The organism is Candidatus Limnocylindrales bacterium, from assembly GCA_035571835.1.
In the GTDB taxonomy this organism is placed as follows: domain Bacteria; phylum Desulfobacterota; class Binatia; order UBA1149; family CAITLU01; genus DATNBU01.
Map to the genome: position 1 here is coordinate 1 of DATNBU010000028.1, position 230686 is coordinate 230686.

Consider the following 230686-nt stretch of genomic DNA (forward strand, 5'->3'; position numbering starts at 1 on the left):
CGCAAGAGAACGGTGATCGATGAGGCGGAAGCTCGTCGACAACTCCTTCTCGACGCGGCCGGGATCGAAGCGTCCATCGTAAGCGGCGATGGAGCGTGCGACCTGCGCCGCACTTGCGCGCGCAGGACCTTCGGGCTGCTGTCCGGCATAGCGCTCATAGAGTCGCACGAGCGCTTCGCCGAGCTTGTCTTCTGCGAAGATCTCTACCCTACGCGCCCGGCCCATATTGTCGGCCTCGACGACCTGGACGTAAGCCACGTCGGTAGCGCCGATGGATGCGGTGTCGACACTCGAACCCGTGGTCGTAATGCAAAGTCGACAGACAGCCAGCGACTCCCCGAGCGGCGTCAGCGACTCGTACGACCACTTGGAGTCCACGGATTCCGCAATCATCAGCCGAATCCGTTCGTGCATGCTGGCGTAGCCGTAACTGCGACCGTGCGGGTGGTCGATGATCTCGACATCCTGTCGGAAGACCGTCTCGATGGCCTGTACGTCACGGGAAGCAATCACGGTCGCGAGCCGGTGCCGGTTCTGAATGGCGAAATTGCGTGGCAGCCGGCGGCCGTCCGTGATTGCACTGCGCATCTTCGTCGGCGGCTGGAGAGCGCCCGAGATTGCAGGCGCGGGCGTGGCCGAGACCACCGCCGACTGCGCGCGCTCCGAAAGCAGCGTCGCACCCTTGGCATCCCAGAGCTCCCGCGCACGCCGCTCCTCCGCGTCTGCTTCGCTGCGGCGACCGGCGGCACGCAGCGCTGCCGCAAGCGCAAGGCGTGCATCGGCGTGGTCGAGCAGCGCGTCGGTTGCCGCCGCCAGCTCGACCGCCGTGCCTGCGAGCTCGACCGCCGCGCCATGCTCGCCGCGACGCGCGAGCGCCTCGGCGCGCACGCCGCGCCATGCGATCGCAGCCTTGAGATCGTCGCCTGCCAGCAGCTCGCTTTCGTACGAGAGCGCTTCGGCCTCGGCATCGCGTCCTTGCGCGAGCAGTGCGCGCGCGAGCAGCGCCGATGCCTGTGCAGCGCCGATGCCGAGTCCGAGCTCGCGCAAACCTTCGTAGGCACCGCGCAGGTTTCTCTCCGCGGCCGACGCATCACCTTCGAGAAGCTCGACGAGCCCGGCGGACACGTCGGTCTCGAGCACACGCTGCGTGATGCCGAGCTCTTCGACCATCTTGTGAGCGGACGCGATCATCCGGCGCGCTGCTTCGGTGCGGCCGCGCAGGGCCTCGAGCACGCCCTGGCACGACAACGCAACCGCTTCTACGGCCGGCGCACCCTGCGTGATGCGCAGAACGCGCACGACGTCGAGACAGCGGCCGCTCGCGCGCGTGACGGGACTCGGTCCCCACAGCGCCGCGACCGGTGCGATCGCAAGCACGGTATTCGCGCGTCGCCGGTCTCCGGCACCGCGGGCTGCGGCCAGCGCGCGATCGAGCGCAGCCTCGCAGCTTCCGACTTCGCCGAGCCGCGCGAGCGCGAGCGCGTGCACGAAATGCGCTTTGGCCTCGCCGGCCGAGTCGCCGAGCGCAGCCAGCTGTTGTGCAGCGGCGGAAACGGAGCGCGCCGCATCCTGTAGCCCTTGCGGCGAGGTCAGCACCGTCAGCTGCCCGGCAAAGCAGACATGCCAGGCCGAAAGCCGCCTGGTCACGTTCGTTTCGTCGGCTGTCGTCGTCAGGCCCGAGGCCGCTGGTCTGGTAAATCGGCTGAGCTCTTCGATGGCAGTCTTTGCCTGGCCGACGTCTCCGGCGCTGAGCAGAGACTCGCACCAGTCGAGCGCAAGCTCAGCGCGCGCCGTGTCGCACGCGTCGAGACACGCAATGGCTCTTCCGAGCAGACTCGCAGCCAGCGGCACGTCGTCGCCGCCGAGCGCGCGCCGTCCGGCGGCCGCGAGCCGACTCGCCGCGCGCTCGCCGAGCACCGTGGTTTTCTGATCGCGCTGGCCGAGCTCGCACAGAAGCCGGTGCGCCTGTTCGAGATGACGCCCGACGGTTTCATCGTGCTCGGGCGTGTCGGCGACCTTCGCTTCGATCCACTCGGCAAGCTCGGCGTGCAGCTCCGCGCGTTTGCCCTTGAGCAGCCGCCGATAGGCCGCATCGCGGATCAGCACGTGATGGAAGCGCAGCACCGGCTCGCCGAGGAACCAGCCGGTGTCGGGCTCGATCAGCTCGGTGCGGCGCAGCGCCTCCAGCCGCGCGTCGAGGTCGCTGCCGGTCGATCCCAGAAGCGCGCAGACCGCGCTTCGCGAGAAGTGCCTGCCGACGACGGAAGCGTGCTCGAGCACCGTGCGCTCTTCCGGACGCAGCCGTTCGATACGCGCCGCGAGCAGTGCGTGAATCGTCGGCGGCATCTCGAGCGCGGCGAGGTTGGCGCCGACGACCCAGCGGTCGCCCTGGCGCTCGATCGCACCTTCGTCCACGAGCATGCGCACGAGCTCGCCGACGAACAGCGGATTGCCTTCGGTCGTGGAAAGCACCTTGGCAACCACGGTCGCCGGAAGGTCGCTCGCGCCGATCACGCTCGCCGCAAGCCGCATCGCCGCACCCGCATCGAGACCGCCAAGCGTGATGACGTCGGAGACGAGGCCGCCGCGTGTGACCAGCGACGAGCGCAGGTCACGCAGCTCGGGCCGTGCGCCGACGAGCACCAGCAACGGCACGCCGCTTCCCCACTGCACGAGATGCTCGACCAGATCGAGAAGCAGCGGCTCGGCCCAGTGCAGGTCGTCGATCACGAGCACGACCGGCCTGCTGCTCGCAAGCCCGGTCAGGAAACGACGAATGACGAAAAACGTCTCCTCCGGCGACGCCGGAGAACCGGCGAGGAGCGCTGCGATGCCCGAGGCTATTCGCGACCGCTCGGCATCGCTCGCCGGGATCGCCGCCTCGACCGCGCTGCGCAGTGCAACGCCGTCGTCCATCGATTCGTTCGACTCGACCATGCGCGCGCCGAGGAGCTCGCGCAGTGCGCCGGCGATTGGAGCGAATGTCTTTCCGCCGGCCGCATCGCACTGAGCGACGACCGTAGTCGCATTGTCGCCGAGCGAGCTCGTGATTTCGGCGATCAGTCGCGACTTTCCAAGACCCGGCGAGCCCAGCAGCACAGCCAGCCGGGCGGCGGGCTGCGCCACCGCTGCGTCGAAGATCGCGGTGATCCTGCCCATCTCCTTGCTGCGTCCGACGAATGCGGCGGTTGCGACACCGCTCGGCCGTTCGAGCGAGACCACGCGCCAGGCCTTGACCTGTTCCGCCCGGCCCCGGAGCGTGAAGCTGCCGAGCGGCTCCAGCGTCACATGCGCGGCAACCAGGCGGCGCGTCGTCTCGCCGACGACGACGTCTCCTGCCTGCGCTTCCTGCTGGAGGCGGGCCGCAACGTTGACGGGATCGCCGAGCACATCGGTATTGTCGCCGCTGACGACGACTTCGCCGGTATTGATGGCGACGCGCAGGTCGATGTCGGCGTGCTCGCGCGCGAGCTGCCGGAAGGCCTGCTGCATCTCGATCCCCGCGTGCACTGCGCGAATCGCATCGTCTTCGGCGACGTGCGGCACGCCGAACGCCGCCATCACGCCGTCGCCGAGAAGCTTGACGAGCGTGCCGCCGTGCGCATCGATCGCCGCGCGCATCGCGCTGTAGTAACTCTCCATGAATGAGCGCACCGACTCGGGATCGAGGCGCTCGTGCAGCGCGGTCGAACCAGCGAGATCCGCGAACAGAATCGTGACGATCTTGCGCGCGTCCGACTGCGGCGTCGGGACCGCTGCATGGCCGGCGCTGATGATCGGCGGAGCCGCCTGCTTGGGCGGACCGCCGATCGGCGTTCCGCACTCGTTGCAGAAGCGCGAGCCGGGCGGCGGCGTGACGCCGCAGCCAGGGCATGCGATCGCAAGCCTTGCTCCACAGTCATTGCAGAAAGCCGATCCTGCCGGAGGCTCGTGGCCGCACTGCGCGCACGTCATGGCGTAGTCCAGATCACATCCATCAGGCGCGCGCGGTGGGCATCCGCTCAGGCGCAGCCGCCGTCAGCAGGTCGAGTGATGGGATCAGTGCAGGAGAAACCGAAATTCCCATGCGCCTGACTAACAGACCGTCCGAACTGTGGCGAGTCGTGGCAAAAGACTGGCCGCCGGCTTGGGACCGAGGTCGTGCCATGATCAAACGCGCGACGGCCACACCTGCTGCGATTCATCGACCGCTCTTTTTTCCGCACATGAAAATGGCGCACTCCCCGGCTGTCGAAACGGGGCTGAATGCCGAGGAGATCGAATGAAAACCTTCGTGACCATGGCATTGACGGCGATGCTCTGTGCAATGCCCAGAGCTTTGCACTCGGCGCCGGAACATACGCGACGTTGACGGGCGACTCCGTGACAGTCGGTGGAAAGTTGAAAGTGGAATTCCTTTACGGATTCACCCCGACCGCGGGCGACAGCTTCACGATCATCCGAAGCACGTCACCGATCGCCGGCAGCTACCGAAGGCTTGTGGAAGGCTCGATGGTCGCGCGCGTCGGTGATGTCGGGCTGTATCTCGCCTACGGACGTGACGGAACAGGGCAGACACCCGAGCACGTGCTGCTGGCGAGGCAGATCGGGTCCTGAGGTACTTCCCCGCGCCGGAGCTCGGCGCTCTGACGTTTCGAATGCACCGCCGCCGCGCGTGCCGATCTGCAGCCCGAAACCGAAAACGGCCCGCCTCCGACTGGAGCGCGGGCCGTTTTGCCTGCGGCGGGAAGTCCCATGCGTCGCAGGCGGAATTCTTCGCCGGAATGCGGGGACGGCACGATTCGCGCCGTCCCCGGGTATCAGACCACTACGGAGCCATGCACTGCAGGCCGCAATGCAGCCCGTTTCCGAGTCCGACGGCCGTATGCAGGACACTCAGCGCATCGCTGGCGCCGACTCTTCCGTCGTCGTCCACGTCGCACGCGCAATTGCCTTCGTCCTCGCACTCGCCGTTCTCGCACTGTTCGTCGCTGTCGCAGTCGGCATTCGTCGAACAGACGTCGTTGTCGGCGCACTGGCCGCCACTGCAGGTTTCGCCTGAGTCGCAGTCGGCGTTCGTCGAGCAGGTGCCGTCGTCGACGCAAGCATTGTTCTCGCACAGCTCGCCGCTGTCGCAGTCGGCATCGCTGGAGCAGAGGTCAATGTCGTCATCCACGCAAGCACCTTCGAAGCACTGCTCTCCGCTGTCGCAGTCCGTGTTCGTGCTGCAGATGTCGTCGTCATCGACGCACAGCTGGTTGTGGCATTGCTCGTCGCTGTCACAGTCGGCGTTGGTCGTGCAGAGATCGTCGTCGTCGACGCAGGCGCCGAGATGGCACTTCTCGTCGCTGTCGCAGTCGGCGTTGGTGCTGCAGATGTCGTCGTCGTCGACGCACAGCGCGTTGTGGCACTGCTCGTCGATGTGACAGTCGGCATTCGTGCTGCAGACGTCCTCGTTCTCGCACTCGCCGTTCATGCAGATCTCGTCGCAGTCGCAGTCGGCATTGGTGCTGCAGGCGTCGTCGTCGGAGCATACGCCGTTCAGACACTGATCGCCGGACTCGCAGTCCGCGTTGGTGGTGCACACGACGTCGTTATCGACGCAGGAACCGCCTACGCACTGGCCGTCGGAGTCACAGTCGGCGTTCGTGGTGCACGAGAGATCGTCGTCTTCGCAGGTGCCGTTGTGGCATTCCTCGATGCCGTCGCAATCGCTGTTCGTCGTGCAGACGTCGTCGTCCTCGCACTCGCCCTGGCTGCACTTCTCGTCGAAGTCGCAGTCGGAGTTCGTCGTGCAATGGTCGTTGTCCTCGCACTCGCCGGCCATGCAGGTCTCGTCGGAGTCGCAGTCGGCGTTGGTCGTGCACTGGTCATTGTCCTCGCACTCGCCGGCCAAGCAGGTCTCGTCGGAATCGCAGTCGGCGTTGGTCGTGCACTGGTCGTTGTCCTCGCATTCGCCGCCGCTGCAGATCTCGTCGGAGTCGCAGTCCGCGTTCGTCGTGCACTGGTCGTTATCTTCATCCTCGCATTCGCCGCCACTGCAGACTTCGTCGAAATCACAATCGGCGTTGGTCGTGCACTGGTCGTCGCTGTCGACGCAGTTACCGCTGCTGCAGACCTCGTCGGAGTCGCAGTCGGCGTTCGTCGTGCACTGGAGGTTGTTGCCGACGCAGCTGCCGTCGCTGCAGATCTCATCGAAGTCGCAATCGGCGTTCACGTTACACGTGTTGTCTCCGCCGTCGTCGTCGTCGCCATCGCCGCCATCGTCATCGTCATCATCGCTGTCGGTGACACCGCTGGTCCCGGTCAGGCTGGCGCGCAGATTGTCCCCGCCGTCGTCGTCATCGTCGTCTCCGTCGCCACCGCCACCGCCACCCACGCAAATGGCGTTTCCGACGGCAACACGCAGGACACGCAGCGCATCCGTGGTATTGGGATTCTTACCGTTGGACTGGGGTTGGCCGCATTGGCCGTGATCGGCATACGCCGACGTGGCAACACCCAGCAGCAGCGCAACCCCGAAGGTGGCTGCCGCGAATATCAATAATTTTATTCGTTGCATCGTTGGCTCCTCGGGCGAGTGCGCCCTGTCGTTTTCCTGTCTGGAATCCCGACTCTGGACGCCGTGGAATCACCTGCAATCCCGTGGTCGGCCAAAGCGAAAAAAACTGTGTCGCAGTCGCCGGATCAGGGGGCAGATCGGGCGATATAGAGCCTCGCCTGCACGGTTCCGGTAAACGGCACCATTGCGGGAGCGGTTGTCTGTTCTGTGGATGCGAATTCGTGTGACGCAGGTCGCCGTAGGAAGAGGCTCACTTCCTTATATACAGGAAGATGGCCGGGACCCCGGAGAAACCCTTACACGCGACCAGATCGTACTTGTACGGAGCCACCACGGGGTGAGAACGACCACTCGCCGATAGCATCGCCGCACCGGAAGTCATCGGTGGTTGCGTATCCGCGTCGGATTCTTACGGGGTCTTCGCTTTGAATCCCGAAGCCTTGTTCTTTTTCGCGATCGAGAACTCCGAGCTCCAGCACGTGGCCGTGGTGTCGTTGAAGAGCTGAACGGTCACGCGCGGGTCCTGGTCGAAGAGCTCGGATGGGCTCATCGGGGGCGGCATCGGCACGGCACCGCCGCGCGCGGAGATCTGGATCTTCGCCTTCCCCGCGTCTCCGGCTTTGAGCTGCATCTTGTAGACTCCGCTCACGAGATCGTTGTCGTACGCGTACGTAAATCCATCGGGATCGTGATTCTCCCAGATAGGCGTCGGGTTGATCCGCAGAGTCGCAACCAGACGATCGACGCCACCGGTCGAGTCAGAGATGCAGAGCGTATAGACCGTGGAGTCGGTCGGATCGCCGAGGTCGGCCTGTGCGAACGCTGCACCGGCCCACTTCCACTTGATCGCATCCTTGCTGTCGGCGAGCTGGTTCTTGATCCCGAGCGACGTCTTTACTCCTGCAAGGCACGTCATCGCAGGACCTGGATACGAACAGTCATTCGCACAGCAGTCGCCATCGATCGAGTTTCCGTCGTCGCAGTCTTCGGTGGGATCCTTGATGCGATCGCCGCAGACGGGATCTCGACGGAACGCGTGCGTAACGGACGCCGAGACGTCGGCGTAGCCGACGGCCGCCCCGCTTTCGTTGATGTCATAGGCTGCTGCCTCCAATCCTCCGAATGTGCCGAGATCCTCGGTAAATCCCGCGCTGTAGAGAACAGCGCGCTGCTCTCCGATCACCGACTCACCGGCGACCTGGCCCGAGGCGTTCTGCGCATTGGGAAAAATTCGACCGAGGTCGGTCATCACTCCGCCGCTGTAGAGGAAGCCATGTCCTTCGGGCACGGAATTGTTCGACACGCCGATGATCGTACCGGCATCGTTGATGTTGATCGCGCTGCTGTAGGGTCCACCGAGGGTGCCGAGGTAAGTGTTCACGCCGCTGCTGGAGACGAACGCCTGGACCTGCGTGCTGCCGGGAAGGTTCGCGTCTCCGACGATCTGACCGGAGCTGTTGATCGAATGCGCGAACGAGCCGGGTACTCCAAACCCGAGATCCGTCATGACTCCGCCGCTGTAGACAAACGCATGAAACTCGGTGTCACCGGCGATCATCGAGTAGCCGACGATCTTCCCGTCATCGTTGATCGCCGTCGGGATGCTGATGCTCCCGCCAAGCGTACCGAGATCGGTCAGCACTCCGCCGCTGTAGAGGAATGCGTGCGTCTCCAGGTCGCCTGCCATGAGCGACTGCCCGACGACCTGCCCCGAGCTGTTGACTGCGGATGCGTAACTCTCGGTCCCCCCGAGGGTGCCGATATCGCTCATCACACCGGCGCTGTAGAGAAATGCGTGGACTTCAAGGTCGCCGGTAGTTTCGGCCCAGCCGGCAATCTGTCCGGCGCCGTTGATGACAAGCCCGGCACTGTCGTGTCCGCCGAACGTGCCCAGGTCGGTCATGATGCCGCCACTGTAGAAGAACGCGTGATCGTTCAGCGTGTCGAGGTCGGCATGACCCGTGATCTGTCCCGAATCGTTGATGGCATACGCTTCGCTGCTGGCCCCGCCGAGCGTGCCGAGGTCTGTAAGCGCCGGCGGCGTCGCGGCAGCGGAGGTCGTCAGAGTGGAAACCGCGAGCAGGATCAGCGGCAGAACGCGACCAGTCATCGGAACTCTCCTTTGGTTCGGACATGAGTAGACCGGACGTCGGCAGTCGGCGGCGCAGGATCGATGCGCCTGACTAACAGGCGGTCTGCGCTGTGGCGAGCAGCTCTGACCTGGTTGCACGGCGTGCTGGCCCAGGCCCACGCTACAGGTCGACGAACTCCACGCGATGGTTCGCGCTCGGATCCTGAGGCCACGGGCCTGCAACCAGAATAGCCAGACGCCCTTCGAGACCGTGTACTTTCGTCCACGACCGCACGTACTCGCTCCACGCGCCCGGGTCGGACGGCTCGCACACCGGGAACACACCGTACGAGAACTGGAGCTTCTGGCACGCGACGTGGTTCGGGCTCACCGCGATCGTCCACACCGGCAGACGGTGGCGCGACATGCGGCGCGCACTGGCGCCGCTCAGCGTAGGCACGAAGACCGCGACCGGGTTCGCGTAGGCAAGAGTAGCTTCGACACTGGCTGCGACCAGGTGCTCGGCCGCAACACCGGCCGGCGAGCCTGCCGCCTTGTGCAGCTCCTCGGCATGGATGCGCGGTCGCGCCGGATCGACCGCGGCGGCGATTCTCGCAAGCATCGCGATGGCTTCTACCGGAAAGCTTCCCGTCGCGGATTCGGCCGACAGCATGACGGCGTCGGTGCCGTCGAGGATGGCGTTGGCCACGTCGGTGGCTTCCGCACGCGTCGGCAGGCGGTGGCTCGTCATCGATTCGAGCATCTGGGTTGCAGTGATCACGGGTTTCGCGCGCAGGCAGGCGCGCCGCGCGATGTCTTTCTGCACGAGTGCGATCTTTTCGATCGGAATCTCCACGCCGAGGTCGCCTCGCGCGATCATCACGCCGTCGGACGCGGTGAGGATTTCGTCGAGGTGGTCGAGGGCACGCGATCGCTCGATCTTGGCGATGAGAAACGGGTCGTAGCCGAGCTCCCGCGCGGCGGTGCGCACCATTTCCACGTCGGCCGCGTTCTCGACGAACGACTGGCTGACCGCATCGACCCCGTGCTCGAGCGCAAACGCGAGGGCAGCACGATCGCGTTCGGTGAACGCGCTCATCCCGAGCGCGATGCCGGGCAGATTGAGGCCCTTGCGGCTGCTGAGCTCGCCGCCGGCCGTGACGATGCAGGCAACGTCGGAGCCGTGCACGCGCTCGACTCGAAGCTGGACGTAGCCGTCATTGAGGAACAGCGAGTCTCCGGCTTTCACCACTTCGGGCAGCCGGTCGAAACTGACCGACACTCGCTCCTGATTCCCCACTGCATCCTGTGTCGTGAGCGTGAACACGTCTCCCGATTTCAGCTGGATCGAGTCGGTCGCGAAACTGCCGATGCGCATCTTCGGCCCGGAAAGGTCGGCCATGATCGCCAGGCGACAGCCGGTACGCGACGAAGCCTCGCGCAGGTTCGCGATCACGCGCCGGTGGCTGTCGAAGTCTCCGTGAGAGAAGTTGAGCCTCGCGACGTTCATGCCCGCGAGGAGCATTGCTTCCATGACCTCGACCGACTGCGATGCCGGGCCGATGGTCGCGACGATCCTCGTCTTGTGGGCGGGCAGATTCATCGGGTGATCCATGGCTTCCTCATGCCTGCACCGCACCCTGCCGCAAAGGACCGGTGTTTCAAGCGGCTGCGCGCTCGGCCTGGCCTGGCGATTGCGCTCACCGTCGTCCAACTGGAAAACCCAGGTCGCAGATGAACTACGACGACGCATTCGACGCGACGCTTCGAGCGCGACACGGCCTGTTATCGCTCGAGGAGATTCGCGCGGCCGAGCGACGGCGTCAGGGCCGGCTGCTTCGCGACGATCCGGAGTGCTACGCGATGGTGGACGCTTTCAAGCTCCACCGCGCGCACACGGACGCTTTCCGGCTCGCAATCGATGACTGCGCTCCTTTCATGTCTCCGGGACAGACAGTCTGTGCCGTCGATCTCGGCGCCGGCGCGGGCAACGTCGCCGCAGCCCTTGTCGAAGCGTGGACACCCGAGCCACCCGTCAGGCTGACGTACATCGGCGTCGAGCCGCACAGCCTGATGCGGCGACTGGGCATCGAGTTCGTGCGCACTCTCGCGCCGCCGTGGCTGGACTTTGCATTCGCGGAGACTTCCGCGGAGCTTTCCATTCCGCGCGCCGATCACTATCTCGTAAGCTTCAACTACGTTCTGCACCAGCCCGGAATCACCGAACGGGATCTGAAAGACTGGGCAGCGTTGGTCGCAACCGTCAACTCGATGGGCAGGACCTGTCTGCTCTGCGTCTCTCCATGTTCGATCTCGCCCGCGTTAAGCGAGCTGGATCGCCGAGAGGCGCTTCGTCGCGAGATGACGGCGTCCGGTCTCGTCTTCGAGCTTCACTCCACGAGCCGTCGCATGGACCGGCGGATGCCGCGCGACGGCGGCCGCGGGTGGGTCGTGCAGCCCGCACGCGGCGCCGAGTGGCACAACGTCCAGATCGAACGCTACGACTTCCCGACCTGACGTGCTGCGATACAGCTGACGGCGGGTCCTCTCCTTCGCCCTATGGAGCTTCTTCGACCGAGATCACGTCCATCTGGATGAACTGGCCGTTGTACGGATCCGGTGCCGGCGGCACTCCCGGAGGAATGATGGGCTGCGATGCATCGTCGCGGTTCTTGATTTCCGCCGAATCGATCGCATGCGCTTCGAGCGTCAGCGTCGCGCCGCCTTTGATCGGAATCGTGTGCGTCACGTCGAGCAGCCAGCACCGCTCGATCCCCGTAGTGCCGGCATTCAGATAGTACGTCGAGGGCGGATTGGAGATTTCCAGTTTGTAGACGTTGTACGGGTCGGCGGCCGGCGTGCCGCCGGCAAGGAAGAGCCCGTCCTTGTCGCCGCCCGTGTACGTCTTCTGCTCGACGACGCCGCGAAAGCGGAACTGGACGTCGTAGACGGTGTTCACGTCGCCGAGAAGCGTCGCGGAATCGACGAAATCGTTGCCGCAGCTGCACACGTTGGGACCGATGCTGTTCATGCATGGGATTTCCCACCGCAGGCCCGCCACATCTGCCGCGATGCACTGCTCGCACTGCAGATTCACGTTCTGTCCGACGGCCTTGCGCAGGACGAGGAGCGCATCGCTGGCAGTGATTCCAGGGGTTCCATTCACGTCGCAGACGCACTTCTGGCAATTGCTCGTACCCACCGCGGTGCGCAAAGCGGTAAGAGCGTCGCCCGCGAGAAGACTGCCGTTGCCACTCGCATCGCCGCAGACGATGTTGTTCAGCGAGTCGGGGTGCGCGTAGAAGAACGCGACGTCTTTGTCGCTGAGCGCGTTGTCCCAGATGCGCACTTCGTCGATGAGTCCCGTAAACGTGTTGATCGGCGTCTCGCCGGTCAGCATGCCGCCGATGAAAAACGGAGCCGTCGTCGGTACGAGCGACTGGATCGTGCCGCTCGAGTCCGCCTGCGGCTTGCGTACGCCGTCCACGTAGAGACGAAGCTCGCCGCGGGCCGTATCGCGCACGGCAACGATCTGGTGCCACTGTCCGTCGTTGATTCCCTGATCTCCCGTATTGAACGGCGGCTGGTCCGACTGGAAAAAATGGAACGAGCCGACCGGCTCGGCAGGCGGGCCGTCTCCGGTATCGTTGAGTCCGAGCCAGTAGCCGCTGGTGATGAACTGGCGATGACGACCCGACACGAGCATGGACGAGGTCGAAGTCGTCTTGACCCACGCCTGCATGCTGAAGCGTTCCTGACCGATGAACGCGAGGACGTCGCCGGCGTTGACGAGCCCCGGCGACGGTGCGGAAAGATCGAGCGCGCCGCCCGAGATGCCGCCTGTCGTGGTGATCGAGGCATTGCCGCTCAGCGTGCCGTTGAAGCCGCTGACGGTCTCGAAGGCCGTGTTTCCGCCGGCACCGGTATCGAAGCTGTAGCGCGCGACGAGGTTCGCGTCGGCGCTCGAGGACGTGGCGAGGATGCAGGCGGCAGCAAGCGGCAGGATGGCGATGCGCATCGGATGGGACCTCCGGTGCGGCCCTCTACTCCCGTCCGCGGACTTCTGTCAAAACCCGCGCGGCCTCATCTGCGTCGCCGGCGCGATTTTTCGTGCGCGTGCGACGGCGGCGTGGCTGCCGTCACGCCGGCCGCGCTCTATTCGCTGCCTTTCGCCTGGAACCTTCCATCCGCATTGCGGCGGACTCCGGCCGTGGTGAAAACGCTCCCGCAGCAGGCACCCCCTCCGATCTGGCTGTGCGCGGAGCGGGAGCAACATTTCACTCGGGAGATGACTCCGCGCTCAGTTCTCGAAACAGATCAGCCGATGGCTCTCCGTGCACGGGGACGTCGCAACTCCCGAGAGCGACCACTCGTTGCTCACGCTCGGGTTTCCGGTGCCGGCTTCTCCTGACGTGCTCGCCCAGTCACTGCAAGTGTCCGGTCGCTGGAGGCCGACGGCATTCGATGCGGTCCACGCGAGGTCGCTGCCGGTGCTGTTGCCGAACTCGTCATAGTTGATGGCGACCCATGCGCCGACGATCGACATGAAGAACTTGCTGGTAAACGCCACCTCGCCGTTCGTGTTGCGGTACTGCTGATCGACGATCCGACTGATCGCACTCCCACCGCTCGTCGACAGCCACGCGACCCAGGTTCCGCCGAGTCCGGCGTTGGTGGCCAGCACGTTGCACTTGGTGTCGGCTCCGGCCAGCCCGCCGAGGTTGCCGGTGTACGACTGCGACGTCACGAAGACGAGCTTGTCGCGGCACGCTCCGGCGGCGCAAGCGCCGCTCGTACAATCCCCGTCGTCGTCGCAGCCTGCTCCGTACAAGCAGGTGGCGCCGCAGCTTCCGCCGCAGTCCGTTCCGGTCTCGTCGCCATCCTGAGTTCCGTTCGCACACGGATCGAGCGTCGTCGAAGTGGTCGTCGTCGAAGTGGTCGTGGTCGTCGTGGCGTCGCACAGATCGGTACAGCGACCGGTACCCACACCGCAGCACGAATCCACCACGCAGACCTGACCCGGCCCGCAGTCGGCGGGTGAGGTGCAAGCAGTCGCGACTCCGCAGAAAAAATTGTGAGCGCAGACGCCACACGTGTCCGTGGTCTGCAGCGTGTAGCAGTCCTGGACTTCATTGCAGAAATTGAACGGGCAGGTCAGCCCGGAACAGCTCGGCACGGTCGTGCTCGTCGTCGAAGTCGTGCTCGTACTGCTGGTACTCGTGCTGGTACTCGTGCTGGTAGTGGTACTGGACGTCGTCGTGGTACCGACCTCGCAGGTATTGTTCACGCAGGTCGCGCCGGGTCCGCAGACTCCGCATTGGATCGGCAGGCCGCAGCCGTTGTCGATCTCGCCGCACTGCGCGCCGAGCGCCGCGCAGTCCTGAGCGGCGCAGCACTTCCCGAACTTGTCCGCCGGGGACTGGCGAATGCAGCTTCCGCTGCGGCAGCTCTTGTGCACGTGGCACGAAGCCCCGTCCGGCTTGCCGCCGGCGCTTGCAACGCCAGCCGTCAGTACCGCCACAAAGCCTGCGAAGATGAATGCGACTACAGACTGTCTCTTCATGATGCCTTTTTACGGGATCTCCGAGCTTCTGTCGATCGTGCGTCGAAATGACGTGCGCCACATCTACACGCGTTGTTGCGTCCGCAACTCACAGTTCGTGTTCTGACCACACAGTTTCTGTTCGTCGGCTCCTCAGCTCTGCGAAAGAATCGTTGATCAGGTCGCGCTGAGCCGGGATTCGTGGCCGATAAGAATCACTCGCCGTCAAAATAAGCTTATTTGAATTCGGCCGGCCGCGATTCGCCATCAACGGGCGCTGCTGTGGCGTGTCCTGGCTTTACTGACTTCATTGCCCGTCGACCTCGTGCGATTCCAGGTAAAAGCCGGGAAGCCGTCGCATTCATTTCCGGCGCATCAGCCGATGCGTCAGGACGCGACACCGTCTGAAGACAGAGCTCGCCGCTGCCGGTCGCATCGCAGCGGATCGTCACGCGCGCGATCTCCCCATGGGCGAACGCCGTGAACGGCGCCGATCGACCCAACACACATTTGGACGGCGGCCGACGACCGGCTCTCGGCAGTCGTCGCTGGATTTTCGCGTTACCGGCCCAGGTAGAGGTCCGTGATGGTCCCCTCGCAGACTTCGGCCGCCATTCCGATGGTCTCGGACAGCGTCGGATGCGCGTGAATCGTCAGCGCGAGATCGGCTGCATCCGCGCCCATCTCGATGGCCAGCCCGATCTCGGCGACGAGCTCGCCGGCGTTCACGCCGACGACCGCGCCACCAAGCACGCGACGTGTCGCGGGATCGACGAGGAGCTTGGTCAAGCCTTCGTCGCGCGCCAACGACAGCGCGCGGCCGCTGGCTGCCCATGGAAACGACGCCTTCTCGAAAGCAATACCGTGCTTCTCCGCATCCACTTCCGTCAGTCCTACCCATGCAACTTCCGGATCCGTGTACGCCACCGACGGCACGACGCGAGCATCGAAGTGGCGCTTGCCGCCGGCGGCGACTTCCGCGGCAACCTTTCCTTCGTGCGAGGCCTTGTGAGCCAGCATCGGCGCGCCGGCGATGTCGCCGATCGCGAAGATGTGGCCTACGTTGGTGCGCATCTGTGAGTCCGTCGCGATGAAGCCGCGCTCGTCCACCACGACGCCGGCCTTTTCCGCATCGAGGAGCTTCCCGTTCGGCGAGCGTCCCACCGCAACCAGCACCTGGTCGAAGACCTGGGTCGAGCTGCCTTTCGCATCTTCGAGCGTGACGTCGAGCCCACCGCCGGTCGCGACGACAGACGCGACTTTCGTGTCGAGCAGGATGCGCTCGTAGCGAGCGCCGATGCGCCTGGCGAGCGGTGCGACGAGGTCGGCGTCGCAACCCGGCAGCAGCTGTCCGGTCAGCTCGACGACGCTTACCGTAGCGCCCAGCGCTTCGTATACGCAGGCCATCTCGAGGCCGATGATTCCGCCGCCGATCACCAGCAGGCGCCCGGTCGTTTCGCGAAGCTCGAGCGCGCCCGTCGAGTCCATGATGCGCGGATCTTCCGGCATCATCGGCAGCCGCACCGGCGAGGAGCCGGTCGCAATGATGCACTGGTCAAACGCGATGCGCTGCGTTCGGTCTTCGGCCACCACGTTGACCGTGTGTGGATCGGCGAACGTGGCGGCGCCTCGTACCACCCGGATCTTGCGACGGCGCGCGAGCATCGCAAGACCGCCTGTGAGCTTCGCGACCACGCCGTTCTTCCAGCCGCGCAGCTGCGCAAGGTCGATGCGCGGCGGATCGAACACGATGCCGTGCGCGCGCATCTCGCGCGTTTCCTCGATGACCCTGGCCGCGTGAAGCAGAGCCTTCGACGGAATGCAGCCCACGTTCAGGCACACACCGCCGAGAGTTTCGCCGCGGTCGACGAGCGTAACCGACAGGCCGAGATCGGCGGCGCGAAACGCCGCCGAGTAGCCGCCGGGGCCTGCGCCGAGGACGAGAATCTGCGTGCGGTTGTCGCCAGCGGGTGTCCCACCGGACTGCGCCGTCTTGTCCGCGACTGTCACGGCGGCGCCATCAATCCGGCCACGTCCGCGAGGGCGTGCGCGAGGAAGCCGACGAAACGTGCGCCGTCGGCGCCGTCGACGACGCGGTGGTCGTACGACAGGGAGAGCGGCAGCATCAGGCGCGGCACGAACGAGCCGTCTTTCCAGACGGGCTTCTGGACGGCCCGCGAGATGCCGAGCACGGCGACTTCCGGAGCGTTGATGATCGGCGTGAATGCCGTGCCGCCAATGCCGCCCAGATTCGAGACCGTGAAGCAGCCTCCCTGCATCTCCGCGGCCGACAGCTTGCCGGTGCGCGCCTTGCCCGACAGCTCACCGAGCGCGCGTGCCAGCTCGAAGACGTCCATGCGATCGGCATCGCGAATCACCGGCACCACCAGACCGTCGGGCGTGTCGGCCGCAAAACCCAGGTGACAGTACTTCTTGAGCACGAGATTCTGCCCGTTCGAGTCGAGCGACGCACCGAGCTTGGGATACGCCTTCAGTGCGAGCACACATGCGCGAAGCACGAACGCGAGAGACGTCAGGCCAATGCCTTCGCTGGCCGCGCGAAGCTTGAGCCATCGGCGAGCTTCCTCCAGCTCGGTGACGTCGGCGTCCTCGAACTGCGTCACGTGCGGCAGGTTCACCCAGCTCGCATGCAGCCGCGGTCCCGAGATGCGCTGGATTCGCGTCAGCGGAACGATCTCGACAGGGCCGAATTTCGTGAAATCCACGGCCGCTACGCGCGGCAAACCCGCGCCGCCCGGCGCGGCGGAAGCCGCATCGCCGCCACCGGTCAGCGCGGTCTTGACGAAGGCCTTCACGTCGTCGCTGGTCACGCGGCCCTTGCGGCCGCTGCCTCGCACACGTCCGAGATCGACTCCGAGCTCACGTGCGAACGCACGAACGGATGGGCTGGCGTGTGCTTTGGCGAATGCCGCTTCGTCGGTCGAAGAGGACGCAGGCGGCGGCGGCGCCGTCGTCGTTGCCGTCGACGCCGCGACGGTCGCAGATCCAGATGTGCGTTGCGCGCCGCCAGGCTTCGCGGCCCGCGCTGGCTTTTGCGCTTCCGCAGCTCCGCGCCCTCCCTCGTCCGCTTTCGGCATCTCTGCCGTTTCGACCGGTTCGGCCTTCGGCTTTTTGCGATCTTCGTCAACTGTTGGAGCTTCGGCGGATTCGACCGGTTCGACTTCGTTCGTGTCGCCGCCTTCGTCAGGTTCCGCTGCTTCGGCGGATCTGACGGGCTCGGCTTCGCCGGCACCGCCTTTCGGCTTCGCCTCCGCGGCAGCCTCAGGCTTCGCGCCTTCCGACGACGTGCCCGCGTCCGCGAGCGTTGCGAGCAGCCCCCCGGAGTTCACCTTGTCGCCCTTCGCGACGTGGAGCTCGGCGATCACTCCGGCGGACGGGGACGGGACGTCCATCGTCGCCTTGTCGGTTTCGAGCGTGACCAGCGGCGTGTCGACCTCGACGCGATCACCGGCTTTCACCATCACGTCGATGACGAGGACATCGTGAAAGTCGCCAAGGTCCGGGAAATGGATTTCGTTGGCAGGCATTGCGTCGCTCAATCGCAAAGCGGGTTGCGCTTTTTCGGGTCGATGCCGAGAGCTGCCATGGCCGAGGTGGCGACGGCCGGATCGATCTTGCCCAGCTCGGCGAGCTCGCGCAGCGCTGCCAGCACGAGGAATGCTCGATCCACCTCGAAGTGCCGCCGCAACTCGGCTCGCGCATCGCTTCGCCCGAATCCGTCGGTGCCGAGCGTCACGTACGGACTCGCCACCCATTTCCGGATCTGGTCGGGTACGGTGCGCATGTAGTCCGAAGCGGCGACGACGGGCGCCGGCCGGTCTTCGAACAGCTCGGCCACGTACGGCTCGCGCGGCTTCTCGTCGGGGTTCAGCAGGTTCCAGCGCTCGCATTCGAGCGCCTCGCGCCGCAGCTCGCTGAAGCTCGTAATCGACAGGACGTCGGCACTTACGTCGTAGTCCTCCTCGAGGATCTCCGCGGCGGCAAGCGCTTCGCGCAGGATCGTCCCGCTCCCGAGCAACGTGACGCGATTGCGGCCTTTCGTGCCGCTGCGTACCTGGTAACCGCCGCGAACGATGCCGCGCTCGGCGCCGACCGGCATCGCCGGCTGCGCGTAGTTCTCGTTCATGATCGTGAGGTAGTAGTAGACGCTCTCGCAGTCCACGTACATGCGGGTGAGGCCGTCGTGCAGGATCACGGCGAGCTCGTATGCGTAGGCGGGGTCGTAGGCGCGACAGTTCGGAACCGTGGTCGCGAGGAGCTGGCTGTGGCCGTCCTGATGCTGCAGCCCTTCGCCGGCGAGCGTGGTGCGTCCTGCAGTGGCGCCGAGCAAAAAGCCGCGCGAACGCATGTCGCCCGCCGCCCACAGAAAGTCGCCGATCCTCTGGAAGCCGAACATCGAATAGAAGATGAAGAACGGAATCATCGCGACGCGATGGTTTGCGGCCGACGTGGCGGCCGCGATCCACGAGCACACCGCGCCGGCTTCGGTGATGCCTTCTTCGAGAAGCTGCCCCTTCTTGTCCTCGCGGTAGGGCATGAGGTCGGTCGCATCCTCGGGCGTGTAGAGCTGGCCGACCGATGAATAGATGCCGATCTGGCGAAACAACCCTTCCATGCCGAACGTGCGCGCCTCGTCGGGAACGATCGGAACGATGTGCTTGCCGATGTTCGGATCCTTGAGCAGCGTCGAGAGCAGCCGCACGAACGCCATCGTCGTCGAGATCTGGCGTTCGCCTGTGCCGTCGAGCATCGACGAGAACGCCGTCAGCGGCGGGATCGCGAGCGGTTTTGGCGCGGAGTCGCGGGCCGGCAGATAGCCGCCCAGTGCTTCCCGCCTCGATCGCAGGTAGCGGATCTCCTCGCTGTCCTCGGCAGGTTTTCGAAAAGGAACGTTGACGAGGTCGTCGTCGCTCACCGGTATGTGAAAGCGGTCGCGCATCTCGCGCAGGGCTTCGGCGTCGAACTTCTTCTGCTGGTGAGCAACCATCTGGCCCTCGGCCGTCTTGCCGAGGCCGAATCCTTTGACCGTCTTGCACAGGATTACCGTCGGCCGCCCCTCGGTCTTCATCGCGTTGTCGTACGCGGCATAAACTTTCACGGCATCGTGACCGCCGCGGTTGAGCCGCCAGATGTCCACGTCGGACATGTTGGCCACCATTTCTTTCAATTCAGGATGCTTGCCGAAGAAATGCTCGCGCGTGTACGCACCACCGTTGGCCTTGTAGCTTTGGTATTCGCCGTCGACGGTTTCTTCCATCACGCGCTGGAGAGTGCCCTTCGTGTCGCGCGCAAGCAGCGGATCCCAGCGCGCGCCCCACACGACCTTGACCACATTCCAGCCCGCGCCGAGGAACGCAGCTTCGAGCTCCTGGATGATCTTGCCGTTGCCGCGGACAGGTCCGTCGAGCCTTTGCAGATTGCAGTTGATGACGAATATAAGGTTGTCGAGTTTCTCGCGCACCGGCATCGTCAGTGCGCCCATCGACTCCGGTTCGTCCATTTCGCCGTCGCCACAGAACGCCCAGACCTTGCGGTCTGACGGCTCGGTAAGGCCGCGGTGCTCGAGGTACCGGAGAAAACGCGCCTGATACATGGCCATGAGCGGGCCGAGTCCCATCGACACGGTCGCGAACTGCCAGAAGTCCGGCATCAGCCACGGGTGCGGATACGAGCTGAGCCCCTTGCCGCCGATCTCGCGACGAAAGTTGAGAAGCTGCTCCTCGCTGAGGCGCCCCTCGAGATACGCGCGCGCGTAGACGCCGGGCGATGAATGGCCCTGCATGAACACGAGATCGCCGGGCCTGTCCGCCGTAGCTGCACGCCAGAAATGATTGAAGCCAACTTCGTACATCGTCGCCGACGATGCGTAGCTGGCAAGATGACCGCCGTATTCCGTGGAGCGCCGGTTGGCCAGCACCACCATCGCCACCGCGTTCCACCGAAGGTACGCTTCGATGCGACGCTCGAGCGATCGATCTCCTGGGTAACGCGGCTCCTTGCCGACCGGGATCGTGTTGATGTACGCGGTGTTTGCCCGGTACGGAAGGTAGACGCCCGACCGGCGCGCGCGCTCGACGAGGCATTCGATCAGGTAATGCGCCCGCTGTGCACCGTCGGTGGCGAGAACGGAATCGAGTGAGTCGAGCCACTCGCGGGTTTCCTGCGGGTCAAGGTCGTCCACGGTGGCGACGGTAGCGCAGGTGTCCGCGACTGTGAACCTCGCCGTTGAACCCATTCGCGTCAGGTCGCTGCGAGCGTTTTCGTGCCTTGACGGCTGGAGGTGCCGTCAAGTGACATCTTTACTCAACCACCGTCCGGGCCATATAACGGCCGGGCGGAGGGACCATGCCTAAAGCCCAGTTCGCAACCGTTGCCTTTGCGATCGCCTTCACGGCCCAGTCTGCCGATGCAGTGATCGCGTTCGATGCAACGAAAATCCTCAACTCCGACTACACCGACCACGCTGCGCATACGCCGATCGTGGCCAGCGACGGTGCCGGTAGCTGGGCGGCCTTCTGGACGAGCCCGTCCGCCACGGCGTTCTTCTCCCGGTCCACCGACGACGGACTTACGTGGTCCGCCGCGGCAACGATGCCGGGAATCGCCGAGAGCGTCGCCGTCAGCAGCTCCGGGACGTGCATCACCGCCGCCTGTGATCCGGACATGATCGTGGTGCGTTCCGCCGACCACTGCGCGACATGGTCTGCGGCTACCCCTGTCTATTCATCGTTCTGGCACTCTTACGCTTCGATCGCCACGGATTCGGCCGGCAACTGGGTCGTGATGAGCCAGGGATACGACCAGTACACGCAAACGCACGAAGTCTTCTCGTCGCATTCGACGGACGACGGCCTCACCTGGTCGCCTCGCATGACGGTCTCGAGCACGAACAACGGGTCGAACGGCCCGGTGCAGCTCGCGACGGACGGCAACGGAACGTGGATGACTGTCTATATCAGCGCCCTCGGGGCAGTCGTCTCCACGTCGACCGACGTCGGCGCCACGTGGAGCGCGCCGGTGGTGATTCCGGTCGGCCCCTCGGATCTCATTTACGACGGTGCAGGCACGTGGATGATCGCCGGCGGTCTGTTCGACCTCGACATCTTCAACAGCGTCACGATACGCTCGACGGACGACGGTGCTTCGTGGAGCTCGCCGACTACGATCTTCCGAAACGAGCACAGTGGCACGCCGCGCTTGCGGTACCATGACGGCGTCTGGCAGGCCATCTGGACGCAGATCGCCGGCGGGAAATTGGGCAACGACGGCGATATCTACGGCTCGCGCTCGCTCGATGGCGGGCTTACGTGGACGGACGCGGCCGCGATCAACGTCAATGCGGCGAACGACGGCATGACGCAGACCCTCGTCGGCGTAGATTCCGCGCCAAGATTCGACTGCAGTCCCGTCGGAACGTGCGTGCTCGTCTGGGAGACGATTCTCGCGCCTGTTCCCGAGACCGACGTCTCGGACGCTGCATATGCGAGGTCTCACGACGACTGTCCGTCCTTGCCGGCGACGGGGTGTCACGTCTCGACAAACCCGGGTGTCTCCAGCATCAAGCTCCGCAATCCTGTCGGTCCGAAGGACAAGCTCAACTGGAAGTGGAGATCGGGAGAGCTGACGACGACGTCGGAGATCGGCAACCCGACGACGACGGCCGACTATGTCGTCTGCATGTACGACGATGTCGGCGGCACGATGCGAAACGTATTCGAGAGCGACGCGGCCGCCGCCGGCACCTGCAACGGCTCGCCGTGCTGGAAAGCGACGGAGCTCGGATACGTCTACAGCGACAAGGACGGCGGTAACGGCCCGGTGCGAAGCCTGAGCGTCGAAACCGGCGACGACGGCGAAGCGCGGATCGAAGTGCGTGCTTCGGGCGCGGCGCTATCTCCTCCGGTAATGCCGTTCGCGTTGAGCCCGTCGGTCATCGCGCAGGTGATCAACACCGAAAACGGCCAGTGCTGGGAGTCGTCGTTCTCCGACGCGACGAACACGAATACGCTGTTCAAGGCTCGCGCGGACTGACAGCCGCCCATCCCGCGATTGTCGCGCTCGGGTTGGTGAATGCGCAGCTCGCCGGATCCATCATCTCCGAGCTCCGCCAGACCGAACCCGACACAGCGGTTGAGCTGGTGACGCCGACTCTTCAGTTGAACGAACAATCCGTGACGAGCCCGTTCGCACCGTCATTGCCGTTGTTCACGAGCGAAGGGCCGCCCTGTCCGCCAGCGCCGGCTGAACCGCCACTGACGATATTCGAGGTGCAGTAGGTCGGAGATCCGACTGCCGCCGTGTAGATGCCGAAGGAGCTGCCGCCGCAGCCGCCACCCCCTCCGCCGCCTGGACCGCCGTCTCCGCCATCACCACCATTGCCGGCTGAGCTCGCGCAGAACAGCGCGCTCGTTCCTCCGCCGCCGCCGCTGCCGCCGGCTCCGCCGTGGCCTGCGCGCGCGCCGACGCCGCCGCTGCCGCCCGCGCCGCCATAGATGATGTTGTCCTGCAAGACCGGCGCAGTGCCGCCGCTGACGAACAAGCCGAAACTGCCGCCACCGCCGCCGCCACCGGTGCCGCCGCCGCCGCCGCAACCACCCGAACCACCTCCACCACCGTGACCGCCGAGACGATCCTTGTGCTGCGTGCAGCTCGCGCAGAATGATCCGCCACCGCCACCACCGCCGCCGCCGCCGCGACCGTTCGTGCCTGCCGCACCGGACGAAGCCGAGCCGGAAATCCAATGTCCGTCGATCACCGTGCCCGCCGCAGCGCTGCAGCCGCTTCCCGCGCTACCGGCCGCGCCGGCCGCGCCCGAAATTCCCGTTACACCTTCGGTCGACCCTGACGGCACGTAACACAGGCTTCCGTTCGTCTCGTCCAAGGTGGAGTCGTCGCCCGCGTCACCGCCTGCTCCGCCAGTATTCGCGCCCGTCGCGCCGTCATGAGCACTCAGCTCAGTGAACGAGTTGCTGGTCGGACACGTGTTTCCTCCGCCGTTGCCGCCGCTGACGTCCGTAGCCCCGCAGGTCAGGACGCCACCATTCGCGAGCTGTCGATTGTTCGTCGCATCGCAAGGGCCTGATCCGCTCGTGATGAACGCATCGTAGCCCGACGGGTTGGCCAGCCGGCCCTCGCCCGGAACGCCGTCAGAACCATCGTTTGCTGCGCTGGCTGCCGCACCGGGAGCGCCCGACCCGGCGTAAATGACATTGTCCGTGATCGACAGCTGGCTGCTCGAGCCGTTGACGTAGACGGCGTAGCTGTTGGCGCCGGCAGTGGTGGCGGTGGCACCATGGATCGCGAACCCGGTGACGTCGGTCGCGGTGGAGATTCCGATCGCGCTCACGGCTGCGCGATGACCGGCGCCACTGGTGCCGTACAGCACCGACCGCTGCGACGACGGCGTCCAGGTCGCAGTATCGTACCCGCCGAGAAGGTCGATTCCCGCGACGACGGCTACGTCCTCGAAGTATGCATCTGCGGAAACGTACACGCGCAGCCTGGCGTCGGCGATAGCCTGGGAAAGGCCGAAGGTGACGGAAGCGCAAGGAGTCGCCTGCGGTCCGCAGCTCGCATCATCGGCGCCACTGGCCGCGTCGACATAGACGGCGTCGGGATCTTCGTTGTCCGGACCTGTCCCGTCGACCACCGCTTTGTGCTTCGCGAAGAAAGCCTCACCGTCGTTCTTGGTAATCTCCGCCGGAAGGAAGACGGTCTCGTAGCACGTCTGTGTCCCATGCAGCTGAACGACCACCGACGTCGCAGCCTCGAAGAAGCGCGTCGTGCCCACCGGGTCTGGCATCGGAAGGTTCGTCCCACGTCCCTTTGCCGCCAGCATCGATGAACCGGCCGTCCCGCCTACAAGCTGCAGCAAGGTGATTCCGTCGCTGGAGCCGAATTTGTCCTTGTAGAGGAAGCCGTTCGAGACCGCCTTCCAACGCTCGGCATGCGGGCCCACCTGACTTTGGAGTACCAGATCGCCATCGTCGTAGATGCATAGCGCGAAGCTCTCGGTCGTCGTCGGGTCACCGAACTCGGCAGGGTCGATCGCCAGCCCCGCTACCTGCTTCCATTTCAGTTTGTTCTTCACGCCGGCCGTGTCGCCCGGTTTGGTCTTCAAACCGAGCGTCGCTTTGGCGTCGGCTCCCGAGGCCGCGCAGTCCGTCGCCGCAGACGCAGGACAGGCGGCGGGCGGTGGCGTACACGGATCATCCGCAATGACACCGTCGCAATCGTCGTCGACATCGTCGCAGATCTCCGCGGACGGTGTGCCGGGGACGGCACTGCATTGCAGGCCGGTCCCGTTCGCGCTGCAGACAAGCGACCCACTCGATTGGCAGGCGCCAACGCCGGCGCTGCAAGCTTGTCCCTTCCCGGCGAAGTTCTCGTCGACGAGACCGTCGCAATCGTCGTCGACGTCGTTGCAGAGCTCCGCGGACGGTGTGCCGGGAACCGCACTGCACTGCAGGCTGGTCCCGTTCGCGCTGCAGACAAGTGAGCCACTGGATTGGCAGGCGCCGACGCCGGCGCTGCAAGCTTGTCCTTTCCCGGGGAAGTCCTCGTCGACAAGACTGTCGCAATCGTCGTCGATGTCGTTGCAGAGCTCCGCGGACGGTGTGCCGCCGGGGACGACGAGATTGCATTGCAGTCCGGTCCCATCCGCTGTGCAGCCAAATGAACCACTGGATTGGCAGGCACCGACGCCGGCGGTGCAAGCTTGTCCCTTCTCGGGGAAGTCCTCGTCGGCGACACCGTCGCAATCGTCGTCGACGTCGTTGCAAAGCTCCGGCTGGCAGCTTTGCGCATCGGCTACGAAGGTCGACTGCTGCAGCATCAGTGCAAGGATGGAGGATCCCAGAAAAGCAATGCGAAATGTCCTCATGGTCACCATCCGGCGGCGGCGTTGGCTGCGTTGAAAGTCGCGTAGCCTACATATCCGCGTCAGCGACCCGCAAGGCGAAAACCACCCCCGTATGGTTCGAAATCAACGGAGACCGATCAACATTGCTCGAAAACAACCGGAATGCCGCGCTGCGAACGGTCGAAGCAGCCAATTCTGAGCGGCGATGGGAACCGGCGACCCGGCACACGGTCTTCGCGAGCTGGAGAGAATCGGGCGGTGGCGTACTCGCGCGAAGTGAAGTGACGGAAAATCGGTTTCCGTGTCATCGTCGCGCGCACCGCGCGCGACAACCTCGCCCCGTCAAAGAGTTCTCATTCGCAAACCACAGACCCGGAGCAGCTGTCGAGGATGCCCGACCCCGTACACTCGCAAGGAGTTGAGCTCGCCTGCCCGCTGCAGCACGCCGCGGCGAGGTTGTCGTGACAGTACGGCGCACCGAAGATTCCACCGAAGCTGCCGCTGCTCGTCTCGCCAGCGGCGATGCAGCTCGGAACACAGGTGCCGGATCCGGAGCACGAGTCGAAAATGCCGGACCCCGTGCAATCGCAAGAGGATGCGCTCGACTCCCCGCTGCAGCACGCCGCGGCAAGACCATTGAGACAGTACTGCGCACCGAAGATGCCACCGAAGCTGCCGCTGCTGGTTTCGCCGTCGGCGATGCAGGTCGGGAGACAGGTGCCGGATCCGGAGCACGAGTCGAAGATTCCGGACCCCGTACAATCACAAGCGGATGCGCTCGACTCCCCGCTGCAGCACGCCGCGGCAAGACTATCGATACAGTTCTGCGCACCGAAGATGCCACCGAAGCTGCCGCTGCTGGTTTCGCCGTCGGCGATGCAGGTCGGGGCGAGCGAAGTGCTCGTGCTGCTGGTCGTGGTGCTTGTGCTGCTGGTTGTGGTGGTCGTCGTCATGGCGACGCAGATGTTGTCGGTACACTGGCTGCTGACGTCGCAGGGACCGCAATCGATCGGGATGCCGCAACCATTGGCGACGGATCCGCACTGTGCACCGAGACCAGCACAGGTATTCGGTGTGCAGCAGACGCCGAACTTGTCGGTCGGAACCAGCGTTACGCAGAGGCGACTGGCGCAGCTACGGCTGACATGGCACTGAGCACCGTCTGGCTTGCCGCCAGCTACTGCGGTGCCCGAAAAAGCGAGAATGATGGCGAGAACGCCCGCGAGAATGGTCTGCATGACGTACTCCCCTCTGGAATGAAACGATGCCGGCAGGAAATTGCCGTTCGTCCGTCTTGTGGGGTTCGGGGCTGAGTAAGTCAATTCAGCACTGGCGAGCGGGTACAGCCCTGCGCCGGAATCGATTCCTGCACATCGTCATCGCGGGCGATTGCCGAGCCCGCGTCGCATCGAAATTGCCCGTCGGATCAATTCCAGGTGCTGACTTGAGTGTTGCACCCGCTACAACTGGTCACCCAGCTGACACTGCTGCCATGGTAGTCCCAGCAATAGCCGGGGTTGATGTTGTACGGATTGGAGTAGTCGGGGATGCTCGTCACTTCAGGAGCGCTGCCCGAAGCGGATCGGTTCCTCGAGGGAAGCGGCTACAACCTGTCCCGGAGTCGTTGATGCGAGAGTTGGGGCCTCTTGGTTACCGATGGTCTGCTGACTGAGTGAGAACTCTGGCCCAACGTATTCGGGAGTCGTAATCTCCGCTGCATATGAGGCCGCAGCGGAGATTGCGAGCACGAGCGTTTGAAGTAGCCCCAGGCCTCTTTTCAACGTTCTGTCTTCAGCGCGTAGTACACGTGTTTGATGTCCCAAACGGATCAGTGATTGTCGCGTCGACGTTCGTCGACGTGCCGCTTGCGTGACAGACAAACGTCGTGCGCGTGATCGCGAGCTCTGTCTGTGCGGACAACCGAACGGAAGATGCGTGCCGTCGCCGTACGGAGGGCAGTTGGTCGCTATGAGCACGGTTCGGCGTCTCGTCTCTGTCAGCGTGCCGGATTGCGCGCCGTGACGATCCACGCCGCGCCGTCGATCATCACTGACCGATCGCCGGGGCGGCCCGCGAAGGCGGCACGAACCGCGGCCGAGGCGCGGGCGCGGATGTCGTCGGGCTGATCAGCAAGCGCGCGCGACAGCGGTCCAACCTTGAACGCTATCTCCACGGCGTCGTCGATCGCCGCGTCCCGCGTCGCGCCCTTGCCGAACGGGATGGAAGCATCAAAGGGCGCGATAGCGATATCGCTGAAGCCGGCCGCCGTCAGGATGCGCGCCACGCGCCCCCGGTCGCCGAACGAGAATGGGCCGGGCGCTTCGGAATCGGGCGGCGCGGCCGGCGCGACGATGCGCTTGATCGCGCCCATCGGCAGGCGCACCCAATCGTTCTCGGCCGCGCCGCGCCAGCAGACGAAAGCGACCCGCCCGCCCGGCTGCAGCGCGCGGCGCATATGTGCGAACGCCGCTGTGGGATCGTCGAAGAACATCACCCCGAAACGCGAGAACAGGATGTCGAACGCGCCCTCGGGTAGCGCGGCGCTGCCGGCGTCGGCCACCCGGAACTGCGCCGGCGTATTCTGTGGCGTAAGCGCGCGCGCTCGGCCGATCAGCGGTTCGGATATGTCCACGCCCAGCACGTGGCCCCCCGCGCCGACGCGGGCGGCCAGAGCCAGACTCGATGCGCCCGCGCCGCAGCCGACATCCAGCACGCGCTCGCCCGTCGCCGGCGCCGCGGCTTCGATCGCGGCCTGGCCGAATACCGCCAGCATGGCGTCGAGACGGGCCTGGTACGCGACCCAGCGCTCCCCGCTTTGGCCGTTCCAGTCGGCGACCTGATCGGAATTTTTCTCTGCCATGCCATCTCCTTGGTCTGATTTGCCAGGGCGGCGTCCTCGCACTCTCACTGCGGAAGCATCGCCGGCCATGAGGTACGCTCTGCACCATTGGACAGGCTCCGTTCGAACGGAACGAGTGGGCTCGTCTCCGTGATCGTCGGGTCGATCCTGAACCAGATCGCGTACAGCGCCGGCAGGAAAACCAGCGTGAGAATCGTCCCGGCAAATGTTCCACCGATCAGCGTATACGCGAGCGTTCCCCAGAAGACCGAGTGCGTCAGCGGAATGAACGCCAGCATGGCGGCGAGCGCCGTCAGGATGACCGGCCGCGCGCGCTGGATGGTGGCTTCGACGACGGCATCGAAGGGCGCCAGCTGGTCTTCCTCGTTGGTGCGGATCTGGCCGATCAGGATCAGCGTGTTGCGCATGAGGATTCCCGCAAGCGCAATCAGACCGATCAGCGCGTTGAACCCGAACGGCTGATGGAACAGCAGCAAGGTCGGGACGACCCCGACGAGGCCGAGCGGTGCGCTCGCGAACACCATTGCCATCGCGGAGATCGACCGGACCTGGAAGATGATCGTGATGAGCGTGAGAGCGATCATGATGGGGAACAGCGGAGCGATCGCACGATTGGCCTTGCCGGACTCCTCGGTGGCGCCGCCCTCCTCGATTCGGTAGCCCGCCGGCAGACTCGCGACGACGGGCTGGAGCGCTTTTCGGACGGCCGCGGACACGTCCGGCGGTTGCAAGCCGTCGGCAATGTCTCCACGCACCGTCACCGTCGGTGTGCGATCGCGGCGACGCAGCACGGGATCTTCCATGCGGATCTCCACCTTTCCGATCTGCGACAGTGGAATCCGCTGGCCTGCACTTCCCACCAACGTGAAATCGGTGATGCGGCTCGGATCGAGCCGCGCGTCGCCCGCAGAGCGGCCAATGACCTGCACCGAGCGGATGTCTTCGCGGACCTCGGTGATCGGGATGCCGCTCAGCAGGAACTGAAGTTGCTGCGCAACGTCGCTCGTCGTGAGGCCGATCGTTTGCAGCCTGTCCTGCTCGAGCGAGAAATGAAGCGTGGGCACGCGATCGCCCCAATCGGTGTTGACGGTCCTCATATCCGGCTCGGCCTGCATCGTGGCACGGACCTGCGCCGCAATGTCGCGGAGCTTGTCGGGCTCAGGCCCCATGACGCGAAAGGCGACGGGGAACGGCGAGGGCGGACCGAACACGAGCTGGGTAGCGCGCACGCGGGCTTCCGGCGCCAGGCCGGAGGCCACCGCCTGACGCAACTTCCGCTTGAGCGCGTCGCGCGATTCTTCGCTCTTCGTCAAGACGACGATCTTCGCGAACGAGGGATCGGGCAGCTCGGGAGCCATGGGGATGTAGAATCGCGGCGCACCCTGTCCCACATAGGCGGTCACGATCGCCGCTTCCGGCTGCTCGGCCAGCCACGACTCGACCTTGGCGCTGGCGGCACTGGTCTGCTCGATCGACGTGCCATACGGCATCTGCACTTCGATGAGCACCTCGGGCCGATCGGAATTCGGAAAGAACTGCTGCTTGACGACTCCCATGCCGAGGAGCGCGACGGCGAATACGCCGATCACGCTCCCTGCGGCGAGCCATTTGCGGCGAATGACGATACCAAGCACCCGGCGAAAACGGTTGTACAGAGGCGTGGCGTAGATCGCGCCGTGCCCGCCCTTTGGCTTCGCGACGTCCGGAAGCAGCTTCACTCCGAGAAAAGGCGTGAACACGACCGCAACGATCCAGGATGCGATCAGCGCGATTCCTACGATCCAGAACATGTTGCTGGTGTATTCGCCGGCGCTCGATTTGGAGAAGCCGTTCGGCGTGAAGCCGATCGCGGTCACGAGGGTCCCGGCAAGCATGGGCGCGGCGGTATGGCTCCAGGCATAGGCTGCCGCGTGCGTGCGCTCGTGGCCTTCCTCCATCTTCACGACCATCATCTCGATCGCAATGATCGCATCGTCGACCAGCAGCCCGAGCGCCAGGATGAGCGACCCGAGCGTAATGCGATCGAAGTCCTTACCGGTCGCCGCCATCACGACGAACACCGCGGCTAGCGTCAGAGGTACGGCCGCCGCGACGACCATCCCGGCGCGCCATCCCATGCTGAGAAAGCCCACCAGAATCACCACGGCGAGCGCAACGAAGAACTTGATCATGAACTCGTCGACGGCCGAGCGGATGTTGACGGACTGGTCGGTGACCTTCGACAGGCCCATGCCGAGCGGCATCTCCGCATTGATCGCCGCCGCTTCGGTCTCGAGCGCTTTGCCGAGGTCGAGCCCGTTCCAGCCTTCGCGCATGATCACGCCGAGCAGCAAGGTCGGTTCGCCGTTGTTGCGGATCAGGAGAGTCGCCGGATCTTCGTAGCCGCGTGTCACTGTGGCGATGTCGGAGAGCTTGAGCGTACGGCCCTGCGCGGCGACGGGCGTACTCCGGATCGCATCGAGGTCGGCGATTGGTCCGTCAAGCCGGATGAAGACCTGCGGACCGTTGGCTTCGAACGAACCCGCCGGCGTGATCTCGTTGCGGCCGTTCAGTGCGGCAAAGATCTCCCGAGGCGACACGCCGAGGGTGGCGAGGCGATCATGGGAGAATTCGACGAAGATCTTTTCGGCCTGCTCGCCGATGATATTGACCTTCTTGACACCCGGTACGTGAAGAAGCCGTTGGCGTAAGACCTCGGCATCGCGAACGAGGAACCGATGAGGCTCTCCGCGCGCCTTCAGCGCATAGAGCGCGAAGTTCACGTCCGAATATTCGTCGTTCACGATCGGACCGATCACGCCCTGCGGCAGGTTGTGGGCTTCGTCTCCGAGCTTCTTGCGTGCCTGATAGAATTCTTCCGCAACTTCGGCCGGTGGGGTGCTGTCGAGCAGGATCACCGTGGAGAAGGCCAGTCCCGGCCGCGAGAATGTTTCGGTCCGGTCGTACCAGCGGAGCTCCTGCATCCGCTTCTCCAGCTTCTCGGCGACCAGCGCTTCCATCTCCTTTGCCGTGGCTCCCGGCCACGCCGTGACGACGGTCATCTGCTTGATCGTGAAGGCAGGATCTTCCGCCCGCCCGAGCCTGAAAAAGGCCACGACGCCCGCGATGGCGATCGCGACGAGCAGAAAAAGAGTGACCGAGCGCTCTCGTACGGCGAGAGCGGAGAGATTGAAGCTGCTCATGGCTCTGCGGTCCTGCTACCCGCCAGTCGCACGGACTCGCCTTCGTGCAGCAGATGTACGCCGAGCGCGACGATGCGGTCGCCCGCCGCGAGCTCGCCGACAACCGCGGCCGCTTCCGCGCCGAGTTGAGAGACTTCGACCGCACGCCAGGTGACGCGAGGCGTTTCGCCGTCGATCCGCCACACGCCGGGACCATTGCCCGCATCGAAAATCGCGCCGATCGGGACCCGTAGTGTCGCCGTGGACGTGATGGACGGAATCTGGACCGACACGGTCGAGCCGAGCGGCGCCTCTGCCAGACTCGCGCCCAGTACATACCGTGCCTCGAACGTCCGGGTCTTTGCGTTTGCGGCATCCGACAACTGGCGAAGTTGCGCAGAGCCCGCCCGCTCGCCCCCATACAGCGTCGCCCGGCCTATCGATCCGATTGCCGGACGAACCGTTTCGGGCAGATCGATGACCGCTTCGCGTTGCCCGGCATGCGCGATACGCACGACGACCTGTCCGGCGCCCACGACCTGTCCCGGCTCCGCCATGGCCTCCACCACTACGCCGTCGGCATCGGCAAGCAGAACAGCGTAGCCGGTTTCGTTGCGCGCGACGTCGGCGTAAGCGCTGGCCGCATTGAGCTCGGCTTTTGCCGACTTGGCGGCAGCCTCGGCTTTGTCGTAGGTCGATGCGGAAACCGCGCCCGCTGAGACAAGAGCGTGGTAACGTGCCTCGTCTTGTGCAGTCTGGTGCGCGCGCGCCGTTGCGGCGGCAACGGCCTCGTCGCGTGCGCGCGAAGCCAGTTTCAGATCCGCCGGGTCGATACGCATGAGCGGCTGGCCGCGTGTCACGGTCTGACCGGTGTCGACGAGTCGTTCGAGGATCTTTCCGGGCACGCGAAAGCCGAGGTCGCTTTGCACCCGCGCCGCGACGATTCCCGTGAATGAACGCTCCGTCTGGACGGCAGCCTCCACGGTCGCGACCCGAACCAGGGCGTCCTGCGTCCGCGGATCCTCGGACGAGTTTGCTTGCGTGCACGCGGCGACGGCGAACGGCAGCAGAGACGCAGCTGCGAGGAACGAGCGATTAGCGTGCTGAAGCATGGAGGCCTCCGTCGGCTGGTTGTCGCGGCGAAGTTTCGGGAATGAAGATTTCATGCGTTGCCTTTGCCGTGGCAGACGGCATGTCTGTCGGTGCACACCATCCGCCGCCGAGCGCACGGAACGAGGCGACCGCGGCTCGTGCGCAGTCGGCGCGAGTCTTTGCCAGCTCGTCCTGGGCGACGAGAAGGAGGCGGTCCGCGTCCAGCACGTCGGTCAGGGTGATGACGCCGCCTCGATACGCGGTCTCGGCCGTGTCGCGCGCCCGCTGAAGCGCAACTACCTCATTCGCGAGCTCGCGCCTGCGGCTCTCCGATTGAACGAGCAGCATGAATGCGTTCTCGACGTCTTCGGCGGCCCGAAGAATCGAGTTTCGAAAACGAGCCAGTGCTTCTGCTTCGGCGCCGCGCGCCGCGGCGACCTCGCTGTGGATCTTGCCGAAGTCGAAGAGCCGCCAGCGCAGCCCAGCGACGCCCTGCGGCTGAAACGTCGCCGATCGGAACAGATGATTGATGTCGACACTCTCGAATCCGAGCAGGCCGGCGATCGATATCTTTGGGTAATACTCTCCGAGCGCGGCGCCTATCTGTGCGCTCGATGCCGCGAGCAGGCGTTCGGCGGCGATCACGTCCGGGCGACGGCGCAGAACATCGATGGGCTCGTCGCCGCGGGGAATGTCCGGGATTGCCGGAATCGCAGCCGCGCGCGCCAGCTCTGCCGCGTGAGTGCCTGGTTGATCGGCCATCAGTACGTCCAGCCGGTTGAGCTCGGCTTCGAGGCCGGCGACGAGCAGCGGGACCGTGCCTCGCGCCTGCGCGAGAAGCGCTTCGGTTTGTGCCACCTCGAGATCGCTGGCGTCCCCGTGCGCGAACCGAAGCCGGACGAGCGCGAGCAGGTGCTCGTCGGTTGCGATCTGTTCGCGAGCGAACGTGAGTCGCGCCTGAAAGCCGCGAACAAGGAAATACGCGTCCGCCGCTTCCGCTGCGACGGTGATCCGGGTGCCGACACCCGCTGCCTCCGCGGCCTCCGCTTCCGCTCTGGCGGCCTGGGCACCGCGTCTGAGGCCGCCGAAAAGATCGATCTCCCAGCTCGCGCCCACGCCGATGTCGTAGAGCGTGATGCTGCGATCGAAGGCTGGCGATTGGCTGGCGATCGCACCGGTCGGACTCTCGAGGGACTGACGAATGGGCGCGACCTGGACGGCCGCATCCGCAGTCGGCAGAAGTGCCGCGCCGGCTCCTCGTGCTGCTGCCCGCGCCTGATCGACGCGTGCGAGTGCAGCCGCGAGGTCGAGATTCTGTTCGAGCGTGCGCTCGACGATGCTCGTCAGCGCCGGGTCGCCGAAGCCGATCCACCAGCGATCGAGCGGCGGGGCGGGTGCCGCCGCGCTCCGCGCATCAATCGCAGCCGCGTTGTGAAAGCTGCCGAGGGCCAAGGGAACGGGATGATAGTCGGGACCGACTGCGCAACTCGCAAGAGTGGTGGCGCACGAGATCCACAGCAACGCGCATGCGGTCTGAACAATTGCAGGCCTCATTGTGAGTGCCGCCGTAGCCAGCTGCTCACCACGAGCTCGCGTAGCGGGCCATCGCTGGGCGATCGAGCAATGCTCCATGGTGGGCTTTATATGATGCGTATCATTCCAAAGCAAGCATAAACGCGAGAAACCCTAGTCCTTGACTGAAAAAGGCATGACGGATAACATCTCATTCGTGCGTTATAGCGAGAGCCATAAGGAAAAGACGCGACTTCTCGTGCTCGGAGAAGCGGCCGCTGCGATCCGGGCGAAGGGGGTAGAGCGGGTCAGCGTGGCGGAGGTGATGGCCGCCGCCGGTCTCACGCACGGCGGTTTCTACGCGCACTTCGAATCGAAAGACGACCTGGTCGCGCAGGCGATCACGCACATGTTCGACGTCATGCACGGCCGCTTCCTGAGCCTGACGGAGGGGCGCGAGCCCGCGGCGGCGATCGCGAACTACGTGGATTCCTATCTCGGGGCGTCGCACCGCCTCGACCCCGCGGACGGCTGCCCCGTTGCAACACTTTCGGGCGACTTGCCGAACATGCCCGAACGTGCGCGCGAGCGCTTTACCGACGGAACCGAGCGTTGGGCCGCAGCGCTTGCGAAGCTCGCGAAGAAACTCGGTGTAAAAGATGCGGACGCGGTCGCCTGGTCGGCGATCGCCGAGATGGCCGGCGCGATTGCACTGTCGCGCACCGTCTCCGACGCGCGTGCGGCGGCGATTCTCCGCAACTCACGTGCAAACGTGAAAGCGCGATTTGGTCTCGCCGCACGCTGACGAAACGGAGGAGCGGCAGTGGTGCGGCTTAGCAGAGAAGGTTGTTCGGGCTGACCGACCGATGAGCGCGGCGCTGGCGAGAACTCTGCTTCGCCGGCTTCGCGAACTGCAGAGAATCCGGCGCTGAAAGTGAAGTGGCGGAGGGGGCGAGATTCGAACTCGCGGGCCCTTGCGGGCCGCCGGTTTTCAAGACCGGTGCCTTAAACCGGGCTCGGCCACCCCTCCGTCGATCGTGCAGGATTCGAAGCTCCTGCCGAATCTCCTGCCATTGATGCTCGGTATCGTCGCGCGACAGCGACCATCTCGCGCCTACCGGCCGCGAAGACTATGGCGGCTCTCGATCAAAGGCCACTTCGGGAGGGGTGACGCGCGTGTGGCTCTGAACAATCAGCGCGGATACATTCGCGGCCTCGCCAGCGCGCGCAATCACGAATCGGAGCAGACCCGCATGACCCAGACCTGGACCCTCTACACGATGCAGAACAGTCCGTACTCGGACAAGATTCGCGCGTTCCTCAAGTACAAGAAGCTGCCCGTGCAGGAGTTTCTCGAGAACGCGGAGACGCGTTTCTCCGTGCTGCAGGCGCGCACAGGAAAGACGATGGTGCCGGTCGTCATCACGCCTTCGGACGAGGCGATGAACGATTCGACGGCCATTGCCGCGCACGTCGAATCGATCGCCGCAGATCCGCCGACGCGCTGGAAGGATCCAGAAACCGATACGGTCGCGATGCTGCTCGAAGACTATGCCGACGAATGGCTGGTGCGCATCATGCTCACGTCGCGCTGGTATCATCCCGCCGATGCGGCGCAGAACGCGGCGATCATTGCATGCGGAATGACGCATGGAGTTCCGGGGCTCGACTTCCAGCGCGCGGCGCGCGAGTTCCCTCCCGGCATCATCTCGACGCTGCCGAAGATGGGCGCAACGCCGGAGAATGCGGAAGGCTGGTACGCGATGCTTCCGCGCATTCTCGGTGCGTTCGCTCGCGCGCTGTCGCGCTCGCTGTTTCTGACCGGAGCGGCGCCGCACCAGGCGGACTTCGCGTTTTACGGCCAGCTCAACCAGATCCGGCGCGATCCGACCGGCAGCGGATGGATCTCGGCAGCACCCGAGCCGGTACGCGATTGGCTCGACCGGATGGAAGCCGTTTTCACCGGAAATCTGACGCCGGCGTCGTGCGCGCTCGACGACCTCGACACGCTCGATGAGCTCGTCGAGGAAATGTCGTCGACGTACCTGCGGATGCAGGTGGCCAACGCACTGGCGGTCGATGCCGGGGAGAAGATCGTGCGGATGACGTTGCGCGACGGATTCGAGTTCGCAACGGCGCCGGCGAAATACAACGCGAAGCTACTGGCGGCGAACCTCGCGACGCTCGAGAAGCTTTACTCGCGAAGCCTTACGCTTCCGTCCGTCGTCGGAACTCCGATCCTGCGCGAGCTGGCACCGCTCGCAGCGGCAGGCTCGGCGCTTCTCGAGAAGGCGCCGTCACTGCGCGCGGCGCTCTAGGAAATCAGGGACAGACACCGATTTTGAAAAATCGGTGTCTGTCCCTGATTTATTACTTGAACGACAGAGCGTGCTTGGCGAGCGCGTCCATCTCGGCGGGAGAGAGCTTGTCCGCATAGGACTTCATCACGAGCTTGTCGCTGTCCTTGGCCTTGACGCCGTTCTTCATCGATTCGAGGGCCTTGGCTTCGGTCAGCTCGGCTTTGACCTCGGCGCTGGTCAGGTCTTTCACCTTTGCCTTCTCACCCGCCTTGGTCTTGCCCTTGCCGTCGGGGCCGTGACACGACTGGCAATTCGCCTTCCAGAGCTTGGCAGCATCGGGAGCGGCAGCTGTGTCGGCTGCGCGCGCCGGCGGCGCGAGCAGCAGAACCGACAGCAGCGAAGCTGCCGCAATCGCCGAGAACAACAATCCCGCGTCAGTACTCGAATTCGGCCGACGTGAAGACAACGTGCGCATGATAGTCATAGTTTCCTCCTGCAAAGGCTTCGTCGTTGCTGGAATCGCTCTAGCCGCCGGCGATCTTCGTGTGCTCGCTCACCTTGCGCGTAACGCGACCCGCCGCGGTATTCTGCGTGAGACATTGCGTTGTAGCGAATCTCCGCCTCCTTGCGTGAGGCGTCTCGTCCCGACCGGCCATTTCGAAATGGGACAAATCCCGGAGGTCTCTGTCTGGGGTGGATGCGGCCACTAGCCCATGCCCCCGGTCTCCGTGAGAAGCCTGTCTGCCGGAAACCTCTGCGACAGCGCTCGGTGGAGCAGACCGCACGAGTCCACAGGTCAGCGAGAAACCCGAGCTTGTCTGCGATCGCGGGACAGGAATGGCGGGCGCGGCCGTCAGTAGTCGAGCTCAACACTCGTCGTGACGATGTGAGCCGAGTAGTTGTACTGCCCTCCCGCAAAAGCCTCGTCGTTGTCGAAGAAGCCGTATCCCACCCCGACGCGCGTGTGGTCGTTGAAACGGCGGGCCAGCTGCAGGTGCACGCCGTTCTCTTCGAACCGCGATCCGTACGCAACGGTCGAGGCCGAGACGTCGTGGTAGTTATCGGCCGACGTCCACGTGTAGAGGAACTCGGCGTCGGTGTTCGCGTCGATGGCGACTCCCGAGGCGAAATTCGCCATCACGTAGTCGTTGTCGAAGCTGTGAAGGAAACCGGCCACGGGCGTGTCGTAGTTGTCGGCGGCCGTGTCGACGGTGCTGTGCACGTAGTTGACGCCGGTGCGCGTCCACCACCAGTTCACCGGGTTCCACGTCGCCGTTGCCCCAAGCACGTGGCTCCGCGTGTCCGCGCTCTCCTTGCGGTCCAGGAACTCGGCCCCGGTATCGATCGTGGAGTCCATGTAGTCGTAGCGCACGACGAGGTTGACATCGTGCGGCAGTCGCAGCGTCGTCCTCACGTTCACGTCGTGCGTAACGAAGGTCTGCCTGTCGATGTAAGCAGGATAGCGGTTGTCGCTCGTCGGCTCGTTGGATGTGCTGTCGATGTCGTGCCGGTAGTCGTAGTGGTTCTTGCCGTAATAGTACTCCGACGAAATGCTCATCCAGTGGATCGGATAGTAGTGCGCCCCGACCGCGTATTTCTGGCGAAGCCTTTTGATGTCGGTGGAGCGCTCCAGGCCGAGCACCGGGGCCGCCGGGTCGCTCTCGGCTTCGTAGAGATCGCTGTCGTTCTGCTCCCACTGCCCTCGGGTGTAGAGCACCACGTTCTCGATGCCCTTGTACCTGGCCTCGATGTCCTCGGCGTACGAGATCTGGTTCTGAGTGCTGAACCCGGCGACATCCTCGAGAGCGGTCGTGTGCGTCGGGCCGCTACCCACGCTCGATTCCACGAACTCGGAGTGCGCGTCCAGGTTCTCCCCACGGATCCGCAGCGCCGTCAGCACCTGAACGTCCTTGAACGGATTCGCAGACACCGAGACATTGCCGACGTGCTCCTTCATGCGGCTGCTTCCGTCGAGGTCGAAGTAGCCCTCGTCGCGTTGCTGCCGGTTCGGGGAGAACAGGCTGAACGACGGATTGAACGTGGCGCCGTAGATACGCGATCCGGCGAGGTCCATGTCGATATCGTTGTATGCGTAGGCGCCCGAAACAGTGACCTTCCCGTCGAGGAGGCTGTGGGTCCCGAACACGTGCGTGCCCCACAGGTCGGTCTTGGGGTTCTGCCTGTCGGTGACGCGGCGTTCGGCCGTCGGCGAGTCGGGCTCGCGAACGATCTGATGGCGATCGTCGAGATCGCTGAACTCGTAGTGGACGGCGCTTCCGATCTTCGTCGTTTCGGTTTCGCGGCTCAGCGCGACGTTCACCTGGTGACGCTTCTCGTCGATGTCGTAGCGCGAAGGGACGATGTTGCGTTTGGCGCCGATCGTCGATGCATCGCCCCAGCTCACCGAGTCCTTGCTCCCGTCGCGGAACAGGTATCGGTACCCTACCGTCAGCTTGAAGTGGGACGGTAGAAGCAGGGCGCCGTTGGCCCATGCTTCTCCGCGATCGATACCGCGCTCGGGATTGTACTCCACGAAGAAAGCGTTCGTCGGCGGGAAGTAGCCGCCCCTTCCGTCGTACCAGGTTCGGAACTGGCGGTAGCCGACGTGGAGGAAACCCTTCTCCTCATTCTCGATCGAGAGGTTCAGCAGGTAGTCGTGGTTGTCGAAGATGGCACGACCGTCGAGCTCGAGCTGCGTGTCCTCGGCAATCTCGGTGGCAAAATGCAGTTTGTCGATCCCGCCGGAGACATCCTCGGGGATCCGGTGACGCTGCTGGAACTGGGCGGCGTCGCCGTGGACGAAGGCGCCGGTGCCGACAATCCTGCCGCTCACCTCGTAGTCGCGAGCCTTGGCATCGTCCTCTTCGGTTGCCGCTGTTTCTTCGGTCGCCGTTGGTGCTTCTTCGGTCGCCGTTGGTGCTTTTTCAGTCGCGGTTGGTGCTTCTGCGCCGGCCGGAGCGGCTGCATCCGTCTTTGGCGAAGTCGATGGCGGAGCGGTGGCCTCCTCGGCGCCGGCCACCGCACCGACAGACAGGAGAAACGCGGCCGCCAGCATTGCGCGAAGCATTCCCGGCAAGCCGCTGCCGCGCAGGCCCACGCTCGTGGAGCTCCGTCGAACGATTCTTCTCATGCCATGCCCTCCCGTCGCTCCTCAGAAGCGCAACGAGGTGCTCACGTTCGAGCCGTGAACGGCCTCGTGACAGCCCGCGCTGAAGCAGGTGCCCTGGGTCAGGAAACTGGAATGATCTCTTCCGCCGATCAGGAACGTGGTCGTTGCCGACGGCAACTGCTGCTGCATGTGACAGCGCAGGCACAGCGTTGCGTCTCGCGCGACCAGCATCTTCTGGTTCACCGACCCGTGAGGATCGTGGCACGACACGCACCCCTCACGCATCGCTTCGTGCTCGAAGACAAAAGGACCGCGCTGCGCGGGATGGCAGGATACGCAAAGGTCGTTCTGCTTCTCGATCGATGTCCCGCCTCCGACCACCGCATCTCCTTCATGGAGGGAATGGCAGTCGGAACAGGCCATCTTCGCCGTGGTCAGGTTGAGTGGGCCGGTGCTGACCGGATGGGCGTAAGGGAGCGCGAAGTCACCGCGCTTGTCGACGTGGCACTGGTAGCAGATCTCCGGCGACCGGCGACCACTGACAATCGTGCCGTTCTCGCCACCCGACTCGATGTGGAGGCTGCCGGGCCCATGGCAGCCTTCGCAACCCACCGCCTTGGCGTTCTCTCCATGCGCCACGAGTACCGAGTGGATCGCCGTGCCGAACTTGCGCGTGATGTCCTCGTGACAGTCCGCACAAGCCTCGGAACCCGCGAACTCGGCACCCGCAATCGACGGCGGCGCCAGCACGGTACGGCTGTGGTCCGCACAGCTGCCCGTCCACAAGGCTGCGACAAGTCCCAACCCGGCTATCACGGCGGCGCGTCCGCCCATCAGTCGCCCAAGGCCTCGGCACGCCATCCGAGAATCACACCACCGTTCTGTCCCATGTGCGCGACGGCCGGATCGCTGTCGTGGCACAGGTAGCAGCTGCCGGCCGTCTGGCTGTTCACGAGATCGGTGGGATTCGGAACCGTCTTTCTCGCGGCAATGACATCGGCCTGCGACAGGTTGAGTCCGTCGGTGGTGACTTCCGTGCTGACCAATGCGCCGGCAGGCGGCTGAGGACCAAACGTTCCCGGCAGGTGGCAGGTTTCACAGTTGCTGAGGATCCCGGGGAACGTCACATCGCTGAAGTTGTAGTAGAGGCCGTTCGAGCGGTTGCGCACGAATTCGAAATCGGAGGTGCGCTTGTCCGCGCTGTGGATGCCGTGCACCAGGTTCTTGAGCTGCATGCTTCGCTCCGGCCAGGTCAGCGGATCGTTTGGATCGTAGCCGGCTTCGGCGAGCAATTCCTTTTGCTCCGGAGCCGTCAAGGTCGCGTCGGTCGTCTTCCCGCTGCTGCTGAGATTGGGATTGTGGCACACGACGCAGACCTGCACGTTGTTGACGCGCGCACCGCCGTGCAGTTCCAGGTTTTCATGACAGCTCAGGCACTTCGCACTGTCGACGACGGTACGACGCACGGTATCGCCGCTGACCGCCTTGATGACCGACGCGGTATGGCGCGCAACATCCACGCTTTCCGGATTTTCCGGATTGGCAAGCTGCGTGAAATAGCTCTGCATGGCGACGGCACGCATGGTCGCGCCTTCCGGGAACGGCGCGTCGGAAAGCACGGCCGTGTAGCTCTCGGGCGTGCCCGTAAGTTTCCCCGCCAGGGCCGACAGCGAAACGCTGGCGGGTTGCGCCGCGTCGCGGCCCAGCTGGTTGTAGTCGATCATTTCGGCCACACCGTCCTGCGGCAGCGCATAGGCCAGCAGGAAGGCCGGCCCGCCGCTGAATCCGGGCGGTGGAATAGTGCTCAGATCCAGCGGCTCGCCATCCATGTTGATGTGGAATTTCACGACGGCGACGTTGTCCTTGTTGACGGTGACTTTCTCGATCACGTACTCGAAAGTGACCAGACCCTCCGGAACGTTCGGATTGTGCTCCGTCGCGTTTTCGGTCCGGTGGGCTACCTCGATATCGGTCGGCGAGTGGCAGAAACTGCAGTTGGCGTTGTTGAACTGCGGGCCGCCCGGATGGTTCTCTCCCGTCGCGAAATTGACGTCGGTGTGGCACGACCCGCACGCCGTCATCGAAGGCCGCGTCTGCCAGTTCAAGCCGTCCGGTCCTGCGTGGCACTTGGCGCAGTTTCTCGGGTCCTGAGGGAACGTCACGTCGGAGAAATCGTCGAGCCCGCCGATGTCCTGCGACGTGTGGATCTGATGGATCATCGGCGTGAACTCTGCCACTCCCTCCTCACCCAACGTACTCGTGTGGCAAGTCGCGCAGGCCTTGGTTTCGTAGCGTTCACCGTTGTGGAAGCTCGCGCCGCCAAGCGTGCTGCCGAGACGCCCGTGGCACTCGTTGCATGCGGCGGTGGTGACGATGTCCCGGCTCAGGTCGAAGTCGAACGGGCCCGGCAACTGCTCCGGCACGAAGTCGTAAGTGACGTTCTTTGCCTGCTCGACGATATCGCCCGAAACGATCATCAACAGCCGATGTCGGTTCGACTCGACGTACAGGTCGTAAAGGTTGGTCGTGAATTCGTAGGTGTAAGTTCCGTCGTGGTGATCGATGAGGTTGGCGGGATTCCGGTCTCCCGTGGTGTAGCTGACCCACGTATCCGGATCGCCGCTGAGAACAGCAGGCGGCGTCAACTGGCTGAGCGCGAATCGCAGGTACGCGAAGCGGGTCGGGTCGGACGACGACGGCGCTCCGAGGCCCCAGATATACTCGCCCCTGGGACCGGTGACCGTGAAGTCGACCGTCAACGTGGCTTCCTGCGTCGCATCATTGACGTCGATCGTAACGTCGTCGATGCTCGCGACTACGTCGGCCGGGGTCTGAAGGCCCTGGTGAACGACCTCGACTCCGAAGGTACGCCCCTGGCCGTGGCAGACGGTGCACGACTCGTTGATCGCGGGCCCTCCCGGCCACTCCGGGCAACGGCAACCATCGAGGGGGTCTCCACCGACGACACTCGTCAGACACTGCAGTGCGTCGTTAGTCGAAACGGCGCCGCTTGCGTTGGTATCGCAGATGCACTCGGTCGCGCACGTTTCGATGCCTACCGCAGCTTTCAGAATGAACTGGCAGTCGCTGGTAGTTGCAGACTCGCCGCCGGTCACCGGCTGGCCGCAGTCGCCAACCGCAGCGGCCGCCTGCGAGGCAAGGACGACGCTGACCAGCGTGACTGCGAGACTGGAGACAGTCTTCCGTAACGATCGTCGCATGCTCCTGCCCTCCTTCGGCCGCCATGCAGCCGTAACTGGGAGACGAAATTGCGGCACTATACTACGTATGAGAACCGTGCTGCAGCAATATCGTGACGCCAGAGTCCGGCCCGTTACAGAACGCTGTGGCGGCGAAGATCGCGGACCACTTCCACAATGTAAAGAATGCCGGCCAGCCCGTAAGCCGGCAGGCTGATCGAAAAGAAGAAAGTCATCGACAGCGCCGTAGTCTTGATCAGGCAGGAGACGGCGAACGCGGTCGCGATCGCGACCAGCAGCAACGCAATGCGGATCAGGGGAGGCATCGCCTATTCTCCGTCCTCGGCATCGTCGTCTCCTTTGCCCTTTTCACCGGCGTCGCCGTTACCGTCAGCGGCTTTGACGGCGTCAACCTTCCTGGCTTCCTTATCGTCACCGTCGCCGTCCGGCGCGGCATCGACTGCCGCGTCGTCGTCCTGCTCGACGTTGTGCGCCGTGTCGTGACAATCGACGCAGAGATCCTTTCCCGACAGCAGGTCCTCAACGGGCTCGTGGTTGGAATCCTCGAGAAACGCCTTCCCTTCCGCGTGGCACTGCAGGCAGTTCGCGTTGGGGAATTTCCCGTAAAGCTCGACCTTGCGGTCGGGGTCTATGTAGAAGGCGATCAGATGCCGGACGCCTTTGAGCTTGGCCTGGAGCGGGCCGAGAAACCCGTAGTCGCTGTGGCAGGTGTAACACTGGTCGTGCTGGATGAGCCGGCGCGAGAAATGCTCGTGCGCCAGCGAGTCGCCGTCGGCGCCGGTCACGTCGTTGATCCACGGCGTCATGGTGTGGCACGAGGCGCAGAATTCGACGCGTTCGGCCCGCGAAAATGCCAGCTTCGTCGTAACCGCGCTGAGCACCGCCGGAACGATCAGGATCACGAACAGCAGGATGATCTTCAGTCTCGAAGTCACGACGCGAGGTTACCTTTCGGCCGGAGATTCGACAAAGCGGGGAAAGCACATTGGCTGGTTTCGCATCCGTGAGAAACGCATGGCAATTCCGAGGGGCACCAGAACAACCGCGACCGCTCGAGCCTCGCGCCACCAGGGAACTGCCGCCCGCCGTCGACGTTCGTGAATTGCCTTCCGCCGCCTGCTGCAACTAGAGAATGGGCGTGCAATAGGCAATCGCGGCCGGCTGCAAAAGCCGCATGGCCCGGCTGCGCGGGTCGCTTTCGATGCGACGCGAGGCCGGCGATCAGTCGATGGCGAAGTCGGGATGTTCTTCGTACGCGAGCGTAAGCGATTGCGTGCCGAGGTCGCTGCCGCCGAGGCTCATCACTTTCTCGAGCAGGCTCTTGGCCAGCATGGTCCCGCGCAAAGCGTCCAGGCCCTCGCCCGGCGGCGTCTCGAGTACCAGCCGCAGATCCTTGACCAGGTGCTTGATCATGAAGCCCGGCGCAAAATCGCGCGCGAGGACTTTCGGTCCGAGGTTGGCGAGGGCCCAGGATCCCGCCGCGCCGCTCGCGCAGACGTCGACCACCAGTGCCGGATCGATCTTCTGCATGCGCGCAAGCGCGATAGCTTCGGTGAGGGCGACCATGTGCAGTGCGCCGAGCACCTGGTTGCACAGCTTAACCGCCTGTCCGGATCCGGCCGGGCCGCAATGCTTTGCAATCCTGCCAACCGCACCGAATACCGAAGCCGCCGCATCGAAGTCGGCCTTGTCGCCTCCTGCCATGATTGTAAGCGTGCCGGCGCGCGCGCCGACGTCACCGCCGGTCACTGGAGCATCGACGTAGCGCAGCCCTTCGGCGGCAAGCCGCGTCGCGAATCCGCGTGCGGCAACCGGACCGATCGTGCTGAAGTCGATGACGAGCGTACCGGAGACGGCGCAGGCCGCGGCGCCTCCGTCGGAGAACAGCACTTCGTCGACGTCGTCCACGTCGCTGACACAGATCGCGACGATGTCGGCGCCGGCAACGGCTTCGGCAATCGGAGAGACCAGCCGTACGCCCGCTTCACGCGCGGAAAGCGCCGACGGGCGATCCGGCGTGCGGTTCCAGCCGCGAACCTCGAAGCCGCTCTTCGCAAGATTGGCGGCCATCGGCCCGCCCATCGTCCCGAGCCCGAGAAATGCGATCGACGTAGTCATGATGCCTCCGGAAAAATCGGGGTCAGACACCGATTTCGCGAAATCGGTGTCTGACCCTGATTTTCATGCGACCCCGCGGATTACGCTCTGGCCGCCAAGGTACGGGCGCAGCGCCGGCGGGATCTCGATCGAGCCGTCGCCGCGCTGGTATGTCTCGATCACGCCGATCATCACGCGCGGAAGCGCGAGGCCCGACCCGTTCAGCGTATGGACGAGCCGCACCTTTCCGTCGCTGTCGCGAAAGCGGATGTTCGCGCGGCGCGCCTGAAAGTCGGTGAACAGCGAGCACGAGCTGACCTCGAGCCATTCCTTGCAGCCGGGCGCCCAGATCTCGATGTCGAACTTGCGTGCGGCCACGAACGAAAGATCGCCCGTGCACATTTCGACGATGCGATGCTGCAGCCCGAGCCGGCGGCAGACTTCCTCGGCCGCAGCGAGAAGACTGTCGAGCTCGGCTTCGGAGCCTTCGGGGTTGACGAACTTGACGAGCTCGACCTTGTCGAACTGATGGCCGCGCTTGATGCCGCGCACGTCGCGGCCGGCCGACATCTTCTCGCGCCGAAAGCACGGCGTATACGCAACGTGCCGGATCGGCAGCGCCGCACCGTCGAGGATCTCGTCGCGATACAGATTGGTGACGGGAACTTCCGCCGTCGGGACGAAATAAAAATCGTCTTCCGCGTCGCGATAGAGATTGTCGCCGAACTTGGGAAGATTTCCGGTGCCGAACAGGCATTCCTCGCGAACCATCGCCGGCGGATAGATCTCGGTGTAGCCGTGCTCGCGGGTGTGAAGGTCGAGCATGAACGTGATGAGTGCACGCTGCAGGCGCGCCCCGTCGCCCTTGAGCACGTAGAAGCGCGTGCCGGAGATTTTGACGCCGCGCTCGAAGTCGATGATGTCGAGTGTCTCGCCGAGATCCCAGTGCGTGCGCGGCTCGAAATCGAACACGCGCGTCGGCTCTTCGGTGCGCACGACGCGGTTGTGGCTGTCGTCCGGGCCCGCCGGCACGGCCGGATGCGGAAGATTCGGCAGCTCGAGCATGCGGCGGCCGAATTCGGCCTCGGCGTCGGCGAGCTCCTTCTCGGAGCTCGCGAGCCTGTCTCCCAGGCTGCGGACTTCGGTCTTCGCAGCCTCCATCTCGGCGCCCGGCTTCATCGATCCGATCTTCTTCGACGCCGACTTGCGCTCGGCGCGCATGTTTTCGACCGTCATGATGAGGTCGCGACGACGCCGGTCGAGGTCGATCACGTGGTCGACCTCGTCGCGGCTGCAGCCGACCAGGGCCAACCGCTCGCGCGCGAAATCGGCCTGTTCGCGAAGAATACGGATATCGAGCATGGGGACTGCCGCCTTACAGGTTCTTGTCTGGCCGCGGCGCGCTCTGCGCACCAGGCTCCGGCCGATCGGCCCGAGCTTCAGCTGCCGGAAGCGCAGTCAAAGGCATTCACCACGTGCGTGCAAGCTCCCCCGCTCTCGACTGCAATGACGTCGAAACGGGCCGCGCGACCGAGCCATCCGGCGCGAGCGAGGAATGCGAGTGCAAGGCGCGACAGACGCAACTGCTTGCGCGCATCGACCGCTTCGAGGCCGCTCGTCGCGCGCCTCGCCTTGACCTCGACGAATACGATCACGTCTCCGTCGAGCGCGATGAGATCGAGCTCACCGAACGCCGTCCGTACGTTGCGGCCGAGGATCGTGAATCCCTTGCGGCGAAGAAACTCCGCTGCCGCGTCCTCGCCGTATCGTCCGAAGATCTGCCTGCGGTTGTCGCCGGTCGGGCCGCCCTGCCGTGCGCGAGTCATCGTCCGAGCGTCCTCGCCACCGGCGCGGTAATCAACGGCGTCCATGGAATGATTGTTATCCGGCGGGCCGTTGGCCGCGACGCGCTGCTCGCGATCTTGCCGGACGGTGCCAGCGTCCAGGCTCGGCTTCACAGTACGAGGAGGCGGTGGATCCCGCGACATTCCCCGGGGAATGTTCCGCAGCAGCGGTGTTGCCACGTCCCGCGGACATGAAAGCGCGGCCGAAGTCCAGGTCCGTCTCGTACGGGTTATGTGGGGCCTTCTCTGGTCCTTGCCCGACGGATAGAGTCCGCACCTCTTCCGGACGGAGGTGCGCATGAACTTACAGAGGACGTTCTTCGTTGTGTCGCTGACACTGCTCGCATTCGTCATGCCCTCGTCAGCCGAGAATCTGACGTGCGGTCAGCCGATCAGCACCGGCGAGCAGCCGAAAGCCAGTGACGCGCTATTCATACTGAAGACTTCCGTCGGCTCTTCCGCTTGCGTGCTGTGCGCGTGCGACGTCAACGCGTCGGGCAGCATCACGGCGCCCGACGCGCTGCTGACCCTCAGGAAGTCGGTCGGCCAGAGCGTCGCACTGAAGTGCCTGGACTGCGCCTCGAGCGCGATGATCACGCCGGCGGGCGGCACGCTGCTCTCGCACAACGGTCGCGTCGAAATCGAGGTGCCGCCCGGCGCGCTCGAGTCGCCGGAAAACATGACGATCGAAGGCCTCGCTCCTGCGCAGCTGCCGGGCGACCTCGAGGACGGCGCGTACGACGCCTACGACCTCGGTCCCGACGGCCTGACCTTCGATCCTCCGCTGAACGTCACGTATCACCTTCCCGACGATACGTTCGACGCGATCGAGAATGGTGTCGCATTCAAGTTCCCACTTCTCGGAACCGCATCCGGCAACGAGCCGGAGCCGCTCGGCGATCTCGCATCGATCTTCGATACCGAGACCGGCAATGCGAAGCTCACCGGAACGCTCTCGCACTATTCACCGTTGACCGTGATCAAGGGCGGAGGAGGCGCGGCCGGTGTCGTCTCGCTGCAGGTAAGCGGAGTGCCGACGTCGCTCGTCGATGGAGCCCCGGCCGTCGAGTTCAGCGTGCGCGTCCGCAGCAGCGCCGTACAGCTCCCGCGTCCGGACGACGTCAACGTGACGACAAGGGCGACCAATCAGCCGGACACTCCGTGCACGATACTCGCGGTCACCGAGCCTTCCGCTGACGACCTTACGCAGGATGGCGATGCGTGGGTCGGTACGGCGACGATTCGATGTCTGGGCGTCGGCCGGTGCGACATCTTCGTCGACGCCGAGATCGAGGACTTCGGGTTGCTCGGACACGTTCTTTTCAAACCGACCATTCGAAAGCCGGTGACGTGTGTTTCCGGCGGTCTGAAAGCCGTCCCGGCGGTCGGCGCCCAGGAATCCGAACAAGGCTACGCATTCCACGGTCCGTTCGGTCCGATCGAAGAGTTCAAGCTCCTCGCGGCCGTCGCCACGAAAATGGGATCGATCCTGCTGAACGTGGATGACGAGGAAACCGAGGAGGATCTGGACGACGAGGAAACCATATCGCATCTCGGCGCATTCCCGTTGCGTCACTGCAGCGACGCATGTACCGACGGTGCGCAGCCATGTCCGTGCACGCAGGCCACGCAGGCATGGATGCACCATTCGTTCGGCGGCGTTTCCGTGTGGCCGTTCAATGAAAAGACGAAGTCGTTCGGCGACGTTCAAATCCTCGACGGAGCCTACTCGGATGCCTGGCCGGCCACGGTGCCGGCGGACGGAATCCCGGATACGGTCTACATGCTCGACGAGATCGCGAAGACCATCCGGCCGCTCGAGTTCGAATCGAAAACCGGATCGTGGACGCTCGGTGAGCCAACCGTCACCTATAGTGCGTTCGGGTTCGGCCACACTCCTTTTTCGCTCTACCCGTTTCCGAACGGAGCAGCGGTCACCGTCACGATCGGCGACGGCGTGCATGAGGGCAAACTGCTGTTCCATCCCGCCGGCAACCCCGGTGCGCCCGGTGTCGTGGTCGGTGATATCGGCGTCATCGGGCGGCGGGTGCGCTGCGCGATCTGCAACGGCAGCACGATCTACACATGCGCGGCTACCGGAGCGAATTCGAACAGGCTGACGTTCGCGCTCGTCGATCCCGTGACCGGCAGCGCATCGATCACGGACGACGTCACGACAGGCGTCGGTCCGATCGGTACGGCGATCTTCCCGAACGAAGACGGGCCGGGTTGCTACGCCGTGTCAGCCAACAACGGCATCGAGACGACGACCTACACCACGTGCGAAGTGGACAACGACGGAAAGGCCAGCAACTGCGAGACCAAGGGGTTGCCCGAAGAATGTCCGTTTTCCGCGCACGTCGGGCATGCGCCCGACGGCCGCCTCGTATTTACCTGTCGCAACACCGAGTACGTGGTGGTCGGTCCCGGCCCGGACTGAATCAGATTCCGTCGTCTTCGGGCTGGAGATCACGACGGCGCTGACGCTGCACGCAAGCGAGAGCCGCCACACTCGCCACCGCCGTACTGCACCAGGAACTGGTAGTCGCCCTTCTCGAACATGCGCATCAGCATCCACGCCGGTCCGCAAAGTCGAAGATGCGGACCTCGGTGCCGCCGGGCGCGGGCCGTATCCGCGCCGGCACCTGCTCCGATTCACGAGCGCTTTTGCGCGCTTGCAGGCGCCGTGTTACTCCCCGGAGAATCATGGCAATTCGCGAAGAAGACGTGCGGCGGATCGCGTCGCTGGCGCGGCTGCGCCTGAGTGAAGACGAGACCCGCTCGATGGCCGCCGACCTGTCGCGCATCCTCGAGTACGTAGACAAGCTGTCGACGCTGGATACGACGTCGGTCGAGCCCACTTCCCACGTGGTTGCGGTCTCGGGAGCCTGGCGCGACGACACGATCGCCGAGCGCGACGAAGCGCTCGCGGCCGAAGAGGCGGTCGCCAATGCACCGCGCAGCGAAGGGCATTTCTTCGCCGTCCCGCCGATCATCGAATGATGCGAAAGGAATTGCAGACTCCGTGACGCGCCTGAACGAGCTATCGATCGAACAAGCATCGCAGATGCTCGCCGCTCGTGAGGTGAGCGCCCGCGAGCTTACCGACGCATGCCTGGCCCGCATCGAGGCGACCGACACGAACGTCGGAAGCTTCCTTACGGTGACCGCCGACCTTGCACGCGCTCAGGCAGACGAAGCCGACCGGCGGATCGCGACCGGCGAAGCGACGCCGCTTACCGGCATCCCGCTCGGCCTCAAGGATATCTTCGTCACCAAAGGCGTGACGACGACGTGCGCGTCGCGCATCCTCGAGAACTTCGTGCCGACGTTCGACGGCACGGTCGTCGATCGCCTGCGGCGCGCCGGCGCCGTCCTCGTCGGCAAGCTCAACATGGACGAGTTCGCGATGGGCTCGTCGTGCGAGAACTCCGGTCTCGGCATCACGCGCAATCCGTGGGATCTGTCGCGCGTGCCGGGCGGATCTTCGGGCGGCTCGGCGTCGAGCGTTGCAGCCCGGCAGGTGCTCGGCTCGTACGGCACCGACACAGGAGGCTCGATCCGCCTGCCCGCTTCGTATTGCGGCATCACGGGCATGAAGCCGACGTACGGGCGCGTCAGCCGTTACGGCGTGATCGCATTCGCGTCGTCGCTCGACCAGGTCGGTCCGATGGCGACCACCGCACGCGGCACCGCGCTGCTTCTCGGCGCGGTCGCGGGCAAGGATCCGCGCGATTCGACGTCGATCGACGCGCCGGTTCCGAACTACGCAGGTCTCATCGCCGAAAAGGACCGCCGGCTCGACGGCATGACGCTGGGAATTCCGCGCGAATACTTCATCGGCGGGCTCGACACCGACGTCGACGTCGCGGTGAGATCGGCGATGGCAATGCTCGAAGAGCTCGGCGCGAAGCTCGTCGAGGTCACGCTGCCGCACACCGAGTATGCGGTGGCCACGTACTACATCGTGGCTACTGCCGAAGCTTCGTCCAACCTCGGCCGCTATGACGGCGTGCGCTACGGCCTCAGGCGCGGCGAAGACAAGGGCGTGCGCGAAATGTACGGAGAGACGCGCGACGCCGGCTTCGGCACCGAGGTCAAGCGCCGCATCATGCTCGGCACGTACGTGCTGTCGGCCGGTTACTACGACGCGTACTACTCGAAGGCGATGCGCGTGCGCACGCTGATCCGTCGCGACTTCGAGGAAGCCTTCCGCACCTGCGACGCGATCGTGACGCCGACCGCGCCGGGAACCGCGTTCGCGATCGGCTCGCGCACCGACGATCCGCTCAAGATGTACCTGTCGGACGTGCTGACGATCTCGGCGCCGCTCGCCGGTCTTCCCGCGATGTCGGTTCCGTGCGGATTCGACAGCGACGGTATGCCGATCGGCCTTCAGCTGATCGGCCGGCCGCTCGACGAGCAGACGCTGCTCGGCATCGCGGCATCGTACGAAGACGCGACGGCCTGGCACGAGCGACTTCCGGAGCTGGCCGCGTGAGCCGGCACTCGTTTTACGAAGAAGGCGATTTCGAGGCCGTCATCGGGCTCGAAGTGCACTGCCAGCTCGCGACGGCAACCAAGCTGTTCTGCAGTTGTTCGGCCGCATTCGGCGCCGGTCCGAACGAGCACACGTGCCCGGTCTGCCTCGGCATGCCCGGTGTGCTGCCGGTGCTCAATCAGCACGCCGTCGAGTACGCGATCCGCGCGGCGCTCGCGACCGGGAGCACGATCAACGCAAGCAGCCGCTGGGCGCGCAAGAATTACTTTTATCCCGACATGCCGAAGGCCTACCAGATCACGCAGTACGAGCAGCCGTACTGCGAGCACGGCCGCGTCGAGTTCGACCTCGACGGCACGCCGAAGACCGTGCGCCTGACGCGCATCCACATGGAAGAGGATGCCGGCAAGAGCATCCACGACCTGAGCCCCCGCTGGTCGATGGTCGATCTGAATCGCGCGAGCGTGCCGCTGCTCGAGATCGTCAGCGAGCCCGACGTGCGAAGCGGCGCCGAGGCTTCGGCGTACCTGCGCAAGCTGCGCTCGATCGTCCGCTATCTCGGCATCAGCGACGGCAACATGAACGAAGGCAGCATGCGCTGCGACGCGAACGTGTCCCTGCGGAAGCGCGGCGCGGAGAAGTACGGCACGCGCACCGAGACCAAGAACCTCAACAGCTTCCGCTCGGTCGAGCGCGCGATTGCATACGAGATCGAGCGCCAGGCCGAGATCCTGCTCGACGGCGGAACCATCGTGCAGGAGACGCGCCTGTGGGACGCCGACCGCGGTGAGACGCGTCCGATGCGCGGCAAGGAAGACGCGCACGACTACCGGTATTTCCCGGAGCCCGACCTGATGCCGCTCGTCATCGACGAAGCATGGATCGCGCGCGTCAAAAGTGAGATGCCCGAGCTGCCCGATGCGCGGCGCGCTCGCTTCGCCACAGCGTATGGCCTTTCCGAGTACGACGCCGGCGTGCTGACGGCGAGCAAGGAGCTGGCCGACTGGTTCGAGGCGGCCGTCGCCGTGCATCCGAACGCCAAGGCGCTCGCCAACTGGATCATGAGCGACGTGATCCGCATCGCGAACGAGACCGCCGTCGAAGGCGAAGCCGACTACGCGAAGCTCCCGATCACCCCGCGCCAGCTTGCCGGCCTCGTCGCACTGATCGACGACGGCACGATCAGCGGAAAGATCGCCAAGAGCGTGTTCCCGAAGATGGTCGAAAGCGGCGACGACGCCCGCACGATCGTCGAGCGCGAAGGGCTCGTGCAGGTGACCGACGAGAGCGCGATCGTCGCCGTGGTCGACCGCGTGCTCGCCGCCAATCCGGACAAGGCCGCCGAGTACCGCGCGGGAAAGGACAAGCTCTTCGGCTTCTTCGTCGGGCAGGTCATGAAGGAGAGCCAGGGCAAGGCCAATCCGGCGTCCGTCAATCGCATTCTGAAGGAACGCCTCGCCGGCTGACACTCCGTGACCGATTCGCTGCGCGTCGCTGGCTCCGTAGATCCGCTTCGCGTCGCTGACGCTGCAACCGCTCCGCTTCGCGTCGCTGATTGTGTAACCGCTCCGCTTCGCATCGCTGCTGTGATCGTCCACTTCGGCGATCCGGAGCCTACGCGGCGCTGTCTCGACAGCCTTGCCGGAATCGATGAGGTGATCCTGGTCGATCAGCCGCCGAAGTTGTTCGGCGAGCATGCGCTCGTCACGACGCGCATCGAGCCCGGCGCGAACATCGGCTTTGCCGCTGCGTGCAATCGCGGCGTCGCTGCGACCGACGCGCCATTCGTCCTGCTGCTGAACAACGACGCGATGCTGGCTCCCGGTTCGCTCGAGGCCTTGCGTCGCGCATTGCCCGGCGTGCCGCCGGATGCGGCAGGCGCGTGCCTCAAGCTTCTTTGCACCGACGACCGCACGCTTCAGAGCGCTGCCGGCCTGTGGTTCACGCGTGACGGAATCGGGTTCCCGCACGCGTTCGGCGAGACCGACCGCGGCCAGTACGATTGCATTCCGGACGATCGGATCGGAGTTCCGTCAGGCGCCGCCGCACTCTACCGCACCGATTGCTGGCGCGAGGCGGGCGGCATGGACGAAAACTTCTTCTGCTATTGCGAGGACGGCGATCTCGGCCTGAGGATGATCGCGGCCGGTCATCGCTTTGCGTGGTTGCCGGAAGTGCGCGTGCTGCACGAGCTGTCGTCGGCGAGCGGTGCGCACTCCTTACTCAAGGCGTACCTGGTCGAGCGCAACCATGTTGCGGCGATGATTCACACCGCTCCGGCGTCCGCGCTCGCCGCGATGCCGTTCGTGACGTTCGCAAGGCTTCTGCGCATGGGTCTCGATGCCGCTCGCGGCAACGGCGCAGCCGCGGCGATCACGTCGGCTTCGTCGCCTCTCGAGGCCGCAAGGACGCTCGGCCGTGCGTGGGTCGATGCGATCCGAATGATTCCGGCGGCTGTCGCGAAGCGCCGCGCGATATTAGCCCGCGACCGCGCGGCGACCGACCGTGTCAGCCGTTTCCTCGCGTCCCGGCAGGTATCTCTCGCGGAATTCGTCCGTTCGCGCAGCGCCGGCACGCGCCCTGATGAGTAGCCGCCGCGTCAGCCGTTACTGGATGTTTCGCACACGCACGTATCGCGGGTGATAAACATCTGAATCGTTGATGTAGGGAATGTGAGGAACGTTCGGGTCCTTTGCCGGCTCGTTCACGCTGTAGCTGATCAATGACTCGCCGCTCGGAGCCAACTCGGGATGATTGGTGGCGGTATACCACCAGACCCCGCCGTCGAACCAGTCGACGTTGTTCTCGGGAGGACTGTAGAGCGTCGTCCACGTGGTGAACGGTCCCCATGGGTTGGCGGCAGTCGAGATCTGCACGCTGCCGATGGTGTTCTTCATCGTGGTCATCTGGAACCCGCCGGAAACCTGGTTCACGCTCGCCGTCAGACCGAAATCGCACCCGGTGACCGCATCGCATCCCGTGATCGGTGCGGCGTTCGTCACGCCCGCGACCCAGTTCGTGCCGTCATAGAAACGCCATTGCGACGGACTGGTGAGGTAGCGCGAGGCTACACGGGCGACGAGCCCGTACCGACATTCGCCGAATGGGCAGGTAGACTCGTGCGTCGCCTTTACGCCGTAGATGTAGAGAAAGTCGTACCCGTCGAGCTCGTCCTCGGCCATGTAGACCTCGTGTGCAAAGCTGTACTCGACGTTTGCGGCTTCATCGACGTAGTAAGCCGCAGTGTCGTACTGGGCTACGGTTGACCAGTTGATCCCGGACCCCGAGGTCCCGCCGGCGTCGACCGAGATGACCGATCCCCCGCGTTGCACGAGCGTTCCCACCGTGGCCGGCGGACCGACAGTGCCGCCGACGAACTGGAACCGTTGGCCGAAGAAGTAAATTCTCGGCGGGCTGAATGGTTGACCTTGCTGCGTGTTGTTCAGGTAGACGCCTCCCATCAGCCAGTAAAACTGCGGTGTGGGTTGGCACGCGTTCAGGCATGGTGCGGTATTTGCCGGGGCACATGCGGCGACACACTGATCGAGCGCCTCATTACAAGCACTCGACGTGCCGCATGCGGCGGGAAACAGGCTCGGCGTCGGAATCACCGAGTGGCTCACGTCAAATGCCATGTTGGCTACGGAGGGATTGAGCGTAGCCGTACCGCTCCAGACCGCATTCGAGTTGTTGATGAAACCGGAGCCACCGCGATTGTAGCTCGTCGCGTTCCATGTGTCGTTGAAGGTATCGGAGTACGTGAACAGCGAACGACTCTGACCTGTCGACAACAGATGGTACGGAATCGAATAGCCACCGTCTGCTCCTCCCCATCCCGCAGTCGTAGAGCTGCGTTGACCTGTCATACCGGTCCATCGCGGACTGGGCTCAGCGACCGTTCCCGGGCCCGCATAAAAACGGACCTGGCCGAGCCCATAGTATGGCTGCGTGTCGCCGTACGCACCGCCCCAATTGCCGTTTCCCAGTCCGACGTTCGGCACGATCTTGACGTATCGGACAGGCGTGTTGTTGAAGTCGATGGCGCTTGTGTATCCCTGACCGGAGGTGCTGCTCGCGGCGGCGAAGGTCCATGTCTTGTCGGGGTTCGGACCGTCGAGCCGGTGCCAGTCGAACGTGTTTTTGGTAACTGAATACCAGATCGAAGCATTCTTGATGCCGCGACCCCACAGCGGAAGGTAGTAATATACGTTGAAGTTCCAGACGTAGAGCTTACTTAGCGGGTACGTGCCGCCCAGGTCGTAGAGAAGAAACGGTGCAGGATCGTTCAGCGCGCTATACCAGCCGCCGGCCGTATCTGTCGTTGCCGACGTCGCATACGTACCGGAGCCTGAATCGGACATGCCGAAGTTGTTCGTGGTCGCGTCGGCCGGGTAATACCCTGCGCTGCTGCTCTCCAGTGCTTTCGCGGCGATAAAATCGCCGGCAGCGTTGACGCTCGAAGCGTACCTGTAGACTCGCAGCTCGCTCAAGCCGTAGTAGATCGAAGATCCGTCGCCGCTCGCACCGCCCCAGTTCGACCTCAGCCAGATGCGTACATATCTGCCGGCACCGCCCTTGAAATCGATTGGATCGTCCGTGCCTTGCTGATTCGTTGCTGCAAAATTTGCAGACGTCCCCGGCGCCTTGGCGAGTTGGAAAAGGCCTCCATACCCGTACCCGCCGTCCAGCCATGTAAAGTTCACCCCGTCATTCGAGTAACCGATATAGCATAAGCGTACTCCGCGGCCGGCCCACGAAACGCCGCTTTGGAATTTGTTGAAGTTCCACACGAGCATCTTGCCAAGCGGATAACTCGCACCGAGATCGATCTGTACGTACTTGTAGCTTGTATCGGAGCTGGTGTACGCAGGAGACATCCACATATTCGCGTAGAGCGAGTCGTGCGTGTCTTGCGGGTAGGCAGTTCCGCTCATCCCGGAATTGTCGAACAACTTGTCTGTCGAGGAATCGGGTGCTGTCGCATTTGCTGCCACTGCTGTTGTCGTTGGCGGCTGCCAGTACTGGTTGCCCTTTCCCGAGAGTAACCAGTCGTACTCGACGGACGCTTGCGCCTGATCGATGGCTGCAAAGACCAGCAAGGCAACAGCGAGCAACCAAAGTCGGAAGAGCAGACGGGTGCTCGGGAGAAAAGGGATCTGCGAAAGAGAGCCGTCAGCAGTTGTATCGGGTAGGTTCTTCAAGCGCATCGTTTCTCCTTGTTTGGACCAGGAGCGCAGTCGGCCAAACAGCTTTGTCAGCGGGGGTTCATCTCCCGCTGAGCGACGACTGATACACGCACTGGCACAGCTATGGCGAACCGAAGCGAGCGAGGTGTGCGATTTATCACGTCACCCGAGCGGGCTGCCTCACAGTTTCTGTTTCTGACAATCGTTCAGTAGCGCCGTTGACGCGAGCCGTTCAGTTGCGACGCATGAAGCATTGAAACAGTGAATCCGCGGTTTTTACCTCCGAGGTAATCGATTCTCGTCCCGATTTGTCCGACTCTCGCCTCACGGCGAAGGAGGCCGGACGCATGGGAGACGACAGACTCGCAGGCCGACTCAATGGAAAGGCGGCGATCGTCACCGGCGGTTCGCGCGGCATAGGTCGCGCGATTGCGCTGCGGCTGGCGGCCGACGGCGCGGCGGTAGCCGTGAACTACGCTCACGCAGAGGCTCCGGCGCGCGAAGTCGCGCAGGCGATCGAGGAGCGCGGCGGCCAGGCCGCCGTCATCCAGGCCGACATGGGCAGCGTGGAACAAGTCCGGCGCCTGTTCCGCGAGGCCACGGCGCGCTTCGGGCGGATCGACATCGTCGTCAACAACGCGGCGACGGCGATGCAGAAATCCATCGTCGAGACCAGCGAGGAAGACTTCGAGCGGGTCTTCGGCGTCAACACGCGTGGGCCGTATTTCGCCATGCAGGAAGCTGCTCGCGTGCTTCCCGACCACGGTCGCATCGTCAACATCTCGAGCGGCGCAACCACCGTCGGCTTTGCCGGCCAGAGCGTTTACTGCGCGAGCAAGGCGGCGCTCGAGCAGCTCACGCTGGTCTGTGCGAATGAGCTCGCCTCGCGGCAGATCACGGTTAACGCGGTGCTCGTCGGTCCCACCGAGACCGAGATGTTCGGCAATCTCGAGCGCACGAATCCGGCGTTTCGCACGATGATCGTCTCCCGCACGCCGATGGGACGCATCGCCGATCCGGCCGACATCGCCGACGTCGTCGCGTTTCTCGCGAGCGACGACGCGCGCTGGATCACCGGGCAGAGTATTCGCGTCGACGGCGGCGCGAGGTAGTCGTCAGCCGATCACGGCACGCAAGTCCCGCTCGAACAGTTCGGCGTGCCGCCGCCGCAGACAACTCCGCAAAGACCGCAGTTGCTCGGGTTGTTGCTCGTAATGGTCTCGCAGCCGTCGGCAGGATTCCCGTTGCAATTGGCAAAGCCGCTGTTGCAACCGGTAATCGTGCAGCTGCCGGACGAGCAGCCAGCTGTGCCGTTCGCTGCCGCACAGGTTAATCCGCACCCGCCGCAGTTGTTGGTGTCGCTGCTCGTGCCGACCTCGCAGCCGTCCCCGGGAATACCGTTGCAGTTGGCAAAGCCGCTGTTGCAGCCGGAAATCGTGCAGGTGCCGGACGTGCAGCCGGGAGTGCCGTTCGGTGCCGCGCAAGTGGTCCCACATCCGCCGCAATTGTTCGGGTCACTGGTTGTCGCGGCCTCGCAGCCGTCGACGACAGAATTGTTGCAATCGGTGAACCCGGCGCTGCAGGAACCAATTGTGCAGGTGCTGGACGTACAGCCGGCAGTACCGTTTGCGGCCGTGCAGATGGTGCCGCAGCTGCCGCAATTGGCGGGGTTGCTGTCGAGGGTTACCTCGCAGCCATCGGCAACGAGGCCGTTACAGTTGCCGTAGCCGGGATTGCAGGAGCCGACCACACAGGTTCCCGCGGAGCAGACCGCCTGACCGTTGGTCACCGGGTCGCAATCGCCATCCGTCGTGCAGGAGCCCGGAAGCGTCGTGGTCGTAGTCGACGGTACAGGAACGGGGGCGCACAGATAGCTCGACCCGTTCACGGTGACGCTGCGGCTTCCGAACTGGTCCTCGACCACCACGGTCGGCGTGATCTTCGGACATTTGACCTTGTAGCAAAGAGATTTCTGCACAGCGGGCCCGGGGTCGGCGCCCGGAGGTACAGGCGAGACGTTGGTCTTTTCGACATCGATGCAAAGGAGCTTGGCCGGAACCTTTACCTGGCACCCCGTGGCCGATGGGAACGCGTTATCGCCGGGAATCAGGTCGACCGAGTACGTCGCTTTCGTTTGCGGGTCCTTGATCTTGAAACACTGCTGGTGGTCGGCAATTCCGGCGGCTCGAGCCTGTCCGGCCGTGAGGAGGAGAAGCAGGGCGAAGATACGAGCGGTCCTTGGTGACGACATTCGAGGAACCTCTTTGCTGAGCGCAATGACTTGTCGGACTGCTCTCACTGTTGACTGCGGTTTACAATCCCGACGTGGCCGACGGTCACCGCGCGGACCAGCGACAGCAATCGCATGAGAACTGCTCGCGAACCTTGTCTTGGTGCAGTCGGACCGGCAATTAGGGCCGGCTGCGGCGCCGGGGGTGCGACGGGTGTCGTCAATCACACCCGGTCGCCAGTTTGCGGCGGGCCTGGGAGGGACTGATGAACTACGATGGAACTCGGAACGGACAGCGCTCGACGTCGTTCGCGGCGCCAAGTCGCGTTTCCGGCCGTTGCGCGTGGCTCTTCGTGCTCACGCTTGCGCAGATTCCGGCGCCCGCGCTTGCAGCACCGTGCCTTAACGAAGCAGCTTCAAAATCTTTTGCGTGCTCGGGCACGGACATTACGGCCAAGTCGATTACCGTCCAGTCGCTCCGACAAGGATGCGCCCTGCCCGGCGACTCGTTCCGCTTTGACGGAGAAGTGAACGTCATGGCTCCGAGTCATCGCGAATACGATGTAGCCTTCTACTTCGGGCCCGATCCCCTCGCATCTACGAGAGGCGATTGCACGATCTTCACCGTGCCGCCCGACCTTTCGTCTTTTGACGGCGATCAATGCGGAGACATCGACAAGAACGTAGAGCTCCAGGTTCCCGTAACCAACCTTTCCGCCGGGTGCGTCGATGCCGATGGGGACGGATTTTTCGAGGTGAACCTCTGTACGAGCTGGGACAATACGTCGACAGACGTCTGCTCTGGCACCTCGAATGCCTTTCCCAGTGCCAACTCGCGGTGCAACTGCTCGATCAACCCGACTGCAGACATAAAGGTCAAAATTACGTCTGCCGGCCTCACGTCGGGCGATGAATTCGCGCGCGCCGTATCTGCCACGCCCGGCGAACCCGACGCCGACGATTTCACGGGTGACCACGGATATCTCGTCGTCGGAGCACCGGCGCTCAAGAATGCGGGCACGGGCAAGGTTCATATCCTCAATCGAGACCTCCGTCTCGGATACGTGGAAGTGCTTGCCATTGTCGACCCGGACGCCAGCGGTCCATCGACCGGGTTCGGCAGTGCGGTCGATGCGGACGGCGAAACGATCGTAGTCGGCGCGCCGCTGGATCACTCGTCGAGCCACGACGGCAGCGCGTCGGTCTACGTGCGCGACAACGGGGTCTGGAGCTTCCAGGCGAAGCTCGTCGATACGAGCGGTGACTGCACACTGTTCGGAACGGACGTGGCGATCAGCGGAGACACGATCGTCGTCGGTGCGCCCGGCGGCGACTGTGCGGTCGTCTATCAGCGCTCGAGCTCGACATGGATGCAGACGGCGAAGCTCATCGCGCCAACCGGTGGCACACGCTTCGGACAGGCCGTCGACGTTTCGGGTCTGTCGATTCTTGTCGGCGCTCCGGGGGCCGTGGCTGGTACGAGTGGCTGCGCCGCTGGAGGCGCGGTCTACGCATACCGGCAGGACGGCGCGCCGTGGCAGCTCGACAGCATCGTCACGGACCCGTCCGGCACCGGCAGCTGCTTCGGAATCGCGGTGGCAATCGACGGGACGACAGCAGCCATCGGCGCACCGCGCGACGATTCCGGCGCGCCCGGCGGCGGAAGCGTCTCGATCATCGAGCGCGGCGCGGACGACTGGACAATCACGGGGCAGGTGCTGGCGTCTCCCGATCCGTCAGCGGTGCTCGGCTTCGGTACTTCGCTGGATATGCGCGGCGACTCCCTGCTCGTCGGTGCTCCAGGGTACAAGGCTCACCTCTTCGAGCGCGGCAGCGCCGCGGCGCCGCTTCGCACCCTCAGCAAGTACGTCTTCACAAGCGACTATCCACCGCCGACTTCGGACGATCCGGGTGACACGGACGACTACGGCATCTCGGTCACGCTGGCGCGAGACAAGACGATCTTCGGAATGCCGAGCGCCAACTCCGACAGCGGCGCGGTGATACCTGGCGCCGCGCCGGAGCCGGCGGTCAACGTGTGCGGCGACGGAAATCTGCTCGGCTCCGAGGAGTGCGACGACGGAAACACCGTCAGCGGCGACCACTGCGACGCCAGCTGTCGCATCGAGAGCTGCGGCAACGGGCGCGTGGAGGGGCTCGAGCAGTGCGATGTCGCCCAGCCCTGCTGCTCGGCGGCCTGCACGCTGCTTGCCGCGTCGTCGCCGTGTCGCGCGGCGGCCGGCGTCTGCGACGCCGTGGAGAAATGCACCGGTTCGAGCGCCGCGTGTCCCGCCGATGGATTCAAGTCGGCACAGGCGGGCTGCACGAACGACAGCAACGTCTGCACCAACGATCATTGCGACGGGGCGGGTGCCTGCATCCATGCGAACAACACCAGCGCGTGCGATGACGGCGACGCATGTACCAGCAACGACGTCTGCGCGGCGGGTCTATGCACGGGTACCGCAATTCCGGGATGCGGCGAGACGACAACGACGACCAGCACGACCACGTCGAGCAGCACGACGACCATCACTCTGCCGGATCCGCAGTGCGGCGATGCCAACGGCGACGCCAGCGTGACGGCGTCGGATGCGCTCCAGATCCTGAAGAGCGCGGTCGGAGTCGGAAGCTGCCCGCTGAATCGCTGCGACGTGAACGCCGATCACAAGATCAGCGCCATTGACGCGCTGCTGGTCCTCAAGACCGCGGTCGGAGCACAGGTCGACATGCACTGCGCGTAGTCCGTCGGGATGGCAACACCGCAGCGCAGCGAATCAGAAGGCTCCCTGTAGCCGGGCCGTTGCCGTTGCCGTAGCGGTCCTCAGTCGGACCGCGATTGGAACGATACCGGATCGTTGGTGCTCGCCTGATCGTGAATGCCCTCCCAGCATGCGCTCGTTGCGAGGTTCGCGAGCTGGATCCGGACAGGTGCATCCGTGTTCAGCGGCAGCGCGGGAAGTGCGACAGCCGGACCGCCTGCGACGACACGAACGTATGCCTCGCCGTCTGCTCCGCTTCGAATGGTGAGCTTCCTGATCGAGCCGTTCGCGAGATTGGAATCGCGCATCTCCGCTTTGCCGCCACCGAGCGTCCAGCACGGATGATCTCCGCACGTCACGCCGGCGCGCGCGTTCCATTCTCCGACCAGTCCGGCCGATGAATCGACCTCTTCGTAGAGGCACAGGACGTAGTCGTCGGTCGTCGTCGGGGTGCCGATGTCGAGATCACTCGTTGCTTCAACCGAACGAAGACGCCAGCTCAGGCGGTCGGCTCCTCCGAATGCATCCTTCATCGATAGCGACGACCCTTCGGCCTCCGTCGATCGCAGGCAATCTTCGCGTGCGACGGTCGGGCACTCGCGGTCTGCGCCGGCAAATGCGATTCGGAACAAGCTGTCGCCGTTCGTGAGCGTCTCGGCGGAGGTCCACGCTGCGATCGTTCGACCTGTCGGACTGGTCGCAATCGTCGCGCCGAAGTCGTCCATGAGACCATCCCTGCGCGCGCTCGTCGTCAGCGCCGCCGGGGACGACCACGAAACGCCGCCGTCACGCGAGTAGCTGGTCAGAAGATCGGAATCGACCACACCGATGGAATGGACCAGGCCGTCGCTCGACTCCCACACCACCTGCCATTCACCGTTCGGTGCGGCAATGACATTCGGCCCCGCGTGGTAGCCCACGTAGAAGGGCTTGAAGTACGGATGAAGAACGGTGCCCGGTGACCACGTTGCGCCATTGTCGGTCGAGTGCGACGACGCGACGAAATACGCATCGGGATAGTCCTGGTACGTCCAAACCGTCACCCAGTTGCCTGCTCCGTCGGTTGCGACATCCGTCGAGCCGTAGCGCGCGTTCGCAACCGGATTGAGACTGAGCGGAGCGCTCCACGTTGCACCGTTGTCCGTGCTGCGCACGACCTCCGCATTGCCGTAGCCCGAGCTTACGACCCAGACACCGCTTCCGTCGGTTGCCAGGTGCGGAAACGTGTCGTAGCGGGAGTCGGTTGCAGCATCGGAATGAAGCGGTGCAGCGCTCGACCACGTGTCGCCGCCGTCGGTGGAACGCGAGAACAGGATGTCACCATCCTGGCCGATCGTGTTTCCAAGAGCGGACTCGGTCCTCCAGACGACGATCCACGTTCCGGCACGATCCGTTGCGATGCGTGGGAAGGTGTTCCCGCCGTCGAAAGAGGCGAAGATGTCCTGTGGCGCGCTCCATGTGGCGGCGTTGTCTGTCGACGTCATGACGACGACGTAGGACTGGCTCCTGATGTCAGCGACGATCCACTTGCCCGAGCCGTCGGTGGCTATCGATGCGCCAGAGTTCGAGTCCATCAGCTTCTGGCGGTGACTCCAGGTCTGTCCGTCATCGAGCGATCGCGAGATTTCGGTGGCGAATCCCGGGTCGGCCGTCGTATTCCAGACCGTAACCCACGTTGCGTTCCCGTCGGTCGCGATCTGCGGCGAGTACTCGTACGCCGGCCCCTGCGGGCCAAGCGCCTTCGACTGACCGAAATCCGTCCCGGCACGAGCCGAGCCGGGCGTAAAGGACGCTGCGAGCAAGACGATTGCGCAGAGGGCAGCCGGGTTCCGCATGGATTCTCCTGTTGACGGCGGGCCGATCCGCCCGGCGCGATGGCGGGGTTGATACCATCCTTTACGACGACAAGTCGAGATGCGTTCGCGGGGCGTGTTCCAGCCTGCGGCAAGAACAGAAGCGTCATCCGCCGTGAGCAGCGGCAGGTCCATCGCGCTCGCCGCGAGGCGCAGTGCTTGGCGCAACGATCCCGATGCGCGGCGGCGTGAGCGGAGCGGCAGGAACCGAAAGAATGTCGTAGATCATCGCCTGCACGATCCCGAAAAGACCGGCCGCCGTGGTAAACGCCGCGACCATCACGGTTCCCGCCGTAGCCGGCACGCCGTGCATCGACGAAACGATCCAGGCGCGCACACCGAACAGGATTCCGAAAACCGCAAGCGGAATGCCGATCGCGAGCAGCAGCGACACGGCGGAAAAATCCAGCACGACGTAGCGAACCCACAGCCGCCGCAGGAACACACGCGCGTGCTTTACGGCAAATTCTAGGAGACTGCGCGCGACGGAAAGATGGCTCGATTCGCCGGCGTAACGCGCCGGGATCGCCACATCGACCGTCACGGCGCGAGCCAGCGAAAGCTCGCCCAGCATGCTCGATTCAAAGAAGAAGCCGTCGTCGAGCTCGTCGAAGTCGATCGCCGTGAGCGCTTCGCGCGAGATCGCCGTGTAGCCGTTGGTCGGATCGAGAAGGTTCCAGTAGCCGGTCGAAAGCTTCGAGATCAGCGACAGCGCCGCATTGCCCGCGAGGCGGACGGCCGGCATCGCGCGGATCTCGCGCGAATGTACGAAACGGTTTCCTTTGGCGTAGTCCGCCCGTCCGAGTGCGACCGGCAGAATGAGCGACGCGAGCGCCGAAGGATCCATCTGGCCGTCGGCGTCCATCTTGGCGACGATGGCGGCGCCGTCTTCGAGTGCGCGCGCATAGCCGCTGCGCATCGCGCGGCCGACGCCGCGATTCTGCATGTGATCGATGCGCACGATGCGCGGATCCGCCGATGCGGCCTCGACGACCGCTGGCGCGGTGCCGTCGGTCGCACCGTCGATCACGACGTAGATGCGGCGGACGAACGAAGGGATGGTCGCGAGCGTGTCGCGGATCCGGTCCTCGGCCTGGTAGGCCGGCACGACCACCGCGATCGGGATTCCGGCGAGAGCTTCTTCGCGCGGGTCGCTCAAAAAAAATCGCGGAAAGACAGGGAAATTTTAAATGTACCTGTCCCCTTTTAGTCGTGGATGACGACCGAGCGGATCGAATCGCCTTTGGACATCTCGACGAACGCCTCGTTGATCTCGCCGATCTTGATGCGGCGCGAGACCATGCCGGCAAGATCGAGATCGCCGGACTTGGCGAAATTGATGAACTTGACGAAATCCTCGCGGCAGTCGGCCGAGCCGTAGATCGTGCCGATGATGCTCTTGTTCTGCAGCGGGATCATTCCGGCCGGCACCGAGACTTCGTCCATGATGCTCGGCACGCCGACCCAGCAGCACGCGCCGCCGGGGCGCGTCATGTCGAGCGCCTGGCGCTGCAGCTTGGTGTGGCCGACGACTTCGAATGCGAAGTCGGCGCCGCGCCCTTCGGTCAGCCCCTGCACGAAACCGACGGGATCGGACACGGCCGGATCACACGTATCGGTGGCACCGAACTTCGTGGCGGTAGCCCGCTTCGCCTCGTTGAGATCGATCGCGATGATGCGGGCCGCGCCGGCAATGCGCGCGCCCTGAATCACCGACTGTCCGACGCCTCCGCAACCGATCACGGCAACCGTCGAGCCTTTGGTGACCTTCGCGGCATTGAGCGCCGCGCCGACTCCGGTCGTCACGCCGCAGCCAACGAGGCAGGCCTGGTCGAGCGGAAAGTCCGACGGCACCTTGACGAGCGCCGCTTCGTGCACGATGGCTTCCTCCGAGAACGTCGCCAGACCGCCGACGGCTCCGAACATGCGGCTGCCGTCGCTGCGCGCGAACGGGAAGCGGCTCATGCCGATCTGCTGGCCGCGCTCGCAGACAAACGGCTGGCCGTGGGTGCAGAAGAAACATTCGCCGCAGATCGGCACGAAGTTGCCGATCACGTGATCACCGGCCTTGAGCCCGGTCTTGCTCTCGACGGCGGAGACGACGATGCCCGCGCCCTCGTGTCCGAGAATGCTGCCCGGCGGGATCGGCAGCTTGCCTTCCCAGATCGACAGGTCGGAGTGGCAGACGCCGCTCGCCGACCATTTCACGTGCACTTCTCCGGGCTGGGAAGGTGCATCGAGGGTGATCTCTTCGACGGGCATCGGTTCGTGGTTTGCGGTGAAAATGCAGGCTTTCATGGGCGGCTAGATACCGAACGTCCGTTGCAAAGGGAAACCTTTCGCCGCTTGCCGAAATGCCGCAAAACCTTGGACGGAACCGCGGGCGAGGGCTATTGTCCGGGGTCCCGATGACCGTCGAAACCCTCCAGGCGTCCGACACTCCGGTCGAGCCCGCAACCGATGCCTCCGGGCGCGACTTCGACAGCCTCGAGGCGCGCTTCGAACGGCACACGCTGATGACCGCGCTGGCAACGCGCTTCATCTCGGTTCCGACCGACCAGATTCCGGCTGCCGTCGAAGACGCAATGTCGGCGATCGGTCGTTACGCCGGCGTCGACCGGGTGGCGCTCGTGATGTTCGACGACAAATACGAGCGCTGGTCGATCGAGCACGACTGGCATGCGCCCGGGCTGTGGTCGCTCAAGGGCCTTGTCGAGCACGTCTCGCCGTTTCGCTGGGGCCTTCCGCAGATCATCGCGGGCTCGCCGGTCGAGGTGATACGCCCGGACTTGCTTCCGCGGCTCGCGGCCAATGAGGCTCTGCTGCTGCGCGGGCTCGGCCTCGGCGCCGCGATCCTTCTTCCGGTCTACCGCAAGGAGCGCGTGATCGGCTTTGCGTCGATGTCGACGACCCGGCCGCGCACGAACGCGTGGCCGAAAGCGCTCTATGAGCTGCTCGAGCTTCCCGCGCGCATGATGGTCCATGCGCTCGACAGGACCGGGGCCGAGCAGCGGCTGCGCGAAAGCCAGGCGCGCTGGAAAAGCCTATGCGACAGCAACGTGGTCGGCGTGCTGTCGATGCGTCGCAGCGACGGCACCATCGTCGATGCCAACGAAGCCGCACTTCGCCTTCTCGGCCGGACGCGCGACGACCTGGCCGACGGAATTCCGTGGAAAGAGACCACGCCGAAAGAAGAGCGCAAGAACGACACCCGCATGCTCGGCATTCTCGAGCGCACGGGGCGCGTGATGCCGTGGGAACGCCAGGTCGAGCGCCCGGACGGAAGCAAGGTGCCGGTGCTCTGTTCGCTGACGTCGCTCGCGCCGCAGTCCGACGAGATGCTGTCGGTGGCCATCGACCTGAGCTCGCGCCAGCGGCTGACCGACGAGCTTCGCCGCCGCGACGACATCGACCGGCTTCACGGCGAGCTCTCGCGCCGGCTGCTGACCCTTGCGGCGGAAAAAATCGAGGAGGCGGTCGTCGAGGCCCTGGGCGACGTCGCGCGTCGCTTCCAGTTCGACGGCGTGGTCATTTTCGACGTGGACGCGAACGTCGAGACCGCGTCGCGGCGTGCGTGGTGGAGCCGCGAATCGATCCGGCAGACACCCGAAGCGCGCATCTCGCTGGCCGACCGGCCATGGTGGCGCGAGCGGCTTCGCGCCGGGCGCACGACTTACCTTGCCGACATCGAAACCCTGCCGGAGAACGCGTCCGGCGAGCGCGCCGCGATGGAGCGCTTCGGCCTGCAGTCGTGCATCAGCGTTCCGCTGCTTCCGGGCGGCACGATGCGCGGATTCATCCTGTTCTTCTGCACACGCCGCATGAGCATTGCCGACGACCTGCTGGCAACGCTGAGAGTCTTCGGCGACATCGTCGCAAATGCGCTCGAGAGGCGCCGTCTCGACCAGGAAATCGCCGGCGCTGCCGCAACGATGGAATGGCGGGTCGAGCTTCGCCGAACGCAGCTCGAAGCCAGCAACGCCGAGCTCGAGGCGTTTGCGTACTCGGTCTCGCACGATCTTCGCGCACCGCTGCGCACGATCGACGGCATGTCGCAGGTGCTGCGCGAGGACTTCGCCGGCGAGCTGCGCGAAGACGCGATCCGGCTTCTGGCACGCATCCAGGTCGCGACCCGGCGCATGGCTCATCTGATCGACGGCCTGCTCCAGCTGTCGCGCGTCGTGCGCACGTCGATGGTGTGGAACGAAGTGACGGTGTCCGACATCGCCGAAGGCATCGCCGACGATCTCCGGCGCCGCGATCCCGAGCGCAATGTCGTCGTGAAGATTGCCCCGGACATCCGCATCACCGGCCACCCGAACCTCATCGCGATCGCGCTGACCCAGCTTCTCGACAACGCGTTCAAGTTCACGGCGCTGCGCGAGCAGGCAATCATTGAGCTCGATGCCACCGCCCGTGACGGGCAGACGCTCGTTTGCGTGCGCGACAACGGCGTCGGCTTCGACCCGGAGTTTGCCGAGAAGCTCTTCGGTGCGTTCCAGCGCCTGCACAACATGGAAGAGTTCGAGGGGCACGGCATCGGCCTTGCCATGGTCGAACGGGTCGTCCGCATGCACGACGGCAAGGCATGGGCCGACGGCGTTCCGGACAAAGGCGCGACGATCTGGCTCTCTTTTCCGCATCGTCCGCATGGTTCGAACGGTCCGCATGGCTCCGCTGGCACGCATGCGGCCGGCCCGCATGCCAAGGCTCGCCCGTGAGCATTGCCGGCAGCGCGAACGGAGCGGCGGCCGGCGGCGACGTGCTTGCCGCTGCGCGGGCGCACGTTGCGGCAGTGCTCGCCCGCACGGTCGGCGACGACGACGCGCGCGATCGGCAGGTACGTTTCCAGGAGCTGACCGCCGGCCTCGCGACCGACTTCATCGGACTTGCCGGAACCGAGCTCGACAATGCGCTCGCGCGCACGCTCGAGCGCATCGCCACTTTCGCCGGTGCCGAGCGTGCGCTTCTCGCACGGCTCGAAATGCCGGGCGAAAAACTGCTGGTGACGCACGAATGGTCCAAGGGTGCTCCCGCCAGCGTGCTCCGCAACATCCATGGCACCAGGGCGATGCAGTGGTCGATGGCGGAGCTGCGCAAGGGGCGCGTGCTCCACTACGAAGATCCCGCCGAGCTTCCGCCCGAGGCCGTCGAAGAGCGTCTCGGCTGGGACCTGTTCGGCCTCGAATCGATTCTCGCGGTACCGGTGCGAAGCCAGCGCGGCGAGCTGCTCGGCTTTGCCGTCTTCGTCACCGCGACGCGTAAAGCCGGCTGGCGCGACGAGGACATGCGGCTGTTCGATCTTGCGGCCGAGATGCTGCGCAGCGCGTTCGAGCAGCAGTCGCTTCGCGCCGAGCTCGAGCGCAGCGAGCTGCGCCTGAGCAAGCTTCTCGAATCGGGCGCAATCGGAATTCTCTCGGTCGATAACGACGGCCGGATCTGGGAAGCCAACGACGGCGCGCTCCAGGTCATCGGAGCGTCGCGCGACGATCTCGAAGCCGGGCGCCTGCGCTGGGATTCGCTTACCCCTGCCGAATTTCTGCCGATGACGCAGAGCGCGTTCGAGCAGGTCGAGCGCGCCGGATGCAGCACGCCCTGGGAGCAGGACATCTACCGGCCCGACGGCTCGCGCGTGTCGATCCTGATCTGCATCGCGCGCATCGACGAGACGCCCGACCACTTCCTCGTCTACGCCGTCGACATCACTGTCGACAAACAGGCCAAGCGCGAGCTCGCGCTTCGCCACCGGCTTGCGCGCCTCGTTACGCTGTTCTCGACGCGGCTGATCGCCGTCGCGCCGCAGGCGATCCACGAGACGATCCAGGATGCGCTGCGCGAAACCGCGGGCGTGCTCGGCATCGACCGCTGCAGCGTCTGGATCGACATCGACGGCGAAGACGGGCTGTCGCGCTGCACGAACGTATGGGACCGGGTCAACAAGCGCCCCCAGATCGACCGGATCCCGCTCTTCAACCGCTACGAGTTTCCGATCTGGGACGAGGATTTCCACCGGCGGCGACCGATGATCGTGCGCGACGTCAAGGCGGACTTCGGCGAAGGTGCACCCGAGCGCCGCTTCCTCGAAATGAACGGTGTCCGCTCCGGCGTGGCCGTTTCGCTGATCGGCAGCGAGAGCTCGATCGGCTTCGTCACGTTCGCAAGCAACGACGTCGTCGAATGGTCGGAGACTACCGTGTCGCTGCTGTGCGTGATCGGCGAGATCTTCGCCGCCGCAATCCTGCGCGGCCGCACCGAAGAGCGCCAGCAGAAAGTTCACGCCGAGCTCGAGCACCAGATCGCAGAACGGACCACCCAGCTCGCCAGCGCCAACCGCGAGCTCGAATCGTTCAGCTATGCGGTCTCGCACGACCTGCGCGCGCCGCTTCGCAGCGTGGATGGATTCAGCCGGATCCTCGTCGAGGATCACGCCGAAGGGCTCTCGGACGGAGCGCGGACCATCATCGAGCGCATCCGCGTGACGAGCCAGAAGATGGGCGACCTCATCGATGCGCTGCTCCGGCTGTCGCGCATCACGCGGCTCGAGCCGCAGTTCGAAGAGACCGACCTCAGCGCGATCGTGCACGAGCTCGCGCTGTCGCTGGCGACGGCCGAACCGGAACGCCGCGTCGAGTTCGTCATTCGCGAGGGGGTTCTCGTCGACGGCGAGCCGCGGCTGCTCGCCGCACTGATCGACAATCTGCTGCGCAACGCGTGGAAATTCACCGCATCGCGAACACGCGCGCGCATCGAATTCGGCGTGGACGACTGTCCCGGCGGTCCGGTTTACTTCGTGCGCGACGACGGCATCGGGTTCGAGCCCTCGCAGGCCGAGCGCATCTTCATGCCGTTCCAGCGGCTGCACGATCCGCGCGAGTTCGAAGGCCATGGTGTCGGGCTCGCGACCGTCAAGCGCATCGTCGGGATTCATGGAGGTCGCGTGTCGGCGACCGGCGAGCCTGGCAAGGGCGCGACGGTGCGGTTTACGCTCGGCAAGCGGGCCTGACGGCCGCTAGAGCCTCGCGATCACGTCGTCCGCGAACCGCCGCAGCGTATCGATCTTCTCCTGCAGCGGAACATCGTCTTCTCCGACATACGGATTTCGGAACCCGACAATGGCATCGGTGATGCCCTGGTCGCGGAGCTTTTTCGCGCCGTCGAGCGTGTACGCGTCGAACGAGATCACGTGAATCTCGAACGGCTTCTTGTCGGTGCCGGCCTCACGCCGCAAGTCGGCGAGCTGCGCGAGCAGAGCGTCGAGATTGTCGGAGCCGCCGCCGTGCATCCATCCGTCGCCGGTGCGCGCCGCGCGGCGCAGCGCCGCTTCGGAATGTCCGCCGATCAGGATCGGCACGGGCTTTTCCGGAACGGGACACATCTTGATGCTCGGAATGTCGAAGTGCTTGCCGTGGAATTCGAAATACTGGCCGGTCATCAGGCCGCGGATGATCTCGATCATCTCGTCCATGCGCCGGCCGCGGTCTTTCCACGGCGTACCGGTGATCGCGAAGTCTTCCGGCCACGGGCTGCTTCCGACGCCGAACGCGACGCGTCCGCCGGTGAGCGCGGCGACCGAGCTGAGCTGCTTGGCGACGTGCACCGGATGGCGGATCGGCAGCTTGACGACGAACGTGGTCGTGCGAAGGCGCGTCGTCACCGCGCCGATTGCCGCCATCAGCGTGAACGGCTCGATGAACGGCTTGCCGTCGAGAAAGCGGCGGTCGCCGTCGGGCGTGTACGGATACTTCGAATCGGAATGCTCGGGGTACGCGATGCTGTCGGGCACCACGAACGACGACCATCCGGATTCGTCGCACGCCCTGGCAAGCGGAAGGAGCTGCATGGGATCGCACATGGACTCGGCGTAGGTGAAGCGCATCGGGCCCTTCTATCGTCGCACGTCATTCTTGCAAAAGTCGCACGGCCGGGGCCGGGGACCCCGCGCAGGCCGGCGCTTCGCCCAGGCCGCGAATCCGAGTAAGTATCGCCGCAGGCGCACGGGCCGGGCGCTTCGAAGACGGGAGCTCCGCCGCGATGACGACAAACCAGTTCGATCTTCCACGGGCGATGCTCCAGGTGCTGGCGATCGGCATCCTGATCCTGAGCGCGCTGTGGATCGTCAGTCCGTTCCTGGCGGCCGTCGCGTGGGCGACGACCATCGTCGTGGCGACGTGGCCGCTGTTCCTGCGGCTCGAGTCGCTGCTCACGCGGCGTTCGCTCGCGGTGGCCGCAATGACCATCACGCTGCTGCTCGTGCTGATCGTTCCGCTGTCGTTCGGCATCAAGGCGCTCGTCGACAACAGCCACCTGATCGTCGAACAGTCGAAATCCCTCGCAGCGTTCCGGATTCCCGAAGCTCCGACATGGGTAGCAAGCCTTCCGCTCGTTGGCACGAAGCTCAGCGCACGTTGGCACTACGCCGCCTCGCTGCCACCCGACGAGCTCACGGCGATACTGGCGCCGTATGCGCAGCAACTGGCGTTGTGGGTCGTCCAGCAGGTCGGCAGCATCGGCATGCTGGTCGTCAATTTCCTGCTGACCGTCCTGATCTCGGCGATCCTCTACACGAACGGAGAATCGGCGGGCCGTTTCGTGCTTCAGTTCGCGCGCCGGATCGGAGGCCAGCATGGCGAAGAAGCGGCCGAGCTGGCGGCCGGCGCGATTCGCGGAGTCGCGCTCGGCGTAATCGTCACCGCGACACTGCAGACGGTGCTGGTCGCGATCGGACTTCTGGTGGTGCAGGTGCCGTTCGCGCCGTTCCTGATCGGGCTCGCGTTCGTGTTCAGCGTCGCCCAGGTCGGCCCGTTTCCGGTTCTGATTCCCGTTACGATCTGGCTCTACTCGACGAGCGGAGCCACGTGGGGAACCGCGTTCCTCGTATGGTCCCTGGTGTGCGGCCTCATGGACAACTTCGTGCGCCCGGTGCTCATTCGCCGCGGCGCCGACCTGCCGCTGATCCTCATTTTCTCCGGCGTGATCGGCGGGCTGCTCGCGATGGGAGTCATCGGGCTGTTCGTGGGACCGGTCGTGCTCGCGGTGGCGTATACGCTGCTCACGGAGTGGGTGTCCGAAGGAGACCCGAACGCGACGTCCATATAAGGTGATCCCGCTATGCGAAAACTGCTGATTGCTCTCGTCCTCGACGTCGCACTGCTCGCTTCACCCGCGCTGCTGCTGGCCTGCGGTACGAGCGCGCCGAAACCGCCCGGTACCGACGCGCCGTCGCGATACCTGTCCACTCATTCCAGCGACGGAGAGCGCGCGACGTACCGCGATTCTTCCGGACGCAGTATCGGAACGGCATCGACGAGCGGCGATCGCACGACGTTCCGCGACAGCTCCGGTCGAGCTTCCGGCACCGCCACGACGTCCGGTGACCGCACGACGTTTCGCGATTCTTCCGGGCGAACCGCCGCGACGGCATCAACGAGCGGGGATCGCACGACCTTTCGCGACAGCTCGGGGCGTACGGTCGGCACCGCGACAACGTCCGGTGATCGTACGACGTTCCGCGACTCTTCGGGGCGAAGCGTCGGAACCGCATCGACAAGCGGGGACCGGACGACGTTTCGCGACAGCAGCGGACGGTCAGTCCAGTCCGCGGACGTGACCGGCAAGCACGAATAGCATTGCGGCTGCTATCCGCCACAGTGGTCCTCCTCGCACTGCTGCTCGCTATCGCGATGCTCCTGGCACTGATCGTCCTCGGAATCCTGCAACCGGGCTCAGGACCTCCGTGGCACTCGGCAGTCTGGGCCGGCGATCGCCCAGTGGCTGCCGAACCCGGAGCTCCCACGCGTGACATCGTACTGACCGCGGACTCCTACGGCGGTACCGTCACTGTCTTCGACGCCGTCACCCGCCAGCGACTGAGACAAATCGACGTCGTTCCCGACGGACGTGAGCCTCATGGCATCGCGCGCACCCTCCTCTATCCCATGCTGCACCGGATTCAGGGCTCCAACTTCGCTCAGGATCTTTCCGTCTCTCCCGATGGAACGACAATCTTTGTGGCTCGCGGTTACCTCGGAGACGTGGCTGCTTTCGATCTCGCCAGCGGCAGCTTGCTGTGGCGAACACCGGTGAGCGGCCTTCGTGCGGACCACACAGCCGTCACACTGGACGGCCGGCGATTGTTCGTCGCCGCAACCACTGCGAATAAAGTCGAAGCGTTCGATACAATCAGCGGCGAGAAGATCGGCGAGTTCGCAACCGGCGAATGGGCGCACGGTATGGAGCTCTCTCGCGACGGTTCCAAGGTCTACAACGGCAGCATCGGTAACCTGCTGCTCCCGGACAGTCGCAAAGGCGAGCGAAACATCACGGTCGCCGATACCAGTTCGCTGCGTGTGGAGAAGACGATTCCTGTTGCTGCCGGACTGCGGCCGTTCGTCGTCAGCGATGACGGTTCGACCGCCTACGCGCAGCTCTCGTATTTTCACGGCCTGGTGAAGATCGACCTTGCCTCCGGACGCGAGACCGCGCGACTCGACCTGCCGGTACCATCAGAAGTCGCGGCGATCGATCCGCACGAGTACACCAACGAAGCGGCACACCACGGGCTCGCGATCTCCGGGAACGGACGAACACTGTGTGCAGCGGCGACCGTTTCCGATTACGTTGCCATCGTCGATGCATCGACCATGCAGATGACCGCGCAAGTGCCGGTCGGCGACGAGCCTGGCTGGGCGGCCACCAGTCCGGACGGACGAAGCTGCTACGTGACGGAACGTGGGCCCGACAGCGTCGCCGTCATCGACTATGCCAGCGGCACGTTGATCGACCACGTAGCCGTGGGTGATCATCCCCAGGCAATCAAGACCGCACGAGTTGCGGCCGGACTTCTCAGCAACTGAAACGCACTCGTCTAGTGAATCGTCACGACGTTGCTTATGTACGCAATGGGCGTGACCTCTTCGCCATCACCGACGAACATGTAGCAGTCCACGGTATCGCCGGCATTGAAATACGTACCCGTCAGAGTGGAAGAGTTCTGGCCCGGTACGCCGCTGCCGCTGACCTCCCAGAAGTAGATATACGACGGGCTGTCTCCGTCGGCATCGTAGAAGCCGTTCGGCGTACAGGTCATCGTGGACGATTCAAAGGCCGTCGTCGGCGTCAGCGAGACCGACGTGAGAGTCGCCGGCGTGTTCTCGATGAACTCCATGTCGCTCGTCACTGCCGACCCGGCGTCTGTTCCATCGTTCGGCGTGACGACGCACTGGATGATGTCGCCCTTGTTGAAGGACGCTCCCGTCAGCGTGGACGCGGTCTGACCGCCTATCGTCGTTCCGTTCTTCTTCCACGAATATCCGAAGGTTACCGTATCTCCATCCGCATCGCTCGTGCCCGACGGTGTGCACGTGAGCGTCGAGGCCTCCTGCGGATCGGTCGGCGTGATCGCCGCCGACGTGACTGCCGGCGCCGTGTTGCCAATGGTCACGGTATTGCTTGTCAGGGCAGCGCCGTCGGCGGTGCCGTCCGTCGGCGTTACGGTGCAACTCACGCTATCGCCTTTTGCAAAGCTCGAACCACCGAGAGTGCTGGTCGTGGCGCTGATCGGAGCCAGGTTGACGGTCCACGAGTACGTATACGTGATGGTATCGCCGTCGGCATCGAATCCGCCATTTGGCGTGCACGTAAGCGTCGTGTCGGTGTAGGCCGTCGCCGGCGTCAGCGAGACCGACGTGATCGTCGGCGCGGTGTTGTCCGGAGGCAAGGTCGTCGGTGTCCCCGGGCCGTGGGTAAAGAGCTCCACGATGTCCGCCGCGGCATCGTCGACGAGCTGGGCCACTTCAGCGGATCGATCCGCGGGCACGCACGTTTCGGCGAGGTCGATCTTCGCGAAGGCGTCGGTCATGGCGGTGGCGGCCTTCGTGACGCAGTCGGCATCGGGCGCGAAAGGTGTGCTCGCCTTGGCGGCCGTCGAATAGCACTTCAGGAGCGCCTTGCACTTCTTGGCGGCGGCTTTGATTTTCTTCGACGCGCACGCGCTCACCGTATAGGCGAGCTCGCCGTCGGAGACATCGAAGGCCATGCCGGACAGCGAGCTGTTCGCGTCGGTATCGACGTTTTCGAAATCACAGGAAAGCGCATCCTCGGCCTTGTCGAGCTTTCCGCCGAATTTCACCTGCGCGTCGATCACACACGTCGAATCGACCATTGCGCTGCTCTTTGCGGCCTTGCTGTAACATCCGAGAACGCTGGAGCACGCCTTGCCGGCGGCGCCGATCTGTTTGCTGCGACACGCTTCGGCGTCTGCTGCGACAGCCGGCCGGGCGGCTGCGAAGATGGAAAGCGCAATGGCGGCAGCGGAAACGATCAGACTGCGAGATACGTGCATGGAAGATCCTCCGGAAATCGTCGACGGTCGCGACGACTAAGCCTTCGGCCGACCTGTGTCCAGCCGCTGAGGGCGGCGCACGATGTAACCGGTCGAGGTTTCGGGTATGCGGACGCATGATGATTGCGGTCCTGACCCTCGCGTGCAGCGCTGGTGCGGCGACGATCGGCGGCGTGTTCCTGGGTTTCTCGGTCTTCATCATGCAATCGCTCGCACGACTGCCCGCGAACCAGGGCATTGCGGCCATGCAGAGCATCAACGTCGTGGTGCTCGAGTCGCGCTTCGTGCCGCTGTTCGTCGCGACCAGCAGCCTGAGCGTGGCGTGCCTGATCGTATCGTGTTTTTTCTGGACGCAGCCGGGCTCGCCGCTGCTCTTCTACTGTGGAGCGCTGTTTCTCGTGGGCTCGGCGCTGGTCACGCTCGCATGCAACATCCCGAGAAACGAGAAGCTCGAGCACATGGACGCCGAATCGCCAGAGGCTCTCGAATACTGGCCGCAGTACGTTCGAGAGTGGACGTTCTGGAACAGCGTTCGCACGGCGGCGTCGCTGGCGTCGGCAGCCCTCGGCGTGCTGTCGGTGCTCCGCTGAATACGGGCCTGCGCTTCGCGCCGCGCGGGATGCGACGAAACGCACTTTGAGCGCTCCGAGATCGCACTCTGGGCGCTTCGGCATCGAAACGTCGCGGCTGTCCATTTTTGTACGCCGCGTGCGCGCTGAATATGTACGAAATCTGGCCTTTGCATCCATGCGTCGTTAAGATGCGTGCTGCGGTGGAGTGGTGGTGGTGGCGGAGCGGTGCCGGGTTCTCCGGTGATCCGCGAGGTCTCCACGAGCAGACGCTGCGAGAAAACTCAGGAGGCCTTCCAGTATGAAGAAACAATTATTGACGTGCAGCGCGGTGCTCGCGCTCGCACTGCCGTCCGCGGCATTCGCGGGCGCATACGGTGAGCGGGAGGAAGCGACCGAGTCGCCCGTTTCGCCGCCGGCGGTGCAGATGCGAGAGGAAGTTCAGGAGAGCGAGGCGTTCTACCGCTCGTTCGCAAGCTTCATCACCGACGCGGAAACTTCCCGCGGCGTGTGGGCGGAAGTCGGAAGCCTGTACTTCAACGACGACACACGCGGCATCGATATCGATGGCGCACACACGTTCCTGCACGTCTCGTACGGCCAGGAGATGTGGGAAGCCGGCCTGCTGCTGCCGTACGAATACGTCAAACTCGATGCCGGCTTCGGAAATTTCGAAGGAGATGGCGTCGGCGATCTCAGCCTCTGGGGCAAAATCGTTCCGGTTCGTACCGACGTATTCACGCTCGGCATCGGCATGAGCGCGAGCTTCCCGAGCGGTGACCAGCAGGCGTTCACGTCGGACGAATACGGCTTCAATCCGTTCCTTACGGCAGGCTTCGTTGCCGGACCGGTCCACCTCGGGACTTCGGTCGGCTACTCGCGCTTCACCGACAGCGAGAGATCCGACGCGTTCACCTACAGCGCCGATGTCCTCGCGCCGATTGGCGACATGGTCGTGCTGCGAGCGGAGCTGATCGGTGCGCACTATGCGGACCTCCATCAGAACGAAGGCCACGGCGTGACGTCGTCGGACATCACGGCATTCGGCGGCGTCGGCGACGACCCGGTGAGCGTCGTGCCCGGCGTGGACATCATCTTCCCGATCGGCGACGCGGGGCAGCTCATGCTGCGTCCGACGGGAGCGATCGGCATTTCCGACGCGGCCGACTGGCAGCTCGGACTCAGCATCGCGTTCGCGCAGACCTGATCGAAGGTCTGCGTTCGCGCAGACCCGACCCACGGTCTGCGCTCTGCGGGACGGCCCGGGCGACGAAAGTCGCCCGGGCCTTTTTTTGCCCGACGATCCTGATTCATGCGGAAACCGGCTTGTGTCGATGCGCTACGGCGATGGGCTTGTTGTTGCGATGCGCAGCGCCGCCAGCGCGGCAATGTCCCTGCTGTACGAACATTCCGCGGGGAATGTTGCGGGATGGAGGCGCGCGCGGTGAGCAATCTCGCCAACGCGAACATTCCCCGCGGAATGTCGGGCGATGGCGGGCGCTCGCTCGGCTCGCGACCCCGAAGCACCCACACAAACCCGCGACGAGCCCTTTCACCTGCGGTTTCGTGCCCGTTCCGTCAGGACCGCCCGATGCCAGCGGTCGCTCAACTTTTGAAGAGCCGGAGCTGATCCTGCGTGGCGACCGGCCTTGCGCGCTTCGGCTGAGCCGAACGATCGTGCGTGAGGACCGTCGCACCGCCGAGGCCTCGACTGGCTGCCCGTTCGGCAGCGACGACGTCTTCGAACGTGGCGCTGCCGCGGTTCTCGAGCATGCGCGCCTGCTCGTCGAGCCGGCGGATTGCGGCAAGCTTCTCGTCGTTGCCGAGCTTCGACAGCGCAAGCGCATGTTTGAGCGTTGCGATCGTCTCGTCGTAGACGCGCAGCGGGACGGGAAACGGATGGCCGTCCTTTCCGCCGTGCGCGAAGGCGAATCGTGCGGGATCTTCGAAGCGTACGGGTGTCCCGTGAACCACTTCGCTGACGAGCGCGAGCGCGGCGACGCTTCGTGCGCCCATGCCGGGCGTCAGCAGCAGCTCTTCGTAGTTGCCCGCTCCGTGATCGGCCGCAGCAGCGAGGGTTCCGCGCAACCGGCGCAGGAACACATCGGTCGGGCGCACGTCGTGGTGCGCGGGCATCGCAAGATGCGGCGGCATCGCGGGCTCGTCCGGTCCGAAAATCTCGACGTTCGCAGGCTCTCCTTCCCGCATCCGTTTGAGCACGTCGACGACCTGATCCGGGCCGGCCTGTGCGAGCGCGAGCTGTTTGTCGCGCGACGGGCGGGCTCTTCGGTCGGTCATGTTCAGAACCGTGCCGTGCGGCGGCCCGTCGATGGCGGCGTGCGGCTCCTCGACGAAGCTCGTCAGGCCTTCGGACAACCAGTGATAGCGCCGCGCCTGGCGCCGGTCGGTATTCATCCCCTGCTGCACGACCACCCACGAGCCATCGCGCGCGAGCACGAAGCTGTGCAGATAGAGATCGAAGCCGTCCTGGACCGCAGCGCTGTCGACCTTCGCCGCCAGCCGGCTCGCGCGCGCCAGCCCGTTTCCGTCCACCCCGATGCGCTCGCCGATGCCGATCAGCTCCTGCGGCGTTCGCCTCGAATGGCGGCCGCGGCCGCCGCAGACGAAGATCCCGAGCTCATCCTCTATCGGAGCAAGACCGCGCTTGAGCGAACCCATCACGCTCGTCGTGATGCCGGAGGAGTGCCAGTCCATTCCCATCACCGCGCCGAACGACTGGAACCAGAACGGATGCGCGAGGCGGCGGAGAAACTCGTCGCGGCCGTAATGATGGACAATCGTCTCGGCAATCAGCCGGCCGAGACGCGTCATGCGCTCGGCGAGCCATGGGGGGACATGCCCGCCATGGAGTGGCAGGTCGGCGCTTCCCGTGCGGCGGCCGTGGTGCAGTCTCGCCATGCAGCAATGTTAGGCGATGCGCGCCCGGATGCGAGAGGGAAAAAGGCGTGGACGTCAGCTGGTGTACGCCGAGTTGAAGACGACGTATTCGGTCGTCAGATCGCTCGTGATCACCGTCGCGGCTCCCGGCCCGTCGCCGAGCTTGATCGCGATCTCATACGCATCGGCTTTCATCGCGCGCCGCGCGGCCACGACGGCGTCCTCGGAGATCACGACGCCGGCGTGCACGAGCGCCACGTTTCCGACGCGCACCTCGAGTGCACCGAGATCGAACGTCGCGTCGGTATTGCCGAGCGCCATGACGAGCCGTCCCCAGTTCGGATCGGCTCCGGTAATCGCACAGCGCACCAGCGGGGAGTTGATGATGCGGCGCGCGGCGCGGTCGGCTTCGTCGTCGCTCGCGGCGCCGGTGATCGTAAGGTCGACCATCTTGGTCGCGCCTTCGCCGTCGCGCACGACCATGCGGGCCGTCTCGTCGAGCACGGCGGCTACCGCAGCAGCTACGGCGGCATAACCCGGTGAATCCGGACCGTCGATCGGCACTCCGGCGACCTCGCCGGAAGCCATCAGAAGGCACGTGTCGTTGGTGCTGGTGTCGCCGTCGACGCTGATGCGGTTGAAGCTCTTTGCGACGCCGTCTTTCAGCATCGCGCCGGCGCAAGCCGGCGACATCTTTGCGTCGGTCAGCACGAACGCGAGCAGCGTCGCCATGTGCGGCTCGATCATTCCGGCGCCCTTCGCCATGGCCGTCACGTGGATCTCGACGCCGTCGACGTTCACCTTGCGCTCGGCCCACTTCGGAAACGCATCCGACGTCATGATCGCGCGCGCCGCGGCGCCGAAGCCGCGCTTGCTCAGCGAGTCCACGCCGACCGAGATCGCGCGCGCCATCACGCGGTGGTCGAGCGGAACGCCGATCACTCCGGTCGAACACGGGATCACGAGCGTCGGCGCGATGCCGAGGCGCGAGGCGAGCTCGTCGCAGCTCCAGCGCGCCAGCTTGAGGCCCTGCTCGCCGGTTGCGCAGTTGGCGTTGCCGGAGTTGATCATCACGGCCTGGAGCTGGCCGTCCTTGATGTGATCGCGCGAGACGACGACCGGCGCGGCAGCGCAGCGATTCTGCGTGAAGACGGCGGCGGCTGCGCACGGACGATCGGCGACGATGAGCGCAAAGTCGCGCCGGCCCTTCTTCTTGATGCCGCCGTGCACGCCGCAGAAACGAAAGCCGCGCACGGCGACCGGCGACGCGGCAGGCTCGATTTTCACGCGAGCTTCCCGTGACATTTCTTGTACTTCTTGCCGCTGCCGCACGGGCACTGCTCGTTGCGGCCGACCGTGCTCGTGGAAGCCTGCGCCGGCCGCTGCGACGGGGCCGCCGAGCTTCCGTGCGACATCACCATCTGCCGTTCGGCGCGCACGCGCTGTTCTTCGAGGCGCTGCTGGCCGATGCGCTGCTGGAACGACTGACGCTCGGCCTGGCGGCGCTGCTCGATCTGTGCCTGCTCCGCGCGCGCGGCTTCGGCCTGTTCGGCGGTGCCCGGTTCGCTCGCGCCGTGCTCGACGGCTTCGGCTTCCTGCTCGGCTTCGGCCTGCTGCATGCGAAGGCGGGCTTCTTCCTCGGTGATGGGACGCATCGCGTAGAGCTTCTCGACGGCGTCGTCTTCGAAACGCGCCATCATCGCTTCGAACAGCTCGAAGCCCTCGCGCTGATACTCCTGGAGCGGGTTCCTCTGCGCATAGCCGCGCAGCCCGATGCCTTCCTTCAGGTGATCCATGCCGAGCAGGTGATCCTTCCAGTGATGGTCGATCGCCTGCAGCAGAACCCACTTTTCGAGCTGGCGCACGACGTCGTCGCCGAACATCCGCTCGCGGCCCTCGTAGGCGTCGCGCACGAACGCGACGAGCTTCTCCTTCGCGCCGGGCTGCGTGATCTTCTCGCGCTCTTCCTCGGGGAGGTCGAAGCGCACGTGATAGTGGCCGAAGACCGCATCGAACAGGCCTTTCCAGTCCCACTCGGTGCGGCGCTCGCCCGGAAGAAACGTCTCGATCAGCGCTTCGGCCTGCTCGGTCGCCAGCTCGAGCGCTTCGTTGCGCAGGTTCTCGGACTCGAGATAGGCCCGGCGGCGCGCATAGACGATCTCGCGCTGCTTGTTCATCACGTCGTCGTATTCGAGAAGATGCTTTCGCATGTCGAAGTTGTGACCTTCGACTTTCTTCTGCGCATTTTCGACAGCGCGCGAGACCATGCGCGATTCGATCGGCACGCCTTCTTCCATGCCGAGCCGCTGCATCAGGCCCTGGATGCGTTCGGCGCCGAAGATCCGGAGCAGGTCGTCTTCGAGCGACAGGAAGAACCTGGACGAGCCGGGATCGCCCTGGCGGCCCGACCGGCCGCGCAGCTGGTTGTCGATGCGGCGCGACTCGTGGCGTTCGGTCCCGAGGATGTGGAGACCGCCGGCGGCAACGACTTCGTCGCGCTCGGCTTCGCACTGCGCCCGGAACTTCTCGAGCATCTCCGGATAGCGCGCGTCTTCCTCGCCGAGCTGGCATGCGGCGCGCGCAAGGAACACGGGATTGCCGCCGAGCACGATGTCGGTGCCGCGGCCGGCCATGTTGGTCGAGATCGTGACCGCGCCCTTGCGTCCGGCCTGCGCGACGATTTCGGCCTCGCGCTGGTGCTGTTTCGCGTTGAGCACGTGGTGCGGCACGCCGTCGACCTTGAGCTTGGCGGCCAGCATCTCGGACTTTTCGATCGAGATCGTGCCGACGAGCACCGGCTGCCCGCGTTCGTGGCAGTCCTTGATCTCTTCGATCACCGCGTCGTATTTCTCGCGTGCGCTCTTGTAGACGACGTCGGGATGGTCCTTGCGGACCATCGGGCGGTTGGTCGGAACCACGATCACGTCGAGACCGTAGATCTTGCGGAACTCCTCGGCCTCGGTCTCGGCGGTTCCGGTCATGCCCGAGAGCTTCTCGTACATGCGGAAATAGTTCTGGAACGTGATCGTCGCGAGCGTCTGGTTCTCGCGCTCGATGCGCACGCCTTCCTTGGCTTCGACGGCCTGGTGGAGACCGTCGCTCCAGCGGCGCCCCGGCATCAGGCGTCCGGTGAACTCGTCGACGATGACGACCTGGCCGTCGTGGATCATGTAGTCCACGTCGACCTTGTAGAGCGCGTGCGCACGCAGGCCCTGGTTGACGTGGTGCAATACTTCGATCGCGGTCGGATCGTAAAGGTTCTCGATCTTCAGCAGGTCTTCGACGAACGCGACGCCTTCCTCGGTGAGCATCGCCGAGCGCTGCTTCTCGTCGACCGTGAAATGCTCGTCCTTCTTCAGGCGCGGGATGATGCCGTTGATCGTGTAGTACTTCTCGGTCGACTGCTCGGCCGGGCCCGAGATGATCAGCGGGGTACGCGCCTCGTCGACGAGGATCGAGTCCACTTCGTCGACGATCGCGTAGTGGAGCGGCCGCTGCGCGAACGACGTGACCGAGAACTTCATGTTGTCGCGCAGGTAGTCGAAACCGTACTCGTTGTTCTGGCCGTACGTGATGTCGGAGCGGTAGGCGGCCATGCGCTCGTCGTCGGGCATGTCGTGGTAAATGACGCCGACCGACATGCCGAGGAACCGGTAGATCTGTCCCATCCAGTCCGCATCGCGGCGGGCCAGGTAGTCGTTGACGGTGACGAGGTGGGCACCCTTGCCGCTGAGCGCGTTGGCGTACAGCGGCAGCGTCGCGACGAGCGTCTTGCCTTCTCCGGTCTTCATCTCGGCGATGCGGCCGGCGTGAAGAATCAGGCCTCCGACCATCTGCGTGTCGAAGTGCCGCATGTTGAGCACCCGTTTGCCGGCTTCGCGCACGGTCGCGAATGCTTCGACGAGCATGGAGTCGAGCGGCTCGCCCTGATCGAGCCGTTCACGGAAGCGCACGGTCTGCGCCGCAAGCTCGGCGTCGGACATCGCCGCGATCGTCGGCTCCATCTCGCCGATGCTGGCGACCACGGGCCGCAGACGCTTGATGAAGCGGGTGCTGATGTCGCCGACGATTTTCTTGCGGAGATTCTCGAGCATGTTCGACTGGGCGCTGCCTTTCCAGGCGGCGCAGCGGGCGCCACCTTCGCTAAGTCCTTATCTCTCTGAGGCAAGCCGGCCGGCCGGTTTGTCTGCTGGCCACCCTTTCAGGAGTAGATGAGGACAACCACGGTCGCGGCCCACAGCGCCACCGCGCCGAGCAGCGGCATATCGCCGAGGAGTGCTTCCGTCGGGTTCCCGCCCTGGTCGCGGCCGTATATGAGGAAGAGGTATCGAAAAACACCGCAGACCACAAAAGGCACGGTGAGATAGAGCCGGCTGGTGCCGAGACGCTGGGCGACCTCGGTGCTGAGCGTGTATTGCGTATAGATCATGACCACCAGCAGCGCCGACAGCACCAGCAGCGCATCGAGGGGAACCCGCAGGTAAAGCTCAGGCGCCGGCCGGTCGGCCGACGCATTCGCACCCCGCGGGTCGAGCTCCGCGCGCCGGTTGGCGAGCGCGAGGAACATCGCCAGCAGAAAAGTCGCAAGGAAGAGCCAGGCCGACATGTGCGCGCCGGCCGTCACTACACCGGCGGCGGTCCGCAGCACGAATCCGCCCGCAATCGTCACTACGTCGATGACCGGAATGTGCTTGAGCTTCAGGGTGTAGGCCGCCTCGAGCGCGAGAAACGCCGACACGCACATCACCATCGGAAGTCCGATCGCGCCGGCCCCGGCAAGCGCCGCCGATGCCAGCCCGACCGCGAGCGCCGTCGCGCTCGACGACGAGATCCGGCCGGCGGGAATCGGCCGCGAGCGTATGCGGACGTGATGACCGTCACCGCTCGTCTCGAACAGGTCGTTCCACACGCAAGCCGAGCTCGACGCCAGGCAGAACACGATGAAGCCGGCAAGGGTGCGGGCGACGGCGGCGCTGTCGCCGAGATGCAGCGAGAACACCAGCGCGATCAGCACGAACCCGTTCTTGATCCATTGCGTCGGCCGGAGCGCCGCCCACAGGTCTGCGGCCACTATTCGTCGAGCTCCGGCTCGTTCTCCGCGGTCGCCGAGATCTCTTCCGGCTCGGTCTCGATGGCCGCCTTGATCCAGCGCCACAGCGCATCGATGCCAGTGCCGCTCTCCGACGACGTCGCCATGACGACCGCCGGCGCGACCGCCGCGCGGATCCCGGCGAGCTGCCGGGCGAGCGCCGATCTTTTGAGCTTGTCGGCCTTGGTCGCGACGAACGCGTACGGAAGCCCGACCGAATCGAGATATGCGGCCAGCTCGTATTCTTCGTCTTCGGGTCCGCGGCGAACGTCGACAAGAATCAGCACGCCCGCCAGCTCCTGGCGCGTGGAAAGGAAACGCTCGATCAGTTTCTTCCAGGCGGCGCGCTCGGTCTGCGAGCGGCTCGCGTAGCCGTACCCCGGCAGGTCGACGAGCGTGAACGCATCATTGATATCGAAGAACATGAGGCCGCGCGTGCAGCCTGGCGTGCGGCTGGTGCGCGCCAGCCCGCGCCGCCCGGTCATCGTGTTGAGCAGCGACGACTTGCCGACGTTCGAGCGACCGGCCACCGCGACTTCCGGATGAACGGCCGCAGGCATGGACGCAATCGTCGTCGCGGCGGCGCGGAACTCGGCTCGTAGAACTTTCATGCAGAAAAAACGCGAGGCCGTCCCCGGTGGGAGACGGCCTCGCAAGGTGTCCGTCGGACGAAGGGAATCAGCTCGTCTGCTTCTTGATCGCCCGGACCTGGTTGACGAAGCTTTCCTTGATGGCGCTGCGCTGCACGTCCTCGGAGATCGGAAGCGCAATCTTGTCGGTCTGCTTGGCGTCGTACGTGTACAGCGACTTGGTTCCGTCAGGCGAGCCGGTCAGCGTGTAGGTGCCCTCGATGTCGGCAATCGTCGACGTCAGGGTCTTGATCTTGAGCGTCTTGGCGGCGTCGTCGAAGTCCATCGCCACCGTGAGCTGCTGGAGGTTGTCGAGCGCCATCACGTGCAGCTCGAGCTCCTTGTGGTTGCCTTCGTCCTTGAGGATATCGCTCTTCTTGTACTGCTCGCTGTTCTTGGAGAGCAGCTCGGGGTGCTTCATGGCGGCCCAGACCTTGTCGGGCGGCGCATCGATGCGCGATTCCATGTGGATCGTGAAGACTTTGCCGTCCTTCTTGATGTCGGCGGCGGCGATCTCCTCGATCGGGCCTTCCCACTTTACGGCGGCATTCTTGGCGCGGAAGTATCCGGAGATCGCGTCGCAGCCGGAGAATGTCGCTACCGAGACGAGTGCGGCGGCAATGACGAACAGACGTGCATGGTGCTTCATGGGCGGTCCTCAAAGACGGCGCAGCGGGCGCCGGGTTTGCTTCAGAGATTTAACGGCCCTGCTGCGGTCGCGGCAGGCGCCATCGGCGCGAAGCTAGACCGATTGCGACCGCCAGACAAACCGGCAGGCGCCCGTCCGACTGGCCGGGCGTCGGCTTCGGGCGATCGAAAGCGTGGGTGGTTCGGCCGCTGCGGCCGGTATCAGAACGAGGCGCTGGAGCCGGTATCACCGAGACGGCCGTCCTTGTCCTCGCTTGCCGGGCGGCCTCGAACGCCGTTGAAATGTACCCGCTCGCGGCCGGTCATCATGTCGGTCGTCAGCACGTAGTCGCCGCCGAGCGACGGCACCCAGACTCCGTCGGCTACGTCGCGGTTGGCTCCCGAGAGCACATACGCAAATCCGCCCGTCACGCCGCCGAGAATTCCGTACGTGACCTTGACCGGCATGTAGACCACGTTGGCCAGCACGGCCACCATTCCGATGCCGAAGTCCGAGCCGGCTTCCTTGGTCTGCGCTGCATGGGCATCCGTCGCCGGAGCCACCCACGCGAGAACCGCAGCCAGCACGGCCACGGCAAATCGATTCGTTCTGTTGTGTTTCATCGCTGCCTCCACACCACTTCCTCTTTCCTCGTCGCTGCCACTGCCCGGCACGGGTGCCGCGGGGGCTGGGACCGGCTCTGCGCTCGCCGGCCGTTGGCTGGACCGCCCCAGACTGCCATTCCGTCGCTTCGCAGCAAGGGCCTGTACAGGAATGAACAGGACCGGGACGAGAGCTCGTCGGCTCGCCATCTGATGAATGAGAGTCTATCAGCTTTTTATCGGAACGAGAGCTTGTCAGCTCTCCATTTGAACGAGAGCTTCTCAGCTCTCTATCTGAACGAGAGCTTCTCAGCTCTCTATGTGTCAACGAGAGCCTGTCAGCTCTCTACGCGAAACACGCAGCCGGCGGGGAGGCGTTCTACGAGGTCGGCCAGTGCGCGCTCGAGATAGGACTCGTCCTTGGACTCGAGCGTCAGCCGGACACGGTAGTTCGGGTCGGAAAGCTTCGGATACGAGCCGAGCAGCAGGTCGGGAAACGCCGTCAGCGTGGCGTTGAGAAACTCGGCGATTCGCGTCTCGTTGTCGCGAACGAGAACCTGCCGGAGAAAATACGGCCTTACCACGAAGCGATCGCGCAACGAGAGGATCTTGGCCTGAAAAAGCTCCGGGATCCCGGGAAGAATGTACACGTTGCGGACGAGCACCGTCGGAAACGCGAGCTTGTCGTCGACGATCAGCTCGGCGCCGTCGGGAATCTGCGCCATCTTCAGATGCGCCGCGTTGACGCGGCTGCCGACGAAGTTCTCGATCGCACGCCGCAGCTCGATGTGCTCGACCAGGCGCAGGCCGAACGCGGCCGCCACTCCGTCCATCGTGATGTCGTCGTGAGTCGGCCCCACTCCGCCCGACGTGAACACGACGTCGTAGCGCTCGGAAAGGTCGAAGACGTCGGTCGCGATCTTCTCGACGTCGTCCGGTACGACCACGACGCGTTCGAGCGATACGCCGAGGCTCCTCAGCTCGCGCGCGAGGAACGGCGTATTGATGTCGGTGACCTTGCCCGAGAGGATTTCGTTGCCGATGACGGCAAAAGCGGCGGTCAGATGGTCGCGCACTCGGACGAGCCTACCACGCCGGCCATCAGCGCACCATTTCCTCGTCGAGGTCTCGCACCTCGGCGACGAGGTACTCGCGGAGCTTTTTCTTGACGGCGGCCTCCATCTGTCGCACGCGCTCGCGGCTCACCCCGTAGCGATCGCCGAGCTCCTGCAGGGTCAGCGGATCCTCGGCCACGAGCCGCTCGCGATAGATTTCGGCCTCGCGGCCTTTCAGGCGCGAACCGAACTCCTCGATCTTCTCCTTCATCAGAGCGTAGAACTCGCCATCGGATACGTCCTGCTCGGCGCTGTGGCCGGGCGCAGGCAGCAGATCGAGCATCGTGCCGGTGCCGCCGTCGTGACCGAGCGGGGTTTCGACCGAGACTTCCGACGAGCTCGCCAGCCGCTGGTCCATCTCGATGACTTCTTTTTCCTTGACGCCGAGCACATCGGCGATCTGCTTGGCCGACGGCGTGAATCCGAGCGACTCGAGGCGCGCCTTTTCCTTCTTCAGGTTGAAGAACAGGCGGCGCTGCGCCTGCGTGGTGCCGACCTTGACGAGCCGGAAGTTGTTCATCACGTAGCGGATGACGTACGCGCGGATCCACCACACGGCATACGACGGAAAGCGCACGCCGCGGTACGGATCGAACTGCTTGACGGCTTCGAGAAGCCCGACGTTGCCTTCCTGGATGAGGTCGAGAAGGTTGTGGAACGCCCGCTGGTATTCGCGTGCGACGATCACGACGAGCCTCAGGTTGGCCGTCACCAGCTTGACGGCCGCATCGGCGTCGTGGTGATGGAAGTAGCGTAGCGCGATCTCGTGTTCTTCTTCGCGCGAAAGCACCGGATACGTGCGGATCTCGGAAAGGTAGCGTGCGAGCGAATCCGTCGGCGCGATCGCCGGCTGGTCCTTGCCGGCCGGAACCGGCAGCGCGCCGTCATCGGCGGAAATTTCGATCTCGTCGATGTCGGGCGTGTCCGCGTCGCCGAATTCGGCATCGATGAGCTCGGATTCGAGGACTTCCGGCTCGGCTTCGAGCGCTTCGCCGGCGTCTGCGGTTTCGCGAGCCTCGTCGGTCTCGTCAGGCTTGTTGTCGACTTGCGAAGCTGCGGAAGACTTTCGGCGGCGGTCGGCGCTTTTGACGGAAGCCGGGGCCTTGCCTGCAGACGGTGTTGCCGCTGCGGCCGGCGTTTCCTTTGCGGAGGAAGCTTTGGAAGAGGCGGGTTTGCGAGCGGCCATGCGACGTACGAGCGGCCTCAGGCGATGCCCGGACCGGTTTCGCTTGCGCGGCCGGCCAGCCGGGCTAGGCCTTGGTCGGATCCGATACCGGCGAGACGACGCCGGCGGCAATCTCACGAAGCGACGTGACGACTTCCTTGTTTTCCGTCTCGACGAGCGGCCTGGAGCCGCGCAGCAGCTGCTTGGCGCGGCGCACGGCCACGGTGGCAAGCAGGAAACGGTTTTCCACTCTCTCGAGACAGTCTTCGACGGTTACTCTTGCCATTGCACTTCCTTAAGGGATTTCGCGCGATTATCGTCGGGCCGCCGCCGAAGTCAACGTGCCCTTGCAGCACCCCGGGAGGTCCGTCGTGACGTCCACCGAGCAGATCGTCCTGTGGATTCTCGCATTTGCCGCAACCCATATGGGAATGGCCTCACTTCGCGTGCGGCCGCGCCTCGTGGCCGCGCTCGGAGAAGGAGCGTATCTCGGCATTTACACCGTGGTTTCGTTCGCGACGTTCGTGCCGCTGGTGATGGCTTACCTGCGGGGGATCCACGGCGGTGCGATGCTGTGGAACCTGCGCAGCGTGCCGGTCGTTCATGCCGTTGCGCTCGGCGTTGCGTGGCTCTCGTTCACGCTCGCGCTCGCCGCGCTCGTGCAGCCGAGCCCCGCAAGCATCGGGCCGCGCACCACGACGCGCGCGCGAGGCCTGACGCGCATCACGCGCCATCCGCTGTTCATGAACATCGGGATCTGGGGACTCGCCCACTGCGTGGTCAACGGGTTCGTCAACGACGTGCTGTTCTTCGGCGGCATCTTTCTCGTCGGGCTTTTCGGATGCATGCACCAGGATGCGCGCAAGCGTGTCACCGAAAAGGGCGTGCTCGATGAGTTCTACGCCGAGACCTCGCTGGTGCCGTTTGCCGCAATCGCAACCGGACGCGGAAAGCTGGTGCCGGGCGAGCTGCCGTGGATCGGGATCGCCGTCGGCGGAGTCGCGTCGCTCGCGCTGTATCATTTCCACGACGCGATGTTTCACTGAGCGGCGTCGCGGCAAACGGTGCCGTCGCGGGTTTCGCACGCGACGCGCGGTCGCCGCTACTGGAACACGATGTCGTCGAACAGGGCCTCGATCGACGGCGGGGAATCGACCGCATAGACCATCGGCCCTACCTGGAGCGTTGCCGCGAGATCCGGCCGGTTGAACGAGTGAATCATCGTCCACGAATCGCCGGACGTTGCGCGCCAGTACATTTCGATCGTCGCGCCGCTGCGCCGCAGGCGGACCTGGCCGCTCGCGGTTCCCGATGGTGTCGCAGCCCACGTGCTGACCGAATCGTCGGTCGATTTGTACTCGTAGCACGTGCCCTGAACGTTGCTGCCCGCGCCCATCGCCGTATGCACCGTATTGACCGGGCCGGCGGCGGGATCGCGCGCGAGAATTCCTGCGAACCGGTATTCGGGCGGTGGAGGATTCGACGTCATCGACGGATCGCGGACCGTGAGCGTCGCCGTTACGTCGAAGTCGCCGGTCACTTCCTTGTACACGAGCGGGCCTTCTCCGGCCTGGTACCAGACGTTGCCGCCGCCGCTCACGGTCGGCGTCAGGTGCAGCGCACCACCGGATACGCTGATCGTGACGAGCCCCGGATGAAGAACCGTCCACGACGGGTCGAGACTCGTGCCGTCGAACGTATCATCGAGCGATTCCTCCGGCGGACCTCCGAAGACCGCCGGTGTACACAGCTCGACCGCCTTGAAGCCTGCGATCGTGCGCGAACCGAACTGGTCGGTCACGACAACGGGCGCGATCTCCGATGCCGGACACTTGAGCCGGTAGCAGAGCCTGCTGTACGCCAGCTCTTCGCCGTCGAGCGTGATCACCGACCCGCCCGTGATCGACGTGACCGTTTTTCCTGCGGGCACGCAGAATTCCTTCGCGCGGCCCTTGATGGTGCAGCCTTCGAGCCCGAAGCCCGCCGTGCTCGCGTCGAGGTCGACCGCGGCACTGTCGAACGTCGTCGCGTCCTTGATCTTGAAGCATTTCAGGTGATCGTCGGTCTGCGCCGCCGCCGACGCCGCAAATGCAATCTGCATCGCGGCCGCGACGAGAGCCTGTACGGATGCGAAATGAATGGTGGAAAAGTGATTCATGATTCGCGGCCCTCCCCGCGGTGGAATCTAGCTTTCCGCCACGGACTCGTCGATCGGTTTCCGCCGGCAAATGCGCTGCACGCGACGGTACGTCCGCTACGCCGATCGCTTCGGCAGCCGCGCGCCGCGATTTACCTGCGGATGCCGAGCTGCTCGGGCGTCGGAAAGCGGATCAGCATCATCTGGACGGCGTGTGCGACGAGGCGCCGGCGACTGTCCCACATCGTGACCTCGGCCGACGCGTACCCGTCGCCGGCCCAGTGGCTCACGACGCGCGTCAGGAACCATTCGTCGTCTGTGTCCGAAAAAAACCGCATCGAGATGTCGACGCTCGGCGCGTGAAAGAACGGATAGCCGGGACCGTGGTACTGGCCGATCGCGATCGGCATCGTGTCGGCAAGCGGCACGAGAACGATGGGGTCGATCCTTCCGTCAGTGATCTTCGGACGCGTGCGATAGCGGATCCAGCGGATCGCCTCCGCGTCGCCTCCTTTCCACCCGGTCTCGAACGACGAGAACGATTTGATGCGCCGGGTCTCGACGTTCGAAAAGAACGACGGGTTGAACGTCGGCGCGCCCGCCGGCGGCGTGGCAGGCTCCGGATAGTCGAGCGGCGGCCCCGCGTCGGGCGGCTTCGAATACGCGTAGTCGAACCCGTCGCGCGTCTCTCCGAACGCAGCCGTCACCAGATGTCCGGCGCCTTCGCTGCCGGGAGTGCGCACGTTGGCCTGAAGCTGCGACATGCGGTTGCCGACGCGAAGCCGCGTGACGTCGATCTCGATGTCGCCGCCGCCGACGGTGGAGACGAACATCGTCGAAAACGATCGAAGCCGCTGGTGGGGCTGGTCGAGCTCGGCTTCGAGCGCTGCAAGGCCGAGTGCCGTGGTCACCCCGCCGCTCGGATAGATCGGCGCGTTCCAGTCGCCCGAAAGGTGCGTGCGATAGCGGCCGGCAGCGTTGCCATCCGGATCGACGACGAGAGAATCGGAAATGCATGGGTGCGTGGTCACGGTCACGAAGAATGCGAAGCGCAGGGTTCCCAGTCCAGCGACACACTCCGGTGAGCCGGTGCGCTTCGCGGAACCTGCGCGTGCGCTTGTGCTGACGGCTGGTGTCGTCAACAACGATCCCGCGTGATCCGCACGGCGGATCTTTGCGGAGGCTGCGATGAAAGACTGGCAAATCCATGGAATCGAGATCGCCAACTGCAACTGCGCATGGGGCTGCCCGTGCCAGTTCAACGCACTGCCTACCACCGGGCAATGCGAAGCCGTCTGGGCGATGCGCATCGACAAGGGAAATTTCGACGGGACGACGCTCGACGGCCTGAACTGGGGCTTCCTCGTCTGGTGGCCAGGCGCCGTTCACGAAGGCAACGGCCGCATGCAGGTTTTCGGTGAGGCGCGCGCGACGCCTGCGCAGCGCGCGGCACTCGAAGCCATCGCTTCCGGCCGCGAGTCGGACGAAGGCACGTACTTCCAGATCTTTGCGGCGATGGCGCCGAACGCAGTGCCGCCGGTCTGGGCGCCCGTCGAGATCGAATGCGATCTCGACTCGAGAGTCGCACGGCTCTCGGTTGCAGGGCTCATCGAGACCAAAATCGAGCCGATCCGCAACCCGATGAGCGGCGTGGCCCATCGCGCGCAGGTGACCCTGCCCGACGGCTTCGAGTACAAGACCGCCGAGTACGCGAGCGGCACCACGAAAACGAGCGGGCCGATCTCGCTCGACCTGCGCGCATCGCATGCGCATCTGGCCAAAGTCGGATGGGACGCGCATCGCCTGATTCCGTAGCAGACGACGCTTCGGCTGCGGACTCGTCTTCCCGGCGCGATCGCCGTTTCATCCTTGCCGGCGTCGTGCTCGTGGCGGCGCTGTCGTGGCTCTACGTCGTTCCGGCAGCCCGCGACATGTACGGCAGCATGAGCGGCCTTGCATCGTGGATGATGCAGGACCACTGGACGGTGCGCTACGGCGCGCTCATGTTCCTCATGTGGACCGTGATGATGGCAGCGATGATGCTCCCGAGCGCGATCCCGGCCGTACTCACCTTTGCGACGATCGTGCGCCGCCGCACCCAGCCCGACCGCCCGGTTGCCCGCACCTACGCATTCGCCGGCGGCTATCTCGTTGCGTGGACACTGTTCAGCGCCGCCGTAACGGTGCTGCAGTGGTTGCTTTCCGAAGCAAAGCTTCTTTCGCCGATGATGGAGTCGGCGAGCGCACCGATGAGCGGCTTCCTGCTGGCTCTGGCGGGCATCTACCAGTGGACGCCGCTCAAGAGCGCGTGCCTCGAGAACTGCCGCTCGCCGATGATCGCGCTGTCGCAGCGCTGGCGTCCCGGCATTGCCGGTGCGCTGCGCATGGGTCTCGACTACGGCATCTACTGTATCGGGTGCTGCTGGGCGCTGATGCTGCTGCTGTTTGCAGCGGGCGTGATGAGCCTCGCGGCGATCACGACGATCACGATTCTGGTACTGCTCGAAAAACTTGCGCCGTTCGGGGCGTTCGGCGGGCGCATGACCGGTGCAGCAATGGTCGTTGCCGGCGTGTGGGTTGCGATCGGTTGAGGCTGTCGGCAGCGTGGTGCGTGGCCGCGGTGCAGCGACCGCGCCGTTAGACCGGGTCAGCTCGCGTCGCGTTCTTCGTTCCAGTGAAATCGGTGCATCACACGATGAACCACGGGCGAAAGCATCAGCGCAGTTACCGCGACGAAGACCAGTCCCGCGTACAGTGCGAAGCATCCCGCGAAGAGCTTCCCACCGTCGGTCTGCGGCGGGTTCACCGGACCCATGCCGCCGAGCAGCATCGTCACGTTCAGGAACGCGTCGATCCACGAAAGCTTTTCGAAGTGCACGTAGCCTGCCATTCCTCCAGCCAGCGACCCCAGGATAAGGCCCAGCGCCGTCGCCAGGTGCACCAGCAGCCTTCGAACGAAAGCGGCAATCGGAAGCAGCGCCTCATGTCGGTGTTCGTACATTTGCATCTCTCCAGCAGATCGACCGGCCAGTATCATTGCGGGCACTTGCCAGTGCGTCGAACGAAACCCGACCGATGCGGGCAGCTTGTGCGTCGTGCGCCGGCATCAAGGCACGGTTCGAGCGCGGAGGGTCATGGTGACCGATGACAAATCCGGGCCGCCGACCTGCATACCATCGCGACGGTTTCGCGCTCGCCGTGCGGGCGTGCTCGGCGCACGACTTGCGGCAAGGCTGTCGCGCGTAGATAGTCGGCTTCGTTCGCGTGTGACAAAGATTACTCCGGAGCCTCGAGCGCGCCGGACTGCGTTCCTCTTCGAAGCAGCGATTCACAGGACAAAACGATGCCACGAAAAACCAGCGTTCCCGGCGTTGGCCGTAAACTGGGCGGTCGGTGCGGCCTTGCGCTTCTCGTCGCCTGTTGCGTGGTGCCGGCGGCATGGGCCGGCCACAAGAAAGATTCCGGCGCGCAGGATTCGGCGAAATCCGCTTTTTCGCCGGATGCTCAGCAGTCGCCGCAGCCAGAGCCGCAAGTCCAGTCGCCGCCTCCCCAGCCGAAATCGGATCCGCGAAAGACGTTTCAACCCCGCGAAGGCCAACCGAGCTCGCGTGGAGTCCAGCAGAGCGACGCTCACAAATCTTCGCAAGCTGCCGCTTCGTCGCGGCCCGGGTATCCGGGCGCGGAGTCGCGCCATCCGGACGGTCGCGCGGCTGCGGAATCGAACGGACGCTACGGCGGCCGGCCGTACAGCACGAATCCGCCCGCCGACACCGGCGAAGAGCCAGACGAATCCGAAGACCACCCGGACACCGCGAGCGAGTAGCGCCCGCGAACGCATCAGCCAGCGGTAATGTCACCGGCTCGACCGCCGGATCGATCAACGCTCGCGCGACGCCGCGAGCAGATACTCGACGTTGCCCTGCGCGCCGCGAAGCGGGGATTCGATCGTGCCGATCACGTGAAGACCGGCTTTTCGCGCTGCTTCGACGGCGCTCTCGAGCGCACGCAAACGGACCTCCTCGGAGACGACGACGCCGCGATCGGTGTCGGTCGCGGCGACTTCGAACTGCGGCTTTACGAGCAGCACGAAACGCGCCGCCGGCGCCGCCAGCGCGATGAGGGACGGCAGAATGGCGGCGAGCGATACGAACGAGAGATCGGCGACCACGATGTTCGGTCGAGGCTCGAGCAGAGCCGGATCGATGCTTCGCACGTTGGTCCTTTCCATCAGCACGACGCGCGGATCGCCCCGCAGCGACCACGCGAACTGGCCGTAACCGACGTCGACCGCGTAAACACGCGCCGCTCCGCGCTGCAGCAGGCAGTCGGTGAAGCCGCCGGTCGAACAGCCGGCGTCGAGACAGATCGCCCCCTCGACATCGATGCGAAAATGCTCGAGCGCGGCATCGAGCTTGTCGCCGCCGCGGGAGACGAAACGTCCGCGCGCACGCACCGTCAGCGCGGCGTCGATCGCCACCTGCTCGCCCGCCTTGTCGATGCGGCGCGTTCCTTCGAGGACGAGACCGGCGAGCACGAGGCGCGCGGCCTCGGCACGCGTATCGGCAAGACCGAGCGCAACCAGGCGATCGTCGGCTCGAACACGCGAAGCCAGGCTACGCTCCGGCGAGATCGGTTGCCGTCGCGACCGCATCGGTCGCAACCTGGATGATCGAAGTCGCATCGCGCGAAAATGCCGCCAGCGATTCGACCGCCGCCGCAAGCTCGTCCTGCAGCAACGCATGCGATCCGTCGATTCCGAAAAGCGCCGGATAGGTGAGCTTGCCCGACAGGCGATCGCCGCCTTCGCGCTTTCCGGTCACCGCGGTCGGCGCCGTCTCGTCCTTGATGTCGTCGGCGATCTGGAACGCGAGCCCGAAGCGCGTACCGAACTCGGTCAGGCACGCGAGATCGCTTTCGCCGGCACCGGCCAGAAGTGCGCCGGCGCGCGCGGCCACGCGAAGGAGCGCACCGGTCTTGCGCGCGTGGATCGCCTGCAGCAGCTCGACCTCGCGTGCGGGCGCAGCGGCCCGCACGACGGAAGCCACCGCGCCTTCATTGTGGAGGCGACCGCCGTGGATCGCATCGGCCATGAGGTCGGCGGCCTGGCCACCGACCATTCCTTCGCGTCCGGCTGCGCGCGCGATTTCCTGGATCGCCCGCGCCTGCAGCCTCGCCTCGGCCACGGGCTCGAGCATGACGACGAACGCTTCGGTCAACAGCGCATCGCCGGCGAGAATCGCCATCCCGTCACCATAGACGACATGGTTGGTCGGCATGCCGCGGCGAAGATCGTCGTCGTCCATCGCCGGCAGGTCGTCGTGGATCAGCGAATAGGCGTGGATCATTTCGAGGCCCGCCGCGAAGCGCGCAAGCTTCGATGCCGGCGTGCCGAGGCTTTCGGCGACCGCAAGCAGCAAGAGCGGCCGGATGCGTTTGCCGGGCGTGCGCAGCGAGTAGCGCATCGACTCGACCAGACGGTCGACTCCGAACCCTTCCGCGCCTTTGGAATCGAGCGCGGGCAGCGCGGACGAAAGGGCTTCTTCGACGATCGCGGCCAGGCGAGCGGTAACTGTCGCCTGTCGCGACGCGGCGCCGGACATCAGTCGATGACCTCGTCGTCCTCGTCGCCCGAACCCGCTGCGCCGCGTTTTCCGGAAGCGGCAAACGGCGTCGCCGAAGTCGAGCCGTCGGCTCCCTGCGTGAGCTCGTCGATGCGCGTCTGCACGGCGTCGAGCCTCGTGTGAAGCGCGCGCACGAGCGCGATTCCTTTTTCGAATGCGGCCAGCGACTCTTCGAGCGGAAGCTCGCCGGCCTCGAGCCGGCGAACGGTTTCTTCGAGCTCGCTCATCGTGCGCTCGAAGTCCGGATTGTCTTCGCCCTTGGTGTCGTTGGCCATGGTGTTCCTGATTCAGCCGATCCGGGAGGCAACGCGTTCAAGATCCTGCGGGCGGTTGACGTTGTGCATCTCGCGCGGATCCGGCGCGCCGATCTCGAGCGCACCGATGCGAACGACGAGCCGGTGAAGCGCCCGGTTTCCTTCCCTTAGCCCAGCGGCAAGGAACGGCAAAACCCGGCGCGGATAGAATGCGACCAGCGGCTCGAGCCCGCGATGGCTGCGCACGACGATGGCCCGGCCGCTGGTTCGGCCCAGCTTTGCGACCGCGCGAAGCGTGTCGGCGCGCACGAGCGGTGCATCGCACGGCATGACGAGCACTCCGAAGCGTGCATGAAGGAGCGCGCCGACCAGGCCGCCGAGCGGTCCGGCGCCGGCATCCGCGTCGGCAACGAACGTTGCCCGCACCGGATGATCGAATGCGCCGTAGCCTGCGACGAAGACCTCGCCGTCGACGGTAGCACGAAGAAGAGCAAGGCTGCGCTCGGCGAGCGTTCGCCCGGCCAGCGATACGCGCCGCTTGTCGGAACCGAAGCGCCGCGAACGTCCGCCTGCGACGAGCAGCCCGTCGATTCTACGGCCGGTGATCAGGCCGTCGCGCATGTCCCGTCCGATGCGACGGCCGTCATCAGTAGTCGTAGTCGCTCGTCTTGTCTTTTTCTTCTTTCGGGGCGCGCTTCTCGCCGGTGAGCTCGGGGACTTTGAGCGTGATGCCGGGAAGACTAACCGGATCGACCTGTGCACCGGCAAGCCTCGCACCGAAATGCAGCGTCCCTCCGGTCATGCGACCGATGTGCGTGCCGCGGCGAATCCACTGACCTTCGCTGACCAGCACTTCGCCGAGCCCGGAATAGTAGGTGTACAGACCGAAGCCGTGGTCGATGACGACCATTCGCGATCCTGCTCCTTCGGCAACGAGCGCGACGGTTCCGACGTTGGACGCGACGACGTCTCCCTGCGCCGCGAGGTCGACTCCGGTATGCGGCAGGCCGAGCGACGTCTCGCTCGTCTTGCGCATCGCAAACGTGGCGGTCATGCGTCCGTTCGACGGGGTCTGGAACGCACCGTTCCAGTAGCGTTCGAGCGTCGTGCGATTCCACAGCGAGACCAGGCGCGGGTGCGAGCGTACGAGCTCCTCGACCTTGAGATCTTCCTTCGAAATCGTGCGCTCGCCGCGGCCTTCCTCGTCCATGCGCCGGGCACGAACGGTGACGACGCGCATGCCGTGGCGCGAGCCGACGTCGTAGTACAGCTCGTACGGCCCGGGCAGCGTATCGATGTCGACCGCGAAGTACGCAACGAACAAGCCGTCCTCGATCTGGCCGAAGTAGCGGCGACCGGCAATGAAGACGCTGCCGCCGTTGGCACCAGCCGGCGGCCGAACCTGCAGCCGGATGATCGCACCGGGATAGACGATCGGCGGATCCATCGCGACGTAATACGGCAGCGGCTTTCCGTCGACGCCTGCTACATCGTCGGCTGCATTCGAGCGGGGGACGAGCAGCGCGAGCGCCAGCACCGAAGCCGCCATCACGATCCACTTTCGCATTCTCAATTCTCCCTTCTGTCGTCGCGCCGTTTGTCCGGCGCCGGCGCGTCGTCCGCCGGCTGCGCAGTTTGCCTGGCGGTCTCTTGAACAGTCTGCGCCGCCGGCGTCTGACCTGTCGCCGGCGCCGGCTGTTGCCACAGGATTCGCGCGCCGGCCCGGCCGCGATGAAAGCGCAGCTCGATGGTATCTCCGGCGCTGAGCTCGGATGCGTCCCGCACGAGGTGTCCGTTCGCGTCGGCAGCGAGGCTATAGCCGCGCTCGAGCACCGCAAGCGGACTCAGTGCATCGAGTGACGCGGAAAGCCGGGCAAGGCGGCGCGCGGCATCGGTGGCTCGCGTGCGAAGCGCCCGCTCGAGATGCGCTGCAAAGCGGTCGGCCTGCTGCCTGAGCTCGGCAATGCGCGCGGCCGGATGCCGCAGGCGGCCGCCGGTCGCATCGACGCCGAGGCGAAGCTCGGCAAGGCGGCGCTGCATCGCCGAGCGCAGGCGATGCGCCGCCGTCTCCACCGCCGACAGCAGCTCGGCGCGCACGGGCACCACGGCTTCGGCCGCCGCGGTCGGTGTCGCCGCGCGCAGGTCGGCGACCAGATCGCACAGCGAGACGTCCACTTCGTGGCCGACCGCGGAGACAACCGGAACCGGAAACGCCGCGACCGCGCGCACGACGGCCTCGTCGTTGAACGCGGCGAGATCCTCGGCGGCGCCGCCGCCGCGCCCGACAATGATGACCTCGCAGAGCTCGCATTCGGCAAGCCTGGCGAGTGCGGCGACGATGCTGCGCGGCGCATCGCCGCCCTGCACCACCGACGACGACAGAATGACGCGCACGCCGGGACATCGCCGCCGCAGCGTGACGATCACGTCGTGAACCGCTGCGCCGGTGCGCGACGTGACGAGGCCGATGACCGACGGCAGGAACGGAAGCGCGCGCTTGCGCTCGGCCGCAAACAGCCCTTCGGCGGCCAGACGCGCGCGCAGCAGCTCGAACGCCTTCTGCGCGGCGCCCGCACCGACCGGCTTCATCGCGGTCGCGTACAGCTGCATGCGGCCGCTGCGCGCGAATACGCCCATGCGACCGCGCACGAGAACTTCGTCGCCCTGGCGCGGCTGGAATGCGAGGCGGAACGTGTCGCCGCGCCACATCACGCAGTCGATGCACGCCGAGCTGTCGGAAAGAGTGAAGTACAGATGACCGCTCGCCGCGCGGTTGATCGCGCCGAGCTCACCGGTGACGAGAAGGTGCGAGAAGTCGCGTTCGAAGGAACCGGAGACCAGATGAAGAAGCTCGCCGACCGAAAGCGGGGCCTCACCCTCGACGTCGGCGAGCATGCTCACGGAGCTCAGTGCGGTGACGGATGCGTCTTTGCAGCAGAGTCGGCGCCGCCGGCGGTTGCGGCCGCGTCTTTCTTGTCGGCGCTCGCGATGGTGGCTTCCTTCGGCGGCAGCGTGAAGCCGGCGACGCCGCCGATCTTCTGCACGTCGCCCTTCCACGTTCCCATCAGCTCTACGGCCTTGCGCAGCTGGACGTCGTTCTTCAGGTCGAAGTCGTCACGCGAGCGCAGCACGTCTTCCTTGGCATCCGGATCGAACTTGGCGGCTTCGACCACCACGTCGGGATCGATTCCGTGCTCGTGGATCGAGCGGCCGGACGGCGTGTAATAGCGCGCGGTCGTAAGCCGCAGAGCCGTGTCGTCGCCGAGCGGAAGGATCGTCTGCACCGAGCCTTTTCCGAAGCTCTTGATGCCGACGATGAGCGCGCGGCGATGATCCTGCATCGCACCGGCAACGATCTCGGACGCGCTTGCCGAGCCTTCGTTGACCATGACGATCATCGGCACCATGCGGCGGGTTCCGTCGGCCTTGGCGAAGTAGCTGGTGGTCTGCGACTCCATGCGGCCGTTGACGCGCACGATCAGGCCCGCGTCGAGGAACAGGTCGGAGATCGATACCGCCTGCGTGAGCAGTCCGCCGGGATTGTAGCGCAGGTCGAGGATGATGCCGTCGACGCCGCCCTTGCCTTTTTCCCTGTCGAGCTTGTCGAGCGCTTCGACGAGCTCGTCGCTCGAGCCGTCCTGGAATCCGGTCAGGCGCACGTACGCCCATTTGCCGTCGACGAGGCGCGCGCCGCGCACGCTCTTAATGTGGATGACTTCGCGCGTCAGCTCGACGTCGACAAGATCGTTGACGCCTTTGCGCTTGAGGCTCAGCTTGACCTTGCTGCCGGGCTTGCCGCGCATCTTGTCGACGGCGGCCTGCAGCGGCATGTCCATCGTCATGTCGTCGCCGATCTTGATGATCTGGTCGCCGGGCTTGATGCCGGCGCGCCACGCGGGCGTACCGTCGATCGGCGTCACGATGGTGAGCAGGCTGTCGCGCACGGTCAGCTCGATGCCGAGCCCGCCGAACTCGCCGTGCGTCTCGATCTGCAGCTCCTTGTATCCCTCGGGAGTCAGGTACGAGCTGTGGGGGTCGAGCGAGGAGACCATGCCTTTGACGGCACCCTCGACCAGATCATGGCTGGAGACTTCATCGACGTAGTGCCGCTGGACGATCGCGAGGATGCTCGCGAAGGTCTCGAGCTCTTCGTAGGTGTCCTTGGAGCCGGATGCGGCTCGCAGGACGCCGGCCGTCAGTACGCTGCCGAGCGTGCCGGCAAGGGCCAATGAAAGGATGAAATTCCTGCGTCGAGACGGGGGAAACACCCGCGGAGTATAGGCAGGACGAGCAAAGCGAACAACAAAGCGATTCGCGCCACCCCGATCGTGGCCCGATCGGCGTCGCTCGTAAGGGCTGTCTACCGGGCAATTCCCGGCGCTGCGCCTCGAAGCCACGGCAGCGGATCGACAGCGGTACCCTGATCGCGCAGCTCGAACTGCATGTCGGCGTCGTTGTCGGGCAGCGCGCCGACTTCGGTTCCGCTCGTGACCTTCTCGCCCTCTTTCACGTCGACGGAGCCAAGGCGCGCATAAACCGTGTGATATCGGTTGCCGTGGCTGACGATCACGGTCTTTCCCATGCCCGGCACATCGCCGACGAAGGAAACCTTGCCGTCGGCAACGGCGCGGATCGGCGCGTTGTGGGCGGCGCGCAGCACGACTCCGCGATAAGTCGCGCCGCTCTTGTGCTGCTGGCCGTAGTTGGCGACGACCTTGCCGGCGACCGGCGGCGCAAGCGCACCGCGCGAGGCTGCGAACTTGTCCGACTCGCGATCGCCGGCGCCGCTGAACAGTCGCGAGAGAAAACCGCGCGGCTTTGCCGGCGCGGAAGCGTCGGCCGGTGCAGAAGGCGCGGCGGACGTTTCAGCGGCGGTCGGCTCACCGGCGGCGGGCGCCGCAGCAGGCTTGTCACCTTCGGTCGATGCGGGAGCGGGCACCGCGGCCACTGCAGCCGGCGGCGGCGTTTTCTGCGAAGCATCGGCCGGCGCCGACTTCGCTTCCGATGGCTTCGCATCTGTTGGTGACTTTGCCGCCGAGGCGGTTTCCGTTGGCGCGGCTTGCGGCGCAGTTGCCGGAGCAGCCGGTTTCACGGCAGGCGGTGCCGTTTTCGCAGCGGGCGTTGCCGGAGTCGCAGCGGGCGATGCCAGATTCACAGCAGGCGATGTCGGATTCGCAGCAGGCTGTGCCGGATTCGTCGGAAGCGGCGCCGCCGGTGCGGCCACGTTCGCAGACGACGTCACGGAGGCGGCCGGCGCGCTCGCGTGCCCGGTGCCCGGCCAGCTGAAATCTTCCGGCGCCTGCGCGCCCGGCGTCTTCGATCCCGCCGCCGCGCCGGCCTTGTCCTGCGCGATATGCTCGTCGCGACTTCTGGCGGCGAGCTTCGCCCTGGCTTCTTCGAGCCGCATCAGCGCGGCCGCTTCGCTCAACGCGCGGTTCTCCGAAGCGAGCGTGCCGCCGTTGCGAAGCGGAGCAGAGCCGGCGCTGTCCGCACGCGCGCGGGCCTCGAGACTCTCGACATCGGCCGCCGTCGCGTCGGCTGGTGCGTTGTCGGCTTCTTCGTTGTCGCCTGCGTCTTCTTCTTCCGCCGGAGCCTCGTCGCGCTCGCGTGCTGCGATGGCCGCGACCTCCGCGTCGGGCCGGACCTCGGTGTCCTCGGTCGCGCGCCGGGCGGCCGCTTCGGCCTCGCCGCGGTCGGCTTCGAGTGCGCGGCGCTCGGCAACAACGGTCGCTTCGTCTGCGCGGATACGGTCGAGCGACGCAACGATGCTGCCGCGCTCGACTTCGATCTTTGCGAGGTTCTGCTGCTCGGCGCCGGCGATGGCAGCAAGGTAGCGCGACAGCCGCGCGCTCGAAGCTTCGCCGGCTCCCCATCCCGCTGCCTGGGAACCGAGCCGCGCGCTGCGATAGATCGCTTCCGCGCGGCGCCTGCTCTGCTCTTCCAGCCTGGCGGCCATCGCGGTGAGCTCGACTTCTCGTGCAGCCAGCTTCTCGCGCGGCGCGGAAAGGCCTTCGCTCTTGCGCCGATTGGCTTCGAGCTCGGCGTCGATGCCGGCGAGCCGCTTGCGTGCCGCTTCGAGCGCATCCGCGAAAGGATCCTCGCGCGCATCCTCCTCGAGGTGCTGCCGCGAATTCTGACGGTCGACCTCGGCGGGAACCGCGCGTTTGGCAAGAATCTGGTCTCGGATCTTCTTCGCACGCTCGATGCGGGAGTCTTCGCCGTGCGCCGGCAGCGCGACGAGGGCCAGAAGCGCGGCGACCGGCAGGATTTTTCGAAACAGATATGACATCGGCCGCCGGTGTGGACGGCCGGCGGCGCGCAGGGCTTCAACCGAACAGGTTGCGCTCAGCGCCACTCGGAAACCCGCCGCATGCCGACGGCGCTGCCCGCGCCGCCGAGGACTGCCCCCCACAGCACGAGCGTCGCGCACTGGCTCATCCCGAGAAAGGCCACGCGATCGGCGAACGACGGCAGGCTCGAGCGAATCGGAATGGCCACCGCTTCGAAGACGAGCAGCAGCACTGCGATCGCGCCGACCGATGCGACCACGCCTTCGAAAATTCCGGCCAGCACGACCGGGCCCCAGTAGCCGCGCCCGACGGCTCCGACCAGGCGGAGCACGTTCATCTCGTCGCGGCGCGTGTAGGCGGCAAGCTGGAATGCGGTCAGCACGATCAGAAGCGACGTCGCGAGCGTAAGCGCACCGAGCGCCCATGCGACCCAGCGCACGATGTCGGCGGCGGTCGTTCCGGTTACGACCGATGCGCGGCTCGACTGGATGTCGGAGACTCCCGGCAGCGTGCGCCACGCTTCGATCAGGGCGGATACGGCCGCGTCGGTCAGCGTGCGGTCGAGCCGGATCTCGAGCGACGCAGGCAGCAGCTGCGGCGAGAGCCCGGCCAGAAGCTCGGCCGAATGATCCATGTTCTGCGACAGAAACTGCCAGGCCTCTTCCTGACTTATGAATCGAAGGTCAACGACCTCGGGAGTTTCCTGGATGCGCGTTTTGGTGGCGACGATGTCGGCCTCGCCGGCATCCGGCTTGAGATAGACCGATACGTCGATGCCCGACGCCGCCCAGCGCGCGACCGCCCGGTAGGCGTTCGACGTCACGAGCAGCACCGAGCCGGCAAACAGCACGCTCGCCGCGATGCTGGCCAGCGCGACTCCGGATGCGACGGGCGAAGCCTTGATGCCGTCGAGTGCGCGCCGGAAGTAGTATTCCAAGGGAGAGACCCGGCTAGCCGTGCACGGCGGATTCGTCGAGCTCGGATTCCTCGTCGATGCGGCCGCGATGGATCACGAGGATGCGGCCGCGCACGACCGAGAGCGCTTCCATGTCGTGCGTCGCCATCAGCACGCTCGCGCCGTCGCTGGCGCATTCGGTCAGGACCTTGAGCACGTACAGGGCCTGGTCGGGATCGAGGCCGAGCGTGGGCTCGTCGGCCAGGATCAGCACCGGCTGATTGACGATCGCGCGTGCCAGACTGACCCGCTGCTTTTCGCCGGCGCACAGGTCGCGTGCGAAGCAGCCGGCGGCATCCTCGAGCGCGACCCTCTCGAGCGCCTCTTCGGCCATGCGGCGCGCATCGATGCGGCTGCGGCCGTGGACCTGCGCCGCGAGCGCCACGTTGTCGAGCACCGACAGCCCTTCGATCAGGCGAGGCTCTTCGAAGATGAGGCCGATCTCGCGCCGCAGCTCGGCGATGCCGGCGGCGTCGAGACGGCACATGTTGCGTCCGTTGACGACGATGCTTCCGGCGTCGGGCGTGAGCTCGCCGACGAGGATACGAAACAGTGTGGTCTTGCCCGAGCCGCTCGGCCCGGTCAGGCACGTGAACTCGCCGTCGCCGACGCGGAAGCTCACGCCCGAGAGCGCCTGGCGGCCACCCCAGCTCTTGGAAAGCCCGTGGACGCGGATCATCGGATTGCCGGGCACATCGTCAGCACGGCTGCGGCCCCTCCTCTACGTCCCACAACTCCCTCGTCCACCTTCATCCGCTTCACCCGCTTCACCCGCCGAGAAGCTCATCTATGGTGCGAATCAGCTCGCTGCCCGGCTCTGCACCCTGGTGCGGCACCGGTCCGATGATTTTGTTTCGCAGGCGACCCTGCCGATCGACGAAAAACGTTTCCGGATATCCGGTTATACCATACTGCGTACCGATCACACCGCGTGTGTCGAGAAGAACTTCGAATTTCACGGGCGATCTTGCGAGAAAGTCACGCACCAGCTGCGTATCTTCGTCGCCGGCGATGCCGAGCACGACGAGTCCGCGATCGGCATAGTCGGATGCGATCCGGCTGAGCACCGGAAGCTCCTCGATGCACGGCGGGCACCAGGTGGCCCACAGGTTCACGAGCACGACCTTGCCGCGGTAGTTGGAAAGCTTGCGCGTCTGGCCGCCGATCGACGGCAGCACGAACTCCGGAGCGAGCTCGCCGGTCGACGGAGCCGCAGCGGGCTTGCAGCCGGTCGCCACGAGAGCGGCCATCATCAGAGGGGCCATCAGCGCAATGCCGATTGCGGCGAAGCGCAGGCCGGTGCCTCGAGTCATGCCCGCGTGCCCTTGGACGCCGCCGCAGCCGGCAGCCGGGCGGCTGACGCCGGTCCGGACGCGGCGAGCGGATCGGCGGCTGATTTTCCCGTGACCCGCGGAGCGGGCGCGCCTCCCCGCAGACTGATCAGCCAGATCGCACCGGCGACTGCCATCGAGATGCCGATCAGCTGCGCCTGCGTGAGGCCGAACGCGATGCGCGGCTCGACGCGGATGAACTCGACCAGGAATCGGAAGAAGCCGTTACCGATGAGGTAGACGGCAAACATCGATCCGAGCGGCGGGTTTTTGTGGCGCCAGCGCCACAGGAACAGGAACACGAGCGTGTAGGCGGTCGCTTCGTACAGAGGAGTGGGATGCACGAGCACTCCCGGCTCGTGATCCCACGGCGCAATGCCGTTGGTGTACGCGAACCCCCACGGAAGCGTCGTCACGCTTCCCCAGTCGCCGTCGCCGGCAACGTGGCAGCCGATGCGGCCGAGCGCCTGTCCGATCGCAAGCCCCGGCGCGCAGCAGTCGGCGAGAGTAAGGAAGCTCATGCCGCGATGGCGGCCGAGCAGCCACGCGGCGAGCGCGCCGCCGAGGAATCCGCCGTACCAGACGAAGCCCGAGCCGGCGAAGACTTCGGTCAGCGGCGCATCGAGAAACGCCTGCGGATTGTTGAAGATCGACAGCACGCGCGAGCTCGCAAGGCCGGCCAGGAACACCCACACGAGCAGGCTCCAGAGCGCGTCGCCATTGCCGCCGCGACGTTCGAATTCCTTTACCGACACGAGCGAGCCGAAGTAGAACCCGAGGGCCATCAGCACGCCGAAGCTGTAGATCGTGATCGGGCCGAAATGCAGCAGGACGGGATACACGGTCTTCGGATCTTAGGGGATCCCGGGTCGATTCCAACTATCCGACGCACATGCGCGGGACGGGGACGGGTGCGGGGTTGTGCGTCGGGAATACGGGGACAGATACAATTTCGCAGCGATGGTTTTGCGACCAGCACTGTTGTTGTGGCGAAATTGTACCAGTCCCTACGCGAGCGCCTGTTCGATGGTGGCGCCTTGTTCGAGCAGTGCCTGGTAGCGCGCGACGACGGCCGGGCGGCGCATGCCGACGACGCCGGTCAGCATTCCCGCTCTCGCGAACAGTGCGACGAAACGGTACTCGTCGAACTCGCCGTCGACGAGGCGAAGCTCGTCGTCGGGCGACGGATGGCCCGCCATCTGGATCTTGACGCCGAACTGGTCGGTCCACACGAACGGAACCGGATCGTACGGCTCGACGCCGTCGGCGCCGCGCAGCAGGCGAAGCGCCGCCGCACGTCCCTGCGCTCCCGCATGAAGCCAGTGCTCGACGCGCACCTGGAAGCCGGCGCGGCGGATGCTCTTCCAGCGCGCGACGTCGCCGGCGGCCACGATGCCGGGCGCCGCCGAACAGCGTTCGTCGCACAGCACGCCGTCTTCGAGCGCGAGTCCCGACGATTCGAGCCACGTGGTCTCGGCGACCACGCCGACTCCGATCACGAGAACGTCGACGGCAATCGTGCGGCCGTCTCCGAGGCGGATGCGCTCGACGCGGCCGTCGCCTTCGATCGCCGCGAGCGTCGTCGCGCAGCGCATGTCGACGCCGTTATCGCGATGGAGCATCGCGGCCAGGCCGCCGAGATGGCGGCCGAGCGCGCGCACCATCGGCGCCGCGAGCGGTTCGATCACCGTGACGTCGAGCCCGCGCTGGCGGCACGACGCGGCCACTTCGCATCCGATGAAACCGGCGCCGATGATCGCCACGCGCGGCGCGCCGCGAAGCGCGGCATTCTCGAGCGCACCGCGCAGCTTCATCGCGTCGTCGAGCGAGCGCAGGTAGTGGACGCCCTCGAAGCCTTCGGCCATCTCGAGGCGCCGCACGCGCGCGCCGGTTGCGATCACGAGCCCGTCGAATGAAACCTTTTCGCCGTCGTCGAGCGTCACGACTTTCGCAGCCGCATCGAGACTCGTCGCCTTCGTCGACGCGCGGAAGTCGAGATCGAGATCGCCGAGGCCGTCGCGGCGGAGCACGATCTTTTCCGGTTCCCATTTTCCCTGAAGGATCTCTTTCGACAGAGGAGGCCGGTCGTACGGCAGGTGCCGCTCGGCGCCGATGAGCACGATCCGGCCGGAGAAACCTTCTTCGCGAAGCGCTTCGCAGGCCCTCAGGCCGGCGAGCGATGCACCGACGACGGCGATCGTCGAGCTCGAGGCGTCGAGCGCGTCACTCACGGACGGACCTTCCGGTGGGGATCGTCATCTCCGGACCTTGCTTGGAACAGGGTCAGAATTCGAGCTGCATGCGCGTAAGGAAGAGGTCTTCGTCCACGCGGTCGCCCGAGCCGTCGCCGCCGCCGAACATCGTGTGCTCGTAGTCGAGATAGACCGAAACGTTGTGGTTCAGATACCAGTTGATCGCGGCGGCGATCGCATCCGCATGTCGCGCGGATTTCGACGGATCGGCGAATCCGGAGCGGAACGCCGCGGCGTCGACGTCGAGCGACGACCAGCGAAGCGCGAGCTGCCACGCGCCCCAGTGTCCGCCGCCGAAATCGAACGGATACGCCGGGTCGACGCGCTCCGGCGATGCGCGCTCGCCCGTAAGGATCCACGACGTCCGGATCTGCCACGCCTGGTTGTCGACGGTCGCCTTGTCCCCGTCCCGCGAGAGGCGCTGCGAGCTGCGCACGTATTCGGTCAGCAGCCCGAACGGTCCTTCGTACCAGCTGGCCTGCGGCGAGATGCGCCAGCGGTCGCCGTCGGCGATCGTCGTTCCGGCCTTCGTGCCGTCGTCTTCGTAGCTGAAAAACGTCGTCCGGCCCGAAGTCTTGTAGGAGGGAAGCTGCGGCGACGAAGTCGATCCCTGCTCGCGGCCCCACGTGCCGGCGATTCCGAAGCCCGCACCGCGCAGCGGAGAGTACGGCGACGGCGCATACGGCGTCGCGAACAGGCGCGCGGCGATGTCGACTGCATCGTTGACGTCGCCGTCGCCGTTGCCGCCGTCGGGAACGCCGTTCAGAACCGCGATCGTGTACGACAGCCGGCCGCCGGTCGGATCGCCGAACAGCTCGACGCCGATGTCACGGCCGGGAACGATGTTGTCGGGTAGCGCGCGCTCGGCAAACGGCAGAGCGGTTGAACTTTCGAGCTGCTCGATTCCGAACGGCGTCTTGTACTTGCCGACGCGTAGCATGAACGCATCGGAAAAATCGGTTTCGATGTACGCATACTTGAGCGACAAGTCGCTGCCGGCGAAGTCGGGCGCGATGCGGACGATGTAGCGCTTCCAGAGCTTCGCACGCAGATCGAGGCGCGCGCGCCGGATCACGAACTGATCCACGTTCTTCCTGATGTCGCTGTCGGCGAAGAAGCGTCCGTCGGCCTGCACGTAACCGTTGATGCGCAGCTTGTACGCACCATCGCCGGAGGAGACGAAGAATCCGTCGTCGTAACCGGCTGTCGGTTTGGCAGTCCCTCCGGTCGCCTTAGCGACAGCAGGCGCCTCCACTGCCGGTGCGGCCGCCGATTCATCATGCCCACCGGCGCCCTGGATCCGGCGAGCCTGTGCAGGTGCGGCAGAACCGTGGGTATTGCGATCCTCGGGAGCACGCCCGGCGCCACGCAGCTCGGCGACTTCCTTCTCGAGCGCCTCGATCCGCCGAAGTAGCTCGGCCGTCGTGGGCTCGGAGCCGGGCGCCGGCACCGGCTCGCCGGCGCGTGCCGAAGCGTTCGCAAGCGCGAGCGAAACCAGAATGACCGCGACGACGCGGCACGCACGAGCTCTCGAAGTCATTCTCTCCCCCCTTCGGTCGCGCGTCGGCTTCCCCACGGCGCTGCGCGGGAGCGGATGATGTCGGCAAGCCAGTCGCGCGGCAAGGCGACGCTGTGAAAAAGGACGCCTGGCCGTTCGCGCGCGGCCGGCATGCTGCTACAACCGGCCGCTTACGGAGGGTTTCCCGATGCCGCAGCCAGCCGACGACAGCCGCCTTTTCGACATCATGTGGACGTGCCGCGCGATGCGGCGCCTCAAGCCCGATCCCGTCCCGGAAGAAATCCTCCTTCAGCTCGTCGATGCGGCCCTTCACGGACCGAGCGGCAGCAACGCGCAGAACTGGCGCTTCGTGATCGTGCGTGACCGCGCGCAGAAGGAGAAAATCCAGGCGCTGTGGCAGAAGACGTGGGGCTTCTATCTCGACACGTTCGCGACCGCCGGCCTGCGACCCGGTGAAACCCACGAGCAGCGCGAGAAGACCAAGGCGATCGCGACCGAGCTCGCCAATCACATTGCCGACGTACCGGCGCTCATCTTCGTATGCGTCGCGCGCGACGAGCAGCTTGCCAAGGCACTCGCTTCACCGGCAACGGTCGTCAAGATCGTCAAGCATTTCGGTGTCGGCGGCGCTGCGCGCATGGCCATGAGCGGGCCGCGAATCTCCGGCCTTGCGGACGGATCGACCGCATATCCGGCGGTGCAGAACATTCTCCTCAGCGCTCGTGCACTCGGCCTTGGCGCCGTGCTGACGACGCAGCACTTCTTCGTGCCGGGAGAATTCGAAGCGGCCGTCGGCCTGCCGTCGACGGTCACGCTCGCTGCGGTGATTCCGGTCGGCTATCCGAAAGGAAAGTTCGGACCGGTGCAAAGGCCCGACCCGCGCGCGGTCGTGAGCTGGGACCGCTACGACGGCTGAGCGGTATCAGGTTCGGCTTGGGCGGCGGGCTGCTACCGGGTAGCATGGTGCCATGCGGTCGAAACTCGCCGAAGATCTGGCTCGTGAAAGCGATCTGGCGGTGCAACGGATGCCGGTTTCCGAGCGAGTCGCCCTGGCGCTTCGACTTGGGGAGGAAGCACTGCGGACTTTCGCGGCTCCCAATCAACTGAGCGACGAAGAAGCGCGGCATATCCTTCGCCGCAACAATCAGATTGGACGGCGAGCTTCGAAAGTCATGAGTGACGAGTGAACTTGCTCGGGCAGGTTGTGGCCACCGCGTCCGATCTCATTCTTCTCAAGCTCTATGCCGGCGCGCCGCAGGATCGGTGGGATATCGAGCGATTGCTTGCTACCTCGAACGACCCGGCGCTACGAGAAAAAATCAACGAGGACGTTGCCGATCTGCCGACAGAATGTCAGACGCTGTGGTGTGCCATTTGCGAAAAACGATGACCCCGGAAAGCGTCAGCCTATTGGCTTGAATCACTTGATCCCCACGACCATCGAGTCCGGTCCGTTCAGATGCTCGACCCGTGTCTCGCGGAAGCCGGCTTCCTTCATCCAGCGCATGCAGTCGGCCCCGGTGAAATCGAAGCCGCCGCGGGTTTCGATCAGCATGTTCAGGCTCATCAGCAGGCCGAACATGTTGACGCGACGCTCGTCGTCGATCAGCGATTCGTAGACGATCAGCGCGCCGCCGTCCGGTAGCGCCGCATACGCCTTCGCGAGAAGGAACTTCTTCTGCTCGAGATCCCAGTCGTGAAGAATGCGGCCCATCGCGAGCACGTCGGCGTTCGGAAGCGGATCGTTGAAGAAATCTCCATCGGTGAACGTGAGGCGCCGGGAAAGTCCGGCCGAGGCCACGTATTCCTCGAAGATCGGACGCATCTGCGCAAGGTCGAAGCCGCCGCCGGTCATGTGCGGATGCGCGAGCGCGACCTGCACCGGCACGCATCCCTGCGCGCAGCCGATGTCGACGAACGCGCGGTAGCTTTTCCACGGAAACTTCTCGGCAATCGCTTCGGCGGCGCCCATGCTGACGCCGGTCATCGCCTGTGCGAACTGCTTGAGCCGCGCCGGATCGTTGTAAAGGACAGGGAAAAGATCGCCGCCGGTCTTGGTCTCGTTCTGCGGCTCGCCGGTGCGAAGCGCTTCGGTCAGCGAACCCCAGAACGGATAGAGACGCGCGCCGGCCATCTCGAGGAAGCCGCCGATATAGGTCGGCTTCGACGGATCGAGGAACGCGGCTCCCGCTTCGGTGTTCGCGTATCGGCCGTCGTTCTTGTCGAGCACGCCGATTGCGACCAGCGCATCGAGGAAGTCCGCGCTCGAGCGCGGATGCAGCGACAGACGCTGCCGGAGAGTTTCGCCGTCGAGAGGCCCGCCGGCGAGCTCGCGGAAAACGCCGATCTCGATCGCGCTGAACAGCGTCTTCGACGCGGTGAACGCACCCGCAAGCGTAATGATGGGCGACGGATCGAGATTGCCGGGCATGCTGCCTCCAGACGAGAGAAGTTCCTGCAACAGTAGCCGGGGCATCCGGTGCGAGACAGACCTCAGGCCGATTGAGACGCAGAGGACCCGTGACTAGACTCGCCCGCGTGAACGCTCGACCGATGCCGCCTGCTGCGGACTGCGTGGGCTGACCTCCGCGTGCGCACTCCCCTTCCGATCGACGACATCCTTGCTCAGATCATCGAGTCGCTCTCGCGCACACCGAACCTCGTGCTCAAGGCTCCGACGGGCGCCGGCAAGACGGTGCGCGTCGCGCCGTCGCTCGTCGGTCTCGACTGCGTCCACGGAACGGTGCTGCTGCTCGAGCCGCGGCGCGTCGCCGCGCGCGCTGCAGCGCGCCGCATCGCAATCGAACGAGGAACTGCGCTCGGAGACGAGATCGGCTACCACGTGCGCTTCGATCGAAAGGCCGGCGCCGCAACGCGCCTGGTCGCGATGACGTACGGAATCTTCCTGCGGCGCCTGCAGGAAGATCCGCTGCTGGCCGACGTCGGTGCGGTCGTGTTCGACGAATTCCACGAGCGCAGCCTCGACGCCGACGTTGCGCTCGCGATTGCGCGCAAGGTCCAGCGCGAGGTGCGCGAAGACCTTCGCATCGTCGTGATGTCGGCAACGCTCGACGCCAGGGCGGCCGCCGCGTTCCTCGGCGATGCGCCGGTCGTCGAAAGCGCGGGACGGCAGTATCCGATCGAGATCCGTCATCGCGCGATCGAAGACCCGAAGGCGGCCGACCGGGCGGTTGCCGCGACGGTGCGAAGCGTGCTCGACGACAGCGGCGGCGACGTTCTGGTCTTTCTTCCCGGAGTCGGCGAGATCCGGCGCGTGCACGCCGATCTCGAACCCGCGCTTGCTGCACGCAACATCGACGTGATGGATCTTTACGGCGATCTTCCAGCCGAGCAGCAGGACGCCGTGCTGCGGCGCGGTCCGCGCCGCAAGGTCGTGCTCGCAACCAACGTCGCCGAATCTTCCGTCACCATCGAGAACATTTCTGTGGTCGTCGACAGCGGGCTCGCGCGCGTGATGCGCTTCGATCCGCGCGTCGGCGTCGACCGGCTCGAGCTCGCGCGCATCTCGCGGGCCTCGGCCGATCAGCGCGCAGGGCGTGCGGGACGTACCGGCCCCGGCATCTGCATTCGTCTGTGGAGTGCGCACGACGATCGCGCGCTGCGCCCGGCCGAGGAGCCCGAGATCCGGCGCGTCGATCTGTCGCGCGCGGTGCTCGAGCTCAAGGCGTGGGGCGAGCCCGACGTCCGATCGTTCGCGTGGTTCGAGGCGCCCGAGCCCTCGGTGCTCGATGCCGCCGAGCAGGTCCTCGCGATGCTCGGCTGTCTGTCGGGAAAAAGCCTTACTGCGATCGGACGCCGCCTTGCGCGCCTGCCGCTTCCGCCGCGCGTCGCAAGGCTGCTCATCGAGGCGGAACGGCTCGGCATCGTGCGGCGCGCCGCGATCGCGGCGGCGCTGCTCACCGAGCGCGATCCGTTCCGCCGAACCAGCGAGGACGCGAGGCAGGCACGACGTCCGAGCACCGCGTACGAATCCGACGTTCTCGAAAGGGTGCTCGCGCTCGAGCGCTTCGCCGATGCGAAGTCCTCGCACGCGTCAGCGGATCTCAGCACGGGCGCCGCGCGTTCCGTGTTTCGCGTTGCGCGCGAGCTCGAGACGTCGATCCGTGGCGAAGGCGCATCCGCCGGGCGCGAGAACGAGCCGCGCCACGCCGCCGTCGAAGAGCGTTTGCTCCAGGCGCTGCTCGTCGCGTTTCCCGATCGCGTCGCGAGGCGGCGCGCACCCGGCAGCGACCGCGCCGTCATGGTCGGCGGACGCGGCGTGCGCCTTTCGGCGGGCAGCGTGGTCGCAACTGCCGAGCTGTTCGTCTGCGTCGCGGTCGACGGCGGACGCCGCGGCGAACGGTCCGAATCGCTCGTCTGGCAGGCCTCGGCCATCGAGCGAAGCTGGCTCTCCGCGGGCGACGTGCGCGAAGCCGTCGAGCTCGAGTTCGACGAACAGACCGAGAGCGTGACGGGGCGCAGCGTCACGCGCTACCTCGACCTCGTGCTCGACGAGAAACCGTCGCCTGCCGCGCGCGACGCGGCGTCGATCGTTCTTGCCGAGCGCGCCGCCGCAGTGCCTGCACGTGCGCTCGATCTTGCGGCTGCCGAGACCGCCGAGTGGCTCGCGCGCGCCAGATCGCTTTCGCAGTGGATGCCCGAGCTCGCGCTGCCATCGTTCGACGACGACGCGCTCTCGCGCGTTGCGCGCGGCGTCGCCGCCGGAAAGCGTTCGTTCGCCGAGATGCGCCGGGCACCGGTCCTCGACGCGCTGCGCGCCGAGCTCACCTACGAGCAGCTTCGCCTTCTCGAGCGGCACGCGCCCGAGCGGATCGCGGTGCCGAGCGGAAGCTCGGTTCGCATCGCGTACGAGCCCGGTCAGCCGCCGGTGCTCGCGGTGCGCATCCAGGAAGTGTTCGGCATGAAGGAGACGCCGCGCGTCGCGGCCGGTCGCGTTGCGGTCGTGCTGCATCTGCTGGCGCCCAATCGGCGACCCGAACAGGTAACCGACGATCTCGCGAGCTTCTGGAAGACCACGTATGCGCAGGTCCGCAAGGAGCTGCGCGCGCGCTACCCGAAGCATTCGTGGCCGGAGGATCCGCTGACCGCCGTCGCCGAGCATCGCCCGCGGCGCAAACGCAGCTGAGCGAAGCGCCGGCGCCGGCATGCGCGAGCAACCGGCTTGCTGCCTTCGGACTTCGCCAATACAAGCAGTAGCGATGATCCTGCATTCACATTCGTGGCGACTGGCTGCGACGGTCGTCGCCGCGCTCGTGGTCTCTGCCTCCGGTGCCCGCGCGAACGACGTCGCGGTGATGGCGACCGACGGCTACTTCGACGTTTCGCGCATCGATCCGGTCAACTTCGCGATCCACGAACCGCATTACTGGCAGCAGAACATCGCCTACGTGCTCAAGGGCGAGCAGCGCGCGATCCTGTTCGATACCGGCTCGGGCACGCGCGACATCGCGTTCGTGGCCGACAAGGTCACCAAGAAGCCGATGACGGCGGTCGCGTCGCACATGCACTACGACCACATCGGCAGCCACGCGAGCTTCCACCAGGTCGCGATGATCGATCTTCCCGAGACGCGGGCCGCGACCAGCAACAACTGGTATTCGCCGCCGCTCACCAAAAGCCTCGGCCCGCTCGCGCACGGCTTTGCGGTCACCGAATGGTGGAAGCCCGGCGACGTGATCGACATCGGCGGGCGCAAGATCGAGGTCGTGCACATTCCCGGCCATTCGTCGGATTCGATTGCGCTCGTCGAGCGCAAGAGCGGCTACGCGTTCGTCGGCGACCATCTTTACGGCGGCACGCTGCTGGCGAACCTGCCGGGATCCGATCTGGCGCTCTATCTGCAGTCGACGAAGAAGCTGCTGAACGACTATCCGGAGATCCGCATGGTTTTCGGTGCGCACGAGCCCGGCACGATGAAGCGCGAGTCGCTGGTCGCGCTCGAGACGGCGCTCACTGCGATTCTCGAGCAGCGCGCCCAGGGCCAGCGCATCTGGTGGCTCGGCTGGATGGTTTCGCGCTATCCGTTCGACGGGTTCACGATTCTCGCCGCCGCGCCGTAGCGCGGACGATTCGTCTCTCATGACACGCCAGGCCCAGGTTCTCGTCGTCTCCGGCTTTCTCGGCAGCGGCAAGACCACGCTCGTGCGGCACCTGCTCGAAGAAGGACAACGCGACGGCATCCGTACGGCTGTCGTCTCCAACGAATTCGGCGAGCTCGGCATCGACGAAGCACTGCTCGCTTCGGCCGACGGCGACTTCGTCGAGCTGTCGGGCGGCTGCGTGTGCTGCCGCCTGTCGGACGATCTTCTGAAGACGCTCCAGCAGCTGTGGGAGCGCACGCATCCGGAGCGCGTCGTCGTCGAATGCTCGGGCATCGCGCTTCCGTACGACACGCTGATCAATTTCTGGCGCGACCCGGTGCGCGAGTGGGCCACCGACGAAAGCTCGGTCGTGGTCGTCAGCGCCGAGCAGGTCGCCGCCGGCCGCGACCTCGACCATACGTTCGAAGACCAGGTGTGCTCGGCCGACCTGCTCGTGCTGAGCAAGGTCGACCTCGTCGGCGAAGAGGGCGCCGAGCGCGCCGAACAGTTGCTGCGGCGGATGCAGCCGGACGTGGCGATCGTTCGTGCGACCTACGGCAACGTCGACTCGCGCGTGTTCTTTCCGCCGGAGCCGGGCGTACGTGCCGTGCGCGCTGCCGATGCCGTGCACGACCATGCGTCGCACGCGCACGACGACTACGTCTGCGAAGAGCTCACGTTCGCGCCGGGTCTCGCCGATTCGGAGATCCAGGCTGCGCTCGAAAAGCGCGCATCGCTTCGTGCCAAAGGGTTTGTCCGCACGCGGTCCGGGCTGCGGCTCGTGCAGGGCGTTGCCGGCCGCATCGAGCTGACGACCCCTGCGTCGCCGCCGCCCGAAGCCATCGTCGGTCGCGTTGTCGTCATCGATCGGGCAAGAACCACGGCGCCGGTGCGCGGGCCCGGCATCAGTACGGACAGCCTGAAGAGAGGAAGCCAGTCATGAAGAACGCATCCGGGATCAGCCCGACCAGAGCCGAGGGGCTTCGAATCTTCGGCGTCGTCCCGTACTCGCGCCTGACGACGTTCAAGCGCGACGGATCGCGCGTATCGGTTCCGATCTGGCAGGCCGTCGGCGGCGACAGGATCTACATGTTCACCGAAGCCGCGTCGTGGAAGGTCAAGCGCCTGCGCAACAATCCGAGGATCGAGCTGACGACCTGCGACTGGCGCGGAAACCCGGACGGCGGTCCGACGTGGACCGGCAGCGGCCACGTCGTCGGCGACAAGGCGACCGTCGCGCGCGCGTACGAAGCAATCGACCGCAAATACGGCTGGCAGAAGTGGCTGCTCGACATCGTCTCGAAGATCGGCGGCCGCTACAACGGGCGCGCAGTCCTCGAGATCACGCTCGATGAGGCGGCGGACGCGTAACGCCCTATGCGAAGCACGGGCAATTCAGGCGCGTCGGGCGGCTCCGGCAAATCAGAGAAATCCGACAAATCGGACAATTCGCAATGGAAAGACCACTTCAGCCACGCGAGCCGTGATTACCGGCTGTGGCGCCCCGGCTATCCGCGCGAGCTGTTCGCGTGGCTCGCGTCGCAGACTCCGGCAACGGGCCTTGCGTGGGACTGTGCGACCGGAAACGGCCAGGCCGCCGGCGTGCTCGCCGAATTCTTCTCGCGGGTCGTCGCAACCGATGCCAGCGCGCAGCAGATCCACGAAGCCGAGCCGTACGACCGCGTCGAATATCGCGTCGCGCCGGCTGAAAAACCGCCGCTCGATGACGCGAGCGCCGATCTGGTGACCGTGGCGCAGGCCCTGCACTGGTTCGACGTCGAGCGTTTCCATGCGGAAGCGCGGCGTGTGCTGAAACCGTCGGGCGTGATCGCCGAGTGGGGCTATCAGCTCGCCGAGATCAGCGCGGAAATCGACGAGCGCGTACGGTGGTTCGCCGGCGTTACCGTCGGACCGTACTGGCCGCCCGAGCGTGCGCTCATCGATGCCGCGTACGCCGACATTCCGTTTCCGTTCGAAACCGTCGCCGCGCCGCCGTTTGCGATGAAGGCGAGCTGGGATCTCGCGCACTTCGTCGCGTATCTCGGCACGTGGTCGTCGGTATCCGCATACCGCCGCAGAGTCGGAAGCGATCCGCTGCCTGCGCTTTACGACGAGCTCGCTCCGATCTGGGGCAGCGGCGAGCGCGACGTTCGCTGGCCGCTTCACCTTCGCGTCGGCCAAAAATGAAAATCGGGGACAGACACCGATTTTGATCGGCGCCTATCCCCGACTTCGCAACCCTCCCGCATGGTGACGAGCACGCGGACCGCACTCCGCGCACCCATCACCTTGCGACTTTACAGCGGCAGGCAGAGACCCGACATGCACGAACCGAGCGAGCACAACGTCCCGTCCGGCTTCGGCGTATGCACCGGCGCGCCTGCACTGCAGGTGTCGGTGGTGCACTCGAGACCATCATCGGGCGGCACGTCGGAGTTATCCGGTGCCGAGAACACGTCGCCCTTGCCGTCGCACTGCTGCTGCTGGCAGTCACCGCTCGTCTGATCGGTGGTCGGGGTTCCGGCAGGCGTGTTCGCGGTGCCGCAGCTTCCTTCGGTGCACGACGGCGCCTGGCACTCGGTAGTCTCGCCCGGACAGTCGCCGGCAGTCTCGCAGCCTGCGGTGGCACTGACAGGCGCGCAGACCAGACCGGTTCGAAGCGCGGTAAGCGTTCGCGAGCCGAACTGGTCCTGTCCGGTCCACGGTGTCTTCGTCATCTTCGGACACTTGGTCTTGTAGCAAAGGTAGTTCGGCGCCGCCTGGCCCGCCGGCGCGCCCGGCGGCGCCGGAGTGACTGCGCTCTTTACCGTATCGATGCAGAGATACTTGGCTGGCACTTTGAGCCTGCAGCCTGGCGCTACGGAAAACGCCGCATCAGCGGGCGTGAGCGTTGCCGTATAACGCTTCGCCGTCTGGCTGTCCTTGATCTTGTAGCATTGCAGATGGTCGGCGACCTGCGCCGACGCCCCCGTCGAAATGAGAATTGTCGTCAGCATCGAAACGAATGCAGTGCGTCGTTTCATCGAGCCTTCCTCCTGCGCGGCCGCTGCGCGCCTCCCGCGTGCCGGCTTGCTTCGCAGCAAGTTATTTCGCTGCAAGCGCGACGTGCGCATTCGACGGAGCGAGGCGCAAGGAGGATCCTCGGGATTTCGTTGTAGATCGTAAGGACGCGTCGCAAGCGGGGTGGAAACGTGATGCGCACGTCACTCGATGGTGTGTTTGTCGCGCCGCGTCTGCACCGTTAGGGTGCGCCGCCGATGATCCCCCCATACGCAGGACCGACAATTTTCCACATCGGTCCGCTGTCGTTCCCGCTGTTCGGACTTCTCGTCGTGACCGGCGTGGTCATCGGCCATTGGATCGTGCTGCGGCTCGCCGCCGAGAAAGGAATCGGTCTCGACGAGATGCGAAACGCCGCGGCGTGGGCGATCGGCGCGGGGTTCGTCGGAGCGCATCTGGTGGACGTGTTCGTCTACCATCCGGAGCGGCTCGCACACGACGGACCGCTCGCGCTCGTGCGCATCTGGCAGGGAATCAGCTCGTACGGCGGGTTTTTCGGTGCGCTCGCCGGCGTCGGCTTCTACTTCTGGCGTCTCGGCAAGAGCTGGTGGACGCACGCCGATATCCTGATCCAGGGACTCGTCGCAGGTTGGGTCTTCGGGCGGCTCGGCTGCACGCTGACGAGCGATCACCTCGGCCGGCTGTCGAGCTTTGCGCTCGCGTTCAACTACCCGGGCGGCGCGCGCCACAACGTCGGCTTCTACGAGCTGCTGTACACCGTGCTCGTCCTGGTGCCCGCGATCTTCGTTCTTCGCCGGCGCGAGAACGAGCGGCGATATCTTCCCGGAACGTACATCGCGACGCTCGCCGCGCTGTATGCACCGGCGCGCTTCGGGCTCGACTTCCTGCGCGCGACCGATATCGCGCATCCGGATCCTCGCTGGCTCGGGCTTACCGGGGCGCAGTACTTCTCCGTACTGGTCTTCGCGCTTTCGTTGTGGATGCTGCAGCGAATCGCGGCGTCTGAGCCGGCCGCACCATCAAAGAGTTGAACGCGGTAGCTTGATGTCGGACCGGCTGACAGGATCGCGCGACGGGCGGTGGAGAGGAGATTCATGAAAAAGCGGACAGTACTGCGTGTTCTTCCGGCGACGATCGTCCTGATGGCGGCGGTTGCCAGCGCCGCGCCGCTCTGCGGCGACGTCAACAAGTCCGCAACTGTAACCTCGAGCGATGCGCTCGCCGTCTTGAAAGCGGCCGTCGGTGCCGACGTTTCGCTCCAATGCTCGAGCTGCGGCGATGGTCTGATCAATCCGGGAGAAGATTGCGAGGCCGGAAGTCTCGAGGACGCGACCTGCATCGCGCTTGGCTTCGCCGGAGGAACGCTCGCGTGCGCGACCGGCTGCGTCTTCGACACGAGCGGCTGTTACGTCTCCCGCTTCGACGCATCCGGAGCAACGATCGTCGATCGCCAGACAGGCCTCGAATGGGAAAAGAAAGAAGGAGCGATCGCCGGCTTCAACCCCTGCCCCGATAATCAGGATCCGCTCTGCGCGAATCCCCATGACGTGAACAACATTTATCAATGGAGCAGTACGAATACTGGGCCCGACGGCGGAGCGTTCACGGATTTTCTGACGCAGCTGAACAGGGGCAGCAGCGCGAGCGGAACCGGTTCGACTGCCGGATGCTATGCAGGACATTGCGACTGGAGATTGCCGACCATCGAAGAGCTCGCCACGATTGTAGATACGACGGACTGCGGACCGGACAAGCCGTGCGTCGATACAGGGTTCCTGCCGATGCGGTCGGATGCTTACTGGTCGAGCACGGAATCGAGTGTGCATGCTTCGACGGCCTGGTACGTGACCTTTGGCAACGGCGACTCAGCCACAGCGGAGAAGACGCTGCGGTATTTCGTGATGGCGGTTCGCGGCGGGGCTTGAGCACCGGTCCGCAACCTCGACTTCCTGCGCAGCACGGCCGGCGCGGCTATGTCCCTTCGACGAACATTCCCCGGGGAATGTGATTCAGGTTACGTCGATGCATCAGCGCTTAGAGTGATGGGTGTCTTGAGCCTGAACTGGGGTGTGCGATGGCGGCGGCGGCTCGGATACGCGTGGCGTCGGGCGCGGATCCCGGCCGGTTATGCCACTTCTGTTATTGAAACGTCGTTGCGATGTCGATTTCGTTTGACGCGATTTTTCGCCGCTTCACGTCGCGCATCGCGAAGCGAAACGGAGCGCGCGGATTTTTTCGCCGACTTCACGCGTTGCCTGCTCAGACCTTGCGGCTTGTCGCGACAGGCGCATGTCTCTGAGCGGTCGCGTCCTTGCGCCGAACGGCACCTGAAAAACCCGTGTTACAAGGATCGCCATGACGACATCCTTCGACAGCATTGCAAAGCTTTCCGAACAGGAATTGCTCGATCACTTCGAGTGCCTCGTCGCGCGCGACCGTTGTACGACGGCCGCGCTTCTCGTCGCGATCGCCGAGATCGACGAGCGAAAGCTCTGGGCGAGGCATGCCTGCTCCTCCATGTTCAGCTTCTGTATGGAGCGCTTCCACATGTCGGAGCAGGTTACTGCCAAGCGACTCTGGGCTGCGCGCACGGCACGTCGCTTTCCGGTCGTCCTGGACCTCGTCGCACGCGGCGAGCTGCATCTCAGCGCGATCCATCTCCTGGCGAGGCATCTGACGACCGAGAACCACTTGCGAGTGCTCGAGCGCGCCAGGCACAAGAGCTCTCGCGAGGTCGAGCGGCTCGCTGCCGAGTTGGCGCCGCGAGCGGATGTGGCGTCGCGTGTTCGTGTAGTGCCCCGGCGTCGCGGTGCGGACGTGGCGGACGATGGGCCGGCGGTGGCAGCCGGTGCGACTTCGATGGATTGCGAACAGGCCGGTGGTGCGAGCGATCGGTGCACTTCGACAGACTGCGAGTCCGTCGGCTGCGTGGGTAATCAGCCAGACTCCGAGGTCGGCGGCGTCGCGATCGCCCCACCGACAGCGCAGCCGGCAACAGCGACCAAGCCAATCGTTCCGCTCAGCCCGCGTCGTTACAAGATCGAGATCACCGTGGACGAAGAAACGCACGACAAGCTTCGGTCGCTGCAGGATCTGCTCGGCCGCTCGGCGACCGGTCGCGATGCTGCCGCGATCATCAGTCGTGCGATCGACGTGCTGCTCGCGCGGACACTCGCGCGCAAGGCAGGTTGCACCGATCGACCGCAGGCAACGACGCCGACGAAAGAAAAATGTACCGATCGACCGAAGTCGACGACGTCGACGAACGCGGAATGCACCGATCGACCCGCCACAACGCCCGCGGCCGATACAGCCGCTTCGCAGCGACCACAGCGATCCCGGACCATCCCGGCAGCCGTGCGGCGTGAAGTATGGCGACGCGACGCGGGACGCTGCTGCTACATAGACGGCCGAGGACGTCGCTGCCGCGAAACGGGCAACATCGAGTTCCACCACAAAGCTCCTTTCGCGATGGGCGGACCTCCTACGCTGGAGAACATCGAGCTGCGCTGCGCGGCACACAACCAGTATCAGGCGGACCTCGACTTCGGCCGCGCCTTCATGGACGCGAGGCGCGGCAATCTCGCCGATGCGCGAACATTCCCCGCGGAATGTCGTGCCGTCGACCGCGGGGGGATGGCGGCCGCGCCGTGAAGACGTCGTCGGTGTTCAGATCTCCGCGACGGGGCACGCGACGAGGCTCGGCGCGCTGCTCGCGTGACCGTGGCATCCGCAGAGAGAGATTTGGTGTTCAGAGGATCTGGCTCGGGCCAGATTCCGGCACTCGGGTTGGTCGAGGATGATCACGGCGATACATTGCGCCAGTGGATTCGAGCACGCCTACTATCGCCGGCAAGACAGTGCTGTCATTGGGGCGGCTCTCAAATAAACGACTCTCCGGAGAAACCGCGGCGATTCAGAAAGACAGGATGTTGGTGCGCCCAAAGCACAGACTTGGACTTGGGCTGTGCACGTGCGTTGCGGCAGGCATCTACGCGTTCACGGCATACGCCCAGCCAGTTGTCGCGGTTCCTCCGGTCTCCGAGCTCGCCGCGGCGCAACCCGCCGCTGGATCGGAAGAAATCGTCGGTGTTCCGGTCACCCTCGGACATGGCATTACGGAGACCGTCGACCGCATCATGCAGCGGGAACGCTCCGCCGCTCACACGTTGCCGGCTGTCCCGCGCGCGACGCACAAGCAATTCAGGCTCGACCGGGAGCCGCACGAGGACCCCAATGCGCCGCCGGTGAGCGAGCGACGGGCCGTGCCGTGGACGCGGGAGAAGCAGGCGGCGTTACTCGGCCCTGCCTCGCTTCCTCAGAGCGTCGCAACGAGCTTCAAGGCGGTCGGCATTGAGGACGCCCCCTACATCCCGCCCGACAGCATGGGTGACGTCGGGCCGACGCAGATCGTCGTTCATATCAACGGAAGGATCAGGAGCTTCACCAAGGCTGGGGTTGCGGACGGTGCCCTGGATGCGAGCGACGCTGTCTTCTGGGCGTCCGTTGCGCCTGGGGGAATCACCGATCCCGAGGTGCGATACGATCGTCTCTCCGGTCGTTGGATCCTCCTCACCATCAGCATCGCCGAGGCGACGAACAACCGGGTCGTCCTCGCGGTCAGCTCCGGCTCGACGATTGTCTCGTCGGCGAGCTTCACCTTTTATTTCTTCAACGTCGGCACTGCGGCGCCGACCGACGCAACGAGCTTCTGCGACTACCCGGGCCTCGGGATCGATAACAACGCCATCTACACCGGCTGCAACATGTTCAGCTCGGCCGGCTCCTTCCGGTGGACGAGCGCCTTTGTGATCCGCAAATCGAGCGTTCTGAGCGGCGGCCCGATCGTGGTCACCGGCTTCTCCACCATCGCCACTACGTCCGTCGCGGGGCCGTATTCGCCGAGAGGTGTCGACAACGATGATCCGAGCTGGACCGAGGGGTACATCATCGGGACCGATCCCGGGTTCCTCAATCGCATCAACATCCGGAGAGTATCGACTCCGGGCGGAACGCCAACGCTCGGCGCGAACGTCACGCTGGCGGTGTTGAACACGACCATGTCGTCTCAGCAGGCCTCGGGCTCCACGACGGCCCTCGACTCGTCGGACGTTCGGCTGTTCGCCGCGTCGATCCACAAGAACAAGCTGACCGGAGCCACATCGCTATGGACGGCCCAATCGCTGGAGGTGACCAACGCCTGCGTCCGGAGCACGTCTGGCGCTACCCGGCGCATCGGCGCGAACTGGTATGAGATCGGAACTTTGACCACGACGCCGACCCTCCTTCAGCAGGGAACGCTCTGCAACACGGCGGGCGGTGCGCCGCTCAACAGCGCGCGCGGATTTCTCTACCCGACCGTCGTCGAGACCGGTCAGGGACACGTGGCTCTGTCTTCCAGTTTCGCCTCATCCACCGAATTCGCGGGCGTCGCCGCCGCCGGCCGTCTGAGGACTGATCCAGCGGCCGGAACCCGCGCGCCGGAGACGATCGTCCAGACTGGATTGGCGGCCTACACGCTCCTCGACTCGGGCCGACGGAACCGCTGGGGCGATTACTCGTTTACGGAAGTCGATCCGACTGACGACCAGACGGTCTGGACGGTCCAGGAATATGCGGACCTCACCAGCGCGTGTCCCTATGCAAGCTGCTGGTCGATTCGCGTGGTCCAGCTCAAGGCGCCGCCGCCGCCCGCGCTCGCGAGCGCAACCGCAGTCTGCACCGGCCGCGCCTCGACGACATCGACGATTACGGGCACCGACAGCTGCGCCGCTCCGACTTGTACGAACGGCCTCTGCACCGATGGCGGAACGTGCCCCGAGTTCTTCGATCCCATTCCGCCGTCGACCAGCGACTCGGTGGGCTTTGCAAACCACATTACCGCAACGGTGCCGGCCGGCGCCGGCACGCTCATCCCGTGGCCGACGACGAACATCGTCGTTCCCGGGAGCCCCGCGACAAGTCGCGTCCTTCAGATGACCCTCGGGCTGAACACGACCGCCGCCACGGCGGGCGCCTATACCATCACCATCACGAACCCGGACGGGCAGGCAGTCACGTCGGGGTCGGCGATCCTCACGGTCAACGCGACGCCTTCGGCGCCCGCGGCGTCGAACAACGGGCCGGTCTGCGCGGGCGCGACGCTGAGCCTTTCGGCGTCGACCGTGGCGGGTGCGACCTATAGCTGGACGGGCCCGAGTGGTTTCACCTCCACTTCGCAGAATCCGTCGATCGCGAACGCGACGACAGCGGCCTCCGGGACGTACAGCGTCACCGTGACGGTGGGCGGATGCGTCTCGACGTCCGCGACGACGACGGCGACGGTAACCGGTAACGGGGGGAGCTGCGGAAGCCAGTCGTCGACAACCTGCGACGCGCCCGATACGTGCGGCGCCGGAGGCGTCTGCCAGACGAACTTCGCGACTTCAGGAACATCCTGCGGAGTCGCGGGCACCGTCTGCAAGAAGCAGGACACCTGCAACGGCTCGGGGAGCTGCATCGACAACGGCTTCCAGCCCACGACGACGACCTGCCGCGCTTCGGCGGTTCCTTGCGACGCGCCGGAGAGCTGCACGGGCTCGTCGAGCAACTGCCCGGCGGATGCTCTCGCCTCGACGACAACAGTGTGCCGGGCCTCCGGCGGAGTGTGTGACGTCGCGGAGCATTGCAACGGGACGATGGCGGCATGCCCGGCCGACGTGTTCGTCTCTGCCGGGACTACATGCCGGGCGAGCGCCGGCACCTGCGATTTCGCCGAGAGCTGTACGGGAACGGCCGCCGCCTGCCCGGCCGATGCTTTCAGCACGCTTCCATGCGACGACGGTCTCTACTGCACCGGCGACGATACTTGCTCGCAAGGTTCGTGCAGCTCGCATGCGGGCTCGCCATGCGGAACGAACGCGGAGTGCAACGAAGCGACCGACAGCTGCGACCCCTGCGCGCGACTGACGCTGCCGGCCACGGAAACGTGTTCGGTCGGGCAGCCCTGTACCGTTTCGATCGGCCTTGCGAGCGGCGGGTTGTCCGTAGGTGACGTTTCCTCCGAGCTCGTGGCCAATCCGGTCACGACTTGCACGACCGATTGCACTGTCGGAGCTGCGGCGGCCAACGGAACCTGCAGCGTCAATTCGGACTGCGCGTTCTCGGTAGCCGACATCACTCCTCCGCCGACGGCGTTCTCAGACGGCGAGATCGCAAGCGTGACCATCAACTGCTCGCAGGCAGGCAGTGGCACCCTCTGCATCGGCAACACCACTATGGCTACGCCGGCGCTCGATCCGGTACTGACATGCACCAGGCCGGAATGCGCTTCTTACCAGTGTGCGGGGCAATGCGAGCCGGGTGACTGCAACACGACGCCGGGCATCGACGCAGGCGACCCGATCGCGATCATTCACTGCGTCGTCGGGGACGCCAACCCGCTGTTCGATTGCACGTGCGGTGCGGACTGCAACTGCCAGAACGGAACCGACGTGGCCGACGTGATCTGCGCCGTGAAGCGACTCATCGGGGCGTTTTCGCCAGATACCTGCGCCGGCGCAGGGCCCAGTCCTTAGAGTCCGCCATCACGGCGGACGCGTACAGATCGGATCTACGGAGTATGGTTCGACCGAAGGCCTCTTGCTGCCGTCACACCTGACCAACGCCGGCCTTAGCGCCCGGCTTTGATCAGGTTCGCCACCGTGAACCAGTCGTCCTGCACGGACGTCGGCGCATCCATGCCGAGGTCGAGATACCAGCCCGGCTCCTTCTGGAACGCGAGGCCAGGAATCGCGACGCGGGTTCCGTGCATGAGCTGCGTGTCGATCACCGAGTACGCGTACGCGAACATGCGCGGCTCGGGGTACGAGAAGTCGACCTTCGGATTCGGCTTCTTGTCAACGCGGAAGCTGATCATCACGGTCTTCCAGAGCTGGCCGGCCGGATCCTGCAGATCCGAGTAGCCGATGATGTTCGACTCCTTGTCCACGTAGATCACGCGGCTCGAGTACGCGTAGCCCGGAAAGCGCGACTTGCCCTGCACGATGTAGACCGACGGGCGAAGCTCCCACGGCTCGCAGAACGTCATGCCGCCGTCCTTCGGGCAAAGCTGCGGAGGAAGCCGTACGCCGTGAAGCGACATCAGAAGAGGCTTTTCTCCGAGGAGCTTCCAGTCGAACCACGGGATCTGGCCCGCGTAGCCGCCGAAGCTGTCGACGTCGATATCCTGGCCGAAAAGCGCGTCACTTCGCTGCGTGCTCGACATGCGGCGAACGCGGCGCACGAACGGAAGGTACAGCCACGTGTCGTCCTGATGGGTCTGGTCCTGGTAGCGGAACGAGACGCCGCCGACGCCCTTCAGATCGAACGGCTCGATCAGAGGATAAAGACCGGCCTTGTGAAACGTCTTGTCGTTGTTCGGCAGAATGAGCGGCTTCGGGTCGTTCTTGATGCGGCCTTCGTAGCGGAAGATGCGCAGCCACTCGGGCACGAAGTGACGCTCGACGTTGTAGCGGCGGTTGCCGTTGGCATCGATGTAGAGCGAGCCCGTGTCGGCGTCGACCAGGTTGAGGTCGAGCGTCTCGGTGAAGTAATGCGTGCGCTCGAAGTTGTACATGATCTTCTGAGCGGCTTTGGGATCGTTGTTGTCGATGTTCGGGAACGGCTTTCCGGCAACCCAGTTGCGGATCATGTTGTCGTCGCCGATCGTGACCTGCGCCGAGTACTTCTCGGTGGCCGCTTTGTAGTCGGCCGGCACGTCGATCTTCTGGTAGGGAATCACGTCGATATCCATGCCGTTCTCGACGCACCAAAGAACGCCTGGGCTAACGAGATCCTTGACGCGCTCCGCATTTGTCTTGTCGATCTTGTCGCCGGGTTTCACCTCGTCGCCTTTGGCGCCTTTGGGAATCACCGGCTCGGCGATCGCGCCGTCGGCGGGCGGAGCCTTGATCGGCACGCGCCGCTTTTCGCCGTCGAGGCTTTCGGCATCGGTGTCGGCTGCGAAGGCGTGCAGCGGAACAACACCGGGAAGAACGACGAGCGTGTAAAGGATGGCAGCGAGCCACGAAGCCGCACTGCGCGACGAAAGGATACCGATCGGTCTGTGCATGCTGCGATGGTGCCCTACGAACATGTTGTAGGCAACGGGGACTGTCTTCGGGGAACGCCCCCGGCCGCGAGTTTTTTCACTGCCGGGCCGGCCGAAGGGATTTGCCCACGGCTCTGGCCGTGGCGAGGGGAAATGCCCAAGGCCAGATGACGCCCTTCCGGGTCCGCGGGGCGAGGCCAAATCTTAAAGGCGAGCAAATTCAGCGGGCCATCGCGGGAGCATCGACTCGCGGCTGCGCGGCACAGCCCTTGCTCTACACGACGCGTCGCCGCCGATACCTCCACCCGCCGATCAGGAATCGACTGGGAAGATGCCTCGAGCGGATCTGGAGAACGGCGACGAGAACCCCTCGGGAGGAGGAGGTTCGCCGTGGGCCGGTGTCTGTGTAGGAGCTGAACGTCCCGTCGCGCAACGCGACACTGAGACGCAAGGCTCCACCGCTTGCCGGGGAGTCGAAGGGTCGCGGTGAGGAGAAGGCCTGGAACGACCGGTGCATCGGGGGATGCATGCAGGATTTTCCAGGCTGGCCGCGACCCCGGGCAAGCAATACGCGGACGTTGGCCACCCGCCACGGCGATCCTCGAGGAGGGGCGGCAGGATCTGTCAGCGTCATTACGACGCGGGATCCCTGCCGCACCCTCCCCGCTGAGGAATTCCAGTAAATATTCCCCCAGAATCGTTTCCACCCGAAGACCCGGCAAGGTGCGTGGCAACTCGCAATTTTATCGCCGTTCAGGCGCGCGCCGCCGCGAATTCCGATTGTGAAAAATGTCGCCCTGCATTCGATAACGTGTCGAAAAAACAAGGTCCGCAGAGATATCGTCAGTTCAGGTGATGGCAGTTATTCGCGCACGAAAGCGCGCGGGTCTGTGGCAAACGTGCGCGAGAATTTTCGCGGGATTGCTCATCGCTGTTGACGGAAATGTTTCGTGCGACCAATGTCCGTCGTGCGCATCGGCCGTTCCGGCCTTCGAGACATGGCGAAGCCCTTCGTCCCCCCTTGGGGCTTGGCCGTGAGACTGTCCCGCAGAACCCACCTGTACTCCCTCTCGAAAATCGGTCGGCCGATGCGCCTCTTCGTTTGAAGCGCGACGCAGACCCTTTGAAGTGAGGCGTCCGCCTCGCAGCCAGCGCCCGCAACGTCAACGATCCATTTCCCATAGCGGTCAAAAGCTATCCCGAATCGGAAGGCTTTCGCGCCGAAATGAGATCCACGCGATTGACCCTCACGAGGTGCTTGTGGTGGGATGCGCGCCATTCCCGAGGAAGGGGCATCCATGGCAAGCGGAAACCTTCGATACGCGGTGCTCGGACTCATCGCGAGCAAAAACGACGGCGTTCACGGCTATCAGCTCAAAGGCGAGTGCGAGGCGATTGCCGACGAATTCTGGGCTCTGAATTACGGTCGACTGTATCGCATTCTCGACGAGCTCGAGGCGGCAGGATCGCTGTCCGTTGCCGACGAGATCCAGAAAGGACGCCCCAACAAGAAGGTCTACCGCATCACCGAAAAGGGACAGCAGCATCTCGACGACTGGCTGCTGGCGCCGGTCGAAGCCAACGCCCAGCCATTGCGCGACGAGATGGTGCTCAAACTTCTGTTCCTGGGCGCGGATGACATCGATCGTATATACGAAATCATAAAGCAGCAGCGCAGCGTCTATCTTACGCGTCTTGCAAGGGTCACACGGCGCAGACGACGGCTCGAGAAGGCCGGCGTGAGCATGCGCGCCACCGAGATGATCCTGGACGGCGCCGAGATGCGAGTACGAGCGGACCTTTCATGGCTCGAGAGCATCGAACGGCGACTCATACGCCAGAACTGACCCGCTCCCGTTGATTCAATTCGCGAACATCCACAAACACTTTGGTGAAGCAGAAACCAGAGTGGAGGCGCTCTGCTCGGTCGACCTCGAGGTGCCGCGCGGACAGATGTGCGCGATCATGGGTCCGAGCGGATCCGGAAAAAGCACGCTTTTGCATCTTGCCGCAGGGCTGGTGACGCCGGATACCGGGGACGTTCGGATCGACAACGACGTGATCTCGTCTCTGAGCGCCGACACGCTGTCGGTGCTGCGGCGACGCAAGATCGGAATCATTTTCCAGTTCTTCAACCTCCTTCCTTATCTTACCGCTGCCGAAAACGTTGCCCTCCCGCTTCGACTCGATGAGGTTGCCGAAGACGTCGTACGGGCTGCTGTCAGCGAGAATCTCGACAGAGTCGGAATGTCGAACCGCGCAAATCACAAGGCCAGCACGCTGTCGGGAGGCGAGATGCAGCGCATCGCCATTGCTCGCGCGCTCGCGATTTCCCCGGCAGTTGTGCTTGCCGACGAACCGACGGGAAATCTCGATTCAGTTGCCGGAAGACAGATCATCGAGCTTTTACGCGACCTCAACGACAGCACGGGCGTCACCATGCTGATCGTCACTCATGATCCGGTGTGGGGTTCTTTCTGTGATCGAATCGTCCGGTTGAACGACGGCCGTATCTGTGAGGACATCTTCCTCGGCGCCGAGAGCTCGAGCTGATCTACCAGCGAATGGCCATCGCGGCGCTGCTCCACGTCGAGCTTTCGGCCGTGTGCAGCACGAGAAGATCGCCTCGTTTCAGACTTTCGCCGTGTGCGAGCTCATCGAGAAGGATGAGGACGGATGCGCCGATCGTATTTCCGACCCGCTGAATGTTGATGGGTATCTTTTCTGCCGGCAGCCCATAGGAAGAAGCAATCCGGCGGATATTCCCGGTCGCCTGGTGCGTAAGAAAAAATCGGACATCGCCTGCACCTACTCCAAGCTTTTCCATGAGCCGGAGCGCGGCGCCGGCGGCGAGTTTGCTCCCGCGACGCAGAACGCGACGAAAGTCGTGGTGCCCGAGATAATCGGCGGCGGCGTACCGTTCCGTGCCTGGCGGCAGAGCCGAGAGCATGCCTGGAAATGTGATGCCCGGCGCGGCGGCGTCGCTATTGAGATACAGATCGAGCATCTCGATCGACGGGCGTTTTCCATCCGACGTCTGCGCAATGACGAGCGCGCCGGCGCCGTCGGCGTAAAGCAGCGAGTTGAGCACATGGTCCGTCGGAATGTCCTTTCCGAATCGGAAAAACGGCGAAGGGGTCTCGGCCGCAACCACGAGTACAACCCTGCCATCAATTCGAGAGGACAAGGCCGACGCGAGCTCCACCGCGCGGAATGCCCCGGTACACGGCGCCTGCAGCGAGAATGCCGGTACTCCCAGCAGACCCAGGCCCCGCGCGACCAGACAATCCATGGGTGGATTCAGAAAGTCCGGAGTCGTGCTTACGGTGATGATCGCGCCGACATCCGTTGTCGACGCTCCACTGTCGCGCAGCGCGGCGAGTGATGCCGAGATCGCGAGATCGCTGCACCGTTGACCGCTGGGCGGGTCGGCGTGCTCGGCACCGCGAGACCACCGGCGCTCCTCGATCTCGAACATCCCGGAGATTCGTGCGGCTGGAAAACCTGTCAGCTGCTCCAGCTCGGCGTTGGAGACGACTCGGTCTGGAAGCGACGAGCCAATTCCGAGTATTGTCATCAGAGGCATGGCGCAGCGCCCGGAGTGTTACTCAGAAGACGCGCGGATGCACGCCTGGCATCAGCGGCCCGGCGAATTCATGACTCAAATCGAATGGTCGTCAGTGCCGGCTGTCGCAGTGCAAACGCAGCCGCGACGGTGGCGGCCAGCATTGCCGTGATTGCGGCGAGCGCAAGAGAGATGAAAATGCTCTGCCACGCGATGCTCAGCTCGAGAACGTATCCGACAAGCGCCGGGTAATTGTAGTGCACCCAGACCCACGCGCAGAGGATCCCGACTGCCGCTCCGCAAATTGCGGCAGCGATGGTAACGGCCAATCCTTCGAGTCGTGCAATCTGGATCACCTGCGTGTCGGTCAACCCGACAATTCGCAGCACGGCCAGTTCACGCCTTCGTGACAGAACATTGGAGACTACGAGGTCAGCGATTCCGACGGCCGTCAGGAACAACACGAGCAGCTTAATCGTATCGATATCGGCAAACGCCTCGCCGATGAATCCGTCGACACGGTCGATCATCTGCTGCGTCGGCATTACCGACAGAGTGCGCCCGCTCGGTACGGAATCGCCAACCTCACGGGCGAGCCCGGAAACGGCGCCTCCGGGCTTGAGAGTGACAGAATAGAAATTTACGAGGTCGTCTTTCCATCTCGTCGCGACGGTGTCGCGATTCAAGATCACCGAGCCCTTGTCGGACACGTAGTCGGGGACGATGGCCACGACGGCAACATCGACCATGCCCGTCACGGTCGCGAGCGAGATGTGATTGTTCGTCGGCAATCCGAAGTGCGCCACGAAGTTTTCGGAAACGGCCGCTCCTTCGCCGCGCGCGAGGCGCGACTTGATTTCGGCGGCGCCGAGGCCACCGACGGGCGTCCCGTGGCTGGCGGCGTCGAGCAAGAGCCTCTCGCTCATCGCTGCGACTGCTATGCGCTCGCCCTGATACGGCTGTCCTTGAAGGACGCGAAGCGTCTCGACATTCTTGACGTTCGGGAGATCGCGAAGCGGCTTCTCGAGGTTTCGCTCGACAGGAGCCGGTAACCACCCGCCGGTCACGGCGCGCGCAGATACCAGAGCGTCTCCGGCAAAACCGTACCAGCCCGCGACCGACGTGCGAAAGCTTTGCACGAGACTGCCCGCCCCGACCGAAATCGCGACGCTGAGCGTGATGGCGGAAGCCGTCACCAGGCTCCGATCGAGCGCACGAAGAAGATTCTCTCCGGCAATTTTTCCCGAAATACCGGACAGAGCGGACAGAACAGGCAGCGCGCCCGCCCATGCCGAGTTCATCACCGGGAGCATCGCAAGGACCGAAGATACGATCACGAGAATGCCCCCAAGCGACACCATTGCAGCAGAGCCGGCCGAAACTCCTCTTACGAGCGTTATGAACCCCGCAAGTCCCGGCACCGTCGCTGCCGCGAGAGCCGCCTGCCAGGAGAATGCAGATCGAAATAGCGGCGCGTCCTCTCGCTGAAGCAGAAACGGCGTCACATGTCGCAATCGCCGAGCAGGCAGGTATGCCGCACAGGCTGCAGTCAGAATCCCACCTGCAGGATGTGCCATGAGCACAATCCACGGATTCCATGAGACGCGCGCCGCATCGAAGGGCAACGAGTAGTTCAATCCCATCCCCGCTGCAGCGTCCTCGCCGATGAAATTGGAAAGCTCGAGTCCCAGGATGACTCCGGCGACCGAACCGATTGCCCCGAGCAATCCGGCCTCAACCACGATCGATCGAACCAGAATTCCCGGCGAGGCTCCGATTGTCACCAGTGTCGCCATCGACGGGATCCTCTGCAGGACCATCGTCGTAGTCGAAGCGTAAATGATGAAGACCGCTGCCAGCAGCGCGAGCGAGCTCATTCCAACGAGCGTGGAACGCAACCCGTCGACCGTGTGGAGTCCCACGACCCGACGCTGCATCGGAGTATCCACGTGAAGTCCAGGCTGAAGAAGCTGTTCTATGGACTCCTGCGCTTGCGAAATGCTCGCGCCCGGCTTCAGCCGGATGTCGATCTGATCGACCATCGAATTTTCGAAGGTTCCCTGTCTTCCGGCAACAGGTTGCGCGGCCGGCAGGAACATCGCCACGAGTCTGCCGCCGAGAAATGCAGCGAGTCCTTTCGTAGCGATGATGCCGTGGACCGTATACTCGTTCGTGCCATCGACGGCCGACAGCCGCACTTTAGACCCCAGGCTCAGGCCTCGCTGTTTCGCAATGACATCGGTTAGAAAGATCCCGCGCGGGTCGTCGAGGATCTGAAAGTCGCCCGGATCTCGCTGAAGCACTTCGACTTCGTAAAGCGCGAGGACGTCGTCCTGCAGAAGATCGATGCCGAACAGCTCCACCGTCTCCGGCTGGCTGTCGACGAACGTCACCTGGCTGTGAATGAGGGCGGCCGCCTGCCGCACGAACGGCTGCGCGCGTACCTTCTCGAGCAGGTCTTCCGAAAAGCCCGTCTCGCCCGTCCCGAACGTCACCTGAAGATCGGCCTTTCCGCCAAGCCTCTCGAGATCGCCGGCAAACCCGCTGACGATGCTCTCGGTCGAGATATGCATCGCCGTCAACAGCGCTACTCCGACGGCGACGGTCCCGATCATCAGCAGCGACCGGACCGGCCGCGACGCGAGCTCCGGGCGGCTGACGAACCTCAGCAGTACGAGCAGCGCTTTCACTGGAGTGGACTTCCTTTCATCCGGGCTCGCGGTCGCGACTTCGCCCGAAGCCGGCCAAGTCGGATGTTAAGCGCCGTTTGCCGCCCATCGAAGAGCTGCGGCGAAGTCCTTATTTCGAATGGAAATAGAGAGTTGGGATTGCGAGGTATTGGCGCTCAGTCGACCACAACGCGGGCGCCCGTGTCTCGGTCGTCAGTCCCTTCTTATTGTCTGAGCTCTGTCTTCCCGTCGTGTTTGCGCGCGCGAGCTCGAATCATCGAGGGTGACGGCGTCTGCCGGCTCACCCGCACGCCACACAACTCAGCTCCACCGCCTGCCCCACGCTCAACCTGAGCACCCGCAGCGCATCCGAAACCGACGTCGGCGACCCGCCGCCGCTCGAATCCACGTCGCAGATGCATACGTCGCAGCTCTTCGTGCCGACGCTGGTGCGCAGGATGTGAAGCGCGTCCGTCACCGTAATCGATCCCGAATCGTCCGCGTCGCCGCACGAAAGGATCTCGCACGAAGCGTTGCAGAACTCTCCGGAGACCCAGACCGGACTGTCGTCGTCGCAGGCCTCTCCCTGTTCGAGCACGCCGTTGCCGCACGGGCCGGTGAACACGTCGCCGCGCACGGCAAAGTCGTCGAACGACGCTTCGGCAAGCCCGCCCTGCCCGCCTTCCTCGCCGAGGAACACGCCGATTTGTACGGGCCCGGCGAGCACGGGGTTCGTCGCTTCGTTCAGGACGACGAACCCGGCTCCGGCATCGTACTCGTGGATCAGATGATCGCCGATGCGGCGGATGCGAAGCGTAAGCGTGGTGGCGGGCGCGGGAATCGAGTTCCGCTGATCGAGCGGGCTGACGACGAAGTTCGACTGCAGGTTGCCGCCGCCGGTGAAGTAGATGTCGGTAAATCCGGCCGCCGAGATATGCGACGAGACGAGCCCCGCTGCGGTGCCGCTCGTGATCGTCGTGCGTTCGGCGACCACGGTGGCCTCGAAGTCGCCCTTGATCGTGAACGCCGAGGTCACGTTGACGAAGCCGTTTCCCTGGCCCTCGAGCTTGGCCAGCACGAGCTCGCCTCCGGTGACTGAAATCTCGAAGCCCGCCGGCTTGCTGATCGAGTACGACGCCGGATCCAGATCGTTTCCGGTGAATGCATCGCCGAACTCCGCGGCCGAAGCGGCACAAGGGATCAGGGCAAGAAGTGTCGTCGCAAACAGCAGAGTCGATCGCATGGCGGGAATCCTCCTCATGTTGCACGCCTGCACGGATTGAGAACGGGCAATCCGTGTCCCCCGCACGGCCCCGCCGCGAAGCCCGTATCCGCTATCAGTTTTGGCAGCGCGCGATCAACGAAAGCCCAGCAAATCCCGACTCGTATGGGCGTTCACTGGGCAGTGGTGCAAACCCCGGAGTGGGGCAATTGACACGTTTGTCAAACACACCTTACAAGTGAACCCGGCCCGAAGCGCGAAACGCCACTGTCCTCACCCCGAACGGGTAGACGGTGATTGTTCGAGAAGGAGAGTACTGGTGGTCAACCTTACCAATCCGTTCAAGTCCGCCCCGAAGTCTCCCGGCCAGGCCTTTGCCAGGATGGTCTCCGAGCTCGAGCCCGACCGGCTGACCGAATCCGAGATCACCCGCGAGTTCGTCCAGGCCAAGCTGGCCGAGGCGAGCTCCGATGCGAGCGAGCACGAGTCGAGGACAAGGGCGCTTCTGGCGCGCCTGTTCCCGATGCCGCACTAGCCGCAGCCACGATGCCGCGTCTCCTCGCGGCCCGAGGCCGCTGAAAACGTCAGCGGCCATCCCGCTCGCCTCCGTTCGATTCAGCAAAAAAAGGCGGCCGCAGCTTTCCGCTGCGGCCGCCTCTGTACCGACGCTTCACTTCCTACAGGCAGTCGAGCGCGCTCCCGAACGTCGGCGGCACCAGGCGGTCGAGCTGGCAGCTGCACGGGGAGACGGCACTCACCCCGCGATCGTCCGCGCAGATGTTGTGCGTGAACGTCGCGTTGGCCGAAGTGATGTCGAACGGCACCGAGCCGTCGACGCCCTCGATCACGACGTTGTCCTGCAGCCGGAAGTACGTGCTGTCGGTATTGTAGATGCCGGCTGTCGAGTAGCCGCGCACCATGTTCTTGCGAACGTACGGTCCGGTGGCCGCGCTCTTTCCATAGACGCGGATTCCGACGCTGCCGCCGTCGATCCTGTTCTCTTCGACGAGGTCGGCGCTGTCCTGGATGCTCACGTTGATCCCGGTGCCGCCGGACGCGGGCAGGATCACGTTTCGCTGATACGCCTTGCCGTTGTTGCCGGCGTTGTCCCACAGGATCCCGGTGGTCGCGCCCGTGATCTTCAGGTCCTTTACGGTCCCGCAGTTATGCACGCCGGATGAGAACGTGCCCGTGCCGGCTGCGACGTCGTTGATGGTATCGACCGCAACGTTGCTCTGGATCGTACTGTTGACGCCCGAGCCGTCACACTCGACTGCCGGGCCGCACCCGCCCGAACGATTGCACGTGATCGTCCAGCCGTTGGTGTCGAGATTGCGTCCGTCGTTGATCTTGATGCAGGCATCGGTGTTGGTTGCGCTCACGGCACCGCCGAGGCGGTAGTCGTTCGCGCCTCCGTATGAGCCGCATCCGTAGATGGTGGTGATGGCCAGTGCCGGGCCGGCCGTGGCGGCGACGAGGCCCGCTGCCACGAAGAAAGTGGCGACTGCTGTGAAATTGCGTCCTTTTCTCATGATTCGAAGTCTCCTTTCGATAGTGTCGTCGTCTTGAACGCGATGTTCGGTGATTCCGTATGCGCTGAAGCCTCTCAGAGCAGCGGGTACGACATGGGCGGATCGACCATCTCGCACTGGCTGGCGCACGCACACATCAGGTGGCTGAACGCGGCGGAGGAGATCGCATAGCAGCCTGTCGATGTTGCCGTAGGATCGTCGTAGAGCAGGTTGTTCTTGAATTCTGCCCAGCTCGACGAAGAGCCGGTCGCATAGAGCGCGTCCGTCGTCGATCCGCTGACGGAATTGTCTCCGATCAGCGCTTTACCCGTGCCGATGTTGAGCACGCCGTCGACCGACACCCCGTAACTGCCTCCGCGGAGCCAGTTGTTCTCGATGCTCGCGGTGTTGCGCGTCGCCATCCAGGCGGATACCGCCGTGGTGTCGGCATCGATCGTGCTGTTCTTGAGCGACGTGAGCGCCAGCCCGTTCGAATTGAAGACTCCGGTATCGACGCCGTCGCCGATCCGGACGCTGTCGACGTTCGAACAGTTTACGATCCCCTGCGCGAAGTTCCCCCGGATGCCGCCCTTTGCGAACGTATCCGAGCTGTCCTTGATCAAAACGTTGGTGGCGGCACACGTAATCGCCGCCCCTCCGGTCGAAGAGTTGGAGATGGTGTGTCCATTCAGATCGATCGTCACGGCGCCCGTCACGTTCAGGCACGTGCCGCTCGTGGCCGCGAGGTCGAGGCTCGACGTGAGCGTGTAGTTGCTCGTGATGTTGGTTCCCGGACACGCGCCCGGCGAGCCATACTCCGGAAAGTCGAACGAGACGTCGCTTACGGGCGTGCACGAGGCATCGGCGCAATCGTCGTCGTCGCAGTACAGCCGGTCGACCAGCGCTCCGGAAGCCAGCGATATGCAGTATGCAGGATCCGGGTATGCGTCGGCGGGATCCTGTTCGATCAGGTAATTGGTGCGCAGGTCGATCAGGCCCGTACCGCTCGAGATCTGGTAGTACTTGCCGTTGCGAACGACGTTATGGTCGATTCTCGCGCGACCTGCGCCGCTGGTATCGAGCATGCTGGTGATTTCGAGGCCGATATTCGTGGCGTGGACGTTGTTGTAGGAAATGTTCGACGACCGGTTCTTCAGCTTTACGGAAACGGCGAACGTATCGGCACTGACATAGCTGTTGGTCAGTGAGTCGAGCGCATACGTCGAGTTATATACGCCGTAAATCATCGAACCATCGATCTTGACGCCATCGATGTTCTCGCAATTGAGGATTCCGTAGCTCATCACGCCGGAAATCGTGCCCTTGGTGGCAGAGCTGTCTTTGATCGTGACGCCGGCGCTCTGGCAGCCGATCGCAGAGATACCAATGCCGGTGCCGCCGGTCCGGGTGATGCTATGGCCATGAAGGTCGACGGTTCCGCCGCCGCTGAAATAAAAGCAGCTGCCGACACCGGTCCACGTGTAGTCATCGGCAAGGTCGAACGTGCCGCCCGCAAGATTGTTCAGGGTGCCGGGGCACGTCGTCGTTGCGCCGGCGCCCGCAGAGAACAGTACGACGACCGCTGCGTGGAGCGCACCGAGTCGCCAGAATGGTTTTCGAATACTCATGGATCCCTCTCCTTTTGTGATGACTCGCGAAAGCACGAGTGGTGCGCTGATAGTGCGGCGTTCGTCATCGCGTCAAGAAAATCACGACGTAAATCGACGACGGCGCGTCGCGAGCATGCTGTGAAAAATCGATTCGCGACGACGGGATCGACAGCACTCAACGTTTTGTTGTAGCCCGATGAGGTGCGTTTCCGCCGCTCAACGCAGCGGGATCGCGCGCGATCTGTATCGACAGAAAGCGCGACTGTCCGGTGTGACTGCTCTTACTTGCGAAGAAGCGAAGCCGGTGATTTTGCGCGCGCGGCAACAGACGGACGTCGTCGCTGCGTATGTACAGCGGGCTTGCGCACGCGCAGTTTCGTGTCCGAATTTTTTACGCGAAGACAGTTTTTGAAGTCCGCGACCAATCGTCGACTCGGAAACGGCTTCGCGCTGCACGTCCGGTCAACTGCTACAGGCGGAGCCACGGGGGGCTCGGCAATTGATCTCCGAATCGCAGACGAACAGGATCGCCATGGCGACTACGCATTCCGCACAGCGATGCAGAGCATCGCTGTGCGGAAGCGGACATCGACAACGCAGCTACAAAAACCGCGGAAGTTACCGGTGCGAGCCGGCGTTCCTAGGCGCCACCGCCGCCCCTCGGGCAGTTCAGCGTAACGGGCGAGCTTACGGCCTTCTTGAGCACGATCAGCGCGTCGGACGCCGTAACGCTTCCGCTGCTGTTCACATCGCACACCGAAAGAGCACACGTTGCCGAATTGACGGCGACTTTGAGCGTAAACAGTGCATCGGACGCTTTCGGCAGCTCACCGGTCGAGTTGGTCGGCTTGCCGCACGGCACGAGGTTGCACTCGGCGTCGCAGGCTTCGCCGTTTACGAACTCCGTGTCACCGTCGTCGCATTCCTCGGGATCTTCGACGACGCCGTTTCCGCACTCCTGCCCGCCGCCCGGTTCGCCGGCGATGCAGTCACCGGCCTGGCACTTGTCGTTCACCGTGCATGTGCTGCCGTCCTCGCACGGTGTGCTGTCGGGGCGGTCGACGGGGTTCGAACAGGTGTAACCGGAGTCCTCGTCCGGCTCGCAGGTAGCCGTCGTGCACTGCGTGTCGCAGATATGCGTCGGGGTCGATTCGCATTCGCCCGTGAAGATATTGCAGTGGAAATCGCACGAATCCGGCGCCGGGTCGCACTTGGGCTCCGGCGAGCAGAACGTGACGGTAAAGACCGTCGTGCAGGTGCCGGTAAAACACGGGTTAAGCAGGTCCTGCCTGCAGGGCGCGCCGTCCGGAATCTTTTCGGCAATGCACTCGCCGCCCGAGCAGGTACCGTTCTGCTCGGCGCACAGGTCGAACGCTTCGCACGGCGTACCGTCGTCGGCCGGAGACGCCTCACACGTTCCGTTCAAGCATTTTCCCACCGTACAAGCGTCCAGCGTCTGGCAGGAATGGCCATTGTTGCCGGGGGTTTCTTCGCAGGTGCCGTCTTCGAGGCACGTGCCGACAGTGCATTCGTTGAAGGTTTCGCACGAGACCGATGCGGCCGATACGGCGCCCGCGCCCGCCAGACTCGCGATGAGCGAAAGCGTGGAAATGATGCGGAACGTAATGCGACGGTTCATGAGACCTTCCTTGTTCCAGAGTGACCTCTGGCTCTGCGGCAAATCGCCAACGGTCTCAGATATTGGCGACGGCCGGCGCGAGCGAATGCACGCCGGCGCGATATGGTAGCCGACCACCCTGTCGAGAGTGCTACAGACGCACCTTGCTCAATCGATCGGCCATGCGCGTCTGCCAGCCGGGGCCGGTCGCCCGCCATCGCGCGATGACGTCGGCGGGAAGACGCAGCGAGATCAGTTTGCGCGGATTCGACGAGGTCGGGCGTCCGCCCTTGTTGGTTCCGCCCCGCACGGTTTCCGTTATTCCCTGCGGATGCTGCGCGCTGCCGTCGCGCTCTTCCGCAGCCGCAACGTCGGTGTCCTGATAACGACGTGAAATGGTCTCGATCGCGATCATCGACTGTCCTCCCCTTCCAGTACGAAAACCGGCGGCCGTTCGCGCTGGCGAACAGTCGCCGGACGGGTCGAGCGCGGCTCAGCACGTGCAGAGCCTGGATCTGCGAGGCCGGCGCTCGACCCGCTCGAGCGCCGGCGGCCGATCGCTCCGGCATCCGTTGGCTGACGCCCCTTTCCCGCGTCCGCCGGCTGATGCATGCCGTCGGATCCGTCGCGACAGTAACGGCCGCGCCGCCGCCGACAATACTTGTGTAGCCGTTTCGCGCAGAAACTTTTTTAGACGTCACGAGAATTGGTGCGCGAACACTTCGAACACGGGAGTTTTTGTAGATGCGCGCGCCGCTGCGGTCGCCTCGCAGCATCCACCCGCGAGAACCCGGAACGACATCGGCGTTACCTGCCAACATGGATGTCAGAGTCCTGCGACATCTCCGCGATCCATGGCAGTTACGTTTCGACGCTCTGCATCGACCCACGAATCGCGCGCCGCAATCCGCGAGTTGTCGGAGGCGTACCGGGATTGCCCCGAAGAATTCGCAGAACTGGACCGCTCGATCTCGTCGCAACGACGTTTTCACAACGCCGTCCCGCTGACCGAAGTCGCCAGCTACTCCGGTTGCCGAACTTGTGTTCTGTCCCCACTGGGGGGACGAGCGCGTGTTGCCTGCACTCGTTCGCCTCGGAGCTTTTTTCGCAATCGCAGTGATAACATTTCACACGAGTGACGGTGGTCACGCGGTGTACATCTTTCGTTTGATTCCAGTCCATCGACTGGCTGGTCGTTGCTATTTCGTTTGCGGCCGCCACACGCCGTCCCATCCGGACGGCGGCTTCTCGCGGAACTCGGCGATGCGTTCGAGCATGACCTCTGCCGCGCGGTCCGCCGGCCGCGCGGCGAGACTCTGCGAGAAAGCTGCGAACGCGGCATCCCAGCTGCCCGCGCGATAGCAGCGCAGTCCGTCGGCGTAGGTATCGCGCGCGCGCTGAGCAACGTCGTCGAGACAGCCGGTTTCACCGAGCAGCTCGAACACGTCGACGGTCTCGATTTTGCCCTTTACGGCAATGGTATCGATCTCGCGCATCTCGAACTGCGGGCCGGCCTCGCGCGCGACCGAATCGCTCACGAGGATCCTGGTGCCGTAGAAACGATTGGCCGCCTCGAGGCGCGCCGCGAGATTCACCGTGTCGCCGATGACGGTGTAGCTGCGCGTGTGGTCCGATCCGATGTTCCCGACGATCACTTCGCCGAGCGCAAGGCCGAGTCGCAGATCGATCACCGGCGTATCCCGCCGCAGCCCGGTAAGCTCGGGAAGCTCGCTTCGAAGCGTATCGATGGCGACGAGCTGCGCGAGCGCCGCACGGCACGCGAGCACCGCGTGCTCGGCATCTTCGACGAACGGCGGACCCCAGAAGGCCATGATCGAATCGCCGATGAACTTGTCGACGATGCCCTGATATTCCTGCACGGCCAGCGCCTGAAGACCGAAATGCCGGTTGAGCAGCCGCACCATGTTGGCCGGAGTCAGGCGCTCCGAGAGCGCGGTGAAGCCGACGATGTCGCCGAACGAAACGGTCATCATCTCGCGTCCGCCGTCTTCGCCGGTGATGTCGGCGTCGAGCAGCCGCTTGAGGATGCGCGGATCCACGTACCTGCCGAACGTCTCGCGCATCTGCTCTTTGGCGCGCAGCTCGCCGACGAAGAAGTTGAACGACGTCGTCAGCGCGCCGAGCTCGTCCTTGCTGCGCACGGGCAGCTCGAGGTCGAGCTGGCCCTTCTGCACATTGCCGAGCGCGCCGATCAGCGAGTGCACGGGACGAAGGAGGGCTCTCGTGACCACCATCGCGACGAGAAGCCCCAGCAGCACGGTCGATGCCGTGGCCGCCACGCTCAGCCGCACGATGCGGCCCTGCCGCTCGAGTGCCTCCCGGGCCACGTGTTCGGCACGCCTGGTCGTGATGGTCTGCAGCTCGGCGCGCTGGGTCTGCACGAGCCTCTGAAGCTGGTTGAGTCCGTCGGCAACGAGCACAGCGGCCGCGTGGTCGCCCTGACGCTGAAGATCGAGGACCTTCGCCTGTTGAGCCGTGATGGCCGGGTACGCAGCCTCGACCTGTCTCAGGAGCGTGCTGAGCTCGAGCGCTTCGGATGCCGCCCTGGCTCCGATCGCGTCCGGTGAGAGCAGCGTTGCCGCACGTGCGAGCTCATCGTTGAGCAGGCCGGTGAACTCTTCGTAGTTGGCCTGCGCTTCGGTCAGCACCGTCTGGTTGGGTTCGGGGTGGCTGAGCGCGCCGAACGTGCGCTCGAACGCGAGGCGGCGGCGCAGCCCGTACTCGTTGACGTTCGAAAGCGAGGTCGCGAGCGGGATGTCGACGTGGGTCAGCGTCTGGAGCTCTTCCTCCAGGCGATCGACCTGCCAGAGCAGGAAGCCGACCAGCGCGATGGTGAGTGTCAGAAGGAAGACGGCCAGACCGAAGATGCGTGCGCCGATGCTGTTGCGAAACGTCACTGGGCCGGTCCTTACATGCGCCTCCTCTTAGTAGCCACGCCCGGCCCGTCGGATGGGCCGCCCCGGGCGCCGCATGCAGCAGAAACCCCGCACCAAAACGCACATTTCGGGCGAAAAAGCTTGACGCCCTTGAGCTTATTGGAATAAAAGTCTCCGCGTTCGGACGTTGCCTCGTCTGCCAGCGGCTTTGCGCCGCCGTCAGCGCGACGAGGAACCGAATGTCCGCGACACCAACCCGCTCCGGCGGATTCCAGACAAGATTTTCGAGCAATCGACGCTCTCGGTCGGCGAATGTCGCGCGCCGTTTCGAGGGCCTTGCCGCCCCGCCGGGATCCACGGACGACCTCCTGGCAAAATCGACCGTACTCCATCGAAACGGCAGGGCGGCAAACTATCTCGTTCCCGCAGCACTCGGCCTTCTGGCCGTCGGCACCATCGCAATCGTCGCCTTCATGACCGCCGGCTGCAGTGCGCGAAGGAACGACACCTCGTCCAGCAAGAAGGGTCCGGAGGACACTTCGTCGAGTAGTAAGGGTCCCGACAGGGATCCGAATCGTTCGCAGTCCGCTCTGTGTTTGTCTTCGACGGCCCAAACCATGGGTGAATGCTCCACCGAGGGGGGTGGGCTCGGTACGGACGACCGAGCAAGTGGCATCGCCCGAGGCCAATCGAGAGGGGGAGACACAGGTGCGGGGGGAACTGCGAGCAAGCCGGAGAGCTCCGGAACAGGAAAGGTAGCGCGCGACCGTCGCGGGCTGGCCGACGCGTGGCCTGAGGTGCGCCCCTCCTCGTGCATCTCCCCTGTTCCGGGCTCTCCTATGGCTGCTGTGGGTGCGGGAACACAGTAAGGGACGCGGCCGTCCTGATTGCATCGAGGGGATGCGATCAGGACGGGCCGTTCCTATGCAAAAGCTCACACTCCGCTCTCGCCAGATGGAAAAGAATCCTACTTGCGGGGCCGTCTGCGGCGACTTCATAGTCGCCGGATGCGACAGAACCTTCTTCTTTCCTCCCTCGCCTCTCTCGCCTTCCTTGTAATCCCGTCAGCCGGCCGCGCCGACGTTGTCCGACCGTGCGGAACTTCCGACGCGAGCGCGCGCGAACCGAATGCGACCGACGCGTTGTTCGTGCTTCAGGGTGCCGTCGGCATCGCCGGATCGTGCGGGCGCTGCCTTTGCGACGTGGATTCGAGCGGCGCGGTCAGCGCGGTGGATGCGCTCACGACGCTCCGGCGCGCGGTCGGCACCGGGGCGGCGCTGCATTGTCCGGCCTGCACGTGCACGGCCATCACGCGACTCGATACCGGCGCGCGCCCGAGCTCGGTCGTCGCCGTCGACATCGACAAGGACGGCTACGTGGATCTGGTAACGGCGGACCTCGAGGCGGATGAAGTTTCGGTTTTCTATGGTCGCGGGCGCGGCGTGTTTTCGGAACGCAAGGCATTTGCGGTCGGCGATACTCCGCAGTCGGTCACCATTGCGGACCTGGACGACGACGGCCACCTCGACATCGTCACGTCCGATGCACTGCCGAACAGTCTTACCGTGCTGTTCGGCCGAGCCGGAAGAAAGTTCGTGCGCGCGGCCGATCCGATTCCTACCGGAGTCGCACCGATCAACTCGGTGGCGGTCGACATCAACGGAGACGACAAGCTCGATCTCGTGGTCGCCAACTCGCTGTCGCAGGACATCTCGGTTCTTCTCGGACACGGCGACGGCACGTTTGCGCAGGACGTCCGCTACGCAGTCGGAGCAGGCCCGCGCTGGGTCGCGCTCGCCGACATGGACGGCGACGACATCCTCGACGCGGTAACCGCCAACCGCGATTCGAACGACCTGTCGATTCTGTACGGCGACGGTGACGGCGGTTTCGGCAACGAAAAGCTGGTCGGCGGCGTCGGCGCGCCGTACCACGTCTCGCTCGCGGACCTCGATGGCGACGACCGCACCGACATCGTCGTGGCTTCGAACTCCGCGGATGCAATCGCCGTGCTGCTTGCCAAAGGCGACCACAACTTCGAGGAGCCGGTCCTGTACGCGGCGTCCTCGAACACCATCCAGACCGACGTGGGATTCGTCGACGACGACGACGTGCTCGACGTCGTCGCCGTCAACTATGCAGGCGCCGATCGCGGCCTTAGCGTTTTTCTCGGAAACGGGGACGGCACGTTTGCCAATGCGCGAGTCGAGGCGACAGGATTCAAATCGCGGTCGGTTGCGCTTGCCGACATCGACGGCGATTCGCTGACCGACGTCATCACGGCCAACTCCGGCGACGGCGCGGACGACCTGACGCTGTTTCACGGAAAAGGCGACGGCTCGTTCGCCGGTCCTGTCGAGTCGGAGGCCACGCCGCAGACGAACGACCTCGTCGTCGCCGACTTCGACCACGACGGGTTCGACGACGTTGCGACCACCGATCTCGCCCAGACGGTCACGGTGTACGGATCCGATGGGACCGGGCACTTCGATCGCACGGTTCATCCGGTCGGCACGGTGCCGTTCGTACTTTTCGTCGGCCAGATCACCGGCAGCACGCAGGCCGACCTGATTGCGACGGCTGCGGACACGAACGGCGAAGAGTCGGCGCAAAGATCGGTCGTCCTCGTCGGCAGCGGCGACGGAACGTTCACCGTTTCGCCGGCGTCGACCCAGCTCACAAACGGAGAAGCGATCCGGCAAAGCACCGCGGCCGGTGACATCGACGGCGACGGCCGCACCGACCTTGCGATCGGCGCCGGCGAGATCGAGTTGTTCCTCGGACAGGCCGACGGAACTTTCGAATCTTTCGACGAGCTCGACGCGCTCACGACTTTTCCGGCGCTCGCGGTTGCCGACCTTGACCGCGACGGCGACGACGACGTGCTCGAGCTCGTGCGCGAACACGGAACGCTGCGTGTGCACCGCAACAAGGGCGACGGCAATTTTGCCGCCCCCGTAAGTTACGACGTGGCGGCCGACTTCTATCTGGCCGTCGCCGACATCGACTCCGACGGCGACGCAGACGTCGTGACCTCGACAGATCATGATGGCGGAACGATTTCCGTCCTTCGCAACACTGGACAGGGAACCTTCGGTCAGCAGATCGTCAGCCACGCCGGCGGCCTCGTCTACCCGTTCGTCGTTGCGGACTTCGACGGCGACCGCGCAGCCGACTTCACAAGCGTGACCGCCGACGGCCACGTGCTGCTTCTTCCCGGCGACGCGAAAGGCCACTTCGGCGAGAGCCACTCCGCATCGACGGTAGCGTTTTCGTCCGGTGCGTTCGCCGCCTTCGTTGACGACGGGTTCTTCGATGCGTCGCCCGGGCGCGATCTCGTGCTTGCCGGACGCGCCGAGGGCCGCGGAAACCGGCTGGTCGTCCTTTCGGACGCCGGAGAATGCATGGTCCGGTGACGGCTCGAGCCGTCCGCTACTGCGACGATGCGATCGGCTGCACGAGGCCTGCGAAGTACAGCAGCATTCCCGCCAGCGCCGTCACCGCAAGCACTCCGAGCATGCCTTTCTTCGCACGAAAGATCGCCCAGGCTGCGCCCGCGAACAGCACGACGCTCCAGACATTGATGCTCGCCAGGACCGGCACGTCGATCGTCGCGCCGTAGCCGGCGATCACGTGGACCTCACGGAACATCACGTGCAGCGCGAACCAGACGGCAAGGTTCGCGATCATGCCGACGACAGCGGCGGTGATGGTCGCGAGCGCACCGGACAGGGCCTTGTTGCTGCGCAGCGTCTCCACGTATGGCGCGCCGAGGAAGATCCACAGGAAGCACGGCGTGAACGTGACCCACACCGTGAGGATCGCGCCGAGCACTCCGGCAACGTACGGCGGAAACATTCCCGGATTGCGAAACGCCGCCAGAAATCCGACGAACTGGTTGACCATGATGAGCGGCCCGGGCGTGGTTTCGGCCATGCCGAGACCGTCCATCATTTCGGTCGCCCGCAGCCACCCGTATCCCGTCACCGCCTGCTGCGCGACGTACGTGAGCACCGCATAGGCGCCGCCGAACGTGACGACGGCCATCTTCGAGAAGAACACGGCGATGTCGGCGAACGCGCTGTGCGCACGGTCGCCGGTCATCGCGACGATGAGAATCACCGGAACCAGCCAGAGCAGCAGCAGGATCGTGCCCATCCGAAGCGACCACACCGTTGACGGCCTTGCGTGGGCAGGCATCGACTCTCCGAGCGCGCTGTCGGCATCGCTCAGCATGGCGCTTCCGGCGGCGCCGTGACCGCCGGCGCCCGGTGCAAACGCGCGCACGCCGAGGCGCGCACCGGCGAACCCGATGAGGCCCGCAGCCAGCACGATCCACGGAAACGCAACATCGAAGACGAACACCGCGATGAACGCGGCCACCGCAACCGCGCGCATCTCGTTGCTCTTGAGCGACCTCTTTCCGACCCGCTGCACGGCTTCGATCACGACGGCGAGCACGGCGGCTTTCATGCCGAAGAACAGCGCGGCCACCGATCCGACGTTGCCGTACGCCGCATAAACGATGCTGAGCGCCATGATCGAGACGAAACCCGGAAGGATGAACAGAAGGCCGGCGACGAGTCCGCCGGCCGTGCGGTGCAGCAGCCAGCCGATGTAGACGGCAAGCTGCTGGGCCTCGGGACCGGGCAGGAGCATGCAGTAGTTGAGCGCGTGCAGGAAGCGCGCGTCGCCGATCCATTTCTTTTCGTCGACGAGGATCCGGTGCATCACCGCGATCTGCCCGGCCGGCCCGCCGAAGCTGAGCGCAGCGACGCGCGCCCAGACACGTGCCGCCTCGGCGAACGAAATGCCGTGGGACGGCTCAACGCTGCGATGCGATGTCGTGACGTTCATCGCGCGCCGTTATGCCGGAAAACGGCGCGGGGTACAGTCCGGCGCATCTCGCGTGCCGACACCGGCCCATTGTTTCAGCCGAAGCAGCAGCGGACGGCCTGTACCTGCCGGCCGTTTCCTTTAAGATCCCCCGCTTCGGAGAACGACGTGGGTAACGAAACGACAGCATCCTCTTCCTCGAACGACACGGCGCGCGCACCCGGCCTCGATTTCATCCGCCAGCGCGTCGCGGACGATGTCGCGGCCGGCCGGAACCAGGGGCGCGTCGTGACGCGCTTTCCTCCGGAGCCGAACGGCTACCTCCACATCGGCCACGCCAAATCGATCTGCCTCAATTTCGGAGTCGCCATCGAAAACGGCGGTCGCTGCCATCTGCGGATGGACGACACGAACCCGAGCAAGGAAGACCTCGAATACGTCGATTCGATCACCGAGGACGTGCGCTGGCTCGGTTTCGACTGGGGTACGCACTTCTACCACGCAGCCGACTACTTCGATCGCCTTTACGAGTTCGCCGAAGAGCTCGTGCGCGGCGGCAAGGCGTTCGTCTGCGACCTTTCGCCCGAAGAGATGCGCCAGTACCGCGGCACGTTCACCGAGCCGGGCAAGGAAAGCCCTTGGCGCGGGCGCAGCGTAGACGAGAACCTCGACCTGTTTCGCCGCATGCGCGCCGGAGAGTTCCCGAACGGCACGCACACGCTTCGCGCGCGTATCGACATGGCCTCGCCGAACATCGTCATGCGTGATCCGGTGCTGTACCGCATCCAGCACTCCGATCATCACCGCACCGGCGACAAATGGTGCATCTATCCGATGTACGACTTCGCGCACTGCCTGTCGGATGCGCTCGAGGGCATCACGCACTCGATCTGCACGCTCGAGTTCGTGCCGAACCGCGCACTGTACGACTGGGTACTCGACCAGGTCGATCTTTCCAGCCTGCCCGGCCGCCCGCAGCAGATCGAGTTCGCGCGCCTTAACCTCGCGTACACGGTGATGAGCAAACGGATCCTTCGCGGCCTCGTCGAACAGAACCACGTCTCGGGCTGGGACGATCCGCGCATGCCGACCATTTCGGGCATGCGCCGCCGCGGATACTCGGCCGCAGGGCTTCGCGCGTTCTGCGAAAGCGTCGGCGTGGCCAAGGCCGACAACATGGTCGCGTTCGCGCAGCTCGAGCATCACGTGCGCGACGATCTGAACCGCACGTCACCGCGCGTGATGGCGGTCGTCGATCCGATTCGCGTCACGATCGAGAACTGGCCGGCCGGCCAGGTCGAGATGATCGAAGCCGTCAACAATCCGGAAGACGCCGCGGCCGGCACTCGCCAGGTGCCATTTTCGGGCGAGCTCTTCCTCGAGCGCGACGACTTCATGGAAGACCCACCGAAGAAGTTCTTCCGCCTCGCACCGGGTCGCGAGGTGCGGCTGCGTTACGCGTACTTCGTCACCTGCACCGGCGTCGAGAAGGATTCCGCCGGAAAGGTGACCGGGCTTCGCTGCACGTACGATCCGGCAAGCCGCGGCGGCAATTCGCCCGACGGTCGCAAGGTGAAGGCGACGCTGCACTGGGTTTCGGCGGCACACGCAATCCCGGCCGAAGTGCGTCTCTACAATCTCCTGTTCACGCGCGAGAACCCGCTCAAGGTTGCCGACGGCGAGTCGCCATTCGACAGCCTCAATCCTGCATCGCTCGAGATCGTTCGCGATGCGCGCGTTGAGCCGTCACTTGCCGCTGCAAAGGCCGGCGAGCGCTACCAGTTCGAGCGGCTCGGATACTTCTGCATCGATCCGGATTCGCGCGGCGGCGCGCTCGTCGTCAACCGCACGGCAACGCTGAAGGACGAGTGGGCGAACATTCAAAAGCGTCAGGACTGACTGGTGCAGAAACGTCAGGCCTGACTGTTGCAGAAGCATCAGGCCTGACTGTTGCCGAAGTGTCCGGCCTGACGGCTGCAGAAACCTGCCTTACCGCCGGCGAAAGTAGTCCACGCACGACGGGTCGCCGCAGTGCACCGACTTCAGGCGGTCATTGGAGTTGTCGTATTCCGCGATCAGCGGAAGGCCGTCGGTACCGATCGTGATCGACGTGAGGCTTCCGACCAGCCCGACGCTGTCCGCGGTAAGGTTGAGCGCATCGGTGCAGGCCAGGTTCGAACAGTGCGAGATCCTCAGATCGTTCTGGAACGATCCCCAGTGACTGATGATTCCCAAGCCGTCCGAGCCGATCGTGATCGAGCTGTTCCTTCCGGAACCAAGCAGAGCGTCGATCGTCTGGCCGAGCCCCACAGAACACGCCGGATTCGTGCAATGCAGCACCTTGAGCCGATCGGCCGTACGATCGTGGTAGCTGACAAGCCCGTAGCCGTCCGCCCCGATCGTGACCGACGACGTGTCTCCGACGTCCGCCGTGTTGTCCAGCGTCGTGAACGTGCCGGTCGTGCACGCTGCATCGGAGCAGTGTCCGACCTTGAGCGACGTTGCCGCCGAGTCGTAGTAACTGATCAAGCCGCGGCCGTCGAAACCGATCGCCATCGAAATCCAGCCGCCGGTCGTCACCGAGCCGTCGAGCGTATTGGACGTCGCGGCGGTGCACGCTGTGTTCGAACAATGCGCGACGCGAAGATGCTGGTTGGTCTCGTCGTAGTAACTGATCAGGCCGAGGCCGTCGGTTCCGATGACGATCGTCGGAAACGACCCGACCGTAACGCCATCGATGGTGGCCTGCGAGCTGGTGCTGCAGTTGAAGGTCGTGCAGTGCGCGACCTTCAGGTGTTGGCCCGGATGGTCGAAATACGCGAGCAGCGGGAGCCCGTCCGCGCCGATCGCAATCGATGCGGCCTGCCCGACCGCATCCGAACCGATCGTCAAGGCTGACGACAGGCTGCTGCAGGTCACGTTCGCGCAGTGCCCCACCCGCAGCACCGGATAGTTGTTCGTGTAACTGATCACGCCGAGCCCGTCGGTGCCGATCGTGATGGTCGGGAAACGTCCGGTGGCCGGACTGTCGATGACGGTGACGGCGTTGGCTGCCGGCAGAAGGCTGCCGCGGAATGCCGAAGAGCCTGCAGCACCCGTCGGACCGGTCGGGCCCGTCGATCCGGTCGGTCCGGTCGCTCCGGTTGGCCCCGTCGAACCGGTCGCACCTGTCGGCCCCTGTACTCCGCTCGGACCGGTCGGGCCCTGTGCGCCGCTTGGTCCCGTAGGGCCCTGCACGCCCGGAGCACCGGCCGGGCCGGTGGGACCAGTCAGACCGGTCGTTCCTTTGGGGCCGGTCGGACCCGCAGGCCCCTGGCAGTCGAGATAGTCGCAACCGTCGTCGTCGTTGATGTCTTCTACTGCCTCGCACGTGTTGTCACCGTTGGCGTCCCAGCAACTCAGCCCGGCGCCAGGGCACTCGATCGCTAGCTGCTGGCCGACGGCGACTCGCAGCAGTCGCAGCGCATCGGTCGCGACCACGCTGCCGTTGCCGTCCAGATCGCCGCACTGCGTGGTCGCAGCAGAAGTCGGAGCCGGCATCAGGACGGCCGCGAAAAGACACGCGAGGATCGACAGCGAGAACGGAGTCTGCATGGAGCTCTTTCCTTATCGAGCGAACGAGAGAGGCCCCGACGCGGGTGCCGCACTGGAGCCAATCATCCAATGGCGCGTCTCAGTCAATGGCATCTCGCATGCAGCGCATCGCTGCGCACTTCGATGCCGCAGGATAGCGCTCGGCAAAGCGCACATTTCTGCCCGTAGCAGACCTGGCGCGGATGTCTTTGAATGGCGACCCGGTCGCGCGGAGCACGGGCGCAACGTACTCGTCCGCCGTATCCCGGCGTGCTAGGAATGGTGGCGATGACTCCGCGCAGAACCCCGTTCGGGAGCGAAGCGTTGCTCGCTGCCTTTCTGATTGCGATCACGGCAGGCGCTGCGGCCGCAGCGGAGTACGAGGGCGCCGGCAATACCGGCTGGACGTGGGACAACCAGCGCGATTGCTGCGACGATGCGGTCGCGCTCGCCCAGCAGGACAGCGCCGCGCGTTGTCGCGATGCGGGCGGCGCGCCGCGAATCAGCCCGTACGCTCGCGGCATGTGCGACTGGGATGCGCAGGGTGACGGCGACAACCGCGTCTACCTGTGCACCGCGACGGCGAACGTCCCCTGCTGGTAATTGCGCGCTGAGCGACGGCGGACCCAGCCCTACTTCGATCGCGCCGGTGTATCGCTCACAGTCAGCTTCGGCTTGAACGTACCATCCTTCAGCCCGACCAGCTGCGAATCCATCACGTCGGCCCATCTGTCGAAGACCGCGTCGACATCGCTCCACGTCTGGACGTTGCCCTTGGACGTCTCGTTCCCGCGGCGTTTGTCGAAGAACGCCGCCTTGACGACCCGCTTGCGATGCCGGCGTTTGTCGCCATCCGCTTTCGCAGGCGGAGGCCCGGAGACGGAAAACTCCGCTTCGAGCGCACAATCGTGGATGAACGTTTTCGTCGCGTCGCCGAGCTCTCTGGTCCGCTCGGGCAGGTTGCGGATCGGAACGTCGGTCGAGAAGAAATCGACTTTCTGGTGCGGCTTCGTCACGAGCGTGAGCGCGAGCTGGATCTCGAGCACGTTGACCCCGGGTTTGTCGACGAGCTCGAACGATCTGCGAAGCCGGCTCGTCATCGCGCGATAGAACGAATCGGCCAGGTATTGAAGGTCGGATTCGGGAATGTCGTCGAGGCGCCGGTCGGCACCGCGCCACACCTGGACCGGCCGGAACAGGATCTTGCGAAAGCCGCGCTTCAGCGTCGGGTCGCGATAGAAGAGCACCGACGGCGACTGGTCGCTCGGCTGAAGGCGCGAATAATTGGTGAGAAACCCCGACTCGAGCGCCGGCAGCGAGGGCGCGGCAGATGCAGCAGGCTGCGCGGCGGGTCTTTGCGTTGCGCAGCCGGCGCAGACGGAAAGCAGACCGGCCGCCAACATGATGCGCGCGATCGAGCGCGGCGACCGGAAGGGTGTACGCGGTAACATGCCGCAACGATGACCGCCTATCGGCGAGCGGTCAAGATCACGCCGACGCACACCTCATTGCGCTGCCTCGCCGGACGCGTCCGGCTCCACGTCAATGGAGACGTCGAATCCTTCGGGGAGCATCGCGACGAAACCTCCTGGAGGTTTCGCGCCGCGAACGACGATCCGGTAGCTGCGGCCATCGCGGCCGTCGCGATGAAAGGCAAGGTCCAGCGTGCCGTACCACGTCGGGAGCCCTTTCGCTTCGAGCCGCGGCACCGAGTCCAGCCATTCGCGCCGCAGTCCCGCGCCGAGCACCAGCGCCGCGTCGCTCTCGCGCTCGTAGACGAACATCGTTCTGAGCGCGATCACGTATTCGGCGCCGATCCAGCAATGCGGCAGATCGCCGAGATGCGCGGGCGACTCGATGTCGCGCCAGACGATCTCCGGCCACTGTCGCCAGGAGTCCGGCCGCCTCGCCGCCATCATCGCCAGCAGCAGCTCGTTGGCTTCGTCGCGTCGCCCGAGGCGCACGAGCGCGCCGACGATGCGCACCTCGTACGGCGAGAAGTTGTTCCACGCCAGCGCCCCGGAGTGCCTCCCACGCAGCCCTTTCATGTACTGATCGAAAGTCTTCGCCAGCGGCTCGGCAGGAAACAGATCGATCTCACCGACGAGCGAGATGGCGCCGGCGATCGAGGTCGGATCGAAGTCGGCCCACTCGACCGATGCCGGCACAGTGACAAGGTTGCGTTCACGCACGACGGTCTCGATCGATTTGCGGATCACGGTCGCCAGATCGCCCGCAGCCTCGCGCCACTTTTCGGCGTCGGCCGGCAGTCCGAGCTCGCGCGCGAGGAACGACGCATCGCGAAGCCCGCGCAGCGCCCAGAAGTCGTCCCAGTACGAATGCACCGGCTGCGCGAGGTAGCCTTCGTGGCTGACCGATTCGGGAAGCAACCCGAAGCACGCGCGCCGCTCGGTGCAGTCGAACTCGCCCGTTCGCCTCGTCGCGCGCAGAGCCTCGATGCACTCGGCGGCTTTCTGGCAGTGCGACCAGAATTTTCGCGCGAGATCCTTGTCGTGCGTGAAGCGGTACGTTTCCGCGACCAGGTAGATGAGCTGGCCGTGGCTGTCGTGCTCGACGAGCGGATCGACCCCGTCACGATCGACGCAGCATGGAACGAATCCGTCTTCGCGCTGAAACGGCGCATACCATTCGAGAAACGCGCGTGCCGCGTCGAAGCGTCCGGTGCGCAGCAGCGCCGCCGACATGATCGCGCCGTCGCGGATCCACGAGCGCGTATAGCGACGCGGCCCCGGCTGGAGAGCAGCGTCGTCGCGGCAGCAAAGGATGTGAGCCACCGCCGTTATCGCGCTGTCGATCGCGGCGCCGGCTCCGATCGGGCCGCTCGCCGACGGTGTCGGAAGCGCCCGCTTCCATGCATCGCCGGCGGCGGCGAAGCGAACGTCCGCTGTACGCGACGCGCCTGCAGCGCCTTCCGGCAGCCGGGTAAGCGGAGCGACGTGCATGCGGGAACGCCGGCGGCGAGATTCGACGTAGACCTCCGACCACTGGCCGGGTCGAAGATCGAGATCGAACGCGAGCACGCCTTCGGCGCGACCCGACGGGTCCTCGACCTTCGAGCGCAACGGCAGGACTCCCTGCGACAGCGCGTCGGCAAGCCCGCCCTCTTCGAAAACGGCCGCGCCGAAGCGATGATCCTCGGCGAACGGAGCAATCGGCGCTATCGTCGCGACGTCATCGACAAGCACACGCCCGCCGGTGTGCTCGAGCCGCGTGATCGGCGACGGTCCGCCGATATCGCGGAACTTCTGCCATGGCGGAGACACCTGGAGCGGGCGCACGGCAACCAGCAGCGCTGCACGCACTGGGGCCGCATCGCGGCTGCGCACGCGATAACGGATCATGATGATGTCTTCATCCTGGCAGTCTTCGGCAATTGCGGTGATCTCGAGCTCGAGATCGGGCTGGTCGCCGGAGGCCTGGTGCGCGAGCGGCGTCTTCGTCTTCCAGCCGACGGTGGCAATCGGCTCGGGCGGACGCTCGAGCTTCGACGACCGCTGGATATCGGCCCACGTAATCCATCGGGCGGCGTCGCTGATGCTATCCGCAGTGCGTTCTCCGCCGTTCGACGCATTGGCGCGGCCGTCCGAAGCGTGGCTGTTCGACGCGACTCCTCCCGGTGTTGCCGCGCCGCCGCGGTCCGAACCGGACGATGCCACGAGGAACGACGGCTCCAGCATGAATCCGCCTTCGCCGATCTCGACGGCGCCATCGTCGTTGATGAGTCCGGTCGGGCCGCTGTGTGGCGTCGCCACCGGCGTCCAGTACGTTTGCTCGCGACGCAGGTAGCGCGGCCACGCGCCGCGGCGGCTTTGCAGTGCCACGTTGGTCAGGAAGTCGGCTTGCGTACGTGACCATTCGACGGGCCGCACGTCGATCTGCACCACACCGGTACCGGCGGCCGCGTCAACGGCCGTAGCGACGATCCGCAGCGCGCGCGCGCCGGCCAGATGGAGCTCGAGGAAACTCGCGCGCGGAACGTTGGTCGTCGATTCGAAAGCGGTCGTCCACAGATCGTCGTGCTGGAGAATGTCGATGCGGTACGCGCGCGGCATTGCCGCCGCGGGCCACCACACGACGACACCGCCGATCTCGCGCGGCGCACTGAAATGCACCGTGAGGCTGTGCGGCCCGGCTCCCGGCCTGCTCTGCCAGCTCGACGACGGATCGTCGTCGAACGCGAGCTCCGGAGCATGACCGGGCTCCACCGAGCTCGCTTCGATGCGCGCGTCGAGGCCGGGGCTGCGATCGAGCAGTCGAAGGTCGCCGAGGTCGATCGATCCGGCGCCGCCCGGACCGGCGACGACGGCGACTTCGACGGCGCTCGTCTCACGGATCGAGCCGCCTCCGGCCGGTCCCCATGCAAAAAGAAAATCGCGGCTCGGAATCGCGATCTCGATCCACGCACCGCTGGTATCGAACTTGTCGCGCATCCATCGCCACACGCTCGTTCCCGATGCATCGACGAGCTTGATCTCGAGCGTGTTGGCCGGCCCGGTGCTGCGCGCCAGCAGCCGCGCCTCCCACGATTCCGGCAGCGGAACGACGACTTCGCGCCGCGCGACGACGAATCCCGATCCCGTGCCGAAGTCGTAGTCGAGACAAAGCGCGTTCGAATCGTCGGGCCCCTCGACAGCCGCGATTCGCAGCGTCGAAAGACCCGAGACCACGGCGAGCCACGCGCGAGGATCGGCGAGCGCGGGCAGCGCGATGCTGTACTTCTCGTCGGCGCGAACGGGCACTGCCCGAGCTTACACGGGAGACACGGCGACGACAGCACCGGCAGGGTTCGGCTTGGCCCGCGGCGTTACGGTAGGATCGCCGTCGTGGAATCCGCCACCTTGCCTGCGTTGCCGGGCGCCCCGGCCCTCAAGACCGGGCGCGCGGTTGCACGCTGGATCGAGCTCGTTTCGTGGTTCTTCGTCGCGTTCGGTCTGCTCCTTCCATTCGTTTTCCACAGTGCTGCGTTCTCACTCTATCGCGATGCGCTTGTTCGATGGGCGTACGGCGCGGATTCGATCGCGCCCGCGGACCACGAGCTGTTCGGCCTCATGCTCGGAATCACCGGCGGGTCGATTGCCGGCAAATGGATCGTCCACGCGCTTCTCGCCCGCGGTCCGCTGGCCGAAGGCCGTCCGTGGGCGCGCGATCTCTCGCTGCGCGGGCTCGGCGCCTGGTTCATCCTCGATTCGGTGGCATCGCTCGCCGTCGGCGCAACGTTCAACGTCTGGATGATCAATCTGCTGCCGCTGGCACTGGTCGGCATGCCGCTCACTGCAGCATACCGGTCGTTCGACGTACGCGACGACGGAGCAGCCGGCCCGGGCACCGCGCTCGCAAGGGCGTGCCGGTGGACCGCGCTCTTCGGAGCATCGACGGGCCTGGTGATCGCGTTCGGAGGCGGCACGCCGGCCTTCGCACTGTGGTTCCGCGCGCTCGAGCTCGCCCAGTATGCGGGCGCCTCCATCGACGAGTCCACGCGGCGGGCGGCGATGGCATTTTTCGGACCGATCGGCGGCTGCACGTTCGCGCAGTTCGTGATGCTCGCCGGATGGATCGGCCACGACCGTGCGTTGCGGCGACCGGCCGCAGCCGGCGCGGTTTCGATTGCTGCATGGTTCGCCATCGACAGCGGATACGGCCTCGCCAGCGCAGGGCTGTTCAATATCCTCATGATCAACGTGCCGGCGCTCGCCGTCACGCTGCCGCCGTGGGCCGCGCTCTGTTACCGGCAGCGGCAGGCCGGGCCACCGCGCGCCGCCTTCGATTGACCCGGCCCATGCCCGCGCGCCATTCTCACGGGCGCGGCCAACGCCCAGGAAAGTGGTGCGCGACGCGGAAGCAGCATGAACGAACGGCCACACCGCACGATTCTCAACGAAACCTCGCGTGCCCGTTTCATGGCGAGCGTGCGCGACCTGATCGCGTCGAAGGACGGTCTGAAGGCGAAGCTTCTGCTGGTCGCACTGCTCGTGCTGCTGGTTTCGCTCAACTCCCTCAACGTCCTTACCAGTTACATCGGCCGCGACTTCATGACGGCGGTGGCCGATCGCAACTGGAGCCAGTTCGTCATCCACACGCTGCAGTACGTGCTGGTTCTCGCGGCGTGCACCGTGGTCGCGGTGATCTTCCGCTACGTCGAAGAGCGGCTCGGGCTGCTGTGGCGAAAGTTCCTGACGCGGCGCCTCGTGGACCTCTATCTGCGGCGGCGTTTCTACCACCAGCTCGGACTCTCGCGGCGCATCGCCAATCCGGACCAGAGAATTACCGACGACGTCAAGTTTTTCACGACCACCACGTTGTCGTTCGCGCTGATGCTGATCAACGCGACGATGAGCGTCGTCGCGTTCTCCGGCGTCCTGCTGACGATCAGCCCGACTCTGTTCTGGGTTGCCGTAGGCTATGCGACGGTCGGATCGGCGATGACGATCCTGCTCGGCCGGCCGATGGTGTGGATCAACTACAACCAGTTCGACCGCGAGGCCGAGCTTCGCGCGGAGCTGGTCCAGCTGCGCGAAAACAGCGAGTTCGTGGCGCTGACGCACCAGGAAGCGCACTTTGCGCGCCGGCTGGGCGAACGGATCGACCGCATCGTACACAACGCGAGAAGGCTCATCTCCGTAAACCGCAACCTCAATTTCTTCACGAGCGGATACAACTACTACATCCCGCTGATTCCGGTTTTCGTCGTCGCCCCGCTCTACCTCGACCACAAGATCGAATTCGGTGAGATCACGCAGGCATCCATTGCCTTTGCGCAGCTTCTCGGCGGCTTTTCGCTGATCGTCACGCAGTTCCAGTCGATCTCTTCCTTTACAGCGGTCGTCGCGCGGCTCGACGATTTCAGCGAGGCGGCGCACGAGAGCGATACGGCTCCGCCGCCGCCCATCGAGATCGCCGAAGGCTCCGATGCCATCGTCTTCGAGCATCTCACGCTCGAGTCGCCGGAAGATAGGCGAATCCTCATCGACGATCTCAACCTGAACGTGCCGCGCGGCACGCACGTGCTGGTGACGGGCCCGGGCGAGATGGCAAAGATGGCGCTGTTTCGCGCAACCGCTGATCTCTGGGAATGCGGCCGCGGCCGCATCACACGGCCGCGCACGCACTGCATGTGCTTCATTCCCGAGCGTCCCTACCTGCCGCCGGGCACGCTGCGTGAGACGCTGTTCGCCGACGGATGCAGCACGACACCGACCGAGAAGCGGCTCGACGAGGTCCTGCGCACGCTCGACCTCGAAGCATCCATCGCCCGCATCGGAGGGCTCGATGTCGACCGCGACTGGGACGACGTGCTGTCGCTCGGCGAGCTGCAACGGCTCGCGATCGCACGCCTCGTGCTCATCGCGCCCGAGTTCGCAATGCTCGACCGCATCGAGACGACGCTCGAGCCGGACTGCATGCGCAAAGTCCTCGAGATGCTCGACGCCGACGGCACCACGTACGTGACCATCGGCCGCAGCGATCATGATCTGGCGCACTATGAGCTGGTGCTCGAGCTTTCGGGCGACGGACCGTGGTCGGTGCACCCGGCAAAGGCTGCGACGGTCGCGGTCTGACCGGTCCAGCCGGACGAACGAGCGTTCTTTTACAGTCTCTCCCGGTTTCCACAGCGCCGAACGGCTTCGTGATCAAAATCAAGCGAGCCGTGCTCGCTCGGGCCCGGATTGCTTGAACCCGACCTTCAATCATGGCGAATATATGCGTGGACAGTGGCGGTGGTGGCGGACGGCCTGCGCGGGAATGCAGGCCCCATGATCGGGACCGATCGGACAGTCGCGGGCTCCCGAATCCAAAACAAGGAGATTGATCATGCGAAAGAACTTTGTGTTGCTGGTCGGCGCCGTGGCGCTGATCGGAAGTGCGACCCATGCACGTGCCGGAGCGTACGGCGAAGCGGAACGCGCCGAGGAAGCTCCGGCATCCGCGCCGGCCGCGACGATGGAAGTCGAAGACGAGACCGACTACGCGGCAACCGGACCGTACCTCGGCGCCGGCGGGATGTACGCAATCGAAAACTTCGACGCGACCGGCCCGGGCAACGAAGACAACAGCCCAGGCTTCAACGTGCTCGTCGGCTATCGCCTCGCGCCGCACTTCGCCGTCGAAGCCATGTACGAATATTTCCACGAATTCGACGACGACGGCCGGGCGACCGCGCAGCGCCTGGCGAACCAGCCCGTCACGCACGCAACGGACCACTACGACGGCTGGGCAACCACGCTCAACGCGAAGGGTTATCTGTGGACCGGCCGCTGGCAGCCGTACGGCGCGTTCGGAATCGGCTACATCGACATCAACGGGCACAACGTCGTGCGTGGATCGGGCGCCGGACAGGGTGTCGACGTGCGTCTCGCGCTCGGCATGGATGCGTGTATCACCGAGCACATCGCGATCGCACCGGAGGTCGCCTACGTTCTGCCGTTCAACGGTGCGCAGAACTTCGACATCGTCACGCTGACTCTCGGCCTTCGCTACAAGTTCTGATCTTTCAGGCCTCGGCAGGAGCGGTGCGGGAAGACCGCGCGTCTTCCCGCACCCGCTTCTAGGCCCGTTTCTTCGAACCGACCGATTCCATCGGGTCGCAGATCTTCAGGCGGAAGCCTTCCATCGCGAGCCTCGCATCCGGAATTTCACGAAGGTACGGAAGCACGCCGCACGGACTCAGGATCTCGTCGACCACAGCCTGTTCGCCGTTCGCCAGAGCTGCGTAGCGCATCGCCGTCCTCTGGTGACGCCATACCGGATATGCGCTGGCGATCCGCTGTTCGGGAACACCGAAGATGTCCTGTTCGAGAAGCCCGAGCACGCGCGGAGCATCCTCGCCCGCCGGCATCGTGGCGATCGCATCGCGCACGAATGCGCTGACGGACATCACCTGCGGAACGAATACCTTTCCGATCTCCGCGAGAAGCGGCAGCAGCGTCTCCTTGATCTCGGGCGGGCTCGCCCACGGTGCCGGCGGACCGGCAGCCTCGACCTCATGTGCCCACGCCATCACCGTCGGCGCCCGTTCGCGCACGATGCGGGCGGGAACCGGATCGCGCGCGAAATGCGCGAACACAGGTCCGAACAGCGCGTAGTCGGCGACCGTGATCACGTCGCCGAGCAGGTAGCGCGATTCCCTGAAATGCACCTCGAGAATATCGAGGAACTTGAGGAACCAGGCCTCGGCGGCCGCACGCGTTTTTTCGGTTACGCCGACGAACGGAAGCGCGCCCGACATCTGCGCGGCAAGCTTGGTGGCTAGTGATCCGAAGACAGCTTCCCAGTCGGATTCGACCCACTGGCGCTGCTCCGGATAGCTCCATCGCCAGTGCAGCGCCTGCGCCACGAGCACGTCGTCGCAGAAGTCCTGCAGCACTTCGGCCACGATGCGCACGGCGGCGTCTTCGGGAAAGATCGGCGGATTCGGCCGCAGGTCTTCGATGCGCTCGAGCATGCGCGGCGTATCCTGCAGCATCTCGCCGGTGTCCGTCTCGATCACCGGAATGAAGCGCACCCCGGTCTTCGCGAGAATGGTCTTCTGTACATCGCGCGTCGGCCAGATCTCGGCGAACTCGATCTTCTTGTAGTAGAGCGCCGGACGTATCTTCGCGGAGAAGTACGACATCGGTGCGGCATAGAACGACCACGGCCTTGTGCTCATGCCTCGCGCTATACGCGGATTCGGCGGACAGGTACAGATCCCGGCGGCCGATCGCGTGGAACTACGCGGGTCGAGAATCGCAGTCGCGGTAGTGGCGCATTCCGCCGAGTCGACACCAACAGGGCCGGTTGCTACCGATGGTGTTACGCCGCGCAGTCGGTCAAAAGCAGCCGACGGTGGCCAGATTGCGCAACAGATGCCCGCGAGCGGCGCGATTCGTACCGGCCTGGACCGGTCGCGTGCTCTTTATCGTCATCGTGGCCCTGCCCTGCGCCGCACACGCACATAACGAGCTCTCGTACGAAGACTTTGCGAAGCTCGCGAACGATGCCTCGGCGTTTCAAATCACGGTAGGGGATGACGCCTCACGCCACACGAAAATCATCCGGCCATTGATCCTGCGCTCAAGCGCCGACCTGCCCGGAGCGGATCCTGTTGAATCGTCCGTTGTGCCACGAGACAAGAACAATCCCGCCCGCGCCCACGTCATCTCTTCGTGCGAATTCTCAGCGCTGATAGCGGCAATCGGGCTGCTGCGGGCAACCTGGGACGACGGGTATGGTCGAGGGCGTTCTGCCTTGTCGCTGTCGATCTCGATCGCATCGCCTGAGGTGCACGAGTTTCACTGCACCCTTGGACGCGAGGACTCCGAACGCCTGTTCGAGGCGTTAAGGGCAATCGTCACCGGGAGTCTCGATGCCAGCCGCGAGATCGCCGTGTACTCGTGCATGTTCGGCTTTCTGGAAAACGCGCGGCCGCAGGACGTCACCGCCGCAGCCAGCGTGCGGTTCTCGGCAATGAGGCGCAACGCCGACTCGGACCGCTTTGTCACCATGGTGACCATCCGCAACGACTCCGAGACGGCTCTTCCCCCGCCGGTTTCGTTGGTGATTGCGCGCTCACCGGCGGAGGTGGGCTACGAGAACATGACCGGCCGCACGTGCACGTCGGTGCGCGGCGGACACCCTTACTTCAATGTGGACGCCCAGAACCCGGTAAGGGCTCAGTGTCGACTTGTGTCAGCCCGGTCCTCGGCGCTACGGTCGGCATCGAACGACGGAGGATTGAATGAAATTCGACCCCCCGCTTCGCGCGGTCAGCCTTCGGAGTGTTCTCGCGCTGGTCCTCGTATGGACAGCGTGGACACCTGCTCCGGCACGTGGCGAAGAGATTCGAGCTTGCGTCCTTGGAAGCTGCGACAATGCGCTCATCACGAGGACGGCGAGCAAGAGCGGCGAAGAGATGTACGACGGTGGAGGTGAGGTCCGTGGCAACGCGTTCGCGAACCCGCAAGCCGTTGGCGCCAGGGTCTTTGCAAAGACGCAGCTCGGCAGCACGAACCTCGTGCAGATCGAAGCCACCGCTCATTTCCGCGACGCCGACGTGGTCGTCACCGCCGAGGGAACGAGCTCGGTCACGCTCCGTTGGACATTCAAGATGACCGGCGGTTTCACGGGCGGCGGACAGGTCCCGTGGATCTCCCAGGCCTACGCCAGTGCAGACGCCTTTGCGTCCGGCGGGGCGGGCGCATCTACGGATCACCGCGTCGACTACACCAGTTGGAGCTCGACCCAGGGGGTCTTGGACGAGTTGGAGCCTCCGCAGCAGATGGAAATCACGTTTCCGTCCGGTACGCCGCTTCAATGGAGCAGGGACGTCACCGTTCACGCCAACGCGGGGAATCCGTCGTGCACGAGCGGCGCCGGAACCTGCAGTCTTCCCGGCATCGCCACGGTGGATGCGGATTTTCGCAACACCGTCGTGTTCAGCGACTTCCATTTGTTCGATGCCGAATCCGGCGAAGAGATTGTCGATTTCACTTTGACGGGCGCCGGCGGCTACGACTATCTCGCGGCGGATCGTGCCAATCATTGCGGCGACGCCGACTACAGCGGATCGACAACCGCGGTCGATTCGTTGATTGCACTGCAAACCGCGGTGGGCTCGAACGCCTGCGCGCAGTGTCGTTGCGACACGGACGGCACGGAGCCGGTAACGTCCGCCGATGCGCTTCGGATCCTGCGCAGCGCGGTCGCACTCGATGTCGAGCTGCTTTGTCCGCAGTGTTGAGCTCCGGCGACCGCGTTACGAAAACACTTTCTCGAGCCGCGTGCGTCCGCGGCGCTCGAGCCCGACCGACGCGAGCCGCTCGAGATATTCGCCGATGACGCCGCGATGCATCGCGAGGACCTTGTCGCGCCCGGCCGAGACCTGCGCAGCCGACGTGCCGCCGCCGGCGAGCACGATCAGCGGCTCGAGCAGCTCCGGCGCCGCAAGGATGCCGACCATCACGTGCTCGGTCTGGTCGAGATGCTCGTGCAGCACGAGGCTTTTGGCCGGATGCTCGCCGAGAAAGAAGCGCAGCTGGCCGGTCGCGTACGCAATCTGGCGCGCGGTGTCCTGCATGCAGAGCCGGAACATCTTTGCGTCCACGCTCGATGCCGACGATGCCGTGCGGAACAGTCCGAGAACGATGCTGTTCAGCATCAGGAACACGGAGAGCGAGCCGCTCGTGTAGGTGTCGGCCGAGATCAGCTCCTTGACGGCCTGCTCGATCGCAACGCTCGCGCGACCGAGACCTCCGATCGTCATCGCGCGCTTGCGAAACACTTCCACGTGGCGCGCCTGATCGATCATCTGCGCGCAGTGAAGGCTCTTGAGCTCGAGAAATTCCTGGTTGATCCAGAACACCCAGCGCCCGGGAAACTCGAGAATGCCGAGCGCGATCTCCAGCAGCGCCGTACAGAGCTGGCGCATCGCGTGCGTGCACGGCGGGGACAGCGGATTGGCGCGCACGGCCTCCCAGTCGATATCGACCGCGGGCGCCCAGCGCCGCGACTTCGATTCCTCGTACAGCTCGGCGCAGTTGTTCGACCAGACCTCGGACTTGCGGTTGAGCGTGTAGCCGAGGTCCGGAAGGCCGGGCACCAGCACCGAGCCGCGCGCCGCCATCGAGTAGTTGCGCCGGATGTTTTCCGGGATCGCGTCCCATCCGTAGCCGCCGACGTTGCAGTCGTCGTACGTGAGCCCGCGGTTGAAGTCGGACGGGACGACGCGGACTTTCTCGGCATCGACGTCGAACCAGTCGAGCACGAGCTTGCCTTCGGCCAGGCGCTGGTTGGCCTCGATCGTCGTCTCGTCCTCGAAGAAATACTTTTCGGCGTAGTACGACATGCTGCGATTCCTATGCGTGATTGGCCGCGGTGCCGGCCTTGGCCATTTCGATCACCTGCCACAGCGTGCTGCGCTCGCGCCGCTCGGGCATGCCGCATTTGTCGAGACGTTCGAAATACTCCTCGACCTGCTGGATCGCGAAACGGTTGACCACGTCGACACCGGCGCGAATGTTCTCGTGCTTCGACCCCTTGCCCGCGAGGATCACGAACGACTCGAGCACCTCGGGCGCAAAGATGCCTCCGAAGATGAAGTTCTCCGCCTCGGCGAGATGGCGATGGATGATCTCGCGCGACTCGGGCGCGTTCTCGAGGTGCCACTTGAGATGCTGCATTCCGTAGCCGACATGGCGAGCCTCGTCCTGCATGACCAGCCGGAACAGTTTCTTGTCGCCGTCGGTCGGCGACAGATATTCGCTGAAACGGAACATCGTCAGCACGAAACCTTCGGCCTGAAGGTGCAGCGTCGTCGAGGCCTCCGCGAAGCTGTCGGCTTCGCGCAGGAACTTGAGGTTGCGCTCGTTCTGCGGGCTCGCCTTCATCAGGCCGTAGCCGGTCGTCAGCGCGCGCTTGCGGAACACCTCGGCGTGGCGCGCCTCGTCCATGCACTGCGTCGCGATGAAGTTCTTGACCTCGAAGTAATCCGAGCTGATCTGCGAGAGCCATTTCGACGGCACGTCGGTCGCGATCATCTCGACTTCGGTCAGGAACGTGAGCAGCTGCGAGTAGGCCTTGCCGATGTCCTCGGCCAGCTCGGTCTCGCACAGTTGTTTCCACGGGATGTCGGTTGCCGCGTTCCACTGGCGGCTCATCGCCTCTTCGTAGTAGCCCTCGATGTTGTAGGCCCACACGTCGGCCTTGCGCACGGTCCCGGCGTTCATGTCGGGAAGTCCGGCCGGCTCTTCGGCGCCGCGCGGAGCAAGCGAGCTCGCGCCGCGCGAGATCGCCGGAAGCTCGGTGTATCCGTAGGTTCCGACGTCGAGATCGCGAAACGTGAGGCCGCGTCGCTTGTTCGCCGCCTGCACCTCGACATGTTCGGTCGCCGCGTTCATCCACGACAGGTCGAGATTGCCGGTGCGCATCGTGTAGAGGTAGCGGTCGACGAAATCCTTGTCGTCGAGAAAATCCGTCGTCGCGAGATAGCTCATGGCGTCCTCCCTGTCTTCCGCTGGCGCTATGTCTTCCGCTACCCGCTATGCAGCCGCGCGAAGGTCGACGTCGACGTTCGCAGCGAGGTTGAAGAATTCCTGGATGCTTTCGGCAAAGCGGAACATCTTGTCGTGTCCGTCGGGATCGTCGTAGAGGCAGCGCATGCCTTCACCGAAATGCGTCAGCGTGTTGATGCCGTGCTCGGAGTCGGCGCCGCCGTTGGCCCGGATGTTCGCGAACATGTCGCGCCATACCGCGGCATCGGCTTCGAGAATGAAGTCGGTCTGCTCGCCGGCCAGATCGTGGACCTCGCGCACGTCCGTGCATTCGTAGACGTCGAACGCGATGACGTACTGCTTCGGATCATGGCCGTTTTCGGTGACGCGGATCGCGAACGTGCAGTCGAAGTAGCCGAGCCGGCGAAAGAGCTCGGCGTTGTCGTTCATGCCGGCGCGCAGCGCCTCGAAGAACGCAACGGAAGGAAACGGCAACGACATCGGCGGCCCTCCTCTGATGCGTGGCGATCGCGATCGCGGCCACGCAGCCGAGTGGATAGTAGAAATATCTACTTTGTCTTGCAATGGTCCTGCACGATTCGTCGAAGAAATTCTCTGCGCCAGACCCGCTTCCTGCCATGACGCAACGCGGTAGGCGCTTTTACCGGCTGCTGGCTCATGACAAGCGCGGACAATGACCTCTTACGATCCGGACGACCCGCGCCAGTACATGGCTGCCGAGCGGACATTCCTGTCGTGGATGCGAACCGGCATCTCCCTGATGGGCTTCGGCTTCGTGGTCGCACGTTTCGGCCTGTTTCTGCGCGAGATCGCCGCAACGACCCAAGCTCCGCTGCCGCCTCGACATGCGTTCTCTCTCGAAGTCGGAGTCTCGCTGATCGTCATGGGCGTGCTGCTGATCGCCGCATCGGCGCTGCGTCTGCGGCGATACGTTTCGAGCCTGCGAAGCGGCACGTTCACCGACACGTTCGATATTCGCTTGCCGGTCGTGGCTGCTGTTCTGCTTTCACTGCTCGGCGCCGCCACGGTGGTCTACCTGTGGCGAATCTGAAGGCGCGACGTTCGCTGCCGCAATTCCGCGGTCAGGTCGCCGGACGCGTCCGAGTGTGGAACCACTCGCGGACGCCGCCCATCTGACGGACCTGCTCGGCCGGCGCGTGGCGGCGGCACGGCATGATCTCGATGCTGTCCTCGGGCGCACCCCATCGTTTCTCGACGCAGTCGTTCGGGTTGTAGGCCATCTCGAGCGCATCGGCGCGCTCGATCACGTCCGACAGCTTGAGCGTCCACGGCGTGCCGTCGCTGCGCTGGTACTGGAACGTGCGGCGCTGGAGCTCGCGGTCGAGCAGCGCCTCGAGCTCGCCGCGGATGTTCGACGGGTTCATGCCGCGGTCGGCGAAAAATCGTCCAGGCCTGTGCGAGACGTATTCAGGAAAGCCGCGCACGACGTCGATCGCGATCAGCAGGCGCAGATCGCGCGACGGCGTCGCATAGTCTTCCCACGCGCCGACGGTCTGGAAGATCGCCGCGCCCGACGGCATGCCGATCGTGCCGGGACTTTTCGCCACGTACGTCTCCCCGCCCTGCACGGAAGCGACGCGCTGCTCGAGCTGCTGCTGCAGCAGGTCGACGACTTCGAGCATCACCTGGCGCGCACTGCGCCGCGCCGGCGAGAGCGCCTGGTCGACCTTGTCGTAGAACGCATCGGCGTCGCCTTCGTACTGCTCCATCGACCAGTCGCCGTACGCGGGGTGCGAGAGGATCTCGGAGTTGTCGAGCGTGCGCACCGAGTTTCCGTCGGGCACGACCGGGCGGAAGCGCTTGAAGCCCGGGGCGCTGTTGTCCGCGTTCAGCGCAAACAGGAACGTCCCGCGCCAGTACCGCTTGCGGGCGACGGTGCCGTCGGGCTGCGCGTCGACTGCGAACAGGATGCCGCTCGACGTCGGCGTCTGGTCGACACGCTTGGCAACCACCAGCACATGTCCGTACGGATCGATGTAGACGGCGCCCGGCCGCAGCGTGTCCGCGCTGATGCGTACCGGGTAGACGTCGGTGTGATCGTCCATCGCTGCGGTGCGCCCGGTGGCGGAATGCGCGGTATCGGCGACGGTTCTCGAGAAAAACCGCTGGAGCACGGCAAGGGAGCTGCCCGGCGACGCGAGCTCGAGATTCGAGCGGGTATCGCTGCAGATGGGCGCGCGGTTGAGCGAGACCGAATAGCAGCGCGAATAGACGAACGGCAGCCGCATCTTCCACGCGAAATAACCGCGCAGGAAATACGGAAGGTCGGCGCAGTCCGGCTGCAGCGTGATGCCGCCTTCGGAGTCTTCGCCAAGGCCGAGCGAATTGTGCAGGAAGTTGCGCGACGGATCGTGCGTGACCGCGTGCAGCGAGTTCCAGCTCGGCGATGCATCGATGGAATCGTCGAACAGCTTTGCGACCCAGGCCGAGTAAAGATTTTCCGTGTCGCGATCCCACACGCGCTCGACCGGCCACATCGAGCCCGAAGTCCGCGAGCGGCCCGACGGTGCGTCCGGACCGATCTCGGCATCGACGCACGCGGCGGAATCGCCGGCCACGGTAAGGCGCCCGTGGTACGTGCCGGCGGACACATACGGAACCTCGACGATCCACGAGAACGGCGGGCCGCCGAAGCGCTGCACGCTCGACGCCACGCGCTCACCACCCGGACCGTCGACCGTCAGCTTCGCGTCGCGCGCATTCTCCGCGACCGCTACGAAGCGCAGCGTGCCGCCTTCGAGCGGTTTTTCCGGAAACGAGTAGATGCTGATGCCGCGCGGGTCGCCGCAGCGTCCTTCGACTCGCACGGTAGGCGTTCGCGGCGGAGGGACGCGATTGCCGCGACCGAAAGGATCGTCGGCGGCAGCGGCAACGCCCGCAAACGATATCGCGAACAGCGCGGCCGCCAGCACGCGGCGAACGGGAACCGCGGGACGCGGGCGTTCCATCCAACCGGGACAACCCGGAAGGAAACCGCGGAGACGCTTTCCAGGAGCACGAAGGACCATGAGCATGGCTGGCGAGTATAGACGATCAGCCTGCGGGGTCGCCTCCCGATGCTGCCGGAGACGGGCGCTGCGCACGCCGGCGCAGCGCCGGACACGGCATAGCGGCGTTTGCCTCAAACGAGCCCGAGCTGGCGGCGGGCTTCATAGACCACGATCGAGACCGCGTTCGAGAGATTCAGGCTTCGCACGTTCGGGCTCGTCATCGGGATCGTGAACACGTCCTCGCCGAGCATCTCGAGGACCTCGGGCCCGAGGCCGCGCGTCTCTTTCCCGAACAGAAGCCGGTCGCCGTCCCGGAATGCGCATTGCGTATACGATCGGCTCGCGCGCGCCGAGAAGCCGATCAGGCGTCCGGGCGGCGACGAATCAAGGTACTGCTGCCAGCTTTCGTGCACGGCGAGGTCGACCCACGGCCAGTAGTCAAGCCCGGCACGCTTGAGATAACGATCCTCGAGCGAGAAGCCGAGCGGGCCGATGAGATCGAGCGGCGTGTGCGTGGCGGCCGCGAGGCGCGCGATCGATCCGGTGTTCTGCGGGATCTCCGGCTCGAGCAGGACGATGCGCACGGCGCTCAGTGGTGCGCGAGCGCGCAGACTTCGCCGCCGGAACGAAGCACGGGGCGATCGCCCTCCCATTCGATGAACTTCGCGATACGGTAGTACGCCGGTCGCAGGAAGCGCGCGCGCAGATGTCCCCGCTCCCCGCGGTCGACCGTGCAGTAAAGAACGTCGTCGGCTCCGACTTCGAGCGTGCTGCAGTCGAGCGCTCCACTCTGCCCATCGTTGGTGCGGACCGAGAACCCATGCTCCGAGTCGCCGTCTACGCCGGTGACGACGAGCGGCGTGTCTTCGACGATGACCGGCTGGCGATCGACGCCGACGTCGAGCAGCCATCCGGTGTATCGCGGAAGGCTTGCCGCGTTCTCGCGGTCGTCGCGCCGCAGGCTTCGCGAGAAGAGCAGCTGGATGCGCGAATTGCGGATGCGTTCGTCGTCCGCGTACCACGCCCCGTCCTTGCGAAACGAAATCGTGTATCCGCCGACTGCCCAGAATCCCGCTTGCGGCATCGTCGTTCCGCCTGCCCGGTGCTACGCCGCGCGATGCTCGCGCCGCGATGCGAGGTAGTCGCCCACGTCGAGACGGCTGCCGATCACGAGCGGCACGCGATGGTGGATCCCGTCCGGCACGATGTCGAGCACGTCGCTTTCAACGTCGACGGCGCGGCCGCCGGCCTGCTCCTGCAGGAAGGCCATCGGATTGCACTCGTACATGAGGCGCAGCTTTCCAGTCGGTTTCGCGCCCGCTTCGCGCGCATCGGCCGGATACAGGAAGATGCCGCCCTTGATGAGGTTGCGGTGGAAGTCGGCGACGAACGAGCCGACGTATCGCGACGTGTACGGCCGGTTCGGTCCGCGCTCCTTGAGCGAGCCCACGTACGCGCGCGTGGCGGAATCCCACGTGCCGGAGTTGCCTTCGTTGCAGCTGTAGATCTTGCCGCGCTCGGGAGTGCGGATGTTCGGATGCGACAGGCGGAACTCGCTCGACGACGGATCGAGCGTGAAGCCGTTGACGCCGTCGCCGGCGGCAAACACGAGCATCGTGCTCGTGCCGTACAGGAAATAACCTGCGGCGACCTGGTGGCGCCCGGTCTGCAGGAAATCCTCGAGGGTTGCCGGCCCGTTCTTCGTGCGGCGGCGATAGATCGCAAAGATCGTTCCGATGCTGACGTTGACGTCGATGTTCGACGAGCCGTCGAGCGGATCGAAATACACGAGATAGTCGGCGCGCTCGCCGGTCGCCGACGGTGCGATGATGTCCTCGTTCTCTTCGGAAGCGATGCCGCACACGCAGCCGGAGCGCCGCAGGTTGTCGACCAGCAGATCGTTCGCGTACAGGTCGAGCTTCTGCTGCGCCTCGCCGTGCACGTTATGACCTTCGGCGCGGCCGAGAATGCCGGCCAGCCCGGCACGGTTGACCTCGACCGAAATCACCGAGGCGGTCGACGCGAGCTCGAGCAGCAGGCGCGCGATTCCGGGTTCGGTCGGCACGTTGCCGCCGACGCCAAGCAGATGACCGCGCAGCGATTCGCCGATCTGTTCCATGGTCCCTGGTGTGCTCCCTCGGCGCGCTGCTTCGCGCGATGGCCCCCCGTACGGGAAATCCGGGACAGGTACAATTTAGCCGGCAAACCGCCGAAGTCCCGATTCGATCAAGGCGTGTTCGGCCTCGACGGCGGACCGGTGATTTCCCGTCCGAAGTGTCCGATCGCAACCAGGATGTCGCGATCCCTGTCGAGCACTTCGCCGAAGCTTTCGGTCGACGACCATGCCGTGATCCACGTTCCGCTTCCGTCGGTTGCAAGCGACGGAGTCGTGTCCTCGCCGAGATCGTGTTTGGCGTTGGTGTTGAGAATGAACGACTGCGTCCAGTTAGCTCCCTGATCGCGCGACATCGCGACCAGCAGGTCCGCGTCCGCACCGCGTGCGGCGCCGCGCCGGTCCCACGACGTCCACGCGACGACCCAGTTTCCGTAGCCGTCGACGGCAAGCTCGGGCGTGTCGTCGTCGCCGGAATCGCTCGCGGCCTCGCGATTGAGCGGAGCCCGCGTGCTCCATGTCCTGCCGCCGTCGGTGGAGCGGACGAACAACAGATCGCGGTCTCTTCCGATCGTGTCGCCGAGCGGATCGGCCGACGACCACGCGCAGACCCAGTTGCCGCGACCGTCGCCCGCAAGACGCGGCCCGAAGTCCGGGCGGTCGTCTTCACTGGTGCCGGCAAGAGCCTGCGGAGGGTCCCACGAGGCCGTCGCATCGATCGAACGGGAGACGAACACGCCGCGCTGGAATCCGCCTTTGTCGTCGGACACGCCGCCGCTCGACCACGCGACCATCCACGTTCCGGCCGTGTCGACCGCGACTCGCGGAGACGTGTCGTAGCCGAGATCGCTGCGCGCGGCCGGATCGATGACGTCGGGCGGCGACCACGTCTTGCCGGCGTCGACCGAGGTCGAATAGAGGATGTCGCGGTCGCCGCCTTTGGTGTTGCCGAGCGAATCGGACGACTCCCAGACCGCGGTCCAGCGGCCCTTGTCGTCGGTTGCGATGTCCGGGCTCTCGTCATCGCCCCAGTCGAATCCGCCGTTGCTGTTGAGCGACCGGCGCTCGCTCCACGTAAGCGCGTTGTCGGTCGAGACCACATAGTGGATGTCACGATCGCGGCGCGGGGCCGTTCGCCTGGCGAGAGCTTCGAGATCTTCGGTCGAGGTCCAGACGATGATCCAGGTGCCTTTGCCGTCGGTCGTGACTGCCGGCTGCCGGTCCTCGGCGCGATCGGTCTGGAACGTGTCGGTCACCGGTTTCGGCGGGGTCCAGTGTGCCCCGTCATCCGAGGACCTCGAGTAGACCACGTCGATGTCGCGCCCGAGGCCGAGATCGTTGGCTCCGACGACCTGCCAGACGATGACCCATACACCGCCGACGCCGGCGGCGATCCGCGGAAACTCGTCGCTATGGGCGTCCGTCCGGGCCGCGCTGTCGATGGCGACCGGCGCGTCGAAGCTCGGCACTTGGGCTTCCCCCCGGCCGGCCGCCACGAGGAGGGAAATTGCCGCCACCCCGGATGCGCTACAACATCGTGAAAAGATTCTGAAAAGGGTGATCTGGGGACGCTTGGACACTGCCATCGGGGCTCAAGGTAACCGAATCGAGGGGAGCTAACCAAAGATATTTCGGATCGGTTTGATGCACGATGGCAACTTGCCTTATTCTTTAATTGGGAAAAAGGATTATGACCGTATAGCGGCAAGGTCGTCGGCAGCTCGCGCGCGAGCGCGACGGAGGGGTGACTGTAAACCCCGGTGCCGACCGAAGCGGAAGCGAGATAGAAAATGGCCGAAACTCCTGCCCGACGTGGACGCACTTCGAAGGTTTCCCGCGAGAGAATCCTGGATGCCTCGATCGTCGAATTCGCCAAGCACGGTTACGAAGGTGCAACGACGGCTTCCGTCGCTCGCCGCATCGGCGTGACCCAACCCCTGATCCACTACCATTTCGGTTCCAAGGAGGCTCTGTGGCGAGCCGCCGTCGAAATGGCGTTCAGCCAGATGACGCCTCTCATCGAGGGCATGGACGATGGCGCGATCGAAACCGATCCGCGCGAACGCCTGCGAACGATTGCCCGCCGGATCGTTCACTTCAGCGCCGAGCATCCGGAAGTCAGCCGGCTGATCATCGCCGAGTCGGCAGTGCCCGGTCCCCGTCTCGAATGGATGACCGAGAAGCACCTGCGGCCGCTCATTCGTCGCGTCGAGCAGACGTTCCGCACCGGCCGCGACGCGGGCATCGTCAAGAACCTCTCGCTCGAATCGTTGATCTTCCTGTTTCTCGGTGCGCTTCCGCACTTCTTCGACGGAGCACCGCTGATCGGTCTGCTGTGGGGCATCGATCCGACCGATCCGGAGCATGCATCGGCGTATGCCGATACGCTCGTCGAAGTGCTGACCTCCGGCCTGCTCGAAGCTCCGACGGCTGCAGCCTGATCGAGAAGCTCACACGCGACCGCGTGTGAGCTTTGCCGCGTCGGCCACTGCTTCGATGCGATTGAACGGCCCTCCCTCCCTGATACTGTCGCGCTTCCGATAACAGTGGATAAGGAGCTGCGGCGATGGCGAACGAGACCGTCACGATTACCGACAACCGCACGGGCAAGAGCTACGAGCTGCCGATCGAAGACGGGACCATTCGCGCGCTCGACCTCCGGCAGATCAAGACCGGGCCGGATGATTTCGGCCTGATGACGTACGATCCCGCGCTGACCAACACGGCAAGCTGCCGCAGCGCGATCACCTATATCGACGGCGACAACGGAATCCTCCGCTACCGCGGCTATCCGATCGAGGAGCTGGCCGAAAGAAGCTCGTTTCTCGAGACCGCCTACCTGATCGTCAAGGGCGAGCTTCCCGACCAGGAGCATCTCGACGCATGGACGTACAACGTCAAGATGCACACGATGCTCCATGAGAAGACCAAGAGCTTCATGGAGGGATTCCGCTACGACGCACATCCGATGGGCATCCTCGTCGGCACCGTGGCAGCGCTGTCGACGTTCTATCCCGATGCCCGCGACATCGACGACCTCGAGTCGCGCCGCCTGCAGGCGCGCCGGCTGATCGGCAAGATGCCGACGATCGCGGCGTACGCCTATCGCTATTCGCTCGGCCTGCCGTACGTGCAGCCCGACAACGAGCTCAGCTACACCGGCAACCTGCTCGCGATGCTGTTCAAGATGACCGAGCCGCGCTACCGGCCGAACAAGGCGCTCGAGAAAGCGCTCGACGTCCTGTTCATCCTTCATGCCGACCACGAGCAGAACTGCTCGGCCAACGCGATGCGCGCGGTCGGAAGCTCGCGCGTCGATCCGTACTGCGCGACCGCGGCTGCGGCCGCCGCGCTCTACGGCCCGCTGCACGGAGGCGCGAACGAAGAAGCCGTCGAGATGCTCGAGGCGATCGGCTCGGTCGATCGCATCCCCGAGTTCATCAAGAGCGTCAAGGCCGGCGAGCGCCGCCTGATGGGGTTCGGTCACCGGATCTACAAGAACTACGATCCGCGCGCGAAGGTCATCAAGAGAATCGCATACGAAGTGTTCGAGGTGACCGGGCGCAATCCGCTGATCGACATCGCCGTCGAGCTCGAGCGCATCGCGCTCGAAGACGATTACTTCCAGTCGCGCAAGCTCTATCCGAACGTCGATTTCTATTCGGGCATCATCTACCAGGCGATGGGCTTTCCAACGGCCATGTTCCCGGTGCTTTTCGCGATCGGCCGCACGCCGGGCTGGATCGCGCAATGGACCGAAAACGTGCGCGACCAGGAACAGAAGATCGTGCGCCCGCGGCAGATCTACATCGGCGAAGGCGAGCGCCACTACAGCCCGATCGCCGAACGGCCCGTCCCGCAGACCGTCGAGCGCAAACTGATGCGCGGACGTCTCTGATCGCTTCCGGTTCGCTTGAGGGCTGCTTCGCGTGAGCCTTCCGCCCCCTCCGCAGGTGGACGCCGTGCTTCTGCTCTCGTTCGGCGGACCGGAAAAGCCGGACGACGTCGTTCCGTTCCTCGAGAACGTCACCCGCGGACGTAACATTCCGCGCGAAAGGCTCGAGACGGTCGCCGCGCAGTACATGCGCTTCGGCGGACGCAGCCCGATCAACGACGAATGCCGCAGTCTGGTTCGCGCACTTCGCGACGAGCTCGCACGCTCCGGCCCGCCGCTGCCGGTCTACTGGGGAAATCGCAACTGGGCCCCGATGCTTGCCGACACGGTCGGCGAGATGGCCCGCGACGGCGTGAAGCGGGCCGTCGCGATCACGACGTCGGCCTACAGCTCGTACTCGGCGTGCCGCCAGTATCTCGAGGACATCGAGCGCGCCCGCGCTGCAGTCGGTGCGAGTGCGCCGGTCATCGAGAAGATCCCGCCGTACTGGAACACGCGCGGATTTCTCGAGACCATGATCACCAATACGCGTGCAGCGCTTGCCGCCAACGACGCGGCCGCATTCGCCGCGTCGAGGCCGGAGACCGGCGGCGGGGTGCGTCTCGTCTTTACCGCGCATTCGCTGCCTGTCGAGATGGCCGCCCGGTGTCGCTACGAAGACGAGCTGCGCAAGGCGTCGGCGATCGTCGCCGCACGTGTGCTTCCGGGCACGCGCTGGAAGCTCGCCTTCCAGAGCCGCAGCGGGTCTCCGTCGCAGCCGTGGCTCGAGCCCGACATCGACGACCACCTGCGAACGCTCGCTGCGGCCGGCGTCTCACGCGTGGTCATCGTGCCGATCGGTTTCGTCGCCGATCACATGGAAGTGGTCTACGACCTCGACGTGCTGGCGCGCGCCGTGTGCGATTCGGTGGGCATTCTGATGACGCGCGCGGCGTGCGTCGGATCGGCCCACCGCTTCGTCTCGGGGCTTCGCGATCTCGTGGCCAACCACGTCGAGCGACCGCGCGCGTGCGCGCCGGACTGCTGCACCTGACCTCGCCGCCGCGAGCACACCACGCGAACCCGCGCTGCGCTCTCAGGCGTAGATCTTCATGCACTCCGCAAGGAACTTGATGGCGTCGGCCTTCGGACGCTGGAAGCTGTTGCGGCCGATGATCGAGCCGAACCCGCCGCCGTCGCGGATCCCGCGGCATTCCTCGAACACCTTGTCGTCGGTGCCCTTGGCTCCGCCCGAGAAGATCACGATGCGGCGACCGCCGAACGACGATTCGACGACGTGGCGCACACGCTCGGCGAGCGTGGCGACAGGGATGTTTTCCTTCTCGTAGACTTTCTTCGCTTCGGCCTGCTCGACGTGGGCCGTCGGCGGCTTGACCTTGAGGATGTTGGCGCCGAGCTGCGCGGCGATCTGCGCCGCATAGGCCGTCACGTCGATGGCCGTCTCGCCTTCCTTCGAGATCCCGGAGCCGCGCGGATACGACCACACGACGACGGCGAGCCCGCAAGCCTTGGCCTCGCGCGTGAGCTCGGCGAGCACTTCGTACATGCCCTGGAACTGCGCCGAGCCGGGATAGATCGTGTAGCCGATCGCCGAGCATCCGAGCCGCAGCGCGTCCTGCACCGAGCCGGTCACCGACGGCGTCGGGTCCGATCCGTCGGGTGCGAGCGAGTCGTGGTTGTTGAGCTTGAGGATCAGCGGGATCTCGCCGGCAAAATCTGCGGCGCCGCCTTCGATAAAACCGAGCGGGGCCGCGTAGGCGTTGCATCCCGCGTCGATCGCGAGCTGGAAATGGTATCGCGGGTCGTAGCCGGGCGGGTTGGGCGCGAAGCTGCGCGCGGGACCATGCTCGAAGCCCTGGTCGACCGGCAGGATCACCATGCGGCCTGTGCCCCCGAGCTTTCCCGTGTTCAGCATTCTCGCAAGATTGGAAAGCACTCCGGGATTCTCGCCCGCGTACCAGCTCAGGATCTCCCTTACTCTCGCAGTCGCCATTCGGTGGTCCTCTCTCGATGAAAGATGTTGGCCGCGAACGAAGAAACGAGCGCGACGCGCCGACTCTTAGGCTCGCTTCGAAAAAGGCGCAAGCGGCCCCTGGCCGGAACCGATTCGCTGCAACCCGACGCTCGCCGGCTGCTGCTCATGGCACAGGCATCGGCGTGCCGATGACGAGCTTGTGGACGTCGCCGTGATGAGCAAGCGCGTCGCTCAGCTGCGCGAGCGCGATGGAGATGCTCGGCTGTGCGGCAAGGAACGCGTCGATCCCGCGGCCTCCGGTCGCATAGCGGTGCGCCGCAAGGAACGACGCATTGTCGAGCCGGTCCTCGGCAAGATCCTTCGCGAAGTTGTGGTCGACGCGCTCGATGTCGGCGAGCACCTCGTCGTAGATCGCCTTGCGTCCTGCGATCAGCTCGTCGCGCGGCTCGCCGCGCGCACGCGCCTCGTCGAAATACGTTTTCAGCTTGACCGCGGCCGCGTCGAGCACGTCGCTGCGCGCGACCCACGCTTCGCGCCAGGCTTTCGCCCGGGCAGCGCCGGCCTCGTTGCCGCGCGACCGATAGTAGCGTTCCGCGAGGCGCCACGACGCAGCGCTTGCGAGCGACTCGTTGAACTCGACCTGGCCCGGCGCAAAAAACGTCTGGTGCACGAGCTCGTGCAGCACCGTGACGACGACGGCATACTCGCCGCGCACGAGCACGCTCGACGGCAGCGGATCGTCGAACCATCCGAGCGTCGAATACGCCGAAGCCTCGACGATCATCGTGTCGAGTCCCTCGTCGCGAAGTCCCGCGGCGAACTTCTCGGCAGGCTCGCGATCGAAGTATCCGCGATAGGGGATCTTGCCGACGACCGGATACCACCACGTATAGGGCTCGAGCTTGTCGGCGTAGGCGGCGGTCACGACGTGAAAGGGTGACGTCGATGCACTGTCGCTGACCGTTCGATAACTGCCGCCCACGTGAAGACCCTCGTCGGCAGCGAAGTTGCGTACGTCGATCAGGGTCTCGATCGCCCGGCGCCGTTCAGGATCCTGCGTAGTTGCGAGCAGTTCTGTGGCGGGCTTCGCGTCGCGCAGAAAGCGCGCCTCTTCCATGGCGAGGCGCGTCAGATAAAGGCTGCGACACCCGCCGGCGACGAGGACTGCAGCGAGGCCCGTCGCGAAGCGCAGGAGAAGGCCGGGCACGACATTCGCGGTGCGCCGGGCTTCCGCTATATGAGGATGAAGCCTTCGATGAGTCGTCTCTGGAAATACATGCGGCGCTACCGCTTCCGCTACGCGGTGGGCGGGCTCGCGCTGTTCGCCACCGCCACGCTGGTCATGGCGATTCCCAAGCTGACGCAGCGCGCGTTCGACGTCATCGCCGGCGACCTTCCCGCCGACCAGAAGATTTCCACCGTGACAGGCTATGCCCTGACGATCATCGCGATCGCGATTATCCAGGCGATCGTGCGCACCTGGTCGAGGACCCTGATCTTCAACGCCGGCCGCGACGTCGAGTACGACCTCCGGGGCGAGCTCTACGACCATCTCCTGAACCTGCACCAGGGATATTACCAGAGCCAGCGTACCGGCGACCTGATGTCGCGCCTGGTCAACGACATCGGCGCGGTACGCATGCTCCTCGGTCCGGGCTTCCTCACGTTCGTCAACACCCCGCTCTACTGCGTCTACGCGTTCTCGCTGATGCTGTGGATGGATGCGCGGCTGACGCTCGCCGCGCTGCTGCCGTTTCCGATCGTGCTCGTGTTCATGCGCCGCTACATGCGCGCGATGATGGAGGCGACGGTGCGCACACAGGAGCAGCTGGCCGGCATGTCCGCGTTCGGCCAGGAGACGCTGGCGGGTATCCACGTCGTCAAGTCGTTCGGCCGCGAAGAATCCCGCGCACGCAACTTCATCGAGCTCAACCGGCGCTACAAGATCGAAGCGATGGAGGCGGCAAAGCTGCGCGCGAAGATCTTCCCGGCGATTCGCACGGTTTCTTCGCTCGGGGTCGTCATCGTGCTCGGCTACGGCGGCAGCGAAGTCGTCAGCGGCCGCATGACGCTCGGGTCTCTGGTCGCGTTCATGGGCTATCTGCAGATCCTCGCGTGGCCGATCATGGCGGTCGGCTTCATGCTTGCGATCTGGCAGCGCGGCAAGGCCGCGCTCGTGCGGCTCGGAGAAATCTTCGACATCGTGCCCGGCATCGCGTCGCCGGTTCCCGCCTACGTTCCGGCCGCCGTTCGCGGCGACATCCGTTTCGAGCACGTCGATTTCGCGCACGCGGCAGGCGGCGCCAAGCTGCTCGACGACATCACGATCGATGTGCCGGCCGGAACCACGCTCGGCGTTCTCGGACGCACCGGTTCGGGCAAATCGACGATTGCGAACCTCCCGCCGCGACTGTTCGACGCGACCTCCGGCCGCGTGCTCGTCGACGGCGTCGACGTGCGCGAATGGGATCTTGCGAGCCTGCGCTCGGCCATCGGATTCGTGCCCCAGGACCCGTTCCTGTTCTCGACGACGATCGCGAAGAACGTCGAGTTCGGGCGCGGAACGCTCGAAGGCCCCGAGATGTCGAGCCTGCTCGAAACCTCCGGGCTGGATGTCGACCTCGCCGAATTCCCGCACGGCCTTGCCACCCCGGTCGGAGAACGCGGCGTGACGCTGTCGGGCGGCCAGAAGCAGCGCCTGACCCTCGCACGCGCGATTGCGCGCGAACCGAGAATTCTCATCCTCGACGACTCGCTCTCGAGCGTGGATGCGGCAACCGAGCGCAGGATCCTCGAGCGTCTCGACGAGGTCCGGCGCGGTCGCACTGCGATCGTCATTTCCCACCGCGTCTCGTCGGTCGTCAAGGCTGATCGCATCGCGGTGATCGACGAAGGCCGCATCGTCGAGCAGGGAACGCACGCCGAGCTCGTCGCCCGGCAAGGGCTCTACGCCGACCTCTGGAAGCGCCAGCGCATCACCGAAGAGCTCGAGGCCATGGCATGAGCCAGGCCGAAGGCACCGGTATCGGCGAAGAGCTCGCCATCGTCGGCACGCGCGACATCGCGATGGTGCGCTCGATGTGGCGCTTTCTGTCGCCGTACAAGGGCCTGTTCTTTCTGTCGATCGCGCTTCTGCCGCTGATCTCGGCCTGCCTTCTGGTGCAGCCGTGGATCGTCAAGCAGGCCATCGACCACTGCATCGCGGCCGGCACCACGCACAACCTGTGGCTGTGGGTGCTCGCGTACACCGCGGCATTCGTCAGCGAGTTCGCGCTGCTCTACTGGCAGAACGTCGTGACGATGTCGCTCGCGCAGAAGAGCCTCGCCGACCTGCGCCTGGCCGTGTTCGAGAAGATCGAATCGATGGATACGGCGTTCTTCGACCACAATCCGGTCGGCCGCCTCGTCACGCGCATGACGACCGACGTCGACGTGATCAACGAGATGTTCGCCGCCGGGGCGATCACGATGCTGATGGACGCGCTGACGCTCATCGGCATCGTCGTCATCATGTTCATGCTGCACGCGAAGCTGACGGTCGCCGCGCTCGCGACGCTGCCGCTGATGCTGATCCTGGTCGATTTCTTCCGGCGCAAGTCGCGCACGTACTACCGGCAGATCCGCGAGCGTATCGCGCGCATCAACTCGTACCTGCAGGAGTCGATCACCGGCATGGCGGTCGTGCAGCTTTTCGTCAACGAGCGGCGCATGTCGGCCGAGTTCGGCGAGCTCAACTCGTCGTATCGGGACGCCAACCACTGGTCGAACATCTACGAGGCGTCGCTGTTCTCGATCGTCGAGTGCGTCAGCGCGATCTCGACGGCCGCGATCCTGTGGTACGGCGCGCATCTGGTGGTCGGCACGCCCGTCACCGCGGCGTCGGCCGTCCAGGGCGCAGTCGGCTTCGGCACGCTGGTCGCGTTCATGGAGTACATCAACCGGTTCTTCGTGCCGGTACGCGACTTCTCGACCAAGTACGCCGTGCTGCAATCGGCCATCACGGCCTGCGAGAAGGTATTCGGCCTCCTCGAGCTCGAGCCGGTCCTCAGGAATCCCGCCGAGCCGATCCCGGCGCCGCCCCGTACGGGCACGATCGAGTTCGACGACGTATGGTTCTCGTACATTCCGGGAGAGCCGGTGCTTCGCGGCGTCTCGTTCCGCGTCGCGGCCGGCGAGCACGTTGCAATCGTCGGCGCCACCGGCTCGGGCAAGACCACGATCACCAAGCTGCTCGCGCGCTTCTACGACGTCGAGCGCGGGCGCGTGCTGGTCGACGGCGTCGACGTGCGCGAGTGGGATCTCGGCGATCTCCGCCGCCGCATCGTGACCGTGCTGCAGGACGTGTTCCTGTTTTCCGGGACTGCCGCCGACAACATCCGCCTCGGGCGCGACGACATCACCGACGAGGAAGTCCGCGCGGCCGCGCGCGCCGTGCATGCCGACCGCTTTCTCGAACGCCTGCCCGACGGCTACGATTCGCCCGTGCGCGAGCGCGGCAACAACTTCTCGACCGGGCAGCGACAGCTCCTGTCGTTCGCGCGTGCGCTTGCGTACAAGCCGGACATCCTCGTGCTCGACGAAGCGACGTCGAGCGTCGACCACGACACCGAGGAGCTCATCCAGGATGCCGTCGCGAAGCTGCAGGAAGGTCGCACGTCGCTCGTCATTGCGCACCGGCTTGCGACGATCGAAGGCGCCGACCGCATCGTCGTGCTGCACCACGGCGTGCTGCGCGAGAGCGGCTCGCATGAAGAGCTGATGAAGCTCGGCGGCCTGTACGCGCGCCTGTACCTGCTGCAGCACGACGACGAGGTGCACGCGCACCCATCTCCGCCGGCGGAACAGGTCGCAACCAGCGCCTGATCCCGAACGGACTTCCCGACGGAAAGTGCCCGGACGGAAACTGGAATTGCCGCCCGGATCGCGTAAGGAAAATCCGGTGAAAAAGCCTTTCCTGTTCGTCGCGATTGCGCTCTTCGCAGGCGCAGCTCTGGTCTGGAGCCACGGACGAACAACGGTCGGATCGTACGCGCGTTCCAACATCCTCATCATCTCGGTCGACGCATTGCGCGCAGACCACCTGGGCACGTACGGCTACGGCCGCGACTGCTCGCCGACCATCGACGCCCTGTCGAAGCGGGCAGTCACGTTCGACCGGGCCTTTGCGCCGCGCGGCTCCACGTGGCCTTCGCTCACGACGATGCTCACGTCGCTTTCGCCGGTCACGCACAACGTGCGCGAGAATGGCCAGTATCCGCCGCCGGACATCCGCACCATCGCCCATATCCTAGGCGACGCGGGATATTCGGCGGAGGCATTCGTCAGCGGAACCATCTGCTACATCGCCAGGCGAGTCGATGCGTTCAAGAAAGTCGCGTGTGGCGAGGACACCTACGTGGCATCGGCCGCAGCCGACTTCATCCGTTCGAACGACGGACGGCCGTTCTTCGCGTGGCTACACATTCTCGCGCCGCACGGCCCGTATGATCCGCCCGCCGCATACGACCGGTTCACCAGGGCCGACTACCACGGACAGATCGGCCGCGACCAGCTCACGCTCGGCGCCGTCATCCGCAACCAGAAGCCGCTGACGGACGAAGACCGCGCGCAACTCTACGGTCTTTATGACGGCGAGATCCTGTTCGCTGACGCACAGATTGCACTGGTGCTGAAAGCACTCGAGGAAAAGGGCCTGCAGGAGAGGACGATCGTCGTGTTCCTCGCAGACCACGGCGAAGAGCTCGCCGATCACAACGGCTATCTCTATCACTCGTGCTCGGTCTACGATTCGGTGCTGCGCATCCCGCTGATCATCGCGCTTCCGGACGGAGCGGGCGCCGGACGGCGGTCGGCCTCGATCATCGAGACGCAGGATCTGGCGCCTACGCTGCTCGAGCTCGTCGGGCTCGAGCCGCTTCCGTCATTCGAAGGCAGGTCGCGTATCACGCGCCTCGGCAGCAGCGACGAGAGCCCGCCGGAAGCCTCGACCACCAATGGAGAATTCTCATCCAGCGAGTGGTACGCGTCCGACGTCGACAAGACCATCCAGACCGTTCGGACGGCGCGCTGGCGCTACGTGAGCAACCCGTCCGGTCTTACGCCGCGATGTCCGCCGCGCGGCGACTACTACAAGGTCCAGCGCGAAGAGCTCTACGACCATGCGAGCGACCCGCTCGATCACCGCAACGTCGTCGCCGACCATCCGGAGCTTGCGCAGCGTTTCGCGAAAATCGCCGAGGCGGAGAACGCACGATCGATCAAAGTGAAGCCGCAGGAGATCGACAAGAATCTCGAGGGCGAGCTGCGCTCGTTCGGATACGTCGAGTAAATGTCGGCGACGGCGACGGGTTCGAAAGGTTGACTGCACGAACATTCCGCGGGGAATGTCGGCGATCGCGACGGGTCCTCCTGACTGGGCCTGGAATCAGGCTGTCGCGCGCGTCTAAGACCCCGAACCACCCACACAAACCGGCGTAGAGCCAGTCTGTCTAGTGCGCCGGCTGCTCGCCGGCCGGCGCCGGCTTCGTTGCGGCTGCCGGCGGAGCCTTTGCATCCGGCGGTGCAGCAGCGGCCGCATCTTTGGCGGCCTGTTCTTTCGCGGCGCGACGCGCGGCTCTGGCCGCTTTCGGATCGGTGCCGTCACAGCGGCACCACTTCCTCTTTTTCTCTTTCGGCCTGTCCTGTTTGGCGACGGTCTTCGGCGACGCGAGTTTCACGTCCGTAAGCGGCTTCTCGAGCTCCGGGGGAACAGGCAGCCCTTTCGCCTTGAGGTTGGCGATCTGCTTTTCGCGCACCGCCTGAAGACGCTGGCGCAGCAGCGCATACTGGCGATCTTCGCCGGAGACGGCGCCATGCTTTTCGGCCAGCTCCTTCGCCGCAATCTGGAGCACACTCTCGATGCTGTATTCCTGATTCTCGGGCTTCGAATAGACCGCGTCGATCGTGTCCTTCCACTCGGCGGTCGTGGCTTTCAGCACGTACGGATAGTGCTCGTCGACCCAGCCTCCCGGATCCAGGTTTCGCGCGAGCTTGGACATCATGAGATAACCCGCGATGTAGCCGCTCTTGAAATCGGTCGAGAACCCCTGCCATCCCTTGTATCCGATTGCAGCGGCCGCAAGTCCTGCTGTCCCGATGAGCACACCAAGAAGAATTCCGGCAATGAAGGCTCTGGTTGCGCGCATGCTCGAGACTTTCCCCCAGACCTGTATGCCATGCAACGCAGCACCGCGGCTGCTCCGCGCTCACCGCCGGCCTGCAGCTTGAGCGCCGGCGCAACAGACAGGACGCATGCGGGCGGATCGTCGCAGGCGAGGCCGCGACGCATCTTCATCACCGGAGTGGCCGGACAGGACGGCTGGTACCTCGCGCAGCAGCTTGCGGGCGCAGGACATCTCGTAACCGGCCTCGTGCTGCCCGGCCAGCAAGCGGACGCCGAAGAGATCCGGACGATCGAAGGAGACCTGCGCGACGTCGATTCGCTCGTGCGTGCAATCGACGCCGCCGCACCCGACGAGATCTACAATCTGGCCGCAGCCACGTTCGTGCCCGCGTCGTGGGAGGCTCCGGACGAAACCAGAACCGTCAACGCGCTCGGCGTCCGCAACCTCGTCGCCGCGATGTTGCGTGCTGCGCCGAGCGCACGGCTGTGCCATGCGTCGTCCGCGGAAATCTTCGGACCACCGACCGGCCGCCCGCAGGACGAAGATCATCCGATGCTGGCCGCTTCGCCGTACGGCCTGGCCAAGGCGGAGGCGCACAAGCTGATTGCCGAAACGCGCGCGGGCGGCGTGTTCGCGTGCTCGGCGATCCTGTTCAACCACGAATCGCCGCGCAGGCCGCCGTCGTTCGTGACGCGCAAGATCACGATGGCCGCGGCGCGCATCGCACGCGGCCTCGGCAAGGAACCCGTCGCGCTCGGAAACCTGCGGGCCGCGCGGGATTGGGGCTACGCACCCGAATACGTCGAAGCGATGCAGAGGATGCTCGCCGCCGGCGAGCCGCGCGATTACGTCGTCGCCACTGGGCGCGCAACCACCGTCGGCCGTTTCGCGGAGCTCGCGTTCGCGCGCGCAGGGCTCGACTGGCGTCAGCACGTCGTCAGCGATCCGGTGCACGAACGCGAAGGCGACAGCGAAGCGAGGATCGGCAATCCGTCGCGCATCGAGCGCGAGCTCGGATGGAAAGCGGCGACCAGCGTCGAGGCGCTCGTACGCATCATGGTCGATGCGGACCTGGCGCTGCCCGCCGAATAGCGGACAGCAGATGCCGGCTGTTCGAGACTACGCGTTGTCGAACAGCACTCCGGGTGCGAACAGACCGTCCGGATCGAGAGCACGCCTGGTCGCACGCATCGACTCGACGCCGGCCTCTCCGTGCAGCTCACGCAGCAGCAGCTTCTTGCCGGGATTGCGACCCGTCCCGTGCTCGGCGAGCGGGCTTCCGCCGAGCTCGATGGCGATTCTTCCGATCGCGATCTGCGCGGCACGCGCGAGCTCCATCTCCTGCGAGCTCTTCGCGATCAGGTTGGGATGCACGTTGCCGTCGGAGATGTGTCCCCAGATCACCGAGTCCATTCCGGTTGCCTCGAGCACCGCGCGATAGCGAACGAGCGATTCCTCGAGGTGCTCGAACGGAACGATCACGTCGCCGCCGGATTTCGCGATGGGTTCTCCGGTTCGCAGCGCCGCCTCACGGATCCGTCGATTGACGCCGTCGGGAACCGCTTCGCGCAGAGCGAACAGCGCGCGGCGCCTGTCGTTCTCGCCGGGAAGCGCCGGCACCGCATCGGCAAGCAGACCGCGCCGCTCGAGGATGCGGCAGAGCGTGGCGATGGGGCCGGAAGTCGCGGAGGACGCGGAGCCGCTCTCCGCTGACCCGCTGGCTGCCGCCAGTTCCTCTGACCCGGTGGCTGCGGCCCGTTCCGCTGACCCGCTGGCTGCCGCCAGTTCCTCTGACCCGCTGGCTGCCGCCAGCTCCTCTGACCCGCTGGCTGCGGCCAGCTCTTCGACCGCGCGCGCGCGATCGTAGGATGGCGGCAGCTCGAGCTGGACGAGAAGGAGCGCGCGCGCGCCGGAGGGCAGCGGCACGCCGGCACGTTCTGCGATCCCGTCCTCGCGAAGAATCTCGAGCGAGCGTGCATCCATGTATTCGATCGCGGCCACATCCGCGCCGCATTGCGTTCGGTCGGCGCTGTCGGTGGCTGCGCGTCGCGTCCGCACGGCTTCGTCGCGGAGCTCACGCGTCAGTGAAATCGCCTCGGCGTCGCCGGCAACCGGGATCAGCACCGCAAGCCACGACGGTCGCGGCGCAAGGCGCAGCCGCGCTTCGGTAACGACGCCCAGCGTGCCTTCGCTTCCGATGAACAGGTCGATCAGATCCATGCCGGCACCGCCGCGATAACCGGCCGACACTTTCGCAACCGCGGGCATCGCGACCGACGGCACCGGTACTCGCATGCAGCTGCCGTCGAGCCTCGCGATCTCGAACCATCCGTCGGGATGCGCGGTCACGTGCCCGCGCTCGACGTCGAGAGCCTCGCCGCACGCGAGCACCAGCGTGAGCCGGTCGACCCACCGACGGACGGTCCCGTGCTTGAACGTCGCCGCGCCGGCGGCGTCGGTCGAGACCACGCCGCCGACCGTCGCGCCGTCGTACGTCGGCACAGGCGGAAAGTAGAGATCGCGCTCGATGCACGCGGCGTCGAGATCGCGCAGCACGACGCCCGCGCCGGCGCACACCGAGCTCGACGTCCAGTCGCGCATCACAGAAAGCCGGGCCGTCGAGACCACCGTCTCGCCGTGCGGCGTCGCGCCGCCGGTCAGCGAAGACTGCGCGCCGACGACGAGCAGCGGCCTGCCCTCGCGGACGAGTGCCGCGACGTCGGCTTCGTTTTCCGGGAAACACACTTCACGCGTGTGGCCGCCGGGATATCGGGCTGCATCCTGCAGGTAGCCGGCAACCAGGTCGGCGTCTTGCGCTCGCGTCAGCGACGACGTTCCGCGCGGCGCCCGGGTGCGGGCGAGCCATCGAGGATCCGCAGCGGCCGGCATGAGCGCTGCTCAGCGCACTTCGAGCGCGATGTTGCCGGCATCGTGCACGACCACCGCGCGGCCGGCCTCCGCACCTGCCGGCGATGTCTCCGAAGCAAGCACTTCGCGCGCCCAGCGCGCCGCGTCGGCGCGATCGGCGAACATGCGCACGCCGAGCACGCCGGCGAGATCAATCGGCACGCTGCTGCCGACCAGACCGACGTGTACGCCGCGCTCATCGGTCAGGGCTCTCAGCCGTACCGCCTTGTGATCGCCGAGCCGGTAGCCGCGCGACTCGACGATCGCACGGGCTTCTTCGGCGGTCGGCGCAGCGCGCAGCAGCTCGACGAAATGATCGATGCCGACGCCGTGGGAACATTTCGCTTCGAGCAGCAGCACGCCGCCGGCGCGCACCGCGAACTCGGTGTTCTTGATGCCCTTGTCGGCCTGGTAGAAGTCGCGGTCGAGCGGCGGCTTCACTTCGGCCACGACGAGGTCGGCTTCGGCGTCGAGCTCGGCGGCAAAACAACTGCGTACGATCTGAAGTCCCTGGATCAGCGCTTCGAGCGGATGACCGGCCGTCACTCCGACGATGCGCTCGCCGACGATCACCTGGTTGACGGCGAGAAGGCGCGCCCCCGAATCCTCGAGATCGGCCAGTGCATCGACGATGCCGACATGCACGGGATTGCCGTCGAGCCGCAGCGGACGCGCGGCCGGCGACAGCGCGTGCTCGTGATTGGCACGCAGGCTCTCCATCGACATCACGCCGACGGTCAGCGTCTTGTGCGCGCCGGTGATGCCCGCGAAGTAATGCGGCTCCATGCTGCCGCACGCCAGGTAGAAACCGGCCTCGGCCATCCACGCGTGAAGAGTCATGTTGCCGACGGTGCGAAGACCGGTTTCGCTTCGCGCGTCGTGCCAGGCCACTTCCGCGAGGCGCGACGCGTGCTCGCCGAAGATCGCGCTCTCGTGTGCGCGGCGCTCGGCATCGTCCGCCACATGGCTTCCGGCGGCGACGAGGACCCGAAGCGGCGGCACGCGCTCCCCGGCAAGGCGGCTGTCGAGCAGGGCAAGCACGGCCTCGATGAAGCTTCGCGTGTCCGTGTATCGATGGTTGTCGTTGACCAGCAGCGTCAGCGAGCGGCCTTCGGAGGCAGCGCCGCGCGCAAACTGCTCGAAGCCGGCGGAAGCCAGCGCATCACTGGTCGCGCGCGCGGAATCGACGGCCGTCTCCGGCGGCGCAGGCGCGACTTCGCGCACCTCGAAACCGGGAAGGAGCTGGCGCCAACTTGGTGGAGGGTGGTCTGATCCCATTCGTGTGCCGGAGCCGGGAGCTCGAGATGAAAACGCCTCCCGCACGGCGCGCGGCGAGTTAAGCACATCGTCCGACGCGAACCAAGAACCACCTCCAGCGCCGGACCGCCTTGCCGGTCCGGAGTGGCTCCCGTACAAACCCGCTATCCATGGTCGGCTCAGCGGAGGGTGCGAACGCGTTCACCGGCGAAAGGCCCGGCTGGGGCGAAGGATTCGAGTACGACTATGCGCGGCACATCGCTGCGTACCGCGTGGCGCAGCGGCTGGTTGGCGGGCGGACGGTTCTCGATGCGGGGTGCGGCGAGGGATTCGGGACCCAGCTTCTTGCAGCCGACGCCAGCTCGGTCACCGGAGTCGACTACTCCGAAGATGCGATCCGCGAATGCCGCCGGCTGTGGACAGCCGGACGGCCGAACCTGACTTTCGAACAGGTCGATCTCGCGCATCCGGCTGCGTTTTCCGACCGCTTCGACGTCGTGCTCTGTTTCCAGGTGATCGAGCACATCCACGATCCCCTGCCGTTCCTGCATGCGCTCGCCGACAGGCTGGCGCCGGGTGGAACGCTCGTCGTCACGACGCCGAACCGGCTGCGCACTGTCTCCGAAAATCCGTACCATGTGCGCGAATACACGGCCGGCGAGCTCGACGCCGAGCTTCGCGCCGTGTTTTCCGACGTTACGATCCGCGGCATCCACGGCAACGAGAAAGTCGAGCAGTTCGAGGAAGGTCGCCGGCGCGCGGTCGAAAGGATCCTGCGCCTCGATCCGCTCGGCATCCGTAACCTGCTTCCGCGGCGCGTCGTGGAATTCGCGTTTGCCCGCCTCGCGCGTCTCGTGCGGCGGCACGCCAAGCCTGAAGGCGCGGCGCCTGTCCTCCCCGAGGATTTCTCGGAGCAGGACGCCGTCGATCGCGCGCTCGATCTGCTCGCGTTCTGCCGCGATCCCCGGCCATCGCGTTAGTCCGTGCGGCGCATCGAACGGGAGACGGGCGCCCGGTAGCCGGACGGGTCCGGCTCGCGTACAACCGGACGATGCGGCCGAGCGGTGTCCTTCTCCTCGCCGTGTTCGCGCTGTGGCTGGCCGCAGTATTTGCGGTCGGCACCGGCGGTGAATTTCCTCTCAGCGACGACTGGGCCTACGCGCACGTCGTGCGCTCGATCTGCGAAGGCCGCGGCTTCGATTTCCTGCCGTGGACCGGCGCGAGCCTCGTATTCCAGGCGGCCTACGGCGCGCTGTTCGCCAAGCTGTCCGGATTTTCTTACGAGCTGCTGCGCCTGACGACGCTCGCGGTGTCCGCGATCGGAATCTTTTCCACATACGCGCTGCTGCGCGAGGCCGGCCCTGCGGCAGATAGCGGGACGGACGAGCACGGCATGCGGATCGCCGCAGCCGGCGCCGCGACCGTCGCGTTCTCTCCGCTGTGGTTCAATCTTTCTTTCACGTTCATGACCGACGTTCCGTTCGCCGCACTCGCGACGATGTCCGCATGGCTTTATGCGAGGGCGTTTCGCAGCGGGTCGCGGCCCGGGCTGCTGGCGGCGGGAGCCGTATGCGCCGCGGCGTTCCTCGTCCGCCAGCACGGCGTCTGGATCGCTGCCGCGGCGGCACTTGCAGCCGTCGCCACTGCGCCGCGCACGGCTCGTCTTCGCGATCGTGCCCAGGATGCGGCGGCGGCCGCGATCGTGCCGTTCGTTGCCGCCGCGGCGTATGTCATCTGGGCTGTCACGTCGCCTGTCGTGCCGCTGGCTGTCCACAACAAGATCGGCGAGGCAGCCGGGGTCTCGTGGCTCACGGTCGCGAACGCGTCGTTTCGCGGTCTCGCGACGCTCGGGTTCTTCCTGCTTCCGTGGGCACCGGTCATCGGACTTGCCGGCGTCCGCCAGCGTCGGCTGTTCTCGCTCAGCTTTGCGGCACTTGGCGCTGCAGCGGCGTATCTCTACGCACGCGAAGGCGCGACGATGTTCTACCTGAGCAACATGCTCGGGGATTTCTGGATCGGCCCGTGGACGACACGCGACATTCAGTTTCTCGGACACAGGCCGGATGGCGATGCCGGCGTGCTGTTTCATGTCGCGCTGACCGCAGCGTCGCTCGCTTCGGCGGCGCTTCTGGTTTCGCGCCTCGCCGCGGCGCCGTTCGGGCGAGCGGATGCAAAGCATGACGCCAGCGACCGCGCCGTCGATGCGGGCGGCCGGCGTCGCGTTGCGGTCTTCTGCGTGGCGGCGTTCGCGCTGTCGGCGCTCGGAACGCTCACGCAGTCTCACTACTTCTTCGACCGCTACCTGATCGTGCTCGTCCCGCTCGCGATGGCGGCGGTCGTCGCGCTCGCCGGACCGCTTCGCGCGGGCGGTGCTTTTGCAGCCTTGCTCGCGGCCGTCGCGCTGTACTCGGTCGCCGGTACGCACGATTACATGGAGCGAAACCGTGCACGCTGGGATCTGCTAGGCGCGCTCGAAGCCCGCGGAGTCACCGCTCGCAGCATCGACGGCGGCGTCGAGTACAACGGGGAACGACTTGCGGACGAGCTCAGGACATCTCCGACCGACGTCGAGGCGCGTCGCGGACAGCCGCAGTCGCGCAAAAGCTGGTGGTGGGTGATCGACGACCGCTGGATCCTCGCATACGGTCCGCTCGACGGATATCGCGAAGCGGATTCGCGCCGCTTCACGCGCTGGCTTCCGCCGGGCGAAGACCGCGTCCTCGTGCTCGAGCGCAACGATTCTGTGGACGCCGCGTCCGGCGCTGAGCCGGCGAGGGAACATTAACCGGATGCGATTCGAACCAGTCCACAGGAAAGACCGATGAGCCTTCTCGCGACCGCCGCACCATCGAACGTTGCCGTCGTGGGCTTCGTTACCCTCGTCACGGTCGTCACCGTCGCGATCGTCGGCCTCGTGCCGATCGCATCGCAGCGGGCGGGAGACAACCAGCGCGTCGCCGCGCGGCGGACCGCGACGGTCGCGATCTCGCTTGCAGGCTGGCTTGCGCTCACGTGGCTCGTTGCCGCCAGCGGCATCCTCGAGCAGTTCGATCGCCGGCCTCCGCCGCTCCTCCTGCTGGTGGGCTCGTCGCTGATCCTGTCGACCGTGGTCGCATTCTCGCGCTTCGGCCTGCTGCTCGCACGATCGCTGCCGACGGCAATGCTGGTCGGCATCCACGTGTTTCGCCTGCCGCTCGAGCTCATCCTGTACCAGCTGAGCTTTGACGGCGTGCTGCCCGTGCAGATGACGTTCGACGGGATGAACTACGACATCCTGACCGGGATCCTCGCGGCCGCGGTCGCGCTGTGGGCGTCATGGTACGAGCCGCCGCGAGCCGTCCTCCTGATGTGGAATCTGCTCGGGCTGTTCCTGCTGCTGGTGATCATGACGATTGCGATGCTGTCGGCGCCGCTGCCGATTCGCCTGTTTCCGAACGATCCGGCCAACGCGATCGTCGCGACGGCGCCGTTCGTCTGGCTGCCGACCGTGCTCGTGCAGGTCGCGTGGATCGGCCACCTTCTCGTCTTTCGAAGACTGCGCCGACGCTAGCGGTGCGGCGCCTTGCGGACCGCCTCCGCAAGAACGTCGCCGGTTGCGCGCGCCGGCGCCGGCACGCCGATGAGCGCGGCAATCGTCGGCGCGACATCGGTGGCGTCGACCCTTCGATCGATGACCGCGTGCGGAACGCCCGGCCCGCAAAAGATCAGCGGAACGAACGTGTCGTAGTCCCACGGTGTTCCGTGTCCGGTCGCGAACTGGCTCGAGGTCGGAAGCTCGAACGAGATCTGCCAGCCCGGTTTCGCGACGACGTGGATGTCGCCGGACCTTTCGGGATGAAAACTTCGCGCGGCCGAGCGCGCGACCAGCGTATCGGGAAGTTTCCCGCCCTGGATGTCGCCGCGCGTGAACGCGAATGCGACGCCGGGGAGCTTCGCAATCTCGGCCGCCACCGACCGTTCCGCGGCTTCGGGCTCGATCCCGTGCGAAAGCAGGGCGTCGCGATCCAGATAGATGTACGGCGGCCATCGCCGGATGAAGCCCGTCCCGACGCGTTTGGCGATCTTGACCGCGGCGGCGGTATTCTCGGCCGCCGACAGCAGGATGTGTCCGCCGTCGATCTTCTGTGCGGCAAGCTCCTCGGGAGGCTCGGCCACGCCGTGATCGGCAGTCAGCACGAACAGCGTGTGCCCGCTTCCGGCGGCGTCGTCGGCTGCCTTCATCAGCTCGGCGATCCTGCGGTCGATGCGCAGCACCTCGTCTTCCATCTCGAGGCTGTCGGGCCCGTAGCGATGCCCGATGTAGTCGTTCGACGAGAACGATACCGACAGATAATCGACGACCGAATCGTGGCCGAGATGCTCGGAGTGGATGAGTGCACGCGTGAAATCCACGAGCAGGTCATCGCCGAACGGGCTTGCTTCGAGCGCCGGATAGAATCCGTCACCAAGGCGCGAACGGTCGAAGCGGTGCGGAAACGTGCGCGTCATTCCGGCCGGCGGCGATTCCCACGGCTGGTCATCCTTGCCGATGAAGCGATAGGTCTTCGCCGGCAGCAGAAGCTTCCACGACTTTCCGTCGTAATGATCGGCGTGATGCGCCTTGTTCCAGCTCACCACCCAGGCCGGGAGCTTGCGATCGGGATAGTAGTAGCTGCTCGACTCGAATTGCCCGGTGGCGTCGGACATCCACAGCGCCTTTCCGGTATGGCCGCCCATCGGCACGGCCGCCCGGTCTTTCAGCGAGACGGCGAAGACCTTCGCTTTGCCGCGGCCGGCCTGAGCCACCGAATCGGCGATCGTCGGCGCGAGCATCGTCTGCGGGGAGCGACCGCGGCACGGCTTGCTGACGTCGGCGTGGCCGTTGGTTCCGGTCGCCGCGCCCGCCTTGTCGCCTTTGTCGCCGTCTTTGCCGGGACCGGGTCTGCTGTCGCTGCCGACGATCTCGGAGGCCGAATCCTCGATGTTGTAATGAGGATCGCCCTTGGCACGATCGAGCCAGACGTTGCCGACCATTCCGTGCACCGATGGATCGGCGCCGGTGGCGAGCGTGGCATGTCCGACGATCGTCTCGGTATTGGCGTGCCCGTGATGGGCGTCGGAAAACACCGCGCCCTGCTCGTAGAGGCGGCGAAATCCTCCGCTCGACCAGCGATCGCGCGAGCGCAGCGCAAGATCACCGCGAAGCTGGTCGACGATGATCTCGACCACGAGCCGCGTTGCCGGCGGTTTGTCGGCGGCCGCGGCAATCCCACCGGCGCGCGCGGCCAGCAGCATGGCCAGAACGGACGTCGCAGCGCGCCGCATGCTGCGCAGCCTGCGGTGATCGCCGACGCAGTCGCGGCGATGTCGCCGTCCGCCGCGATCGGAGATGCCGGGCCCGTCGTCTGAGGGGATCCTCACGCGCATCGGTCCGGCGAATCTGTCGCAAACCCGCGCACAGGTACAGAGTCGCAGTGGTGCGGATCAATTCGGGCCCGCCCCGTGCATCAGCGGCTCGGGCGTGCGTGCGGCGTGCGGGCCATTTCGTGCAGCCGCTCGATGCGCTCCTCGATCGGAGGGTGCGTCGAGAAAAGCTTCGCCATTCGTGCCTGCACCGACGACAGCGGGTTGACGATGTACAGGCTTGCCGTGGCCGGCGCGACATCGGCCGGGATGCGCTCGGCGTAGTGCTGGAGCTTGCCGAGCGCAGCGGCGAGCTTGTCGGGATCGCCGGAAAGCTCTGCGCCGGCATCGTCGGCGAGATATTCGCGCGAGCGGGAAATGCCGAGCTGGACGAGCGTGGCCGCAAGCGGGGCAACCAGCATCAGCAGCAGACCTCCCGCGCCCGAGCTGTCGTCGTCGTCGCTGCGCCGGCCGCCGAACAGGCCTGCGAACATCAGCGACTGCGCCGCGTAGCCGATTGCCGTCGCCATGACGGCTGCTATCGACGAAATCAGGATGTCCCGGTGGACGACGTGGCCGATCTCGTGCGCGAGCACCGCGCGCAGCTCCGAGCGGTCGAGCAGGTCGAGGATCCCGCGCGTCACCGCAACCACGCCGTGTGCCGGGCTGCGTCCGGTGGCGAATGCGTTCGGCTGCTGCTGGTCGATGATGCAGACTTTTGGTTTGGGGATTCCCGCCGCGCGCGCGAGCTCATCGACGATCGCATGCAGGTCCGGAGCTTCGGCCACGCTGACCTCGCGCGCGCCCGAGACGCGCAGCACGACGCGATCGCTGAAGAAGTAGGCTCCGAGGTTCATGACGGCAGCCATGACGACGAACAGCGTCGTGTTGCCCGGCGAAAGCACCTGCCCGATGCCGATGAGCAGCGCCGAAAGAACCCCCAGCAGAAAGATCGTCTTGAGCTGATTGGCCATGGGATACCCTGACGCGCGAGCGCCGGATTCCTTCGCTCTTCCTGCTCGAACGGGGCGTCAGCCTCCGAACCAGCCCTTCCTGCGGAACCACAGAAGCAACACGGTCGGGAGCAGCGCCATCGCCGCGATCGCCAGCATCAGCAGGCGGTCGTCGTCGAACGGCAGGTGCGCGAAGTTCATGCCGAAGAACCCCGTGAGGAAATTGAGCGGCAGGAAGATGGTCGACAGCACGGTCAGGCGCTGGATCACCTGGTTCTGCTGGCGCTCGACCAGCGCCAGCTGCACTTCCATCACGCTCTGCGCGAGCTCGCGCAGCGACTCGATCGATTCGTACTCGCGGTGGATGTGGTCGGATACGTCGCGAAAATAAAACAGCGACTTCTGCGAGATGAAGCCGTGCTCGCGCCTCGACAGCGCGCCGATCACGTCGCGCTGCGGAGCGAGCTGGCGGCGTACGCGCATCAGCGCACGGCGCACGATCACGACCCTGCCGATGTCGCCCTGCATCCCGTCGCCCCGGCTCGCCTGGATGCTCAGATGCTCGAGGCGGTCTTCGATGGTTGCCAGGATCGGCGCGTGGCTGTCGACGAGATGATCGAGCAGCCGGTAGAGCTCGCCGTCGGCGCCATGCGGCTCGCGCGCGTGCCCGCGAAGGAACGCCTGCCACGCCTCTTCGACCGGAAGAATGCGGCGATCGTCGTAGATCGTCGCGATCCAGTTGCGACCGACGATGAAGTGCAGCTCGTGCGGATGAGCGGTCGTGTCCGCGCTCGCGAACCAGTGCACGACGAGGAACAGATAGCCGGGATACTCCTCGAGCTTGGCGCGCTGATTGCGGTGGGTCAGGTCCTCGACTGTAAGAGGATGAAGGCCGAGCGTCTTCTCGAGCGCCTCGAGCTCGTCGGGAGCGGGCGCACCGCAGTCCATCCACAGCAGCTCGTCGGGAGTTTCGTCGGCCGTGGCCAGCCACGTCAGCGCGTCCTCGAAGCTGAGGTCGTGTGCCGGGGAACCCGGAATGCTGGACAGTGCGGTGCGGATCATCGGTGCGGCCCCAGGCGGCGCAGTCTCCACAAACAACGTGGACCGGTCACAGGCAAGCCGGCCCGCCTGCGGACCCGAAACCCGGCAGTCAGGCCGTGCCCCGCCGCGCCAGCAGCGACTGCAGGAGGCGCCACTCAGCGGCACCGAAGACGCGAAGGCCGGCGACGGCGGCGATGTAGACGACGAGCGTAAACGCCATCGACGCCCAGCCGTCGAGCCGGACCACGTGCGCGGCCACCACCGCGATCGCAACCGCCGCAAACGGCCGCAGCGCCGACCGCAGCGACGCGCGAACGTAGCGACGCGTCGGTGCGATCATCGCGAGCGACAGCTGCGACGCCGCGCTGGTCGCGAGCGTGGCGGCCGCCGCACCGACGGCGCCGTAGCGCGAGATCGCGAACCACGACGTCACCGCGCCGACCGCGGCGAACGCGAGCGTGTTGCGCGACAGCGCACGCTCGCTGTGGGTTGCAACCAGAAGATTGAGGATCACCGTGCCGGTCGCGCTGAACAGCGCCGTGAACGCCAGCAGCGACAGGATCACGCCGGCTTCGGCGAACGCGGGTCCGAACAGCCGGCGCATGATCAGGTCGCCGCCGGCCGCGCACAGCACGACCGGAATGCCGGTCGCCGCGACGAGATAACGGGTCGAGCGCTCGGCGGTTTCGAACAGCTGCGGAGACTCGCGCGCGTGCAGGCCCGCCATCAGCGGATAGACGCTGATCATCAGAGCTTCGGGAAGCAGCGTGAACGCCTCGGTCACGCGCGACGCGGCGCCGAGCTGGCCGACGTCGACCGGGCCGCGCAGCGACATCAGCAGGATCTGCCCGATGCGAAGGCTGACGGTCATCGCGAACGCGTTGACCATGAGCGGCACCACACCGCCGGCAAGCCGCCGCCAGCGCTCGAAATCGAAACGGATGCGCGGCGCGACTTCGCCGCGCAGCGCGAACGCGACCAGTACGAACGTAAGCAGATTGGCGGCCGACATCGCCGCGAAGATCGACGGCAGGCTGCTGCCGCTGCGAACCGCCAGCACGACACCGATCGCGAGCAGCACCGCCCGCAGCGCAGCCTGCGCGAACAGCGCACCGATCTCGAGGCGCGCGCGCTGCCACGCACGATACGCACCGCCGAGCGCCGTCGGCAGGTTGAGCGCAGCCACCAGCATCAGGCCCGGCGGCGTCTGGTGATTCGATGCGACGCCGACCAGCGCAACCGACAGCACGACCGAGATCATCGCCATCGTCAGCTTCAGGGCGAGGCCGGCATGCAGCAGCGCATCGCGCTCGGCCGGATCCTGGCTCATCGTGCGCACGAGCACGGTATCGATGCTGTAGTCCGAGACGATCTGGAAGAACGCCAGGTACGCGATCACGAACGAGTAGATGCCGAACTCGGCCGGGCCGAGCGCACGCGCAAGATAGAGAAGGATCAGGACCGGCAGAACCTTGTCGACCGCCTGCGTCAGCAGGCCGTACCATGCGCGGCGGGCGACATGGTGCGCGCTGTGAAGCGACTCCACGCGAGCGACCGGCTTCGCTGCCGTGAGGTCTTCGCGAAGCGCAGGCTGTTCGCGATCCGCCGGCTGTTCCGGCTCGGGATCGAGGCCCGGCGACTGCACCTCGGTAAAGTCCGAGACGCCCATTTCGCTGAACGCTGGCCGTTCGGGCTCGCTCATCGCACGTCGCGCGCTTCGCGCTGCCGGCTCGCGCGCGACCGCAGCAGGATCGCCGTGCCGGCAAGGTAGATGGCCGCAGCCAGGAGCGAAACCGTCCGGAAGCCCGCGGACATCGCGATCAGCACGGCGAGCGTGGTCGCCGTGACCGATCCGACGCCGTTGACCCCCCACGCCCACGGCACCAGGCGCGGATGCTCGCGTGCAATGCAGGTGATTCCGAGCGGCATGAACATTCCGAGCAGCAGCCCGATCGGCATCTGCGCAGCGACTGCGATCAGGATGCGGGCGCCGAGCTCGAGATGGAGCGCTGCATCGAACATCCCGGGCAGGCCGAACGTGTAGACGACGACGATCGCCGCAAGCGCCGGTGCAAGCCGGCGCAGCGCCGCTTCCGGCCGCGCCGCGAAGCGCCCCGACAGAAGGCTTCCGAGGCTCGAGAACAGCAGCAGCGAAAAGATCGTGACCGAAAGCGCGTGGGTCGGCGAGCCGAGAAACAGCACGAACGTCTGCACGAAGCTGATCTCGATGAACATGAAGCCGACGCCGAGCGCGAGGAAGTACGCGAGGTAGCCCGCGACGCCGCGCTCGCCGAGACCCGAGCGCGCGCCAAGCAGCAGCGGCCCGATCACGAGCACGCCTCCGAGCAGCGTCGACTGCACGACCATCAGCAGCAGCACGACCTGCCCGATGAACGATCCGGGCATGATGAAATAGATCCCGCTGTCGGTCGCGAGATTCTTCCAGCGCGCAACGTTGTAGAAGAACGGATTGGTGTCGTACGTGGCATCGATCGCGAACATCGACGAGTCGATTACGCGCCGGCGCGCCTCTTCGTCGGGCCCGAGGATCGCCGCCATCGGCGAGTCGGCCATCCCCGGCGCGTAGAGCATCCGGAACCCGTTGTCGCGCACGAATCCGGAAACCCGCGCGATCTCCTCCGGCGTGAACGGAGTCTTCCTGATCATCACCGATTCGTTCTGTGCGAACTGGCCCTCGGTGCTCGATCCGACCACGAGGATGTTGGCGCCGGGATCGCGGACACCGGTTTGCTGGAGCGCGCGCACGCCGATCATCGCGAGCCGCGTGATCAGCGGCGGCAGCTCGCCCGGCGGCGTCAGGTCGCCGAGCACGATCGTGACGATTCCGTCCGGCGAGAGCCGGCGGAAGTAGTCTTTCATGGCATCGACCGTGTAGAGATAGCTCTCGGCGAGCACGTAGGCGCCAGCCGCCTGCGCCGCGAACGTATCCACGGCAGTGATCTGCACGAGATCGAACGTCTCGCTGGAGCGACGCATGAAGTGGCGTCCTTCTCCGGGGACGAGCGTCACGTCGTCGCGGTCATAGAAGCCGCCGGTGAAGTCGCGCAGCCGGTCGTGAAGGAGCTTTACGGTTTCCGGCTGGAGCTCAGCGCCGGTCACGTGCCGCGCGTGGTGCTTGATCGCGTTGAACAGGTCGATGCCGCCGCCGACGCCGATCGCGACGACGTTCGGTTTGTCGAGCACGAGATACGGAAGGGTCAGCAGATGATGGTCGAGGATCTCGAACTCGCGATCGATGTCGCCGTGGAACGCGTAGACATCCGAGCCGTTGCTTCCATCGTACGTCAGGCGGCAGACCGGCGGCGGCTCGCCATGATACGTGGTGCCCACTCCAATCCCGCTCCACCACGACTTCGTGCTCGGCGTCGCCCATCCGAAAGCATCGACTCGATTGATCGCCGTCCATTTCGACATCCGGTCCGTGCGCTGTTCGAACGGCGGCGTTCCGGGAGGACTGACGGAAAGCGTCGCGAGATGCTTCGAGCTGGTGACCGCGACCGGAAGATGTCGTCCGGCGGGAGCGGCGAGCACGATGACGAGAACTCCGGCCGCGACGAGTCGCGCACAGGCACCGCTTCGTCCGCCGGACCATGCGACGGCGCCTGCCGCCAGCAGCATCGCTCCTGCCGCCGCAAAGATCAGGCCGGGAACCGTGAAGGCCTCGATGAACCACACCGCGAACGCGCAGCCTGCTGCGGCGCCGAGCAGATCCCAGAAGTACAGGCGTCCCATCGCGCCGGGATACGCGGCAAACGGCACGCTCACGGCAAATCCGGACAGCAGGAACGGAGCGCCGACCACGACGTAATACACGAGCAGGCTGATCGAGAACTTGAGCGGCTTGTGAACGAGGTTTTCCACCTCGATCGGGAACTCGGCGAGAAACGAAATTCCGGCGATCGTGACCACGGCGGCAACGGCGAGAGCCGCTGCGAGGAATCGCTCGCCGCGCCGTGCCACGAAATTCGGAAACGCCGCGACGATCGCTCCCGTCGATCCGAAACCGAGCAGCGCGACGCTGATGGTCAGGTATGCGAAGTGGTACCAGATCGTGAACGAGAAGAACCTGGTCAGCGAAACCTCGAGACAAAGCAGCGCCGACGACGTCAGCAGCAGGGCAAGATAGACGCCGGTATGCGGACGCGCGCCCCAGCCCGAAACGGCCAGGCCGCCAGTGCCGACGGCATCGTCCGACGATTCGGGTCTGGCGGTTTTGCTGGAGACGGTCATGGAAGGCTCGAACAGAAGTGCGCGTCGGAGGCACCGACCGGCCTCCAATATGAGAAGGAAACCCTCGAAACAACGAGGCGGCAGGAGCCCGGAGGTCGGGCCTGCTTTGGCGCCTTGCCTCGCGTTAGCGCCTTGCGATGATCGGCCCGGGCCGTCATAACTCGGGGCGATGAACGCGAACGCGAACGCGACTGCGACGGCGGACAGGCAGACCCGCCTCGAACTGTTCGATTACGACCGCTACGAAGCCGAGCTCGACGAGCTGGCCGGGAAGTATCAGGCGGGCAAGCCGTTCCCGCATCTCGCGTTCGAGAATTTCCTGTCTCCCGCTGCTGCCGGCGAAGTTGCGCGCGTGTTTCCGACCGAGCTCGACTCGCACTGGATCCGCTATCGCCACGTCAACGAGAACAAGGCGAGCACCGACCGGTGGGACGACTTCCCGCCGATCATCGCCGACGTGATCCGCGAGATGAATTCTCCGCGTTTCCTCGCACTGATCAGCCGCATGACCGGCATCGACGGGTTGCTTGCCGATCCGGAGATCGAAGGTGGAGGAATGCACCAGGCGTGGACCGGTGGGTTCCTCAACGTGCATACCGATTTCACGATGCACCGGCACAACCCGACGTGGCGGCGGCGCTGCAACCTGATCCTTTATTTCAACGACGACTGGGATCTTTCGTGGGGCGGAACCCTTCAGCTGTGGGACTTCGAGATGAACACCGTCAAGGCGACGGTGCCGTGCCTGCTGAACCATGCCGTGCTGTTCAACACTCCGAACGCTCTGCATGGCTTTCCCGATCCGCTGACCTGCCCGGACGATCGCAGCCGCAAGAGCCTGCAGTGGTACTACTACACCGTCGATGAGGCCGCCGACGCGCTGCCGGTCGCGACCACCTATTACGCCCGGCCGGTCGATCCGCCGATGAAGCGCCTGCTCGTGCGTCTCGACAACGTCGCGCTGCGCGCCTACGCATGGGTCAAGCGAAACCTCGGCCTGTCGGATACATTGGTAAGCCGCGTCATGTCGCTGTTTTCGCAGGGCAAGCATCACCATTGAGCCGCCCGTAACCCGGGCGGTCCGTGCCCCGGTGCACCACGGGTACCCATCAGCAACGGAGCCGAAAAAGCTCCCGCCGGGCCCTTTCGCACCTTGCCATCCGGGCTGCAGGCCGTCATAACCTCGGGACGCGGGAACCTCCCGCAACGAGATCCCGCGAGAATCCGCTGGATCATCGGATGGGGCGCCTCACTTTTGGGGCAGTCGGGGGCGCAGACGATCGCGGGCATCGAGCGGTACGCGCTTGGCGAGGGCCGGCAGGTTCTCGGCATCGGGCTCGTCTCTGCGGACTCTGCGCGAGGCCCGGACAAGACGCCGGAATGAGTTAGATCAGTCGGCGGCAGGGGACACGATGACTTCCGAATCCACGGCACGAGCTGACGACGACACCGGCGCCGGTCCTGCAGGCGAGCAGCCGCTGTTCGACTACGCCCGATGGGAGGCCCAGCTTCCCGAGCTCACCCGCCGCTACGATAACGACCATCCGTTTCCCCACATCATTCTCGAAAACCTGATCTCGCCTGAGATCGCGAAGCGCGCCGTCGAAGATTTCCCGTCGGCCGATTCGGGAGAATGGATCCAGTACCGGCACGTGAGCGAGAAGAAGCTCGGCCAGAACAAGCGCGAGTGCATCCCGCCGCTGCACCTTTCCATCATCGACGAGTTCAACAGCCCGCGCTTCCTCGCCTTCCTCAGCAAGCTGACCGGCATCGAAGGGCTGGTTCCGGATCCGGGGCTCGAGGGCGGCGGGCTTCATCAGATTCCGCGTCTCGGCTTTCTCAACATCCACGCCGATTTCACCGCGCACGTCCACCAGCCGCTGTGGGCCCGGCGAGTGAACCTGCTGCTGTACCTGAACCCGGACTGGAAAGAAGAGTACGGCGGCCACCTCGAGCTGTGGGACCGCAAGATGAAGGGCTGCACCGAGAAGGTGCTGCCGGTGCTGAACCGCTGCGTGATCTTCAGCACCAATTCGGATTCGTTCCACGGACATCCCGATCCGCTGACCTGTCCGGTCGGACGCACGCGCAAGTCGCTGGCGCTGTACTACTACACGGTCGAAGCCGTCGAGCCGGAACGACACTCGACGGATTACAGGGCGCGGCCGCAGGACAGCCGCGCGCGCGCTGCGTTCATCTGGCTCGACAAGAAAGCGCTGCGCGCGTACGACTTCGTCAAGCGGCGGCTCGGCATCGACGATCGGTTCGTCAGCCGTATTCTGCGGCGCTTCTCGAAGTAAGCCTGAAGTTCCCTCGTCACCGCAGAAGCACCGCACATCATGAACGTTTCATCGGAGCCGCTGCAACGGCGCGCACTGGCATTGGAACCGGAGCGCGAGTTGCGCTGCCCACCTGTCGCCTGATAGCCATCGCAGATGCTCGTCCGCACACTTCTTCTGCTTGTCATCTTCTTCCTGTCCGGCGCCGCCGGGCTCGTCTACGAGGTGCTTTGGACGAGGCAGCTCTCTCTGATCTTCGGCGTGACGACCTATGCCGTCTCGACAGTGCTGGCGGCGTTCATGGGCGGACTGGCTCTCGGCAGCTACCTGATGGGCCGGAAAGTCGACGCCGTGCGACGGCCGCTCTACCTGTACGCGATGCTGGAGCTCGGCATCGGCCTGTACGCGCTGGTCGCGCCGGAGCTGCTCGCCGCGCTGCGTCCCCTGCATATCGCGATCTCGCATCTCGGCCTGTCGTACACGGTGTTCTCGCTGATTCGCGCGCTGCTTGCGGCCATGGTGTTCCTGCTCCCGACCGCGCTGATGGGCGGAACGTTCACGCTGCTGGTCAAGCACTGGGTGAACGAGCGGAGAGATCTCGCCGAAGGAGCGGGCATCCTTTATCTGGTCAACACGGCCGGAGCGCTGGCCGGTTGCGGGCTCTGCGGCTTTTTCCTGATCGAGCATCTCGGAATCACCGGCACCAACCGTCTTGCCGCCGCGACCAACGTCATGCTTGCGATCGCCGCCGCTGCGCTCGCCCGCAGTGCCCCCGAGGCGACGAAACCCATTCATGAGACCGCCAATCCTGCACCAGCGCTTCGCCTCTCCGATGCGACTGCAGGCCTGGTCCTGCTGAGCGCGGGCCTGGCAGGATTCGTATCGCTCGCGGCCGAAGTGCTCTGGACCCGGGCGCTGCTGCGCTACCTTTACAATTCGACCTACGCGTTCACGGCGATGCTCGTGACGTTCCTGCTCGGCATCGCGCTCGGCAGCGCGGCGTATGCCGCGTTCCTGTCGCGAAGCCGGCGGCCGCTTTGGATGCTCGCCGCGTTCCAGGCGGGGCTCGGGCTCAGCCTGGCTGCAGCCGTGCTGATGTTCCCGAGACTCGGCGATCTCGGCAGCTGGCTGTTCGGCACCGACATCGTGACGTCGTTTGCGCGCTCGCTCACGACGATGTTCGTGCGCGCCGCGATCGTGCTGCTGCCGCCGGCGATCTTTCTCGGCGCATTGTTTCCGCTCGGAGCAACGCTGTACGCGAGCGGGCGCCGCGACGTCGGTCAGGCAATCGGCCGGCTCTACGCGGTCAATACGCTCGGCGCGATCCTCGGATCGATCGGCTGCGCATTCGTGCTGATCCCGGTGTTCGGAATGTGGGGCACGCACAAGCTGCTCGTCCTTCTGAGCCTTTCGTGCGCCGGAGCGCTGGCGGTAGCCGCCATCGAAGGCACCACGCGACGTGCGGGCGTCGCCGTTGCGACCGCCGCGCTGGTCGCGACCGCACTCCTCGCCGCGCCGGCCGACATCTTCCGCAGCACGTTCCTGCCGTACAAGGCCCAGAAGCTGGTGTTCTACGAAGAAGGCGCCACCGACACGGTCGGCGTCGCCGAGAGCTTCGGCCAGCGTGCGATCGTCTACGAGGACCAGCGCGGAACGGCCGCAACCTCGAGCTACGGAGTAAACCTGTTTCTCGGCCACCTGCCGATGCTGCTGCATCCCGGCACTCCGCGCCGCGTCCTGCACATCTGCTTCGGCGTCGGCAACAGCCTGTCGGCGGTGGCATCGCACCAGGAGCTCGAGCGCGTCGACAACGTCGAGCTCAGTCCGCACGTGCTCGAGGCCGGGCCGCTGTTCTGGAGCAACGACAACGTGCTTCAAAAACCCAAGGTCCGCACCATCATCGACGACGGACGGAACTACCTGATGACCACGTCGGAAGTCTACGACGTCATCCTGCTCGAGCCGCCCGAAACGTTCACGGCCGGCGTGATCAATCTGTACACGACGGAATTCTATCGCGATGCGCTGGCGCACCTCGCGCCGGACGGGATCATCATGCAGTGGATTCCGACGGCCAATGCGCCACTCGACGACGAACGCCGCCTGTTCCGCGCATTTTCCGACGAAATCCCCCACGTTTCGATGTGGTGGCTGCTGCGAAGCGGCTGCGCGCTCCTCATAGGCGGACGCGAACCCCTGCGCATCGATTATCAGCGGCTGAAGCAGCGATTTGCCGAGCCGCGCGTCGCGCAGGACATGGCGCTCAGCCAGGTCCGCGACGTCGATCACCTGCTGTCGTTCTTCCGCTTCGACGAGGCCGCGTTCGCCGACTTCGTGCGCGGCGCCGCGCCGACCACCGACGATCGCACGGTGCTCGACTTCAGCATGCCGCGATACGGAGGCTCCGGTTTCGGTCTCGGGCAATTCAACATCAAGGTCCTCGACAACGGTCGCAACCCGTTCGGCTTCGTCATGCAGCGCGAACAGGAATACAGGGCCCTCGCGCGGCCGGTGACCCCGTACCTGACCAACCTCGGCGGCGAGAGCCCGGAGGCGATCGCGGCGCGGATCGCGGAGCGTGCGAAAATTCCGATCGAACCGCGCCGGTTCAGCGAGAGCGACTGGAAGAAGATCAGAACCGGCGAGCTGGTGCTGCCGAACCCCTCGGCACCAACGAGTTAGGAAAGGTTGCGATCTCGCGCGGCGCTGCACCGGACATGACGAACCGAAACGTGAATTCCTCCCGGATCGGTCGGCTTTCGGGCGCGCTCGTGCTCGCCAGTGCAAGCGTCGTCGGATCGGTCGCAATCCTGCTTCTGCTGGAATTCGTCGCGGGGCTTCTGCTGCCGCCTGCGCAAAAATCGTCCGGCGATTCGTCGGGCGATACGATCTCGCAAACCCTGGCCACGCTCGATTTCAATCCTGCCCCGCTCCGTGCCGACCCCGAGCTTCTCTGGAGCAACACGCCGAGCACCCACACCGTCCGGCCGGTCAATCCGCGTCCATTCGGTCAGGCACCGACCTGGACCATCGACAACAATTCGAGGGGATTTCGCGGGCCCGAGATCGCCGCCAAGGCAAAGGGCACCTACAGGATTCTCTGCGAAGGAGACTCGATCACATTCGGGTTCAACGTCGACCAGCCCGACACCTACCCCAACCAGCTGCTTGCCGAGCTGAAGCGTCGATATCCTGGCCGCAATTTCGAAGTCATCAACACCGGCGTTCCCGGATGGAGCTGGGTGCAGGGCCGGCGTTTCCTCGAGCTGCGCGGGCTTCCTCTCGATCCCGACCTCGTGATCATGGGGCACGGATCCAACGACCAGTTCTTCCCGGCGATGATCACCGACGAAGAGCGTTTTCGGAGCCTCGGCAGTCCTGTATGGCGCACGCTTCGCAGCGCCGCCGAGACGCTTGCCGACACGAACCTCTTCCGACTGCTTGGGACCGCTCCGGGGGCACCACCGAAAACCTACAGTCCGGGCTGCCAGCCCGAACTGGAGCTCTACCACTACTGCCATCGTGTTTCGGTCAGGCAGATCGAAGATACAGTCGTCGCAATCCATGCCCTGGTTCACGAACACGGAAGTGATCTGCTGCTTCTCAATACCGATTTCATGAAAACTCCCGCCGTTGACGGATCGCGAAAGGCGGCGGAGGCAGCGGCGATCCCGTTCCTGGACCTCGTCGCCGAAATCGATCGCCAGACCCGAGCCGCGGACGACGCGCGGGCCAACGAGCTCGGGCTTTCCGCTACCGTCGCTGCGCCATTGCCAGGCACGCGTTTACCGACGGAGTCGAAACGGATGACGCTGCGCCTCAAGGTTCAGGATAGAACGCAGCCATATCGCGTCGAAGGAAACATCGTCGTGTTTGCGAACTTTCCCGTCCGTGCGCCTCTTCACGACGACGGCGCAGACGGTGACGAGAAGGCCGGTGATGGTGTATTCTCCGGAAGCGTGGAAATTCCGTATTCGACGCCAGCGATCGAGTACAGCTACTATCAGAACGATGCTGCGGAATTCCTGCCGCTCCCTCCGCTTCCGTCCACGATGGGTGTCCGACTTCTCCCGACACCACAAAGCGGCTACGGTCCGGTAGACGTATTCGGGACCTCGCAGTTCATGGCGGAACGCACGCATCCCAACGCGGCTGGTCATGCGATCGTCGCGCGGATGATCGTGGATCGCCTTCGTGAAATGCCGTCGTTTCGAGCGTACGTCGATATGGAACGATGACTCGAACAAATGCTCCCTCCCGGATCGGAAGGCTCTCCGGCGCGATCCTGCTCGCAGCCGCAAGTGTCATCGGGTCGGTCGTCATCCTGCTGCTCGTCGAGCTCGTTGCCGGGCTTTTGCTGCCGCCGCTCAAAAAATCTTCCGGCGACGAGACGAAAGACACGATCTCCCACACGCTGGCCACGCTCGACCTCAATCCCGCGCCTCTCAGCGCCGACTCCGAGCTTCTCTGGAGCAACACGCCCTCTGTCCACAAAGTCCAGCCGGTCAATCCTCGTCCGTTCGGCCAGACGCCAACGTGGTCCATCGACAACAACTCGAGGGGATTTCGCGGACCGGAGCTCGAGAAGGCAACGAAGACCACCTACAGGATTCTCTGCGTCGGAGATTCGATCACGTTCGGCTTCAACGTCGATCAGCCCGACACGTATCCGAACCAGTTGCTCGAGGAGTTGCACCGCCGCTATCCGGGCCGCGATTTCCAGGTCATCAACACCGGCGTTCCCGGATGGAGCTGGGTGCAGGGCCGGCGTTTCCTGCAAGTGCGCGGGCTTCCCCTCAATCCCGACCTAGTGATCATGGGCCATGGGACCAACGATCAGTTCTTCCCGGCAATGGTCACCGACGAGGAACGCTTTCGAAAGCTCGGCGGTCCGGTGACGCGCACGCTGCGCAGCGCTGCCCAGAAGCTCGTCGATACGAACCTGTACCGGTTGCTCGGGCCCGCTCCGGCGCCGCCGCCACAGACCTACAGCCCGGGCTGCCAGCCCGAGCTGGAGCTCTACCATTATTGCCGTCGTGTCCCCATTACGCAGATCGAAGATACAGTCATTGCGGTCAATACCCTGGTCCACGAACAAGGAGCCGATCTTCTCGTTCTCAACACCGACTTCATGAAGACGGACGCCGTCACCGGATCGCGAAAGGCTGCGGAGAAGATGGCAATTCCTTTCCTGGATCTCGTAGCCGAGATGGAGACGCAGAAGCGCGCCGCGGATGACGCTCGCGCCCGGGACCTGGGACTTTCCGCGACGGTCGCTTCGCCACCGCGCGGCTCGACCCTGCGCACGGAGCCGCTGCGGATGACGCTGCGCCTCAAGGTTCCGGACCCGACGCAGACGTATCGCGTCGAAGGAAACGTTTTTTTGCTCGCAAACTTTCCCTTCCGTGCGCTTCTTCACGATGACGGCGCAGACGGCGACGAGAAGGCCGGCGACAGTGTATTGTCTGCGACCATCGGCGTTCCGTCGACGGGAGCGATCGACTATCGCTACTACCAGAACGATGCCGCCGAATTCCTGCCGCTTCCTCCGCAGCCGTCCACGCTCGGTGTCCGATTCCTCACGACGCCGCAGAGCGGCTACGGCCCGGTCGACGAATTCGGGACCTCGATGTTCATGGCGGAACGCGCGCATCCCAACGCGAACGGTCATCGCGTAATCGCACAGCTGATCGCGGACCGCCTTCGCGAGATGCCGTCGTTTCGAGCGTATATCGATCATTCCACGACGAGCGGGAGCTGATACGCCGCCGCGATCCGCAACGCGTCTCCCTGTAATCGACTACAACGATGGCTGAAGCAGACATTCTCAAAGGATTGGTGACGCCCTCCAACGAACGGCTCCAGGCGGTGCTGCTCGATCATCTTCCCGTGCGCGGCAGCGGGATGGTTCTCGGCCTGGTTCAGGTCGCGGAGACTGCCGTGTTCGTGTTCGTCCTCGCATGGATCTGCTCGCGGCTGATGGGGACCCGGGAAAGCGGCGACGACGGCGCAACACCGGCTCTTTCGATCCCTGCGACGATGGTAGCGACGGCTGTCGCCGCCGTCGTGTTCATGACGAGCGCGTGTTCCCCGAGTGCAGGCCTGTTCGCGCTGTTTTCGCGATGGGACCACCTGCTTTTCTGTGCGGCCACCGGGCTGGCGCTGTCCGGCGCTCGGCGCGGAATCCGCACCACGGCGCTTACCGCCATCAGTCTGTTCTTCCTCGTGGTGCACGACGCGCTCTGGTCGGTGCTGCTGATTGCAGCCGGCGGGCTCGCCGGCTTCGCGGCGCTGCGCCTGATGCGAAACGCTTCGGCAGCAGCCGTGGCGGCGGTGCAGGGCATCGTGCTCGTCGCGATGACATGCGCATGGTGGTTCGAGAGGTCCGTGAACGGACTGATCGCATTGCAGCTGCAGGGCGCGTTCGCGTATTTCCTGCTGCGTCACATCAGCTTCGTCGTGGAGATGCGACGCGGCTCGCCGGCAGGCATCGGCGACTACCTCTGCTACATGTTCCTCTACACGTCGTTCTACGCATCGGAGACGTTCGACGAGTTCTCGGCACGCAATCTCGACCGGGCCGGCACGTACGACTACCGCGCAGCGGCAACAGGGATCGTGCTCGGCCAGCTCGCCATGTGGGGATCGTTCCAGATCGACATCACTTTCGAGCAGGTGCTCGCCGCGCACGGCACGCTCGTGACGTGGTACGACTCGATCCTGCTTTTCGTGCGCGGATCGTTGTTCCTGATCGGAATCTGGTCGACGATCGAAAGCGCCGCGCTGCTGTACGGCGTCGTGCTCCGGCCGAACTTCACCGGGATCCTCACGAGCGAGAACCCGGCGCAGTTCTGGCGCGCGTGGCGCGGAACGATGACCAACTGGCTGATCCGTTACGTGTACATTCCGCTCGGCGGCAACCGGCGGCACCAGTCGCTGAACATCCTTGCCGCGTTCGCGTTCAGCACGGCCTGGCACTGCATGGGCGTCACGGTCTTTGCCCGCTACGTCGCTCCGATCGATTTCGCGCCGGTGCTCACGTGGGGCGCCATCAACGCACTGGCCGTGATCGGCTATACGCATTACCGGCGTTATTCGCCCGCCATCCTTCCGGCGGCTACGCCGCCTGCGCTGCGCCGGCTCTCGAAGATCGGGCTCATGGCCGGCTTTGCATCGCTGACCGTCACGCTGCTCGGTTTCCGCCCGGTGAACTCCGAGCTCTTCGTTCCGTTCGTGCTGCGACTGCTCGGACAGCACTGAGCAGCGCGCCGCCAACCCGCCCCGGGTTCCAGACTGTCACGCGGGGTCAGCGCGCGTATCCGAGGCTCTTCAGCCGCTCCTCGGTCTTCTCTTCCAGACCGGTGCCGGACTTGTCCGCGGTCCGGGCCTCCTCGTCCATGTACGGATCGATGGCGTCGAGATAGTCGTCCTGCGTGAACCAGCCGCACTGTTTGCAGACGGGCGTCGGCTCGAGCGGCTCGAGCGGCACGTCGAACAGTGGAAGCGTATTCCAGATGGCTTCGGCGCCTGCGGTAAAGCCGGCGGCGTATGCGGGCGCAAGGTTGTGCTTCTCGCGCGGATCGCCGGGCAGGCGGTAGTACTGGGTGACCACCGGCGTCGGACGCACGCCCGAAGGCACGATCACCTTGAAATCGCGCGTGCGGGCCGACCACGAGCCGCCAGCCGTTTCCGACGGATCCTTGTAGCTGATGGTCGGGCGCTCGATCGCCGGCGGCAGGCGGAAGGCAGCCTCGTCGCGCCACGATCCGGCGATGTTTTTCCAGAGGTCGCGGCCCAGCATGTCCGCGGGAACCGCAACGCCGGCGGCCCCGAGCAGCGTCGGCGCGATGTCGATGAGGCCGATTGCGCTTTGCATCTCCCGGCCCGGACGAACATTGCCCGGCGACCAGAAGATCATCGGGATGTGCGTGATCTCGTCGTGAAGCGTGATCAGCGGTCCCGATGCGCCGTGGCGGAAGTTGCGGTGCTCGGCGAACGCTTCTCCGTGGTCGGAGACGACGACGAGCAGCACCGGCCGGTGCTCGCTCTGCTCCTTCAGCCATTGGACAAACGGAAGCAGGGCCTTGTCCGTCGAGCGCACCAGCCCGGCGTAGAAATCGCGGTCCTCGGTGATGTTCTTTTCCGGCGGCACCGCCTCGACGGTAATGAAGCCGGCGCCGATCGAGTGCTTCTCGGCTGGCGGCACATCGTGGACGGCGTACGTGTGCAGCAGCACGAACGTGGCAGCGTCCTGGCGCGCGGTGATCCACGCCTTCGCATCTTCGAGCGACTCGGGAAACGTCTCGAGATCGGATTTCTTCAGGTCGTTACTGTTGTAGGTCTTGAAGAAATCGAACCCGTAGCTCATGCGGAATGCCGCGCTGACGAAGCCTCCTCCGGTAAATGCCCCCGTGACGAAGCCGGCGTCCGAAAGGCGGCGCGCAATGCCTTTGACCGGACCGGGCGACGACGGCGGAAAGCCGAAGAAACGCGAGTGCAGAAGGACGAAATGCGACGGCAGCGTCCACGTGAACTCGGAAGCCGCTTCGGTCGCGCGCAGGCCTTCTTTTCCGAGCGCGTCGAGCACCGGCGTCATTCCAGGCGGTGCACCGAATCCTTCGACGTGGTCCGCACGCAGCGTGTCGAGGCTGAGCAGAACGACGAGCGGCTGACCCGCGGTCTTCTGCGCAGGCGGACCTGGAACCACGTACGGCTGCGCCCATCCGGCTTCCGACGGCTGGTCGCATTCGAGCTCGAGCGTGGCGTTCGCATAGGCGCGCGGCAGCTCGAGCCTGAGCTCGCTCCATTCGTCCCTGGCGCCGAGCGTCGTCTCGGCTTGGAGCGGGCTTTCGCCGCCCGCAGGAACGAACCGGGCACGGCACGTCCGGTCTTTTCCGGCGTCGCTCGTGGAGATGGCGGAAACCCACAACGTTCCGGCCGGAACCGACGGCACGGCGAGACTGGTGACTGCGGCGGTCGGAATCGACAGAAGCGGCCGGCGGATGCCTTTGACGAAGCGGTCGTAAAGCGGCCGGGATCCGAACCGCACCGCTGATTCGTGGCAGCGAAATTCGGCGTCGTGGGAGCAGCCGGCCAGACAGGCGCCGGCGACGATGACGATCGATGCAATTCTGAGGCTACGGCCTGTCACGAGCCCACGATACGACCATTGTGCAGCGTGTACCGTCCGGACCGCTGCGTGCGTGCGACACGGCCTGCGATCAATCCGGTCTGCGCACCGCGAGAGTACGACGCCCGGTGCCGGGGAGCAATGATCAGAACAGCGCGCGATCGACCGATTTTGCGAATCGACGCCCGAGCTCCTGGGATGGCTCCTCGACGAGGCGTTGCATCACGGTCGCCACCGCCATCGACGTCAGGATGCAGGCCGCGGCGCCGGCGATGTTCATCGGCACCGTGTTCGTCGTCAGCCGTGAACCGATGACGATCACGACAGGAATGTGCACGAGATAGAAACTGTAGGAAATCCGGCCGAGGTAAAGAAAGAACCTGTGGGACAGAAAGCGCTCGATGGACGACGCGTAGAGAACCCCGGCGACGACCAGCGCCGCGCCGGTCGCTTCGATCAGCAGCACCCGGCGCAGAAAGTCTCCCGGCTCCGACATGTGCAGCGCATTGGGCAGGTGGAGCAGGACCAGTCCGACGAAAAACCCGGCAATCGCGAGCCTCGCGACGGCTTTGGTGCGTGCGATCGCGAGCCGGGCGGGATCGGACAGCATCATGCCGAACGCAAAATCGACGGCGAAATACGCCCAGTGGCTGGGAAGCGGAAGCCGGAGCACCAGCAGCATGACGATCGCGAACGCGATCATGTGAAAACGCATGGCGGCGACCATGACCGGCAGCAGCGCCGAGAAGATCGACTCCACGCGAAGCGTCCAGCCGACCGGCAGCAGCCACGCCGCTGCGCCCGGAGGCTGCAGCACGAGTGGGATGAGCTGCTGCGGCGAGAGCCGCACGTGCCCCCAGTCCTCGATGAACTTGGTCGGAACCGGACCATCGGGATAAAGATGGGTCGCGCACCACGCGAACAGCACGGCCGCGACGTACGGCGGGTGCAAACGGAACACGCGACGCACGAAGTACCCGGGCAGCCCACGCACGCCGGTTTCGTGGTTGCGCACCAGAGATGCGCTCAGCACGAGCCCGCTCAGCACGAAGAAGACGTGGACTGCCGCATCTCCGTTGACGACGAGGCCGAATGGCCCGCCTGCAAAGCGAGCCTTGGCAAAGATATCGATCGGCAGGCCGCCGAGGGTGTGGCCGAGAACAACGATGAGCGCAGCAACTCCGCGCAGCCCGTCGAGCGCGAGATTTCTCCCTCGCAGCGCGGAGGGCGTTTCCTCCCCGGTCACGACACGGCCCCACGCATTCGGTCAATTGTAACGCCTAAGTCATCACTGTACGATCGCCGGCCGCCATGCGCCGCAGTACGTTCTTCGCGCTCGGCACCGTCATGGTGCTCGTGGCGGCGGCAATCCGGCTGAACAACGCGTTCGTCTACCCTTTCCTGCGTGGCTACGACGGCTTCGCACACTTCGGGTACATCTGGTTTCTCGCCGAGGCCGGCCGCATCCCGCTTCCGAGCGCCGGCTGGGAATTCTTCCAGCCGCCGGGCTACTACGCGTCGATGGCCGCGCTCTGGAACCTGCTTTCCGGCACCGACGCCGTGCTGCGTTTGCGCATCGGCACGGCAATCATCGCAATCCTCGGTCTTACCCAGGCCTTCGTGGCGTATGCGATCGTGCGCCGGGCATTCCCCGAAAAGCGACTCGTCCAGCTGCTCGCTGCCGGGCTGATGCTCTTTCTGCCCGTTCACCTCTACAGCGCAGGATTCATCGGCAACGAGAATCTTACGGCCGTGCTTTCCAGCCTGAGCCTGCTCGCGCTGTGGTGGACGCTCGGCGGCGAGAGCTTTTACCGCGCCGCCGTTCTCGGGCTCATCCTCGGCGTGACGATGCTCGCCAAGTTCACCGGCTTCGTGGTGGTGGCAACGGCGTTCGCCACGATCGGCCTGAAGGCGCTCCTGCAGAGGCGGATCGTGACGGGCGCGATGCTGCTGTCGGTCACGGCCGCCGTCATGCTCGTGATCTGCGGATGGTTCTACGGGCGCAATTTCGTTCTGTACGGTCACCCGTTCCAGATGAGCCGCGACCAGCTGTTTCTCTCGCAGATCGAGAGCTCGCAGATCCAGGGCAAGCGGCATCTGCTCGAATACGTGCTTTTCGACCCTGTCATCCTCTATCGCCCGCAGTGGCCGCGCGGCCTGTCGCTGAGCGATCCGATCCCGTGGGACTACTCCTACAGCGCGCTGCGCGAATCGATCCCGACCGGTCTGTATGCGAACACCTGGTTCGACGGCTACGGCGGATTCGTCCTGCCGAGGGTCACGACCAGCGAAGCTTCCCGTCGCGCCGGCCAGGCGCTGCTCACGCTCGGGATGATTCCGACGATCCTGATGCTGGTCGGAATCTGGGCGGGAATCACGAAGCTCCGCCGCAGCGGGTGGGACGACACCATCGTGATGATGCTGATCGCAACCGTCGCGATGGCAGTCGTCGTCATCCAGTACACGCTGTCGGTCACGACGCAGTCGGCGGTCAAATCGACGTATCTCATGCCGGTCGCGGTCGCAGCAGCATTCTGGTTTGCGCTCGGGTTCGAGCGCGCCACGGCCACGCGGCCGCGCCTCATTGCTCCGCTGACCGCGGCGTGTGCGCTGCTCGCCGTCGTCAGCTCCGTCGTGTTCAGCCACCAGGTGTTCATCAAGGACCCGGTCTCGTCGACCGACCTCGGCGGAGCGGCGTTCCAGAACCTTTACGGCGTGATCCATTTCGCCGGCGGTGATCGCGAAGCGGCGCGCGAGCTTTTCGAAGCGGCGAGCAGAAAGAATCTCCCGCTGGCTATCGAGAATCTTGCCTATCTCGCCGAGGAAGAGGGCCACGAACAGGAGGCACTGTACCGCATCCGCTGGGCCGGCTATCTCCAGAAGGACCGGCTTGGCCTCGCCACCGTCGCCGAGCAGCAGCGCTACATCGAGGCGACGCTCGCCGACTACGCGAACATCCGCGCGATCCTGCTGTTCCGGCTCGGGGAAACGGCCGCGGCGCTCGACGCGGTCGAAGAATCGCTCTTCTATGCGCCTGCGACCGTCGAGAACGTCTATGATCTCGGCATCCTCAAACTGGCAAGCGCAACCAGGCTGCGCCTTGGCCCCGCTCGCTATGCGCTGCTCGAGCAGGCCCGGCACGCATTCGAACGGGCACTCGGGATGGACCCCGCGTTCGGCGAAGCCATCGTCATGAGCGGCGTCGAGAGGATCCTTGCCGGCGACTGTGCAACCGGCGAGCCGATGCTGCGAAATGCGCTGCTGCATCGTCCGCCCGGTTATCGCGTGTACCCGGTGGAAACCGGCCCCGGCGACCAGAACGCGGCCGGCATTCGCCGGCGCCGACACATCGAGATTCTTCCGCCGTCGATCGACCCCATGACGACCCTGAACCTTTGCGCAGCGGCCGGCGGTGTCTGAACCGGCCACAGCGCGATTCAGGATCATTGCGGTCGCGATCTTCGCCCTGGCGATCCTCGTACGGCTGCACAACGTCTATGTGTTTCCGATGATGCGCTCGCCGGATGCGTTCGGTCACTTCACGTACATCTGGTACCTCGCCGCCACCGGCCACATCCCGCTCGCGACCGAGGGCTGGTCGTTCTTCCATCCTCCGCTCTACTACGCGTTCATGACGGTCTTCTGGAAGGTCTTCGCGGCGCTCGATCCGGTCTCGCGCCTGACGATCGGTACCGCGGCGATCGCAATGATGGGACTCGTTCATGCGGTCGTGGTCTTTCTGTTCACGCGCCGGCGCTTCCCGCACGATCGCGTGGTGCAGCTGTGTGCGACCGCATTCGTGCTGTTCCTTCCCGTCCAGCTCTATTCCGCCGGATACATCGGCAACGAAGCGCTCAACGCCGTCCTTTGCAGTCTTTCGCTGCTGGCGCTGGTCCGCCTGCTCGAACGCCCGGTCTGGCAGCGCGCGGCTGTGCTCGGACTGTCGCTCGGCCTCGGGATGCTGACCAAGTTCACTTCGCTGTCGGTCGTCGCCGGCACGCTTGCGGTGATCGCGCTGCACGCGCTGTACACGCGCGAATGGCTTCGCGGGGCAAAGCTTCTCACGGTCGCCGGCGCGATGCTGGTCATGGTCTGCGGCTGGTTCTATGCCCGCAACGTCGTGCTGTACGGCAATCCGTTCCAGATGAGCCGCGACACGCTGGCCGTGCGCCGTGTCGAGAACCTGCAGACGCAAGGGGTGCGCGGCCTCTACGAGTACATCCTGTTCGATCCGATGATCGTGCTGTCGCCGCAGTGGCCGCGCGGCATACCGCTGCAGCTCGTCGGCAACTCCGCTCCTCCTTCGGCGCACGACGCCCTTCGCGAATCGGTGTGGACGGGAATGTTCGCGAACACGTTCTTCGACGCCGTCGGCGGGCAGGTGCTGCCCACCATCACGCAGGACCTCGGAGTGCTCCGAGCCGGCAGGATCCTGCTCGCGCTCGGCCTGATCCCGACGTTCCTCATCCTGATCGGCATCACGCTGACGATCGCGCGCATGCTTCGCCGCCAGTGGTCCGATGTCGACGTTGCCGTGTTGTTTCCTTTCCTCGCCGCGATGGCGCTGTTCGCGTACGGCGCAAAATCGGTCCCGATGCACGCCGCCATCAAGGCAACGTACCTGTCGGCCGCAACGGCGATGTTCGGCTACTGGTTTGCGTGCGGCCTCGCGCTGGTCCGGCGACTGGAGCCGCGCACGGGCGCGGTCGTCGTCGGCGTGTCGGCGCTGCTGGCTGTGGCAAGCGTTACCGTCTTCACGCTCGGGCGCGTCGTCGGGCGCGGCTATCTTGCCGAGACGCCGCATGCGCCGGTCTTTCAGAACATCTACGGAATCATCGAGTATGCCGGCGGAAACCGTGACAAGGCGAGGCGCCTGTTCGACCTCAGCGCATCGAACGGCTGGCATCTCGGCATGGAGAACCTGGCGGCGATTGCGCTCGAGGAAGGCCGGCCGCTCGAGGCGATCTATCGGCTTCGGCGTGCCGCCGACTGGCAGCGCACGCAATCGTTCGGAGTTCCCGAAGACAAGGCGCGATTCGACCGCATCACCCAGGCCGAGTACAGCAACTCCATGGCGGTGATCTATTACCGTCTCGGATGGAACGATGCCGCGCGAGCCGCAGCCGAGGAAGCCGTTGCGCTCGACGCCTCGATTCCCGAGGCGATCTATGACCGCGGAGTCGTCGAGCTCACCGACAGCCAGCGAACCCGCGACTCCGGCGCGCGCATGAATCTGATCGAACAGGCTCGCAGCGATTTCGAACGGGCAACTGCGCTCGACCCGGCGTTCCGGGATGCGCAGTCGATGCGGATGGTCGCCGGCGCACTGGCCGGAAAGTGTCCGGCCGGCGCAACTGCCGACCTCGATCATGGCCCGAGCCGCCGTATCTATCCGATCGAAACCGGCACCGGCGACTGGCATGCGAGCGCGCTTCACCGGCGGCGTCATATCGAGGATGTACCGGAGCGGCTTCGACCGCAGTCGGCGCTCGCAGCCTGCGATGCCAAACGGGGATGATCCATGCCTCGAGTACCCAGGTTTCGCGTCGTAATCGTGCCGCTGCTGGTGCTCGTCGTCGCGGAGCTGATCGCCCGCACGCTTGCCGTCGTCGAAGGAAGCCCCGGCTATGTGCCTGCGCAGATTCGCGACTACGCGCAGAGCGATCCCGGCCTGCAGGTGCTGTCGTCCGTTGACGCACTCGCGAAGACGCTCGTGCCGGATGACGACCTGCTGTGGCGCAACCGGCCGAATGCCGACCTCGCGCTTGCTGCCGTGCCGGGCTCGGCCGGGACGACGCGAATCTGGAAAGCGCACATCGGCGAGCGAGGTTTCCGGATCGTTCGCGCCGGCGCGCCCGCCGCAACGTCGCTTCCATACCGCGTCCTTTGCATCGGCGACTCGGTCACGTTCGGAATCAACGTCGACGATTCCGCGACCTGGCCCGCAGCCCTGCTCGCAAGGCTCGAGCAGAGGTTTCCCGGCCGTGCATTCGACGTGATCAACGCCGCCGTACCGGGCTGGTCATGGGTGCAGGGAGCGCGCTTCCTCGTGCGCGACGGCTTCGCGCTGCATCCGGACCTCGTGATCGTCGCGCACGGTACGGCCGACCAGTTTCGACCCGTTACCATCACCGACAGCGAACGCATCTGGCTCGACGCGCAGCCGCCGGTCCATTGGTGGAACGCGGTGCGCGAGGTTGCCGCGCATTCGCGTATTCTTCGTGCGCTGGCCGCCGACGCCGCGACGCCGGAGAAATCTGCGTCGCCGAGCCCCGCGTGTCGCCAGAGGTCAGCGGTCCCGGGCCGGTGCCGCCGCGTGCCGCTCGAGGAGATCGAGAGCGCGATTCATGAGATCGCCGAGTCGACGCGCGCGACGGGCGTCGACGTGATGTTGCTCAATCTCGACTTTCGCGCCACTCCCGCATCGCAGGCGTTTGCGCGCGCCGTCGACCGCGACAACCTCGCGTCGCTCGACATCGTCCAGCAGGCCGTTCGCGAGCGGGTCGTCGGCCAGGCCAGGCAGGCAACCGCGATCGGCCTCGTGCCGCCGCGCGTACCGGTCATCCCGCGCGGCGCACCGTCGCCGGAAGGAGTGCTCGATCGCGGCCCGCGCATTCGCCTTCGCGTCAAGGCACCACCGGCAGCCAAGGTTGTGAGCGTACGCGGTCGCGCAGTGCCCGACGGGACTTTTCTTTTCGACAGCGCGATGAACGATGCCGGCACGGACGGGGACGAGAAAGCCGGCGACGGGATTTTTTCGCTCATGCTGCAGACGCCGTTCGACTCCGCAGGCCTGCGCTATCAGTACGTGGCCGACGGAAAACCGGAATTCACCGCACCTCGCGAATCACCGGACGCCCTCGACGTGGATCGCACCATTGAGTTCAATCGCGACGCCGACGGCCCGGTCGAGGCATTCGGCGCGAGGGATCGCATGACCGATTCGAGCCATCCGGACACGGCGGGACACCAGATCATCGGCAGAAAAGTCGAAAACCTGGTCGAACAGATGCCGACGTTCCGAACGGCAATGGGGCTTCCGCTGGCGACCACGCCGCCCAGACCAGCAGCCCGGCGCGCGGCCGGTCCCGCGTCGACGCCGGACGCGGCCGGACAGAGCCCGCCCGCTGGTGGTCCGCAATGAAGCGCCTTGCGCGTTCCATCGCGCTGCTGCTGCTGTCGATTGCGATCGGCGTGCACGGTTGCCGAAAAACGGAAACTCCGAACGTCATTCTGATCGTCATCGACACGCTGCGTGCCGATCATCTCGGCATCTACGGGTACACGCGGGCGACCTCGCCGCACCTCGACGAGCTCTTTCGCAGCGGGACGCGCTTCGAGAACGCACGCGCGACCAGCTCATGGACGCTGCCGAGCGTGGCTTCGATCCTGACCGGCCTTTCTCCGGCGGTGCACGGCCTCGAGCGCAGCAACTCGATGCTGTCGGACCGTACCGGGATGATGCAGGAGGCTTTTCAGAAGCGCGGCTACGAAACCGTCGCGCTATCGGCGAATCCCGCTTTCGTGACGCCGATCCAGGGTTTCTCGCGCGGCTTCGACCGTTTCACCGTGCTGCACGGACCGCCGACCGGCAATACCTCGGTCGATGCGTCACCGGGCAACTCCTCGCTTCTCGACTGGGTTTCGCGTGCGAATGCGGACGACGTCACCAGCGCCGCGCTCGACTGGCTGTCGTCGAGAACCTCCGCGAAACCGTTCTTTCTCTACCTGCACTATTTCGACCAGCACGGCGCCTACAATCCTCCGCGCGAGCTCGCCGAACGGTTCGGCGTTGCGGCCGGAGATCCTCTTGCCGGACCGGCGCAGTGGCCGGTGCTTCAGGCCCCCGAAGCGCCCGACGAGAAGACGCTCGACGTGCTGGTCTCACTCTATGATGCGACCATCGCCGCCACCGACGCATCGATCGGCCGCCTGCTGGGCGGGCTCGATCCTGCGCTTCGCGCGTCGACGATCCTCGTGGTCACCGCCGATCATGGAGAAGAGTTCGGCGATCATGGCGGAATGCAGCACGGACGCACGCTGTACGACGAGCTGCTGCGCGTACCGCTCGTCATTGCCGGCCCGCGGATCGAATCCGGCGCGGTCGTCTCGCGGCCGGTCTCGCTCATCCAGCTGTGGGCGACCTTTGCCGAGCTCACCGGGATCCCTGCGCCGCCCGCGTCGGACGATTCCGGTGCGAACGCTTCGCTGCTGGATGCAGCGGGCACGCAGCCCGTCTATGCCGATCTCGACGCGCGCTTCCAGGGCGACCTCCAGCAGCATCGGCGCGCGCTCGTCGAGGGCGACTGGAAACTGATCGTCGACCCGCATCGCGGCACGACGATGTTCGAGCTGGGCTCGGATCGCCGCGAGACACGCGATGTCGCCCCGACTCAGAGCGAGCGGCGAAGCAGGATGGCGACGTCCATCGCAGATCGCGATGCGCGAGCGGTCCTGCGGCGCGAAGATGCTCCGCCCGGAAGAACCAGCGTCGATCCGGTCATGCGCTCGCGCCTGCAGTCGCTCGGATATCTTCAGTGATGCGTCGCGTTCGGTTGGGTTTGTTGACTCATGAGTTCATTTCAGTAGGATCCCGGGCCGTGCGGCTGCGGACGAAGCATTTCCTCGTCGTAGTCGCCGCGTGCTGCTCTGCAGTCACCGCAGAGGCCCAGCAACCGATCTGTCCCCAGTTTGTCCGAGGCCAGCAGGTCGCCGTCGTGTGCAGGGCGTCCTACGGATTTTCGGTCGTGCGGTTCGCCGCCGACTTCACCGTCGACCACTTGCTGAAGCCGCTGCCGTGGTCGTTCGAACGTTCCCTGTCGCAGATTGCACAGGCGTTCGCGTTCAAAGAGCTGCGCGACAACCCCGAGCTCGCGAAATTCCTGCTGGCGATTGCGCCCATCCGGTTTGCGCAGCTCGATCGCACCACGGGCACGGTGAGCGCGGCGTTCGAATCGAACGAGCGCGCTTACAGCGCACCGGTCAGCGGCGTGACGGGTACGCCGAAGTTCTCGCTCGATCTTCCGGAGCGCCTCGAAGGCGGCTACTGGCGCGCACCGGACGTGGTGCAGATTGCGTTCTGGCAGGGCAAGCGGATGCATGTCCGGCTGGAGAACGCGGACGGCAATGCGATCGACGGCGAGATCGCATGCGTGTCGATGACGCCGGATGGCGTGAGCATCACGTTTGCGCAGGAGAGCACGCCCGCGGTGTTTCTCATGACGCGGGGCTGTTCGGAATGAAGCGGTTCCTGCATGTTTTCGCGGCGGCGCTCGCGCTTGCTGCCGTCTCCTGCAACATGGCACCGGTCAGCGCACCGACGTGCCGGCGCTATGAAGCTCTCGCGCTCGGTCCGGAGACCAACTTTCACGGTTCGATTCCTGACGGCCAGTTTCCGCTGCTCAAGGATCCGGGCGAGCGCATCGATCTCGCGGTCACGCTCGTCCCTCCGGTCGTCGGCCCTGTCACGCTCGTGCAGCTCGTCGACGGAAAACCGTTCGCGAAGTGGGATCTCACGCTGCCGGCGCCGACCGGAATGAGCACGCGATGCAGCATCGGGTTGTCGGTCGGAACCTCATCGTGCGGCGTCACGATCATGGACCAACCGCATCCACCGGGCGGCTACTACGAGCTCCAGACGCGGGGCAACACGATCCTCGAGGCAGGTCTGGCGCTCAATCTCTGCGACTGAACGGACGCGCCGGCACGGCGCTCAGGTGCCGGCTTTCTTGCGCGCGACCACGCGCAGCACTCCGCCTTCGCCGAACGAAGGAGCGATTGCGGAAACGATCGCGGAGAACATCGCGAGGGGAATCGACAGCAGCGCCGTGACGAGCTGGTCGCGCGGCGTGCCTTTCTCGCGGCGGCCGATCACGAGCTGGAACAGGTAGTTCTGCGTCGTGCACAGGTGGTTGAGAAGGCTCTGCAGCATCCCGAACGCATCGTACTCGGCCGAGAACGTTCCCCACGTTTCCGGCGCCAGCCCTTCGGCGACCAGCATCGCGTGAAGGGTCGGACGCTCGAAGTGCAGCAGGTGGCGCGGCACGTCCAGATGAAACCAGTAGCGCGGACCGAGGCGCGCCTGCCAGCTGCCGAAGTTCGGCACTTCGATGATCAGCGTTCCACCCGGCCGCAGCAGCCGCACGACCTGGCGCAGCGTCTCGCGCGGATCGGCCATGTGCTCGAACACGTGCCACATCGTCACGACGTCGAACGAAGCATCGGCAAGCCGGTCGAGCTCGGTGGTTGCGACGACCTCGAGGTCGAGTGACTGGCGCAGCTCCATGATCGGCGTGCCGGCCTGCTCGACGCCGGTTACCTGCCATCCCTTGCGCCGGCACGCCATCAGGAAGTCGCCGCGCCCGCAGCCGATGTCGAGCACACGGCCGCCTGCCTTCGGCGGCGGAAGCGTGCGAACGCGAAGATCCATGAAGAAGTCTTTGAAGACCGGATGGCGCTTGCCGAAATATCCGTCGGGATAGTACGCGGGCAGATGCTCGTCGTCGGGACGGGGCGAGACGTGCACGAGATTGCACTGCCGGCAGCGGCGCACCTCGAACCGGTCGGCCGACATCGCATCGGCCGCCTCGAACATGCGTGCGCCCTGCTCCGCTCCGCAGAGCGGACAATCGACCAGGCTATTCATCCGTCCGGATCAGTCCTTTATGGCGTGAGCATGCGCATGCACGTGCGGCCGGTGCTCGAGCGCGAGCCGCTCGCCGGCGGGATCGAAGAGCCGGCTCGAGGAAAGACCCATGTGATGAAGGAAGAACGCCACGCTCGTGCGCAGAACCCCGAGCCCGTAGCGGACACTGCGCTTGAAGCTGATCGAGGACGCTTCCGGGAAATACTTTGTCGGACACGAAACCTCGCCGATGCGGAAGCCGAAATGCACGACCTGCGCGAGCATCTGGTTGTCGAAGACGAAATCGTCCGAGTTCTCCTCGAGCGGAAGCGTCTCGAGCACGGCGCCCGAAAATGCGCGGTATCCGGAATGGTATTCGGAGAGGTGCTGGCCGAGCAGGATGTTCTCGAACAGCGTCAGCAGCCGGTTGGCGATGTACTTGTATGCCGGCATTCCGCCGCTCATCGCGCTCTGGCACAGCACGCGTGAGCCGAGCACGACGTCGTACTCGCCGACGGCGATCATCGAGGCCATCGCGACCAGCAGCTTCGGCGTGTACTGGTAGTCGGGGTGCAGCATCACGACGACGTCGGCGCCATGGCGCAGCGCCTCGCGGTAGCAGGTCTTCTGGTTGCCGCCGTAGCCTTTGTTCTGAAGGTGGACGAGCGTGCGGCATCCGAGCTCGCGCGCCAGGTCGACCGTGCGGTCCGAGCTTCCGTCGTCGACGAGGATGGCTTCGTCGATGTATTCGAACGGGATTTCCGAATAGGTGCGCCGCAGCGTGCTCTCCGCGTTGTAGGCGGGCATCACGACGACGATCTTTTTGCCGAACAGCATCTCTGGATGACTCCGGTGGCAGCAGCGACTTCCCGCGCTCGAACAGCGGCGCCTTTGCGCGCTCCAACAACAGCGCCTTCGCGCGCCTCAAATGAAAGAGGTGCGGCGCGTTCCCTCCGCCGCAGATTCGGCGGTCTATAGCACGAACCCGATTCCCGTGTCGCCTGTCAATCCTCGGGGACAGACACCGATTTCCGGAAATCGGTGTCTGTCCCCGATTTCCCGGCGGGTTTGCATGAATGGCGTTCCCGATTATTCTCCCGAACGGCTGAAGACGGCGTCGATAGCCCGGCCCGGCCGCGAATTGCCGCGATGCGGCCAACATCTGCCGGCAAGTCACCTCGCAGCCGCTCAGAAGAGACTTCGGTAAAAACCTCCATGAATATCCTCGTCACCGGCGGAGCCGGCTTCATCGGTTCCAATTTTCTCCGCCTGTCGGTGCCGCGGCGTCCGGGCGACCTTTTCATCAACGTCGACAAGCTCACGTACGCGGCCAATCCCGCCAATCTCACGGGCATCGACAAGCTCGAGAACTACTGCCTCGAGCGCGTGGACATCGCCGACGGCGCCGCCGTCGCCGCCCTGATGGATCGCTACGACCCGGACCTGGTGGTGCATTTCGCGGCGGAAAGCCACGTCGATCGCAGCATCGTCTCTCCCGGCGATTTCGTTCAGGCGAACATCGTCGGCACGTTCCATCTGCTGGAGGCATTTCGCAGCCGCGGCGCAAAGCGCCCCGGGGCGCTGTTCCACCATGTCAGCACCGACGAAGTCTACGGCTCGCTCGGCGAGACCGGACGCTTCACCGAAACGACCCGCTACGATCCGTCGAGCCCGTACTCCGCATCGAAGGCCGCAAGCGATCACCTGGTGCGTGCGTACAACCGGACGTACGGCGTGCCGGTCAAGATCACGAACTGCTCGAACAACTACGGCCCGTATCAATTCCCCGAAAAGCTCATCCCACTGATGATCCTGAATGCGCTCGAGTCGAAGCCGCTGCCGGTCTACGGCAAGGGCATGAACGTGCGCGACTGGCTCTACGTCGAAGATCACTGCGAGGCGATCTGGGCGGTCATCGAGCGCGGCGCGCTCGGCGAGACCTACAACATCGGCGGCGACTGCGAGCTTGCCAACATCGACGTCGTCCACCGCATCTGCCGCGTGATCGCCGACGAGACGGGACGGGCCGCCGGCGAGACCGAAGGCCTGATCACGTACGTCAAGGACCGGCCCGGCCACGATCACCGCTATGCGATCGATGCAACGCGGACCAAGACCGAATGCGGCTGGTCGCCGAAGCATACGTTCGATGCCGGGCTCGTCGACACCGTCCGCTGGTACCTTGGCCATCGCGAATGGGTCGACGGCGTGCGCAGCGGGGACTACCTGCGCTGGATCGAGCACAACTACGGCAAGCGGGCTTCGGCTGCGTCCTGAACCTTCCCATCGAACCGAGCGATGAACGTCACTCCCACCCGGCTTCCCGAAGTCCTCCTCGTCGAGCCGCGCGTGCACGGCGACGCGCGCGGATACTTCTTCGAGAGCTGGGCTGAAAAGCGCTACGCCGACTCAGGCATTGCGGGGCCGTTCGTGCAGGACAACATCTCGCGCTCGCCGCGGGGAATCCTGCGCGGCCTTCATCTGCAGAACCCTCACGCACAGGGAAAGCTCGTCAGTGCGATCTTCGGCGCGGTGTTCGACGTGGCCGTCGACGTTCGCACGGGATCGCCTCGCTTCGGCCAGTGGGTCGGCGAGATCCTGTCCGATGAAAACCGGCGCCAGCTCTGGGTGCCACCAGGCTTCGCGCACGGATTCTGCGTGCTCAGCGACGAAGCGATCTTCCACTACAAATGCACGGACTCGTACCATCCGGAATGCGAGATGTCGGTGCTGTGGAATGATCCGGCCATCGGGATCGAGTGGCCGGTGGACAAGCCGACGCTCAACGCAAAGGATGCCGGCGCACCGCTTCTCGCCGACGTGACACGTCTGCCCGCCTACAACGGTTGAGTTTCGAATGACGGCGCCGATCCTGCTCATCAGCCCCGACGGCATGCTCGGACACGCGTTCGAGCTTCTGCTCGCGCGCCGCGGCCTCGAATACACCGGTGTCTCGTGGCCGGCGTTCGACCTGACGAAACCCGAAACCGTCGAGCCGTGGATGCAGCCCGGCGTGCGCACGATCATCAACTGCTCGGCGTACACCGACGTCGACGGCGCGGAGACGCACCAGAAGGAAGCCGACGCGATCAACGGCGCGGGCGTCGCGCTTCTGGCATCGCACGCACGCCGCCTCGGCGCCGTGCTCGTTCATTTCAGCACCGACTACGTGTTCGACGGACACGCGACCTCGCCGTACGAGGTCGACCATCCGATCGCTCCGATCAACGCCTACGGACGCAGCAAGGCGGTCGGCGAGGCGGCGATCCGCGAGTCCGGGTGCGAGCACCTGATCATCCGCACGAGCTGGCTCTATGCACCGTGGGCGAAGAATTTCGTGCTGACGATGCTCGCGCTCGGCCGCGAAAAGACGTCGCTCAACGTCGTCAGCGACCAGGTCGGAAGGCCGACCAGCGCGCAATACCTTGCCGAACGCTCGCTCGCACTGGTCGAGCGCGGCGCACGCGGGACGTTCCACGTGACCGACGGCGGAAGCTGCAGCTGGTTCGAGCTCGCGTCGATGGTCATGGCGGCGAGCGGCAGCAGCTGTCGCGTCAACGCGTGCACCAGCGCCGAGTTCGTCCGGCCCGCGGTGCGCCCGCCGTACAGCATCCTCGATCTGTCGCGCACCGAAGCGCTGCTCGGCCCCAGCACCGACTGGAAGACCAACGTGCGCGCAGTGCTCGAGGAGCACGCACGCACGGGCGCCGCCGAACCGGAACGCAGAGCCTGACGTTCATTCCATCCCTGTCGTAGCGGTTCGCCGGTGGTCGGGTCTACTTTCCCGCCATCATGCATGGCGCTAGACTCGGAGGGCGATGGCGATGGACACGGCATTCCGATCCGACGGCAAGTTCACGCAGGCCGAGTTCTGCGAGTGGCTGGCCGAACGACCCAGCCACGACCACAACCGGTACGAGCTCATCGGGCGGCACATCGTCATGACGCCGCCGGCGGGATATCCGCACTCGCCGATTGCCGCCACGATCGTCTCGGCGATCCATGTTCACGTCGAACGTCTCGGGAGTGGTCTCGTCAACGACTCCAGCGCGGGCTTCGAGCTGCCGACCGGCGAGACGGTCGAGCCCGATGCCTCGTATCTTTCCGAGCGCACGCTGGTAAGCGCGCCTGAGCCGGAGATCGGCAAGTTCTACCGGATCGTGCCGGATCTCATCGTTGAAATTCTCTCGCCGGCGACCGCGAAGCGCGACCGCACCGAAAAGAAACAGATCTACGAGAAGAACGGCGTCGGCGAATACTGGATCGTCGATCCGAACAGGCGGCAGGTCATCGTGTACCGGCTCGCCGGAAACGACTACGCGAATGCGATCCACGTCGTAAACGGAAACGTGGAGGCGAGCGTGCTCCCCGGGCTCAGCATTCCGCTGTCGAAGATCTTCGCGAGCCTGGATCGGAAACGCTGAAGCGCAAGCGTCCGCTCGAGAGCAGTCCGCTAGTAGACGATAGGGTCCGCGGCGACGCTCGACAGGTACTTTCCGTAGTCTCCGCCGATTTTCTTTCCGAGCGCCGCAAGCTGCCCGGCGTCGATGAAACCTTTGCGCCATGCGATCTCTTCGAGGCATGCGACCTTGAGGCCCTGCCGTTCCTGGATCGCTTCGATGAAGTTGGAAGCCTGGTGCAGCGCCGCACAGGTGCCGGTATCGAGCCATGCGATGCCGCGGCCCATCACTTCGACCTCGAGGTCTTCCATCTCGAGGTACTTCCTGTTGACGTCGGTGATCTCGAGCTCTCCGCGCGGCGACGGCGCGAGGCCGGCCGCGATGTCGAGCACGCGGTTGTCGTAGAAGTAGAGACCCGTCACCGCGTAGTGCGACCGCGGCTTCGCGGGTTTTTCCTCGAGCGAGACGGCGCGCCCGCTGGCGTCGAACTCGACGACGCCGTAGCGCTCGGGATCGTGCACGGCGTAGGCGAACACGGTCGCGCCGTGCTCGCGCGCGGCCGCGCGCTCGAGCGACTCGACCAGGCCGTGTCCGAAGAAGATGTTGTCGCCGAGCACCAGCGAAACGCGCTCGCTTCCGACAAATTCGCGGCCGATCAGGAACGCCTGCGCGAGGCCGCCCGGATTCGGCTGCACTGCGTAGTGCAGCCCGATGCCCAGATCGGAACCGTCGCCGAGAAGCCGCTTGTACGAACCGATGTCCTCCGGCGTCGAGATCAGCAGGATCTCGCGGATGCCGGCCAGCATCAGCGTCGACAGCGGGTAATACACCATCGGCTTGTCGTAGACGGGCAGCAGCTGCTTGGAGACGACCCGCGTCATCGGATGGAGTCGCGTACCGGCGCCGCCGGCAAGGATGATGGCTTTCATGGCGTGGATTTCCCCGTAAGGCGCGCGTCCGCTCGGCGGCGCAGCCGTCTTTGGCCATCGAAGCCGGGGGCTGTCAAGGCGCTATGAATATGGGCGGCCCGGCGCGTGCTGCGCCGCGATCGCGCGCTCGATCATCTCTTCGGTTCTGACGGCCACTTCGTCCCAGTCGAAGCGCATGCCCCACGCGCTGCCGCCGCGAATCAGGCGGCTTCGGAGCTCGCGATCGGTCAGCACCTGGACCAGCGCGTGTGCGAGCTCAGCGGTGTTTCCATACTCGACGAGCAGGCCCGTCTCTCCGTCGCGCACCGAATCGCGCAGCCCCGGAACATTGCTCGCGATCGCAACGGTATTGCACACGTTGGCTTCGATCACCGTCATACCCCACCCTTCCTTCTCGGAAGTCTGCACGACGACCTGCGCACCGCGGATCCATTCGATCTTGTCCTCTTCGGAGACGTAGCCGGTAAAGCGCACGTAGCCGTCGAGTCCCTGCTCGCGCACGCGGGCCTCGAGGCTTTCACGCGCCGAGCCGGCACCGACGATGACGAGTCGCACGTCGGGCACGGCTTTTCGCACGTCGAGCATGGCGTCGATCGCGACGTCCGCGCGCTTGTACGGCTCGAGCCGCCCGATCCACAGCACGATCGGATCGCGATCGAGACCGTCGTCGACCGCCAGATGCGTCTGCCGGTCGATTCCCGGCGGGACGACTTCGATTCGTGCGGGATCGAGCCCACGCCCGGCAAGATCGGCGCGCGTGCTCGGGGAGATCGCGAGCATCGGCGTGCTCCGGTACGCCGCAGGAATCAGCTTCTCGAGCAACCACGAGACGATCGCGACCGGAAGCGAAACCTGCCGGAACGCCGTCGTGCCGAACAGATGATGCACGATCGCAAGGCACGGCAGCGGCACCAGCCACGGGCTGAAAAACGGCAGCTTGTTGAGCACGTCGACGACGACGTCACTTTGCCGCGCTTCGCGCCGGGCCGCGCGCGCGACGAGGAAATAGTACAGGTAGCGATTGGCGAGCCGCCGCACGCGCACGCCGTCGACGAGCTCCTCTCGAGCCGAGCCCGGAAAGCTCGCGGCCAGCACGGTAACGTCGTGGCCGCGCGCGACCAGGCGCCGGAAGATTTCGAAGATATGGGTTTCGGCGCCGCCGGTCATCGGGCTGCGCGGATCGCGCTCGTTCAGGACGAGGATTCGGCGTGGCATCGACATTGCGGCACTATTGAAGGCAATCCGTCGCTGTCCGGCGCTATTCCACGGTATCCAGAAAGCTCAGCGGGTCGCGCCGCCCGGGCCGGCGATGCGCCCGGTCAGCGATTCCAGGCGCAGCCACCACACGTGCAGCAGCGCCTCGAGCGCGATGGAGATGTGCATCTTCGACGTGCCGAGCTTGCGATCGACGAACAGGATCGGCTTCTCGACGATGCGAAGCCCCGCCCGCCACGCGCGAAACGTCGTTTCGATCTGGAAGCAGTATCCGTTGGCCCGCACGTCGGCGAGCGAGATCTTCTCGAGCGCCTCGCGGCGCCAGCATTTGAAGCCGCCGGTCGCGTCCATCACCGGCAGCCCGCCGAGCACGCGGCGTGTGTAAAGGTTTCCGAAGTAGCTCAGCATCAGGCGCAGCATCGGCCAGTTGACGACCGTGATTCCGTCGACGTAGCGCGAGCCCAGCACGAGGTCGCTGGTGGCGGCGAGCGCGAAAAACTCCGGAAGCGCGGACGGCGGATGCGAAAAATCCGCGTCCATCTGCACGATGAGGTCGCCGCCGAGCTCGATCGCGCGCGTCAGGCCGGCGCGGTACGCGTGTCCGAGCCCTTCCTTGTTCGCGCGATGCAGCACGTGCACGCGGGCATCGGCGCCGGCGAGGCGGTCGGCGATCTGGCCGGTGCCGTCCGGCGAATTGTCGTCGACGACGAGGATCTCGATCTCGCGATCCACAGCGAGAACGGCCGCGACGATCGCTTCGAGGTTCTCCTTCTCGTTGTAGGTGGGAATGACGACGATTTTGCGCATGCGAAGCCGGCGGAGCGTACAGGAAAACCGGAGGGCGGACTATCTCGACTTTGCGCTGCCGGGGTCTTTGTCGCGCAGGCCGAGCTCGACGAGAGGGATGGGACGGCCGGCGAGGGCGTCGCGCCAGCCGCGCTGCTTGATCCATACTCCGGCGGCTTCGCCCGACACCGAACGGCGCAGGAGCTGGAACGGAAATGTCGCGATGATGCTGGCGGCCAGAGTCGCTTTCTCCAGCATCGTGCCGTGACGGCGTGCATACAGGATCGAGTTGCGCGCCGAGAGGTACTTGCGAAAGCCGCCGTAGTGCGACGCTCCGCCCGAGCTGCCGTGGATGTGGTGCACGACGAGCGAGCTGCCGACGTAGCGGCACGTCCAGCCGAGCGCGCGCGCTCGCGCCGCCCAGTCGACGTCTTCGTGGTAGGCGAAGTAGCGTTCGTCGAAACCTCCCACTTCGCGAAGCGCATCGGCCCGGAAAAGCAGCGAGCAGCCGGGAAGCCACTCGACATCGCGCTCTCCGTGGAAGCCGGGACCGTCGGGGGCGTTCTCGCCGACCAGGCGGATCAGGCTCTGTCGCCACGTGACTTCACCCCACGCGACCCAGATCCGCGACGGATCGTCGCCGCGGACCACGCGGCTGCCGAACACGCCAGCGCGCGGCGACCGGCGCGCGGCGTCGACGAGCGGCGAGAGCGCCGCCGGATCGACTTCGGCATCGTTATTGAGAATCCAGACGAAGTCCGCGCCGCGCGCGATGGCCCAGTCGATGCCCGCGTTGTTGCCGCCGGCGTAGCCCAGATTGATACCGGTCGACAGGACGCCGGCTTCGAGCTGCGCGGCGCGAAGCGCTTCCGCTGGTGATACGCGCGAACCGTTGTCGACGACGAGGATCTCGAGATCCGGATACTCGATGCGGCGAAGCGAGCGGACGCAGCGGACGGTGTCATCCGCGCCGTTCCAGTCGAGCACGACGGCGACGACTTTCGGGGTCTCGACGCTCTTCGGATCCGCTCCGCTCATGGTCACCGCTCCGCTCATGGCCCGGCCTCGAGCGCAGCGCGATAGGCCGACATCGTGCGGCGCGCGGTTTCGTTCCACGAAAAGCGCGCCGCCTGCTCGCGGCCGCGGCGCGACAGGTCCATCGCGAGGCGATCGTCCGTCATCAATCGCTGGATCGCCGGTGCAAGCTCGGAAGCATCGGCGCTGTCGACGAGGATTCCCGCATCGCCGACGACCTCGGGAATCGAGCTGTTGCGCAGCCCCACGACCGGACAACCCGAGGCCATCGCTTCGATGAACGTCAGGCCGAAGCCTTCGTACGCCGACGGTGAAACCATGCAGCGGATCGATCCGAAGAATGCGGCGATCTCGTCGTCGTCGAGCGCGCCGACGTAGACCACGCGCGCGTCGCGTTCGAGAAACGCCGGCTTCTCACCCGGACGCAGTCGCCCGGCGATCACGAGCTTCCAGTCGCGGTTCCCGGCTGCCTCGAGGAATGCGTCGACCAGTGCATCGAGGTTCTTGCGCGGCTGGATGGTGCCGAGATAACCGCACGCCGGCTTTTCCACTTTGTAGCGCTCGCGCCAGGCCGCGATGGCGGCGGCGCTTGCGGGCCGCAGCGTCGTCGCCGGCGCTTCGGGCGTGACGACTGTCTTCGCCGAATGCTCGGGAAAGAATTGCGCAACGTCGGCCGCGGTGCTTTCGGAAGGTACGACCACCGCACGCGCGCGAGAGACGGCCCACGGCGTCTCCCAAGCGAGGTGCAGGCGCTGCGCAAGCCGGAACGTCTGCGGCATCACGTAGCTCGCGAGGTCGTGGATGGTGACGACGGCGGGCGTCGAGCCGCGGCGCGGAAGCACGCCCTTGGTGCCGTGGTACAGATCGAAGCGCTCATATGCGAGCACGGCGGGAACACGCAGATGATCCCACAGCGGTTGTTCCCACGCAGAACGAAGCTCGACGGTGCGCGTCTCGCAGAAGCTCGCGAATGATTCGGGCCGGTCGGTCAGCACGGTGAAGCGGTCGTCGGGAAAACCGGCGACCAGCGCCTTTGCGAGCTCGATCGCATACGTCGCCGGTCCGCCGATGGTGCCGGCGACTGCTCCGATGGCGACTTTCATGCGTGCGGGTCTCCCGCGATTTCCTGCAAGCTGCGGCCGGCACCTCCGCTGGTCGCGTAGCCGGATTCGAAGAACAGCGACTCCGGCGGCGCGCCCGACTCGTCTCGCGCTGCCGCGCGCAGACCTTCGAGCATCGCCGAAGCGACGTCACGGCGACCGCGCATGCGATAGACGGCGGCGCTCACAGCCACCAGAACGTGATAGCCGGCAAGGAACACCGCGCGCGAAAATCCCTGCGCGCGGCGAAGGCCGACGAGCCGAAGATTGCGGGCTTTGAGAAACGCGGCGAGCGGAGTCATGCCGCCGGCAAAGCCGCGCGCACCGGCGTGCCCGACCTCGGCTTCGGGCACGACGGTCGGCGCGAATCCGGCGGCCGCGGCGCGCAGGCAGAAGTCGACTTCCTCGTAGTATGCGAACAGCGACTCGTCGAAGCCGCCGATGCGCTCGTAGAGCGCTCGCGGAACCAGCATCGCCGCGCCAGTGACGCCGGAAACCGGATACGGGCGCTGACGGTGCCCGCGGACACGCACGAGCGAACGAGGTGCCCACAGAAGCGCGGGACGGTAACGCTCGCCGAGCGAGCTCGCAGGCTGGCCGGGGCGTCCGTCGGAGATGCGCGGGCCGAGCGGTCCCGCCCGGCGATCGAGACGCGCCGCACGCACGAGCGCTTCGATCGTGCCGCGCGCAACCACCGTGTCGCTGTTGAGCACCAGCACATGCTCGCAGCCGCGCTCGAACAACAGCTTCATCGCGAGATTGTTGGCGCCGGCGTAGCCGAGGTTGCAATCCAGCAGCATCGTGTCGACCGTAATCATCGGGGAGAGCTTTTCGATGCCGGCCGCAAGCTCGCGCCGCACGTCCGGCGTCGATCCGTTGTCGACGACCAGCACAGAGGCGGGGTAGCCGTCGCCGGCGAGCGAATGCAGGCATTCGAGCGTGCGGCGCGCGTCCTGGAAACAAAGGACGGCGACGCCCACCTCGGGGAGCGCTGTGTTCTCGTCCGCGCGCAGTGCGTGCGGACCTTCGAGCGCGACGCTCCAGCAGCGGCCGAGCTTCTCTGCAGTGAAACCTTCGAGCATGCGCGCGCGCGCTGCCGAGCCGAGACGCTCCCGAAGGGCGTCGCCCGCAGGCCCCGCCGAGAGCGTTGCGATCGCATTGGCCAGGGCGAGGCCGTCGGCGGCGCACAGAACGATCTCCTTGCCGTCCTCGAATACTTCGCGAATGGCCGGAGTGTCGGCAGTGACGATCGCCGAACCGACGGCCGCAGCTTCGTAGACCTTGTTCGGCACGACCATGCGCGCCTTCTGCGACGAGCCGAAGATCCCGAGCACGATGTCTGCCGCCGCGATCCTTCCGGCAAGATCCTCGTACGGTATCCAG

General features: G+C 65.2%; 174 protein-coding genes and 1 tRNA gene (1 of these 175 cut by a window edge). 73 read left to right on the top strand and 102 right to left on the bottom strand.

Annotated elements, in window-relative coordinates; all coding sequences use genetic code 11:
* Positions 1 to 3954, bottom strand: a 3954-nt coding sequence (locus VN634_11565; protein ID HXC51516.1) for an adenylate/guanylate cyclase domain-containing protein, incomplete at its 3' end; no start/stop codon positions are given.
* Positions 3955 to 4386: 432 nt separating this feature from the next.
* Here VN634_11565 and VN634_11570 point away from each other — a divergent pair.
* Positions 4387 to 4596: a hypothetical protein gene (locus VN634_11570; protein ID HXC51517.1), complete on the top strand. Its 210-nt coding sequence runs from the start codon at positions 4387 to 4389 to the stop codon at positions 4594 to 4596.
* A 211-nt stretch (positions 4597 to 4807) separates the two neighbouring features.
* On the opposite strand, the gene VN634_11575 is transcribed toward VN634_11570, so the two are convergent.
* The 3 genes from VN634_11575 to pyk all read right to left on the bottom strand — a co-directional run bounded on the left by VN634_11575 (position 4808) and on the right by pyk (position 10215).
* Complete coding sequence (locus VN634_11575; GenBank protein ID HXC51518.1) at positions 4808 to 6541, bottom strand: hypothetical protein; 1734 nt, start codon at positions 6539 to 6541, stop codon at positions 4808 to 4810.
* 409 nt (positions 6542 to 6950) lie between these two features.
* Positions 6951 to 8651, bottom strand: coding sequence for a hypothetical protein (locus tag VN634_11580; protein ID HXC51519.1), 1701 nt, complete (start codon positions 8649 to 8651; stop codon positions 6951 to 6953).
* A 142-nt stretch (positions 8652 to 8793) separates the two neighbouring features.
* A complete protein-coding gene (gene pyk, locus VN634_11585; protein ID HXC51520.1) occupies positions 8794 to 10215 on the bottom strand; it encodes a pyruvate kinase in 1422 nt (473 codons plus the stop codon).
* Positions 10216 to 10346: 131 nt separating this feature from the next.
* Between pyk and VN634_11590 the strand changes: the two genes are divergently transcribed.
* Positions 10347 to 11129 (top strand): hypothetical protein, encoded by a 783-nt coding sequence (locus VN634_11590; protein ID HXC51521.1) that lies wholly within the window; start codon positions 10347 to 10349, stop codon positions 11127 to 11129.
* A 40-nt stretch (positions 11130 to 11169) separates the two neighbouring features.
* Here the strand turns inward: VN634_11590 and VN634_11595 are convergent, their stop codons facing one another.
* The 5 genes from VN634_11595 to aceE form a co-directional block, all read right to left on the bottom strand.
* Positions 11170 to 12630: a LamG domain-containing protein gene (locus tag VN634_11595; protein HXC51522.1), complete on the bottom strand. Its 1461-nt coding sequence runs from the start codon at positions 12628 to 12630 to the stop codon at positions 11170 to 11172.
* Between the two features lie 282 nt (positions 12631 to 12912).
* Positions 12913 to 14175 (bottom strand): hypothetical protein, encoded by a 1263-nt coding sequence (locus VN634_11600; protein HXC51523.1) that lies wholly within the window; start codon positions 14173 to 14175, stop codon positions 12913 to 12915.
* Positions 14176 to 14715: 540 nt separating this feature from the next.
* Positions 14716 to 16164, bottom strand: a complete 1449-nt coding sequence (gene lpdA / locus VN634_11605) for a dihydrolipoyl dehydrogenase (GenBank protein HXC51524.1) — start codon at positions 16162 to 16164, stop codon at positions 14716 to 14718.
* Positions 16161 to 17702 (bottom strand): 2-oxo acid dehydrogenase subunit E2, encoded by a 1542-nt coding sequence (locus VN634_11610; GenBank protein ID HXC51525.1) that lies wholly within the window; start codon positions 17700 to 17702, stop codon positions 16161 to 16163. Before VN634_11610 ends, lpdA begins: the two co-directional genes overlap by 4 nt.
* A gap of 8 nt (positions 17703 to 17710) precedes the next feature.
* Entirely contained in the window at positions 17711 to 20356 is a 2646-nt protein-coding gene (aceE, locus tag VN634_11615; GenBank protein HXC51526.1) for a pyruvate dehydrogenase (acetyl-transferring), homodimeric type, read from the bottom strand.
* A 164-nt stretch (positions 20357 to 20520) separates the two neighbouring features.
* Between aceE and VN634_11620 the strand changes: the two genes are divergently transcribed.
* Complete coding sequence (locus VN634_11620; GenBank protein ID HXC51527.1) at positions 20521 to 22206, top strand: sialidase family protein; 1686 nt, start codon at positions 20521 to 20523, stop codon at positions 22204 to 22206.
* Between the two features lie 121 nt (positions 22207 to 22327).
* Here VN634_11620 and VN634_11625 read toward each other — a convergent pair whose 3' ends face one another.
* The 6 genes from VN634_11625 to VN634_11650 form a co-directional block, all read right to left on the bottom strand.
* Positions 22328 to 25057, bottom strand: coding sequence for a MopE-related protein (locus tag VN634_11625; protein HXC51528.1), 2730 nt, complete (start codon positions 25055 to 25057; stop codon positions 22328 to 22330).
* Positions 25058 to 25389: 332 nt separating this feature from the next.
* A complete protein-coding gene (locus VN634_11630; protein HXC51529.1) occupies positions 25390 to 26274 on the bottom strand; it encodes a hypothetical protein in 885 nt (294 codons plus the stop codon).
* 758 nt (positions 26275 to 27032) lie between these two features.
* Positions 27033 to 27896, bottom strand: a complete 864-nt coding sequence (locus tag VN634_11635) for a methyltransferase domain-containing protein (GenBank protein HXC51530.1) — start codon at positions 27894 to 27896, stop codon at positions 27033 to 27035.
* Positions 27897 to 27940: 44 nt separating this feature from the next.
* Positions 27941 to 31078 carry an efflux RND transporter permease subunit gene (locus tag VN634_11640; GenBank protein HXC51531.1) on the bottom strand — a complete coding sequence of 1046 codons (3138 nt, stop codon included), beginning with the start codon at positions 31076 to 31078 and terminating at the stop codon, positions 27941 to 27943.
* A complete protein-coding gene (locus tag VN634_11645) occupies positions 31075 to 32223 on the bottom strand; it encodes an efflux RND transporter periplasmic adaptor subunit (protein ID HXC51532.1) in 1149 nt (382 codons plus the stop codon). The genes VN634_11640 and VN634_11645 overlap by 4 nt, the downstream gene beginning before the upstream one ends.
* Positions 32153 to 33703, bottom strand: a complete 1551-nt coding sequence (locus VN634_11650; GenBank protein HXC51533.1) for a TolC family protein — start codon at positions 33701 to 33703, stop codon at positions 32153 to 32155. Before VN634_11650 ends, VN634_11645 begins: the two co-directional genes overlap by 71 nt.
* Before the next feature lie 154 nt (positions 33704 to 33857).
* On the opposite strand from VN634_11650, the gene VN634_11655 reads away from it, so the two are divergent.
* Positions 33858 to 34466, top strand: a complete 609-nt coding sequence (locus tag VN634_11655; protein HXC51534.1) for a TetR/AcrR family transcriptional regulator — start codon at positions 33858 to 33860, stop codon at positions 34464 to 34466.
* Positions 34467 to 34601: 135 nt separating this feature from the next.
* Here VN634_11655 and VN634_11660 read toward each other — a convergent pair.
* Positions 34602 to 34691 (bottom strand) — tRNA-Ser (locus tag VN634_11660).
* Positions 34692 to 34914: 223 nt separating this feature from the next.
* On the opposite strand from VN634_11660, the gene VN634_11665 reads away from it, so the two are divergent.
* Complete coding sequence (locus VN634_11665; GenBank protein HXC51535.1) at positions 34915 to 35979, top strand: glutathione S-transferase; 1065 nt, start codon at positions 34915 to 34917, stop codon at positions 35977 to 35979.
* Between the two features lie 52 nt (positions 35980 to 36031).
* Here the strand turns inward: VN634_11665 and VN634_11670 are convergent, their stop codons facing one another.
* The 9 genes from VN634_11670 to VN634_11710 form a co-directional block, all read right to left on the bottom strand.
* Positions 36032 to 36385, bottom strand: coding sequence for a cytochrome c (locus VN634_11670; protein ID HXC51536.1), 354 nt, complete (start codon positions 36383 to 36385; stop codon positions 36032 to 36034).
* A gap of 429 nt (positions 36386 to 36814) precedes the next feature.
* Positions 36815 to 39091, bottom strand: coding sequence for a hypothetical protein (locus VN634_11675; protein HXC51537.1), 2277 nt, complete (start codon positions 39089 to 39091; stop codon positions 36815 to 36817).
* 21 nt (positions 39092 to 39112) lie between these two features.
* On the bottom strand, positions 39113 to 39886 hold the full coding sequence (locus tag VN634_11680; GenBank protein ID HXC51538.1) for a cytochrome c3 family protein: 774 nt from the start codon (positions 39884 to 39886) through the stop codon (positions 39113 to 39115).
* 17 nt (positions 39887 to 39903) lie between these two features.
* Positions 39904 to 42291 (bottom strand): OmcA/MtrC family decaheme c-type cytochrome, encoded by a 2388-nt coding sequence (locus tag VN634_11685; GenBank protein ID HXC51539.1) that lies wholly within the window; start codon positions 42289 to 42291, stop codon positions 39904 to 39906.
* Between the two features lie 113 nt (positions 42292 to 42404).
* Positions 42405 to 42596, bottom strand: coding sequence for a hypothetical protein (locus VN634_11690; protein HXC51540.1), 192 nt, complete (start codon positions 42594 to 42596; stop codon positions 42405 to 42407).
* Between the two features lie 3 nt (positions 42597 to 42599).
* On the bottom strand, positions 42600 to 43226 hold the full coding sequence (locus VN634_11695) for a NapC/NirT family cytochrome c (protein ID HXC51541.1): 627 nt from the start codon (positions 43224 to 43226) through the stop codon (positions 42600 to 42602).
* Positions 43227 to 43512: 286 nt separating this feature from the next.
* Positions 43513 to 44409, bottom strand: a complete 897-nt coding sequence (locus tag VN634_11700; GenBank protein ID HXC51542.1) for an NAD(P)-dependent oxidoreductase — start codon at positions 44407 to 44409, stop codon at positions 43513 to 43515.
* A gap of 63 nt (positions 44410 to 44472) precedes the next feature.
* Positions 44473 to 45750 carry a serine--tRNA ligase gene (gene serS / locus VN634_11705; GenBank protein HXC51543.1) on the bottom strand — a complete coding sequence of 426 codons (1278 nt, stop codon included), beginning with the start codon at positions 45748 to 45750 and terminating at the stop codon, positions 44473 to 44475.
* A gap of 77 nt (positions 45751 to 45827) precedes the next feature.
* Positions 45828 to 46214 carry a YraN family protein gene (locus tag VN634_11710; GenBank protein HXC51544.1) on the bottom strand — a complete coding sequence of 129 codons (387 nt, stop codon included), beginning with the start codon at positions 46212 to 46214 and terminating at the stop codon, positions 45828 to 45830.
* A 316-nt stretch (positions 46215 to 46530) separates the two neighbouring features.
* On the opposite strand from VN634_11710, the gene VN634_11715 reads away from it, so the two are divergent.
* The 5 genes from VN634_11715 (at position 46531) to VN634_11735 (ending at position 53324) form a co-directional block, all read left to right on the top strand.
* Positions 46531 to 48672, top strand: coding sequence for a hypothetical protein (locus VN634_11715; protein HXC51545.1), 2142 nt, complete (start codon positions 46531 to 46533; stop codon positions 48670 to 48672).
* Positions 48673 to 48938: 266 nt separating this feature from the next.
* The gene (gene gatC, locus VN634_11720) at positions 48939 to 49235 is read left to right on the top strand and encodes an Asp-tRNA(Asn)/Glu-tRNA(Gln) amidotransferase subunit GatC (GenBank protein HXC51546.1); all 297 of its coding nucleotides are present in this window, start codon (positions 48939 to 48941) and stop codon (positions 49233 to 49235) included.
* A gap of 22 nt (positions 49236 to 49257) precedes the next feature.
* Positions 49258 to 50733, top strand: coding sequence for an Asp-tRNA(Asn)/Glu-tRNA(Gln) amidotransferase subunit GatA (gene gatA / locus VN634_11725; protein ID HXC51547.1), 1476 nt, complete (start codon positions 49258 to 49260; stop codon positions 50731 to 50733).
* A complete protein-coding gene (gene gatB / locus VN634_11730; GenBank protein ID HXC51548.1) occupies positions 50730 to 52199 on the top strand; it encodes an Asp-tRNA(Asn)/Glu-tRNA(Gln) amidotransferase subunit GatB in 1470 nt (489 codons plus the stop codon). The genes gatA and gatB overlap by 4 nt, the downstream gene beginning before the upstream one ends.
* A 120-nt stretch (positions 52200 to 52319) precedes the next feature.
* Positions 52320 to 53324 (top strand): glycosyltransferase family 2 protein, encoded by a 1005-nt coding sequence (locus VN634_11735; GenBank protein HXC51549.1) that lies wholly within the window; start codon positions 52320 to 52322, stop codon positions 53322 to 53324.
* 15 nt (positions 53325 to 53339) lie between these two features.
* Here VN634_11735 and VN634_11740 read toward each other — a convergent pair whose 3' ends face one another.
* On the bottom strand, positions 53340 to 55940 hold the full coding sequence (locus tag VN634_11740) for a discoidin domain-containing protein (GenBank protein ID HXC51550.1): 2601 nt from the start codon (positions 55938 to 55940) through the stop codon (positions 53340 to 53342).
* Between the two features lie 326 nt (positions 55941 to 56266).
* Between VN634_11740 and VN634_11745 the strand changes: the two genes are divergently transcribed.
* A complete protein-coding gene (locus tag VN634_11745) occupies positions 56267 to 57031 on the top strand; it encodes a glucose 1-dehydrogenase (protein ID HXC51551.1) in 765 nt (254 codons plus the stop codon).
* 11 nt (positions 57032 to 57042) lie between these two features.
* Here VN634_11745 and VN634_11750 read toward each other — a convergent pair whose 3' ends face one another.
* Positions 57043 to 58170, bottom strand: coding sequence for a hypothetical protein (locus VN634_11750; GenBank protein ID HXC51552.1), 1128 nt, complete (start codon positions 58168 to 58170; stop codon positions 57043 to 57045).
* 515 nt (positions 58171 to 58685) lie between these two features.
* On the opposite strand from VN634_11750, the gene VN634_11755 reads away from it, so the two are divergent.
* Entirely contained in the window at positions 58686 to 60893 is a 2208-nt protein-coding gene (locus tag VN634_11755; GenBank protein ID HXC51553.1) for a dockerin type I domain-containing protein, read from the top strand.
* 80 nt (positions 60894 to 60973) lie between these two features.
* Here the strand turns inward: VN634_11755 and VN634_11760 are convergent, their stop codons facing one another.
* The 3 genes from VN634_11760 to VN634_11770 all read right to left on the bottom strand — a co-directional run bounded on the left by VN634_11760 (position 60974) and on the right by VN634_11770 (position 65062).
* Positions 60974 to 62713, bottom strand: coding sequence for a sialidase family protein (locus tag VN634_11760; protein HXC51554.1), 1740 nt, complete (start codon positions 62711 to 62713; stop codon positions 60974 to 60976).
* Between the two features lie 157 nt (positions 62714 to 62870).
* A complete protein-coding gene (locus VN634_11765) occupies positions 62871 to 63923 on the bottom strand; it encodes a glycosyltransferase family 2 protein (protein HXC51555.1) in 1053 nt (350 codons plus the stop codon).
* A 47-nt stretch (positions 63924 to 63970) separates the two neighbouring features.
* The gene (locus tag VN634_11770) at positions 63971 to 65062 is read right to left on the bottom strand and encodes a Zn-dependent alcohol dehydrogenase (protein ID HXC51556.1); all 1092 of its coding nucleotides are present in this window, start codon (positions 65060 to 65062) and stop codon (positions 63971 to 63973) included.
* Between the two features lie 110 nt (positions 65063 to 65172).
* On the opposite strand from VN634_11770, the gene VN634_11775 reads away from it, so the two are divergent.
* Both VN634_11775 and VN634_11780 read left to right on the top strand, forming a co-directional pair.
* A complete protein-coding gene (locus VN634_11775; GenBank protein HXC51557.1) occupies positions 65173 to 67485 on the top strand; it encodes an ATP-binding protein in 2313 nt (770 codons plus the stop codon).
* Complete coding sequence (locus VN634_11780) at positions 67482 to 69767, top strand: GAF domain-containing protein (protein ID HXC51558.1); 2286 nt, start codon at positions 67482 to 67484, stop codon at positions 69765 to 69767. Before VN634_11775 ends, VN634_11780 begins: the two co-directional genes overlap by 4 nt.
* 6 nt (positions 69768 to 69773) lie before the next feature.
* On the opposite strand, the gene VN634_11785 is transcribed toward VN634_11780, so the two are convergent.
* Entirely contained in the window at positions 69774 to 70640 is an 867-nt protein-coding gene (locus VN634_11785; protein HXC51559.1) for a TIGR03619 family F420-dependent LLM class oxidoreductase, read from the bottom strand.
* A 155-nt stretch (positions 70641 to 70795) separates the two neighbouring features.
* Here VN634_11785 and ydiK point away from each other — a divergent pair, with 155 nt between their 5' ends.
* The 3 genes from ydiK to VN634_11800 all read left to right on the top strand — a co-directional run bounded on the left by ydiK (position 70796) and on the right by VN634_11800 (position 73617).
* Positions 70796 to 71860, top strand: coding sequence for an AI-2E family transporter YdiK (gene ydiK / locus VN634_11790; GenBank protein ID HXC51560.1), 1065 nt, complete (start codon positions 70796 to 70798; stop codon positions 71858 to 71860).
* A 12-nt stretch (positions 71861 to 71872) separates the two neighbouring features.
* Positions 71873 to 72388 (top strand): hypothetical protein, encoded by a 516-nt coding sequence (locus VN634_11795; protein HXC51561.1) that lies wholly within the window; start codon positions 71873 to 71875, stop codon positions 72386 to 72388.
* Between the two features lie 143 nt (positions 72389 to 72531).
* Positions 72532 to 73617: a YncE family protein gene (locus VN634_11800; GenBank protein HXC51562.1), complete on the top strand. Its 1086-nt coding sequence runs from the start codon at positions 72532 to 72534 to the stop codon at positions 73615 to 73617.
* Positions 73618 to 73628: 11 nt separating this feature from the next.
* Here the strand turns inward: VN634_11800 and VN634_11805 are convergent, their stop codons facing one another.
* A complete protein-coding gene (locus VN634_11805) occupies positions 73629 to 75104 on the bottom strand; it encodes a hypothetical protein (GenBank protein ID HXC51563.1) in 1476 nt (491 codons plus the stop codon).
* 116 nt (positions 75105 to 75220) lie between these two features.
* Here VN634_11805 and VN634_11810 point away from each other — a divergent pair, with 116 nt between their 5' ends.
* Positions 75221 to 75694, top strand: coding sequence for an anthrone oxygenase family protein (locus VN634_11810; GenBank protein ID HXC51564.1), 474 nt, complete (start codon positions 75221 to 75223; stop codon positions 75692 to 75694).
* 280 nt (positions 75695 to 75974) lie between these two features.
* Positions 75975 to 76880: a hypothetical protein gene (locus VN634_11815; protein HXC51565.1), complete on the top strand. Its 906-nt coding sequence runs from the start codon at positions 75975 to 75977 to the stop codon at positions 76878 to 76880.
* Between the two features lie 398 nt (positions 76881 to 77278).
* Here VN634_11815 and VN634_11820 read toward each other — a convergent pair whose 3' ends face one another.
* The 10 genes from VN634_11820 to rpoZ form a co-directional block, all read right to left on the bottom strand.
* A complete protein-coding gene (locus VN634_11820) occupies positions 77279 to 78592 on the bottom strand; it encodes a DUF763 domain-containing protein (GenBank protein ID HXC51566.1) in 1314 nt (437 codons plus the stop codon).
* 54 nt (positions 78593 to 78646) lie between these two features.
* Positions 78647 to 79876 carry a bifunctional glutamate N-acetyltransferase/amino-acid acetyltransferase ArgJ gene (gene argJ, locus VN634_11825; GenBank protein HXC51567.1) on the bottom strand — a complete coding sequence of 410 codons (1230 nt, stop codon included), beginning with the start codon at positions 79874 to 79876 and terminating at the stop codon, positions 78647 to 78649.
* Positions 79855 to 82665, bottom strand: coding sequence for a preprotein translocase subunit SecA (gene secA, locus VN634_11830; GenBank protein ID HXC51568.1), 2811 nt, complete (start codon positions 82663 to 82665; stop codon positions 79855 to 79857). Before secA ends, argJ begins: the two co-directional genes overlap by 22 nt.
* A gap of 107 nt (positions 82666 to 82772) precedes the next feature.
* On the bottom strand, positions 82773 to 83642 hold the full coding sequence (locus VN634_11835) for a UbiA prenyltransferase family protein (protein HXC51569.1): 870 nt from the start codon (positions 83640 to 83642) through the stop codon (positions 82773 to 82775).
* Entirely contained in the window at positions 83642 to 84271 is a 630-nt protein-coding gene (gene yihA, locus VN634_11840; GenBank protein ID HXC51570.1) for a ribosome biogenesis GTP-binding protein YihA/YsxC, read from the bottom strand. The genes VN634_11835 and yihA overlap by 1 nt, the downstream gene beginning before the upstream one ends.
* Before the next feature lie 67 nt (positions 84272 to 84338).
* The gene (locus tag VN634_11845) at positions 84339 to 84938 is read right to left on the bottom strand and encodes an SRPBCC family protein (protein HXC51571.1); all 600 of its coding nucleotides are present in this window, start codon (positions 84936 to 84938) and stop codon (positions 84339 to 84341) included.
* 200 nt (positions 84939 to 85138) lie between these two features.
* Entirely contained in the window at positions 85139 to 85540 is a 402-nt protein-coding gene (locus VN634_11850) for a hypothetical protein (GenBank protein HXC51572.1), read from the bottom strand.
* 317 nt (positions 85541 to 85857) lie between these two features.
* Positions 85858 to 86595: a molybdopterin-binding protein gene (locus VN634_11855; GenBank protein ID HXC51573.1), complete on the bottom strand. Its 738-nt coding sequence runs from the start codon at positions 86593 to 86595 to the stop codon at positions 85858 to 85860.
* Between the two features lie 25 nt (positions 86596 to 86620).
* Positions 86621 to 87820 carry an RNA polymerase factor sigma-32 gene (locus VN634_11860; protein ID HXC51574.1) on the bottom strand — a complete coding sequence of 400 codons (1200 nt, stop codon included), beginning with the start codon at positions 87818 to 87820 and terminating at the stop codon, positions 86621 to 86623.
* A 64-nt stretch (positions 87821 to 87884) separates the two neighbouring features.
* On the bottom strand, positions 87885 to 88085 hold the full coding sequence (rpoZ, locus tag VN634_11865) for a DNA-directed RNA polymerase subunit omega (GenBank protein ID HXC51575.1): 201 nt from the start codon (positions 88083 to 88085) through the stop codon (positions 87885 to 87887).
* 85 nt (positions 88086 to 88170) lie between these two features.
* On the opposite strand from rpoZ, the gene VN634_11870 reads away from it, so the two are divergent.
* Positions 88171 to 88845 (top strand): NnrU family protein, encoded by a 675-nt coding sequence (locus VN634_11870; GenBank protein ID HXC51576.1) that lies wholly within the window; start codon positions 88171 to 88173, stop codon positions 88843 to 88845.
* A gap of 56 nt (positions 88846 to 88901) precedes the next feature.
* Here VN634_11870 and VN634_11875 read toward each other — a convergent pair whose 3' ends face one another.
* Both VN634_11875 and VN634_11880 read right to left on the bottom strand, forming a co-directional pair.
* Positions 88902 to 89957, bottom strand: coding sequence for a hypothetical protein (locus VN634_11875; GenBank protein ID HXC51577.1), 1056 nt, complete (start codon positions 89955 to 89957; stop codon positions 88902 to 88904).
* Between the two features lie 131 nt (positions 89958 to 90088).
* Complete coding sequence (locus VN634_11880) at positions 90089 to 91078, bottom strand: thioesterase family protein (GenBank protein HXC51578.1); 990 nt, start codon at positions 91076 to 91078, stop codon at positions 90089 to 90091.
* Positions 91079 to 91124: 46 nt separating this feature from the next.
* Between VN634_11880 and VN634_11885 the strand changes: the two genes are divergently transcribed.
* Both VN634_11885 and VN634_11890 read left to right on the top strand, forming a co-directional pair.
* On the top strand, positions 91125 to 91751 hold the full coding sequence (locus VN634_11885; GenBank protein HXC51579.1) for a DUF1326 domain-containing protein: 627 nt from the start codon (positions 91125 to 91127) through the stop codon (positions 91749 to 91751).
* A complete protein-coding gene (locus VN634_11890; protein HXC51580.1) occupies positions 91724 to 92527 on the top strand; it encodes a DUF2182 domain-containing protein in 804 nt (267 codons plus the stop codon). The genes VN634_11885 and VN634_11890 overlap by 28 nt, the downstream gene beginning before the upstream one ends.
* 56 nt (positions 92528 to 92583) lie before the next feature.
* Here VN634_11890 and VN634_11895 read toward each other — a convergent pair whose 3' ends face one another.
* From VN634_11895 to VN634_11965, 15 genes are all read right to left on the bottom strand, one after another.
* On the bottom strand, positions 92584 to 92937 hold the full coding sequence (locus VN634_11895) for a hypothetical protein (GenBank protein HXC51581.1): 354 nt from the start codon (positions 92935 to 92937) through the stop codon (positions 92584 to 92586).
* A gap of 876 nt (positions 92938 to 93813) precedes the next feature.
* The gene (locus VN634_11900) at positions 93814 to 94587 is read right to left on the bottom strand and encodes a TlyA family RNA methyltransferase (GenBank protein ID HXC51582.1); all 774 of its coding nucleotides are present in this window, start codon (positions 94585 to 94587) and stop codon (positions 93814 to 93816) included.
* Entirely contained in the window at positions 94550 to 95536 is a 987-nt protein-coding gene (locus VN634_11905; protein HXC51583.1) for a farnesyl diphosphate synthase, read from the bottom strand. Before VN634_11905 ends, VN634_11900 begins: the two co-directional genes overlap by 38 nt.
* Positions 95536 to 95832 (bottom strand): exodeoxyribonuclease VII small subunit, encoded by a 297-nt coding sequence (gene xseB / locus VN634_11910; GenBank protein HXC51584.1) that lies wholly within the window; start codon positions 95830 to 95832, stop codon positions 95536 to 95538. Before xseB ends, VN634_11905 begins: the two co-directional genes overlap by 1 nt.
* Before the next feature lie 12 nt (positions 95833 to 95844).
* Positions 95845 to 96432, bottom strand: a complete 588-nt coding sequence (locus tag VN634_11915) for a molybdenum cofactor guanylyltransferase (protein HXC51585.1) — start codon at positions 96430 to 96432, stop codon at positions 95845 to 95847.
* A 25-nt stretch (positions 96433 to 96457) separates the two neighbouring features.
* A complete protein-coding gene (locus tag VN634_11920) occupies positions 96458 to 97378 on the bottom strand; it encodes a M23 family metallopeptidase (protein HXC51586.1) in 921 nt (306 codons plus the stop codon).
* Between the two features lie 2 nt (positions 97379 to 97380).
* On the bottom strand, positions 97381 to 98706 hold the full coding sequence (xseA, locus tag VN634_11925) for an exodeoxyribonuclease VII large subunit (GenBank protein HXC51587.1): 1326 nt from the start codon (positions 98704 to 98706) through the stop codon (positions 97381 to 97383).
* An 11-nt stretch (positions 98707 to 98717) separates the two neighbouring features.
* The gene (locus tag VN634_11930) at positions 98718 to 100040 is read right to left on the bottom strand and encodes a S41 family peptidase (protein ID HXC51588.1); all 1323 of its coding nucleotides are present in this window, start codon (positions 100038 to 100040) and stop codon (positions 98718 to 98720) included.
* A 131-nt stretch (positions 100041 to 100171) separates the two neighbouring features.
* The gene (locus tag VN634_11935) at positions 100172 to 102100 is read right to left on the bottom strand and encodes a peptidoglycan DD-metalloendopeptidase family protein (GenBank protein ID HXC51589.1); all 1929 of its coding nucleotides are present in this window, start codon (positions 102098 to 102100) and stop codon (positions 100172 to 100174) included.
* A 56-nt stretch (positions 102101 to 102156) separates the two neighbouring features.
* Positions 102157 to 103038: a permease-like cell division protein FtsX gene (locus VN634_11940; protein HXC51590.1), complete on the bottom strand. Its 882-nt coding sequence runs from the start codon at positions 103036 to 103038 to the stop codon at positions 102157 to 102159.
* A 13-nt stretch (positions 103039 to 103051) separates the two neighbouring features.
* Complete coding sequence (locus VN634_11945; protein HXC51591.1) at positions 103052 to 103735, bottom strand: ATP-binding cassette domain-containing protein; 684 nt, start codon at positions 103733 to 103735, stop codon at positions 103052 to 103054.
* 88 nt (positions 103736 to 103823) lie between these two features.
* Entirely contained in the window at positions 103824 to 104369 is a 546-nt protein-coding gene (locus tag VN634_11950; protein HXC51592.1) for a TlpA disulfide reductase family protein, read from the bottom strand.
* Positions 104366 to 105229: a prolipoprotein diacylglyceryl transferase gene (locus VN634_11955; protein HXC51593.1), complete on the bottom strand. Its 864-nt coding sequence runs from the start codon at positions 105227 to 105229 to the stop codon at positions 104366 to 104368. Before VN634_11955 ends, VN634_11950 begins: the two co-directional genes overlap by 4 nt.
* Positions 105230 to 105394: 165 nt before the next feature.
* Positions 105395 to 106618, bottom strand: coding sequence for an FAD-dependent oxidoreductase (locus VN634_11960; protein ID HXC51594.1), 1224 nt, complete (start codon positions 106616 to 106618; stop codon positions 105395 to 105397).
* A gap of 52 nt (positions 106619 to 106670) precedes the next feature.
* Positions 106671 to 108179 (bottom strand): porin, encoded by a 1509-nt coding sequence (locus VN634_11965; GenBank protein HXC51595.1) that lies wholly within the window; start codon positions 108177 to 108179, stop codon positions 106671 to 106673.
* A 166-nt stretch (positions 108180 to 108345) separates the two neighbouring features.
* On the opposite strand from VN634_11965, the gene VN634_11970 reads away from it, so the two are divergent.
* From VN634_11970 to VN634_11980, 3 genes are read left to right on the top strand one after another with little or no spacing between them, the layout of a single operon-like run.
* Positions 108346 to 109074, top strand: a complete 729-nt coding sequence (locus VN634_11970) for a nitroreductase family protein (GenBank protein ID HXC51596.1) — start codon at positions 108346 to 108348, stop codon at positions 109072 to 109074.
* A gap of 52 nt (positions 109075 to 109126) precedes the next feature.
* On the top strand, positions 109127 to 109345 hold the full coding sequence (locus tag VN634_11975) for a hypothetical protein (GenBank protein ID HXC51597.1): 219 nt from the start codon (positions 109127 to 109129) through the stop codon (positions 109343 to 109345).
* 2 nt (positions 109346 to 109347) lie between these two features.
* A complete protein-coding gene (locus tag VN634_11980; GenBank protein ID HXC51598.1) occupies positions 109348 to 109548 on the top strand; it encodes a hypothetical protein in 201 nt (66 codons plus the stop codon).
* A gap of 30 nt (positions 109549 to 109578) precedes the next feature.
* Here the strand turns inward: VN634_11980 and VN634_11985 are convergent, their stop codons facing one another.
* Complete coding sequence (locus tag VN634_11985; protein ID HXC51599.1) at positions 109579 to 110589, bottom strand: methyltransferase; 1011 nt, start codon at positions 110587 to 110589, stop codon at positions 109579 to 109581.
* Positions 110590 to 110748: 159 nt separating this feature from the next.
* On the opposite strand from VN634_11985, the gene hrpB reads away from it, so the two are divergent.
* From hrpB to VN634_12010, 5 genes are all read left to right on the top strand, one after another.
* Entirely contained in the window at positions 110749 to 113304 is a 2556-nt protein-coding gene (gene hrpB, locus VN634_11990) for an ATP-dependent helicase HrpB (GenBank protein HXC51600.1), read from the top strand.
* A 73-nt stretch (positions 113305 to 113377) separates the two neighbouring features.
* Entirely contained in the window at positions 113378 to 114238 is an 861-nt protein-coding gene (locus VN634_11995; protein HXC51601.1) for an MBL fold metallo-hydrolase, read from the top strand.
* Between the two features lie 19 nt (positions 114239 to 114257).
* On the top strand, positions 114258 to 115202 hold the full coding sequence (locus VN634_12000) for a GTP-binding protein (GenBank protein ID HXC51602.1): 945 nt from the start codon (positions 114258 to 114260) through the stop codon (positions 115200 to 115202).
* Positions 115199 to 115630, top strand: a complete 432-nt coding sequence (locus tag VN634_12005; GenBank protein HXC51603.1) for a PPOX class F420-dependent oxidoreductase — start codon at positions 115199 to 115201, stop codon at positions 115628 to 115630. Before VN634_12000 ends, VN634_12005 begins: the two co-directional genes overlap by 4 nt.
* A gap of 6 nt (positions 115631 to 115636) precedes the next feature.
* Complete coding sequence (locus VN634_12010; GenBank protein HXC51604.1) at positions 115637 to 116446, top strand: class I SAM-dependent methyltransferase; 810 nt, start codon at positions 115637 to 115639, stop codon at positions 116444 to 116446.
* 110 nt (positions 116447 to 116556) lie between these two features.
* On the opposite strand, the gene VN634_12015 is transcribed toward VN634_12010, so the two are convergent.
* Entirely contained in the window at positions 116557 to 117282 is a 726-nt protein-coding gene (locus VN634_12015) for a hypothetical protein (GenBank protein HXC51605.1), read from the bottom strand.
* Positions 117283 to 117516: 234 nt separating this feature from the next.
* On the opposite strand from VN634_12015, the gene VN634_12020 reads away from it, so the two are divergent.
* The 4 genes from VN634_12020 to VN634_12035 all read left to right on the top strand — a co-directional run bounded on the left by VN634_12020 (position 117517) and on the right by VN634_12035 (position 124836).
* Positions 117517 to 118311: a prolipoprotein diacylglyceryl transferase family protein gene (locus VN634_12020; GenBank protein ID HXC51606.1), complete on the top strand. Its 795-nt coding sequence runs from the start codon at positions 117517 to 117519 to the stop codon at positions 118309 to 118311.
* 63 nt (positions 118312 to 118374) lie between these two features.
* Entirely contained in the window at positions 118375 to 119205 is an 831-nt protein-coding gene (locus VN634_12025; GenBank protein ID HXC51607.1) for a DUF1566 domain-containing protein, read from the top strand.
* Between the two features lie 430 nt (positions 119206 to 119635).
* Positions 119636 to 120934 (top strand): hypothetical protein, encoded by a 1299-nt coding sequence (locus VN634_12030; protein ID HXC51608.1) that lies wholly within the window; start codon positions 119636 to 119638, stop codon positions 120932 to 120934.
* Positions 120935 to 121527: 593 nt separating this feature from the next.
* Positions 121528 to 124836 carry a hypothetical protein gene (locus VN634_12035; protein HXC51609.1) on the top strand — a complete coding sequence of 1103 codons (3309 nt, stop codon included), beginning with the start codon at positions 121528 to 121530 and terminating at the stop codon, positions 124834 to 124836.
* A 95-nt stretch (positions 124837 to 124931) separates the two neighbouring features.
* Here the strand turns inward: VN634_12035 and VN634_12040 are convergent, their stop codons facing one another.
* Complete coding sequence (locus VN634_12040) at positions 124932 to 126371, bottom strand: DUF1329 domain-containing protein (protein ID HXC51610.1); 1440 nt, start codon at positions 126369 to 126371, stop codon at positions 124932 to 124934.
* 1277 nt (positions 126372 to 127648) lie between these two features.
* Between VN634_12040 and VN634_12045 the strand changes: the two genes are divergently transcribed.
* The 3 genes from VN634_12045 to VN634_12055 all read left to right on the top strand — a co-directional run bounded on the left by VN634_12045 (position 127649) and on the right by VN634_12055 (position 129735).
* Positions 127649 to 128197: a PadR family transcriptional regulator gene (locus tag VN634_12045; protein ID HXC51611.1), complete on the top strand. Its 549-nt coding sequence runs from the start codon at positions 127649 to 127651 to the stop codon at positions 128195 to 128197.
* A gap of 61 nt (positions 128198 to 128258) precedes the next feature.
* On the top strand, positions 128259 to 128903 hold the full coding sequence (locus tag VN634_12050) for an ABC transporter ATP-binding protein (GenBank protein ID HXC51612.1): 645 nt from the start codon (positions 128259 to 128261) through the stop codon (positions 128901 to 128903).
* Positions 128904 to 128955: 52 nt separating this feature from the next.
* Positions 128956 to 129735: a hypothetical protein gene (locus tag VN634_12055; GenBank protein ID HXC51613.1), complete on the top strand. Its 780-nt coding sequence runs from the start codon at positions 128956 to 128958 to the stop codon at positions 129733 to 129735.
* Between the two features lie 269 nt (positions 129736 to 130004).
* Here VN634_12055 and VN634_12060 read toward each other — a convergent pair whose 3' ends face one another.
* Both VN634_12060 and VN634_12065 read right to left on the bottom strand, forming a co-directional pair.
* Positions 130005 to 132605 (bottom strand): FtsX-like permease family protein, encoded by a 2601-nt coding sequence (locus VN634_12060; protein HXC51614.1) that lies wholly within the window; start codon positions 132603 to 132605, stop codon positions 130005 to 130007.
* A gap of 280 nt (positions 132606 to 132885) precedes the next feature.
* Positions 132886 to 133827, bottom strand: coding sequence for a hypothetical protein (locus VN634_12065; GenBank protein ID HXC51615.1), 942 nt, complete (start codon positions 133825 to 133827; stop codon positions 132886 to 132888).
* A 298-nt stretch (positions 133828 to 134125) separates the two neighbouring features.
* Between VN634_12065 and VN634_12070 the strand changes: the two genes are divergently transcribed.
* Positions 134126 to 134341 (top strand): hypothetical protein, encoded by a 216-nt coding sequence (locus VN634_12070; GenBank protein ID HXC51616.1) that lies wholly within the window; start codon positions 134126 to 134128, stop codon positions 134339 to 134341.
* 142 nt (positions 134342 to 134483) lie between these two features.
* Here the strand turns inward: VN634_12070 and VN634_12075 are convergent, their stop codons facing one another.
* The 5 genes from VN634_12075 to VN634_12095 all read right to left on the bottom strand — a co-directional run bounded on the left by VN634_12075 (position 134484) and on the right by VN634_12095 (position 141463).
* Complete coding sequence (locus tag VN634_12075) at positions 134484 to 135338, bottom strand: right-handed parallel beta-helix repeat-containing protein (GenBank protein HXC51617.1); 855 nt, start codon at positions 135336 to 135338, stop codon at positions 134484 to 134486.
* Between the two features lie 74 nt (positions 135339 to 135412).
* Positions 135413 to 136945 carry a hypothetical protein gene (locus VN634_12080; protein ID HXC51618.1) on the bottom strand — a complete coding sequence of 511 codons (1533 nt, stop codon included), beginning with the start codon at positions 136943 to 136945 and terminating at the stop codon, positions 135413 to 135415.
* A gap of 622 nt (positions 136946 to 137567) precedes the next feature.
* Positions 137568 to 138566 (bottom strand): hypothetical protein, encoded by a 999-nt coding sequence (locus VN634_12085; GenBank protein ID HXC51619.1) that lies wholly within the window; start codon positions 138564 to 138566, stop codon positions 137568 to 137570.
* Positions 138567 to 138696: 130 nt separating this feature from the next.
* Positions 138697 to 138960, bottom strand: a complete 264-nt coding sequence (locus tag VN634_12090; protein HXC51620.1) for a BrnA antitoxin family protein — start codon at positions 138958 to 138960, stop codon at positions 138697 to 138699.
* Between the two features lie 784 nt (positions 138961 to 139744).
* On the bottom strand, positions 139745 to 141463 hold the full coding sequence (locus VN634_12095) for an adenylate/guanylate cyclase domain-containing protein (GenBank protein HXC51621.1): 1719 nt from the start codon (positions 141461 to 141463) through the stop codon (positions 139745 to 139747).
* 1127 nt (positions 141464 to 142590) lie between these two features.
* Between VN634_12095 and VN634_12100 the strand changes: the two genes are divergently transcribed.
* On the top strand, positions 142591 to 144858 hold the full coding sequence (locus VN634_12100) for a VCBS repeat-containing protein (protein HXC51622.1): 2268 nt from the start codon (positions 142591 to 142593) through the stop codon (positions 144856 to 144858).
* Positions 144859 to 144874: 16 nt separating this feature from the next.
* Here VN634_12100 and chrA read toward each other — a convergent pair whose 3' ends face one another.
* Positions 144875 to 146299, bottom strand: a complete 1425-nt coding sequence (gene chrA / locus VN634_12105) for a chromate efflux transporter (GenBank protein ID HXC51623.1) — start codon at positions 146297 to 146299, stop codon at positions 144875 to 144877.
* Between the two features lie 147 nt (positions 146300 to 146446).
* On the opposite strand from chrA, the gene VN634_12110 reads away from it, so the two are divergent.
* Positions 146447 to 148177, top strand: a complete 1731-nt coding sequence (locus VN634_12110) for a glutamine--tRNA ligase/YqeY domain fusion protein (GenBank protein HXC51624.1) — start codon at positions 146447 to 146449, stop codon at positions 148175 to 148177.
* A 90-nt stretch (positions 148178 to 148267) separates the two neighbouring features.
* Here the strand turns inward: VN634_12110 and VN634_12115 are convergent, their stop codons facing one another.
* Positions 148268 to 149872 carry a hypothetical protein gene (locus VN634_12115; GenBank protein HXC51625.1) on the bottom strand — a complete coding sequence of 535 codons (1605 nt, stop codon included), beginning with the start codon at positions 149870 to 149872 and terminating at the stop codon, positions 148268 to 148270.
* A 267-nt stretch (positions 149873 to 150139) separates the two neighbouring features.
* Here VN634_12115 and VN634_12120 point away from each other — a divergent pair, with 267 nt between their 5' ends.
* A complete protein-coding gene (locus tag VN634_12120; GenBank protein HXC51626.1) occupies positions 150140 to 150454 on the top strand; it encodes a hypothetical protein in 315 nt (104 codons plus the stop codon).
* 29 nt (positions 150455 to 150483) lie between these two features.
* Here VN634_12120 and VN634_12125 read toward each other — a convergent pair whose 3' ends face one another.
* Positions 150484 to 151254: a DUF3313 domain-containing protein gene (locus VN634_12125; GenBank protein ID HXC51627.1), complete on the bottom strand. Its 771-nt coding sequence runs from the start codon at positions 151252 to 151254 to the stop codon at positions 150484 to 150486.
* A gap of 102 nt (positions 151255 to 151356) precedes the next feature.
* The gene (locus tag VN634_12130; GenBank protein HXC51628.1) at positions 151357 to 154611 is read right to left on the bottom strand and encodes a discoidin domain-containing protein; all 3255 of its coding nucleotides are present in this window, start codon (positions 154609 to 154611) and stop codon (positions 151357 to 151359) included.
* A gap of 84 nt (positions 154612 to 154695) precedes the next feature.
* Between VN634_12130 and VN634_12135 the strand changes: the two genes are divergently transcribed.
* The 3 genes from VN634_12135 to VN634_12145 all read left to right on the top strand — a co-directional run bounded on the left by VN634_12135 (position 154696) and on the right by VN634_12145 (position 158356).
* Positions 154696 to 155640 carry a hypothetical protein gene (locus tag VN634_12135; protein ID HXC51629.1) on the top strand — a complete coding sequence of 315 codons (945 nt, stop codon included), beginning with the start codon at positions 154696 to 154698 and terminating at the stop codon, positions 155638 to 155640.
* A 75-nt stretch (positions 155641 to 155715) separates the two neighbouring features.
* The gene (locus VN634_12140) at positions 155716 to 157428 is read left to right on the top strand and encodes an SbmA/BacA-like family transporter (GenBank protein ID HXC51630.1); all 1713 of its coding nucleotides are present in this window, start codon (positions 155716 to 155718) and stop codon (positions 157426 to 157428) included.
* Positions 157429 to 157681: 253 nt separating this feature from the next.
* Positions 157682 to 158356 carry an outer membrane beta-barrel protein gene (locus tag VN634_12145; protein ID HXC51631.1) on the top strand — a complete coding sequence of 225 codons (675 nt, stop codon included), beginning with the start codon at positions 157682 to 157684 and terminating at the stop codon, positions 158354 to 158356.
* Between the two features lie 58 nt (positions 158357 to 158414).
* On the opposite strand, the gene VN634_12150 is transcribed toward VN634_12145, so the two are convergent.
* Positions 158415 to 159518, bottom strand: a complete 1104-nt coding sequence (locus VN634_12150; GenBank protein ID HXC51632.1) for a glutathione S-transferase family protein — start codon at positions 159516 to 159518, stop codon at positions 158415 to 158417.
* Positions 159519 to 159757: 239 nt separating this feature from the next.
* On the opposite strand from VN634_12150, the gene VN634_12155 reads away from it, so the two are divergent.
* Together VN634_12155 and VN634_12160 are read left to right on the top strand one after the other, a co-directional pair.
* Positions 159758 to 160780, top strand: a complete 1023-nt coding sequence (locus tag VN634_12155) for a hypothetical protein (protein HXC51633.1) — start codon at positions 159758 to 159760, stop codon at positions 160778 to 160780.
* Complete coding sequence (locus VN634_12160; protein ID HXC51634.1) at positions 160761 to 161588, top strand: hypothetical protein; 828 nt, start codon at positions 160761 to 160763, stop codon at positions 161586 to 161588. Before VN634_12155 ends, VN634_12160 begins: the two co-directional genes overlap by 20 nt.
* A 15-nt stretch (positions 161589 to 161603) precedes the next feature.
* Here VN634_12160 and VN634_12165 read toward each other — a convergent pair whose 3' ends face one another.
* The 3 genes from VN634_12165 to VN634_12175 are packed head-to-tail and all read right to left on the bottom strand — an operon-like array spanning position 161604 to position 164337.
* A complete protein-coding gene (locus tag VN634_12165) occupies positions 161604 to 162692 on the bottom strand; it encodes a hypothetical protein (protein HXC51635.1) in 1089 nt (362 codons plus the stop codon).
* Positions 162693 to 162702: 10 nt separating this feature from the next.
* Positions 162703 to 163839: a hypothetical protein gene (locus tag VN634_12170; GenBank protein ID HXC51636.1), complete on the bottom strand. Its 1137-nt coding sequence runs from the start codon at positions 163837 to 163839 to the stop codon at positions 162703 to 162705.
* Between the two features lie 45 nt (positions 163840 to 163884).
* Positions 163885 to 164337 (bottom strand): hypothetical protein, encoded by a 453-nt coding sequence (locus tag VN634_12175; protein HXC51637.1) that lies wholly within the window; start codon positions 164335 to 164337, stop codon positions 163885 to 163887.
* Between the two features lie 193 nt (positions 164338 to 164530).
* Between VN634_12175 and VN634_12180 the strand changes: the two genes are divergently transcribed.
* Positions 164531 to 164908, top strand: a complete 378-nt coding sequence (locus VN634_12180) for a DUF202 domain-containing protein (protein ID HXC51638.1) — start codon at positions 164531 to 164533, stop codon at positions 164906 to 164908.
* A gap of 31 nt (positions 164909 to 164939) precedes the next feature.
* Here the strand turns inward: VN634_12180 and VN634_12185 are convergent, their stop codons facing one another.
* From VN634_12185 to VN634_12205, 5 genes are all read right to left on the bottom strand, one after another.
* The gene (locus tag VN634_12185) at positions 164940 to 166826 is read right to left on the bottom strand and encodes a hypothetical protein (protein HXC51639.1); all 1887 of its coding nucleotides are present in this window, start codon (positions 166824 to 166826) and stop codon (positions 164940 to 164942) included.
* A gap of 173 nt (positions 166827 to 166999) precedes the next feature.
* The gene (locus VN634_12190; protein HXC51640.1) at positions 167000 to 167452 is read right to left on the bottom strand and encodes a tRNA (cytidine(34)-2'-O)-methyltransferase; all 453 of its coding nucleotides are present in this window, start codon (positions 167450 to 167452) and stop codon (positions 167000 to 167002) included.
* Between the two features lie 5 nt (positions 167453 to 167457).
* Positions 167458 to 167952 (bottom strand): hypothetical protein, encoded by a 495-nt coding sequence (locus VN634_12195; protein ID HXC51641.1) that lies wholly within the window; start codon positions 167950 to 167952, stop codon positions 167458 to 167460.
* A gap of 21 nt (positions 167953 to 167973) precedes the next feature.
* The gene (gene fbp / locus VN634_12200) at positions 167974 to 168987 is read right to left on the bottom strand and encodes a class 1 fructose-bisphosphatase (protein ID HXC51642.1); all 1014 of its coding nucleotides are present in this window, start codon (positions 168985 to 168987) and stop codon (positions 167974 to 167976) included.
* A 107-nt stretch (positions 168988 to 169094) separates the two neighbouring features.
* Positions 169095 to 170450, bottom strand: a complete 1356-nt coding sequence (locus VN634_12205; GenBank protein ID HXC51643.1) for a sialidase family protein — start codon at positions 170448 to 170450, stop codon at positions 169095 to 169097.
* Positions 170451 to 170771: 321 nt separating this feature from the next.
* Between VN634_12205 and VN634_12210 the strand changes: the two genes are divergently transcribed.
* From VN634_12210 to VN634_12220, 3 genes are all read left to right on the top strand, one after another.
* Positions 170772 to 171422: a TetR/AcrR family transcriptional regulator gene (locus tag VN634_12210; GenBank protein ID HXC51644.1), complete on the top strand. Its 651-nt coding sequence runs from the start codon at positions 170772 to 170774 to the stop codon at positions 171420 to 171422.
* 125 nt (positions 171423 to 171547) lie between these two features.
* Positions 171548 to 172879 (top strand): citrate synthase, encoded by a 1332-nt coding sequence (locus VN634_12215; protein ID HXC51645.1) that lies wholly within the window; start codon positions 171548 to 171550, stop codon positions 172877 to 172879.
* Between the two features lie 31 nt (positions 172880 to 172910).
* Positions 172911 to 173909, top strand: a complete 999-nt coding sequence (locus tag VN634_12220) for a ferrochelatase (protein ID HXC51646.1) — start codon at positions 172911 to 172913, stop codon at positions 173907 to 173909.
* A 42-nt stretch (positions 173910 to 173951) separates the two neighbouring features.
* Here the strand turns inward: VN634_12220 and VN634_12225 are convergent, their stop codons facing one another.
* Both VN634_12225 and VN634_12230 read right to left on the bottom strand, forming a co-directional pair.
* A complete protein-coding gene (locus tag VN634_12225; GenBank protein ID HXC51647.1) occupies positions 173952 to 174869 on the bottom strand; it encodes a class I fructose-bisphosphate aldolase in 918 nt (305 codons plus the stop codon).
* Between the two features lie 145 nt (positions 174870 to 175014).
* Positions 175015 to 176058 (bottom strand): aminopeptidase, encoded by a 1044-nt coding sequence (locus VN634_12230; GenBank protein HXC51648.1) that lies wholly within the window; start codon positions 176056 to 176058, stop codon positions 175015 to 175017.
* Between the two features lie 48 nt (positions 176059 to 176106).
* Between VN634_12230 and VN634_12235 the strand changes: the two genes are divergently transcribed.
* From VN634_12235 to VN634_12245, 3 genes are all read left to right on the top strand, one after another.
* Positions 176107 to 177855 carry an ABC transporter ATP-binding protein gene (locus tag VN634_12235; protein HXC51649.1) on the top strand — a complete coding sequence of 583 codons (1749 nt, stop codon included), beginning with the start codon at positions 176107 to 176109 and terminating at the stop codon, positions 177853 to 177855.
* Positions 177852 to 179714, top strand: a complete 1863-nt coding sequence (locus tag VN634_12240) for an ABC transporter ATP-binding protein (protein ID HXC51650.1) — start codon at positions 177852 to 177854, stop codon at positions 179712 to 179714. Before VN634_12235 ends, VN634_12240 begins: the two co-directional genes overlap by 4 nt.
* A gap of 76 nt (positions 179715 to 179790) precedes the next feature.
* Positions 179791 to 181179 (top strand): sulfatase, encoded by a 1389-nt coding sequence (locus VN634_12245; GenBank protein ID HXC51651.1) that lies wholly within the window; start codon positions 179791 to 179793, stop codon positions 181177 to 181179.
* Between the two features lie 160 nt (positions 181180 to 181339).
* On the opposite strand, the gene VN634_12250 is transcribed toward VN634_12245, so the two are convergent.
* Positions 181340 to 182035 carry a hypothetical protein gene (locus VN634_12250; protein HXC51652.1) on the bottom strand — a complete coding sequence of 232 codons (696 nt, stop codon included), beginning with the start codon at positions 182033 to 182035 and terminating at the stop codon, positions 181340 to 181342.
* Positions 182036 to 182065: 30 nt separating this feature from the next.
* On the opposite strand from VN634_12250, the gene VN634_12255 reads away from it, so the two are divergent.
* Complete coding sequence (locus VN634_12255; GenBank protein HXC51653.1) at positions 182066 to 183106, top strand: GDP-mannose 4,6-dehydratase; 1041 nt, start codon at positions 182066 to 182068, stop codon at positions 183104 to 183106.
* Between the two features lie 27 nt (positions 183107 to 183133).
* Here VN634_12255 and VN634_12260 read toward each other — a convergent pair whose 3' ends face one another.
* Positions 183134 to 184903: an FAD-binding oxidoreductase gene (locus VN634_12260; GenBank protein ID HXC51654.1), complete on the bottom strand. Its 1770-nt coding sequence runs from the start codon at positions 184901 to 184903 to the stop codon at positions 183134 to 183136.
* A 9-nt stretch (positions 184904 to 184912) separates the two neighbouring features.
* The gene (locus tag VN634_12265) at positions 184913 to 186145 is read right to left on the bottom strand and encodes a lactate racemase domain-containing protein (GenBank protein ID HXC51655.1); all 1233 of its coding nucleotides are present in this window, start codon (positions 186143 to 186145) and stop codon (positions 184913 to 184915) included.
* 203 nt (positions 186146 to 186348) lie between these two features.
* Between VN634_12265 and VN634_12270 the strand changes: the two genes are divergently transcribed.
* The 3 genes from VN634_12270 to VN634_12280 all read left to right on the top strand — a co-directional run bounded on the left by VN634_12270 (position 186349) and on the right by VN634_12280 (position 189728).
* A complete protein-coding gene (locus VN634_12270) occupies positions 186349 to 187158 on the top strand; it encodes a class I SAM-dependent methyltransferase (protein HXC51656.1) in 810 nt (269 codons plus the stop codon).
* A 71-nt stretch (positions 187159 to 187229) separates the two neighbouring features.
* Positions 187230 to 188963: a glycosyltransferase family 39 protein gene (locus VN634_12275; GenBank protein HXC51657.1), complete on the top strand. Its 1734-nt coding sequence runs from the start codon at positions 187230 to 187232 to the stop codon at positions 188961 to 188963.
* A gap of 36 nt (positions 188964 to 188999) precedes the next feature.
* Positions 189000 to 189728 (top strand): hypothetical protein, encoded by a 729-nt coding sequence (locus VN634_12280; protein HXC51658.1) that lies wholly within the window; start codon positions 189000 to 189002, stop codon positions 189726 to 189728.
* On the opposite strand, the gene VN634_12285 is transcribed toward VN634_12280, so the two are convergent.
* From VN634_12285 to VN634_12305, 5 genes are all read right to left on the bottom strand, one after another.
* Positions 189725 to 191578: an alkaline phosphatase family protein gene (locus tag VN634_12285; protein HXC51659.1), complete on the bottom strand. Its 1854-nt coding sequence runs from the start codon at positions 191576 to 191578 to the stop codon at positions 189725 to 189727. The genes VN634_12280 and VN634_12285 overlap by 4 nt on opposite strands.
* A gap of 86 nt (positions 191579 to 191664) precedes the next feature.
* Positions 191665 to 192534, bottom strand: a complete 870-nt coding sequence (locus tag VN634_12290) for a zinc metalloprotease HtpX (GenBank protein ID HXC51660.1) — start codon at positions 192532 to 192534, stop codon at positions 191665 to 191667.
* 57 nt (positions 192535 to 192591) lie between these two features.
* On the bottom strand, positions 192592 to 193575 hold the full coding sequence (locus tag VN634_12295; GenBank protein ID HXC51661.1) for a magnesium transporter CorA family protein: 984 nt from the start codon (positions 193573 to 193575) through the stop codon (positions 192592 to 192594).
* An 88-nt stretch (positions 193576 to 193663) separates the two neighbouring features.
* Positions 193664 to 195256, bottom strand: coding sequence for a flippase (locus tag VN634_12300; protein HXC51662.1), 1593 nt, complete (start codon positions 195254 to 195256; stop codon positions 193664 to 193666).
* A complete protein-coding gene (locus VN634_12305) occupies positions 195253 to 197805 on the bottom strand; it encodes a hypothetical protein (GenBank protein HXC51663.1) in 2553 nt (850 codons plus the stop codon). Before VN634_12305 ends, VN634_12300 begins: the two co-directional genes overlap by 4 nt.
* A gap of 169 nt (positions 197806 to 197974) precedes the next feature.
* On the opposite strand from VN634_12305, the gene VN634_12310 reads away from it, so the two are divergent.
* The 6 genes from VN634_12310 to VN634_12335 all read left to right on the top strand — a co-directional run bounded on the left by VN634_12310 (position 197975) and on the right by VN634_12335 (position 207344).
* Complete coding sequence (locus VN634_12310) at positions 197975 to 198865, top strand: 2OG-Fe(II) oxygenase (GenBank protein HXC51664.1); 891 nt, start codon at positions 197975 to 197977, stop codon at positions 198863 to 198865.
* A 352-nt stretch (positions 198866 to 199217) separates the two neighbouring features.
* A complete protein-coding gene (locus tag VN634_12315; protein HXC51665.1) occupies positions 199218 to 200105 on the top strand; it encodes a 2OG-Fe(II) oxygenase in 888 nt (295 codons plus the stop codon).
* 135 nt (positions 200106 to 200240) lie between these two features.
* A complete protein-coding gene (locus VN634_12320; GenBank protein ID HXC51666.1) occupies positions 200241 to 202766 on the top strand; it encodes a fused MFS/spermidine synthase in 2526 nt (841 codons plus the stop codon).
* Between the two features lie 50 nt (positions 202767 to 202816).
* Positions 202817 to 204322 (top strand): GDSL-type esterase/lipase family protein, encoded by a 1506-nt coding sequence (locus VN634_12325; GenBank protein ID HXC51667.1) that lies wholly within the window; start codon positions 202817 to 202819, stop codon positions 204320 to 204322.
* Positions 204319 to 205845, top strand: coding sequence for a GDSL-type esterase/lipase family protein (locus tag VN634_12330; protein ID HXC51668.1), 1527 nt, complete (start codon positions 204319 to 204321; stop codon positions 205843 to 205845). Before VN634_12325 ends, VN634_12330 begins: the two co-directional genes overlap by 4 nt.
* Before the next feature lie 47 nt (positions 205846 to 205892).
* Positions 205893 to 207344 (top strand): MBOAT family O-acyltransferase, encoded by a 1452-nt coding sequence (locus VN634_12335; GenBank protein ID HXC51669.1) that lies wholly within the window; start codon positions 205893 to 205895, stop codon positions 207342 to 207344.
* Between the two features lie 46 nt (positions 207345 to 207390).
* On the opposite strand, the gene VN634_12340 is transcribed toward VN634_12335, so the two are convergent.
* Complete coding sequence (locus tag VN634_12340) at positions 207391 to 209133, bottom strand: sulfatase-like hydrolase/transferase (protein ID HXC51670.1); 1743 nt, start codon at positions 209131 to 209133, stop codon at positions 207391 to 207393.
* A gap of 226 nt (positions 209134 to 209359) precedes the next feature.
* Positions 209360 to 210460: an acyltransferase gene (locus VN634_12345; GenBank protein HXC51671.1), complete on the bottom strand. Its 1101-nt coding sequence runs from the start codon at positions 210458 to 210460 to the stop codon at positions 209360 to 209362.
* A 65-nt stretch (positions 210461 to 210525) separates the two neighbouring features.
* Here VN634_12345 and VN634_12350 point away from each other — a divergent pair, with 65 nt between their 5' ends.
* From VN634_12350 to VN634_12375, 6 genes are read left to right on the top strand one after another with little or no spacing between them, the layout of a single operon-like run.
* The gene (locus tag VN634_12350) at positions 210526 to 212634 is read left to right on the top strand and encodes a hypothetical protein (GenBank protein HXC51672.1); all 2109 of its coding nucleotides are present in this window, start codon (positions 210526 to 210528) and stop codon (positions 212632 to 212634) included.
* Complete coding sequence (locus tag VN634_12355; GenBank protein HXC51673.1) at positions 212627 to 214732, top strand: glycosyltransferase family 39 protein; 2106 nt, start codon at positions 212627 to 212629, stop codon at positions 214730 to 214732. The genes VN634_12350 and VN634_12355 overlap by 8 nt, the downstream gene beginning before the upstream one ends.
* Before the next feature lie 3 nt (positions 214733 to 214735).
* The gene (locus VN634_12360) at positions 214736 to 216358 is read left to right on the top strand and encodes an SGNH/GDSL hydrolase family protein (protein ID HXC51674.1); all 1623 of its coding nucleotides are present in this window, start codon (positions 214736 to 214738) and stop codon (positions 216356 to 216358) included.
* Positions 216355 to 217755, top strand: a complete 1401-nt coding sequence (locus tag VN634_12365) for a sulfatase (GenBank protein HXC51675.1) — start codon at positions 216355 to 216357, stop codon at positions 217753 to 217755. Before VN634_12360 ends, VN634_12365 begins: the two co-directional genes overlap by 4 nt.
* Before the next feature lie 59 nt (positions 217756 to 217814).
* Positions 217815 to 218456 (top strand): hypothetical protein, encoded by a 642-nt coding sequence (locus VN634_12370; GenBank protein HXC51676.1) that lies wholly within the window; start codon positions 217815 to 217817, stop codon positions 218454 to 218456.
* Positions 218453 to 218905: a hypothetical protein gene (locus tag VN634_12375; GenBank protein HXC51677.1), complete on the top strand. Its 453-nt coding sequence runs from the start codon at positions 218453 to 218455 to the stop codon at positions 218903 to 218905. The genes VN634_12370 and VN634_12375 overlap by 4 nt, the downstream gene beginning before the upstream one ends.
* Before the next feature lie 21 nt (positions 218906 to 218926).
* Here the strand turns inward: VN634_12375 and VN634_12380 are convergent, their stop codons facing one another.
* Both VN634_12380 and VN634_12385 read right to left on the bottom strand, forming a co-directional pair.
* Positions 218927 to 219859 carry a class I SAM-dependent methyltransferase gene (locus tag VN634_12380; protein ID HXC51678.1) on the bottom strand — a complete coding sequence of 311 codons (933 nt, stop codon included), beginning with the start codon at positions 219857 to 219859 and terminating at the stop codon, positions 218927 to 218929.
* Positions 219860 to 219868: 9 nt separating this feature from the next.
* Complete coding sequence (locus tag VN634_12385) at positions 219869 to 220675, bottom strand: glycosyltransferase family 2 protein (GenBank protein ID HXC51679.1); 807 nt, start codon at positions 220673 to 220675, stop codon at positions 219869 to 219871.
* Between the two features lie 378 nt (positions 220676 to 221053).
* On the opposite strand from VN634_12385, the gene rfbB reads away from it, so the two are divergent.
* The 4 genes from rfbB (at position 221054) to VN634_12405 (ending at position 224262) form a co-directional block, all read left to right on the top strand.
* Positions 221054 to 222115, top strand: a complete 1062-nt coding sequence (rfbB, locus tag VN634_12390; protein HXC51680.1) for a dTDP-glucose 4,6-dehydratase — start codon at positions 221054 to 221056, stop codon at positions 222113 to 222115.
* 21 nt (positions 222116 to 222136) lie between these two features.
* Complete coding sequence (rfbC, locus tag VN634_12395; protein HXC51681.1) at positions 222137 to 222688, top strand: dTDP-4-dehydrorhamnose 3,5-epimerase; 552 nt, start codon at positions 222137 to 222139, stop codon at positions 222686 to 222688.
* 7 nt (positions 222689 to 222695) lie between these two features.
* Positions 222696 to 223571: a dTDP-4-dehydrorhamnose reductase gene (gene rfbD, locus VN634_12400; protein HXC51682.1), complete on the top strand. Its 876-nt coding sequence runs from the start codon at positions 222696 to 222698 to the stop codon at positions 223569 to 223571.
* 91 nt (positions 223572 to 223662) lie between these two features.
* A complete protein-coding gene (locus VN634_12405) occupies positions 223663 to 224262 on the top strand; it encodes a Uma2 family endonuclease (protein ID HXC51683.1) in 600 nt (199 codons plus the stop codon).
* A 29-nt stretch (positions 224263 to 224291) separates the two neighbouring features.
* Here the strand turns inward: VN634_12405 and rfbA are convergent, their stop codons facing one another.
* The 6 genes from rfbA to VN634_12435 form a co-directional block, all read right to left on the bottom strand.
* Positions 224292 to 225167, bottom strand: coding sequence for a glucose-1-phosphate thymidylyltransferase RfbA (rfbA, locus tag VN634_12410; GenBank protein HXC51684.1), 876 nt, complete (start codon positions 225165 to 225167; stop codon positions 224292 to 224294).
* Positions 225168 to 225248: 81 nt separating this feature from the next.
* Entirely contained in the window at positions 225249 to 226382 is a 1134-nt protein-coding gene (locus VN634_12415) for a glycosyltransferase family 4 protein (GenBank protein ID HXC51685.1), read from the bottom strand.
* Between the two features lie 66 nt (positions 226383 to 226448).
* Entirely contained in the window at positions 226449 to 227189 is a 741-nt protein-coding gene (locus VN634_12420) for a polyprenol monophosphomannose synthase (GenBank protein ID HXC51686.1), read from the bottom strand.
* Between the two features lie 39 nt (positions 227190 to 227228).
* Positions 227229 to 228206 carry a glycosyltransferase family 2 protein gene (locus VN634_12425; protein HXC51687.1) on the bottom strand — a complete coding sequence of 326 codons (978 nt, stop codon included), beginning with the start codon at positions 228204 to 228206 and terminating at the stop codon, positions 227229 to 227231.
* A gap of 14 nt (positions 228207 to 228220) precedes the next feature.
* Complete coding sequence (locus VN634_12430; protein HXC51688.1) at positions 228221 to 229306, bottom strand: glycosyltransferase family 1 protein; 1086 nt, start codon at positions 229304 to 229306, stop codon at positions 228221 to 228223.
* Positions 229303 to 230686, bottom strand: partial view of a glycosyltransferase gene (locus VN634_12435; protein ID HXC51689.1) — the 3' portion only. The gene runs 827 nt beyond the window's last position; 1384 of the gene's 2211 nt are visible here — the last part of the coding sequence; its start codon lies off the right edge, out of view; its stop codon occupies positions 229303 to 229305. The genes VN634_12430 and VN634_12435 overlap by 4 nt, the downstream gene beginning before the upstream one ends.

Excerpts from the sequence above, each read along its gene's own strand:
- VN634_11575 (HXC51518.1), bottom strand. The coding sequence starts at position 6,541 with ATGCAACGAATAAAATTATTGATATTCGCGGCAGCCACCTTCGGGGTT.
- VN634_11580 (HXC51519.1), bottom strand. The coding sequence starts at position 8,651 with ATGACTGGTCGCGTTCTGCCGCTGATCCTGCTCGCGGTTTCCACTCTG.
- pyk (HXC51520.1), bottom strand. The coding sequence starts at position 10,215 with ATGAATCTGCCCGCCCACAAGACGAGGATCGTCGCGACCATCGGCCCG.
- VN634_11590 (HXC51521.1), top strand. The coding sequence starts at position 10,347 with ATGAACTACGACGACGCATTCGACGCGACGCTTCGAGCGCGACACGGC.
- VN634_11595 (HXC51522.1), bottom strand. The coding sequence starts at position 12,630 with ATGCGCATCGCCATCCTGCCGCTTGCTGCCGCCTGCATCCTCGCCACG.
- VN634_11600 (HXC51523.1), bottom strand. The coding sequence starts at position 14,175 with ATGAAGAGACAGTCTGTAGTCGCATTCATCTTCGCAGGCTTTGTGGCG.
- VN634_11610 (HXC51525.1), bottom strand. The coding sequence starts at position 17,702 with ATGCCTGCCAACGAAATCCATTTCCCGGACCTTGGCGACTTTCACGAT.
- VN634_11620 (HXC51527.1), top strand. The coding sequence starts at position 20,521 with ATGCCTAAAGCCCAGTTCGCAACCGTTGCCTTTGCGATCGCCTTCACG.
- VN634_11625 (HXC51528.1), bottom strand. The coding sequence starts at position 25,057 with ATGAGGACATTTCGCATTGCTTTTCTGGGATCCTCCATCCTTGCACTG.
- VN634_11630 (HXC51529.1), bottom strand. The coding sequence starts at position 26,274 with ATGCAGACCATTCTCGCGGGCGTTCTCGCCATCATTCTCGCTTTTTCG.
- VN634_11635 (HXC51530.1), bottom strand. The coding sequence starts at position 27,896 with ATGGCAGAGAAAAATTCCGATCAGGTCGCCGACTGGAACGGCCAAAGC.
- VN634_11640 (HXC51531.1), bottom strand. The coding sequence starts at position 31,078 with ATGAGCAGCTTCAATCTCTCCGCTCTCGCCGTACGAGAGCGCTCGGTC.
- VN634_11645 (HXC51532.1), bottom strand. The coding sequence starts at position 32,223 with ATGAAATCTTCATTCCCGAAACTTCGCCGCGACAACCAGCCGACGGAG.
- VN634_11650 (HXC51533.1), bottom strand. The coding sequence starts at position 33,703 with ATGAGGCCTGCAATTGTTCAGACCGCATGCGCGTTGCTGTGGATCTCG.
- VN634_11655 (HXC51534.1), top strand. The coding sequence starts at position 33,858 with ATGACGGATAACATCTCATTCGTGCGTTATAGCGAGAGCCATAAGGAA.
- VN634_11665 (HXC51535.1), top strand. The coding sequence starts at position 34,915 with ATGACCCAGACCTGGACCCTCTACACGATGCAGAACAGTCCGTACTCG.
- VN634_11675 (HXC51537.1), bottom strand. The coding sequence starts at position 39,091 with ATGAGAAGAATCGTTCGACGGAGCTCCACGAGCGTGGGCCTGCGCGGC.
- VN634_11685 (HXC51539.1), bottom strand. The coding sequence starts at position 42,291 with ATGCGACGATCGTTACGGAAGACTGTCTCCAGTCTCGCAGTCACGCTG.
- VN634_11690 (HXC51540.1), bottom strand. The coding sequence starts at position 42,596 with ATGCCTCCCCTGATCCGCATTGCGTTGCTGCTGGTCGCGATCGCGACC.
- VN634_11700 (HXC51542.1), bottom strand. The coding sequence starts at position 44,409 with ATGACTACGTCGATCGCATTTCTCGGGCTCGGGACGATGGGCGGGCCG.
- serS (HXC51543.1), bottom strand. The coding sequence starts at position 45,750 with ATGCTCGATATCCGTATTCTTCGCGAACAGGCCGATTTCGCGCGCGAG.
- VN634_11710 (HXC51544.1), bottom strand. The coding sequence starts at position 46,214 with ATGACTCGCGCACGGCAGGGCGGCCCGACCGGCGACAACCGCAGGCAG.
- VN634_11715 (HXC51545.1), top strand. The coding sequence starts at position 46,531 with ATGAACTTACAGAGGACGTTCTTCGTTGTGTCGCTGACACTGCTCGCA.
- gatC (HXC51546.1), top strand. The coding sequence starts at position 48,939 with ATGGCAATTCGCGAAGAAGACGTGCGGCGGATCGCGTCGCTGGCGCGG.
- VN634_11740 (HXC51550.1), bottom strand. The coding sequence starts at position 55,940 with ATGCGCTTGAAGAACCTACCCGATACAACTGCTGACGGCTCTCTTTCG.
- VN634_11745 (HXC51551.1), top strand. The coding sequence starts at position 56,267 with ATGGGAGACGACAGACTCGCAGGCCGACTCAATGGAAAGGCGGCGATC.
- VN634_11750 (HXC51552.1), bottom strand. The coding sequence starts at position 58,170 with ATGTCGTCACCAAGGACCGCTCGTATCTTCGCCCTGCTTCTCCTCCTC.
- VN634_11755 (HXC51553.1), top strand. The coding sequence starts at position 58,686 with ATGGCTCCGAGTCATCGCGAATACGATGTAGCCTTCTACTTCGGGCCC.
- VN634_11770 (HXC51556.1), bottom strand. The coding sequence starts at position 65,062 with ATGAAAGCCTGCATTTTCACCGCAAACCACGAACCGATGCCCGTCGAA.
- VN634_11775 (HXC51557.1), top strand. The coding sequence starts at position 65,173 with ATGACCGTCGAAACCCTCCAGGCGTCCGACACTCCGGTCGAGCCCGCA.
- VN634_11785 (HXC51559.1), bottom strand. The coding sequence starts at position 70,640 with ATGCGCTTCACCTACGCCGAGTCCATGTGCGATCCCATGCAGCTCCTT.
- ydiK (HXC51560.1), top strand. The coding sequence starts at position 70,796 with ATGACGACAAACCAGTTCGATCTTCCACGGGCGATGCTCCAGGTGCTG.
- VN634_11795 (HXC51561.1), top strand. The coding sequence starts at position 71,873 with ATGCGAAAACTGCTGATTGCTCTCGTCCTCGACGTCGCACTGCTCGCT.
- VN634_11805 (HXC51563.1), bottom strand. The coding sequence starts at position 75,104 with ATGCACGTATCTCGCAGTCTGATCGTTTCCGCTGCCGCCATTGCGCTT.
- VN634_11810 (HXC51564.1), top strand. The coding sequence starts at position 75,221 with ATGATGATTGCGGTCCTGACCCTCGCGTGCAGCGCTGGTGCGGCGACG.
- VN634_11815 (HXC51565.1), top strand. The coding sequence starts at position 75,975 with ATGAAGAAACAATTATTGACGTGCAGCGCGGTGCTCGCGCTCGCACTG.
- VN634_11820 (HXC51566.1), bottom strand. The coding sequence starts at position 78,592 with ATGGCGAGACTGCACCACGGCCGCCGCACGGGAAGCGCCGACCTGCCA.
- argJ (HXC51567.1), bottom strand. The coding sequence starts at position 79,876 with ATGTCACGGGAAGCTCGCGTGAAAATCGAGCCTGCCGCGTCGCCGGTC.
- secA (HXC51568.1), bottom strand. The coding sequence starts at position 82,665 with ATGCTCGAGAATCTCCGCAAGAAAATCGTCGGCGACATCAGCACCCGC.
- yihA (HXC51570.1), bottom strand. The coding sequence starts at position 84,271 with ATGAAAGTTCTACGAGCCGAGTTCCGCGCCGCCGCGACGACGATTGCG.
- VN634_11845 (HXC51571.1), bottom strand. The coding sequence starts at position 84,938 with ATGAAGCACCATGCACGTCTGTTCGTCATTGCCGCCGCACTCGTCTCG.
- VN634_11850 (HXC51572.1), bottom strand. The coding sequence starts at position 85,540 with ATGAAACACAACAGAACGAATCGATTTGCCGTGGCCGTGCTGGCTGCG.
- VN634_11860 (HXC51574.1), bottom strand. The coding sequence starts at position 87,820 with ATGGCCGCTCGCAAACCCGCCTCTTCCAAAGCTTCCTCCGCAAAGGAA.
- rpoZ (HXC51575.1), bottom strand. The coding sequence starts at position 88,085 with ATGGCAAGAGTAACCGTCGAAGACTGTCTCGAGAGAGTGGAAAACCGT.
- VN634_11875 (HXC51577.1), bottom strand. The coding sequence starts at position 89,957 with ATGAATCACTTTTCCACCATTCATTTCGCATCCGTACAGGCTCTCGTC.
- VN634_11885 (HXC51579.1), top strand. The coding sequence starts at position 91,125 with ATGAAAGACTGGCAAATCCATGGAATCGAGATCGCCAACTGCAACTGC.
- VN634_11890 (HXC51580.1), top strand. The coding sequence starts at position 91,724 with ATGGGACGCGCATCGCCTGATTCCGTAGCAGACGACGCTTCGGCTGCG.
- VN634_11895 (HXC51581.1), bottom strand. The coding sequence starts at position 92,937 with ATGTACGAACACCGACATGAGGCGCTGCTTCCGATTGCCGCTTTCGTT.
- VN634_11900 (HXC51582.1), bottom strand. The coding sequence starts at position 94,587 with ATGCGGTCGCGACGGCAACCGATCTCGCCGGAGCGTAGCCTGGCTTCG.
- VN634_11905 (HXC51583.1), bottom strand. The coding sequence starts at position 95,536 with ATGTCCGGCGCCGCGTCGCGACAGGCGACAGTTACCGCTCGCCTGGCC.
- xseB (HXC51584.1), bottom strand. The coding sequence starts at position 95,832 with ATGGCCAACGACACCAAGGGCGAAGACAATCCGGACTTCGAGCGCACG.
- VN634_11915 (HXC51585.1), bottom strand. The coding sequence starts at position 96,432 with ATGCGCGACGGCCTGATCACCGGCCGTAGAATCGACGGGCTGCTCGTC.
- VN634_11920 (HXC51586.1), bottom strand. The coding sequence starts at position 97,378 with ATGCGAAAGTGGATCGTGATGGCGGCTTCGGTGCTGGCGCTCGCGCTG.
- xseA (HXC51587.1), bottom strand. The coding sequence starts at position 98,706 with ATGCTCGCCGACGTCGAGGGTGAGGCCCCGCTTTCGGTCGGCGAGCTT.
- VN634_11935 (HXC51589.1), bottom strand. The coding sequence starts at position 102,100 with ATGTCATATCTGTTTCGAAAAATCCTGCCGGTCGCCGCGCTTCTGGCC.
- VN634_11945 (HXC51591.1), bottom strand. The coding sequence starts at position 103,735 with ATGATCCGCGTCCACGGGCTTTCCAAGAGCTGGGGTGGCCGCCAGGCG.
- VN634_11950 (HXC51592.1), bottom strand. The coding sequence starts at position 104,369 with ATGACTCGAGGCACCGGCCTGCGCTTCGCCGCAATCGGCATTGCGCTG.
- VN634_11965 (HXC51595.1), bottom strand. The coding sequence starts at position 108,179 with ATGACTTCGAGAGCTCGTGCGTGCCGCGTCGTCGCGGTCATTCTGGTT.
- VN634_11970 (HXC51596.1), top strand. The coding sequence starts at position 108,346 with ATGCCGCAGCCAGCCGACGACAGCCGCCTTTTCGACATCATGTGGACG.
- VN634_11975 (HXC51597.1), top strand. The coding sequence starts at position 109,127 with ATGCGGTCGAAACTCGCCGAAGATCTGGCTCGTGAAAGCGATCTGGCG.
- VN634_11985 (HXC51599.1), bottom strand. The coding sequence starts at position 110,589 with ATGCCCGGCAATCTCGATCCGTCGCCCATCATTACGCTTGCGGGTGCG.
- VN634_11995 (HXC51601.1), top strand. The coding sequence starts at position 113,378 with ATGATCCTGCATTCACATTCGTGGCGACTGGCTGCGACGGTCGTCGCC.
- VN634_12000 (HXC51602.1), top strand. The coding sequence starts at position 114,258 with ATGACACGCCAGGCCCAGGTTCTCGTCGTCTCCGGCTTTCTCGGCAGC.
- VN634_12005 (HXC51603.1), top strand. The coding sequence starts at position 115,199 with ATGAAGAACGCATCCGGGATCAGCCCGACCAGAGCCGAGGGGCTTCGA.
- VN634_12010 (HXC51604.1), top strand. The coding sequence starts at position 115,637 with ATGCGAAGCACGGGCAATTCAGGCGCGTCGGGCGGCTCCGGCAAATCA.
- VN634_12015 (HXC51605.1), bottom strand. The coding sequence starts at position 117,282 with ATGAAACGACGCACTGCATTCGTTTCGATGCTGACGACAATTCTCATT.
- VN634_12020 (HXC51606.1), top strand. The coding sequence starts at position 117,517 with ATGATCCCCCCATACGCAGGACCGACAATTTTCCACATCGGTCCGCTG.
- VN634_12025 (HXC51607.1), top strand. The coding sequence starts at position 118,375 with ATGAAAAAGCGGACAGTACTGCGTGTTCTTCCGGCGACGATCGTCCTG.
- VN634_12030 (HXC51608.1), top strand. The coding sequence starts at position 119,636 with ATGACGACATCCTTCGACAGCATTGCAAAGCTTTCCGAACAGGAATTG.
- VN634_12040 (HXC51610.1), bottom strand. The coding sequence starts at position 126,371 with ATGCACAGACCGATCGGTATCCTTTCGTCGCGCAGTGCGGCTTCGTGG.
- VN634_12045 (HXC51611.1), top strand. The coding sequence starts at position 127,649 with ATGGCAAGCGGAAACCTTCGATACGCGGTGCTCGGACTCATCGCGAGC.
- VN634_12065 (HXC51615.1), bottom strand. The coding sequence starts at position 133,827 with ATGCGATCGACTCTGCTGTTTGCGACGACACTTCTTGCCCTGATCCCT.
- VN634_12075 (HXC51617.1), bottom strand. The coding sequence starts at position 135,338 with ATGAGAAAAGGACGCAATTTCACAGCAGTCGCCACTTTCTTCGTGGCA.
- VN634_12080 (HXC51618.1), bottom strand. The coding sequence starts at position 136,945 with ATGAGTATTCGAAAACCATTCTGGCGACTCGGTGCGCTCCACGCAGCG.
- VN634_12085 (HXC51619.1), bottom strand. The coding sequence starts at position 138,566 with ATGAACCGTCGCATTACGTTCCGCATCATTTCCACGCTTTCGCTCATC.
- VN634_12090 (HXC51620.1), bottom strand. The coding sequence starts at position 138,960 with ATGATCGCGATCGAGACCATTTCACGTCGTTATCAGGACACCGACGTT.
- chrA (HXC51623.1), bottom strand. The coding sequence starts at position 146,299 with ATGAACGTCACGACATCGCATCGCAGCGTTGAGCCGTCCCACGGCATT.
- VN634_12115 (HXC51625.1), bottom strand. The coding sequence starts at position 149,872 with ATGCAGACTCCGTTCTCGCTGTCGATCCTCGCGTGTCTTTTCGCGGCC.
- VN634_12120 (HXC51626.1), top strand. The coding sequence starts at position 150,140 with ATGACTCCGCGCAGAACCCCGTTCGGGAGCGAAGCGTTGCTCGCTGCC.
- VN634_12125 (HXC51627.1), bottom strand. The coding sequence starts at position 151,254 with ATGTTGGCGGCCGGTCTGCTTTCCGTCTGCGCCGGCTGCGCAACGCAA.
- VN634_12140 (HXC51630.1), top strand. The coding sequence starts at position 155,716 with ATGAACGAACGGCCACACCGCACGATTCTCAACGAAACCTCGCGTGCC.
- VN634_12145 (HXC51631.1), top strand. The coding sequence starts at position 157,682 with ATGCGAAAGAACTTTGTGTTGCTGGTCGGCGCCGTGGCGCTGATCGGA.
- VN634_12150 (HXC51632.1), bottom strand. The coding sequence starts at position 159,518 with ATGAGCACAAGGCCGTGGTCGTTCTATGCCGCACCGATGTCGTACTTC.
- VN634_12160 (HXC51634.1), top strand. The coding sequence starts at position 160,761 with ATGTACGACGGTGGAGGTGAGGTCCGTGGCAACGCGTTCGCGAACCCG.
- VN634_12165 (HXC51635.1), bottom strand. The coding sequence starts at position 162,692 with ATGTCGTACTACGCCGAAAAGTATTTCTTCGAGGACGAGACGACGATC.
- VN634_12170 (HXC51636.1), bottom strand. The coding sequence starts at position 163,839 with ATGAGCTATCTCGCGACGACGGATTTTCTCGACGACAAGGATTTCGTC.
- VN634_12175 (HXC51637.1), bottom strand. The coding sequence starts at position 164,337 with ATGTCGTTGCCGTTTCCTTCCGTTGCGTTCTTCGAGGCGCTGCGCGCC.
- VN634_12180 (HXC51638.1), top strand. The coding sequence starts at position 164,531 with ATGACCTCTTACGATCCGGACGACCCGCGCCAGTACATGGCTGCCGAG.
- VN634_12185 (HXC51639.1), bottom strand. The coding sequence starts at position 166,826 with ATGGAACGCCCGCGTCCCGCGGTTCCCGTTCGCCGCGTGCTGGCGGCC.
- VN634_12195 (HXC51641.1), bottom strand. The coding sequence starts at position 167,952 with ATGCCGCAAGCGGGATTCTGGGCAGTCGGCGGATACACGATTTCGTTT.
- fbp (HXC51642.1), bottom strand. The coding sequence starts at position 168,987 with ATGGAACAGATCGGCGAATCGCTGCGCGGTCATCTGCTTGGCGTCGGC.
- VN634_12210 (HXC51644.1), top strand. The coding sequence starts at position 170,772 with ATGGCCGAAACTCCTGCCCGACGTGGACGCACTTCGAAGGTTTCCCGC.
- VN634_12215 (HXC51645.1), top strand. The coding sequence starts at position 171,548 with ATGGCGAACGAGACCGTCACGATTACCGACAACCGCACGGGCAAGAGC.
- VN634_12225 (HXC51647.1), bottom strand. The coding sequence starts at position 174,869 with ATGGCGACTGCGAGAGTAAGGGAGATCCTGAGCTGGTACGCGGGCGAG.
- VN634_12235 (HXC51649.1), top strand. The coding sequence starts at position 176,107 with ATGAGTCGTCTCTGGAAATACATGCGGCGCTACCGCTTCCGCTACGCG.
- VN634_12240 (HXC51650.1), top strand. The coding sequence starts at position 177,852 with ATGAGCCAGGCCGAAGGCACCGGTATCGGCGAAGAGCTCGCCATCGTC.
- VN634_12250 (HXC51652.1), bottom strand. The coding sequence starts at position 182,035 with ATGCGCGCAACCAGAGCCTTCATTGCCGGAATTCTTCTTGGTGTGCTC.
- VN634_12255 (HXC51653.1), top strand. The coding sequence starts at position 182,066 with ATGCAACGCAGCACCGCGGCTGCTCCGCGCTCACCGCCGGCCTGCAGC.
- VN634_12260 (HXC51654.1), bottom strand. The coding sequence starts at position 184,903 with ATGCCGGCCGCTGCGGATCCTCGATGGCTCGCCCGCACCCGGGCGCCG.
- VN634_12270 (HXC51656.1), top strand. The coding sequence starts at position 186,349 with ATGGTCGGCTCAGCGGAGGGTGCGAACGCGTTCACCGGCGAAAGGCCC.
- VN634_12275 (HXC51657.1), top strand. The coding sequence starts at position 187,230 with ATGCGGCCGAGCGGTGTCCTTCTCCTCGCCGTGTTCGCGCTGTGGCTG.
- VN634_12280 (HXC51658.1), top strand. The coding sequence starts at position 189,000 with ATGAGCCTTCTCGCGACCGCCGCACCATCGAACGTTGCCGTCGTGGGC.
- VN634_12290 (HXC51660.1), bottom strand. The coding sequence starts at position 192,534 with ATGGCCAATCAGCTCAAGACGATCTTTCTGCTGGGGGTTCTTTCGGCG.
- VN634_12295 (HXC51661.1), bottom strand. The coding sequence starts at position 193,575 with ATGATCCGCACCGCACTGTCCAGCATTCCGGGTTCCCCGGCACACGAC.
- VN634_12300 (HXC51662.1), bottom strand. The coding sequence starts at position 195,256 with ATGAGCGAGCCCGAACGGCCAGCGTTCAGCGAAATGGGCGTCTCGGAC.
- VN634_12305 (HXC51663.1), bottom strand. The coding sequence starts at position 197,805 with ATGACCGTCTCCAGCAAAACCGCCAGACCCGAATCGTCGGACGATGCC.
- VN634_12310 (HXC51664.1), top strand. The coding sequence starts at position 197,975 with ATGAACGCGAACGCGAACGCGACTGCGACGGCGGACAGGCAGACCCGC.
- VN634_12315 (HXC51665.1), top strand. The coding sequence starts at position 199,218 with ATGACTTCCGAATCCACGGCACGAGCTGACGACGACACCGGCGCCGGT.
- VN634_12320 (HXC51666.1), top strand. The coding sequence starts at position 200,241 with ATGCTCGTCCGCACACTTCTTCTGCTTGTCATCTTCTTCCTGTCCGGC.
- VN634_12330 (HXC51668.1), top strand. The coding sequence starts at position 204,319 with ATGACTCGAACAAATGCTCCCTCCCGGATCGGAAGGCTCTCCGGCGCG.
- VN634_12335 (HXC51669.1), top strand. The coding sequence starts at position 205,893 with ATGGCTGAAGCAGACATTCTCAAAGGATTGGTGACGCCCTCCAACGAA.
- VN634_12350 (HXC51672.1), top strand. The coding sequence starts at position 210,526 with ATGCGCCGCAGTACGTTCTTCGCGCTCGGCACCGTCATGGTGCTCGTG.
- VN634_12360 (HXC51674.1), top strand. The coding sequence starts at position 214,736 with ATGCCTCGAGTACCCAGGTTTCGCGTCGTAATCGTGCCGCTGCTGGTG.
- VN634_12365 (HXC51675.1), top strand. The coding sequence starts at position 216,355 with ATGAAGCGCCTTGCGCGTTCCATCGCGCTGCTGCTGCTGTCGATTGCG.
- VN634_12375 (HXC51677.1), top strand. The coding sequence starts at position 218,453 with ATGAAGCGGTTCCTGCATGTTTTCGCGGCGGCGCTCGCGCTTGCTGCC.
- VN634_12380 (HXC51678.1), bottom strand. The coding sequence starts at position 219,859 with ATGAATAGCCTGGTCGATTGTCCGCTCTGCGGAGCGGAGCAGGGCGCA.
- VN634_12385 (HXC51679.1), bottom strand. The coding sequence starts at position 220,675 with ATGCTGTTCGGCAAAAAGATCGTCGTCGTGATGCCCGCCTACAACGCG.
- rfbB (HXC51680.1), top strand. The coding sequence starts at position 221,054 with ATGAATATCCTCGTCACCGGCGGAGCCGGCTTCATCGGTTCCAATTTT.
- rfbC (HXC51681.1), top strand. The coding sequence starts at position 222,137 with ATGAACGTCACTCCCACCCGGCTTCCCGAAGTCCTCCTCGTCGAGCCG.
- rfbD (HXC51682.1), top strand. The coding sequence starts at position 222,696 with ATGACGGCGCCGATCCTGCTCATCAGCCCCGACGGCATGCTCGGACAC.
- VN634_12405 (HXC51683.1), top strand. The coding sequence starts at position 223,663 with ATGGACACGGCATTCCGATCCGACGGCAAGTTCACGCAGGCCGAGTTC.
- rfbA (HXC51684.1), bottom strand. The coding sequence starts at position 225,167 with ATGAAAGCCATCATCCTTGCCGGCGGCGCCGGTACGCGACTCCATCCG.
- VN634_12415 (HXC51685.1), bottom strand. The coding sequence starts at position 226,382 with ATGCCACGCCGAATCCTCGTCCTGAACGAGCGCGATCCGCGCAGCCCG.
- VN634_12420 (HXC51686.1), bottom strand. The coding sequence starts at position 227,189 with ATGCGCAAAATCGTCGTCATTCCCACCTACAACGAGAAGGAGAACCTC.
- VN634_12425 (HXC51687.1), bottom strand. The coding sequence starts at position 228,206 with ATGAGCGGAGCGGATCCGAAGAGCGTCGAGACCCCGAAAGTCGTCGCC.
- VN634_12430 (HXC51688.1), bottom strand. The coding sequence starts at position 229,306 with ATGAAAGTCGCCATCGGAGCAGTCGCCGGCACCATCGGCGGACCGGCG.